This window comes from Sphingomonas sp. Leaf198, from assembly GCF_001424005.1.
Taxonomy (GTDB): Bacteria; Pseudomonadota; Alphaproteobacteria; order Sphingomonadales; family Sphingomonadaceae; genus Sphingomonas.
In genome coordinates this window covers 1,206,341-1,437,026 of sequence record NZ_LMPX01000001.1, presented here as the reverse complement: position 1 = coordinate 1,437,026, position 230,686 = coordinate 1,206,341, and the positions used below count along the sequence as shown (strand labels likewise).

Here is a 230,686-nt window from a genome sequence, read left to right as displayed (position 1 = left end):
TGGGACGATCTCGGTCCGCGCAGCCGGCGCGACGTCTCGGCGACGCCGTTCCTGCTGCACGAGGGCAAGGGCGCAGATTTCGGGCACTGGATCTCGGGGCTGGCGATCGACCCGTTCGATTCCGCGCGGATCGCCTATACGACCGGGGCAACCGTCTATGCGGCGCGAAATGCGACCAATCCGGGCACGATCAACTGGGCCCCCTGGGTCCGCGGCATCGAGCAGACCGCGATCATCACGCTCGTGTCGCCGACCGGTGGCGCACCGCTGATCTCGGGTTTCGGCGATCTGGCGGGCTTCGTCCACGACGTTCTCGATCGGTCGCCGCAGCCGACCTTCGTCAACCCGTACATGTCGAACACGAACGCGCTCGACTATGCCGGGATGGCGCCGAACGTGATCGTGCGCAGCGGCAGCCTGTATCTCGATCGGCCGCGCGATGGCTCGCTGGGGCGCTCGGAGGATGGCGGCCGGACCTGGGCGATGGTGACCGTGCCGCCGATGGGCACGCCCGCCCGACGCGAGGACCTGAACGGCGATTGGCCGATCACGGTGTCGGCGGATGGGGCGGCGATGGTGGTCGCGACGCCGATCCCGCAGGTGACGCGCGATCGCGGCCGCAGTTGGATACCGGTGCGCGGACTGCCGGGCAAGACGCGGGCGGTCGCCGACAAGCGCGACCCACGGATCTTCTATGCGGTCGATGTCGAGCGCGGCCGGGTGCTGCTGTCGCGCGATGCCGCCGCCAGTTTCGCGCCCGTCGCCGGCCACGGCCTGCCCGCGCAGCTTCGGGCGATCGGCCGGCAGGGGCGCGAAGCACAGAGCGCGCTGCTGGCGGTGCCGGGGCACGCTGGAACGCTGTGGCTGCAGGCGGGCGACCGCCTGTTCCACAGCGTCGACTATGGCAGCAGTTTCGTCCCTGCCAGCGAGACGCTTAGCGTCGAACTCTATGGCCTCGGCAAGGACGCGGTCTTCGCGGTCGGTACGCGTGACGGCGTGCGCGGGGTCTGGCGCTCGATCGACGACGGCCAGAGCTGGTCGCGGATCGACGATGACGATCATCGCTGGGGTGGCCGCTACCGCGTCGTCTCGGGCGATCCGCGGCACGAGGGCCGCGTCTATCTCGGCACGGACGGGCGCGGCCTGTTCTACGGCGACCCCAAGGAGGTTCAATGATCCGGCGACTTCTCGTTCTCGCGGCGCTGGGCGTCGCGCATCCCGTCCTCGCGCAGGCCGCGCCAGGTCAGGCCACGCCGATCCCGCATATCGAGACGCGCAACGGCCGGCATGCGCTGATCGTCGACGGTGCGCCGTTCACGATGCTGGGCGGGCAGGTCAACAATTCGAGCAACTATCCCGACGCGCTCAAGACCGCGTGGCCGGTGCTCGACCGGGTCGGCGCGAACACCGTCGAGGTGCCGATCGCGTGGCAGCAGGTCGAGCCGCGCGAGGGACAGTTCGACCTGTCGTTCCTCCAGGCGCTGCTCGACCAGGCGCGGGGGCATGACAAGCGGGTGGTGCTGCTGTGGTTCGGCACGTGGAAGAATACTAATCTCGCGTACACGCCCGACTGGGTGAAGCTCGACAACCGGCGCTTCCCGCGGATGAAGACGCGCGACGGCAGCGATCACGGCGTGCTCAGCGCGCACGGCAAGGCGACGCTCGACGCGGACCGGCGCGCGTTCGTGAAGGTGATGGAATATCTGCGCGACCATGATCGCCAGAACACCGTGATCCTGGTCCAGCCCGAGAACGAGACGGGCAGCTATCGCAATCCGCGCGACTATTCGGCGACCGGCAACGCGCTGTTCGCGCAGACCATTCCCGCCGCGCTCGCCCGCGCGACCGGCAAGCGCGGCACCTGGGCGCAGGCGTTCGGCGCGCAGGCCGACCGCGCGTTCAACAGCTGGTACGTCGCCGCCTATGTCGACGCGATCGCGGCAGCGGGCAAGGCGGTCAAGCCGTTGCCGATGTACGTCAACGCCAGCCTGTCGGGACCGTCGAACGTACCCGATCCCGACGGCGTCGCGAGCGGTGGGCCGCAGCAGGACGTACTCGACATCTGGAAGGCGGCGGCGCCGCATATCGATTTCCAGGCACCCGACATCTACGATCGCGACGCCGGCAACGTCGTCCAGTATCTCGACAAATACGCGCGGCCCGACAACGCGCTGATGGTCCCCGAGATCGGCAACGCGCGCGACTTCCACCGCTTCGTCTACCCGGCGATGGGGCGCGGCGCGATCGGCTATTCGCCGTTCGGGCTCGATGACACCGGCTATTTCAACTACCCGCTCGGCGCGCGCGATCTCGACGACAAGACGCTCGAACCGCTGGCGCTCGCCTATCGGATGTTCGGCTCGATCATGCGCGACTGGGCGCGGATCGCGTTCGAACGGCCGACCTGGGGCGCTGCCAAGCCCGATGACGGCGCGATGGTCTCGACCCGGATGGGCGGCTGGAAGGTCAGCGCGAGCTGGGGTGAATGGCAGTTCGGGATGAAGGACTGGACCTGGCTCAAGTCTGATCCCGCGCCCTGGGCGAACGAACCGATCGGCGGCGTCGCGGTCGCGCAACTCTCCGCCGACGAGTTCCTGCTGGTCGGCGATCATGTCCGCGTGAACATCGACGGCGCCGACGGCAAGCCCGGCGGCATGGTGGTGCGCGTCGAGGAAGGCGGCTTCCAGAACGGGCGCTGGGTGATGGCGCGCGTGTGGAACGGCGACCAGACCGACTATGGTCTCAATCTGCTCGACCGGCCGCAGGTGCTCAAGGTGACGATGGGCCATTACCGCTGAGCGACCGCACACAACCGTCGGCAAGCGGCCTTTGCATGACGAGAATTTCATTTAGGGTAGCGATACCAGTCGGCGGGCCTACCGCCGAAGGAGAGGACAAGCATATGCGACCGATATCTTCCGTGCCGACGAGCGCGTTTCGTTCACGCCGCGTCGGCGGCCTGTTCTCGTTGGGGGCGCTGCTGGTCTCGACCGCGGCCTGGGCCGATCCGATCGCGACGGTCGAGCGCAACGGCAGCTTCGTCGCGGTCGAGGCATACGCGCCGAACATCGTCCGCGTGACGATCTCGACCGATCGCGCCGAGGCCACCGCAGCACCGGGGCCGGGACCGAACGCCAAGCCCGACGCGGCAGGCTGGGCACGGCGTAGCGACGCCGGCGCCGATGTCTTCACCTCGTCCGCGCTGGCGCTGACCGTCGAGGCGCAGCCTTGGCCCAAGGCGCCGAGCCAGATGGAACGCTATTTCGCGCCGTCGCTGCCGCCCGTCGCGGTAACCGTCCGCGGCGCCGACGGCACATTGCTGACCCGCATGACGGGCTGGGAGATGGCGCCGCACACCGTCAACGACGAGAAGACGTTCCGCGTCGGTGCGCAGTTCGCGGCGCCAACCGACGAGCATTATTACGGGCTCGGCCAGAACCAGGAGGGCGTGCTCGACCTGCGCGGCCGGACGATCGATTGCCGGCATAATTACGATGCGCCCGCGGGCGAGACGGTCTGCGTGCCGTTCATGGTGACCAACAAGGGCTACGGTATCGTCTGGGACAATCCGTCGCAGACTACCGTGTCGCCCGGCCTCCACGGCTCGACGCACTGGCAATCGAACGTCGGCGAGCGCGTGTCGTTCTTCGTGATCTCGGGCAAGACCACCGACGAGCTCTACGCCGGCTATGCACGATTGACCGGCGCCACGCCGTTACCGCCCAAGGCGGCGTTCGGGCTGTTGCAGAGCAAGGCGCGCTACGAGACGCAGGCCGAGCTGTTGGGGGTCGCCGAGGGCTATCGCAGTCGTGGCCTGCCGCTCGACGCCATGGTGCTAGACTGGTTCCACTGGACCCGGATGGGCCAGATGGACATCGACCACACCTATTTCCCCGACCCCAAGGGAATGAACGCCAAGCTGAAGGCGATGGGGATGCACTCGATCATCAGCGTGTGGCCGCGCTACGAACCCGAATCGCGCTATTTCGATATGCTGTCGAACAAGGGCTGGCTGCTCCACGAGAAGGACGGCAGCGTCGTCAACGGCCTGCCGATCCGCTCGGACCGGACCGGTGGGCTGATCGACACGACCAACCCCGACGCGCGTGCCTGGTATTGGGACCGGATCCGCGACAACATCGTCTCGCAGGGGTTCGACTGGATCTGGCTCGACGAGACCGAGCCCGACCTCGTCCCCGACGGCCATTATTTCTCGATCGGGTCGGGCGATCGCTATCACAACGTCTTCCCGCTGCTGCACACGACCAGCGTCGCGGAAGGATCGGCGCGTGATCGCCCGACGATGCGCAACCTGATCCTCGCGCGCGCCGCCTATCTGGGCGCACAGCGCAACGGCGCGCTGTTCTGGTCGTCGGACATCCAGGCGACTTGGGAAGCGCTCAAGCGGCAGGTGCCGACCGGCCTCGACTTCACCGCGACCGGCATTCCCTATTGGGGCAGCGATATCGGCGGCTGGCAATGGCCGAACGGACCCAAGGCCGAACGCCCCGTGCTGGTCGATCCCGCCGGCGCGACCGCGATGGCGCCGGGGTATACCGACTATCCCGAGCTGTTCGTGCGCTGGTTCGGGTACAGCGTGTTCACCCCGACGCTGCGCATCCACGGCCAGCGGCCCGGCACCGCGCTGTGGGAATACGGCACGGCGGCGGAACCGCTGCTCGCCGATTTCCTGCGGCTCCGCTATACGCTGATGCCGTATATCTACGCGCTTGGCCGCAAGACCTACGAGACCAACGCGCCGATGATGCGCGCGCTGTTCATGGATTTCCCGAACGATCCCAAGGTCGCCAATATGGGCGACGAATACATGTTCGGGTCGGCCTTCCTAGTGGCGCCGGTCACCGATCAGGGCGTGACGCACCGCTCGGTCTATCTGCCCGCAGGCGCGGACTGGTATGATTACTGGACCAACGCGCGACACAGCGGTGGGCAGACGATCGACGCTGTCGCGCCGATCTCGCGGATTCCGCTGTTCGTGCGGGCGGGCTCGATCATCCCGATGGGCGTCCAGGTGCCGAGCACCGCGACCGCGCAGAAGCTGTCGGAAATCCGCGTCTATCCGGGCGCGGACGGCAATTTCACGCTCTATGACGACGACGGCGTGACCAACGCCTATCGTGAGGGCAAAGGCGCCGGCAAGACGGGTGGCGGCGGTGTAAAATCCGCGCTGCACTGGGACGACCGCGCTGGGCGGCTGACCGCATCGGGTCCGCTGCCGACCGGGCAAGCGGTGGCCGGGCTGGTCAAGATCGTCGGCCGGCCATGATCGGCGCGAGGGGTCTTCGCAGGCTCGCGCTGTCGCTTGCGGTGGTGTCGAGCCCCGTGTTCGCGCAGGTCGACGTACCCGGCGATCCCTATGCCAGCGATCCGGTGGGGATCGTCGCCGATCCGTGTCCGTCGCATTCCAAGCCGAGCGATGGTGCTGGGTGGCAGGCGTGGAAGCTCCACATGCTGACGCGCGATTTCGGGCAGCTGTGCCGGTACCAGGCACAGAACCGCGAGGTCTTGGCGTCGGGCAAACCGGTGCGTGTGGTGTTCATGGGGGACTCGATCACCGACAACTGGATCGGCGCGGATCGCGACCTGTTCACCGACGGGCTCGTCGATCGCGGGATCGGCGGGCAGGCCACCGCGCAGATGCTGGTCCGCTTCCGACAAGACGTGATCGCGCTCAAGCCGCGTGCGGTCCACATCATGGCCGCGACCAACGACATCGCCGGAAACACCGGCGCGGCGACGATGGCGACGGTGCAGGGCCATATCGAAACGATGGCAGAACTCGCGCGCACGCACGGGATCAAGGTGATCCTCGCGTCGGTCCCTCCTGCGGCGGCGTTTCCGTGGAGCCCCGACAAACGCCCGGTGCCGCAGGTCCGCGCGCTGAACGCGTGGTTGCAGGCCTATGCCCGCCGCAACGGCTTCGTCTTCGTCGACTATTATGCCGCGCTGGCGACCAAGGATGGCGCGATGAAGCCGGGGCTGGCGAGCGACGGCGTCCATCCGACGCCTGCGGGTTATGCGGTGATGCGTCCGCTGGCGCTCGCCGCCGTCCGTACCTCGATCGGCGGGCGATGAGCATGACGCTCGACCGACGCGGCGTGCTGGCGGGGCTCGCCGCGATCGGCCCGGCGACGCACGCGCTGGCGCAAAGCCCGATGGGCCTCGCGCGCGGGCCGGTGAAGCCGACCTGGGAGTCGCTGGTCGATCACTATCGCTATCCCGACTGGTTTCGCGATGCGAAGCTGGGCCTCTGGTCGCATTGGGGGCCGCAGTCGGTGCCCGAGCAGGGCGACTGGTACGGCCGGTTCCTCTACATGCAGGGCCATCCGGCCTACGAGCATCACCTGAAGACCTATGGTCACCCGACCAAAACCGGCATGCTGGATATCCTCGACCGCTGGACCGCGGCGCGCTGGGATCCGGACGCGCTGATCGACCGGTACAAGCGCGCTGGCGCGAAGTATTTCGTGTCGCTCGCCTGCCATCACGACAATCTCGATTGCTACGACAGCCGGTATCACGCCTGGAACGCGCTGCGGGTCGGGCCGAAGCGTGACATCGTCGGCACCTGGGCGGGCGCGGCACGGCGCGCCGGACTGAAGTTCGGCGTCTCCAACCATGCCGCGCACAGCTGGCACTGGTACCAGACCGCCTATGGCTTCGACCCCGTGGGCCCGCGGAAGGGCCAGCGCTACGACGCGTTCACACGCCGCGCGAGCGACGGGCGAGGCACCTGGTGGGACGGGCTCGATCCACAGCAACTCTACACCGGCGCGCATGCGGTGCTCCCCGCCGGGATCGACACGATCGCGGCGATGAACGCGTGGCACGATGCGCATGATGGGCAGTGGGTCGAGACCGGGCCGCCGGGGCATCCGGGCTACGCCGCGAAGTGGCTGTTGCGGCAGGCAGACCTCGTCGAGAAATACCGGCCGGACTTCTGCTATTTCGACGATTACGGCCTGCCGTTCGGTCCGATCGGGCTGCAGGCGGCGGCGGATTACTACAACCGCTCGATCGCTTGGCACGGCAAGATCGACGTGGTCCTGACGGGCAAGATGCTAAAGCCGAACGAGCGGTTCGGAATCGTCCAGGACGTTGAGCGCGGCTTCACCGATCATTTGTGGGACGAGCCATGGCAGACCGATACCTGCATCGGCGACTGGTTCTACAACGTCGCGCGGCTCAACGACAAAAGCTACAAGACCGCTGAACAGGTCATCCAGCGGCTCGCCGACGTGGTGTCGAAGAACGGCAATCTGCTGCTCTCGATCCCGCAGCCCGGCGACGGTTCGATCGACGGCGAGGAGGAGCGCATCCTCGACGGGATGGCCGCCTGGATGGCGATCAACGACGCGGCGATCTTCGGCTCGCGGCCGTGGCGGATCTATGGCGAGGGGCCGACCAAGGTTCAGGAAGGGATGCAGAACGAGGGTAGTGAGGGCCAGTTCACGTCGCGCGACATCCGCTTCACGACCAACAAGGGCGCCTTGTACGCGCTCGTCCTCGGCAAACCCGAAGGCTCCGTGTCGATTGCCGCGCTCGGCAGCGGTCGGCTGAAGGGTGCGGCGATCGAGCGCGTGACGTTGCTCGGCGGCAGCACCTGCGCGCACCGCAAGGATCGCGCCGGGCTCCACGTCGACCTGACGCGCGGTCGCAGCCCGTTCGTGCCGGTCCTGCGGATCGACGGTCGCGGGCTTACCGGACTGGCTTAGTTGAGCAACTGATTGCGCTACCACTACGGTAGCTAGACGACAGAAGACGGCGGGGGATTTGGATATGCGGTGGGCACTCATGGCGGCGGTCGCGGTCGTTGCATTGCCGTCGGGCGTGTCGGCCGAACCCGCCGAGCCTCAGCGGACCGTCAGCATCGATGTCGCCAAGGCGGCGGCACCGGTCGATCGCGCGTTCGATCTGTCGGTCGGGTCCGACTTTCCCGGCACGCTGATGCGCAGCGACAGCCAGGCGCAGCTCAAGACCGCGGTAGACGAACTGGGCTTCCGCTACATCCGCTTCCACGACATCTTCCACGATGTGCTCGGCACGGTGCGCAAGACCGATGGCAGGATCTTCTACGACTGGACCAGGATCGACCAGCTGTACGATGCGCTGCTCGCCAAGCACATCCGCCCGTTCGTCGAGCTCGGCTTCACGCCCAATGCGATGCGGACGTCGGAGCAGACGATCTTCTACTGGAAGGGCAACACGTCGCATCCCGACCCGAAACTGTGGCGCGACCTGATCGACGCCTATGTCCGCCACGTCCGCCAGCGCTATGGCAGCGAAGAAGTGCGGCGCTGGTATTTCGAGGTCTGGAACGAGCCCAATCTCGCGGGCTTCTGGGAGAAGGCGGATCAGCATGCGTATTTCGATCTTTATGCCAACACCGCGCGGACGATCAAGGCGATCGATCCCGCGCTGCGGGTCGGCGGGCCGTCGACCGCGGGCGCCGCCTGGGTGCCCGAGCTCCTGAAGTTCACCAAGCTGACCAACGTGCCGATCGATTTCGTCACGACGCACACCTACGGCGTCGACGGCGGTTTTCTCGACGAGGACGGCAAGCAGGATACCAAGCTCTCGCCGTCGCCCGACGCGGTGATCGGCGACGTGCGCAACGTCCGCGCGCAGATCGAAGCGTCGGCCTATCCCGGCCTGCCGCTGTTCTTCACCGAGTGGAGCACGAGCTACACGCCGCGCGACTTCGTCCACGACAGCTACATCAGCGCACCCTACATCCTCACCAAGCTGAAGCAGTCGCAAGGGCTGGCGCAGGGCATGAGCTATTGGACCTACACCGACCTGTTCGAGGAGCCCGGACCGCCGCCGACTCCGTTCCATGGCGGCTTCGGGTTGATGAACCGCGAGGGCATCCGCAAACCCGCGTGGTTCGCGTATAAATACCTGCATGCGTTGCAGGGCCGGACGATCCCGGTGACCGACGGCCATGCGATGGCGGCCACCGATGGTCGCCGGATCGCCGCGCTGGTCTGGGACTGGCAGCAACCGGTCCAGACAGTCAGCAACAAGCCGTTCTACACCCGGCAGGTGCCGGCCACCGCAAGCAAGCCGGTAGCATTCCGCTTCGCACACGTGCCCGCCGGCACGTACCGGCTGGTGGTGCGCAAGACCGGCTATCGGCGCAACGATCCGCTCTCGCTGTACATCGACATGGGAATGCCCAAGGCGCTCGACGCCGCGCAACTCGGTCGTCTCCAACAGGCGACCGCGGATCTGCCCGAGCAGGACAAGGTGGTGAAGATCGACGCGCGCGGCAGCGCGTTTGTCGCAATACCTATGCGCAGCAACGACGTCGCGCTGGTGACGCTGGAGCCGGTCGTCCGTAATGCGCGGGCTCGACGATGACCGATCAATATCAGACCTGAGAAAGTGTCCGTGACTTTTTCCGACGCACGCCCGTAAAAAGCACGTTGACGGGCGCCAGGGTTTCGCGTGCCACGGCGGGACCTTGCCCGACCCCGACCACTTTCGAGGTTCCCTAGCACCGCTTAGCCGTGGTCTGTCGCAGGTGGCCGTTTCAGCATGCTGCCGATCTACTGGATTGGACGTCAAAGCCTTGATCGGAGGCGACGTATAGGCTCGGCGACGTGACGGGAGCGAGCACAGCGCTGGAGCGTCCCTTTAGCTTTGCATCGTACAAGGCCCTGTCCGCCTCGAGCAGCAAGGTCGAGAAGTCCGACTGAGCATCCGATTTTATCGCGATGCCTACGCTCGCACCGACCGTCACCGCGGTTTCGTTCAACAAGAATGACGTGCTGGACAGCGTGTCGATGAGACGCTGTCCGGTTTGACGAGCGGTGGCAGCGTCCGTCTCGTCGGCGAGAATGACAAATTCGTCGCCTCCCATCCGGGCGACGACGTCCGTTGCAGGGGTCACCTGTCTCATCAGATCGCTGACTTCGACGAGAAGTTGATCGCCCGCCGCATGGCCGAGCCTGTCGTTGATCGCTTTGAAGCCGTCGAGGTCGATGTAGAAGAGCGTGGCGCCCGTAGCCGTGCCTGCGCGGCGAGCGACGACTTCCTCGAGGCCCGCACGGTTCAACAAGCCTGTCAGGGTGTCATGCCGCGCGCGACGTCCGTTCTCGCGCTCGGACCGCATGGTCTGGACCAGCATGGCGTTCAGACGATAGGCGGCATGCGTCATGGCGTAGATGTACATCGGAATCTGGAATGCCGTCGCGAGCATGATCAGTTCGCCGGATATGACCCCGGCGATGGCGCACGGCCCGAGGCTGAGAAGGATCATGGTCGTCACGAGCCGAGGGGCGGCAAAGTTCCGAAATGCTACGCCGCCCGTCATGGCCGCCGCGGAGAGGACGACGAGCGTTGCGGCGAGCCAGTCACCGCTCAGCACGGTAATGAAGCACCCATAGCCTACCGAGGCAGCCCAACATACCGCAGCCAATATGTATAGGTCGATATGCGCGCGGCCTCCACTCTTCGCGGCGCGGGCTCCTTTGATAAGCAGCGGCAGGCGCAGCGCCGCCAAGCCGACCTCCAGCGCTGCCCAGAGCAGGAACGCGGGTTTGGGAAGACGGGTAGCCACGATCGAGGAGACTAGAATGGTGTTGAACACCCCGCCCAGAAAGATCGGGAGTGATCCATACAACCCCTGAACGAGTGAAGGGCGGATTTCAGCCGGAACTTCACCAGCACACTCGACCAGCCAGCGCGTGACAGCCCAACGCGGCAGCACGCCATCACCATGCGGCATCAACATCACTCCCTGGGGCTCCCCCAGGAGCGCATCGCATGGATGCCGTTTTGGGGTTAAATTTCAGTCAATTCGACAGGTTAATCGGACCGCTGGACACCCTGTATCGGTGGAACGACTGAGGTGAAGGGACGGCCGAACCGGGCGAGCGGCACGTCGCCGCTTATGCCTGGTGCCCCGCGGCATCGGGGAGGGCAACATCGGCGAAATGGTGCCGGATATAGTCCAGCTTGGGATCGATGTAGCGGCGACAGAACGGCCTGTCTGGATCAGTCCGATAGTAGTTTTGGTAGCGTGCTTCAGAGGGTCGGAAACCGACGAGCGGAAGAACCAGCGTCCGGGGACCTTTGCCCGACTCCGATGAAAACCGTGCGATCGTCCGTGCGGCTGTCTCGCGCTGTTCCGCATCAACGACGTAGATCGCACTTCGATACCTCCCGCCGGGGGAGTAGGTCCCGTTCGCCGAATGGGTCCTGAGATGGACTTCGGCGAGCGTCGCCAGGCTTATGGCCGCGGGATCGAAGCTCACGAGCACGCCCTCAGCCCATGTGTCCCAAGGGGCCTCGGATTGGATGAATCCCTGATCCACCTGATAAACGCCTTTGAGCGCCTGAAACACGCCCTCGGTGCACCAATGGCACCCGCCACCAAAGCCGATCTTTTCCATTGCCAACCTTCCGCATCCGTCAGCGCCTGCGTTTTCGTGACCCGCGCCGGCGTCGTCAATTCCATTCAGTCGCCGGCACCGTTCAGCAACACGCGCAGCCGCTCGGCATCGTCTGCCGAAGCGGGGTTGTAGATGATCATGCCAAGCTCCGGTCGTCCCTCGACGGCGAACGACGAGAACTCCATCGCGAGCAGCCCCGCATCCGGATGATGGATGCGCTTCACCCCGTCGCCATGGGCGACCACATCGTTGTCCTCCCACATCGCCGCGAACTCCGGGCTGAGCCGGGACAGTTCGGCGACCAGCTTTGTGACCTCGACGCTGGTGCTGGCACCCGCGCGGGCCACATCGGCGCGAAACGCACCCACCACGAAGCGGGCGATGCTGTCGAAGTCGGCGTTGCGGGCACGGACATGGTCGCTGCCGAACATCAGCCGCAGGATGTTGCGTCCCTCCCGCGGCAGCTTGGCATAGTCGGTCAGCAGCACCGCGGCCGCTCGGTTCCAGCCCACCACGTCCCACATCGCCGTCTTGATGATCGCCGGGCTCAGCACCATCCCGTCGAGCACGCGCTGGAGCCGCGGGGTGATCCCTTCGACAGGCTGGTAGCGTGCCTCCGGCGGACGTCCGAGGCCGAGCATGTAGATGTGCTCGCGCTCTGGTTCGGTGAGCATCAACCCTCTCGCAATGCGATCGAGGACGTCGGCCGATGGCGCGCCGCCGCGGCCCTGCTCGAGCCAGGTGTACCAGGTTGGACTGATGTTCGCGCGGCTTGCCACCTCCTCGCGGCGCAAACCGGGCGTGCGGCGCCGTCCGCCGGCAAACCCGAACGCCGCAGGGTCGAGCCGAGTACGGCGATCCCGCAGATAGGTCCCGAGCGGATTGGGCACGTCGCTGGCCATGATCGATCCTGTTGAACTTTATACCACGATAAGCTCACTACTTTAACACGTAGACGAGGGGTTGAATATGGTCGCCAGGCAACAAGGAGATTCCCCATGCGTGTTTTTGTGACAGGTGCGACCGGCTTTATCGGCTCCCACGTCATCCCCGAGCTCCTCGGCCGCGGCCACCACGTGCTCGGGCTCACGCGGTCCGACGCCGGTGCCCAGCAGCTCGAGCGGGCTGGCGCCGAAGTTCATCGTGGCGACCTTGAACGGCCGGAGACGCTCGCCAGCGGCGTGGCTGCGGCCGACGCGGTCATTCACTGCGCGTTCGACCACAATTTCGAAGCCTTCGTCGCGAACACCGCAAAGGACGAACGCAACATCAGGGCGATGGGCGATGCGCTCGCGGGGACGGACAAGCCGATCCTGATCACCTCGGGGATCGGCATCGGCACCCCGCGGAACGGCGGTCCTGCGACCGAGGACGTACTCAACCCGCTCCACGCCAATCCGCGGATCGTCACCGAACTCGCCGCCGCGGCGCTGATCGCCCGGCGCATCGACGTACGCACCATTCGGCTGCCACAGGTGCACGACACCACCAAGGCCGGGTTGATCACGCCGCTGATCGCGGAGGCGCGCCGTGCCGGAGCGATGGCGTATCTAGGCGAGGGTACCACGCGCTGGGCCGCCGCGCACGTCAGCGACGTCGCCAAGCTCTACGTTCTGGCTCTTGAGCGCGGCGAGCTAGGCGCAAGATACCACGCTTCGGCAGAAGAGGGTGTCGATGCGCGCACCATCGCCGAGGCGATCGGCAAAGGTACCGGACTGCCGGTCCGATCAGTCGGACAGGACGAGGTCGAGCGTTACTTCGGCTGGATGGCGCCCTTTGCCGCACTCGATATGATCGCATCGAGTAATTGGACGCAGGCGCGGCTGGGGTGGAAGCCCACCGGTCCCGATCTGCTCACCGATCTTGCCGCGATGGACTATTCCGTCCCCGTAGCCGCGTGATCGGCTGCCGTTGCACGCCGACTGATGGCAACATCAGCCGGCGTGCAACGGACTGCCTGCCTCCGACGCAAGTCGAATCGTCTTCGGAGTTCGGCGCGGTATCCGATGTCGCGATTGATCCGCGCCAAAACGAGTTGGGGGCAGGGAGGGGAATGTCCGCTACTGGGTCGGCGCCTCTGTCGGGGCCTCGCCTCTCCGACCTTGGTGACGACCGCCAATGCGGGCTTGAAGCCTCGCTCAGAAGTGCGTTGAAGGTTTCCGCCTGACTTTATACTGGCACGGGATCAGTTGCTTCGGTCGCCTCGCGCTCGGCAACCGCACCCAGCGGGACGCATGCAGGTAGATCGTCAGGATTTTGAATCGCAATGAATTATCGCCATTCCTTTCATGCCGGAAATAGTGCCGATGTCGTCAAGCACAGCCTGCTGATCGCCCTCGTGCGGGTCTTGCAGCAAAAACCGGGCGCGCTGACCCTGATCGATACCCATGCCGGCTGCGGGCTGTACGACCTTGGCGGCGAGGATGCCCAGCGCACCGGCGAGTCCACGCAGGGCGTGCTGCGGGCCTTTGTCGACCCGAACCCGCTGCTGGAGGACTACCGCGCCGCAGTACAGGCAGTGAACGCCGGGGCCGAGCCGCACTTCTACCCCGGCTCGCCACGGGTTCTGGCGCAGCTTCTGCGTTCGCAGGATTTCCTGATCCTGAACGAAAAACATCCCAAGGACGCCTATACCTTGCGCGGCGTGATGCGCGGCACATCCGCTGCCGTGCACGAGCGCGACGCCTACGAGCTTTGGCTGGCGATGCTGCCGACCCGGACCGCGCGCGGCGTGGTAGTGGTCGACCCGCCGTACGAGCAGCTCGATGAGCGCGACCGTATCACGGCCACGCTCGCCGCCGCTCACCGCAAATGGGCGCATGGCGTGACGGTGATCTGGTATCCGCTGAAAGACCGCGCCACGCATTCGCGCTGGAAGGCGCAGTTACGCAAGCTCGGCATCCCGAAATTGCTGGGGGTGGAACATTGGTTGTACGATGACGATCAGCCCGGCATTTATAACGGCGCGGGCCTTTTCATCGTCAATCCGCCTTACGCTTTCATGCAGGCGCTGCCACCTTTGCTGGACGCCCTGCGCGCCGTGCTGGCGCCGGCGGGGCATAAGGGCGAGATCACAGCCGTGTGGTTGGAGGATTGAAGCAAAACCCGCGTAGCCCCCGTTCGGCGGCTACGCAGCGCCTCGCTACATCATGGCGATGACCGCGCCACGAAAACCGTTCGCCTGTTCAACGGATCGTAAGGATGAAGGTTTAGCGCCCTCCAGAGGTACAGGAGATGATCATGCCCCTCATGCTGCGCGCATCCCGATTGACGGCCATCTCGGTCCTTTACGCGACAGCCGCGGCGGCCGACGTCCCCGAGCCGAGTCCTTCCGTCTATCTCCAGGCATTCAACGAGACCTGCCGCGGCAGCTTTCCAGACTTCAATGCCATTGCGAAAGCGGCCGTCGCGCGCGGGTGGATCGAGCGCGCGGTGCCCTCGGTAGCGACGATCGGCAACAGGCCGATGATGCTCCCCCATGTGTTCAGCAAGGGTGGCATGATGCTGGTCCTCACCCACGACACCGCCGGTGCTTTCACCGCCGTTTGCCAGGTGACGGGCACCGCGGGTACTCGCCTTACCGGCCGTGACATCGCGGCCACCGTTGGGCCGGGGTTGAACGCTGGCGCTGCAGACCCTGGACCGGGCGACTACAAGAAGGATGATTTCACCGTCTGGAACTTGGGCAAAGGCATCACCGTGCAGGCGGGCGTCAGCGTCTATAGGGGTAAGGCGCGGAGCATCTCGCTTGCGATCCGGCAGGCGGCTTCCGCCGACGTCGGGCCGATCGATGCTCCCCCCGCCAAATCGTCGAACGATATTTCCATGGTGGCCATCGGGCTCCCCTTTGCACCGGAGGCACCCACACCCGTCGGATCGTCGCACCCTTTGTTCCACGACGTCACGATCGGCGAGATTCAGGGCCTTCCCGCCACCGTAAAGAGTTCGGCACTAAACTTCATAGCGGCGGCCAAGCGTTCCAGTATCAATGCAGCGCTGAGCGAAACCTTCCGCCAGATGAATCTCCTCGCACCAGCGCCTGCAGCCGGGCGTAAGCGGCTCGTGGTGTCATGGCTGGGCGACAAGACGCCGTTCCACATCGGCAGCGGCAACACGACGAGCGTGACGCTTCACTACCGCCTGGAGCGGGTCGACAACGGGCAGACTTTGTTTGATCGAGAGATCACCACGTCTGCCCACGGCGGCGGCGTGGACGCGTCGATGCGCGACAACGGAATCGTGAGGGCCGCGATCGCGGCGAACTTCGCATCTGCGGCAAATTGCCTGGACCACGCGGCGTTCGGCACGGCGCCCTCGGACTGCGCGCTCACCCCGCAGTACAGCGTTTCAGTCGTGCGCACCGGGCGGTAGTGCAGCGGAATACCGGACTGTCGAATTCAACCACCCGGCAACGCGCTCAAATGCATCCGTTGCCTCGATCGACGATATTGTCCGATGGCTGCAGGGAAGGCGCGTTCTACGCGGCTGTTAAATGCTAGGAAGGTCTTAGGGGCTAAACCGCGCTCCAACGTGGCATAGGGCCACGCGTCTGGAGCAGGCAATTTGGCGACATCCCTCTCGATCCGGTTGTTCGCAGTCTTGTTCGCGATCAGTCTGATGTTTTCGGCGGCACTGGCGTACTACGCCACACGCACGATGAGCTTCGCCTTTCCGATCGCACCCGAGGCGATGACGACGTTGGTCATGCGGATCCAGGCGATCCGGGCAGTCGGCCTGGGGCTGGCCTTGTTCCTGATGTTACTGGTGGTCTTGTCGGCGTCTCGCGCTGCTCGCAGTGCGCTGGCTCTACGCTGGCTTCTCGGCGTCGTGACGAGCTTTGCGTTTTTGCGCGGATCTGGGCTGATCCAACCGCTGGCGCAGCATGATACTGCGATCATCGCAACCTCGGCTTTGCAGCTCGCGATGGAAGCGTTGGCGATCCTGTTGCTTTACGGGGAGGATGCGGCCGATTGGTTCGAAGCGCGCCGCTGACGGTGTTGCGGCAGCGTTGTTCACGGTCGTCGCGGTGCAAATCCGCTAGTGCAGGACCGCCCACACCCGGACGTTCACGCTGGCGATCCGGGCGCCCAGTAACGGCCATTCGTTAAGCGAGATCTTCCCGTTTCTCCGTCTCCGACTGGCCATTTCGGGAAAGAGCAATTGGGAACAGATATCGGGAAATCGAAAGCCGCAGGCGTCCGTCAGCGCGATCGAGGCGGCGAGCTTCCGAGCAGCCGTTCCTTTACGGGAACGCCAATCAGGCTCTGGTTAGCTCAGTTTTGCGCGTGATAGTCCAATGCTCCAGTCGTTTGTAGACGATCACCTTGTCGCCGAGCAGATCTCCATGCCGGCGACAGAAAAGGTCGAGCTGATCGTGATCGCCGACCAGTTCGACACAGATCGTCAGATGCGGATCGGCAATTTCCGAGCCGTTCTCCCGGATCGATTCGTGATTGCTGAAGCCGTAATGGGTATTTTGCGCGACGGCGTTGATGATGCAGTCCGCCTTCGCGGTGCGAATCAGCTCACGATAGAGCGGCTTTGCCCCCCAGAAGCGACGCGGGCCGATCTTGTCGGACGGTTTTAGATAGATGCGCAGCATCCCGACTTCGCGGTGATGGACAGTGAAACGGTTGGGCATGACGGGCTTTCGACAGGAAACAGGATCAGGCGCGCGTGCGCCGGCGAGAAGCGCGGTGCGTGCGGGCATCGCGCAGGGTCGCGTCGGGTGTGAGGTGTGCGGCAGGTACCTTTGGTACAGCGACGCGCTGCGACAGGTAGATGCCGTTGTGGCCTGAGCAGAGGTAGGCGACGAAGCACGCGACTGCGATCGGCACGGCATAGGTCGCGCCAAACAATTCGATCCCCATGAAGGTGCAGGCAAGCGGCGTGTTGGCTGCACCCGCGAACAGCGCGACGAAGCCGATCGCCGCGAACACCCCCGTCGGCACTCCAAATACGGGCGCGAGCGCATTGCCGAGCGCCGCGCCGATGAAGAACAGCGGGGTCACCTCCCCGCCTTTGAAGCCGGCACTTAGGGTGACGACGGTGAAAAGCAGCTTCAGCGCCCAGCTCCACGGGTACGTATTGGAGCCGAAGAAGCTGGCAATGGTCAGGCCACCCGGCGTTGCCGCCAGCGTGCCTAGGCCGAGATAATCTTGCGTGCCAAATAGCCAGACCAGCGCGATCACGGCCAAACCACCGATAACGGGTCGTAGTGGGCCATAGGGTATCACGCGCTTCAGCCATCCGCCGAGCGCATGGTTGGCCTCTGCAAAGGCCAGCCCGACCAATCCGAATACGACGCCCGCGAGGCTGGCTTTTGAGACGAGCGACGCGTCGACCGGCACCATCGCATCGACATGGTAGGCGCCGTGATGAATGCCCCAGGAAAGACAGGTCCAGTCACCCACCAGTGCCGCGACCAAGCATGGTACTAGCGCACGATACTCGACCCGGCCGATCGCCAGGACCTCCAGCGCGAAGACCGCGCCCGCGATCGGCGTCCCGAAGACCGCGCCAAAGCCCGCCGCGATTCCGGTCATCAGCAGGATGCGTGTCGCTTCCGCATCCAGCTTGAGTGCGCGGCCGAAGCCGCTGGAAAGGCTGCCGCCCAATTGCACGGCGGTGCCTTCACGCCCCGCCGATCCCCCGAACAGGTGCGTCACGACCGTGCCGAAGAAGATGAGCGGGGCCATGCGCAGCGGCACACCGCCCCCCGGTTCATGGATTTGCTCGACGATGAGGTTGTTACCGCCTTCGACCGAGCGCCCTGTCAGATGGTAGAGCAGTCCGACCATGAACCCGCCGATCGGCAGCAGGTAGAGCAGCCAGGGAAAGGCAAAGCGAAGCCGGGTCACGGCATCGAGGCTCCACAAGAAGGCCGCGCAGAGCGTTCCCACCGTTGCGGCCATCGGGACCAGGATCAAAGCCCACCGCAGCACCGACATGGCATGGGTGCGGCGATCGCGAATGAACGCTGCCATGTTGAACTGGTCGTAGAGATTGCGAAATGTCGCGCGCACGATTCCTCCTTGCTGCCTTGCGGCGCTTGGTAGGAATCATCGGCCCTTGCGAGGGCGGTTCGGCCGAATGGCCCGGCGGAAATCCATCGCCGTGCCCGAGCATATGATGTCCGACGGCGACCTGGTCAACCAACCGCAGGGTTGCGAAGGGACCATATGTCTTGGTGAAGATCGATAAAATGACTGCACCCATGGAATAAACCCCGACGGGCGTCGTCTACGCTTTCGAGACTGATGCGCCGGAGGCTTATGCGTAGACGAAATTGGATGCTGGGTCTGACTGCTTCGGCCATGCTCACCGGCGCAGTCGCGGCCGCCCCCGCCGATGGCTACGCCAGCATGGTATCTGCCGCGATGGACCGGATGATGGCGGGCATGATGGTCAAGCCGTCCGGCGACGTCGACCGCGACTTCGTCGCAATGATGCTTCCGCATCACCAGGGCGCCATTGATATGGCGGTGGCAGAGCTGCGCTACGGCCATAACGAGCAGCTCAAGCGCATTGCGCAGGAGATCATCATCGATCAGCAGCAGGAGATCGCCGCCATGAAGTTGGCGATCGGTCAGCCGCTACCCCCTTCGACGCCAGCCCCGACGCAGGGCGGCGACCACCACAGCCATATGGAGCACTGACATGATCCCGACCTTCCTGCGCTCGGCCGCCTTGCTGATGAGCGCCGCACCGGGCATTGCCATGGCCCAGCAGGCGCCGTGGAACGCCAAGGACGTGCCTGTCAGCCACCGCGACCGCGTCTATGCATCCGAACAATTCTCCAACACGGTGTCGGTGACGGACCCGGCCGACAACAGGTTGCTCGGCGTCATCAAGCTCGGCGATCCGCAGCCGATGAATTTTTCCCCGCTCTACAAGGGGCAGGTGCTGGTTCACGGCCTCGGCTTCTCGCCGGACGGGAAAACACTGGCGGTCGTGTCGATCGGATCCAACGCCGTGTCGTGGATCGACACCGCCACCAACACCGTCAAGCACACGACCTATGTCGGGCGCAGCCCGCATGAGGCGTTCTTCACGCCGGACGGCAAGGAGGTGTGGGTTACGGTACGCGGCGAGGATTACATCGCCGTGCTCGACCCCACGACGTACAAGGAGACCGGTCGCATCAAGACGCCCGGTGGTCCGGGCATGACGATCTTCTCTCCCGATGGCCGATACGGCTATGTCTGTTCCTCGTTCAATCCGGTGCTGGCCGTGTTCGATGTCTCGACCCACGCGCAGGTCGGACAGGTGGCGCAGCCGAGTCCGTTCTGTCCCAACATCGCCGCGACGCCGGACGGCAAGCAGGTGTGGTTCACGCTGAAGGACATCGGCAAGACGGTCGCATTCGATGCCAGGCCGCCTTTCGCGATCCTCAAGGTGCTGGATACCGGACCGATCACCAATCACGTCAACTTCGCCCGCACGGTCAGGGGACAGTTCGCCTATGTCACGGTGGGCGGGGAAAACGCGGTGAAGGTGTTCCGCACGTCCGACTTCGCGCTTGTCGCTACCATCCCGGTCGGCAAGATGCCGCACGGCGTCTGGCCATCGGGCGACGGCCGGCGCATCTATGTCGGGCTGGAGAATGCCGATGAACTTGCCGCGATCGACACCGCCGGCAACAAGGTCGTTGCCACCGTGCCGGTCGGACAGGCACCGCAGGCGATCGCCTATGTGCCGAACGCTATTCCGACAGGCCCCGGCACCGACAATCTCCAACCGCTCGGTACGGCAGGCAAGGCGGTGCATCTGAACATGGGGCCAGTTGGAGGCAATGGTGCGGCAAGCAGCATTACCCTCTTCGACCAGGGCATCATTCAGGTCGTGCAGAGTGCCGTTACCGGTTTGCAGCCCAAGAAGCCTTATATGCTCGTGCTCACCGCCAACGCGGACGGCAGCGGTGCGGTAGAGCCGCTTGCGAACTTCATGAGCAATCCGGCAGGTGCGGCGATCGTCAACGCATCGGGTCCGATCCGGCAGATCGTTCAGGGCAGTGCAGCGGCCCCCCGGCGCTTTCTGGCGGTCGCCGAGGTAGTGAATGGCGCACCGGGCCGCATCGTGCAGGTGCAGCGCGACTGAGATGAACCCGCTTGCCGCCGCGATCGAGCCCCTGGTCCCCGGTCTGCGCCGTTATGCCCGGTCGTGGTTGCGCGATCGGGCGATGGCGGATGACGTGGTGCAGGATTGCCTTGAGCGCGCGGTCGGGCGCTGGCGGCAACGACGCGGGACGGAGGTTCGCCCCTGGATCTATGCGATCCTGCACAATCTGTTGGTCGACCATCAGCGGCAGCATAGCCGGCGAGGTACGGCGGTTCCGCTCCACCTCGTGGACGACGCTGCGCTCGGCCACCCGGCCGATCAGGACGCAGGCCTGCACCACCGAGACCTGTTGCGCGCACTTGATGCGTTGCCCGAGGAGCAGCGGACGGTGCTGCTCCTCATTTCCGTCGAAGGTCTGTCATATGGGGAAGTCGCTGCCGTCGTCGGCGTGCCGCTGGGAACGGTGATGTCGCGCATATCGCGGGGGCGCGACCGTCTGGCGACGCTCCTCCAGGAGGATGAACGGCCACGATTAAGGAGTATTCGATGACCAGCCCGATCGGAGAAGACGATCTGGCCGCGTGGATCGATGGCAGGCTGTCGCCCGAGCGGCAGCGTCTGGTCGACGCTTACCTTGAAGGCCAGCCGGACGTGCATGCCCGTTTGCGGGAGCAGGCGGAGCAGGCGCGAGCCCTTGCGTCCCTGTTCGCTCCCATCGCGGAGGAACCGATCCCGGCGACGATGCGCGTCGCAGCCATCAGGGGACGGCAACGCCAACCGCCTTGGCAACTCGCCATCGCCGCGTCGCTTCTGCTGGCGGTCGGATTTGGCGGTGGTTGGTCGAGCGCGCGGTGGAGCGGCGAACCCCACGCGGGCATCGCGGCGCTGGCCAATGAGGCGAGCGACAATTTCCGTGTCTATGCCGCCGACCGGATCCGACCGGCGGAAATCGGCCCCGACCAGCGCGCCATGCTGATCCGGTGGACCTCCAGCCGATTGGGTGAGCGCGTGACCATCCCGGACCTTAGCACAGCGGGTTACCGCTATGGCGGGGGGCGATTGGTCGCGACGCCCCACGGCCCTGCGGCGCTGCTCCTCTATGATGGACCGCAAGCGTCGAAGCTCGCGGTGCTGACGAGGCCCATGCAAATCGACAAGAGCGCAAGCATGACCAGCACGTCCAGCGGGACCATGGGCCGGGTCACATGGGCGGTCGACGGGATCGGCTATAGTGTGGTGGGGGAGCGCCCCGCTGCCGAGCTGCATCCGATCGCCAACGAGGTCCGGCGCCAGGCCGATGCGGCGCTTGTGTCCTGATAGCGCGTGGCCGGTTCTCAGCGCGACAGGCACTGGGCGGACCAGCGGGATCACGGCTTGCGCTCGGCATCCTTCCGGTCGGCCTCTGCCGGAGTCAGCCTGGCCCGCTCGCGAATGCGACGTTCGAGCGGAGCGCCGACGAACAGTACGAGCATCGCAAGGCTCAACCCGCCGATGATGAGCGGCCACACCGCCAACCCTGCTGCCGCGCCGATCGTGGCTGTCACCCAGATGCACGCGGCGGTCGCCAGTCCATGCACTTCCTGACCTTGGCCGACCCGCAGCACCGCACCGGCACCGATGAAACCGACGCCAGACAAAATGCCCTGCATCGCCCGCCCTGCGGCATCGGCGTTCACATTCGGCAAGCCACTGTGCACGATCGCCTGCACGGCGATGCAGCTCGCCAGACCGACGAGGCCCAGCGTCCGCAAGCCCATGATCTGCCGGTTCTCGCGCGAGCGTTCCCAGCCGAGCACCATCCCAGCCGCGGTCGCCACCACCAGCCGCCCGATCGCGTCGATCCAAAAGCCGAGGTCCGATGCCGCTGATGCTTCGATCATTCGACCAGCACGTGCACATGATGCCAGGCGGTGCACAGATAGCCGGCGAAGTTCCACATCGTATCCGGCCGCTCGGGCTGACCCTGTCCAGTCTCGTCGAAGGCGCGCACGACAAGGTGCTGGCGCCCCTTGACGAGCGTGGCGTCGAGGGTCCAGCGCCGCCAACCCCAGTGCGCCTCCGGATCATCGGTGAACGTCGCCTGTTGCCAGTCGCGACCACCGTTTATCGACACTTCGACCCGAGAGACGCGGCGATCATAGGCGATGGCATAGCCCTCGATCCGCACCTCCCCGGCCGGCAGGCTTTCGCCAGAGCCGGGCACGCAGATCGCGGCGTTGAGCGGCATGGCATTGATGGTCAGACCCTGGCTCCAGTCGACGGTGTCGCTCGTCACATCGGCAGGAAAGAGCTTGTAGTCGTGCGCCTGGATCGGTGCGTCGGATGGCGTGTCGCGCACCTCGATCCGTGTCAGCCATTTGGCGCTCCGCACCCCGGCATAGCCCGGCACCACCATGCGGAGCGGTGCGCCGTGTTCGGGCGTCAGCGGCTCGCCGTTCATCGCCCAGGCAATGAGGACGTCGGGTTGCCGCGCCTTGTCCATGGCGATCGAGACCCCGAACAATGCTTCCTCGCCTTCGACGTCCACCTCGTCCGCGCCGGTGAACGCCACAAACAGGTCGGACGCATCCGGCGCACCGACGGCATCCAGTAGGTCGGACAGTCGTACGCCGGTCCATTCCGCATTGCCGATCGCTCCCACGTCCCAGGGGTCGCCGGACGTTTTTGCGACCGGCTGGAGATCCGTGCGCCGGTTGCCGGCGCACTGGAGAACTGCCGTCACCGTCCGCGTGGCCAACGCGCTCTTCAATTCCTCCACCGAGAAGGAGCGTCTTTCCATGCTCATCCCGCTGACCTCGATCCGGTGATCGGCAGGCAGATCAGGCACCGCACCATGGCTGCGCACGTAGAACAGCGCCTGCGGCGTCAGGAACCGCTCGATCAGCGCGCCGGGCGTCGGCTCGGCGTTGTAGGGCTCGGATTTGCGCTCGATCATATCAGTCATGGACGAACCAACGCCGCAAGCGCGCGGATCGCTTCAAGTCTTCAAGACTATCGCAGACGAAGGATTACCGATCGTTCCGGTATCCAGATTGAAATAAACAGATCAAACGGTTGGTCGTATCGATCAGAGTGCGCGATATAAGCTGCATGACCTTGGAGCAGCTCAGAATCTTTGTCGGTGTCGCCGAGCGCGAACACGTCACCAAGGCAGCGGAGGCGCTGAACGTCACGCAGTCTGCTGCGTCCGGCGCGGTCGCGGCTCTGGAGGCGCGCTACGGGGTTCCTCTGTTTCACCGTGTCGGGCGTGGCATCCAGCTGACCGAAGCAGGCCGCGGCTTTCTGGAGGAAGCGCGCGCGGTGCTGGGGCGGGCAGCGCATGCCGAGACGATGCTGGCGGACTATGCCGGGCTTGCCCGTGGTTCGTTGCGGATCGTCGCAAGCCAGACGATCGCGAGCTACTGGTTGCCGGCAAAGCTCGCCGCCTTCCACGAACGCCACCCGCAGATCGCGGTCGAACTGGCGATCGACAACACCGAAGGTGCGGCAGCGCAGATCCTGAGCGGCGCGGCGGAGCTCGGTTTCGTCGAGGGCGAGGTGGACGAACCGGCGCTCGCCCTCTGGAATGTCGGGCGTGACCCGATGGTGCTGGTCGGCCGTGAGGACGCCGGGCGCGTCGACGAGGACTGGCTTCGCGCTGAACGCTGGATCGTCCGCGAGCAGGGTTCGGGCACGCGCTCGACCTTCGAGGACGTGCTGCGAACGCGCGGGTTTGATCCGGCCCAGCTGACGGTAGCGATGACGCTGCCGTCCAACGAGGCGGTGCGTACCGCGGTCGAGGCCGGTGCCGGCGTCGCCGTATTGTCGCGATTGGTCGTCGCTCGTGCGTTGAAGGCGGGCGATCTGGTCGAGCTGCCGCTGGGGCTGCCCGATCGCGCCTTCCACGCGCTGCGCCACAAGGAACGCTATCGCACCCGCGCGGCGGACGCGCTGACGGACCTTATCAAGGAGCAGGTCGCATGACTGCCAAAACACCTCCGGTCCTGACCGGCCTCAAGCCGCTCAGCCGGCTCGACCATCCGCGCGAGATGATCCGCCAGTTCACGCCCAACTGGTTCGCCGCGACCATGGGCACCGGCATCCTCGCTCTCGCGCTGCCGCAGGTGCCCGGCATCGGCCCCGCGCTCAAACCGATTGGCGAGGTGTTGTGGTTCTTCAACATCGCGCTCTTCATCCTGTTCGCCGGTCTCTATGGCGCGCGCTGGGCGATGTTCGGGCATGAGGCACGGCGCATCTTCGGCCACAACACCGTGTCGATGTTCATCGGGACCATTCCGATGGGCTTGGCGACGATCATCAACGGATGCCTCGCCTTCGGGATCGTGCGGTTCGGTAACGGCATCGTGCCGGTCGCACACGTCCTGTGGTGGATCGACGTCGCCATGTCGCTCGCCTGCGGCGTGTTGATCCCCTACCTGATGTTTACCCGCCACGAGCACAGCCTGGACGGCATGACCGCGGTATGGCTGCTGCCGGTCGTCGCAGCGGAAGTGGCGGGTGCCAGCGGCGGGCTGCTCGCGCCGCATCTGGTCGATCCCCACGCGCAGATCGTGACGCTCGCGACCTCGTATGTGCTGTGGGCCTATTCGGTGCCGGTCGCGTTTGGCATCCTCGCTATCCTGATCCTGCGCATGGCGCTCCACAAGCTCCCGCACGAGAGCATGGCGGCATCATCCTGGCTCGCGCTGGGGCCGATCGGCACCGGGGCGCTGGGTATGCTGGTGCTTGGGGCGGATGCGCCGGCGATCCTCGCGGCGCACGGGCTGGTCGATGTCGGTACCGTCGCGCAAGGGATCGGCGTCGTCGTCGGGCTCTGCCTGTGGGGTTTCGGCCTGTGGTGGCTGGCGCTCGCGACGCTCATCACCATCCGCTACTGGCGCGCCGGCGTCCCATTCAACCTTGGCTGGTGGGGCTATACCTTCCCGCTCGGCGTCTACACCGTCGCCACCTTCCGCCTCGGTACGACGCTGAACCTCGGCTTCTTCGGTATCGTCGGCACGGTGCTGACGATCGCGCTCGCGGCGATGTGGCTGCTGGTCGGTGCCAAGACGCTCGCCGGAGCATGGCGCGGCAACCTGTTCGTCTCGCCCTGCATCGCTACCCCGAACTGATCCACCCTGATGATCGGATCAGTCGGTCCGATCACTTGCAGAACGCCGCTTCGATCCGCCAGCGTGGCTGGCCACAGGAGAGCCTTGTCATGGACAATTTTGACGCCGCGCTGGCGAGTAAAACCAGCCGTCGCCGCTTTCTCAGGCGTACGGCGCTCGGCACCGCCGGCCTTGCCGCAGCACCTGCGCTGGCGCAGCAGCTCGTCGACCTGAAGCTGCCTGGCGGCAATGCCGAGCGGCCGATGACCAGCGCCTTTCCTGGCAAGGGCAGCATGATCCTTCAACGCATCCATCCTCCGCTGTTGGAGACGCCGATGGACGTGTTCGACAAGTCGGTGTTCACGCCCAACGACCAGTTCTTCGTTCGCTGGCACTGGGCCGACATTCCAACCTCGATCGACGTCGAGAGCTTCCGCCTCAACGTCTTCGGCCACGTCAACCGACCGCTGTCGATCAGCCTTGCCCAACTGCTGCGCCTGCCGCGGGTCGAGATGGCGGCGATCAACCAGTGTTCGGGCAACAGCCGTGGGCTGTTCCAGCCCCGGGTCGCCGGCGCGCAATGGGGCAACGGCGCGATGGGCAATGCCAAATGGCTCGGCGTGCGCCTGCGCGACGTGCTGAACCTCGCGGGGGTCAAGGCAGGCGCGGTACAGGTGCGCTTCGGCGCGCTCGATCAGCCGGTTGTGGCGGGCGCCCCTGACTTCGAGAAGGCGCTCGACATCGACCATGCCCGCGACGGCGAAGTGATGATCGCCTTCGGCATGAACGGCGAGCAGCTGCCGCTCCTCAACGGCTTTCCCTGCCGGCTGATCGTCCCGGGCTGGTATTCGACCTACTGGGTCAAGATGCTGAACGCGATCGAGGTGCTGCCCGGCCCTGACGACCAGTATTGGATGGCCAAGGCCTACAAGATACCGGCGACACCCGGCGCGAATGTCGCGCCCGGTGCCAAGGACTTCCCGACCGTGCCGATCAATCGCATGATCCCGCGCAGCTGGATGACCAGCCTGCCGGATGGCCAGGCGATCGCCTATGAAGCGTCCATCCCGGTTGGCGGGATCGCGATGGGCGGCGACTGCGGCGTCGCCAAGGTCGATGTCTCATCCGATGGTGGCCGCACCTGGTACAGGACGACGCTCGGAGCGGACGAGGGCAAGTATAGCTTCCGGCGCTGGGATGGTCGCGTGCCGCTTAGGCGCGGTCCCAACCCCATCATGGTGCGCTGCTGGAACGCCAACGGTGTCGCTCAGCCGATGAAGCCGATCTGGAACCCAGGCGGGTTCATGCGCGGCAATATCGAGACCACCACCATCATCGCGGCCTGAGGAGCGAGTAGCATGAAGACCCCGTCTCCCGGTATCATGGCCGCTGGCCTGATCGGCCTGACCGGCATTATCCTCGTCTCGATCGGGGCGCCGAGCAGCCGCAAGGCGCCTGCCCCGATCTCCGAGACATCCGAGCCGGCACCGCCCACCAGCGTCTCAGCCCGCGGCTTTTCGCTCGCCTCGACCAGCGTCGACCTGCCGGTCGACGAAGCGACCTATCCCGATGGTCCGCACGCCAACGTCATCAACGCCAACTGCACTTCGTGCCACTCGGCCAGCATGGCGCTGACCCAGCCATCGCTATCGGCGGATCAGTGGAAGGCGACCGTCACCAAGATGCGCAAGGTGTACAAGGCCCCGGTGGCCGAGAAGGACGTCGACGCGATCGTCGCCTATCTCATCGCTATGCCGAGCCAGAAGGCGGCACCCGCGACAGGCAAGGCGCAGGATCCCGACCCCAAGGCGGCTCCCGGTGTCTCAGGTGGAACAGGCTAACCGATCTACTTCCATAATCCCGAAATACCATCGTCTTAGAAAAGCCGTTGGGAGACGATCCGTAAAAGCAATACGTCCGTCAGGTGGTTTGTGGGACCGGATCAGCCCGTGCCTGTCCAAAGCGCGCATAGAGTGTTGGCAGCACGAATAGAGTCAGCAACGTTGCGGAGATCAAGCCGCCTATCACGACCGTAGCAAGCGGCTTTTGCACTTCCGCCCCCGCGCCGTGCCCGAGCGCCATTGGGACGAACCCCAAGGATGCAACGAGCGCTGTCATGGCGACGGGGCGGAAACGGGTCAGAGCACCCTCCCTCGCCGCCTGCGCCCGCGCCATACCCTGCCGCATCAACTCCTGAATCGAGCTAACCATCACCAGCCCGTTCAGCACAGCCACACCCGACAGCGCAATGAACCCGACAGCGGCCGAGATTGAGAACGGCATGCCGCGTAACACGAGCGCGAGAATGCCGCCCACCAGCGCCAGAGGAACGCCGGTAAACACCAGGGCCGCGTCGCGGACGCTGCCGAGAGCACCATAGAGCAGCAACATGATGACCGCGAAGCAGATCGGGACGACGATCGTCAGCCGCTCGCGCGCCGCAGCCAGATTCTGAAACTGACCACCCCACTGGAGGTAGGTGCCGGGAGGGAGCGTGACTTGCGCGTCGATCGCGGCCTGCGCGTCAGCCACCACGCCAGCAACGTCGCGACCGCGGACATTGGCCTGCACCACGACGCGGCGCTTGCCGTTCTCGCGGCTGATTTGGTTTGGACCATCCCCGACAGCAACGTCCGCGACGCTCCCCAGAGGGACGTAGGAGCCGTTGGGCGTAGGAATAGGTATCTGCCCGATCGCCTGTAGGTCAGCCCGTGCGGTTTCCGCCAGGCGGATCACGACCGGGAAGCGCCGATCGCCCTCGAAGATCATGCCCGCCTCACGACCGCCAATCGTCGCGGCAACGGTATCTTGCACGTCGCCGGCAGTGACACCAACACGCGCCATCGCATCGCGGTTCGGCCGAATATCGAGCAGCGGCAGGCCCTCGGTTTGCTCAACTTGCACATCAGCCGCACCACGGATCTTGCGGAGGACTGCCGCAATTTGATTGGCGGTCGCGTTCATCTGCCCGAAGTCATCCCCAAACACCTTGACCGCCAAGTCTCCACGGACGCCCGCGATCAGCTCGTTGAAGCGCATCTGGATAGGCTGCGTGATCTCGTAGCCATTGCCGGGAATGGTCTTGAGCTTCTTTTCAAGGCGCTCGACCAGCTCAGTCTTAGGCAGGCTGGGATCAGGCCATTCGTCGCGTGGCTTGAGGATCACGAACGTGTCCGTCGCATTGGGCGGCATCGGATCGGAGGCGATTTCGGACGTGCCGGTACGCGAGAACGCGAAGCGAATTTCCGGCTCGCGAGCGATCATCTTCTCGACTGCAAACTGCATCTTCTGGCTCTGATTGACAGAGGTGCCCGCAGGCCGCCACGCCTGAACAAGGATGTTGCCTTCATCAAGCTGAGGCAAAAACTCTTGGCCCAGCGTCGAGAAGGCCAGGACAGCTGCTACCACAGCCACAACCGCAGCGCCGATCGTTATGCTCGGGCGTCGCATGGCGGCATCCAGGCCGGGTTCGTAGCGCTGTTTCAGCACTGCGATGACCCGGCTTTCCTTCTCATCCACGCGTCCGCCAATCCATGCCGCGATGGCGGCAGGGACGAATGTCAGGGACAGGATGAAGGCGAACACGAGCGCGATGATGACGGTAAGCGCCATCGGCTCGAACATCTTGCCTTCGACGCCCGAGAAGGTGAGCAGCGGGGCATAGACAAGGATGATGATCGCCTGCCCGTACACCGATGGGCGGATCATTTCGCGCGCGGACGCGGCGACGATCGCAAGCCGCTCCTCTAGCGAAAGGCGTTCGCCCAGCTCGTGTTGGCGTTCCGCTAAGCGGCGCAGGGCATTTTCTACAATGATGACTGCGCCATCGACAATCAGGCCGAAATCGAGCGCGCCGAGGCTCATTAGATTGGCCGACACCCCGGCACGTAGCATGCCGGCGCTGGTCAGCAGCACCGTGACAGGAATAACCAGGGCCGCGATCAATGCCGCCCGGATATTGCCGAGCAGCAGGAACAGCACGACGATGACCAGCACCGCGCCCTCCGCAAGGTTGCGGCCGACAGTCGCGATCGTGGAGTTCACGAGGTTGGTGCGATCCAGCACCGGCTTCACGATGATATCGGCCGGAAGCGAGCGGCTGATTGTTTTCAGGCGATCGGACACAGCCGTGGCGACGGTGCGGCTATTCTCGCCGATGCGCATGACAGCTGTGCCGACCACGACCTCGTGACCGTTTTCGGAAGCGGAGCCGGTGCGAATGCCGTGGCCTGCTTTGACGGTCGCGACCTGATCGAGCGTGATGGGGACGTTTTCGCGGGTCGCCACGACCGTCCGCGCCAGTTCGTTCGCGGTTCGCACGCGCGCGTCGGAGCGGACGAAAAGGCCCGCGCCGTTACTGTCCACGATGCCCGCGCCGATGCTGCTATTGCTGCGCTCCAATGCGGTCGCGAGGTCCTGTATCGTGAGGCGCAGCGCGGCTAGGCGTTGAAGGTCGGGCATGACGAGATACTGGCGATCGAACCCCCCAAGGGAGTCGATGCCGGCGACGCCGGCCGTACCCCGAAGTTGGGGAGCAACGATCCATTCCTGAACCGTATGCAGGTAAGTGGCCTTGTCATCTTCGCTGACCAAGTGCTCGCCTTCCGGCGTGATATAGCTGCCATCACGTTGCAGCCCCGGTTCCCCGTCGCGATGCCGGACCTTGTCCAACTCGCGAAGCTCGACCGTCCACATGAAAATATCGCCAAGGCCGGTAGCGATAGGCCCCATTTCCGGCATGATGCCTTGGGGTAGGCGTTCCTCCGCTGAACGCAGCCGTTCGGCCACCTGTTGGCGGGCAAAATAGATATCAGTGGCATCGGAAAATACGGCGGTAATTTGCGCAAAGCCGTTCCGGTTGAGCGAGCGCGTATATTCCAGACCCGGTATGCCAGCGAGCGAGGTTTCGATCGTAAATGATACTTGCCGCTCGATCTGATCGGGCGACAGAGAGGGGGCCATCACGTTGACCTGAACCTGATTGTTCGTGATGTCAGGGACGGCATCGATCGGAAGGCGTTGCAGCGCCAGAGCACCCACCAGGGCCGCGATCCCGGTGAAAAGCAGGACGAGCCAGCGGCGCTCGACCGCGAAAGTTACAAGACGGCCGATCATTGGATCAATCCATGTCCATTTCGCCGCCCTTGCCGAGTTCGGCTTTGAGCGTGAAGCTATTGGTGGTTGCGATACGCTCGCTGCCGGTCAGGCCAGAGGTGATGACGACCTGATCGCCGTTGCGACGCCCTGCCTGCACCGGAACGGCCTTGAAGCCGCTAGGCGTGCGCACGAACACGACCATCTTATTCTCTACCGATTGGACCGCCGTGGACGGCACAGTGATACTGTGATCCCCGATCGAGGGCAGCAGGATCGAGGCCGTGACGGGCTCCCCTACCCGCCAAGTGCCGCCCGCATTATCGAGGGAAGCGATAACCTGAACAAGCCGCGTGGTTTCATCGAGAGCGGGCGACACGAAGGTCACGCGACCTTCCTGCCTGCGGCCGGCCGAGGTGACTTCAACGCGTGTTCCAGGCTTTACCTTGCCGGCGTCAGCCGGTGAGAGTGACGCAGCGATGGTCACGCGCGAGAGGTTGGCGACCCGGTACAGCTCGCCGTCTGCCGCAACCGTCTGACCGAGCGTCGCCGATCGAGCGATGATCTGACCGGAAAGGGGCGAGCGGATCGCCACACGGTTCAGCGCACCCCCGCTCCCGCCTGTGGCCGAGAGCTGCTGTTGGGCGAGGCGGACCGCAATGTTGGCTTCGGTGGCAGCAGTTCGAGCGGCGATGAGATCCTGTTCCGGCGAGACGCGTTCAGCAAACAGACGTTGCTCACGGCGCAGGTTCGATTGTGCGAGCGCAGAGCGCGCGCGCGCGGCTTCAATCTCGGCGTTTAATGAGGCGGCCTCGCGACTTTCAATGATCGCAAGCGCATCGCCACGGCGCACCGATTGCCCGAGGTTACGGGTAAGGGAGACGACACGACCGCCGATCGTCGCGGATACGACCTGCACCCCTTGCGGATCACCCTGAACCAAGGCCGGCAGCTCGATTGCGCCGGCAACGCCGCCAATCGCAGGCCGACCAACTTCGATCCCGGCATCCGCGATTTGCTGGGCCGAAAGGCTTACGGCGTCTTTATCGGCAGGTTTGCCGGCTTCGCCTTTCTCGCCTTCGCCTTTTTCCATCCCTTCCATGCCGGCCATGTTGTCGGCCTTCTTTTCCCCGCCCCCGCCACAGGCAAGCAGCGTCAGGGGAAGCAGAGCGGATAGTACGACCCGCGCGCCGGTCTTCGTCATCATTGGTCCTTCGCCAGTTCGGGAGCGGCAGCGGTCAGCCGCTCAAGCCGGGCCTTTGCATCATGGTAGGTCGCCAGCGCATCGATCGCGGCCGTGCGGGTTTCAGACAGGGTGCGTTCGGCGTCGAGAAGATCGAGTTGGCCGAACTTGCCTTCACGGTAGCCGATGCGGGCAATGCGCGCGGCTTCCGTCGCTGCTGCCAGGACCGGCCCACCCGTGGTTCTAGCGGTCGTCGCGGCATTTGCCACTTCCGCTTCCGCGCTGGCTATCGACTGCCCCGCATCCAGCTCAGCCGCGCGTCGCATCGCGTCCGCCTGATCGCGTTGCGCCCGCGCCTGAACGACCGACGCCCGGCCGTTGTTGAACAGTGGAAGCGGTATCGAGAGGCCGACGACCGCAGCCATATCGTTCGACGCATCGAGCCGGCGTGCGCCGGCATTGACGGTCACGTCGGGGATGCGTTGGGAGCGAGCAAGCCGCACTTGCGCATCTGCCGTCGTCACTGCGGCTCGCGCCGCAGACAATGCCAGCGTGCCGCCCGGACTGGCCGCGATCGAGGGGCCGTAACCTTGCACGCGATCGAACCAGGCAACGTCGAGCGGGCCGGTTACGGGCTGACCAATACGCCGGGCGAGATTGCCCCGCGCGACTTCCGTCAGGCGCTGCGCACGTTCAACCGCAGCTTCGGCATTGATGCGCAACACGTCGGCACGCTGTTGCTCTAGCGGCGATGCCCTGCCCGCGCGTACCCGAATGCCCGCCGCGCGGGCCGCCTCCCCGGCAATGCCGGCTTGCTCGCGCGCAGTCGTGATGCGACGCTCGGCTGCTACGGCTTCGATATACGCCTGTGTTACAGCGAGCCGAATATCGGCCGTAGCAATAACCAGGGCGAGCCGAGCTTGCTCCCCTTGTGCGTTGGCAACACCGACCCGCGCGGAACGCTTGCCGCCAAGCTCGATAGGTAGAGCAACACCGACTGTAGCTTCCGCGCTACGAAGACCGCGATATGCCCCCGAACCCCCAAAATATTCCAGACCGCCATTCAGCGTAGGGTTAGGGCGCAGCCCCGCTACATCGCGCGCCGCACCTGTTGCCCGAACGCCGGCCTGCGCTGCTTCTAGCGACGGTGCTGACGCTTCCGCCAACGCCAGTATTTTTTCTAGCGTCAGTACCGGGGTGACCGTCGCTTCGGAACCGGTTTGCGATTGGGCGTGCGCTACGCACGGAACGACGGCGACGACCGCGATCAGGACGAAGGGCAACCGGTGCCGGAGCTTCATAGGGTAAGTCATTATGACGACGGCCTTGCCGTTGATTGGAGTTCGCGCCGCGCATTGCGGATAATTTCGTAGGCCGAATGCAGGAACAGGAGCGCGATGACGCCGGCAACGACCAGATCGGGCCAAGCCGCACCGGTCCAGCCAACAAGGGCGGCTGCGATGATCACCGCAACATTGGCAATCGCGTCGTTACGGCTGAACAACCAAATAGCGGTGACGTTCGCATCCCCTTCGCGAAATCGCGATAGAACTAGTGCAGCCGTCACGTTCACTATGAGCGCAACGATCCCGATAGCGCCCATCAATTCGGCTTCTGGCGCAATTGCATTCATCGCACGCCAAAGGGCGAAGGCGATGACACCTATCCCGAGCGCGCCAAGGAATATGCCCTGTGTAAGCGCAACCTGAGAACGGGCACGAGCGGTCCATCCCAGCGCAATCAATCCGAGGAGCGAGATGCTGCCGTCCCCGATGAAATCGAGGGCATCGGCCTTCAATGCCTGGCTGTCGGCAAGGAACCCCCCGACGATTTCAGCCAGACCAAAGCCCAGATTAAGCAGAACGACGATCCACAATGCGCGCCGATATGCGGGATCGCGCTCCGCTCGTTTGGTATCACCGGAACAACCGCATGAAGAGGATTCACTTGCACTCATATCGTGCCTCTACGATCTACAGTCACTGTAGGAGCAAGCGGTTTCTAGTGGAGTGGCAACGTGTTGATGATCGGCGATTTGGCAAAGCGGACAGGGACCAAAATCAACACCATCCGATTCTATGAGGAAATCGGCCTCATGCCCGAAGCGCTCCGCACGTCTGGAGGCCGTCGCACCTATGGAGAGGGGCAGGTTCGCCAGCTTGGCTTCATCCGCCATGCCCGGGAACTAGGATTTTCAGTAGATGAAATCCGATCGCTTATTGCCCTGTCTGCCGATCCCGATCAGGACTGCAACCAGGCCGGCGCCATCGCCCGTCGGCATCTCGCCAGCGTGGAGGATCGTATCACACGCCTTGTCGCGCTTCGCGACGCATTGAGTGCTGCAACACGATCCTGCGATGGCGGACGCATCGCCGACTGCCGGGTAATGGAAGCGATTACTGCCGTGCCCAACTAATGCCACGGTTGAACGAGGATAAATATTTCTCTCATGACGCGTGCGACGCGGCTTGGGATGCTTGGGTGTTCCCATTTTTTAATCGTTTACGGACGCGCTGGTAAGCGGCCCGTTCCATTCTTGGATAGCTATGTAGTCGATCAGTAGCCGTGGCGTGGCGGCGTATCGCAGCCGGCTAATAGATAGGGGCGGTTGCCCGCCCCTATCTAGCTTTTAGCCGTGCTTCATGCCGCCCTTGGCATGATCGCAGCAGTCAGCAGCCTTGGCTTTTGCGCCATCCTTGCAGCAGTCCGCACCGTCCTTGCAGCACGCCATGTCGGCGCAGCAATTGGCGACAGCGGCGAATGCGCCAGTCGACAGGGTGAGGGCGAAGGCAGCGCTGATGAGCTTGAACTTGGTCATGATATTCTCCGAAATTTACGTGTGATGGTGTTCGACGTCACACGGTTTGCGGAGGGGGTGTGGCCGGAGCGTATGCCATGCCCAAAAGGCCGGTCTGTGGAGCCGGCCAAGGCGATAGACGGGAGGACGGAACCAGCCCGACATGCTCTACGGTTTCGCCGGCAACCGCAACGCACGGTATGGCGCAGGCCGACGCAGGGGCCTTTTTGATGGGAGCGCCTGCTGATTTGCTGGCGCAGTCCATCATAGCGGACGCAGCCGGAGGCGCGGCCATCGCCATCGTCTCGCAGAGCGGGCCAAGCCGGACCAGCAACATCACCGCCAGGACGAAAAACGCCATGGAATGCAATATCTTGGAGAGTGGGCGAGCCCGGCGTTTCATTGGATGCGTCTAGAAGCCCACTCAGTGATGCACAATGTCGAAGGTGGCAGAGGATGGCGCTAGGCTGGTTTTCCCCTTTTATCTCAGATTCCCGATTCACCATCCTTTTCGGGAAAGGCCGCAGCGCTGGCGACGTCCGCTAACGCTATCTGCCTTCCCAATAGCGGACGGTCCGCATTCCTTCCCATAGTTGCCGATCAGCAGCGTCGACGTCGTTTGGCGCGGGAAATCGAGTATGCAGTCCACATGGTCGAGGTGAGCGCCACGAAGGCCATACCGATCCCCGACGCAACTTGCTCGATAGCGAAGGCGATCAGCGCGATCCCCAGCGCGACCGCAAAATAGACCCAAACCGGAAACATCAGCATCTCCTCGGCAATCTGCATAGAACTATGCCTCCTCTGGTGCGAAGTCTACGTCTGCTTAGCACTCGTGAAGTGCCGAAACCTGCCTGTCCGCTTTCCTTCCCAATCACGACATTCGTGAGCGGATAGCCGGGGCTCAAAAATCGGTCTTATCGCAAAGCTGAACAAGCGTTCGGAGTTGGAAAGCTAGGGAAGGGGCGTGAGCGTCCGATTGTGGTATCTGTAGCTAACCTTATTCGCTTTAGGTTTGGCAGTTCGAAGACGCTGATTGCAAATGTGCTGGCTTGGCACGAAGATGGTCAGACGCCGTCATTTGCTTCACGCAACGATTTGCAGATCCAAATGGCCGGCTAGATGACGTCGACGTCCCGTCCTTTGGTTTCGCGACCTAGCCACGCCACGAGTACGAGAGAAGCGGCCGTCGGTACCAGAACTAGACCCGCTACGGTCGCCAGCGGCGGGACCGCACCTGCGATCGCCAGCCCTTGTGCGCCCAGGCCACCGGCTTTGGAACAGGCCGCGACCCATCCCGTGGCGCGCCCACGAACGCGCGCCGGGAAGCTCTCGGCTACGTAGGGCAGCAAGATGGCGATGATCGCGTTGACGCCTACGATCAGCGCGGCGACCGGCAGGACGGGACTGACGGCGCCGGATTGCCGCTCGACCCATAATACACCGACGAGTCCCAAGGCGAGCATCGCGATGGCTGCGAGAAGCGCACCCTTGCTGCTCCAGCGGCTGTAGAGCAGCGCTGCGACGAAGATCGTGGGAACCGCGATCAGCGACGCCTTGGCGAGCAGTCCGCTAGCCACGCCGACGCTATAACCGCGAGCGACGAGGTCGGCGGGCAGCCACAGCAACAGGCCGAAATTCGCGCAGCCCCAGGCCAGCGCGGCGATGCTGAAGGCGACGAGCGCCCCGGCGTTGCGCAAGGTCGGCCGTGCCGCAACGTCCGCCCCATCATTCGACAGCGCGTCATGCCTCGTCACGCGCCCGCCACCGAAGCGCGCGAGCACCATCTCCGCTTCGTGCGTGCGCCCCTGAACGACCAGGAACCGTGGCGATTCCGGTATCAGCCGCCCAAGAAGGATCAGCAGCAGTCCGGTCGGCAGATTGGCCAGCCACAGAATCCTCCAGCCGAAGATGGGTTGGAGCAGCGCCGACAGGCCGCTGGCCGCGAAATAGCCTCCCGCTGCGCCCAGGCCGCCGATGAGCACGAGGCTCCAGCCGCGGTGTCGGTTCGGCATCATCTCCGCGAGCAGCGCATAGGTGACCGGCAGCATCCCGCCGGCAGCCGCACCCATCATGAAACACATCGCGATGTTCCAGGCGAGGCTCGGCATCGCGCCGCAGATCGACGTGCCGACGAACATCACCGCCGAGAGCAGGATCGACGCCTTGCGCCCGTATATGTCCGCAACGAAGCCCCACAGGATCGATCCCGCGACCGTCCCCGAGAGCGCCGCGAACGGCACCAGCGACGCGGTGGCACGCGACACGCCATATTCGCTCGTCATGCCCGACAGGGTGAAGCCGAGCGCGGCGGGTTTCATGACGTCGATCACCAGCGCCACGATCAGTGCGCCCATCATGACCCAGTGCGACGCGCGCAACGGTGCATCCTGCAGCCCGGTGACGGTCATATGCGTCAACTGCCGCCGCAACCGCATCGCATCGCCGGGCAGCAACCCATAGGCGGCGAGGCCGGTCCCGCCGACGATCAGCGCCATGCCGACCAGCATGCCGACGTCCATCGGCATGCCGGCCATCCGGTAGCCCATGCCGCGGGCCATTAGAAACATCGGCAGATGCAGGGCGACCCCGATCGTCACCGCGATACAGCCGAGCACGAAGGCCCACAGACCCCGCCTACCGGTCACCATCGTCTGCATTTCCCCCTCGTTTCGCCACCGCGTTCCGCGCTGTGGTCGTTTGCGTAGCGGCTACCGATACGCGCAAGCTCACCTTGGCATTTTAGATCGTATCGCGACAGATGTTTCCCGCCGGGCACGGGCGCATGCTTTATCCAAACCGATCGAGCATTTCGGTCAGCATTGGCCGGAGACGGGCGATCTCGTCGCGATGAACAGATGACAGACCCGCGAGCATCGTCTCGCCCTCCGGCGTCAACCGCAGCAGCGATCGGCGCTTGTCGCCTTCGGAATTGTAGCGAACGACGAGGTTCGACGCCTCCAGACGGTCGATCAGTCCCGAGGCGCTATGCGGCTTGAGAACCAGCCGCGTCGCGACATAGCCGATCGTGATGTCGTCAACCGGCGCGGCCCGGATCGCCAGCAGCGCCTGATGCTGTTGCGGCGCAAGCCCAGCCGCCGCCGCCGCAGTCTCACTGAAGGTCGTAAATAGCCGCAACGCATGGCGAAAATCCGCCAGTGCCCGGTAATCGGCGTCCTTCAATGCGTTCGTATCGCTCATCGCAGTCAGTCCGTGTTGATATATATCGCACTACGATATAATAGCCTGCCTTCCTTGGAGGCGAAAGACTCTCATCATGATCGCAGCGGTACGAGCAATCGAAAACCACCGGCTCGCGGACCATAGCGCCGACCGGCGGATGCTGATGCTGGCGGCGATGGCGATCGTCGTCGGGACTGGCGGGGCGCTTGCGGCATGGATGCTCATCAAACTCATCGCGCTCGCGACCAACCTCTTCTGGTTCGGTCGACTTTCCACGCGGTCAGCCGCGATCGTCGACACGCTTGTCGGGCCGTGGATGTTCGCCATTCCCGTCATTGGCGGTCTCATCATCGGCCTGATGGCGCGCTACGGCTCCGACAAGATCCGGGGGCATGGCATACCCGAGGCGATCGAGACGATCCTGTTCGGCGAAAGCCGGATGTCGGCCAAGGTCGCTCTGCTCAAGCCGCTATCCGCCGCGGTATCGATCGGCAGTGGCGGGCCGTTCGGGGCGGAAGGGCCGATCATCATGACCGGCGGGGCGATCGGATCGCTGTTCGCGCAACGCTTCCACATGAGTGCCGCCGAGCGCAAGACACTGCTCGTCGCAGGCGCGGCGGCGGGCATGACCGCGATCTTCGGGACGCCGCTCGCCGCGATCCTGCTGGCGGTCGAGGTGCTGCTGTTCGAGTGGAAGCCGCGCAGTTTCGTACCGGTGGTGGTCGCCGTCCTGCTCGCGTTCGCGTGGCGGCCGGTGCTGCTCGACGGCGGTGCGATGTTCCCGTTCGTGGGTACGACTCCATCCGGGGGGTGGCCAATCGCGTTCGCAGCGGGAGTCGGTCTTGCCACGGGTATGCTGGCGGCGGCGCTTTCGCTCGCGCTTTACGCGGTGGAGGACGCGTTTCATCGCCTCCCGGTGCACTGGATGTGGTGGCCGGCAATAGGCGCGGTCGTTGTCGGTCTCGGCGGACTGGTCGACGCGCACGTCCTGGGCGCCGGCTATCCAAATATCCAGGCGCTACTCGACGGGTCCCTCGCGGTGCGCGTCATCCTCGCGCTGCTAGTCGTGAAGGCGATCGTCTGGCTGGTCGCTTTGGGATCGGGCACGTCGGGCGGCATCCTCGCGCCGTTGCTGATCCTGGGTGGCGCCGCGGGGGCGCTGATCGGCCAGGTCCTGCCCGGCGGTTCAGGGTTGTGGGCTATGATCGGGATGGCCGGCATCATGAGTGGCGCGATGCGCGCGCCGATCACCGGGGCGCTGTTCGCGGCCGAACTGACGCGGCATTTCGATGCCTTGCCGCTTACCATCGCCGCCGCTGCCGCCGCTTATGCGGCCAGCGTCTTGCTGATGCGGCGATCGATCCTGACCGAGAAGATCGCGCGCCGCGGTCGGCATATCCTGCAGGAATACAGCGTCGATCCGCTCGACCTGATGCAGGCGGAGCAGTTGATGTCACGCACGCCCGCGACGTTGCCGGGTTCGATGACGACCGCAGACGCGGCGACCTTTTTCGCGGAGCGCGCCGAGCATCGGAGCTATCCGGTCGTCGACGATGCGGGTCGCGTGCTTGGCCTGGTGTCGCGGACCGACGCGTTGCGCTGGCGGACTATGCAACCGGGCACCGACGTGTCGCTGACCGAGACGCTGTCGGACGCGTCGCTGCTCGTCGCGTATCCCGATACGCCGATCGGAGTCGTCGCCGACATGATGGTCGAATCCGGCGTCGGCCGCGTGCCGATCGTCGCGCGCGATACGCGACAGGTCGTCGGCATCCTCTCGCGTCAGGACTTGCTCAAAGCTCGCCGCACGCAGCGTCAGTCGGAAACTGGACGGGCCGGTTCGCGCTAGCAGCCTGAACTCCAAGTTGCGCGTCTGTGCCGTCGTTTGCACCGCATGCTATCGACGATACCGTAATCGCCTCGCCGATCAGCAGCAGCGCCGGATCATGATCGCTGATCGTCTCGACCAGGAACGCGAGCGCCGATAGCCGGCCGCGCAGGATGCGCTCGGTGGGCAGCGAGACGTTGACCGCGACCATGACCGGCGTGTCGGGCGCGCGCCCGGCCGCGATCAGGCTGCGCGCGACTTCGCCGGCGGCGGCGCGGCCCATATAGACGGCGAGCGTGGCATCGGGCGCGGCGAGCGCGGTCCAGTCGAGATCGAGCGCTTCGCCGGCGCGGGCGTGCGCGGTGACGAACGTCAGCTTCCGCGCGAGGCCGCGCAGCGTCAGCGAGGCGCCACCCGAGGCCGCTGCGGCGCTGGCGGCGGTGATGCCGGGGCAGATCCGTACCAAGATGCCTTGCGCGGCGAGATGGTCGAGTTCTTCGGTCGAGCGGCCGAAGATCGACGGATCGCCGCCCTTGAGCCGGACGACGCGCTTGCCCGCGAGCGCCGCGTTGGCGAGCAAGACGTTGATCGAGACCTGATCCTTCGAATGGCGGCCCGATCGCTTGCCGACACTTACCCGCTCGATGCCGTCAGGAATGAGTGCAAGGACGCCCGGGCCGACCAGCGCGTCGTAGAACACGATGTCGGCCGCCGCGATCAGCCGCTCGGCCTTGCGCGTGAGAAGGTCGGGATCGCCCGGGCCGGCACCGACCAGCCAGACCGAACCGGGCGGAAAATCATGCGACATTTGCTGATCCTTGCGTGACGAGAAGTTTGGCGAGGGCAGGGCGGCACGATCCGCAATTCGTGCCGGCCTTCAGCGCCGCACCGATCGCAGGGACGTCGGCGAGATGCTGGTCGGCGATCGCGGCGAGGATGATCCTCAGCCCGACGTCGAAGCACGCGCAGACGATCGGGCCACGGTCGACCTGCACGCCCGGCGCGCGGCCGGCGAGCAGGGTGGGCGCAGCGATGGCCTCGCTCAGTTGTGCGACGAGCCAGTCGCGGGGCGGAAGTGCACCGTCCCGGGTCACGAACAGGACCGCGGCGAGCCTGCCGCCCTCCAATATCGCGATCCGGCGCGAGCCCCGAGCCGCATCGATCGCCTCGATCCGCTGGCCCTTCGGCAGCAGCGCGTCGAGTGTGGTGGCGTCGCCGTTGCCCGCCATGTCCCACGCCGTTCCACCCGGTACCGCGACGCGCGTCGCCCACAGGCAATCGGGGCGCGGCGCCAGTTCGCCGCGGACCACGACGAAGCCGCGCCACTCGGTCGAGATGGGTTCGATCCGCACGGGGGTCGATTTGAAGCCCGGCTGGCCCGAGATGGGGTCGGCTAGCGGGCGGGGGAGCAGGCCGGTACGGCCGCCGGTCGCGGTACGGTCGGTCCAGTGGATCGGCACGAACAGTTCGCCGATCCGCTGCGTCCCGACGACAGTCGCGCGAAAGAGGCTATCGCCCTGCGGTGTGATTACGCGCGCCAAGCCGCCATCGACGATCCCCAGTCGTACTGCGTCGTGGGGGTGAATCTCGACCATCGGTTCCTCGCGGTGGCGCGCGAGCTTGGGTGACAGGCCGGTGCGCGTCATCGTATGCCACTGGTCGCGGTAGCGCCCGGTGTTGAGTGTCATCGGCCATTGCGTAAGCGGGGCGGCAACCGCCTTTTGCGCCACTGCCACGAGGCGCGCACGGCCGTCGGGCGTCGAGAACCGGCCGTCCGCGAAGGGCGCGCCGCCCCAACGGAACGGCGTCATCGTGTCATACTCGGCGTTGCCCTTTGCGGCATGGCCAGGAAGCGCGAACAGCCGCGTGCCGCCGTTCTCATAGGCCGACAATCGGCAATGTTCGCGCCAGATCTCGGCCGGGCGATCATAGGAAAACGCGGTCTTCCAGCCCATTCGCCGCCCGACTTCGGCGATGATCCACCAGTCGGGTTTCGCCTCGCCCGGCGCGGCCATGAACGCGCGCTGGCGGCTGATCGTGCGGTCCGAATTGGTGACGGTGCCGTCCTTCTCGCCCCAGGCGGCGGCAGGCAGGCGGACGTGTGCGTGGACCGAAGTGTCGGTGGTCTCGATCACGTCGGACACGACGACGAACGGGCATGCCGCCAGCGCCTCGCGCACGCGGCCCGCGTCGGGCATCGACACCGCGGGGTTGGTCGCCATCACCCACAGCGCCTTGATCCGGCCGTTGCCGAGTTCGCGGAACAGGTCGACCGCCTTCAGCCCGGGCTTGGTCGCCATGTTCGGCGCGGCCCAGAACCGGCCGACACGCGCGACGTTCTCGGGCGCGAAATCCATGTGCGCGGCGAGGCTCGACGCGAGCCCGCCGACCTCGCGACCGCCCATCGCATTGGGCTGGCCGGTGATCGAGAACGGTGCCGCACCCGGCTTGCCGATGCGGCCGGTTGCGAGGTGGAGGTTGGTGATCGCGTTGACCTGATCGGTGCCCGACAGCGACTGGTTCACGCCCTGGCTGAACATAGTGACGGTCTTCGGCGTCGCGGCGAACAGTTCGAAGAAGCGCCGGAGGTCCTGCGGCGGAACGTCGCAGATGCGTGCCACCGACCACAGGTCGCTGCCTTCGTCGAACTGGTCCCAGAACGCATCGGGCGTCGCGACGTGTGCCACGAGATAGTCGTAGTCGACCACGCCCGCGTCACGGCACCACGCGAGCAAGCCGTTCATCAGCGCGACGTCGGTGCCGGGGCGGATCGCGAGGTGCAGGTCGGCCTCGTCCGCGGTCTCGGTCCGGCGCGGGTCGATCACCACGAGCTTCGCGCCCGCATCACAGCGCGCGCGGATGCGTTGATAGACGATCGGATGGCACCAGGCGGTGTTCGACCCGACCAGCACGATCAGGTCGGCGGCGTCGAGATCGTCGTAGCTCGCGGGGACGATATCCTCGCCGAACGCGCGCATGTGGCCCGCGACCGCGCTCGCCATGCAGAGCCGCGAATTGGTGTCGATGTTCGCCGAGCCGATGAAGCCCTTCATCAGCTTGTTGGCGACGTAATAGTCTTCGGTGAGGAGCTGGCCGGAGACGTAGAAGGCGACGCTGTTCGGGCCGTGCTGTGCGATCGTGTCGCGGAAGCGTTTCGCGACGAGGTCGAGCGCCTTGTCCCAGGATGCGCGACGCTGGCCGATCATGGGGGTGAGCAGGCGGCCTTCGAGCCCGATCGTCTCGCCGAGGTGGGTGCCCTTCGAACACAGCTTGCCTGAGTTGGCGGGGTGGTCGGGGTCGCCTGAGATCGTGACGGACCGCTCGCCGGTCGGGGTCGCGAGGATACCGCAACCGACACCGCAATACGCGCACGTCGTGCGAACGGCCGTCATTAACCCTCTCCCCTTCGGGGAGAGGGTTGGGTGAGGGGTAGTTGGGACGGGCAGCACGCGCCCCAACCCCTCACCCCGGCCCTCTCCCCAAAGGGGAGAGGGAGCAGCGACGCGATCACGCGGACGGCCACCATTAGCCCTCTCCCCCTCGGGGAGAGGGTTGGGTGAGGGGTAGTTGTGACGGGCCGCACGCGCCCCAACCCCTCACCCCGACCCTCTCCCCAGAGGGGAGAGGGAGCAGTGGCGCGATCATGCGGCGGCTTTCATCGTCGAGGTGCGGCACAACAGCACACGGCCCCCGGACACCTTCACCGGAATAACCGGCGTACATCCCTTGTCCTCGCCGAGCGCCTCGCCCGTATCCAGCGCGATCCGCCAGTTGTGCAGCGGGCACGCCACCGCGCCGCCGTGGACGATGCCCTGCGACAGCCGGCCCCCCTTGTGCGGACAGCGATCCGCCAGCGCGAACACCTTGCCGTCGCCGGTACGGAACACCGCGATGTCGTCGCCGCCGGTGACCTGCACGGTGCGGCTGCCGCGGACCGGGATCTCGTCGACCCAGCCGATATCGAGCCATTCGCCGATCATGCCATTTCCCTTCCGAGAAAGACGGGCGCGTCCAGAGGTGTGAACCGCGCCATCGGCGCATGCTGCTCGCGATGCTCGCCCGCCGCGCGCGCCGCCCACGGATCGTCCTGCGTGAACTGCTGCGAGAACAGGAACCGTGCCGCCAGCGCATCGCGGCCCTCCGGATCGTCGGCGATCCGCTCGCGGATATACTCGACGCCGATCCGCTCGATCCACGGCGCGGTGCGTTCCAGATAGCGCGCTTCCTCGCGGTACAACTGGATGAACGCGGCGCAATAGTGCATCGCCTCCTCCTCGGTCGCGACCTTGCACAGGAAGTCGGTGGCGCGGACCTTGATCCCGCCATTGCCGCCGACCGACAGCTCGTAGCCGCTGTCGACGCAGACCACGCCGAAATCCTTGATCGTTGCCTCGGCGCAGTTGCGCGGGCAGCCGCTGACCGCGATCTTGAACTTGTGCGGCATCCAGCTGCCCCAGGTCATCCGCTCGACCTTGACGCCGAGCCCGGTCGAGTCCTGCGTCCCGAACCGGCACCAGTCCGACCCGACGCACGTCTTCACGGTGCGCAGCGACTTGCCGTACGCATGCCCGCTGACCATCCCGGCGGCGTTGAGATCGGCCCAGACCGCGGGCAGATCCTCCTTCTTGATCCCGAAGATGTCGAGCCGCTGGCCGCCCGTCACCTTGACCATCGGCGCATCGTATTTCTCGACGACGTCGGCGATCGCACGCAGCTCGCGCGGGTTGGTGAGCCCACCCCACATCCGCGGCACGACCGAGTAGGTGCCGTCTTTCTGGATGTTGGCATGCACGCGCTCGTTGACGTAGCGGCTCTGCTGGTCGTCCTTGTAGTCGCCCGGCAACGCGCAGAGCAGGTAGTAATTGAGCGCAGGCCGGCACGACGAACACCCGTCCGGCGTTGACCAGCTCATCTTCTGCATCACTTCGGGGATCGATCGCATGCCCTGCGCGACGATCTCGCGGCGGACGTCGTCGTGGCCGAAGCTGGTGCATTTGCACATCGTCTTGACCGAACGTTCGCCCGAATATTCGTCACCCAAGGTAACTGCGAGCAGCGTCTCGACCAGCCCGGTGCAAGATCCGCACGATGCCGACGCCTTGCAGGTCGCGCGGACCGCGTCGAGCGTCGCGTTGCCGGCGCCGATGCACGCCACGACGTTGCCCTTGGTGACGCCGTTGCAGCCGCAGATCTCCGCATCGTCGGAGAGCGCCGCAACGGGCGCCTTAGGGTCCGCCGTGCCTCCTCCCGAGGCGAACGACTGGCCGAAGATCAGCATGTCGCGAACGGCCGAGATGTCTTCCGCCCGCTTGAGCAGGTCGAAATACCAGCCGCCATCGGTCGTGTCGCCGTACAGCACCGCGCCGACGATCCGGTCGTCCTTGACCACGACGCGCTTGTAGATGCCGCGCGACGCATCGCGCAGGACGATGTCCTCCGCGCCTGCACCACCCGAGAAGTCGCCCGCCGAGAACACGTCGAGCCCGGCGACCTTCAGTTTGGTCGAGGTCACTGATCCGCGATAGCCGCTGTGACTGTCGGTCAGCCCGTCGGCCAATGCGCGGCACATGTCCCACAGCGGCGCGACGAGGCCGTAGACGTTGCCGTCATGCTCGACGCATTCGCCGACCGCGAGGATCGACGGATCGCTGGTGACCATGTGGTCGTCGACCTTGATCCCGCGGCCGATTTCCAGCCCGGCGTCGCGCGCCAGGGCGACGGAGGGGCGGATGCCGACTGCCATGACGACGAGGCTCGCGGGGATCAGCGTGCCGTCTTTCAGCAGCACGCCCTCGACATGGGTATCGCCAACGATCTCCGCGGTGTTCGCTTCGGTCAGGATCACCTGACCGCGCGATTCCAGCGCCGACTTGAGCAGCCAGCCGGCCGCCTCGTCGAGCTGCCGCTCCATCAGCGTCGGCATCAGGTGGATCACCGTGACCTTCATCCCGCGCAGCGTGAGCCCGTGTGCGGCTTCCAGCCCGAGCAGCCCGCCGCCGATGACGACCGCCGCGCCGCCCTTGTCCGCGGCCTCCAGCATGTGATCGACGTCCGCCATGTCGCGGAACGAGATCACGCCGGGCAGGTCCTTGCCGGGGACGGGGATGATGAACGGATCGGAGCCGGTCGCGATCAGAAGCCGGTCGTACGATACCGTCAGCCCCGATCGTGCGGTGACGGTCTTTGCGGCGCGGTCGATCGCCTGGACCGGGTCGCTCGTCACCAGCTCTATGGTGTTGGTCGCGTACCAGGCGTGGTCGTTGATGACGATCTGCTCGAACGTCTTCTCGCCCGCCAGCACCGGCGACAGCATGATGCGGTTGTAGTTCACGTGCGGCTCGGCACCGAAGATCGTCACGCGGTACCGGGCCGGATCGCGCGCGATCAGTTCCTCGACCGCGCGGCAGCCGGCCATGCCGTTGCCGATCACGACGAGATGCTCGCGCCGCTTGGGAAAGGGGGTGTCGGGGAAGGGGGTTTGGTGTTCCATCAGATCGTCCAGTCGGGTTGGAGCCGGGAAGGGAGGGTCACGCGGGGAGCGCGCCGCTGACCGAGCGGTCGCTGGTGCGGCGTGCGTCGAGCGCCGCGTCGAGCAGCGCGCGCTCGTTCGATTTGTGCGTGGCGGAGAAGCGGACGGCGAGCGCGCAGACCGCGGTGCCTGCGACGACGTAGCCGAGCACGATGAGGCATTGCTGCGGGGTGGCCGACGCCTTGTTGAGGAACCCCGCCGCGACCGCGCCGATGTTGCCGCCCGCGCCGATCAGCCCGGCGACACCGCCCAGCGCCTTGCGGTCGATGAACGGCACCAGCGCATAGGTCGCGCCGCACGCCATGTGCGTGAACAGCCCGAACATCGTCATCGCCAGGATCGCGAGCGTGACGCTGCCGGCATGACCGAACAGCACCAGCCCGACGCCTTCGCCGAGCATCAGCGCGAACAACAGCAGCGCGCGGCCATCAAGGCCTTTTCTGAGCGCGATCCGGTCGCTCGCGATTCCGCCGAGCGCACGCGCAAACAGGGCAAGACCGCCGAAGATCCCGGCCGCCAGCCCTGCGCTAGTCAGCGAAAGCCCGAACCGGTCGACGTAGTAGCTCGCTGCGATGTTGTGGATGAAGATCTCGACCCCGAAGCACGCGCCATAGGTCGCGGCGAGCATCCAGGTGCGGTAATTGGCGGCGGCGCGGCGGAAGATCGCCATGCCGGTCGCCTTGCCGCCGTCGAGTTCGATGCCCGCCGCGCGGAGGTCGACGATGTCGCCCTGCGGGGTGTCCTGCGTGTAGCGCGAATAGACGAACGCCATCGCGAGCATCGCCACGCCCGGCACGAACATCGCGGCGCGCCAGCCGAACGCGTGCTCGACGCCGAGGCCGACGAGCGCCGCGACGACCAGCGGCATCAGGCTCTGCGCCGCGCCGCCGCCGGCATTGCCCCAGCCGCCGACGGTCGCGTTCGCCGTGCCGACGACGTTGGGCGCGAACATCACGCTTGTGTGATATTGCGTGATGACGAACGACGCGCCGATCGCACCGATCGCGAGGCGGAAGAACAGGAACGTCTCGTAGGTCTGCGCGAACGCCAGCCCGAACACCGGGATCGCACCGATCAGCAGCAGCCACGTATAGGTGCGGCGCGGACCGAACCGGTCGCAGAGCGGCCCGACCACCAGCCGCACCAGGATCGTCACCGCGACCGCGGCGATGTTGATGTTGGCGATCTGGTCCTTGCTGAGGCCAAACTCGGCCTTGATCAGCGGCATCAACGGCGCGGCGGCGAACCACGCGAAGAAGCAGACGAAGAACGCCAGCCACGTGACATGGAACGCGCGCATCTGCGGCGTGGCGGCGCTGAACAGGTCGATCCTGGTGGCTTTCGGCGCGGCGGTGTCGATACCTGGTGATGCGAACAACATGGTCGGCCCTCCATCTGCGGCGGACAAAGAAAAAGCCGCCCCGACGGCGACCTTGCGGACGCATCGGAGCGGCTTCGTTGCCTATGGACGATCGGTGGATCGCCCTACGCGGTCAGGTCCCTTCGTTGGAACCGGTCTCGCGATGATTTCGTGTCCGACTCCCTTGCCGAACGATGCGAAGATGACCGAAGTGGCCGTATCGCGCAAGCGACATTTCGCATGTGCAGCAGATTTGGGTTGGGCGGGGCGATTGACCGCTAAAACACCCCTCCCTGAAAGGGAGGGGCAGGGGGTGGGTCGGCTTCCGCAAGTGCGAACCGCAGTGGCTCAAGCTGGCTGACCCACCCCCAACCCCTCCCTTCCAGGGAGGGGCGAAGGCAATGCTTAGGGCAACCCAGCCAGATATCCCTCGATATCGTCCGGATCGAACGCGCGCCGGTCGAAGAACGCATCGCGCCCGAGGATCAACCGCCCCTGCGTCGACCCCGCGCCGATACTCTCCGCGCCTATCGCCCCCTCCAGCTTTGAACTCGCATTCGGCAACGGCGCGCCCGACCCGGCCAGTGCCGCGCGGTAAATGTCCGGTCGGAACACGCCTTGCGCGATATCCGCCTCCACCGCCGAGAACGGCGTGCCGTCCCAGCGTACCATCTGCGAATACAGCCACGCCGCCTGACTTCGCCACGGGAAGTTCGCCGCCTCACGGTACTGGAACATGAAGTCCGGAACGTGGATCGGCGCCGCATCCTTCACCAGCCGCACCCGGTCGCCGATCCCGCGGGCCACCGCATCGACCGGCGCATCGAGATAGTCCGCGCGAGAAAGTATCGCCGCATTCTCTTCAAGCGTGTCCGGATCGACGAACTGCGCGGCGGCGGCATGCAGTGCCCGGATCAGCCGGTGGACGACGTCGCCACGCTCGACCAGCGTCTCCGCACGCATCGCCAGCACCTTTTCGACGCCACGCTGCCAGACCTGCGCGGTTACCAGCGCGATCCGCCCGACGCCGCGATCGACCGCGACGCCGTTCCAGGGCTCCCCGACGCAGATGCCGTCGACCTCGCCCGCCGCCAGCGCATCGGCGGCGAAAGTCGGACTGGTCGTGACGATCTCGACGTCGGTATCCGGGCGGATGCCTACCGCGGCGAGCCAGTAACGCAGCATGTAATTATGGCTGGAGTAGCGATGCACCACGCCGAACCGGAGCCGCCGCCCCGCCGCAGCACGCTCGGTCGCGACCGCCTTCAATCGCGCACCCAGCACCACCGGATCGCCGAGCGCATCGCCGTCCATCACCTGCGCCGCGAGCGGCAGCGACAACGTGATCGCATTGCCGTTGAGCCCCAGCACGAACGGGACCGCCATCGGCACCGCTGGCCGCCCACGCCCCAATGCCGTCGCGATTGCCAGCGGCGCGACCATGTGTGCTGCGTCGGTATGGCCGTAGAGCAGCCGATCGCGCACCGTCGCCCAGGTCATGTCGCGGACGAGTTCGATCTCCAGTCCCTCGGCCTCGGCGAACCCGCGTTCGCGCGCGAGGATCGGCAGCGCTGCATCGACGAGAGGGAGGAACCCGATGCGGACCCGGTCGAGCGCCATCACAAATCTCCCATGAGCGCGTCGCTGGTGATGATCGCGTCGGCGATCTCGGCGATCCGGCGGTTGGATCGCATCGCCTGCGCGCGGAGCAGGCCGTACGCGGTCGGCTCGTCGATGCCGCGACGTTTCATCAGGATCGCCTTGGCACGGTCGACGGTGGTGCGATCGGCGAGTGCGCTGCGAGCCTCGTGCAACTCCGCCTGCAATCGCGCGAACGCTTGGAACCGGCGGATCGCGAGGTCTATGACCGGCTTGATCCGCTGCTTGGCGAGTCCGTCGACGATGTAGGCCGAGACGCCCGCATCTACCGCGGCGTTCGTGGACTCCGCGTCGCTCTGGTCAACGAACATCGCGATCGGGCGAGCCAGCGCGCGCGACACCGCGAAGAATTCCTCAAGCACGTCGCGGCTGGGGTTTTCGAGGTTGATCAACACCACTTCGGGCGCCGCCTTCTCGAGCGCGGCGACCATTCCCAACGTGCCGTCGATCACCACGATATCGTCGAGCCCCGCCTCGCGCAGGCCATCCGAGATGATCGCCGCCCGGGTCGTGCTCGTGTCGATGATCGCGATCCGCATCGGGCGGTCTTATGCTGCACCGATCCTGATGGCGAGGGCACATCGATTTAGTTTGGCACAGTAGGCGAAGAGATCGAGTACGGCCTGAGACCGATCGCTGCGCCAAACAGCCAAACTGGTATTGAAGAACCTACGCCTGAACGTATTTCTAAGCGACTGAAATGATAGCCAATCGCCGTTAATATAGGGCGAAAGTTGGAACGCCGCTAATTACCCGCAAACGACTGCTTATGGGTCGATGCCCCCGCCCGCGCGGCGATGGTCACTCGAAAGTGAGTGGCTTCAGCGTTGAGCGATTGCGATCAGCGCGAGTGCCTATATCATCGAATGACACCATCGGCATCGGAACCGGCTTCTTCAGCCTGACATCGATCATGACGTCGTTCGATAGCGAGATTTCGCCTAGAAACGTGGTGGGTCGCGGCTAGGCCGCGACCCACCAAAGGGTTAGAACGAGAAGCCCGCCGACAGCTTGACCGTGCGCGGCGGGTTGCCGCCGACGCTGTACGAGGACCGCTGACCAAAGGCCGGATCGCTCGCATTGCTGTTGAAGTCGACATAGTTGCGATCGTTCATCACGTTCAGGATATCGACGCGCATGCGGATCCGCGCCTGATCGCTGACGAAGCCGATCGGCACATATTTGGTGAACGCGAAATCCAGCTGTCGGCGGCCCCAGACATCGCCGAGGCTATCCACCTGGCGCCCGACAAGGATGCGCCCGAACGGATCCGCATTGTCGATGAAGCCTTTTACAAATGCAGGCGATTCGATCTGGAACTTGCTCGAGAAGGTCACGCCGATCGGTGTGTCGACGCTGCCCGCGATCACTAACCGGTGCCGTGGCACGGCCGACGAGCGCAGCGTGGGGTAATCCGAGATCTGCGCGTAATCGAGCGAATAGGTCTCGCCGAACTTCCGGTTCTCGTCTGCCCGGGTGTAGGTGTAGGTGGCGTCGATGCTCCACGGCGAGGATGCCGAATAGACCTTGGTCAGCTTGAAATAGGCCGCGTCCGAGTTGGTCTTCAGGCCATTGCTGCCGAGAATGATCGAGCCATAACCGTTTGGCGTGAAGGTGATGGGCGATTGCGGTACGTCGGTCGCCGAGGTCGGATCGTTGAAGAAGAACGAGCCGTCCGTCCTGCGATTGCCGAGCAGGAAGACGAACCCGTCCTTGCTTTCGATGTGCGTGACGCCGACCTCGAGCTCGACCGGCGAGAAGCGACCCCGCACGCCCAGGCTGAACTGGTCCGAATAGGGCACTTTGAGATCGTTGTTCATGAAGCGGAACTCGCTGCCGCCGCCGGTCGCGGCGCCGAGCAACTGCTGACGTCCGGCGTCGGTCAGGTAGATCGGATTCCACGCGATGCAGGTCTGGCTGGGCGTGCAGGGATTGACCGAGTCATTGCCGATGAAGTTGAAGCTGCGGACCTGGAACCGGCCCTGGCTGACTTCCTGCTGCAGGAAGTCGAACTGGTTGCGGTCGTACGACCGGCCATAGCCGCCGAACATCGAGAAGCGACCCGCCTCGTCGAAGCGATAGGTGAAGCCGAGCCGCGGCTGCCACGCGCCCTTGAACGCCTTCCGCTTGCTGCCGTCGGTGATGAAATCGTTGATGTCGTAATCGGCGTTTCTGAGGTTCGGATAATTGCCGGGCGACACCGCCGCCACGTTGACCGCCGGCGTCACGTAATCGAGATAGGCGGGTGTCCGCTCGTAATCCCAGCGCAGGCCGAGGTTCAGCGTAAGGTGGCTGGTGACGTCCCAATCGTCCTGCGCGTAGAAGCCGAGCTGGAAGTTGTTGGACCTGACCGTCGCGTTACCCGACGCATCCGTCGTTGCACCGAACTGGAGCCGGTAGGGCAGCGTGTCGTTGAAGGCGACGCCGGGAATCGCATTGACGTCATAGGTGTATAACGGGTTGGTCAGGTTCTGCTCGAGCGAGTTGAGCTTCACCCATTTGACCTTGCCGCCCACCTTGATCGTGTGGCCCTTGAAGCCGGTGAACGTGAAATCATCCTGCAGGGTCCAGCCCTTCTGGCCCTTCGACTGGAAGTTGCTGCCCGCGCCGAACCGCAGGATGTCATTCCGCTGGACGGACGTCCCGAACCGTTCGGTCGATTGGAAGAACTGCGTTATGCCATCGGTCGAGGGCGTTGGTGAGAAGACCGCATTCTCATAGGACACACGCACATCGTTGATCCACTGATCGCCGGTATGCTGCCAGCGGAGCAGCCCGCGCTTATCTTCGACCTTGTTCAGCGTGGCGGTGCTCGCCGCATCGATCCCGGTGATGTTCTGAAGCCCGGATTCCTTGCGGTACTTGCCGGACAGTTCGATCAGGTCGTTGTCGGTCGGCACGATGTCGATCTTGCCGAAATACAGGTCTTCCTTGAACTGCTGCGCAAACGTTCCGAAATTGTCGCGATACTGCTCCGGAACGGATGAAATCGGGAAGTTGTTGTTCGGGCGGACATCGTACGGGCTGGAGATGCGCTTGCCTTCGTAGGTGCCGAAGAAGTGCATCTTGTCCTTGATGATCGGGCCACCCAATGCGGCGCCGAACTGTTTGTTGCTGGTATCCGTCTTGGGAATATAGGTCGGGAATATCTCGCTCGGCCGGCGATCACGCAGGTTCTGGTTTGTGAAGTCGAAAAACGCTTCGCCGTGGAATTCGTTGGTTCCAGACTTCGTGCCTGCGGTGATCGCGACCGAGCTTACCTGGTCGAACTCGGCCTTGTAGTTGGACGACAGCACCTGATACTCGCCGATCGCGAGCTGCGGGAAGGGATTGCCCGAGCTGGTGTCCTGGCCGGTGATGCCGTTCTTGAGGACGTAATCCTTCTGGCTGACGCCGTCGATGAAGACGTTGACCGTGCGGCTGTCCTGCGCGCCGCCCTGGATGCGCGACGACCCGCTCGAATCCTCGATGAAGCGGACGCCGGGGGCGAGATCGGCGAACGCGAGGAAGTTGCGGTTGTTCTGCGGCAATTGCTCGATCAGGCGCGACGAGATGACGCTACCGACCTGGCCGCCCGACAGCGATCGGATGCGGTTGCCGGTGACGATGATCTCGCCGCCGGATCCTGCCGCCGCGGTATCGGTGCCGGCTTCGGGGGGCGTGGCGGGCGCGGCACCTTGGGTTGCGGGAGCAGCCGGGGTGGGCGCGGTGGCCAGATCGAGGTCCAGGCCGGCGGTCTGGCCGACGCGGAGCGTGAAAGCGTCCGAATTGCGCGTGCCTTTGCGCTGCTTGATCTCGAGCCGGTAGGTGCCGGCGCGCAGCGACGCGAAATTGTACGCGCCTGCTGCGTCGGCGGGCACGACCCGGCGGATGCCGGTAGAGATCTCGACCGCGGCGACTTCGATCACCGGATTGTCGGCCGGCGCCGTGAGTGTGCCGCGCAACGACGCCTGGCCGACCTGTGCCGACGCGGGCGCGGGCGCGAACAGCAGCCCGCTGGACAGCGCCGTCAGCGATACCACCGCCGCACGCAACATCATCTTGTTCATCGTAGTTCCCCTTTTCCCGATTGTTCGGGTGTCTTGTTGTGGACATTGAAAAGCATTGGACCGGTCGACTCGCGGACGACCACGACGGGCACGCGGTGCTCGATCAGGCCGTCGTCTTCGCCCGCGATCGCCTTCACCAGCCGCGCGACGGCACCGGCCCCGAAACTGGCGATGTCGATGCTGGCGCTGGTCAGCGACGGCGAGATGAGGCGGGTCAGCGGAACGTCGTCGAAGCCGCAGATCGCGACCTGGTCGGGGACCGCGACGCCGGCGCGCTTCAGCGCCATCATCGCGCCGATCGCCATCATGTCGTTGCCGGCGAAGATCGCGTCGAATTCTGTGCAGTCGTCGAGCAGCGTCGCCACCGCGCTAGCCCCGGCGGGCTCCCGGAAATCTCCCGGGAGGACGTGCAGCCCGAGTCCGGCGCGGGCGCAGGCATCGCGCGCGCCGCGCAACCGCTCCTCGGCGTCGATGTTGCCCTCCGGGCCGGCGATGTGGACCAGCCGCCGCCGGCCGCCCGCGATCAGATGCTCGACCAGCGCCGTCGCGCCCGCGACATTGTCGATGCGCAGCTCCGAACGGCCGACTTGGCCGGGCGCGCAATTGACCAGAATAGCCGGCATGCCCTGCGGCAGGTGCGCGAGCAACTCGCCGGCTGATACCTGCGGCGCCATGACCACCAGCCCGTCGACCCGGCCACGCATCGCGTGCAACGCCGCGACGCCGCGCTGCGCGTCGCCGTGCATGACCATCATCATGAGGTAGAGACCGAGCTCCGACGCCTCGCGGTCCATGCCGCGCAACAGTTCGGAGAAGAATTCGCCATGCAGGTCGGGGACCACGACGCCGATCATCCCCGACCGCGCCGAACTCAGATGTCGGGCCGCGGCGTGAGGAACGTAGCCGAGTCGCGTGGCGACGCTTTCGATGTGCGCGCGGACTTCCGGACGGACGTTGCTGTGCCCGTTCAGCGCCCGCGACACGGTCGCCACCGACACCGCAGCTTCGCGGGCAATATCACGGACGGTGGCGTACGGCATGAAGCGTCAGGGTCCCCTCTGGCACCGGTCTTACGTGTTGCGACCGGCATCTTGTTCTTGATGTAACCGGTTACATGATCCAGAAACATGGATCAAGAACCTTGCGACGATTGCCGTTCCGACACGCCGGGACGGGATTGCAGCAGGCATAGGCAAGGGATGAGCGAATGACGGCAACAACGATTTCGCGACGTGCGATTCTGATGGGTGCAGGTGCGGTGGCAGCCTGGGCTGCGAGCCCAGCGCGCGCCCTGTTGCAGCAGACGAAGGCGGGTACGGCGGCGCTGCCCACCTCCGTCGAAGCGCTGATCGGGCGCATGACCGTGATGGAAAAGGCGGGGCAGTTGACGCTGATGGCCGCGGCTTGGGCGGGGGGCGCGGCGACGTCGCTCAATCCGGCCGGCGGCGCGGCGAGCTTCGACGGGCAATTGGCGGATGTCCGGGCCGGCAAGCTTGGGGGTGTGTTCAACGGCAATGGCGCGGTCATGGCCAAGCGGATGCAGACGGTCGCGATGCGCGAATCGCGGTTGAAGATCCCGCTGATCTTTGCCGCCGACGTGATCCACGGTCTGCGTACGGTGTTCCCGGTGCCGCTGGCCGAAGCGGCAAGCTTCGATCCCGAGCTGGCACGGCGGACCGCGCGAGCGGCAGGTGCCGAAGCCGCGGCGGCGGGAATCGACTGGACGTTCGCACCGATGGTCGACATCGCCCGCGACGCACGCTGGGGGCGCGGTGTCGAGGGATCGGGTGAGGACGTGCTGCTTGGCCGGATGATGGCGGCCGCGCGCGTTCGTGGTTTCCAAGGCGAGCGTGGGTTGGCCGCGGCCGATGCGGTCGCCGCCTGTGCCAAGCATTTCGCCGCCTATGGAGCGGCCGAAGCGGGGCTTGATTACAGCACGGTCGACATCTCCGAGCGGACGCTGCGCGAGACCTATTTCCCGCCGTTCGAGTCCGCCTTCGGGGCCGGCGCACCGACCGTGATGGCATCGTTCAACGAGATCAACGGCATCCCGGCGACCGCGAACGACTGGTTGCTGACCGATGTGTTGCGCCGCGAATGGGGGTTCGGCGGGCTGGTCGTCTCCGACTATACCGGCGACGAGGAACTGATCGCGCATGGTTTCGCCGCCGATGCGCGCGAGGCGACCAAGCTTGCCTTCATGGCCGGCGTCGACATGAGCATGCAGAGCGGTTTCTATATCGAGCATCTGCCCGATCTGGTCGCTGCGGGCGAGGTGCCGATGGCGCGGCTCGACGAGGCGGTGCGCCGCGTGCTGGCGCTGAAGGTGCAGCTTGGTCTGTTCGACGATCCGTTCCGCCGTATCGACCCGCGTCGCGAGCGGACGCGTATCCGCACGCGCGAGACGCTGGCGCTGGCGCGGGAGGCGGGCGCCAAATCGATCGTGATGCTCAAGAACGACGGCGGCCTGCTGCCGTTGCCGCGACAGGGTAAGGGAATCGCGCTGATCGGTCCGTTCGCGGCGGGGCAGCACGACCTGATCGGGCCGTGGAACGTGTACGGCACCGACGCCGAGGCGGTCGACCTCGCGACCGGCGTTCGCGCCACGGTCGCCGATCCGTCGCGCGTCAGCGTCACGCTCGGATCGGGTGTCGATGCGCCGCTGGCCGGTGGGATCGCTGCGGCGGTTGCCGCGGCGCGCGCGGCCGATGTGGTGGTGCTGGCGATCGGTGAGAGCCAGCGGATGTCGGGCGAGGCGCAGTCGCGCGTCGACATCGTCATGCCGCCCGCGCAGATCGCGCTGGTCGAGGCGGTCGCGGCGACCGGCAAGCCGATCGTCGTGTTGCTCCGCACCGGCCGCGCCCTGGTGCTGAGCGGCGCGGTGCTGGCCGCGCCCGCGATCCTCGTGACCTGGTTTCTCGGGTCGCAGGACGGCCTGGCGATCGCGGACGTGCTGTTCGGCAAGACCGGGCCCTCGGCGCGTTTGCCCGTCTCGTTCCCGCACGCGACGGGGCAGGAGCCGTATCATTACGATCACAAGAGCACGGGGCGTCCGAACCCGCCCGGACCGCTGCTCGAATACAAGGCGCATTACCGCGAGTTCGCCAACGAAGCGCTGTTCCCGTTCGGTCACGGGCTGACATACGGCACGATAGAGTATGCCAGGCTCGATCTCGGCACCGGACAGATCGCCGGGGACGGGGCACTGACGGTCCGCGCGACGATCGTTAATTCGGGCACGCGGGCCGCCGAGGAAACGGTGCAGCTCTACATCCACGATCTCGCCGCGAGCATCACGCGGCCGGTCCGCGAATTGAAGGTGTTCCGGAAGATCATGCTGAAGCCCGGCGAGCGACAGATCGTCTCGTTCACGCTGCGCAAGGCGGACCTTCTGTTTGTCGGGAGGGACCTGAAGCCGACGGTCGAGTCCGGCCGCTTCCGTATCTGGATCGCACCGTCCGCACAGGCCGAGGGGGTGTCGGGCGAGTTTATGCTCGCCTGAGGCTGGCCATCGTATCGCGGCGAAGCGGGATGGCGAGGACCGCCGCCAGCATTGCCGCGATCAGCAGCGCAGGGCCCGCCAGCATCAGCCAGCGGATCGCGTACAGGCTGGCCGAGCCCTGGACTGCACCGGCGACGAAGCCGTTCGCCTGATAGATCATGCCGATCGCGAAGCCCGTGCCCGCCAGCGCGATCTTCTGCATCAGAGCGTAGGTGCCGAACGCGAGCGCCTCGACCCGCTTGCCGCTCTGCGCTTCGCCCCAATCGACGGTATCGGGCAGCAGCGTCCAGGCGGCGAGCGCGAAGCCGACGAACGCCGCCTGCATCGACAGCAGGAACGCCGCCGTCGCCGTGCTGCCGGGCGAACCGGTTAGCGCGAACACAGCGGGCACGATCAGCGCGAGCACCCCGGCGCCCAACCATGCGGTGCGTGCGCCGCGGGTACGCGCGAGCGCCGTCCAGAGCGGTACCGCGACGAGGCTGCTGACCGCCATCGCCGCCAGAGCGCGGGGACCGCCCGGCGCGTCCTGCAGAACGTAGCGGAAGAAATAGAGCACCGACTGGCTGGTCAGCGCGGTCGCGGCCCCGCCGGCGGCCGACGCGACATTGAGCACGATGAAGGCCCGGTTGCGCGCCAGTACCGCCAGTCCGGACCAGATCGCGAGTCGCTCTGCCGGTGCGGCACTCGGCGTCGGCTCGGGCACGCGCCACGCCATGATTGCGAGCAGCGGCACCGCGACGACGGCGAGGATGGCAGAGGCCACGCCGTAGCTTCCGGTTCGCGCCACCAGCCAGGGCAGCAGCAGCGCGACGAGGGCTCCCGCTGCCGAGCCGAACCCCATGCGCAGCCCGGCGACCAGCGAGCGATCCCGACTGGTCTGCGCCACGCGGGTCGTCCACGCCGCATAGGGGATGTTGGTGAATGCGTAGAGCGTGCGGAACATCATCTGCGTCGCCAGCGCGAAGGCGGCGGCACCGGTCGGCACCGAGAACATCGCGACGAACGTCAGCCCGAGCGGCAGCGCACCCCATCCGACCAGCCGACGATACGAAAGCCGCATCCGCTCCGCTGCCGCCCCGGCTAGGAAATCGGCGGCACCGTCCCAGATCGCGCCGATCATGAACACCAGCCCGGCGGTCGCGGGCGGCAACGCCAACGCATCGATATAGTAGAAGAGCAGGTACAGGCTGATCGCCTGCCAATAGAGGTTGAACGCGAAATCGCCGGCGCTGAAGATCACCAGCGTGCCGTTCGGGCCTGCCCTATTGCCGCGCTCGGCGCGCATCGCGGATTTTCGTGTGGATATTCGGATCATAGGCTGCGGGGGGCGTGGTACTGTTTTTGACCACGAGCTCGTGGCGGAGCGTGACTTGCTTGAGAACGTCGTAGACGCCCCGCAAGATGTCTACCAGTAGTTCGACCGGTTGGGCGATCGTCGTCAGCAGCGGCTGGAATGGCGCGCGGCCTCTTCGGCGCCGCGGAGGACTCTGGCGTTAACCCCGTTGGAGATTCCCGCGAGTGCGGCCACTTCGATGATCGTCGTATTTCTGCTCATGGATCCGGTGATCGGCGATGGCGCTATATCCGACGTAACCACATCCGACGTAATAATTTATGTTACAGACCAGCGGCATGGGGCAGCAAACGCCACCCGCTACGTGACAGGACTGGGCCGAGTCCAGTCGGGCATGCTGGCGCCGCAGCCCCATATGTGGGTGGGTACGGGTTTGCCTCCTAACTTTGACGGGAATGGCCAGTTTATGAGCGCCTGCGCTGCGACCGAGCATCGATGGCCTGGCATGCAGTTGATCCGGGTCCGTGCGATGAGACCGGCGTCACTTTCCCAGGAATACAGCGTCGCCTCGCCGCGACGCTCGAACCTTTCGAAGTTCCAGTCCCCGCGGCATCGTTTGACGAAGCTCGCCATCATGCGTTCGCGCCCGAGTTCCGGCCACGGCGTCGAGGCGGCCGCGCTCGCTAGCGAGGCGCTGGGTACGTAGCGAGGGGTTAGGTAGCCAATGATTATCAGAGGCGCGAGCAGCGGAAGGCCGAACATCCCGGCGAAGAAAGACATTCTGCCCATCCTTAGCACACTACGAGCAGGAGCTTGGCAATCGCTTAACGCGGAACGGATCGACTGCTAATACGCCTTTCCCCTTTCGACTTGGCAGGAGTGCCCGCTAACCTTTCCCTCACGACATTCATGACGCACGAACAGCCGCCAGGAGCGGCCAGCGCGGCAATGAACGAGTGTCTGAAGTCGGGAAGCGGGGAAGGGCGCGCGCATGGCCGACTATGGATATCTGGCGAAACGCGGCGTCTCCGATGCCATCCCGCATTGACGGCATCCGGTCTCTAAGACCATCGCGTCGTCCATGACCAAAAGCAAGGGACGCACCGGCGCACATGCGCGCGCCAATATCCAACCTGCTCCGACAGCCACGGAGCTCGATGCAGCCAAGCGAGAGGCTGCGCAGATCGAAGGGCGGCTTGCCGGCCTGGCTTCGGGGCACCCATCGGTTAAAATATGGAAGGCCCGTCTTCGTTCGGCCCAAGCGGTGATCGCTCGCGCGCCCCGCGATTAAAATACGGGCGGCTCGCCCATCGCGACTGATCGCCGGCGCGTGACGGCCACGGCGCCGCTCCGTATCGATCGCTTGCGCTCGCCTGCAGAGCCGGCGAGGATCGCGCCGATAGCGTGCAAACGATACGGCGTGGGGAGGAATTGGCGATGAGAGGCAGGAACATGCAGCGGTTCGCGAAAGCACTCGCATTGGCCACGGTGGCGTTGCCGACGGTCACGCAGGCGCAGGTGCCCGATACCATCCTTTACGGCGTCGCCTATTACGACGAGTACACCCCGGTCGACCGCGTCGATGAAGACGCCCGGATGATGAAAGCGGCGGGGATCAGTGTCGTCCGCATCGCGGAATCGACCTGGGGCACGCTGGAACCGCAGCCCGGGGTGTTCGATTTCAGCCATGTCGATCGCATGCTCGCCGCGATGCACAAGCAAGGCATCAAGGTGATCGTCGGAACCCCGACCTATGCGATACCGACATGGCTCGCGCGCCAGCATCCCAATGTCCTCGTCGTCGGTCGGGACGGCGTACGTGCGCAATACGGCACCCGGCAGAACATGGACATCACCGATCCCGACTACCGGGCTGCGGCCGAGCGGGTGATCGTGGCGCTGGTGGACCATGTGAAGGATCATCCCGCGGTGATCGGCTATCAGCTCGACAACGAGACCAAGCCTTATGACACTAGCGGTCCTGCGGTGCAGGCGGGATTTGTGCGGTCGATCAGGGCGAAATGGCCGAGCCTCGATGCCTGAACCAGGCATGGGGGCTGAATTACTGGTCGAACCGGATCAACCGGTGGGAGGACTTCCCGTCGACCACCGGCTTGATCAATGCCAGCATGTCCAACGCCTTCGCCGCCTACCAGCGCAGCCTCGTCACCGATTTCCTAGCATGGCAGGCCAAGCTCGTGCGCGCCCATGCCCGGCCCGGCCAGTTCATGACGCAGAACTTCGACCTGGGCTGGCGTGATGGCTCCTACGGCATCCAGCCCGAAGTCGATCACTGGAAGGCGGCAAGGTCGCTCGATATCGCCGGCATCGACATCTATCATCCAACCCAGGACAAGCTGACCGGCGCGGAGATCGCCTTCGGTGGCGACGAGGCCCGGTCGATCCGCAACGGACAGAATTATCTGGTGCTGGAGACCGAGGCGCAGGGGTTCCCGCAATGGACGCCCTATCCGGGCCAGCTTCGTCTGCAGGCGTTCAGCCATCTCGCTTCGGGAGCGCAGATGGTCGAATATTGGCACTGGGCGACCACCGCCAATGCGGTCGAGACCTATTGGCGCGGGCTGCTGTCGCAGGACTACAAGCCCAATGCGGAGTATGCGGCGGCAAAGGTGATCGGTGCCGAGATCGCGCGGCTCGGTCCTAAGCTGGCAGGCATGACGAAGCGCAATCAGGTCGCCGTCTATGTCAGCAACGCCGCCCAGACCGCGTTCAACTCGTTCAAGCCGACGGGCATCGAGTATAACCAGGTGATGCGCCCCTTCTACGATGCGCTCTACCGGATGAACGTCGAGGCCGACATCGTGTCGCCCGACAGCACGCGGAAGCTCGATGACTACAAGCTCATCGTCGTGCCGGCTCTGTACGCGGCGAGCGACGCCGAGATCGCGCGGCTGAACGACTATGCCAAGCGCGGCGGACATCTGCTCTACACGTTCAAGAGCGGGTTTTCGGACGAGAACACGAAGGTGCGCTATGCGTCACAACCGGGTGCGATCGCCGAAGCGGCTGGTGTCACCTACCAGGAGTTCACGATTCCCGAGGGGGTCACGTTGGCGGGAAATCCGTTCGGGGTTTCGGATGCCGACAACGCGCCGCGCTGGTGGATGGAGATGCTGAAGCCGACCACCGCCGAGGTCGTGGCGCGCTATCAGCATCCGTCGTGGCCGGCCGCCGCCGCGATGACCCGCAACCACTGGGGCAAAGGCGAGGTCAGCTATGTCGGTTTCATGCCGAGCGACGCGCTGGCAGAGAAGATCGTCGCCGCCGAAGTCACGCGCGCGGGTGTTGTGCCATCAGTCGCGGGCGTGCGTTTCCCGCTGATCGTGCGCGGCGGCATTTTGAAGAACGGCCACACCGTCCGTTACGTGCTCAACTACTCGGCTGTGCCACAGCATATGTCGGCCCCGGCTGCGGGCACTGAACTGTTGCAGGGGCGCAAGGTGAAGCGTGGCGGACCGATCGAGCTTGCCGCGTGGGACGTGGCCATCATCGAGGAAGATGGACGATCCGATTGACGGCCGCGCCGTGCGGAAACAAAGCGAAGGGGAGGTTGCGTGACCGATCAGAAAACACCGCGTAGCGCCGCCATCACCCGGCGCGCGCTGCTGGGAAGCGGCGCGGGGGCGGCGATCGTGTCGAGCGGCCTGCTACACGCCGCGACCAGAAGTGCTTCCACCGATTTCGTGATCCGCACCGGCGACCTGTCGATTGCCGTCACCGCCCTGAGCGATCGTGCGTTCCGCGTCCGTGTCGCACCCGTGGGAGCGCCGCCGGCCGCGCCAGGCGAAATGCTGGCGCCCATCGCGAAGCCGCCGATCCTCAAGAGGACACGGGAGGGCCGCCGAACGCGGCTGACGCTCCCGCAGGCACAATGCGTATGGGATGAAGCGACCGGATGCCTGTCATTCCATGACGGCGCCGGCAACCTGCTCCTCACCGAAGCTCCCGGATCGCGCCAGGTCGCGCAATCGACGATCGGAAACGAGCCGACCCTGGCTGTGACGCAAGGCTTCGCCAGCCCGGTCGACGAACGCCTCTACGGCACGGGCTGCTTCCAGGACGGCCATCTCGATATTCGGGGCCTGCCGCGACGCCTGACGCAGGTGAACACGCAGATCAGCCAGCCGTTCGTGCTGTCGAGCAAGGGCTATGGTCTGCTGTGGCATAATCCAGGCATGGCAGAGCTGAACCGGCCGGACCGGCCGATCGTGCTAACCCGGCAGGCGGCAGCGGGCGACGCGCGCATGGCCGATGTCACCACATCCACCGGCAATGCCCGCGTCGAGCGCCGCGATGCCGTGTCCACGGGCAAGTTCACGGTCCCGCAGCGCGCGCGCTATGCGTTCCTGCTCGATCTTGGCCGCAAGATGTCGTCGCGACATTATGTCGAGATCGACGGCAAGCCCATGACGGATCACACCAATCTCTGGCTGCCGCCGACCGCCAGCTTCATCGGCGAACTCGCCGCCGGAGAGCACAGCGTGCTGGTGCGGGCGGGTGACGAAGACATGCCGGTGCTGAACTTCGCGCCGGTCGAAGATCGCACGACCTGGTGGTCGCCCGTATCCGAGGGTATCGATTATATCGTGATCGCGGGACCGACGGCGGCGGAGGTCATGGCCGGCTATCACGCCCTGCTGGGACCACAGCCGATGATGCCGCTCTGGGCGCTCGGCTACATCCATTGCCGCGAGCGGTTTCACTCGTCGGATGAGATCATCGCGACGGCACGCGAATTTCGCGCGCGAAAACTCCCTTGCGACCTGATGGTGCAGGACTGGCAATATTGGGGAAAATACGGCTGGAACGCCATGCGCTTCGACGAGGAGCATTATCCCGACCCCGCGGGCCTCGTTCGCGATCTGCATGCGACGGACATGAGGCTGATGCTGTCGGTCTGGTCCAAGGTCGGCAAGGAAACGGCGCTGGGCAAGGAAGTAGCCGCGAAGGGCTTCTACATTCCGGGCACCGAATGGATCGATTTCTTCAATCCCGTCGCCGCGCGCTTTTATGCCCGGCAGCAGAACCAGAAGCTTGCCTCGCTCGGTATCGACGCGTGGTGGCAGGACGCGACCGAACCCGAGAATGACGATCTGGTCAGACGGCCGATTTATGCGGCACCGGGACGGACCCAGCCGGGCGAGAAGCGCCGTAACCTCTATCCACTGCAGGTCAGCCGAACGGTGTATGAGGAACAGCGGCGGGCCTATCCGGACAAGCGGGTGATGATCCTCACCCGATCGGCGGCACCGGGCCAGCAACGCTACGGTGCGGCGACGTGGTCGGGCGACATCGGCCACGATTGGGAGACGCTGAAACGCCAGATACCGGCCGGACTGAACATGGCGGCGGCGGGCCAAGCCTGGTGGACCGTCGATGCAGGCGGCTTCTTCCGGCCGGGCAAGGGGCAATATACCGACACTGCCTATCAGGAACGGTTCCTCCGCTGGTTCCAGTTCGCGACGTTCCTGCCATTGACGCGCGTCCACGGCTACATGACCGATACCGAGTTCTGGCGATATGGCGAGACGGTGGAGCGCATCGCCCGCTTGTACCTCGAACTCCGCTATCGCTTGCTGCCCTACACCTATGCTCTGGCAGCCGAAGCGTCGGCGGCGGGAATGCCGCTTATCCGACCGCTGGTGTTCGACTTTTCGCACGACCCGAAGGCCCTCGATCAGGTTCATGCGTACATGTTCGGCAGCGCCATCCACGTCGCGCCGGTGTTGGCGGCCGGCGTGAAGACCTGGGACGTTTACTTACCGGTTTCGGACGGCGGCTGGCACGACTTCTGGACAGGCGAGCATCGTGAGGGAGGGCGGACGCACACCGTTCCGGTGACACTGGACCATATTCCGCTTCACGTGCGGGCGGGTAGCATCCTGCCGCTGGGTCCGGTTGGCCAATCGACGGCCGGGCTGCTTGGCGGGGCGCTCGATCTTCTCGTTTATCCGGGGCGGGACGGCACCGCGTCGTTGTACGAGGATGACGGACTCACCTATCGCTACGAGCAAGGCGCCGCGGCGCGGATGTCGCTGGAGTGGAAGCAGGCAACGGGTGTGCTCACGTTGGGGGCGCGGCGGGGTTCCTATTCCGGCATGACGAACAGTCGGGTGATCCGCGCTCACCTGATGCGCCCTGGGATCTCTCCGCTGTCAGTAAGCCCGGGCGTGGCAGTCGATTATGCCGGGCGGGCTAAGCAAATGATCCTTGGCATTTAGGCTATCATAAGAACCGGTTTGTTTCACAGGGTCCGCCCTTTCTATGGGATCTGGTCGTCGCATCGACTGCTGATGGCTGGACAACCTCGCCGGGAACGGTTGTTGATCGGGAGGCGGCGGCTGGTTAGAAGCACACGAGGCCCATGCTGCGCACCCGGCCTTCCACAACTCGAGATATTCACCCAATTCAACCAAGATTCTCTTGCCGCAATAGGCCGAGCAGCGACGCTCCTCACTTCGGTCTGTAGTGAAGCAGGGGAGAGAACGGGAACGCGCCACCACGACAAGGACAATGCTTCCCGATTAGCCTTGCAGCCGGTCAAATGTCGGACATATTCCGTTTTGTAAGGGAACCTGCAAGCTCGCCGGCCCCGGTGGTGATTGGGTGGACCCGAATGAATCAGGCACTTCGTTTCTTACTCCTCGTGATTGCGGGCGCTCCCCTAATCGGGGCTACGCGCGCCACACTGCCGCCGCTATCGGCCTATGTCTTCGTCTACTTCACCGGCAATACGATCGACGGCGAGAAGCTGCGCTTCGCGATCTCCGATGGCAACAATGCCTTGCAGTGGAAGACGTTGAACGATGCCCAGCCGATCCTCGAATCGACCAAGGGCACGCGGGGCCTCCGCGATCCGTTCATCATGCGCTCGGCAGAGGGTGACCGCTTCTTCCTGCTCGCGACCGATCTTTCGACCGGTCGCACCGGCTGGGGCGGGGCGACCGACCACGGCAGCCGCCATCTGGAAATCTGGGAATCGACCGACCTGATCCACTGGGGCAAGCAGCGCCACATTCGCGTGAACGTGCCTGCCGCGGGCATGACCTGGGCGCCCGAGGCCACCTATGATCCCACCATTGGCGCCTACGTCGTCTATTGGACATCGACGCTTTACAAGGATGCCGCGCACAAGCGCGAAGACGGTCACGGGCCGCAGATCCTGACCGCAACCACCCGGGACTTCAGAATATTCACCGCCCCGAAACCGTGGTTCAAGGCCGCCGACGTTCCGGGAGCGGTCAAGGCCAAGGGCATGATAGACGCGACCGTCATGAAAGTCGGCGATCAATATTATCGCTTCACCAAAGTCAGCGACGCCAGCGGGTGCAAGTCGAGCGATATCCTGGCTCAGGTCTCCCCATCGCTACGCGCATCCGGCGCCTCGGGCGCGTGGAAGGTCGTCGATCGCTGCGTCGGCCGGCGCTCCGGCACACCGGAGGTGGAGGGGCCGAGCGCGTTCGTCGCCAATCCGGGCGACACCAGCGGATTCAAGTACTTCCTGTGGGTCGATGACTATGGCGGCGTCGGCTACATTCCGCTGGCGACGAATGACCTCAACGGCAAGATCGCCTGGACTTACCCGCGCGCCTTCAGCCTGCCGGCATCGCCGCGGCACGGTACGGTCATGGCGATCACCGCGTCGGAACGTGATAGGCTCGTCGCGCACTGGAACCGCCCCGCGCCCGCGCCCCTCGCCGATAGCTGGGTGGTTCCTCCCGTGCTGGCATCGGGTACGCGCTTGCCTGTACCAGACGGCCATCTCGTCACATGGCGCGTCGACGGCCGCGTGCTGCCCGACGGTGTTCTCATCAACCGTGACGCGACGGCGCGCGTCGTCCATCTCGACGGAACCCTGAAGCGTTTGGACGGAACGACGCTCGCCAAGCACTTCACCGTCCGCCTGCTCGGCACCGCGTCGCGCCGCCTCAAGTCCTATGCGCGCGTGCCAACGACCGCGCACGACGCGAACCAGTCGACCGTGGCACGGAGCGTTCACCTCGCGCTTACCGGCACTGACGGCGGCACCGTCCCTCTGAACGACGATTACGGCGTCCTATTCGCGCGCGGCAAGTATGTTGGGGTGGATCGCGTCGCGCTACGCGGGGTTGCCGACCCGTCGTTGTTCTACTTCGCCGACGGCACGCTCGGCGTTATCGCGACGCGTGTCGACATGGCCGGCACGCCAGATCCAGATCCCACCGCGACGATCGTCTTCCGCAGCGGTTTGACGCACCCGGGCGACTTCGTCGAACTGGGCTCTCTGGACCTGCACACCGCCGATGGCGTCGCGAAGCCGCACGCGCGTTACGATTCCGCCGCCCGCCGCTACGTCCTGTCGTGGACCGATCGCTCCGGGAAGCCGCGCTGGACGACGGCCGCCGATCTGACGCGCACCGAATGGCGCGACACGCTCTTCGAGCCTGGCGGTCGTCGTCAGCAGATCGTCTCGGTCGGCAACGTCGGTGACGCTCGCGAAGGCCGCATCGTTACCACCGATGACGATACGCTCCCGATCGATGCCACCCTAGCCACCGTACTCACCCAACGCTTTGGCCGGACCGTCAACACCACCGCCGCGGTGGCGCCGCAGGTGATCGCCGCTCGCCAAGCCGCCGCGCTACGCGACGCACGTGTGACGCTCGGGTATTCTGACGGCTCCACTGCCACCCGCGCCGTCGACTGGGACGCCGCCGATCTTGCGCGCCTTACCCATCGAGGCCGCTACGTCGTCCACGGCACCGTCCGTCAGCGCACCTATCCGACGATCTTCGCCTATAATCGCGCCGATCCCGACATCTATCGCTGGGAGCGCAACGGCCGCGTCCGCTACCTCTTCGTCGCGACCGATGACACGAACAACGACAATGTCGGCTCCGCGCACCTGCCCATCCGGGTCGCCGACACGATCGCCGACCTCGCCGACGACAATGGCGGCAGCGCGCGCGAGGTCGACTTGCTCAACCGCCGCACCCGCCGCGACCGCACCGCGGAAGGTCGCGTCATCGCCGGCTGCTATTGGGCGCCCGAGCTGCACGAGATTGGCGGCAAGCTCTCGATCCTGTTTGCGCCCTGCTTCAACCCGACGGACAACGCGTCGAACGAAGGCGGTGCGTGGTTCACGGTCGAATCCCACATCATGCAACTGCGCGATGACGGTGACCCCGCCAATCCTGCCGACTGGTCGACACCCGCGGCGATCCGCAAGACCCACGGCGCACGGCTCGGCCGCGCCGAAATGCCGAGCAATATCAGTCTCGACATGTCCTATGTCGAAGTCGCTGGTCAGAGTTATTACATGTGGTCGCAACGCTATCTGCCGACCGCTGGCGCGCTCGGCGACCCGCTGACATGGATCGCCAAGGTCGACCCTACACACCCGACTCGCCTTGCGAGCAAGCCAGCCCCGATCATCGCGCCCGAGACCTCGGTCGAAGAGAACCTTGCCGAAGGCGCGTTCGCACTCCAGCACGACGGACGGCTGACGCTCGTCTATTCCAGTTCCGGTGTCAGTCCGACCTATGTCGTCAACGGCATCTCCGCGTCGCTGGACGCCGATCTGACGAGGGCGAGTTCATGGCGCAAATGGCCGGCGCCGCTCCAGAAAAGCGTGCCGATGCCCGCAGGGGTCACCGATTATCGCCGCTACGAACAGGGACCGGGTCACGGTGCCTTCACTACTGACGAGGACGGCAATGACCTCTACGTCTATCATAGTTGGGGCAATGGTGTCGGCGGTGACGGCCGAGATGCGCGCGTGCGCCGCACGCACTGGAGCGCGGACGGCCGACCGCTACTCGACATGACCGCCAACGAGGAAGTCGCCCCCGTGAACCGCCGCGTCACGATGAAAGTCACAATCCGCTGACGCTTGAGCGTAAATACAACGCGGCGGTAACCCCGATAGCGAACTATCTCGCGGAACCGAAATTCGCTTTGTTGCTACTTTACCAATAAAGCCTAACCTACACTGGATCAACGTTGCCGAATGCGATATCTAATCAAGGTGAACGAATTATCATGGTTGGGAATTGAGTCGGGCTATTCAAATGTCCGTGAGTTGGTCTGCCTGAAAGTTGTAGGGCGGGGCGGTCGCATCAATATCAATTTTTTGTCTAAGAGTATTAGAATATTAGGACGGCAATCCCCGCCAGACTCAAGCTTTTATGATCAATCCGGCATCAGGGCGTGGGATGGCCGAGGTGATCAGTCGGCAACAGATGCATTCAGCTATTTTGCAGCGGGCAACAGCGCTTTATCGATCCGAGCGGCGACGCCAACGCTGCGCCATGCAAGGTTGGGCACGCTGTATTGTACTGCGGTTCCCAGCACCTGCGCCGCCTGCGATAGTGTCATGCCATAGTTTTGGCTGAGCCATTGGATCATGCCGGTGCTGGCGGACTTCAGAGCCTCGTCTAGCGACCCCGCCTGTCCCAGCACCATAATCTGCGTCGGGGGATCGACACGCGGCATCGATACGCTGCGGCCTTTGATAACCTCGACGGTGACGGTTACGTCCATTGAGGTTTCAAGCGCATATTGCGTTGTCTCGCCGTCGCCTTGGAGGGCGTGTGCATCGCCGAAGTATAGCAAGGCGCCCGGCTGCTGGACGGGAAGGTAGACGGTGTTGCCCTCCACCGCCTCAGGGAAGTCCATGTTGCCGCCGAAGCGCCCCGTGTCGCCGGTCGAGATCGCGGGCATCCCGAACCCGGCGCAACCGGGAGCCCGCCGAGCATCGGCCTCAACCGCCTTGTCGTGCTTCGCCGTGGACGCCTTTCCACCGTCGACGTTGGCAGCAAATTGGCGATTGTGTTGAAATAGCCGGGGTCGGCAGCGGGCAGGCCCGTGGCTTTAAAACAGAGCTGGGCAGCGCGACGCTTCAGGCAAGTGCCATCTGGGTCGGCATGGGGATCAGCTTGGCCATTTTGCGGAGGTTCTGGGCGGTGCCAGCAAGGAGGAACTCGTCTTTTACGCCGTTGGGACCTCGCAGGCGCAGTCGATCCGGCTTCAGGAGGCGTTTGAGGTGCGCAAGCAGCATCCCGACCTTCTTCCGCTGGCGGGGGGACGTCACATAGGCGTTTCTGCGGCAGATAGCCGAGCGTCCGGCGCAGCGCCCCCGGTTCCTTGAGGACATCGGTACCTTCGGACGCAACGCTGCCGCACGTGGGCAATTGCAGGGTCGAGACGATCTTCATCAGCGTGGAGTTGCCCGCCCCGTTGGGCCCCAGTAGGCCCAACATCCCCACAGGGATCGAGAGGGTCACGCGATCGAGCGCGCGCGTGCCGTCGGCGTAGACATGGCTCAGGTTTGTGATCGCAAGCATAGCCATCGCCTATAGGCAGGCCTATGTAGATTTAACATTCAAGTGACGCTGGCTCTGACTTATCATTCAAGCTGATGAACCGCTGCTTCGAGATTAGTTGCGAAGATGTGGCGTCAGCCTTTTGAAGACATACGGTGTCAAACCCTCATGTAGCGTAAGCTTTGTCGCTGAAGGTAGCCTGTCGAGGCGCAGCTTGCGCACCGAGCGAGTTCCATCCACGTCGAGCCCCTGATCGGATACGACGCCGACGTCAAAGCGGGGCAGGATGTACGGTCCATCTGCATCTCTAGCGACAATGTAGGATATGGTCCGCTGACCGTTGAGCAGCATCTCGCCGTCGGCTAGCTTTACCGTGCCGCAGCAGTCGTTGGCGAACATGCCGTTCTCACCGGCGTCAACGATAGGCTTACGCAGAAAGACGAGAAAAGCGATGAGCAAGACAGTGCCAGCCGCAACGACGCCTATGCTGATAACACGCCGCATATTCGCTACCCTTTCGCTGCGTCGGACGCGCGCGTCTCTGCCAGCACACGCCCAGCCGGCGTTTCGTCGGCCTAAGCGTCGAACCTCGCCTACCTCATCGCGGACACAGGGCAACATATGTAGATTTACGAGTCAAGCGGGTTTGCAGATTTCCAGCCAGTCGAATGAACCATTGAAGGGTGCTACAAGCTACCGAGCAAGCATTTCGCGTGAGACGTCTGCAAAAACCCGAATGTGCCATCGCGAAATAGAAACCACCGCGGCCAATTCGATCGCGAGTTCCGCGACTTGCGCCCTCAATGGCAACAAATCGAGCATCAATACGCTCATGAACAGCGACATCGTGATCATTGCCGCCCCAATCAGCGTGCCGCACTTCACGATGCGCGGCCAGTCCCCTTCCACGAGCATCCACGCAAGACAAAGGTGCGCCATGCCGAGGAGAAGCCACGTGATCAGTAATATCGGGATGGCGCTGTTCTGAGACCAGATCAGGTAGAGATTCGGTCCGGCGCCGGCGCCCGGCATGCCGAAAGGCGGACCTGCTGCCGAGGACAGGAAGCCAACTGCTTGCTCGAACTGCAGAGCTGCCATCGGGATGAGTAACCCCAGGGCGAGCGCGTAGTTCGCAAGGATCAGGCGTCCTTCGCTGTGCTTCCCGATCTCGCGCCACGCTGCGACTAGGCAGCCGATCGCGAACATCATTGGCTTGCCATCTTCGACTGCCTCTTCGAACTCAGCTTCCATGGCCATCGCCCACGTTCGGCGATCCGAGCCGAGAGACCGACTGGCCAATGACAGCAAAGCCCGCGACACAGCTCGCGTCATGCGAAGGAGGCCTTGGTGAAGGTGATCGTACCGGCAGGTTTAGCCGTCCGCGCCAATGCCACGCCAGCATTCGTTAAACGGTACGCATGGCGCGCAGGGCGGCCGGGATGTTCCGGCTCGCGCCACTCGGCCTCGACGAGCCCTTGGTCGGTCATGCGGATCAGTAACGGATACAGCGTTCCCGACAGGAGCCCGGTTTCTTTCATCAGATCGTAGCCGTGGCGCCATTGCTGGGTATGCGCAGACAGCGCCTCCAACAGGAGGAGCATCTGCTTCGATGGTCGACGATTACGGCCCATGCTTCTACTCAACCTAAGTAGAGTTTTCTGTCAACTGTGGAGGAGGCAGTATCGCCCTGCTATCCGCTTCTCGACTTGGTGCCCGCCTGCTGGTGGTCAGCGAGCGGCGAGGGGGCCTCTGGACCGGACTTTACGCAACGCCCAACTCCAGGACGGCCGATGTTGGGAGACGGGCAGCGCACATAAATGACCGATAGTGGGTCACATCCTGCAGCCACGGAACGAACAATCGGTCTACCGCTACAGCCGGAACGCCTCCGAACCAAGACTACTGCAAGTCAGAAGTTGACTCGCAGCGTAGCACCTGCAGTGCGCGGCGTACCCAATTGTCCGGCATAGGCGAACGGCGATGCACCAACGATCGCGGTCGTGCTCAGGTTCTGGAAATACTGTTTGTCGAACGCGTTGTTGATCCAGGCGGAGAGGTCGTAGCGTCCGTTGCCGAGCACCGCGCCGATCCGGAAATTGGCCAGCGCGTAAGCTTCAATGCGGCTATAGGGTCCGGCATCGGCGGTACCGAAAACGCTCGAGCGATAGCTGATTTGCGCGAGCGCGTACGGGCGTGTGCCGTTTCCCAGATCGACATGGTAATCGACCGTGCCGTTACCGATCCATCGGGGCGCCTGAAACAGCGGTCGGCCAGTCAGGTCGCAGACGCCGCTCACGCCGACAGGGCAGGGTGCGTTTGCGTAGAGCTTATAGACCGCGTCGTTGTACGATCCGTTGCCGCTGAGCGTCAGCGTATCGGTGACGCGAAGCGAGGCGTCGAACTCGACACCGCGAGACCGAACGTCGCCGACGTTTGCCAGATACGAGCGGTTGCCGTTCGTCGGCACGATGTTCGCCTGCAGGCCGGACAGGTCGGTCGAGAACGCGCTGAGATTGATCGTGACACGACGATCAAAGAACTGGCTCTTCAAACCGAGTTCCCAATTCTTCACCTTCTCGGGCGACAGGACCAGCGGAGTCCCAGCGGACACCGCGGAGTTCAGGTTCAAGCCCGATCCCTTATACCCGGTCGAATACGAGGCATAGGCGAGCACGTCGTCGGCCAGCTTGTACGATGCGCTCGCGAGGTAGGAGACATTGTCGTCCTTCACCGACACGTTGTAGTGAAAGGGGATCGACGTCGCCGCGTAGGGCGTGCCGACGATCGAGGTGTCCGACACCCCCGAGCGCTTGTCGCGGGTATAGCGGATGCCGCCCGTGACCGTCAGCCGCTCCGTGATATCGAAGTTCGCCTGCCCGAACGCGGCGACACTGTCGACGCTGGTATCGACATCGTCGAGATATTGCGATCCCGGCGCGATCACCACGGCTGCCGCAGCCGGATTGGCGAGGCGCAGATAGGTCGTGTAGAACGCGCTCGCATCGGTACCGAACTGGTTGAGGATGAAGTGATCCTTCAGCCGCTGGTGAAACAGGTAGGCGCCGACCTGCCAGTTGAACCGCCCCGGCCGCGACGCGAGCCTGAATTCCTGTGAATATTGATCGTCCTTGGTCTGCGCGACGTTGACCTGGATGACGTCGAGCGGCGTGCCATCGCTGTCCTGCAAGGGATTGAAATGCCAATAGCGCCAGGCGGAAATCGACGTGGCGGTCGCAAAGCCGAGATCCCAGTCGACCTGCAGCGATACCCCTTTCTGGTCGGTCTTCATGTTCTGCGGCGAATTGTTCTGCGTGAAGTCGAGACTGCGTTGCGGCACATAGCCGAGCGACGCGAGCGCGCGGAGCGTCCGGCTTGTCGTTGCGCTGAGTGATGCTGGCAGCACGAGCTTCGTGGCGCTGACGCAGCACGTGTCGTCTTCCTGCGAATAATCACCCGACAGGCGGATCGTCAGGTTGCTCGCGGGGGTGGCGAGCAACTGGACCCGGCCGCCGCTGCGCCCGACGCTGTTGGCGTCGATCCCGGTCTTGATGTTGTCGAGTACGCCGTTCCGGTGGGTGTTGAACCCGGTGACGCGGAACGCGAGCAGGCCGTCGATAACCGGGCCGGTCACGCTGATCCGCTCCTGATTGTAACCATAGGTGCCGAGCGAAACTTCGGCGGTGCCGCCGAACGTGAATTCGGGTTTGCGGGTCGTGATGTTGAGCACGCCGGCCGAGTTGTTGCGTCCGAACAACGTACCTTGCGGCCCTCGCAACACCTCGACGCGATCGACGTCGATCAGATCCGCCAACGCCATGCCGGGGCGCCCGAGATAGACGTTGTCGATATAGACGCCGACCGACGTATCCAGCCCGTCGGAGGCCGAAGACACGCCGATCCCGCGGATGCCGATCGAGCTGTTGCGCGGGTTCGAGTTGAACGCGGTGAGGCTGGGCGTCTGAGATTGGACATCGGTCAGCGTATAGCTGCCGGTGCGTTCGAGCGCGGCCCCGGTCAGTACCGACAATGCGATGGGAACGTCCTGCGCGCGTTCCGCCTGGCGACGCGCCGTGACGAGGATGTCGTCCGTCGACTCAGGCGGGGTCGCCGCCACGGCATCCTTTTTCGGTTCGTCTCGGGCGAACGCCGGTTGCGCCGCCATGAGCAACCCGATGGCCGACGACCGAAACGTAATACGCCGAGAGGATGATGCCATTCTCGCTGCCCCAATTCTATGAAATCACGATGTCGCCGGATGGCTTCGGGCGGGCCGGCCATGCGTCCCCGCCGTCCATCGATCGACACCCCAACGGTCCAGTCTAATTCATATCCCGTCAATGGGACTTGACCCAATTTCGGAGGAGCCGCGGCATAGTTTTTCTACGAACAATGGCAGGCCGCTGGTCGCAGATGGCCGTTCGCTTGTGGATTGATCACTCCTTAAAAGTCGCAAGATGCGGGCCATCCGAGTTTTAGAACCGGGGCCGCGCGCACCCAAGAGACGCGAATTTCAATATCCTATCCGTGGAGTATGGATTCTACCGCCCAGCAAAGCTTTTCTACGTTCCGCGAAAGCAGCCCGAAGCGCACCCTTCGGAAAGTTCACGAGCAATTGCGTCTCAGGAGGTGCCCATGCCCAATCTCGGAAAACTCGTCGTCAGCCGTCAGGGCTTTGGAGCGATGGGGCTGTCCAACACATACGGCCAGGCGGACGATGCGGCCTCGATCGCCACGATCCACCGGGCGATCGACCTGGGCATCACGCTGTTCGATACCGCGACCGGCTACGGCGACGGCCATAACGAACGGCTGGTCGGCGAGGCGGTCCGGTCGCGCCGCGGCGACGTGGTTCTCGCCAGCAAGTTCGTCCATCGTCCGCAAGGTGGCGGTGCCGACGTCGAACCGGTGCATCCGCGCGATGCGGTCGAGGCCAGTCTCAAGCGGCTCGGCGTCGAGCGTATCGATCTCTATTATCTGCACCGCGTCGACCCGCTGATCGCGATCGAGGAGTCGATCGGCGAACTCGGGCGACTTGTCGACGCGGGCAAGATCGGCGCGGTCGGCGTTTCCGAGGCGACCGCCGACGGCATCCGCCGCGCACATGCGACATACCCGCTGACCGCGTTACAGAGCGAGTATTCACTGTGGACGCGCGATGTCGAGGTCGAGATCCTGCCGACGGTCCGCGAACTCGGCATCGGTTTCGTCGCTTATAGTCCGCTCGGGCGCGGCTTCCTGGCCGGTGCCGAAGTGTCCGATCCCGCCGACCGGCGTCATCTGCATCCCCGGTTCCAGCCCGAGGCGGTCGCCGCAAACGCGCAACGCCGCACGACGATCGAACAGGTCGCCAAGCGGCTCGGTGCCAGCATCGCACAGGTCAGCCTGGCATGGGTGCTGTCGAAGGATGTCGTGCCGATCCCGGGTACGCGCCACGTCGAGCACCTGGAATCGAACTGGGCCGCAAACGGTCTGGTGCTCGACGACCAGTCGATCGACGCGCTCGAAGAGGCCTTCCCCCGGGGAGCGACCGCCGGCGCGCGCTATCCGGCGGAGAGCCTGAAGCTCGTGCCGCCAGAACCCGTCCCGGCCTGAGCCGCCGGGCTGATCCACCAGCTCGGTTTAATCGATTGGAGAGTCTCATGAGCAACGTAGCTGCGCTTCGCCCCGAACAAGCCGTCGATCGCTTCGGTTACCGCCACATCGGCGTCACGCCCGTGACGCCGACGATCGGCGCGGAGATTTCGGGCGTCGACCTTCGCCAGCCGATCAATGCCGATGTCGCGGCCGATATCCAGAAGGCGTTGCACGACTGGCGGGTCGTGTTCTTCCGCGATCAGGACATCGACAACGACCAGTTGAAGGCGTTCGGCCGCGCATTCGGGCCTCTGACGCCGGCGCATCCGATCTCGGAAGGGCTGGAGGATCATCCGGAGATCTGGGAACGCAGCGTCGAGGAATATCGCGCACGGCGCAATCGCAACGATGTGGCGCCGCCAGGCCGCGAACCGCCGCGGGACTATAAGGGTTGGCATATCGACATCACCTTCGTCGCCAATCCGAACCGGTATTCGATCCTGCAAGGCGTCGAGATACCCCCGTTCGGCGGCGATACATTGTTCACCAACCTGGTCGCCGCCTATGAAGGCCTGTCCGCACCGATCCGCACGCTGATCGACGGACTTCAGGCCGTACACCGGACCAGCGGCTATGATGGCGCCAATGCCAAGCCGCGGCGCGACGGACGATCCGCCGGGCCCTTTGCCGCGCTGCACCCGCTCGTCCGCGTTCACCCGGAAACGAGCGAAAAGCTGCTGTTCCTCAATCCGGGGACGATCAGCCATATCGTCGGACTGAAGGAACCCGAGAGCAAGGCGCTGCTCGACCTGTTGTTCTACGAGGCGACGCGGCCCGAATATCAGGTACGGTTCCATTGGAAACCAAAGTCGCTGGTGGTGTGGGACAACCAAGCCGTCGCACATGCTGGACCGATCGATTATTCGCACTTCGATCTGCCACGGGCGGTTCGACGGATCACGGTCGCCGGCGATCTGACGCGCGGGCCGGACGGGTTCGTGTCGCAGCCGCTGGAAGGCGAACTGTTCAACGTGCTCGGCTGATGCCGCGCGCGGCCAGAAGCAAGCCCTGGGGCTTTATCGCGCTGGCCGCGTTCGTCGCGGTCACGATCGCGTTGCTGTTCGCGTTTGCCCCCAATCGCCGATCGGCGGCTGTGGCAGGAGGATTGCCTGAAACCGCGCCGCTGCCGGACTCGGTGACGAAGGCGACCGTGCTGGTGGTCGGCGATCCCGTGACGCAGTGGGTGTTCGAGCATCTCGGTTGGGAGGACAGGCTCCCTTTCACGCTGAAATGGGCGCAGATCACCGGCGGTCCCGATGTGACCGAGGCATTCCACGCAAAGGCGCTGGATGTCGGGCTTGGTGCGAACGTGCCACCGCTTCACGCCACCTGGGTAGGGCTGCCGGTGAGGATCGTGGCGTTCCGCGAGCGTCGCGATCCGGCGCGGCACCCGGCTTTCGTCCTCGCCATCGCACCGAAGGCCGGCATCCGCAGCCTTGCCGACCTGCGCGGTAAACGGATCGCGTTCAGTCCCAGCCAGGTGCAGGGCCAGATCGTTCTGCAGACGCTCAAGGCGCTCGGCTTGACCAAGGCCGATGTCACGTTGGTCGAACTGCCGTCGAGCATCGGCGGCGACGTCTACACCAGCGCGCTTGCGAGTAATCTGGTCGACGTCGCACCGATCGGCAGCGGGATCGTCGCCGATCGCTATCTCCGCAAATTCGCGCGGGACGGGGCCAGGACACTGCCGCATCCGGATTTTCGGGACGATGCCGTGCTGGCCTATGTACCGCTGGATAGCCTCCGTGATCCCGGGAAGGCGGCCGCGCTGAAGCGTTTCGTCTACTGGTGGGGGCGTGCGCAGGCGTGGCAGCAGGCGCATCCCGATGCACTCGCCCGCGGCTATTATGTCGCACAACAAGGGCTTTCGCTCGCCGATGCGAAGCTCATCCTCGCGGCGCAGGGGGAGGTCGTGATCCCCGGCCGCTGGGCCGAACCGATCGCGTATCAGCAGGGTGCGATCGACCTGCTCGCGCCGCAGATGGGCAAGCCCCGCTTCGATGCGCGGACGTTGTTCGATCCCCGCTTCGAAACCATCGCGGCAGACGGCTTTGCCGCCGAAGCCGCCGCCTCCTCCGGCCCATAGGAGTCGTCATGAACGCCCCTTTTCCCCATGCTGCAATGATCACCGCGTATCTCGGCACCGTTGCTTCCGTATCGACCTTAAAGCTGGATGCCGTCGACGATACCTCGGCGGTGGCGCGCGATCATCGCGAGCGTACCCGCCGCCTGGGGCTCGATACGCCGCTCGCCTGGGGGTGGCTGCTCGGGCCGCTGCTCCTGTTGCTGTACTGGTCGGTCTTCTCGATCACCGGTTTTCTCGACACCCGCATCCTGCCCGCGCCGTGGACGGCACTCACGGCGGGCATCGAACTCGTGCGCGACGGTCGGCTGCAGACCAATTTGGCTGTGTCGGCATGGCGCGCGGCGCAGGGGCTGGCGTTCGGCACGGTCGTGGGCGTGGTGCTGGCACTCGTCTCGGGGCTCAGCCTGCTTGGCGGGTATGTCATCGACGGTCTGGTTCAGCTCAAGCGCGGCATTCCCGTCCTCGCGCTGATCCCGTTCATGATCCTGTGGTTCGGCGTTGGCGAGGCGATGAAGGTCACCGTGATCGCCGTCACCGTGTTCGCGCCGATCTACATCCATACGCATAGTGCGTTGCGCGCGATCGATCTGAAACAGGTGGAACTCGCCGAAACGCTCGGGCTTCGGCGGTCGACGTTCATCCGGCACGTCGTCCTCCCGGGCGCGCTGCCCGGCATGCTGCTGGGGCTTCGGTTCGGCGTCACCGCGGCATGGCTTGCGCTCGTCGTCGTCGAGCAACTCAACGCGACCAGCGGCATCGGCTACATGATCACGCTGGCCCGTAATTACGCGCAGACCGACGTGATGCTGGTCGGCCTCGTCGTCTACGCGATCCTGGGATTGGGATCGGATGCCGTGGTGCGCGTGATCCAGCGCCGCGCCTTGACCTGGCGCCGGACGCTCGGCGCATGAGCGTCGTGCGCATCCGCAACCTGACGCGCCGCTTCACGCGGAAGGGTGTGCTCGACGGCGTCGATCTCGATATCGCGCGCGGTGAATTCGTCGCGCTGCTCGGGCGCAGCGGTTCGGGCAAGAGCACGCTGCTGCGCGCGCTTGCCGGTCTCGACCACGAGGCGAATGGTGCGGGCGAGATCGTCGTTCCGGATCGTCTGTCGGTCGTGTTCCAGGATGCGCGGCTGCTGCCGTGGAAGCGGGTGCTGGACAATGTCGTGCTCGGTCTCGACGGCAAGGACTCGCGGGACAGGGGCCGCGAGGCGCTTGCCGAAGTCGAGCTGACGGGGCGGGAACGATCCTGGCCCTATGAATTATCCGGCGGCGAACAGCAGCGCGTTGCTCTTGCGCGATCACTGGTCCGGCGTCCCGAACTTCTGTTGGCCGACGAACCGTTCGGTGCGCTCGATGCGCTGACCCGCATCCGGATGCACGTCCTGTTGCGGCGGCTGTCGGCGGCGCACAACCCCGCCGTGCTGCTCGTCACGCACGACGTCGACGAGGCGATCGAACTCGCCGACCGGGTCGTGGTGCTCGACGCGGGGCGCATCGTCGCGGACATCCGCGTCGCATTGCCGACAGATACCGCGGCCCGGCGTGAACGGTTCGCCGCGCTCCAGCACGACCTGCTCGCGCTGCTCGGCGTCGAGACCGATGGCCTTACCCAATATTCCACCCGGCAAAGGATGGGCGCATGAGCAATCACGATCGCAAGCTACGTCTCGGCGCGTTCCTCCAGGCGACGGGCCATCACGTCTCGGCATGGCTCCACCCCGATGCGCAGGCTGATGCGGGCCACAATCTGGAGCACTATAAACAGGTCGTGCAGACCGCCGAGCGCGGCAAGTTCGACATGGTCTTCGTCGCCGACAGTCCGGGCGGCTATGCGGACTTCACCGATGAGGCCACCTTCAGACAGAATGCCAAGGCCGCGCATTTCGAGCCGATCACGCTGTGGTCGGCGCTGTCGCAGGTCACCGAGCGGATCGGGTTCGTTGCGACATCGACCACCACGTACGAGGATCCGTACACGACGGCGCGCAAGTTCGCGTCGCTCGACTGGATTTCGGGCGGCCGGGCGGGGTGGAACGTCGTCACCACCGGCGCCGACGTCTCGGCCAATTTCAGCAAGCCGGCGCACCTCGAACACGCCCGCCGCTACGACCGTGCCGAAGAATATATCGATGTCGTGAAGGGGCTTTGGGACAGCTATGAGGACGGCGCGTTCGTCCGCGACCGCGATGCCGGCGTGTACCTCGACACCGACAAATTCCACCTGCTCGCGCATGAAGGCGAGCATTTCCAGGTCCGCGGGCCGCTGAACATCGCACGCTCGCCGCAAGGCTATCCTGTCATCGTCCAGGCGGGGGCATCCGAACCGGGCCGCGAACTTGCGGCCCGGACCGCCGAAGTGATCTTTACCGCCAATCTGATCCTGGGCGACGCGCAGGCGTTCTATGCGGACATCAAGGCGCGCCTGCCGCGATATGGGCGGCGGGCGGAGGATCTGCTGGTCATGCCGGGGATATTCCCGGTTCTCGGCGGCACCGAAGCCGAAGCCGCGACGCGCTACGAGGCGTTGCAGTCGCTCGTCCATCCGTCGATTGCATGGGGCATATTGCGCCGCCATTATCAGGGGATCGACCTGTCGGGCTATGCGCTCGACGATATCGCACCGCCGCTCCCGAACGACACCAACGGCAGCAAGAGCCGGCTGAAACTCGTGTCCGACCTGATCGAACGCGACCGGCCGACGCTCCGGCAGCTATACCGGCAGGTGTCCACGGCGCGCGGGCACCTCACCAGCGTCGGCACACCCGAGCAGATCGCCGACGTCATCCAGACATGGTTCGAGCAGGGCGCGGCGGACGGGTTCAACATCATGCCGCCGATCCTGCCGACGGGCCTCACCGATTTCGTCGATCAGGTCGTGCCGATCCTGCAGCGCCGCGGGTTGTTTCGCGCGGAGTATGAAGGGCGGACGTTACGCGAGAATCTTGGTCTGCGGCGGCCGGAGAATGGCTTGAAGTCGCGCGCGCGGACCGCGGTATCGCCCGAGGCGATCGGCGCACACGCATGAGCTTGGACGAAGCGTTCCGCACCCGGTATCGCGACAATGATGCCCCGGTTGCGATTGCGGACAATGCAACGCTCCGGACGCTGCTCGATCATCGGTCTGTTCGCGCATATCTGCCCGAGCCACTCGATCCGGGTGTCATCGAGACGCTGGTCGCAGCGGCGCAGTCGGCACCGTCATCGTCCAACCTTCAGGTCTGGAGCGTCGTCGCGGTCCAGGATCCCGCCCGCAAGGCACGCCTTGCGGCTCTGGCGGGCAATCAGCAGCATATCGTCGATGCGCCGTTGCTGCTGGTCTGGCTGATCGATTTCGACCGACTGACGCAGATCGGGCGAGCGCGGGGCACGCAGCCGCAAGCGCTCGACTATCTGGAAAGCTTCATGCTCGGAACGGTCGACACCGCGCTCGCCGCGCAGAATGCGGTGGTGGCACTGGAATCGCTCGGACTGGGCTCGGTCTACATCGGCGGTATTCGCAACCAGCCGTCGGCGGTTGCCGCGGAGCTCGACCTGCCGCCACGGGTCTTCCCCCTGTTCGGCCTCGTGGTCGGCAAGCCCGATCCGTCGCGTCCCGCCGCGGTCAAACCAAGACTGCCGCAAGCCTCGGTCCTGTTTCACGAGACCTATCGGTGGACATCGCGACAGGACGAAGCGGCGGCGGCATACAATGTCGCGCTGCGTGCGTTTCAGCGCGACCAGGGCATGCCGGAACGCGACTGGACCGACCTCGCGGGAGACCGGACGCGTGGCGCAGACGCGATGGCAGGGCGTGATATCCTGCGGGGCGTGCTTGGCGATCTGGGGTTCGCGTTACGCTGACATCCGTCCCTACCGCGGGAGGATATCGGCAGGGAGCTCACCGTTCGAACTCTGGCGATCGTCCGAGGCGACGCCTTGCAGCAACGGTAGAAGATCGAGGAGGCGCGCGGTGGCCTCCGTGTGCGCCGCCTGTCGATTGGTGGGATACGCTGCCGGCTCCGCGCCGGTCTCGATGACGTGGCTGCCCCAGCCGTCGGCGACGGCCAGCAGCCGGTCGATGAACGGATAGGATACGCTGGCGACGACCGACGGGAAGGGCAGGCGAGTCGAAGGCCCTTGCCGCGCCGCCGCCGCAATAGCCTCCTGGCCGAAGCCGATGTTCAGCGGCGACAGGAACAGCGCGCCCTGGATCGAGTGCAGATAGCTTCGCGGCGACAATTGCGCCCACCACGCCACGGCAAGGCAGGCGACCCCCTGTGCGAGGATGACGGCCGGTTCGCGGCGGCGCGCGAACACCGCATCGAGCTGCAACGCCCAGCGTCCGGCCTGGAATTTCGCCAGATCCAATTCCACCGCCGGCACTGACAAGGCCTTGGGAGCATCGCCCTTGACCGTGACGATCACGGCGTGTCGGGGATCGATCGAAGCCGGATACAACAGTGTCATAGCAGCGCCCCCAAGAGGAAATCACGGTCGCGAGCCATTTGCCGGGTGCTCCGACTCGGGATCGGACGTGATGATGAAGACGATATTCCTACCACGTCGATAGGCAATGGCAGTGCGTCGGTTTGCACGGAACGCGCGCCCGGTCGCTGTCGAGGTGGAGCGCATGAGGTTGTCGCCTGTCGTCCGACGGCGATCATGCGCCCGGCTTTCTTGCCTCGATCGCGGCTTGCGAGACACGCATCACATTGCCACTTCCGAGTTCGGCGACCTGGTCGGCGGCATAGTGGCGCCGCTTTAGTTCGGCGGTGACGGTGCCGGTTTCTCCAACATCGTTCCAGCCGACGACGCTGCCTATTCTAACCGCTGTCGGAAGAACCGCCGGTATGCCTGGCATATTGGTTCGGCTCTTTGCTGCCGATTGACATCAGGTGCCATGCTGACAGTCTGTTCTGCCGTGAACGGATGTGCTGTCGTTCACATACTCTCCCGACGGTATTTCAAGTAGCCAAGTCCGAACGACGTCTGCGAGGGCGGCATGTGCGATACGCTCGCTCACGAACGGCGAGCAGGCGAGCAGGCCGTTGGGGCAGTAGCGGTCGTCATCCCAGCCGGGATGGTCGAGGATCGGGTAGAGGCACACGCCCTCGACGGGTACGCCGAGCGACTGGGCGATCTTTACCTCGCGCAGGATCATGCGGAGCCAGGCGGGGCGGGCGCTGCCTTCGATGCCGGTTTCGGCGATGAAGATCGGGCGGCCGTAGCGGGCGTAGGCGTCCGCGAGGATCGCGTGGAGTGGGCGGCTGAGGGGGTGGTCGTACGACAATGGCGGGCCGCCGTGGATCCACTGGTTGTTGTGGTAGAAATTGACGCCGACGATATCCAGCAATGGCGCGCGGCCGCCGATCTGGGGCCAGGCTTTGCCCGCGATCATGTCCCAGGCCTGGAATTGCGCGAGGCGGTGGCCTTCGGCGGCGGGGGCGTCGTTGGGGCGGGCGGGGTCGGTGATGACGTTGATGACCGGGTCGGCGTGGACGAACCGCGCGGCGGGATCGATCGCGAGGATCGCCTCCATCGCGGCGATCGAGACGCGGGCGAGTTGAACCTTGAGTTCGTAGCCGCGGCCTCGGGCGAACGGGTTGAGATAGGCTGCGTCGCCGCCGCCCCAGGCGAAGAACGAGATCTCGTTGACGGGGGCATAGAAGCGGGTCTCGCCGGGGGCGGCCGGGCCGATGTGGCGCGCGGCGGCGGCGGCGAAGGCCGCAAAGCGCGTGACGAAGGCGGGCGTCCAGATGTCGATGTCGTCGGGCCAGCCGTAATGGAGCAGGTCCCAGATGACTTCGGTGCCGATCGCCTTGGCGGCGTCCAGCTGGCGGTCGAGGCTGGACCAGTCGTAGCGGCCGGGCTCGCGTTCGATCAGATGCCAGCGCAGGCCGTCGCGGACCGTCAGGATGCCGAGCTTGGCGAGTTCGCTGTAATCATGCGCGGCGAGGGTGTCGTGGTGGCTGGCGGCGATGACGTCGACGCGCTTGCGGTCGTGCGCGCGGCGGTGCGTGGAGGATTCGAAGCCGCCTTGCAGGACGCTGCGGAAGAGGCCTGTCGGCCGGGGGAGAGGTGGCCGGTCGGACAGGACTTCCGCGAACAGGGCTTCCCAGCGGGGGACGACGGCGGCGACGGCGTACTCGCTGTCGACCTTGGCGCGGAGGGCCGTGCCGAGGCGGGTTCGGAGTGCGGCGTCTTCGAGGAGTTTCGTGATGGCGGCGGCAACGGAGGGCGGGTCTTCGTGGGGGACGAACAGGCCGCTGATCCCGTCGACGATCTGTTGTTCGGAGCCGTTGTCTCGCGTTGCTATGACGGGGAGGCGTGCGGCGCCGGCTTCGGCGATGACGTGCGGCATGCCTTCGCCGCGCGAGAGCCAAATGAAGATGTCGAGCGCAGCGAGCAGGTCGGGCACGTCGTCGCGGTCGCCGAGGAAGGTTAGGGCGGTGTCGAGGCCGAGCGCGTGCGCGCGGTTGCGGAGCGCGACGGCGTATTCGGGAATGAAGGCGTCGGGGCCGCCGATCACGACAAAGCGCGCGCGGGGGTGGCGGGCGTGGACGAGCGCGGCGGCTTCGATAAAGTCCTCGACGCGCTTCTTGGGGTCGAGCCGGCCTAGCCAGCCGATCAATGGTACGTCTTCGGCGATGCCGAGTGCCGCACGCACGAGAGCGCGGCGCGCGGGGTCGAAGGCGCGCGTGTCGACCATCGACGGGATCTCGACCGCGTGGTGCTCGCGGCAGGGCATGCGGCTCGCGGCGGCGTCGCGGATCGAGGCGCAGACGCCGACATAGCGCGCGGTGAAATGCTTGGGGCCGGCGAGTGCTTCGGAGACGAGGCCGCCATGCTCGATCAGCGGCGGGCGGAGGTGCATGCGTTCGAGCGCGGGATAGATGTCCGCGACGTTCTGGCACGAGACGACGACGTCGTACGCGGGCAGCTTGCTCGCGAGGTAGGCGACGGTTTCGTCGAAGCCAAGCGCGTAGGGCGTGCGGTCGACGGGGACGCCGATCGCTTCCAACTGCGTTTGCGTCCGCTCGGGCATGCCGTCTTTTCGGAAGCAGGCGACGACCTCGATCCGGTAGCGCATGGGGTCGAGCGCCTGGGCGAGCAGACGCACCTCCGTCTCCTCGCCGCCGACGACGAGCCAGGCGAAGACGAACAGGATGCGGATCGGTCGAGCGTCGGCAGCGAGTGGGGTGCTTAATCGCCGACCTTGAACACGATCTGGAGGAACTCGGGCCGCTCGCCGACCAGCCGTGCGATGAAGGCTGGGGCGTCGTCATAGGGCACGACGTGCGTGATGAGCTGCGCGCGGATCTCGGGGCCGCGGGCGAGGAGGAGCTTCACCGTCTCGTTGGCGAGGCGGCGGCGGTCCCACTGGAAGCCGAGCCCGCGCGGGACGCGGTTGATCTGGGCGCAGCGGAGGTTGAGGCCGTTGTGGTGGAACTCCTCGCCGAGCCGGAGCCGGTCGGCGCCGCCCTGGTAGAAGGCGAGATCGATCACCGTGCCTTGCGGTCTCAGCGCGCGCATCGCGGCGTGGAGGCTGGCGGCGTCGGCGCGGGTCTGGAACACGACGTCCGCACCGCGATCGTCGCCGCCGTGGAGCCAGCGTGCCTTGGCATACGCCCAGGCCTGGTCCTCGGTCATCGCGGTTATGCCGAGGCATTCGGCGCGCAGGCGACGGAAGGGGGAGGGATCGGCGATCACGACTTCGCTGGCGCCGGCGGCTTGCGCGAACAGGGCCGTTAGCATGCCGACGATGCCTGCGCCGATCACCAGCGCGGGGCGGCCGCGGATGCCGTCGCCTAGGTTGACGACCTTGGGACCGAGTAGTTCGGCGTCTGCGTGAAGAATGCCGTTGGCGGCGATCGGACCCATCTGCCCGATATAGATGCCGAGGATCGGATCGAGCTCGGGCGGGAGCTTGGTCAGCAGGTCGTTGAACGGGTCCGCGGTGTGGCCGGTCTTGTGGCCGAAGACGGTGCTGACGACGTCGCCGTTCGCGAAATCGTCGACCCGGCTGTCGCTGACGCGCGCGCATTCCATGTAGCCGAGGAACGGCACCGGATAGTGCGCGCTCGGTTCGCCGGGGACGAACACGCCGCGCCCTGCGTCCCAGCGCGAGTGAAGATACGGGTTGCTGTTCTTGACGAAGGTGAGTTCCGTGCCGGCAGAGAACCCCGTGTAGAGCAGGTCGAGGCGGACCTGGCCGTCACACGGAGGCGCTTCGTCATAGCCGAAGAAATAGGCCTGGCCAGGACGTTCGACGCCGAGCGAGCGGACGTGGCGCCACTCAGACATGGATCACCTCCCGCTCGCGGACGTCGATCGCGCGGCCTTCGACGGCGGAGCGTTCGATCGCCAGCGCGAGGCGGAGCGTTTCGAGCGCGGCGGGATAGGGGCAGCGGATCCGGTTTTCGCCACCACGCACCGCGTCGATGAAGTCGCGATCCTCAAGCACGACCGGATCGCTGCCGGTGCCGCGGACCGGACGTCCGCGGCCGATATCGATCATCACGTCGCGATCTGTCAACTCGATCGCTAGGCCTTCGCCGAAGAGGTGCAGGCCGACGCGGTGGTTCCAGTTGAGCAGGCAGGTCGACGCGAAATTGGCGATCGCACCGCTGGCGAAGGTGAGCATCGCGGTGCTGGTGGTGGCGACGTCGAGGCCGGGGAAGGCGGCGCGGTCGATGTGGCCCGACTGGCCGTAGACGCGGACGACGTCGCCGACGAGGTAGCGCGCGAGATCGACGAGATGCGTCGTCTGTTCGAGCATCTGGCCGCCCGATGCGTCCTTTTTCCACCACCAGCGCGGGGGCGGTGTGGAGTCGAGCCAATAGCCGGAGAGGAGGCGGGCGGGGGTTGCGGAGAGCAGCGCCTTCACCTCGTCCACGGTATCGAGATAGCGCCAATGATAGCCGACCGCGGTGACGAGGCCGAGCCGGTCGACTGCGGCTGCGACGTCCTCCGCGGTGCCGAGATCGAGCGCGACGGGCTTCTCTACGAAGAACGGGAGCTTGTGCTCGATCGCGAGGCGTTCGGGTTCGCCGTGCGCGAACGGCGGCACGCAGATGTAGAGCGCGTCGAGGTCGACTGCGGCCAGCATCGCCGCAGCATCGTCGAACGCGCGCGCGCCGAAGCGGGCGGCGGCTTCGGTCGCGCGCGCCATGTCGACGTCGGCGACCGCGACGATCGCGACGTCGTCGAACTGCTCCAGAACGCCGAAGTGGCGATTGGCGATGCCGCCTGCGCCGATGAACCCGATCCGTGTCCGCTCCACGCCGTCTCCCATGTGTTTGGTTTGGTCTTGCACGGCGGCGTAGACCGCGCGCGTGTCGGCGATCATGCGATCGGCCGAGAATAGGTCCTGCTGGCGTTCGATCGACGCGCTGGCCATCGTCTTGAGGCTCTCGGGGTCGGCTAGCAGCGTGACGATCGCATCGGCGAAACTGGCCGGGTCGGCGGCGGTCAGGCGACCGGTGACGCGGTCCTCGATCGCTTCGGCGTTGCCGGGTGCGACGGTGGCGACGACGGGGAGTCCGGCGGCCATCGCCTCGAGCGCGACTAGCGGCAGGCCTTCGAACGCGGAGGGGAGGACGAGCAGGTCGGCGAGCGTCATCATGTCGGCGACATCGCTGCGGGTGCCGAGCATGCGGACTGTGCCGGCCAGGCCCTTCGCGGCGATGGCGCGTGCGGTCTGGGTGAGGAGTGGACCTTCGCCAGCGAGCAGCACGATCACGTCCGGGTGCGCGGCGCGGATCACGGGCAGCGCGTCGAGCAGGAGTGCGTGGCCCTTTTGCTCGGCGAAGCGCGCGACCATCAGCAGGACAGGAGCCTTGCCGACGCCCCATTCGCTGCGGAGGGCGTCGCGCGAGCGCGTCGGTTTGTGTGCGCCCACGCCGTTGTGGATCGTTGCGACGAGTGCCGGATCGATACCGGCTGCGCGGTGGCTGTCGCCGACTGCGTCCGACACGCAGATCAGGCGTGCGAGCGCGGCCGAGGTGTCGCGGTGTTCGTCGCGCTGCGCGATGTCGGTGAGGAGGTAGGGGAGGTGTTCGGTGCGGATAACCGGAACGCCGGCGGCATGCGCGGCGCGGACAGCGGCGTGGCCTTCCCAGCCGATGCCGGCATGGACGTGGACAATGTCTGGCGCCGCGCGGTCCAGCCAGCGCGCGAGGCCTGCATCGTCGTCGAGCGCCTTGACCGCATAACCCTTGGCGGCGGCGTGTTCGAGTAAACCAGTGCCGGGACGCGCGGCGACGACGATCTCGTCTCCGCCCAGTCCTTCGGCGAGCGTCATCATGTGTGCGCCGACGCCTGACGGGGCGAGGCTGTCGGTCAGCAGGCAGATGCGAGTCATTCGGCGGCCATCACGGGGGTTTCGAGTACGGCGGACTTGGCAACCATGCGGCGATAGGTGGCGAGCGCCTGGCCGACGACCTGGTCCATATTGTAGTAGCGATACGTCGCGAGCCGGCCGACGAAGGTCACGCCTTCCTCCGCATCGGCGAGCGCTTCGTAGCGTTTGAACAGCGCCTGGTTTTCGGGGCGGGGGATCGGGTAATACGGGTCGCCCTCCGCGCTCGGGAATTCGTAGCTGATGCTCGTCTTCGCGTGGAGCTGGCCGGTCAAGTGTTTGTACTCGGTGATGCGCGTCTGCGGCACGGTTTCGTCGGGGTAGTTGACGACCGCGACCGGCTGGAACTGCGCGAGGTCGTGCGTCTCGTGCCGAAACTGGAGACTGCGATAAGGGAGCTTGCCGAAGCGGAAGTCGAAATATTCGTCGATCGGGCCTGTGAAGACGATGTGATCGACGTCGATGCGGTCGATCACGTCGCGATATTCGACGCCGAGATCGAGCGTGATGCCGGGGTGATCGAGCATCGCCTCGAACATCCGGGTGTAGCCGTTGGCGGGCATCGCCTGGAATCTATCGGTGAAGTAGCGGTCGTCGGTCGAGGTGCGCGTCGGCACACGCGCGGTGACGGCGCGGTCGAGCTCGGACGGGTCGAGGCCCCATTGCTTCCGCGTGTAGCCGCGGAAGAACGTCTCGTAGAGATCGCGGCCGACCGCCGCGACGACGACGTCTTCCGAGGTGCGGATGTCCTCGACCGATTCCGCGCGGCTGGCGAGGAAGGCGGCGGCTTCCGCGTCGTCCCTGAGCGACAGGCCGTAGAGTTCGTTGAGCGTGGTGCGGTTGATCGGCATCGGCACGAGCTTGTCGTCGACGCTGGCGAGCACGCGGTGTTCGTAGGGGCGCCATTCGGTGAAGCGCGAGAGATAGTCGAACACGTCGGCGGAATTGGTGTGGAAGATGTGCGGGCCGTAGCGATGGATCAGCACGCCGGCCGCGTCATGCTCGTCATACGCGTTGCCGCCGATATGCGGGCGGCGGTCGACGACCAGCACGCGCTGGCCGCTGTCGTTCGCGAGACGTTCGGCGAGGACCGCGCCGGCGAACCCTGCGCCGACGATCAGCGTGTCGTAGCGTTCGCGTTTCGGGGCGGGAGCGTATTTTTCCCCGTTTAAGACGCGGTCGATCTCGGTGGCCATGGCGGTTTGCGTGCGGTCCCAGGATTGCGTGGCGAGCAGGCGGTCGGCTTCGTCGCGCCATGCGCCTTTGCGGGGAAGCGCGAGCGCGGACTCGCACGCAGCGACGAACGCGGTTGCGTCGGACGCGATCGTCACAGCTGCTGCGTCGCCATAGTGGCGGATCACGTCGACGATCGGCGTCGAGACGACAGGCAGGCCGCCGGCGAGATATTCAGGGGTCTTGGTCGGGCTGATGAAGCGCGTCGCGGCGTTGATCGCGAACGGCATCAGCGCGACGTCCCAGCCGGAAAGGTACGCCGGGAGTTCGTTGTAGCCGCGTCCGCCGAGCCAGTGGATGTTGGCGCGGCGTGGCAGGTGCGCGGGATCGATTTTCACGACCGGGCCGATCATCACGAACGACCAGTGGGGCCGCTCAGCGGCGACCGCGTCGAGCAATGCGAGATCGATGCGCTCGTCGATGACGCCGAAGAAACCGAGCTTCGGGCCGGGGATGTGGCGCTGGTCTTCGGGTTCGACATTGTCAGTGCGGGCTTGAGCGAAGTGCGCGACGTCGACGGCGGAGGGGAACGCGTGGACGTCGCGGTGACGGCCGCGCTTGGCCTCGTAGAGGCTGTAGCCGCCGGTGAAGACGAGGTCGGCGCGCGCGAGCAGTCGCGCTTCGCGGTCGAGCAAGGCGGGGTCGGCGAAGCGGAACGCGGACAGTTCGTCCATGCAGTCGTAGACGACCGCGGCGGCGTCCAGATGCTCGGCGAACGGGAGCATCATCGGCGTGTAGAACCAGAGGACGGGCTTGGCACGAATGCTAGTCGTGACAAGCATATTGAGCAGTTGCCGCAAGCCCGCCTCGACCTGCTCGGCGTTCCACCAATGCGGCAGGCGTGGGCGCAGTGCGATCACGTTGTCGGTGGGAAACGGGTGATGTTCGAGAAACGGCAGTGGGTGGTCGCAGGGGATGTGTTCTTCCCAGACGAACACGCTCTGGGCTTGCGCGAACCGTTTCATCAGATGCTGCGGGCGCTGCGTGACGAAATCCCAGCGGAGATGCGAGAAGCAGATCAGCGGCGGCGGGGCGGCATCGTCGGACTTCGAGGGCGTGAGAATAGGTCCGATACCGTGCACGCTCTTCCAATCCGCAAATCCGCGATTATCCGCGTTGTCGATCGAACCTAAGCCCACACCTCAAACCTGACTATGTAAATGTCATTGCTTTGCATCATGTATTTGCTGGATAATTGCCCTCAAACGCACAATGCTATGCTGCCATGTCCAACGTTCCAATACGGCTTGCCGGGGCAGATATTCTTCGTAGGTTTCGCGCATTGTAAGAATTGCATCGGCAAACCCGTTCGTCGAAGCCGTCATGCCGGTCTCGGGTAGAATGAACTGCAATCCACACCGTAATTCCGCATTGGCGAGCACGGGCAGGCCGGCGAGCATGTATTCGGTGAGGATCGCCGGCGCGCCGTCGTCGATGCCGCAGACGACGCCGAACTTGGCGCGGTTCATCAGCCGGTTGACCGCGTCGATGGGTACGCCCGGCGGTCCGATGAACTCGATCGAGAGGTTCTGATCGCGGGCGCGGTGTCTTAGTGCTTCGGCGTCCTCGCCGTATCCGAACACGCAGAGCGCGCGGATGTCGCGCTGGAGTTGCGCAAGCGCGTCGAACAGGATGTCGTGGCGCTTGTACGGTTGCGCGGCTGCGACGTAGATCAGGTCGACATCCTTCGCCGTGCCGAGCGGGCGGAACTGGTCGATCGCGGCGAACTCGGGGCCGACCGGCAGAATCGCGGTGCGCATCCCGGGGTGGCGGGCCTCGACCTCGTCCGACTGCCATTGCGCGCCGGTGATGACGAGATCGAAATGCTCGCTGACTTCGGGCGGCACGCGCAAAGAGGGCGCGTCGATTGAATTGTAGAGGATGATGCTGTTCGCACACAGTGCCAGCAATTCGGGCGCGACGCCTAAGCCAAGTACGACAAGGATATGCGGCGCGCCGAACGCCTCGACGAACGCATTCATCTGCGATGAGGCAAAGGGGGCATGCTTGTCGTCGATCCGGAATGCGCGGCGCGCCAGAACCGCGTTGTCCCTGCGGAATGGAGGCTCGTCCTCGCCGCGCCAATGATGCCAGATTTCGGCCTGATCGACGATGCCGGCAGCGACCAAAGCAAGTGGTAGCCGCTCAAGATATCCGCCCATCACCTCCGCGGGGGCAAGATCGCCGGTCCATGGCTGACTGACCGGGGCGGCTGCGTGTGCCGGCAGCAGGGAGGATGGTTGACGGTCGTGTTCGGGATGCTGGCCATCGACCCAATCGCTGATGACGACGACCGATCGCCGAGCCGTCAACGGTGCCGCCATTTATGACCCTCCCCCTTCACCAAAACTATTCCCAACCGGCACTCGCGGGATGAATTATGAGACGATGCCCGGTCCCATAAGGCCAGGCATCGTTGCGCAGTTCGGTTGGCGACCCGCCGATCAGTCCTTCGCGCTGCCCGGCTCGGCTATCTTCCGATGCTGTTCGGCGAGCACCGAGCCTGGGATGACGTTGGCGAGCACGCCCTGGACCTTCGTCATGAAGCCCGAAAAGACCGACGCCTTCCCGCTCAACAGCGCATCCCAGCCGTCCTTGGCGACGTCGGCCGGATCGCGTTTGTTCGGATCGGTGCCGACCGACGTGTCGTTCATGTCGGCACGGTCGAAGAATTCGGTGTCGACCGGCCCCGGCATCAGCGTCGTCAGCGTGACCCCGTCCGCGTCCTTGATCTCGTTGCGCAGGGCCTCGGTGAAGCTGTCGATAAACGCCTTCGAGCCATTGTAGACAGCCTGGAACGCGCCGGGGATGTAGCCTGCGACCGACCCGGTCACGAGCACCTTGCCGTCATTACGAGCGACCATCGCCGGCATCACCTTCTGAAGAAGGTACAGCGTGCCGGTGATGTTTGTGTCGATCACGTCGCGCCAGTCTGCGACTGCTTGGTCGAGAAAGCCATGGCCGAGACCGTGGCCGGCATTGGCACACAAGATGTCGACCTTCCGCCCGGTGGTCGCGGCGAGAAGCGCATCGACGCCCTCGATCGTCGACAGATCCGCCTCGACCGCGGTCACGTCGGTGCCGAACTGCTTGAAGTCGGCGGCGGCGGACTGGATCAGCGTTTCGTTGGCGACGACGAGGATGTCGTAGCCGTCCTTCGCCGCGAGCGTGGCGAGTTCGAAACCGATGCCCGTCGAGGCCCCGGTGATGATCGCGAATTTATCGGCCATGTCGTCCAATCCTCTCAATTGAAGCCGGGCTTGAGCACGACCTTGGTCACTTCGTTCTGGTTGTTCTTGAACATGTCATAGCCCTTGGGCGCGTCCTCCAGGTCCATCCGGTGCGAGATCAGGAAGGTCGTGTCGATCTTGCCCTCCATGATCGCGTTGAGCAGCGCGGGCATGTAATGCTGGACGTGCGTCTGGCCGGTCTTGAGCGTCAGCCCCTTCTCCATCAGCGCACCGAGCGGGAACTTGTCGATGAACCCGCCATAGACCGCCGGCATCGACACCCGCCCGCCCTTGCGACACGCGATGATCGCCTGGCGGATCGAATGCGCACGATCGGTACCGAGGAAGGTCGACGCCTTGATCTGGTCGAGCACGTTGTCGACGAAGAAGCCGTGCGCCTCCAACCCGACGCTGTCGATCACCGCATCGGGACCGATCCCGCCGGTCATCACCATCAGCGCCTCGTAGACCGCGCTTTCCTCGTAGTTGATGGTCTCGGCGCCGAACTTCTTCGCAAGCTCGAGGCGGTGCGGGAAGTGGTCGATCGAGATGACGCGTTCGGCCCCCATCAGGAACGCCGATTGCACCGCGAATAGGCCCACCGGACCGCAGCCCCACACCGCGACGGTGTCGCCAGGCTCGATCTGCGCGTTCTCCGCCGCCATCCAGCCGGTCGGCAGGATGTCCGAGAGGAACAGCACCTTCTCGTCCTCGACACCGTCGGGAATGACGATCGGCCCGACGTCGCTGAACGGCACGCGGACGTATTCCGCCTGACCGCCCGCATAGCCGCCAGTCATGTGGCTATAGCCGAACAGGCCGGCCATCGGCTGGCCGTAAAGTTCCTGCGCGATATCCTGGTTATCGGCGGGGAGGCCGTTGTCGCACGCCGAGTATTGATGTTTGCCGCAGTGATAACAGCTGCCGCACGCGATCGTGAACGGGACGACGACCTTCTGCCCCTTCTTCAGCGACGACTTGGCGCCGACCTCGACGACTTCGCCCATGAATTCGTGGCCGAGGATGTCGCCCGCCTGCATCGTCGGGATATAGCCGTCGTACAGATGCAGGTCGGAACCGCAGATCGCGGTCGCGGTGACCTTGATGATGCAATCGCGGGGATTGACGATCTCGGGGTCGTCGACGGTATCGACGCGCACGTCGTGCTTACCGTGCCATGCCAGAGCGCGCATCAGGCCATCTCCTCTTCGCGTTGCTTGCGGTTCATCGCCGCAGTCGCGATTTCGCCGGTTTCCATCAATTGCTTGAAACGGCGCAGGTCGCGGCGTGCCTGGATCGCGGGTTCGCGCTGGAACATCTTGGCGATCAGCTTGCCGATCACGCCGCCCGGCGGATCATAGGCGATGGTCGCCGTGACGACCGTGCCGCGCGCGCCGGCATCGCGGAACTCGACCCGGCCGCTATTGGCGACGTCGGCACCGGGTTCCGACGTCCAGGCGATGACGCTGTCCTGCGTCTCCTCAGTCACGACCGCATCCCATTCGACGGTCTTGCCGGCCGGCGCCTTCACCACCCAGTGCGACCGCGTGTCGCTCAGAATATCGATCCGTTCGACGTTCTCCATGAACGTCGGCAGGTTGGCGAAGTCACGGAAATACGCGAAGACTTCGTCGACCGGCCGGTTGATCGTCACGGCGCGCGCAACGATCGAGCCACCCTTTTTGTCGGGAATGCCCGACTCCACAAGGGCATCGCCTTTCTTCCACGTCGTTGGCGGAGCGTCGTCGGTATGAACGGTTTTCTCATCCGTCATGTCGGTTCATCCTGTCCTGTGATCTGGCGCGTGAGGGTGGCTCGTTTGCCCTGATTACCCCGGCTTACATCGCCTTCAGCATCATGATGTGATGCTCGACGACCGGTACGATCGCTGCGGCCGTGGTCTTCAGCGCAGGCGCGGTGCCCTCCGTCGCGTACGCCTTCTGCACGGCCAGCGCCTGGCCATGCGCCGCCTTCTGCTGCGCGACATAGGCCGCGTCGCGCGCGGTGCCCTTCTCGGCACGGAGTTCGGTGACGAGTTCCTGCTGGAGCGGGGTGAGCTTGGGCGGCGCGACCTTGACGCGCGACTTCATTGCAGCGGCCTTCACGTCGGCGGTGCTCTTGGTGTGTTGCGTCACCATCGTCTGCGCAAAGTCGCGCAACGCCGGGTTCTGCGTCGTCTCGAGCACCATTTTGCTCGACGTGATCTCGTACAGATCGCTTGCGCCAGCGGTCATGACGTATTCGCTCGGGGTCATGACCTGCGCCATCGCGGGGGTCGCCAGGATCGCTGCACCGAATGCGGCGGATATCATCAGAGTCTTCATGGGAATTGTCCTTTATGGTGGGTTAGTTGCGGATGCCGAACGCGGCCTTGAGACGGGCGATCGCATATTGGTTGGCGTCGTAGGCGCCGCGAACGACCGCCCCCATGCCGAACATCTCGTGCGTCACGCCGGGGAAGGTGCGCTGCTCGACCTTGTCGCCCGCCGACTTCATCGCGGCCGCCAAAGTCTCGCCGTCGGAGCGCAGCGGATCGATCTGCGCATTGACGATCGTCGTCGTCGGCAGGCCGCGCAGGTTCGCGCCGACCAGGTTCAGACGCGGGTCCTGCATGTCCGCCATCGACGACGTGTAGTAATTGCCGAACCACTTGAGCATCGCGGTGTTGAGCGGTTTGGCGTTCGCCGAGTCCGTGCGCGACGGCAGGCCCATGCTGCTGTTCGCGATCGGATAGACCGACAGGATATGCACCGGCTTGGTCAAATTGTTATCGCGCGCACAGATCGCAGTGGCTACCGCGAGATTGCCGCCCGCGCTTTCGCCGGCGAGGGCGATCTTGTTCGTATCGCCGCCCCACGACTGCGCGTTCTGCAGGACCCAGCGATACGCGGCGAAGGCATCGTCATGTTGCGCCGGAAACTTGAATTCCGGGGCATGGCGATATTCGACCGAAACGACGATCGCATTCAACTGCTTGGCGAGCAGGCGCGGCGCGGCGTCGTACGTGTTGACGTCGGCGATCACCCAGCCGCCGCCGTGATAATAGACGATGACCGGCATCGGCGCGCCGGTCGCGGCAGCGGGTTTGTAGATGCGCGCGAACTGCATCGGATCGCTGCCGTAGGGCAGGTCCTGCGTCGTGACCGCCGGATCGGGCGCGGTCGACAACCCCTTCTGGCGCATCACCGCGTGCGCTGCATCGGCGGCCGATGGCTGGATCCGTGCATTGACCGGCGTTAGAGTCTCGATCGGTTTGGCACCGAGCGTCGGCAACTGATCGAGGACCGCCTGCATGTCCGAAGCCGCGACTGGTGGTTGCGTCGCGATGCGGGGCGGAGTCGGCGGCGGCGGTGCGTTGGTGGAGGTGGTGGATTGCGCGATCGCCGCACCGGATGTCCCGATCAGCGCGGCCGCAACCAGAAGCTTCAACGTCATGATTATTTACCCTGTTTATGGTTGAAACCTCAACAGGAGCCTCGGCGGATCGTTCCGCAAATACGGCCTTAGATTCATCCAACTTAATCGAAGTCAAACAACTAGTTGGCGGCGGCCTGCAACTTTGCCGTGGAGAGGCTTTAAGAGAAGGACGCGACCGCCGGTCGCTGCTACGGCTATGGGCTGCGCGATCATGTTGGCGCGAGGGCGGCGAGATGCTCAGGAGTTCGGACGAGTGAAACGGAAAAGGCGGCATCTGGTCTCACTCCCGGTCCTGCTGGCCTGTCTGGGCGGCTGCACGGCGCTGTCGCACGGGTTCCTCAATCCGCAGGGGCCTGTCGCCGGGCACGAGCGTGACCTGTTCTTCACCGTGTCGATCGTGCTGTTGTTCGTCGCCGGACCGGTGCTGCTGCTGACGCCGCTGTTCGCGTGGCATTACCGGCTCTCCAACCGTAGCGATGCGTACCGCCCGAAGTGGAATTTCTCGTGGTGGGTGGAAGGGCTGATCTGGATCCCGCCCGCCGGGATCGTTGTCGGGCTTGCCGTACTGCTGTGGCATTGGACGCAGATCGACGATCCGTATCGCCGGTTGCCGGGCGCGGCGCCGGTCGAGGTGCAGGCGATCGCGCTCGATTGGAAATGGGTGTTCGTCTATCCCGACCTCGGCGTCGCGTCGGTCGATCGGCTGACCATTCCCGCCGGGCGCCCGGTACATATAAAGCTGACCAGCGGCACGGTGATGCAGTCGATGTTGATCCCGCAACTCGCCGGGCAGATCTATACGATGGGCGGAATGACGACCGAGCTGAACATCCAGGCGCACCGGCCGGGACGGTTCCGCGGCGAGAACACGCAGTATAACGGCGCCGGCTTCCAGCATCAGAAGTTCGACGTCGTTGCGGTGTCGCCGGCGGAATACGATCGCTGGGCGGCGGCTGCACGTCGTGGCAAACGCACACTGGATGCGCAGACGTGGCGGCGGCTGTCCGCGCGGTCAATCATCACCCGGCCCGTCGAGTTCGCGCATGTCGCGCCGAACCTGTTCGAGCACGTTGTCGCCGCGACCGGCGGCATGACCCATTCTTCTCCGAAAGCCGTTCGATGACCGTTTCCGTTCCCCTCTGGCCAGCGGTGTTCGGCCGGTTCGGCTGGCAGGACCTGCCGTTCGTGCGCGCATGGGAGAACCCGACGATCAGCGAGATCATCGGCGCGTTCGCGGGCGCGCTGGTGGTGGTCGGCGCGGTCGTCGTCGCGGTGCTGCTGACGCGCTATGGCAAGTGGCGGTATCTGTGGACCGAGTGGCTCACCAGCCTCGACCACAAGAAGATCGGCATCATGTACATCGTCGTCGCGTTCGTGATGCTGTCGCGCGCGCTGGTCGAGGCGGTGCTGATGCGGATGCAGCAGGCGGTGGCGATCGAGAATCCCGGCTTCCTGTCGCCCGATCATTTTGGTCAGCTGTTCTCGACGCACGGCTCGATCATGATCTTCTTCATGGCGATGCCGTTCCTCACGGGGATGATCAACTACGTCCTGCCGCTCCAGATCGGCGCGCGCGACATGGCGTTTCCCTGGGCCAATTCGATCGCCCTGTGGCTGACGATCGGCGCTGCCGGCCTGATGATGGCGAGCCTCGTCGTCGGTGAGTTCTCGACCGGCGGATGGAGCGGCTACCCGCCCTATACCGAGCGCGCGTTCAGCCCCGGCGTCGGGGTCGACTATTGGATCTGGGCGGTGACATTGGGGTCGATCGGCTCGACGATGGCGGGGATCAACATCGCCTGCACCGTCTACAAGCTGCGCGCGCCGGGAATGCGGTTCATGCGGATGCAGATGTTTTCGTGGACAAGCCTGTGCACGTCGATCCTGATGATCTTCGCGATGCCGCCGCTGACCGTCGCCACGCTGCTGCTTGCGCTCGACCGCTATCTGGGGTTCCATTTCTTCACCAACGACCTCGGCGGCAACATGATGAACTATGCCAACATGTTCTGGCTGTTCGGTCATCCCGAGGTCTACATCCTGATCCTGCCCGCGTTCGGCGTGTATTCGGAGGTCGTGTCGACCTTCTCGACCAAGGACCTCTACGGCTACACCTCGCTGGTGATCGCGACGATGGCGATCGCGGTGCTGAGCTTCACCGTGTGGGTCCATCATTTCTTCACGATGGGGCAGTCGGCCAACGTCAACGCGGCGTTCGGGATCGCGACGATGACGATCGGCGTGCCGACGGGCGTCAAGATTTACGACTGGATCTGGACAATGTTTCGCGGCGAGGTGCGCTTCACCGTGCCGATGCTGTACGCCCTCGCGTTCATGATGACGTTCGTGCTGGGCGGCTTCACCGGCATCATCCTGGCAATGCCGCCGCTCGACTACCTCGTCCACAACACGCTGTTCCTCGTCGCGCATTTCCACAACATGCTGATCCCGGGGCTGCTGTACGGGATGCTCGCGGGCTATCATTACTGGTTCCCCAAGGCGTTCGGGTTCCGCCTCGACGAGCGCTGGGGCCGGATCGCGTTCACCTGCTGGGTGGTCGGCTTCTACCTCGCCTTCTTCCCGCTCTACGTGCTCGGCGCGAGCGGGATGGCGCGGCGGACGCAGGCGATCTTCGAACCGTCGTTCCGGCCGTGGCTGTACGTCGCCGGCGTCGGCGCGTTCGTCCTGCTGGCGGCGCTGACGTCGCTCGGCATCCAGCTGTGGGTGAGCATCCGCGACCGTGCCAAGACGCAGGTCGAAGCGGGCGACCCGTGGGACGGCCGAGGGCTCGAATGGTCGGTCAGCGCCCCGCCGCCCGAATATAATTTCGCGGTGCTGCCACTGATCGACGGACGCAACCCGTTCTACGATCACAAGCATGACGAGGGCCAACCGGACCCGTACGCCTCACCACCGGCTTACGAGGACATCGTCGTGCCGAAGGGCAGCGCGACCAGCGTCGTGATCGGGCTCACAGCCGCAGTCGCCGCGTTCGGCCTGATCTGGGAGATCTGGGGGCTGACCATCGTCGCGCTCCAGGTGATCGTCGCGGCGGTCGTGCTACGCAGCTTCGGTCGCGACCAGCACCGCACCATTCCCGCCGCCGAAGTCGCGCGCGAGCATGAGGCCTGGCTCACGCGCGTCCGGGCGACGCCCGCGATCCCGCGGCAACTGGAGACCGCCGCGGTCAATCGTGGCCTTGCGGAGATCGTGGCGTGAGCGAACCCGAACTGGCGCATGCCGGCCTCAACCTAGGCGACACCGGCGCCCTGACGCAGGACCAGGCGGAGAACGCGATCTTCGGCTTCTGGATATTCCTGATGAGCGACGCGGTGATCTTCGCGCTGCTGTTTGCCACCTACGGCACGATGATCGCCAGTACCGTCGGCGGCCCGACGCCGGCCTCAGAATTCAAGCTGCTGCCCGCGTTTGTCGAGACGCTGCTGTTGCTGACGAGCAGCGCGACGTTCGGCCGCGCGACGATCGCGATGAAGTACGACGAACCGCGCCGCGTGCTGTTCGGCTGGCTCGGTGCGACGCTCGGCCTCGGCCTCGTCTTCCTCGCGCTCGAGGCGAACGACTTCGCGACGATGTTCGCGCACGGCGCCTACCCGATGCGCAGCGGCTTCCTGTCGTCGTTCTTCGCGCTGGTCGGGCTGCACGGGCTCCACGTCGCGGTCGCGTGCTTCTGGCTGGTCGTGATGGTCGCCCAGGTCTGCGCCTATGGCCTCGACGCGCGGGTGCGGATCAACCTGCTGCGGCTGGGGCTGTTCTGGCACCTGCTCGACATCGTCTGGATCGCGATCTTTTCGGTCGTCTATCTGCAAGGGAACATCGGATGAGCGACCGGACCCGCGAACTGCTCACCTATGCGGTCGGCTACGGCCTGTCGCTCGTGCTGACCGTGGCAGCCTTCGCGGTGGTCCGTTGGCCGTCGTTCGGCGCACGCGCGATCTTCGGCAGCGTACTGACGCTGGGCCTCGTGCAGATGGCGGTGCAGTTCCGCTGTTTCCTCCACATCAGCCTCAAGCGGTCTTCGCGCCACGACCTGCAACTGATCCTTTTCTCCGCGCTGATCATCGCGCTGATGGTGTCGGGAACGCTGGTGATCCTGTTCAACCTCCGCGGGCGGATGATGGGGTAAGCGCACCACAGACCTGGCTGCATCACGATCACGCTATATCATGAGCGAATGGCGGAAGACCTCACCCATGCGCGCCGAAGCGGCGGCAGTGTTCGAGATAGCCGACTTCATGTGCTCCGGCCATCGCGACGATGGCTTGCCATAGCCAAGACGGTGCGTCGAGTTTCTCATCGCGGGCGGTCAGTGTATCGCGCCATGCCAGTCTTGCGTCGTCGCTGAGTTGTCGGGCGTGCGCCTGACCCACGACGAACGACAGGTAGGACGCGGCGGCGACCGCTTCCTTGCGACTGAATTGTTCGACCTCGATCTTGAGGTCCTGCGGCGCCAGTTCGCGCAAGAAGACGGGCTTGCCCATGAGGTGTGCCGCGACCATTCGCTGGCCCAGGTTCGGCGACAGCGCATTAGCCCCGGCGAGCACCCGCTCGCCCGCGTCGCGCGGCATCGTCGTCTCGCTCGTTACCGGTACGACGGAGGCCACGGCCTCCTTGATATCGACCAGCGCCAGTCGTTCATCCTTTGCCTTGCCATGCGAGATGCCGATCAGCACCGCGAAACGAAGGTGGCCGAGCGAACTGCACCCCTTCCGCCAATAGGCGGCGTCGACTACCCGAAGTTTCCCGCCGCCCGCCACGCCGGCCAGCTCCATGCATCGCGCGCGAATCGTATCCTCGCCGAACAGCGCGACGATCTCGCTCTTCTCCGCGCGCGAAAGCTTCCAGAAGCGTTTGTTGTGCGGAATGTTAGGCTCGACGTCCTCGAGACGGTCCTTCGCCAGATGGCGCCACCGTCTGCCGATCGCCTCGCGTCTTACCGACCGAACGACGTCGGGTTCGCGCGGATCGTCATCGACGGTCGGCGTCAGCGCCCGGCAATACCCGTCGACCATCGCCTCGATCATCCGTGCGGTCGTGACGCCCGGCAGATCCGAACTGCGTGCCGCGGTTTCGAGCGACAGGCCAAGGCGGATGAGATCGTAGGCGGGATTGGCGATGACGGTCTGGTCCAGATCGCGTATCTGGATGTCGACGCGATGATCGGCATCGGCCACCGGCCCGAGATTGCCGAGATGACAGTCGCCGCAAATCCAGACTGCCGGACCTTCCGGAATGCTGGCTGCGACGGGTGACTCCTCAAGCCATTGATAGAACTGCGACGTGTTTCCGCGGACATACGCGTGGACCGACCGCGCCATCTTGAGGGCGCGGGTTCGTTCGAGCACGGCCGAGCGTTCGTCGGGAGCCACGGCCATGAGTTCGCTTTCGAAAGAGGACGGATCGGCGCCAGCCTCACCAGCGATCGTTTCGTAACGACGAATACCGGGATCTAGGCAACCGTCGAATTGGCTGGTGATGAGAGGCGACAGTCACCCTTCGCCGTGGCTGGCCGCCGCCGATAGCAATTCATCGCCCGGCATCGCAACACGCATCTGCACCTTACAGATCGGCGCTCTTCACCTCGGCTATCTCCGTGTTCGAAAGGCCTGGGGTTTCCTCCCGCAGAAACCGTAAAAGCTCGCTGATTTCCTGGGGGCCGAACTTGAGGTCGATGTCATCCATCTGGATCATGATCGATTTTTGTTCGTCCGCGGAAAGATCGGCGACGATATCCACGCACTCTTCCAGCGTTCCTTGTCCGACCGCTTCTGATGTCGCATCGCCGGACGGATCCGCGGCATAGATCGTAGCCGGTTCGCTCAAAGGGTAGGTCGTCATCGTCGTCGCTTCCATCGTCTACGTGGATCAGGTCGTCGCCCGCCGGATTGATGCCGGCGGGCGATCATGTCATTCGTCTTCGGCGTCGATGTTGACGGTCGTCTCGGCGAGCTTCGTCATATATTCGTCGCCACCATAGATGTCCTTGGTCGCGGCGCTAAGTTTCTTGTAGTCGTCCTTGAGACCCAGCGCCTTGGCGTACGCCGTCGCCGTGCCGAACCCGGCAATCCCGTAATGCGTCATCCGCTGATACTGCGCGATGATCATCACATCGAGCAGCGGACCCTTTTCCGGCCCTTCCTCGAGGACGTGCTTGGTAGCTTCGGCGACGAGGCCTTCCATGCCCTTGCAATGCTCCTTCGATACCTTCTCGTCGTTCGACGCGATCAGCTCCTTGAGCAGGTCGGTATGCGTCTCGATATCCGCCTGCGACTTGGTCAGCATCTCCTTCAGCGATGCGTCGCTCGCCTTCGACGTGATCTTCTTCAGGACCTTCTTCATCTGGTCGTTCGCCGACCACAGATCCTTCAGCTCGTCGGTGTAGATTTGCTGGAGATCTTCGGGTGCAGACATGGGATCATCCTCGTGATGTCGCCGAGCGGGATGCGCGGCTGCTGGTTTTGAGTTTAGGGAAATGCGTATCGAAGCGCGCCGGCCTCAGCCGGCGCCTGGCTGCTTCTGCTCGTCCTCGTAGTCGGCATTGGTGCCGATCTTGCCGTTGGCTTCGGCCTCGGCGATACCCGAGGTCTCTAGGACCTCGATCGTGCGACCTTCGGCAGCAATCGCATGCGGTTCGCGGTCCGCATCCGGGTCGGCGGCGATCGTCATGCCGTCACCGCCGCCCGATCCTGCCACCCCGTTCGCCGCGCTGCCACCGTCTTCACCCGCCTGGCCGCCACCGTGATAGGCGATGTCGGTCTGGCCGCCATGCGCCATGAAGCCGGTGTTCGTCTCGGTCTTGCCGGCATGCGGGTTGGGATAGGACCCACCACCGCTCTCGCCGCCTTCGCTGCGGCCGTGAACGTCATCGTTGCCGCGCGGCGAGTCCGAGACGCCGTCGGGTGCGCCCTTGCTCGCAGAGTTGCCGGGCACGGGAGTATGAACCTTGTCACTCATCGGTATGTCCTTCTGAATGTAGCGGATCAAAACGAACCGAGCCGGTCCGCTCGACGGGAGCAGACCGGCTCGGGACGGTGTTACGGCCGCAGCACGACCTTGATGACGCCGTCCTGCTTGTCGCGGAACTTCTGGTACATTTCGGGTGCATCCTCGAGGCTGGCCGGGTGCGTCACGACGAAGCTCGGATCGATATCACCTGCCTCGATCCGCGCGAGCAGCGGCTTGGTATAGGCCTGGACGTGCGTCTGGCCGGTCTTGATCGTCAGCCCCTTGTTCATCATCGCGCCGATCGGGATCTTGTCGCCCATCCCGACATAGACGCCGGGGATCGACACCGTGCCGCCCATCCGGCAGCTCATGATCGCCTCGCGCAGGACGTGGACACGGTCGGTGGCGAGGAACGTCGCCGCCTTCACCTTGTCGATCACCGCATCCATTGCGCCATGACCCGAAGCCTCGGCGCCGACCGCGTCGATGCAGCTGTCGGGGCCGCGGCCCTTGGTGCGGAACTGGAGCTCGTCATAGACGCTGTCGACCTCGGCGAAGTTGATCGTCTCCGCACCGCCGGCCTCGGCCATCGCCAGTCGCTCGGGCACCTCATCGATCGCGATCACGCGGCCCGCGCCGAGCATCAGCGCCGAGCGGATCGCGAACTGACCGACCGGACCGCAACCCCAGATCGCCACCGTATCGCCCGGCTCGATCTGCGCATTCTCGGCGGCCATGTAGCCGGTCGGGAAGATGTCGGAGAGGAACAGCGCCTGCTCGCCGGTGACGCTGTCGGGCACCTTGATCGGGCCTATATCCGCCATCGGCACGCGCAGATACTCGGCCTGGCCACCGCAATAGCCGCCCAGCATGTGGCTGAACCCGAACAGGCCGGCGGGCGAATGGCCCATCGCCTTGATCGCCATCTCCGAGTTCGGATTGGTCCGCTCGCACGCCGAGAACAGCCCCTTGCGACAGAAGAAGCAGTCGCCGCAGCTGATCGTGAACGGCACGACCACGCGGTCGCCGATCTTCAGATTGGTAACTTCCGAGCCGAGCGCGACGACGACACCCATGTTCTCGTGGCCAAGAATGTCGCCCGCCTGCATCGTCGGCTGGTAGCCGTCGAGCAGATGGAGATCGGACCCGCAGATCGCGCAGGCCGTAACCTTGATGATCGCATCGCGCGGATGCTTGATCTCGGGATCTGCAACAGTATCGACGCGTACGTCGCCTTTTCCATGCCAAACCAGTGCGCGCATCAGAAAATCTCCGTGATAGAATTACAGTATTTTGCTCACGCACGACATGGCATCTCGTCAGACATGACTCGGCACTGGCGCAAATGCCGCCCGATCATCATCAACACTATGCACTGTCGCCGCGAAGGTCCGGCCGCCACGCGTATGCGTCGTTGCCGTCAGCGTGAGCGTATCCTGGGGCGTATAGCGATCAACGTGGCGTCATCGTTCCTGCTTAGCGCCAATATCCGCCATTTATATTTCATATTGATTGGTATCAGTATTGATCGGCGTAAAACAAGTTGTGCTGACAAGGCGAAAATCTCATACATCGTAATGACTTGGCGAGACTGATTGTTACGCGATGTCGTTGCGGCTGCGACATGGATGCTTTGGATGGTCATCCCGATCAGAGATCGCATCGTCAAGTTCGCCCGAGCGTGGGTCAATTCGGAGCGTGAGCCGTTAGGACGTTATCGCATCCCGCCGACGCCGTTCGACCGCCACGCCTGCAATCGGGCTGCGGCGTTCCGGCGGGCGGGTGCACGAACCAGATTTGGGATGACCTATGCAAATCAAAGCCATTCTCTTCGATATCGACGGTACGCTGGTCGACACCAACGACATGCACGTCCTCGCCTGGGAAGAGGCGTTCGCGACCATCGACGCGTCGTTCGACCGCCAGGTGATCCACGACCAGATCGGCAAGGGGACCGATATGCTCGTGCCGACGCTGTTGCCCGATGCGGACGAGGAGCAGCAGGAAAAGCTCGGCGACACGCACGGCGCGATCTTCAAGGCGAAGTACCTGGAGACTGCCAAGCCGTTCGCGCAGGCGCACGACCTCCTGGCACACGCGCATGGCCTGGGGCAACGCGTCGTCCTGGCCTCGTCGGCCTCCGAGGCAGAACTCGACCATTACATAGACCTGCTCGACGCCCGCGACCTGATCGCCGCGACGACGAGCAGTGACGACGTGGAGAAGACCAAGCCCGCGCCCGACATCTTCGCGACCGCGCTCGCGAAGCTGTCAGGAATCGACCCCACCGAGGTGATCGTCGTCGGCGACACGCCCCACGATATCGAGGCGGCGGCCAAATGCGGGATCGCCGCGGTCGCGGTCCGTTCGGGCAAGTTCAAGGACGAGCAACTGCACGCGGCAGGCGCGATCGCGATCTACGACGACGTGGCGGCCTTGCTCGCGGGCTATGCAACCTCGCCGCTGCGACGCTGATCGACATGGGTCTCATACTTAAACCCCTCCGCGATCAGGTCATTGTCGTCACAGGCGCAACCAGCGGGAACGGGCTCGCCATAGTCGAGGAATCCGTGCGCCGCGGTGCCGCGGTCGTCGCGACCGCGCGTAGCGAAGCGGCACTGGAGGCACTCCGCGATCGCCTGTCGGCTGACGGCGGACGTATCGCGATCTGCGTCGCGGACGTCAGCGACATGGCCGCAGTCGAGCGGGTTGCCGCTGTCGCGGTCGAGGCTTTTGGTGGCTTCGACAGCTGGGTCAACAATGCCGGAACAGGCACCTATGGCACGCTGGACCAAGTACCCGTTGCCGATCACCGCCGCGTGTTCGACGTCAATTATTTCGGCGTGCTGCACGGATCGCTGGTCGCCGCGCGGCATCTGCGCGGCCGCGGCGGGGCGATCATCAATGTCGGTTCGATCCTCAGCGACCGCGCGATCGTCGAGCAGGGGCCGTATTGCGCGACCAAGCATGCGGTGCAGGCGCTGACCGATACGTTGCGGATGGAACTGGAGCAGGAGGGCGCCGGCATCTCGGTGACGCTGATCAAGCCGGGCGCGATCGACACGCCGTTCCCCGAGCATGCGCGCAACTTCATGGACCAGCCGCCGCGCCTGCCGCCGCCGCTCTACGCGCCCTCGGTCGTCGCCGACGCGGTGCTGTTCGCGTGCGAGACGCCGCGGCGGACGCTGTATGCAGGGGGCGGGGGGCTGCTGTCCTCGCTGCTCTCGCGCGCCGCGCCAAGATTGAGCGACAAGATCATGGAACTGGTCGGCACCGTTGCGCAGCAGAAGCCCGAAGATCCCGGCGACCCGTCGCGGCGCGACAACCTCTACGCCCCGCGCGTCGATGCATTGCGCGGCAGCCAGGACGTCCACGCACGCAAATCGAGTACCGTATTGCAGGCGCAAAAACTCCACCCCGCCGTTCTGTTGCTCGGTGTCGTCGGAGCCGGGATCGCGGTTGCACTGAGCCGGCCGAAGGATACCAGCCGGTAACGCCAGACGCCGAATGCACGGGGGCCGCGCGACGTCGATGTCGTGCTCGTCCTCACCGGCGGCAACGCGCTCGGCCTTCGAAGCGGTCATCTACGAAGCGTTGCAGGAGCACAACCTCCAACCCGACTGGATCATCGCCGCATCCTTGGCGGTGGGGGATTGTCTCAAGCCCTTAATATGTCGGCTCCGTCGCTGTTTTTAGCGGTTATTGGCGGGTCGGCTTCGGACGGGTAAGGCTGCCCCATGATTGTGACGCGACATGGTTGATGGCGGATCCCTGCGAACGGTAAGCGTCGGGATCAGGGAAGTGCTGGGTGCCGCGTTGCCGGGCGAACCAAGCAGGGGCGACGTGCGGGCATTACTGCTCGGTACGCGGGTCGACACCCGCAATCTGCGAGACTTTGTCGAACCCGAAACCCTGGACCTCTCAGGCGTTGGGGCCGCATTCGTCTTCCGCTACGGCGTTCTCGTGTTGATCGGGGCATCGGCCGAGACCGAGCGCCGGCTTATCGCCCATCTTTCCGACCACATCATCGAGCCTCTCGCTACGCCGGAAACGGAAACCGCCTGGATCGAAATCTGCGCCGACCGCGAGGAGTCCGTGAGTGCCGACGGTCACATCCGGCTGAAAGAGGCGTCGCGTGAACGGCTGTTGCTGACCGCTACCGTGGTCGCCCGAAGCGTCGTCCTAGCGCGCGACGAAGGCCGTATCGCGGAAGCCTTCGATCGCGTCGAACCGCTGATCAACGAGCTGCGCATCCATGGTCGCGCGGTCATGCCGATCCGGCGGGTCATGCAGAGCATCGGCGACGTTCTCGCGGCGCAACATCGCGTGGTCGGCCGTGCGCAGATCATGGAGAAGCCGGACCTGCTCTGGGATCACCCCGAACTCGACCGGCTTTATGGGCGCCTCGAAGCCGAGTTCGAACTGGGCGACCGCGCGCGTGCGATGGAACGCAAGCTCGAGGTCATCGGTGACGCCGCCGAGTGGCTGCTCGACCTGGTGCAGGACAAGCGCTCGTTGCGTCTAGAGCTTGCCGTGATCGGGTTGATCGCGTTCGAGGTCGTCCTCAATATCTACGAGCTATGGCGTCACTGAAGGCGTTTTGCACGAACGGGTGAATTTTCAGCACTCCAAACGGTCTGCGGAGATCGTGGCGTGGGTCTCGTCTGAAAGCGTCGTCTGCTGGCGGTGTCGCCGACATGACCGCGGCGGATCGGCGATGGCGTCGCAGCCGGAAGATCGTTACGGTAGTGGTACTATGGGCCGCCGGGATGCGCGGTGCCGAGGGAGACGTCTGATGATGCTCGCGGCCTTGGTAATCGGAATAGTGGCGGGATTGCGGGCGATGATGCCGCTTGCTGCCGTCGCATGGGCGGCCAAGCTCAGGATTCTCGACCTCGACGGTAGCGCGCTCGCAATTCTCGGGTGGCGCTTCACGGCCCCGGTGATGACGTTGCTCGCGATCGGTGAACTCGTCACCGATCAGCTTCCGTCGACGCTCAGCCGCAAGGCCCCCGTGCAGTTCGGCGCGCGGCTCGTCACCGGCGGCGTAGCGGGCGCGGCGCTCGGGATGGCGACCGGCGCGGTCGTCATCGGAGCGATCCTCGGCGTGATCGGAGCGGTGATCGGCACGCTCGGAGGCGCGGCGGTTCGCGCCCGCCTCGCAACCTTGTTCGGCAGCGACCGTCCGGCAGCGCTGATCGAGGACGTTATCGCGATCGGCGGCGCGCTGTTGGCGGTGGCGCTCGTCTGATGCGCAGTTTCGATGCGATCATCGTCGGGGCAGGGCAGGCTGGACCGCCGCTTGCCGGACGGCTTACCGCGAAGGGCTGGCATGTCGCCCTGATCGAGCGACATCTGGTTGGCGGCACCTGCGTCAATACCGGCTGCATGCCCACCAAGACGCTCGTCGCCAGCGCGTATGCAGCGCACCTCGCCCGCCGGGGCGCGGATTTCGGAATACGAACAGGCATCGTCGAGGTCGACATGCCCGCCGTTGCGGCGCGGGCGGCCCGCGTCGTCGAGGACGCACGCGGTGGCAACGAACGATGGCTCTCGTCGATGGAGCGACTGACGTTCCTGCGCGGCCACGCGCGATTCACCGGGCCCAGGACGATGACTGTCGGTGACGAGGCGATCACGGCGCCCCGCATCTTCCTCAACGTCGGCGGGCGCGCGGACGTCCCGGCGATGCCAGGTGTCGGCGATGTGCCGCATCTCGACAATACCGACATGGTCGCGCTCGACGCGGTCCCGCCGCATCTCGTCGTCGTCGGCGGCAGCTATGTCGGGCTCGAATTCGCGCAGATGTACCGCCGTTTCGGCGCCCAAGTGACGATCGTCGAGCGTGGCGATCGATTGGTCTCGCATGAGGACATCGACGTGTCCGACGCAATCCGTGCCCTGCTCGAAGACGAAGGTATCGTGGTCCGCACGGGAGCGGACTGTATCGGGTTTTCCCGCCACGCAGAGGGCGTCGCGGTGTCCGTGTCGTGCAAAACGGGTGAGCCTTCGGTCATCGGCAGCCACGTCCTGCTGGCGATCGGGCGTCGTCCCAACACCGACGATCTTGGTCTGGAACACGCCGGCGTCGCGACCGACGTGCGCGGCTTCATCACGGTCGACGATCGATTGGAAACCAACGTCGCGGGTATCTGGGCACTGGGCGATTGCAACGGTCGCGGCGCCTTCACGCATACCGCGTATAATGATTTCGAGATCGTCGCGGCAAACCTGCTGGATGGCGACGATCGCCGCGTATCGCAGCGTATCCCGGGCTACGCGCTCTACATCGATCCACCCCTCGGCCGCGTCGGCATGACGGAGGCGCAGGCGATCGCCTCCGGCCGGAAAGTGCTCGTCTCGAAGCGGGCGATGACGCGGGTCGGTCGGGCGGTGGAGAAGGGCGAGACCAAGGGATTCATGAAAATCGTCGCCGACGCGGAGACCCAGCGCATCCTCGGTGCGGCCATTCTCGGCACCGGAGGCGACGAGGCGATCCACGGCATCCTCGACATGATGAGCGCCGACCAGCCGATCTCGGCGCTGCGCTGGGCGGTGCCGATCCACCCGACGGTCTCCGAACTGATCCCGACGGTGCTGCTCGATCTCCAGCCACCAGAGGCCATGCCATGAGCGTCGTCGACGATCGCCGGCAGCAGATGTTTCCGACGCTCGACACCGCGCAGCTCGAGACCGCGAGGAGGTTCGCCAGTGGTCCAGCGCGGACCTTCGCCGCAGACGAACCCGTCTACGCGATCGGAGAACTCGGCGCCCCCGCGTGGCTGATACTCGCCGGCGCGATCGATGTCGTCCGCCGCGACGGGTTGAGCCACGAGGCGCCGATCACGACGCATGGTCCAGGCCAGCTGACGGGTGAAGTAAGCCAGCTATCGGGCCGGCCATCGATCGCAGCGGGCCGTGCAGGCGCCGAAGGTTGCACCGCGCTACCGTTCGATGCGGCGCATCTGCGCGCCTTGATGGTCGGGTCGGCGGACGTTGGCGAAGTCGTCATGCGCGCGCTGATCCTGCGAAGGGTCGGACTGATCGAGGAGGGCGGCGCAGGCTCGATCCTGATCGGTGTACCGAATAGCGCCGACATCGTCCGTATCCAGGGGTTCCTGACACGTAGCGGCTACCCGAACCTCGTGCTCGATGCCTCTGCCGACGAGGAAGGGCGCGCCTTGGTCGAACGAACCGGGGTGTTGCCCGGCGAGTTGCCGCTGATGGTGTGCCCGAATGGCACCATCCTCAAGCGCCCGTCCGATGCAGAGGTGGCGACCTGCCTTGGCATGATCCCCGACCTCGACCCCGCGACGGTTTATGACGTCGCGATCGTCGGCGCCGGTCCTGCGGGATTGGCGGCGGCAGTCTACGCCGCGTCCGAAGGACTGTCGGTCCTCGTGGTGGACGAGCGGGCGATGGGCGGGCAGGCCGGCGCCTCCGCCCGGATCGAGAATTATCTCGGCTTTCCCGCCGGGATTTCAGGGCAGGCGCTGGCCGGGCGGGCGTTCAACCAGGCGTTGAAGTTTGGCGCGGAGATGGTGATCCCGCTGGAGACGCTGCGCCTCGAATGCGCCGCCGACCCTGCCGGTCGCGATCCGCTGACGCTCGAACTGTCGGGTGATCGGCGGGTCCGGTCGCGGACCGTGATCATCGCGTCGGGTGCGCGCTATCGCCGTCCCGATATCCCCGATCTGGGCATGTTCGAGGGGCAGGGCATTTCCTATTGGGCCTCCCCGATCGAGGCGAAGCTCTGCGCGGGCGAGGAGGTGGCACTCGTTGGCGGCGGGAACTCGGCGGGACAGGCGGTGGTGTTTCTCGCCGCCCGCGTATCGCACCTTCACCTGATCGTCCGTCGGCCGATCGTCGAGACCATGTCGCGCTATCTGGTCGATCGGATCGCCGCGCTCGCCAATGTGACGCTCCATGTCGGCGTCGAGATCATCGGTCTGGAAGACGATGCAGCGCACGGTTTGTCTGCCGCGCGCTTTCGCAACCGAACGGACGGATCGATCAACCGGTGTGCAATGCGGCACCTGTTCCTGTTCATCGGCGCGGATCCCAATGCCGGATGGCTGCACGGATGCGTCGCTACGGATGACAAGGGTTTCGTCGTGACCGGTGGCAATGGCCTGCCGTTGGAAACGAGCATGTCGAGCGTGTTCGCCATCGGCGACGTGCGTGCGGGCTCGACCAAGCGGGTTGCCGCCGCCGTCGGCGAGGGTGCTGCCGTCGTCGCGCAGATCCACACCAAGCTCGCCGAACGCAGCAAGGGAGAAACCTGATGGCCGAGACTTGCGAGCATACGGGAACGATCCGGGCCGTCACGCCCAGCGCCCGCGGGTGTGAGGAATGCCTCGCCATCGGAAGCCCGTGGGTGCATCTTCGTCTGTGTCGCGACTGTGGTCACGTCGGCTGCTGTGACGATTCACCACATCGCCATGCCACCGCGCATTTCCACGCGACGCAGCACCCGATCATCGAAGGCTATGATCCCCCCGAGGGCTGGGGCTGGTGCTACATCGACGAGGTCGAGATCTCCCTGCCGAACCAGACCGCCCAGATAGGGCCCATCCCGCGCTACGTCTGATCGACGACGATCGTTTCGGCAGTAGCGGCAGTGTTTGGACAAGGCCGGCCAAGTGCCGCGGGATGCGTCCGCGATTGCAAGCGAACGCTGACGATCACGGCGACGAGCCCCAGCGCCGCCGACCCCGCCCCGGCCAACGCGACCGCGGGGAACCCCAGCCCTGCCGCGATCACGCCGCCGCCCAGCGCCGCACCGATCGCATTGCCGAGGTTGAACGCGCCGATGTTCATCGCCGAGGCGAGGTTCGGCGCATCCGCCGCCGCGTGCATGACGCGAATCTGGAGCGGCGGGACCAGCGCGAAGCTCGCGATGCCCCACAGGAAGATCAGGATCGCGGCGGGAACCTTCAGCGGCATGAATACCGCGAATGCGACCAGGATCACCGCCAGCGAGGCAAGCGTCACGATCAGCGTCCGATCGACCGAGCGATCGGCGAACCGCCCGCCGAGCCAGTTGCCGACCGTGAGGCCGACGCCGTACGTCACGAGCATTGCCGTGACGAAGCCAAGCGAGGCATGCGTCGCCTCGCGCAGGATCGGCGTAATATAGGTAAAGACGGTGAACATCGCGCTTGCACCCACCACGGTCAGGCCGAGCGCGCCGAGCACAGGGCCCCGGGCGAGCACGCGCAGTTCGGCTCTAGCGTCGCTACCCGCCGGTGCCGGCAAGCGCGGCAGCGTCAGGCGCAACGCCGCCATCGTCGCGACGCCGAGCGCGGCAATGCCCCAGAACGATGCGCGCCAGCCGAGATGCTCGCCCGCCCACGTCGCGAGCGGCACGCCGACGACATTGGCGATCGTCAGCCCCATGAACATCGCCGCGACCGCGCCGGCGCGCCGGTCCGCCGGCACGAGGCTGGCCGCGACGATCGAGCCGACACCGAAGAACGCGCCGTGGTTGAGCGAGGTCAGGATCCGCGCGACCACCAACATGCCGTAGCCGGTCGACACCGCCGCCAGCAGGTTGCCCGCGGTGAAGATGCCGGCAAGCACGATGAGCAATGTCCGCCGCGGCACCCGCCCGGTCGTCAGCGTCATCAGCGGCGCACCGATCACCACCCCTAGCGCATAGGCGCTGATCAGCAACCCGGCGCTCGGGATCGACACGCCGAGATCATGGGCGATGACGGGCAGCAGGCCCATCGGCGCAAATTCGGTCACGCCGATGCCGAATGCACCGACGGACAGGGCCAGCACGGCGGGATTGAATTTCATCACGTGATCCTCAGACCAGCGCCGGGTTCAGGCGGGCGAAACCCTCCTGCTGGCGGTACGGGGTATGCGGGTAGGGCGGCAGCACATCGCTCGCCGCGTCGAGCGCGGCCACGTGATCGACCGACAAGGTCCAGCCGACCGCGCCGAGATTGTCGCGCAACTGCGCTTCGTTGCGCGCACCGATGATCACCGACGCGACGGTCGGGCGACGCAGCAGCCAGTTGATCGCGACCTGCGGCACGGTCTTGCCCGTGTCCGCGGCGACCGCCTCCAACGCGTCGATCACGCGGTAGAGATGCTCGGCCTCGACCGGCGGCGCGAACTGCTCCGTGTCGTGGAGGCGGCTGCCCGCGGGGATCGGCCGGTCGCGGCCGATCCTGCCGGTCAGTCGACCCCAGCCAAGTGGGCTCCACACCAGCGCACCGACGCCTTGGTCGGCGCCCATCGGCATCAGGTCCGCCTCGTAAGCGCGGCCGATCAGCGAATAATAGACCTGATGCGCTACGAGGCGCGGCCAGCCGTGCCGGTCTGCAATCCCCTGCGCCTTCGTCACCTGCCACCCCGGATAGTTGGACACCCCGGCATAGCGGACCTTGCCCGCGCCGATCAGCGTATCGAGCGTTCCCATGAGTTCCTCGGTCGGGGTGGACGCATCGAATGCATGAAGCTGGAGCAGATCGACATGATCGGTGCCGAGCCGTCGCAGCGAGTCCTCGACCGCGCGGACGAGACGCGCGCGCGACGCGCCCCAGTCCTGCGGTCCGTCGCCCATCGGCAGCCCGGTCTTGGTCGAGATCAGCACCTGCTCGCGCCGTCCCTTGATCGCCGCGCCGAGCACCGTTTCCGACGCGCCGTTCGAATAGACATCGGCGGTGTCGAACAACGTGACGCCCGCATCGAGGCAGACGTCGACCAACCGCCGCGCCTCGGTCTCGTCGCTGCGGCCCCATGCGCCGAACAGCGGCCCGGTGCCGCCGAACGTCCCGGTGCCAAAGCTGAGCACGGGCACGCGAAGCCCCGATGATCCCAATTGCCGATAATCCATGTGCGTGTTCCCGATTGCGCTGTAGACGCATAGATGGCCGGTCGTGCTCGCTTTGATTAGCTGCCGGCGCAGCGAAGGATCTGTGATATGGACGCAAAGGCCGACACTGCGATGGGCGTCGGAGCCGATCGCGCCCGATCGCTGGAGGTCTTCGCCGCGGTGATGCGCGCGGGCAGTTTTTCGGGTGCCGGCCGCGTGCTGGGGCTCACGCCGTCCGCGGTTGCGCGGTCGATCGATCGGATCGAGGCACGGCTCGGCGTCAGGCTGCTCCTGCGCTCGACCCGCGCGCTGACGCCGACCGCGGAGGGACAGGCTTATTTCCAGAGCGCGCGCCGGATTCTCGCCGATCTCGACGACGCCGAACAGCAGATCGCCGACCAGGGCGCGCCCCGTGGCCGGTTGCGGGTCAGCGCAGCGCTGTCGCACGGGCGGTTGTGCGTCGTCCCGCTGCTCGGTGAATTCGTCCGCCGCTATCCGCACATCGTGCTCGATTTCGCGCTGAGCGATTCGATCGTCGATGTCGCGGCGGGGCAGGCGGACGTCGCGGTCCGGTTCGGCCCGTTGGCCGACAGCCTGCTCACCGCGCGCAAGCTGGGCGAAAGCGGACGCGTGATCGTCGCGTCACCCGCCTATCTTGCCCGCTGCGGCATGCCGCCCACGCCCGAAGACCTGCGCGATCATAACTGCTTCAATTTCAATTTCCGCCGGATCGAGCCGGTCTGGCCGTTCCGGCGCGACGGCCACGACATCGCGCTGTCGGTAAAGGGCAATATCGAGGCCAATAACGGCGAGACGGTCGCCCAGCTCGCCGTCGCCGGGGTCGGCATAGCGCGTGTCGGCACGTTCAGCGTCGCCGACGATATTGCCGCGGGCCGGCTGGTACCCCTTTTCGAGGACCTCAACCCTGGCGACGTCGAACTCATCCATGCGGTCTTCGTCGGTGGCGTCAACATGCCCGCCCGCGTCCGCGTGTTCGTCGATTTCCTCGCCGCGCGCCTTGCGGCATAACGTGGGTAACGTTTCCTCGTGCCGTCCGCCGTCTTGTCATGCGCGAAACCGTTTCAGATTTTTACGAATGCGTCCGCCTTGTCCGGCGTAAGGTGGACACGATTTTCGGGCACGGTTGCTAGCACAAGGCAGGTCGGCTTGGCGGTTTGCCAGTATATCTGCACGCCTATCCGCCCGGCCTGACGTTCGCGTTGACGAGCATCAGGTCGGACGTGATCGGTCTCCGGTTCGGTGATCTCGCTGAACATCAGCGTGCGAGCATTGCCAGGTCCGTCGCCAGACGAGCGGGGTCACGCCGACGACGCGGCGGAACAGCCGGGTCAGATGCGCCTGATCGGTCAGCCCGCAGGCATAGGCGATCTGGCTGAGCGTCTCGTCGGTCCGCAGCATCAGCGTCTGCGCGCGACGCACGCGCTGACGGATCAGGAACGCGTGCGGGGTTTCGCCCGTCGTCACCTTGAAGGCGCGACAGAAATGCCCGGTGCTGAGCCGTGCGACTTCGGCCAGCGCGTCGAGACCGACCGTCGATCCCAGCCACTGCTCGATATGCTGGACGACGCCGTGCAACTGCCATGCGGCGAGTCCGCCCTTGACCGACTTCCGGATCGGCTGCGGATCGTCCTCGACGAACATCGCCGCGAGCCGCTCGAGGTAATGCCGTGTTACGTGCGGATTGTGGTCGAGCGCGCTGACCGCGTTTGCCAGCAAGCCCGCGGCAACGGACGGCGCGAACCCGTGGGGCAGGGCCGTGATCATTGGGGCCGTGTGCAGCATCGCCTGTTCTCCCTCGCAACCTGTGCGGAAAACATAACGGATGTGTATCGATCGGCTGCGCCCCGCCTGGGGTGGCGATCGCCCCCTCTTTAGTGGGGCGCGGTACAGCCTAGGATCAGAGTTCGATGATACCGCGCTTGGCCGCGATCGTCACCGCGTGCGTGCGATCCGAGGCGCCCAGTTTCGAGAAGATTAGCTTCATATGGCCCTTCACGGTTTCCTCCGTGACGGCCAGCCTTACCGCGATCTGCTTGTTGGAATTGCCCGACGCGGCGAGCGACAACACGCCGATCTCGCGCTCCGTCAGTGCGTCCTCGATCACGTGGAACGCGATGCTCGACGCCACTTGTGCGTTCAGATGCTTGCCGCCGGCATGGACCGAGCGGATCGTATCGAGCAGTTCCTTCCGGAGCGTGTTCTTGAGCAGATAGCCCGCGGCCCCGGCGCGCAACGCACGCAACGCCTGCGCATCGCCGGAATAGGTCGTCAGCACGACGATGCGCGCCTGCGGCCAGTGGCTGCGCATCGCGGCGATCGTGTCGACGCCGCCGATCCCCGGCATCTGCAGATCCATCAGGACGATGTCGGGCAGATGCGTCGGGTACAGCGCGAGCGCCTGTTCGCCGGACTCGGCCTCCGCGACGAGCGCAAGATCCGGTTGCGTTTCGATCACGGCTCTCACCCCCTCGCGGAGGAAGGGGTGATCGTCGACGATCATGATGCGGATCTGTGGCGATGACGACACGGCGAACTCACGGGGGTGCGGACTGCTAAGCGGAAACCCTGCGCCGTGTCCGAGGGCCATGACAAGTCGCTGATCCATCAGCGCGCGGCCAATCGGTCGAAGGTGTCGCGGAAGACCTCTGCCATTGCATCGAAACGTACTGCCCCGACACAGAACAGCCAGCGCGACAATGTCCCGGATCCATCGTCGCGTCGGTTGTCGGGCAGCGCATCGAACAACCCCTCCAGCATCGCCTGCGGTGTTCCAGAGAGGTCGTCGGGGTCTAGCCCGCTGTCGATAAGGCTTGGCGCGAAGGCAGCGGACTCGGCGTCGAGGCGGATCGTTTCGCGCGCTGCCGTCGCGACTGCCTGACGCATCACGGCGGGCGTCCATGCCGCCCGGTTGCCGAGTCCGATTGCGAGGACGGTGGTCGCCTGGATCGGTCGCGCCGGCGCCGACAGAATCAGGACTTCACCTGGCTCGGCACGGAATATACCGTCGGCGCGCAGACGCGTGATCGCGCCGCCAAGTGCCGCGTCGAGGTTGCCCAAGCCACCGCCGGGCTTGTTCCGTCCGATCTCGTAAGAGAATACGCCGGCGATCGCCACCGCCACCTCCGCACTCACCGCATCGCGCGGCGCGACATCGATGCGAACGCGCCGCAATGTCCCGATCGTCACCGCATCGTCCGCACGGCCATCCATCGGCGGCATCCTGTTCTCCTGTTGGTCCGATCCGGGACCTCTCCCATCGCATAGCATCGTGATACGCAAGGATCGTGGACCGGGCTGACAGAATTTGGATAATCATGACGCTCGCCGGCAAAATATTCGATATTGACGTTGGTGTATTGTGCAAACTCTTGCATTAGGTTGTTTCGTAAACGTAACGTAGATTATCGTCGCTGGGTTGGACATTGTCATATTATTTGCACGATCTAGGTATCTGCGTATGACAGGGCCCTGGGCATTCACCCGCCTTATCGTGGGGGTCGCCGGCCTTTTGACGCTGACGACTGGCGCATCGGCACTCGATCCCACGCGGACGATCGCCCAACTGCGCCATTCCCGCTGGACACTGGGCGACGGTGCACCCGGCAACATCCGCGCGATCGCTCAAGGCCGGGACGGCTATCTCTGGCTGGGCACCGCAACCGGTCTCTACCGGTTCGACGGACTCGTTTTCGAGCGGATCGTGCCTGTCGATGAGGACCCCTATCGCTCGCCCCAGATCACGGCGTTGCTGGCTGCCCGCAACGGGGACATCTGGGTCGGCTATGACTTTGGTGGTGTCGCGGTGTTCCGCGGCGGTATCCTCAAAGTCGCCAACCCGTCGCCCCCCATCGGCGGCGTCAACCGGATCGTCGAGGGGCGCGACGGCGCGATCTGGTTCGCGGTGGAATCGAAGGGCAGGCTGGTCCTCAGCCGATTGTCGCATGGGCGCTGGTCCCGGTTCGGGGCTCGGCAGGGCGTACCGGACACCGCGATCGGCGATATCCTGAGTACATCCAGAGGGATCTATGTGTCGGCGCGTCCCCGGATGCTGCTTCTCAAACCCGGCGGCACGCGGTTCATCGACGCCGGGATCCCGAGCGACACCTATGGCGCGCTTGCCGAAAGTCCGGGCGGTCGCCTTTGGCAATGGAATGGCGACCGGATCCGGCCGGTGACGGGCGAGGGCAGCGCGTTTCGATCGGGACCTGTCACGACGCCCTTCGTCTTTCCCAAGCCGGTGTTCGACCGTGATGGCAGTCTCTGGCTGCTGGGGCAGGACACCGGGCTGGGACGGCTGCCGGCCGGATCGCTCGATCGTTCCGAAAACCGCGATCCGATCCAGATGTTCACCGAGATGCAGGGGCTGACGGCATCGCTGACGCTGTCGATGCTGGAGGACCGCGAGGGCAATATCTGGGTTGGTACCGAGTCCGGGCTCGACCGCTTCTCACCGAGCAATATCGTCCAGCCGGAGACGACCGAGGCCCTCGTATCGGGATTCGTCGGACCGACCGGCGGCGGGCCTGTCTTCGTCGCGGGGCTGTCCGGCGTGTTCCGAATCGCCCGGGACGGCAAACCCGTGATGATCTTCCGGGTGGCGGATATCGGCGTGCTGTGCGGGGACAGTCGCCGCGTGCTGATCGTCAGCATGCGCGGCAAATGGCTGCTCGACATCGATCGATCGGGCAACCTCGGCAAGGCCACGCCCATTCGCGGTCCGATATCGATAACCTGCGCGCTGGATACCAACGGCCAGTTCTGGACGGGCGCGGACCGGGTCTACCGTGTCGTCGGCGACAGTCTCCAGTCGGTCGGCGGCGCGGCGGGCACGGCTGGCTCCTCCGTGCCCCGTATCCGCAGCGATGGCGCAGGCGGGATCGTGTTCGCACGTGTCTTCAAGGGGTTTGCGCGGCTCAAGGACGGCACCGAGACCCGGCTGTGGCGCCGCGAGGATCACGTCGTCGGCTCCACCCGGACGATGGTGCCCAGCCGCCACGGCCTGCTGATCGTCGGCGACCAGGGGCTGGCCCGCTATGACGGCCATCGACTCGCATCGCTGACCGATCGGACGTACCCGTTCCTCGTCGGACTGACCGGTCTGATCCAGACCGCGGACGGATCGACCTGGGTGATCGGCACGACCGGAATCGTCCGGATGGCGACCGTCGCGCTCGATGCGGCGTTCGCGCATCCCGGCGCGCCGCTTCCCTTCGAACGCTTCGGGTATCAGGAGGATTTCCGCGCGCGCTCGAACATGGTCGACGCGAACGACATCGCCGAGGACGCGGCGGGGCGATTGTGGTTCGCGACCAACAAGGGGCTGGCGATGATCGACCCACGCCACGTATCGCGCAACCGTTTGCCGCCGACCGTCCAGATCCGTTCGCTCGATTCCGGGGGCGCCGCGCAGACGCCCGGAACGCGACCGGTCGTGTTTCCCGCCGGCACCAATCATGTCAGGATCCGCTACACTGCGCTGAGCCTGACCAATGCGACCGCGAACCGCTTCCGGTACCGGATCGAGGGGATCGATCGCGACTGGGTCGACGCCGGTGAAGCCCGCGAGGCGCTGTATACCAATCTCGGCCCCGGCACGTATCGCTTCCGGGTAATCGCCGCCAACAACGATGGCGTCTGGAACCGCGACGGCGCGGTGCTCGCGTTCACGATCGCGCCGCGTTTCTACCAGACCTACGCGTTCGTCGCGCTGTGTATCGCCGCCATTCTGATCCTCGGCTGGCTGCTGTATCGCCGCCGGGTCCGCGCGATCGCCGACCGCACGCGCGGCCGGTTCGAGATGCAGCTGGCGGAGCGCGAGCGTATCGCCCGCGAGCTTCACGACACGCTGTTGCAGGGGTTCCAGGGGCTGATGCTGCGCTTCCAGTCGGTGGTCGAACTGCTGCCGCGCGGTGACCGTGCGCGGACCAGCCTCGAAGGCGTGCTGGAGCGGGCCGACGATGTGCTGCTCGACGGCCGGGACCGGGTCCGGTTTCTGCGCGATAACTTGGAACCGGTCGCACTGCCTGCGTTGCTCACCGCGATCACCGAAGACATCGTCGCGCCGCCGCTCACCTGGGATCTGGACGTCGACGGTGTCCTGAGGCCGGTCTATGCACCGGTCGCCGATGAGATCGCGCAGATCGTCCGCGAAGCGCTCGCCAATACAGTGCGTCATGCCAAGGCGGATCGCATCGGCGTCGCGATCCGATCGAATTCCGACAAGCTCGTCATCACCGTGGCGGACAACGGTCGCGGCCTTCCGTCCGACGTCCGCGAAAGCGGGCATAGACCCGGCCATTACGGCCTGATCGGCATGCGCGAACGTGCTGTCGGGATGGGCGGAACGTTTGCGATCCGGTCCGACACCAACTCCGGTACGGAGATCAGCGTAACGATCCCGGCGCGGATCGCCTATCGATGAGCGGGAAGGCGACGATCGTCACCCTCCCGCCGATCGCGTAACGCTCAGCTCTTCACGAACGCGAGCAAATCCGGGTTGATGACGTCGGCGTGCGTCGTCAGCATCCCATGCGGAAAGCCCTTGTAGATCTTGAGCGTGGCGTTCTTCAGGAGTTTGGCCTGAAGCAGCGCGGCATTGGCGAACGGCACGATCTGGTCGTCGTCGCCCTGCAGCACGAGCGTCGGGACGGTGATCGCCTTGAGATCCGCGGTCTGGTCGGTTTCGGAGAACGCCTTGATCCCCTCGTAATGCGCGAGCGCGCCGCCCATCATGCCTTGGCGCCACCAATTGTCGACGACCCCCTGCGACAGCTTTTCGGTCGGTCGGTTGAAGCCGTAGAACGGCCCCGACGCGAGATCGATGTAGAATTGCGCGCGGTTGTCGGCGAGCGTCTTGCGCAGGCCGTCGAATACCGAGATCGGCAGGCCACCGGGATTGCTCGCGGTCTTGAGCATCATTGGCGGCACCGAGCTGACCAACACGGCCTTGGCGACGCGGCCCTGCGGCTGGCCGAACTTCGCGACATAGCGCGCGACTTCGCCGCCGCCGGTCGAGTGACCGATATGCACCGCGCGCTTCAGGTCGAGATGCTCGACCACCGCGGAAGCGTCCGCCGCGTAATGGTCCATATCGTTGCCGGTATCGACCTGCGACGACCGGCCGTGACCGCGGCGATCATGCGCGACGACGCGGTAGCCCTCGGCCAGGAAGAACAGCATCTGCGTGTCCCAGTCGTCCGACGACAGCGGCCAGCCGTGATGGAACACGATCGGCTGGGCCTCCTTCGGACCCCAGTCCTTGTAGAAGATGTCGGTGCCGTCCTTGGTCTTAATGAATCCGCTGCTCATTCTCGGAACTCCGTTCGGTTGAAGGGGGAGGGGTAAGGCGAAGGTCATCGTCGGGAGAAGCGTCGCCGCGACCGCGGATGCGGAGGCGATGACGACCGAGCGTCGCGACAGCGCGCGAAGGGTTTCGGGCATGGCAGTGTCCTTACGTTGCGGTTCGCAAGCCTATTGCGCGGTTGCTGCGGCTTCGATCAGCGCGGCGACGGCTTTCGGGTTGGACGTCATCACGACGTGCGACGCGCCTGGGACCACGACCGTCTTCCTGGCGGCCGCGCGCTTTGCCATGAAGGCATGCGCGGCGGGTGGAATGTTCAGGTCGGCGCTGCCGTAGATGAACCATGACGGGATGGTCTTCCACGATGCGGTGAGCGCGGGTTCGTTCAGTGCAGCCTCGGCGACCGGGCGTTGCGTCGCCGCCATCAGCGCAGCCTGCGCCGCCGGAACATCCGCGGCGAACTGCTTCGCGAACTTGTCCTGCTCGATATAGAGATCCTTCGTGCCATCGGGCAGTATGACGGGCGGCGCGAGCGCCGCGCCGAGCGTGGCGCCGGGGAACTTGCCGGTCAGTGCGAACGCGCTCTCGCCGACATCCGCGGCGAAGGCGGCGACATATACGAGTGCCTTGACGTTCGACGCATGCGCAGCCGCTTCGCCGATGACCGGTCCGCCATACGAGTGGCCAACGAGTACGACTGGGGTCTTCACGGCATTGACGACGCCCGCAACCGACGCCGCGTCGCTCGCTACGCCGCGCAACGGATTCGATGCGGCGATGACGGTATAGCCGTCGCGTCGAAGCAGTTCGATGACGCCGTTCCACGATCCGGACTCCGCGAACGCGCCGTGGACGAGGACGATGGTCGAGCGCTGGCCCTTCGGCTGCGCCTGTGCGCCGGCCAACGGTACGAGCATCGCGGTGGCGGCAGCCACAACGGTGATCCAGTGTTTCATAGCGTCTAGCTCCCGAGACAGGCTTCCACACCTGCCATGCCCGGCGACCCCGCAAGGTTCTTGGCAAATTCTGACGTATTTTGCGCAGGGCCGACATATTGCGATCGCGGCACACCCGCGTCGCTGTGATCGTCAGCGACGACCTGATACCGCTGGCGGCGTTAGAACAGGGAGTGCCTATGACCGAGCGTTGCATGGGACCGGAGCGGGTCGCCGCGTTCACCGATGGCGTCATCGCGATCATCATCACGATCATGGTGCTCGAACTCAAGGTGCCCGAAAGCGGCGATCTACGTGCGCTCGCCGGAAGCGCGCCAATTCTGCTCGCCTACGCGCTGAGTTTCGTGAACGTCGGGCTGTACTGGAACAACCATCACCACATGTTCTCGGTCGTAGAACGGATCGATGGGCGTGTGCTGTGGGCCAATCTGTTCCTGCTGTTCTGGCTCAGCCTGGTGCCGTTCGTGATCCGCTGGCTCGACGAAACGCAGTTCGCAGCAGGGGCCACCGCCGCCTACGGGATCGTGCTCGGACTGGCGGCAATCGGATATTCGCTCACCGAGCGCGCCATCATCGCCTGCAACGGCAAACAGTCGGCCGTTGCGCGAGCGATCGGCTCGGACTGGAAAGGTTGGGGAAGTATCGCGCTCTACGCCATAGCGGTGCCGCTAGCGTTCGCGAGCCGCTGGGCCGCGATCGCGCTATACTGTGCCGTCATCGGTTTGTGGCTTATCCCTGACCGCAGGATGATCCGAGCGTTCAATCTTCAGGGACAGGTATGACTTTTGCGACCAACGAAAATAGTTGCACGGACCGTCGCGTCAATCTCGCCAAGCTGCCATCGCGTGCTTGATCCCCGCTCGGATCGCGCTTGCTGGCACCTCATCTCGAGCTTGGATCGAAATGCCCAGCAACAGACCATCGTACAGTGCGACTAACCCTGCGACATCCGTCGCTGGGGCGAGATCACCCGCGCTCACGCCGGCACTGATGCACCGGTGCAGCGCGGTTCGCGTAACGTCGCGTTCGGATCGGGTCAGCGCCCGGATTTGTCCGCTTAGCTCTGACGAGATCGTTGCTGACAGCGTGACCATGCAGCCCTGCGGATGCGCAAGATCGGTCTGCACCGCGACCGAGCCCAACAAAGCCTGTTCGAGCCGCGCGCGCGGCGGCAGTCGTTCGTCGTCGAGCGCGTCGACGATGCTGCCATGCCGGGCCAGATATCGTGCCAGCGTTTCACGATACAGCGCTTCCTTCGAGCCGAACGCCGCGTAGAAACTCGCCGACGAAATGTCGCCCATCGCATGGCGCAGCGTCAGCAGCGATGCGCCTTCATACCCGTGCTCCCAGAACAGGTGCATCGCGCTGTCCAGCGCCGCATCCCGGTCGAAACCACGCGGTCTCCCGCTCCGTGCCATAAGTCTCCGCTCCTGATGTTGTGGATTAATCGATCCATTATTCGTTGACAAGCTGCGTTCGGTCGTCGACTGCACTGGACCAGTCGATCCAGAAGTGAGTATTGCGTGCGTCCAAACCCTATTCCGACCGACGTCGGCGCTAGCGAGACGCTGCCGATCTCAGCCTTGCTGGCGCTGGCAATGACCGGCTTCACCGCGATCCTGACTGAGACGCTGCCCGCCGGACTGTTGCCGCACATGGCCGCGGGACTGGACGTATCGGAGTCGCTCGCCGGGCAGACGGTGACGGTTTATGCAGTCGGGTCGCTGTTCGCGGCGATCCCGCTGACGCTGTGCACGCAAGGCTGGCGTCGCAAGCCGACGCTGCTGGTCGCGATTTTCGGGTTCCTGATCTTCAACTGCGTGACCGCGGTGTCGACGTCCTACGCGCTGACGCTGGTCGCGCGGTTCATGGGCGGGGTCGCGGCCGGGCTCGGCTGGGGGATCATCGCAGGCTATGCGCGGCGGATGGTCGTCGCGCCTTTGCGCGGCAAAGCGCTGGCGATCGCAATGGTCGGTACGCCGCTGGCGTTGTCGATCGGCGTTCCGCTGGGGGCGATGCTGGGCAACACGCTCGGCTGGCGCATGGCGTTCGGGCTGATGTCGATCACGACATTGGTCCTGATCGGCTGGGTGCTGTGGCAGGTGCCGGATTTCCCGGGGCAGCCGGAGGAACAGCGACTGTCGATCGCGCGCGTGTTCCGCACGCCCGGCGTCCGCACCGTGCTCGTCACGTTGTTCGCGTGGATCACTGCGCACAACATCCTCTATACTTACATTGCGCCGGTTGCCGCGTTGTCGGGTGTGCAGGGCAGGCTCGACCTACTGCTGCTCGGGTTCGGCGTTGCCGCGCTGGTTGGCATCTGGGTGACAGGCGTGTTGGTCGATCGAGCATTGCGGCCGCTCGTGCTCGTCAGCCTGACGGCGTTCGCAGCGGTGTCTCTGGCGTTCGGGCTGTTTGCGGCTAGCCCCATCGTGACGATCGTCGCGACGATCCTGTGGGGCCTCTCGTTCGGCGGCGCCGCGACGCAGCTCCAGACCGCGCTGGCCGACGCCGCGGGCGACGGCGTCGATCTGGCGAATGCGATGCTGACGACAACGTGGAACGGCGCAATCGCCGCAGGCGGGATCGTCGGCGGCGTGATGCTCGACCATCTTGGTGCAGGTTCGCTCGCCTGGGCCGTGCTGGCGCCGACGCTGCTGGCGCTAGTGATCGCATCGCGCGCGCGTCGCCATGCTTTCAAGCCCGGTCCACGGGCATTCGATTGATGCGCCGATCGTGCGCCTAACTCAGGAGATTTCGATGAAAGCCTATCAAATCGGCGCGCAGGACGGCATCGATGCTCTCGTCGCCACGACCCGGGCCGAGCCCGTCGCTGGCCCCGGCGAAGCACTGGTCGCACCACGTCTCGTCGGGCTGATCAGCCGCGACGTCCAACTGTTGCGTGGCATTTATGGTCCCCGCCAGCCCGAGACCCGTATCCCGATGTCCGAAGGCGTCGGCGAGGTCGTCGCGATCGGGGAGGGCGTGACCGAAGTCGCAATCGGCGACCGCGTCGTCTGCGGCCATTTCGCGAGCTGGCTGGACGGCGCGTTCCGATCGGACATCTTCGCGCACGATATCGGCATCACGCATGACGGCTGGCTGGCCGAGCGCATCGTCCTGCCAGCGGCGGCGTTGATCCGGGTGCCTGATGCGCTGGCCGATGCCGATGTCGCCGGGCTTGCGTCCGCGGCGCTGACGGCCTGGAACGCGTTGGTCGAGATCTGTCACCTCAAGGCTGGCGACACCGTCCTGTGCCTCGGCACCGGCAGCGTCTCGCTTGCCGCGCTGAAGATCGCCAAGGCGCGTGGCGCCCGGGTTGCGATCACCTCGTCCCACGATGCGAAACTCGTGACGGCGCGCGCGCTTGGCGCGGACATCACGGTCAACTACCGGACCTCCCCCGATTGGGCGGCCGAGGTGATCGCGAAGACGGACGGCAAGGGTGCCGACATCGTGATCGAAACCGGCGGCGTCGATACGCTCGGCCAGTCGGTCGCAGCGGCGGCGGCCACCGCGCGGATTATCGTTATCGGCGTGTCGCCGGGTAAGGGGCCGGCGATCCCGGATTACCTGTCGCTGATTACCAAGAACGTGACGATCCGCGGCATCGCCAATGGTAGCCGCGCGATGTTCGTCGACCTGCTCGACGCAATGGTGGCGAACGGCATGACGACGGTCGTCGACCGGACTTTCGCCTTCGACGATGCGCCGGACGCCGTCCGCTACTTCGCCGCCGCCGGCCATCTCGGCAAGATGATGATCGCATTCTGACCGCGCGCGACCGTGCCGCAGGATCGGCAGATGACAGCGTATCACCGTGCGTGTTGGCGATGATAGACAATCGCGCCGGATTCGAAGAGCAGCATGTCGCCTTCGTCATAAGTTGGGACCTGATCGAAAGGCTGACGCCTCCGATGCGGCGTCCACTTTTGCTTGCCCTAGACGTCGCGGGAGTTGTCCCTTCGCAAAATCGGGAACCTAGTCTCATACGGCCATAACGGGAAGCGCCGGAAAACTCCCGTTGCGGTTCTGAACGGCCCATCGCTGCAACGGCGATAGTCGAGCTAAACTGAACCGCGCTCCGTCGCGGACGCTATGGGTTCACGCCGCGCTCATTGATCGCGCGCCGGGCAGAAATAACGCGATCACCATACAGCATTGCCAAGGATCGATGGACGGCTTTGGAGCACAGGTCCTTCGCCAGGGCCGACGCCTGCCGTTCGGCTTGTTCGCGCTTCTTGCTGTACTCGAGATCGTAATCTTGAACGTTCGGCATGGCAGGCACTCGGCACTGCGGGCGGAAGCTGATCCCAGCTCTCTATCGTCACCGTGCTCGCGGCAAGGGTGATGGCGATGCCGCAGCATACGCTTATGCGGTTAGGGGGGATACCCCGTTCGTGCCGTCCGGCTCGTGGAGTGTTCCGTCTGGCGCGTAACAGGTCGAAGGCCATGTCCGTGAAGCCTGCGGCCCTTATGTCAGAGCTCAGCCCAAATGAGGTGTGTCAGCATGTCACGATCGACCAGCCCCTTGTTCGTGGATGCCGTAATCGATTGCATGGGCGAGGGTAGGGCACCCACCCCTCAGGAAATGATGATCGTTGCGCAGCGCATCTGGTCCGACGGCGCGGCTTCCCGCTCAGCATTCTCGTGGAACAGCTTGTCGGTATCTTCGCCCGATCGCCTCTGCTCCATGCTGGCGGCCGGCCTCGCCTTGCACGGCTCGCGGTGACTCGGCGATGGCCGCAGACGTCATCTTCCAGCGCGATCTGCACCGCCTTGTCGAGATCAACCGTCCCGCCGATCTGGCCACACGGATTGGCGAGATGGTGCTGCTTGTCGATCTATGCGCCTTCGACCTGCAGAAAGACGCTCTTTGCCTCGTTATTGAGCAGAGCGGTCGCTTTGCGTAGCATCGCCGGGAGGTCGGGAACTGTGCAATCCGTCGACCCAGTTGTCGTTAAAATTGATCGCGTTGAGCCGGATCACCCGCTCGGGACATTCATCAGGCTGGTCGCCGATAGGACGAGGCCAGGGTCTATGGTCGCAAACACTGCCGCCGCGTAACGGGCGAGGCCGTCGCGTGATATGATCGTACCCGCGGTTCGCGTTGACCTATCGGATGCCGGACGCAGCGGCGGTCGGTGTCGCGAGGTAGCGATCCAGGAACTGCTGGTGCGTGGGCATACCCGCGACCGCGTCCGCGATGGTGCTGCGGATGTTGGTTAACACGCTGGCGAGTTGCGGGCCGCCCATGATGTTGCCGAGGCGGTGGTGATCGCGGGGCGTGAGACGCTGGCCGAGCATCACCTGCACCCAGCTGGCGACGCGGAACAGATCCTCGCCGCCCTGATACGCTTGCGCGCCTTCGGTGAACAGCGCGATGCGCTCTACGAGTGTGTCCGGGATGAGCATGTCCCGGCGCGCCGCCCAGAACGGCTCGGGGCGTTCGTTGAGGTGATAATGGAGGATGATGAAGTCGCGGACGCGTTCCAGCTCGGCCTGCGCCTGATCGTTGAACCGCGTTACCAGTGAGGGTGCGATTCCGCCGAACGGGAAGGCCTGCATCAGCCGCATGAGGCCGGTCATGACCAGATGGATGCTGGTCGATTCGAGCGGCTCGACGAACCCGCCGGCTAGGCTGAGCGCGACGCAGTTCTCCATCCATACCTGTCGCCGACGACCTGTGCGGAACCGGATCAGCCTCGGCTCGGTAAGCGGCGCACCGCCGATCGCGCCGAGTAGGCGGGCATGCGCCTCGTCGTCGGACAGATGATCGCTTGCATAGACCAGCCCGTTGCCGACGCGGTGCTGCAGTGGAATGCGCCAGCGCCAGCCCGCGTCATGCGCGATCGCGCGCGTGTACGGGTGCGCCGGGCCGATCGCGGCAGACTGCACGGCCAGCGCACTGTTGGTCGGCAGCCAGTGCGACCAGTCCTCGTACCCTGCGCCGTAGGTGCCCTCGATCAGCAGCCCGCGAAAGCCGGTGCAGTCGAGGAACAGGTCGCCCTCGACGCGCTCGCCCGAATCGAGGACGAGCGCGCGGATGAAGCCGGTCTCGCCATCGCGATCGACGCTGGCGATCCGTCCCTCGATCCGTTTCAGCCCGTTCGCCTCGCTGCGCGCGCGCAGGAAGCGCGCATAAAGACCGGCGTCGAGATGATAGGCGTAGTTGATCTGGCCCTCGGAGGGGAGCGCGAACCGCTCCGCCTTGGCCGCCTGAAGCTCGAGGCAATAGTCGCCGATCTCGCTCGGATCGCCGGCGGCTTTGGCTGCGAGCCAGAAATGGTGGAAGTCGCCCATCCAGGTCGATTTGCCGATGTCGCCGAACGAATGGATGTAGCGATCGCCATCGCGCGCCCAGTTCTCGAACGAAATGCCAAGCTTGAAGGTCGCTTGCGTCGCGCGCATGAATTCGCGCTCGTCCAGTCCCAGGATCGTGTGGAACGCGCGCATCGTCGGGATCGTCGCCTCGCCGACGCCGATGGTGCCGATCTCTTCGGATTCGACCAGCGTGATGTCGAGCAACTGGCCCAATTGCCGCGTCAACGCGGCGGCGGCGAGCCAGCCCGCGGTGCCTCCGCCGGCGATGACCACTTTCCTGATGCGCTGCTCGACCATGATCGGTTCCTATCGGTTGATGCGCTGAAGGATTTTTGCGCGCAGCCGCCGCGCCGACAGCGTATCGAGCGGTGCCAGTTCGCCTTGCGCGTGGTCGGGCAGGTGCGCCCGTGCCTGGTCTGCGGGGCCGAAGACATAGTGGTCGAACATCGCGCGCCACGCCTGCTTCTCGTGATCGGGCCGATCGCGCAGCGACAACAGGCCGTGGAGCAGCGTGTTCATCGGCGTATCCATGAACCGCGGCACCGCGTTCCACCAATAGTTGATCATCACGTTGAACGCGTCCAGCGCCTCGACATTGTGCCACCACAAAGCCGGATAGAGCAGCACATCGCCGGGCTCGAGTTCGGCGACCTCGGCCTGCGTCAGGGCCTCGGCAAAGCGTGGATACCGGTCGAGATCGGGTGCGCGGAGATCGACCATGCTGACCACCTGTCCGGCCGGCGTCGGCTCCAATGGCCCGGGGTAGAGGTTGGCGACCTGCTCCGGCGGGAACAGCGTGAAGCGCCGTCGACCGACCATGCAGCACGCCAGATTGTTCGACATGTCGTAATGCGTCGCGGCGGTGGTACGATTGCCGATCCAGATGCTGACGAGAGGTGGGGTCTCGACGAGTTGCGGATCGCCGAACGGCAACGCCGCGTGCGCGCGAAGGCCAGGCAGATACAGATCGATGTCGGTCGAGCCGATATAGATGGAGGGCGCATCCGCGTCGGCGAGGCTGGCGAGGATCTGGTCGAGATAGCCGGACAGCGAACCGCTCTCCCGTCTGAAGTTCAGCCCGGTGCAATCGTCCGAATAGCCGAAGCGGCCGCCGATCGCGGGATCGCCTAGATATGCAGTGACGGGTCGACCACCGTCGAACTGCTTGAGCCACGTCATCGCCGGCTCAGCGCCATCCAGCCCGATAGCGACCAGCGGCAGGTCGCGCGCGATCCCGCGCAGGATGACCGGGCGGCCGTCGGCGATCAGATCGGCAACGGGCACGCTGGCCGCGCTCGCCGCTTCGATCACACGCGTGCGGCGCATGATACCAGCCACGCTCACCCGATCTGGCTCAGCAGCGGTTGCTTGCGGGCAATCAACTGCTGGATGTTGCCGAGCGACGCGGCGGCTAGGATGGCGAGACGCAGCACGCCCGATCGGTGCAGCCGTTCGAGCGGTTCCCCCGTCAGGGCCGCGAGATGCTCGATGTCGACGACCAGCACGTCGGGAATGGTATAGCGGCGCTCTTCGCTGACATCGACGGTGAGCGTTACCGACGTGAGAAGGCCAGCCTCGTCGAGCGCGGCATAGGCAGCCGGCGCAGTCTCGATGCCCTCGTACAGCAGGCGCAGCACGCCGGTGATATGATCGAGATACGGTGTGCTGCCGCCATGTTCGAGGAACAGCGGCAGGCCGGCATTATCGCCGACCCGTGGGTCGTCTAGATCGACATGCAGCATCGGCTCGCCGACGTCGTCACTGGAAGGCCTGACCAGCCCGATCGAGAAGGGGCCGCGCTGATGACTGGCGGGCACATAACGGCTGGTCCAATAGTCGCCGGCGAGAAACAGGTTTTCGTCGCGGTCCAGCCCCAACAGGGCATAGGCCTGCAATCCTTCGTCGCGGCGGCGGAATATGATGGCGAATTCGCGCTGCACCTCCTCGAACTCGGCGGGGAATATCAGCGTTTGATTGGTAGCATCGCCGAATGCGGCGCCCGCCCGCGGGCTGATGCGCAAATCGGCATGGTCGATATTGTTGATCTGTACGGGGTTCATCCGCTCCGTCCTGTTGTTGCGTCAGGTCTATCAGCGCGATGGCGACGGACAAAGGAAAAGGCCACCGCACGGTTCTGCGGCGGCCTTTTCATACTGGTGCGGGAGTGGACCCAGATCCACTCCCGTTTTCCTCAGAACCGGTAGCGCGCGCCGAGGTAGAAGCGCGGCTTGAGTTCCTGGACATAGACCAGGTTGGTCTCGGTACGGGCATATTGGCGGAACGGTTCGCTGGTCAGATTGACGGCTTCGAGCGACACCGAGAAGGTCTTCGTGACGTCGTAGCTTATGCTGCCATCGAGCGTACCGAACGCCGCCGTGAACAGCGGGTTGCGATTGTCGCCCTGGTTCGTGGCCGCAAGATACTTGTCGCGCCAGTTGTACGAGACGCGGGCCGATATGCCGCCCTTGTCGTAGATCGCGGTCAGGTTGGCGCTGTCGCCGAGCCCGGTGAGCGCGAAGATGTTGACGTTCGGGTCGCCGTAGGGATCCACATTCACGTCACCGCTGACCTTGGTGTACGAGACCGCGAAACCGAAGCCGGATCGACCGAAGAAATTGGTCCAGGCGACTTCGAACCCGTGGATGTTGGCTTCCTTATTGTTGATCGGCTCGCTGATCGCGAAGTTGACGAGCGGATCGGCGGCGTCGCCGACGAGATTAACCGCGAGGGCGAGATCGTTGTAGAACGTGCCACGGAATTTGCCCGTGGCGGCGTCGAAGCCGTTCTGGAACGCTGCCGTCGCCGCCGCCTTGTTGCCGGCAGCCTGCTGCAGCAGCGCTGTATAGGCGAACAGGTTTTCGTCGGTCGTGGCGATATTGTTCGACCGGAGATAGTCCAGCGCCGTGCCGGACCGCGAGCCCGGCGCACCCGAACCCGGATCGCGCAAGCCGAACAGGTTGCCGTTGGTCACCGTATTGCCGACGAAGTTGCGTACGTTCTTGTTGAAGAAGCCGGCCGAAATAAAGCTGGTCGGCTTGTAGTACCATTCGACCGACACATCGAAATTGTCCGAAACCAGCGGCAACAGCGCCGGATTCTGCCGGTTGGCCGGCGCCGATCCGGAGCCCAGCGCGGTTGGACGGGTAGGGGCGTTGGCCGTCACGGAAGCGAACAGGCTGCCATAATCCGCGCGGGCGAGTGTCCGGCTGAACGACGTGCGCGCGATCAGATTGTCGACCACCTCGATATTGAAGTCGAGCGACGGCAGCAGATTGTCGTACTTCGACTTGACGTTGACCGCGCCGCCAGCCGCACCGCCGAGGACGGCGAAGTCGTTATCCGACTGCCATTCCAGCGCGCTCGGGATCGTCTGGAGCGCCAGCGAATTGACCCGGGTCCGCTCGTAGCGAACACCGATCAAGGCATTGGCACGGCGTCCGCCGATGTCGCCATGCCAAGCCATCTGACCATAGACCGCCCAGGTTTTCTCGCCGACCGTATTGTCCGACGACCCCATCAGAACCCGTTCACGCCCGGGGACATTCTGATAATATGGCGAGAAGACGTTGAGCAGATCGACAGCATCCCCCCGGAACGCTACCAGCGCCGAGCCGGTCGAGTTTGGATTGTACTTGTCGAACTTGCACGTCAGGCAATAGGTGCTGACGAGGTCGCCCGCGAGCCTGTCGACGATACCGGTATCCGTGATGCCCCAGTCGCCGAGAAGTTGTTGCGTGTTGGAACTCGTCGAGTGAATCTTGGCATCGACATAGTTGGTGCCGAGCACGAAACGGCTCTCGTTGCCCAGATCCCAGCCCAATTCTCCGTTGAACTGGTTGATCCTCGACTCCTGCTTCGAGAAGATCTCGCGCGCGATCTGTGTGCCGAGATCGCCGCTGTCGAGCAGGTTGTTGCAATTGCCGCCGCGGCCGCCGTTGGTCGCGTTGCAATCGTTGAGCGTTTCCGACTGCTGCGGGAAGCCGTTGGAAAAATCGACCTTATGCGTTGCGCGCACCGGTGCGCCGATCGAGATCGTCGTCGCCGACGTACCGTTCGCATTGTCCGGATTGGTCGTCGACTTCGAGTGGTTCGCGTCGAGCTTCAGCGACAGCACGTCGGTGAAGTTCCACTTCAGGTTGCCGCCGACGGAATAGAGTTCGGTTTTGGTCGCGAACCGCTGTTGCTCATACCCCTTGTCGGCCTGCTTGGCCTCGGCAAGGATGATGGCGGACTGCATCTGCTTGTTGTCGTCGAACGTGATGTCGCTGAACGGACGCTGGAACCAGTTGGTCTGCTCGCTGCGCTCGTCGCTCAGCTTGTTGCGGGCATACAGGCCGTCGACGGTGATCTCCAACCGGTCGGTCGGCTTGAACTGGATGTTGGCCTGGCCGTTGAGGCGTTCGCGACGGTTCTCCGAGAACTGGTAGCGGCTGTCGTTCGGGATCTGCACGTACGGCGTCGTGGGACGGTTCGTGATGTTGGTGGTCGGGGTTATGTAGGTCGAGGTATTGAGGAAATTATTGAGCGGAACGATGTTCCAATAATTCGGGTTGGACTGGACCGACGCCGATTCACGCAGCTGATAGCTGCCAAACAGATTGATACCGAAGGTCTCGTTGGGGTTCTTCCAGTTGATCAGGCCCGAAAGTTCAGGCGTGACCTTCTTGAGGCTGGCCTCCGCCTTCTCGACCGAGCTGTCGTACAGCGCCTTGGCGCCGATCGACCCCGAGAAGCCGTCCTCGCGCGCGTCCAGTGGCCGGCGGGTGACGACGTTGATCGCCGCGCCGATACCGCCCGACGGGATGTTGGCACGACCGGTCTTGTAGACCTCCAGCGTGGCGACGCCTTCGGACGCCAGATTCTGGAAATCGAACGAGCGGCCGGTGCCGACCGCGAACGCGTTGCCGGTGCTGGTATCGATGCTGGTCGACGCGAGCTGACGGCCGTTCAGCGTCACCAGGTTGAAGCCGCCGCTGAACCCGCGGACCGCGACCTGCGAGCCTTCGCCGTTGGCGCGGGTGATCGACACGCCGGTGATCCGCTGGAGCGATTCCGCCAGGTTGGTATCGGGGAACTTGCCGATATCCTCGGCCGAGATGGCGTCGACGACGCCTGCGGAATTGCGCTTGATGCCGATCGCGCGGTCGAGGCTGGCGCGGATGCCGGTGACGACGATCTCGTCGGTCGTGCCGTCTTCAAGCGTGCCAGCCGTGGGCGCCGCGTCGGGCACGGTCTGCGTGCCAGTTTGCTGCGCGTTGGTGGTCTGGGCACTCTGGTCCGCCGGAGCGGTGGCTGTCTGCGCGCCGGCAGCGCTCGAAGCTGCCATGCCTGCCACGACGGCGATAGTAGATACCGAATGCGCGAGCGCGCGCGGAAACTTGATCATAAACCCTCCCCTATTCCCGGCCGCCCTGTTCAGGCCGGAGTGCACACGGTCGTTGCCGCATATGATAGGGCTACCATTCGGAGAGGTGGTGTCAACGGTAGAGGCTTTACTTATTTTGCGTGAAATAACCGGATCCGTTGCACTATCAGGTGCAATCTTAGTGGTTTAGTCGGCCCTTCTCCGAAGGGCTCTAGCAAATCGGATACGGTATTCTTTGGATTAAGCCTCTATATCCGCTAGTTGTGATATAATAGAGACTGTTGTTGTGCCGTATAGGTAAGTTTGGGAAAGGCGTGATGCCTCAATTACGGCCTAGCCCGACGCGAGGATGGGCCAGAACATCTGTCGTTTTATCGATGTGCTTCAAATTGAACAGTTGAGGCTCGTGGGCAATGCTCAACTACAATGTTGCACTGCGGTAGTCGTTAACGTTGTGCTTGGAAGGAATGATGGTCACATATGCGTGCTGAAGATCCGCAGTGCGGATCAGCACGGTGATAGCGATACATCAGTAAAACGGCGGCATTGCGGGGTTAAACCGAAATCGCGAAGGTGGGGAGGCAGTATCCTGCGTACCCCTAAGCGGCCCGAACCGCGTTTACAGCAGGTTTACGCGTGTGCATTCTGCGTGGACATCGTATCGCGTGAGATGTTGGCCTATGCTCGACGGCTGAAGATCGCGAAGGAGAGGCAGATGGTTCGCGTGTTGGTCATTGGGTATGCGCCTGACGCAGTCGATTTCACCGATCCGGCCATTCCGCCCGGCCTGACTGAAGCCCGTGTGGCGGAAGGTATCGGACGAGACGCGCAATCGATGCGAGATCGCGGTTGGGAAGCCGTGCATCTGCCGATCCGCGCGGATGGAAGCTTGCGTCACGACATTTCGGAGTGTCTCGCGCGTGAGACGTTCGATTGTATCGTGATCGGCGCTGGCGTCCGTATGACGACCAAGCATGTCGCCGCGTTCGAACAGGTCATCGATGCCGTTCGGCGAGGCGCGCCGCAAACCCCGATTGCGTTCAACGCGAGCCCGGATAGTAGCGGCGAAGCGGCTGCCCGATGGTTGGGCTAAGCCGCTTTTCGATGTGACGCAGGCCGTTGAACAGCTTGTCCAGATCATGCCCCACCGTAGCGTTCGGTCTTGATCATGGCGGCATCCAGCCCGGCCAGCAGCGCGCCCTCCGTCGCGATGTTGACGAAGCCGTTGGACCCACAGACGAAGACGTGTGTGGGTTTTCGGTCAAGCCGGGCTACGACGTCCTGGACCATGGCGTCGTCGATCCGGCGCCCGAAGTCCGAGGCGCGGCGCGGGTCTTCGCGCGTGATCGCCAGCGCCAGGACGAATGCCGTGTCGCCGATCTCGGTGGAATGAAGCTCTTCCGAAAAGAGCACGTCTACGGCGGTTCGCGCGGACAGGAGCAGCGCCGTCGGTACCGCCGGAGTCTGTGTGCGGCGCTGTCGGATCATGGCCATCAATGGCACCACGCCGGAGCCGGCCCCGATCAACAGCACCGCGTCCGCGGAATGGTCTGGCCACAGGAAATGGCCGCCGAGCGGACCACGTAGCTCGATGGCGTCGCCGATCGTCGCGACGTCGTGAAAATATGACGAAACCTCGCCGTCCGGCAGGCGCTCGATCGCGAGCTCGATGATCGGGGAGGAGGCCGCGGTCGATGCGATCGAGTAGCTGCGCATCGCACGATAGCCATCGGGCGCGGTCAGCCGGACGTCGACGTGCTGCCCCGCGATGGGCGCGAACGGTTTGCTCGCCCGCAGGAAGACGCTCTTGATGCTCGGGGTCTGCTGGACGATCGCCTCGATCACGCACGACTGCCACGCCACGGTTTGCGCGCCACCCTCAATCATTGGTGTATCGCTGCTCGCGCCACGGATCGCCGTAGATATGGTAGCCATGCCCCTCCCAAAAACCGGGCTCGTCGCGCGTGGTGAATTGCAGCGCATTCACCCATTTGGCGGACTTCCAGAAATAGAGATGCGGGACCAGGAGCCGCGCTGGCCCGCCGTGATCGCGCGGCAGCGGTTCGCCTGCATAGTTGAGGGCGACCATCGCCTTGCCGGAGAGAAGGTCCGCCAGCGGGACATTGGTCGAATATTTATCGTAGCAGTGCGCCAACACGAAATCGGTGGGTGGATCGAGCCCTGCGTCGGCAAGGATATCTTCGATGAGGACGCCCTCCCAGGCGGTATCAAGCTTCGACCACGAGGTGACGCAGTGAATGTCCCGCGTCACCTTGGTCTTCGGCAGGGCATTGAATTCGTTCCAGGTCCAGACTTTGACGGGCTTCGGACCGATCTTGACGGTGAATTTCCAGTCGGCGGGTTCCACGTGCGGCGTGGGCCCAGCTGACAGGACGGGGAAATCCTCGACGAGGTGCTGACCCGGCGGAATCCGGCTGGCCTTGTCACTGTCCATGCCGCGACCGGTGAATCCTCTGGTGACCATGTGAATTCCTTTGCTCATGACGAAAGACCATCGGCGGCTTCATTCCGGAGTCCCGTGCGCGGTCCTTGCTCGCGTGGCTGCCGAACAGACCGATTGGCCGAAGTCCGGAAGACCGAATCATCCGTCGGATAATCTAACGCACTTCGACGCGCTCGCTTTATCATACGCTATCCATAGCGGCATGCCGATCGTGTTTTCCAATGCACTATCGCTATAGTTTTTATAGCTTTGCAACGCTATTTCAAGAAAGTCTCGTTGATTTGAGGTTGAGGTATGAGAATACGATAGCACGGCAGGCGCCAAAAGTAGTCCGTACTATTAAAATATGGGGGTTCGACTATCGGTGAAGCTATTGAAACAATGCGCGGTCGCTATTTTTAATTCACGAACCATGAATCTATAGTCCGTGACGACAAAATGGAGATCCCGGCGTGGTCAGGCGGTGCGAAGATTTGACTGACCGATATTTTCGGCCGCAGCAAATTGGAGTTGTCGATCGTCGTATGCGCGGATCCAAAGTGGCGCCGCTGGCCTATCGGCTGCGGATGGTCGCGGTCGGCGGCGGCTATCCGATCCTGAAGGGCGGAAAGTTGATCGGCGGGATCGGTATCTCTGGTGGCACCTATCAGCAGGATCAGGATGCCTGGGTCGAGGCACTCGAGAAAATCGGGTTCCAGCTACCGACGTGACAGTCGTCATGCCGCAAAGGAACTGCGGCTCGAATCGGAGGATAAGATGAACACGACCGAACGCCAGGCGCCTGAATTGCGGGTGCGGGAATGGATTGGCGGGGATGGCGGGAGCATCGCGCCGGTTGCGCTGTCGGATCTTGGCACGGGCCCGAAGATCCTGTTCGCCTTCCAGCATTGGTGCCGCGGGTGCCATGTGCACGGCTTTCCGACGCTCCAAAAATTGTATGGCGCATTGAGCCCGAAGGGGGTGGGGTTCGCGGTGATCCAGACCGTCTTCGAAGGCGCGGACGAGAACACATTCGATATGTTGCGCGTGAACCAGCTCAAATATGACCTTCCCCTCGCTTTCGGTCACGATGAGCCCCCGACCGGGCAGACGCTGCCGACCTTCATGGAAGACTACCGCACGCGAGGAACACCTTGGTTCACCGTTATCGATGCAGGCGGCCGTATCGTCTTCTCGGATTTTCATCTCGATGCGGACACGCTCATCGCGGACTTGAGTCAGGCATAGCTTATGCAGCGAGGGCTGAATCCTGACTGCTAGATTTGGGCGGTTCAATCGTCCCGCATGCGATCAGGAAATCTCATGCCAGACGCAGCGCACGCCGGTATCGTGTTCAGCCACGCGATCCACGTGCTTGGCCACGGCCTCCTTTGCGGCATCGAAGCGTTCATGATCCGTGCCTACAAGCCGGAGAGACAGGCTATCACCATCGGCCGTCATGATAAGCTGGCCGCCGGGAAGCTCGATCTCCGCGGTCAGCGCATCGTAGCGAACCGGGTAGGTGTGCACCCAGGCCTTGGCGATCTCGGTCAAATAGCGGCTGCTATCGATCGTGGCGATGCGTGCTTCGGCTTCGAACATGAAGAGCTCCTGTAGACTGTGTGCATCGATTAAAATCGTGAAATTTCTTGAGATGTTCGCCGCGTCACAGATCCAAGGTGGATCACGCTATGATCGCCGTCACGCGAATTTCGATGCGCATGGTGGGAAGCCCCAGCGCTTCGACCCCGAGTTGCGTCCAGATCGGCGCGCGGTCGGGCATGTAGTGGAGGTACAGCCTCGCCATCGTCTCGTTGATGACGGGAGGGAATCCGCCGACGTGGTAGGAATTGACGTGCACGACGTGGCCCCAGTTCGCCCCGGCCGTCGCGAGCGTCCGTTCGACGTTCTCGAACGCCTGCGCGATCTCGTCCTCGATCGACTCCGGAATGACGAGATCGTCGTTCCAGCCGCCTTGTCCGGAAATCTCCACGCGGTCGCCGATGCGCATCGCCTGCGAGTAATGCAGCTCGTCGTGCAGGCGCGTTCCGTAGCCGGGGGTGATGAAGAACGACGGTGTCGTCATGAGCTTGCCTTTGATGAGATGAACGGCGTTCGGCACTGGCGCGTCGGCCGGCTATTCCACGTCTTCGACGACGAGGTCGCGGCCGTTGAACTGCACGGTCTCCCCGGCCCGGGCACCTTCGATCGCTTCGAAGATCGGTGCCATCGTCGAAATGCCCATCACGTCTCGTCCCTGACAGGTGAACCTGCTGGTCGACACGGCGATCGCGAAGTAGCGGCCGGACAGCTTGACGACGGCACCTTCCTCGACGGTCGACTTGGGGCCGAAATCGATCATCCGGAGCTTGTCGATCTTGTCGGCGTAATCGTGCAGCGTGTCGTCGAGCGCTTCGGCGAGGTCGCTGGCGATCTCGGCTTGGGCCAGTTCGTCGTTCTCGACCGGTTCGCTTTGATCGACCTTGGCGGTGAAGACATAGTCGAGGTAGTTTCCCCGAGCGCTCTGCAGCGCTGCGGTTTCCAGCGAGAGCATCGTCTCTCGGATGTGCGCCTTGTTCCAGTCCATGATGACGTCCTTGCGTTTCGGTGCTTCGAAAGTTCAGCGGGTTAGTGCTCGGCGAGGCCGCTACTCGTCGCTGTTGACGTCTTCGCCCTGGTAGGGGACGCGGATCAGCCGGGGATCCCGGATGATACTCGTGACGAGCCAGACATAGTCCTGCTCGGCGGTGTCGAAGCCGAGGATGCTGAAACCGCCGCCGAACGGGCATGAAGGGAAGTCCGGAAAGCCCTCCCGCAGAACGTAGCGTTCGGGATCGCGGTGGAACTCGTCCTTGAAGACCTTGCGCAGTCCGTGCTTGGTCGGCGCGTCCCGGTCGCGTGCCGCCACCGTTTCCCGATCCGCGACGAGCCGCTCGGACAGGTCGCGGGGACAGATTTCGTGGAACACGTCGAACGCGTCGATTAACAGGCCGCGGTGCCCGGTCGCCGGGTCGGTGATCGCGTAGATGTTGGAGGCGTCCTCGCCATCGTCTCCGCTTTCGAGGCGCAACGCCGCGTCGACGCGAATGGTGCACGCTTCGATAGTCGATCCGAGTTCGAGATCGACGAGAGTGCTGTGCTTGACGCGGTACTCGTGGTCGTAGCCCTTGGCGACGAACGCCTGCACGGCTTCGAGGACGTCGGTCAGTGGGGTCGTCATAGCCACTTGGCCTTCTTGAAGCGCACGAACAGCAGCAGGCAGAACACTGCGATCACGCCGAGCACGATGAAGTATCCGTAGGTCGCGTCCAGCTCCGGCATGTTCTTGAAGTTCATGCCGTATATGCCGGCGATTGCCGTCGGGACCGCGAGTATCGCCGCCCACGCCGCGAGTTGGCGGGTGATCACGCCCATCCGTTGCGCTTCCAAAAGGCTGCTCGCCTCGAAGACCGTGGACAGGACGTGGAGAAGGCCGTCGACCATCGACTGGACACGGTGGAGATGATCCGCGACGTCGCTGAAATAGGGTGTCACGTCGGCACTGATGCAGGGGAAATGGCCGCGGACGAGCTTTCCCACCAGTTCCCCCATGGCGCCAAGCGTGCGCTGGAACCGCGTGAGTTCGGACCTCAATTCGAAGATGCGGACGACATCCTCTCGCTCGAGAAAGTCGTCGAGCGACCGTCTCTCCATCGCCAGGACGTCGTCCTCGATCATCTCGAAGATCGGCAGATACTGGTCGACGATCCGGTGCAGGATGGCGTGCAGGACGTAGTCGACACCCTTTCGGGACAAGGTGGTCGATCCCTCGAGTTGCGCGCGAAGGTTGCCCAGCGCGCCCGCGGTGCCGTGCCGTACGCTGATGAGATGATTGTGACCGGTGAAGATCGCCATCTTGCCGTAGATGATCCGGTCGCCCACCAGCGCCGCGGTCTGCGCAACGATGTAGAGTTCGTCATTATAGACTTCGAGTTTGGGCGGACACAGCGGGTGCATCGCGTTGTCGATCGCCAAGGGATGAAGGTGGTAGGTCGCCTGGAGCTTGCTGAGTTCGTCGTCGGTGGGCTCGCCGAGCGCGATCCAGCAGAAGCCCGTGCGGTCTTCGCCCAGTTCGATGCTTTCATCGAGCGCGATCGCCCGGACCCGTTTGCCTTCGTGGTAATAATAGGCGGCGATTACGCTCATGCCGGTTTCGCGGGGATATGCAGTCCGCGCTGCACCGCGGGTCGCGCCAGCGCGCGTTCGAGCCACGCCTGGACGTTCGCATAGTCGTCGAAACCGAGAATGTCGCCGGCAGCGTAGAACGCGCCCAGCGCATTCACCCAGCCAATCGTCGCGATGTCCGCGATCGAATAGTCGTCGAGGATCCAGTCGCGGCCTTCCAACTGGCGATCCAAGACCCCTAGCAGACGCTTGGTCTCGTCGACGAAGCGCTGTCGCGGCCGTTTGTCCTCGATATCCTTACCGCCAAATCGCAGGAAGAAGCCGAGCTGGCCGAACATCGGGCCGATCGCCGACATTTGAAAGAAGACCCAGGCAAGCGTCTCGTACCGTCGGGCAGGGTCGACGGGCATGAACTGGCCCGTCTTCTCGGCGAGGTAGAGAAGGATCGCGCCGGACTCCCATAGCGCCAGAGGCCGACCGTCGGGCCCCGCCGGATCGATGATCGCCGGGATGCGGCCGTTCGGATTGAGCGCCACGAACGCCGGGTCTTTCGACTCGTTGTTCGAGATGTCTACGAAGTGCGGCTCGTACGCCGCGCCGGTTTCCTCCAGCATGATCGAGACCTTGACGCCGTTGGGGGTGGGCGTGGCGTAAAGCTGGATGCGATCGGGATACGATGCCGGAAAGCGCTGCGTGATCGGGAAGGACGAGAGGTCGGTCATGATCTGCGATCCTGGTGCTGCGGTCATGGAGGATTGCGGACCAGACCGGCGCTGAACGGTGGTGGCGTCTATTCCGCTGCGATCCCGGTCGCATGCTGCGCATCGTCATCCCTCTGGCGCTTCGGAAGCACCCAGCCGGGACGTACGAAGTGGCAGGTGTAGCCGTTCGGCCGCGTCTCCAGATAATCCTGATGGTCCGGCTCGGCTTCCCAGAACGCGCCGACCGGCACGACCTCGGTGACCACCTTGCCATTCCACAGCCCGGAGGCATCCACATCGGCGATCGTGTCTTCGGCAACGCGCCTCTGCGCGTCGTCGACGTAATAGATGCCCGACCGGTAGGAGAGCCCCATGTCGTTGCCCTGGCGGTTCTTGGTGGTGGGATCGTGGATCTGGAAGAAGAATTCGAGGATGGCCCGGTAGCTCGTCACCGCCGGGTCGAAGACGATCTCGATCCCCTCGGCATGCGTGCCGTGATTGCGATAGGTGGCGTTCGGAATATCGCCGCCGGTGTAGCCGACACGGGTCGAGACGATGCCGGGCCGCTTGCGGATCAGATCCTGCATGCCCCAGAAACATCCGCCCGCGAGAATGGCGCGCTCGTGCATATTAAGCCTCCTCTGCCTGATCGAGATATTCGCCGTATCCTTCGCTCTCCATCTCATCGCGCGGGATGAAGCGAAGCGACGCAGAGTTGATGCAATAGCGCAGGCCACCGCGGTCGGCGGGACCGTCCGGGAACACGTGGCCGAGATGGCTGTCGGCGTGCACCGACCTTACCTCGGTCCTAACCGTCCCGTGCGTTGTATCGCGGACCTCGTTCACGTTTGCCGGGACGATCGGCTTGGTGAAGCTGGGCCAGCCGGAGCCCGACTCGTATTTGTCGGTCGATGCGAACAGCGGCTCGCCCGATACGACGTCGACGTAGATGCCGGGTTCCTTGTTGCCGTCATACTCTCCGGTGAAGGGCCGCTCGGTACCCGAGTGCTGCGTCACCCGACGTTGCTCCGGGGTCAGCCGATCGACTGCGTCCTGCGATCTTTCAAACTTCATGATATCACTCAATACTTTTCAAGAGGAACGAAGAATCTACGTTCAGAAAACAGTATTCGTCATCATGCAGTGTATCGCAGTACCCCTGGAATTATCCAATACGTCGGAAGTATAGTTTCCATACCGCCGATACTGTTCATGCCGTGACTCAATTCCACGCGTACCGGGCCGCCATTTGCGCGATCTTGCGTATTTCGACTGGTGCGGTGGAGCCGGAGACCGTCGCGATCACGACTTCGCGCTCCAGGACGAACCCGTCGATCGGACGCGTGACGAGGCCGTGCGCCGTCGCCGATCGTTCCGGAAGAATGCATATCGCGTCGCTGTCGGCGACGACCCGCTGCACCCAGTCTTCGCGATCGGATCGAAAGCGGGGCTGCACGAGCACGTCCCGTCGCGCGAAGTGATCGCGGATCTCGTCGCGAAACTCGCATTTCAGGCGGTCGACGAACGGGAACCTGACCAGGTCTTCGCCGCGCACGACCTCGCTGGCAGCCAGGGGATGGTTCGCGGAACAGCCGAGGACGAAGCGTTCGCGGAACAGTGGATGCACGTTCAACTTGAACTCCGGTCGGGTTTCACGCGGCAGGATGCAGGCGTGGTATTTTCCCGACAGCACCTCCGATGCGTCCTCGTTCGACTGTAGCGAATGCAGCTTGATCTCGACCGACGGAACTTCCGCCAGCGCGCTTTCGAAAAACGCCGAGAACGCCTTTGGTCCAACGGTTGGCGCGACGCCGACGTCCAATACGCGGTGCCGTCCCATCGCCCAGTTCTCGGAGTGATCGCGGACGCTTCTTACCGCCGCCGCCATGCGCCTGAATTCCGCCTCGACGTCCTGACCAAGGCCGGTAAGGCGGCTGTTCTTCCCATCGCGGTGGATTAGTTTGCCGCCGAGTTCCTCCTCCAGGCGATGGATCGCGCGGGTCAGACTGGGTTGCGACACGCTGCTCAGCCGCGCTGCCGTCGTGAAATTGAGCGTCTCGGCCAAGTTGATGAAGTAGCGGACTTGATTGAGTTCCATAGCCTCGACCCTTCAGCCTGACCGCTTCTTCGTCCTCGGAGCGTGCCGTTGGTAAGAAGCCGGTATAAATATGCTTAAGGCATATAGTTACCGTCCGCAGGTATTGCTATATGCGCCGCGCATATAATGCCGACGTATGGTCGCGGTCGGGCATGGCGGTCTTGGACAGTCAGCCGGCGGGAGGCTGATGAAAGGCCCTTCTATGAACCGTGAGAAAATCGGCGAGCGTGGTCGGATTTCGCCCCGTTACCTGCGCGACCTCGGTCGTGGTCCTGTCCTCCGCCCCCTGCGCGATCGCGTCATCCATGCGTGCGAGTGCATCCGCATAATGCTCGGGAATGCCGAACCCGGTGAAACGGCGCGCAAGCTCGTCCACCGACAACCGGCAATGACGGACGGGACGCTGGGCCGCCGCGGCGATCCGATCCGCTACCTCGTCGTAAGAAAGCGCTTCGGGACCCGTCAGGACCCTTTCTCCCGACCTGAAAATCGGATTGACCAGGGCTTCGACCGCGACCGCTGCGATGTCGGCGGCGTCGATGAACGGCGTGCGCCCATCCTGCGTCGCCGAATAGATGCAGCCCTCATGGATGATGGACGGCAGATGCTGCGTGACGAAGTTCTGCATGAACCAGCTCGGGCGCAGGACGACCCAACGCGGCGCGTTGGCGTGGAGCCACGCATGAACCTCTCCCATCATCGGACCGCCCTCGGGCAGGGACGAGGCGCTCAACAGCACGAGCTGTGTCACGCCGCGTTCCACCGCCTGCTCCAGCAACGGGCGCATGACGGGCAAATGATCGGTTCGGTCGGTCGGCGCGACGAGGTAGACCGCATCGACGCCGTCGAGCGCGGCACGATGCGAGGCGGTATCGTTCCAGTCGAAGCGAACCTGTTCCGGCGAGTTTGCGTTGCGGGTCGCGATACGGGCTTCGACACCGCGGGCCGCAAGCTGTCGTGCGACCAGCGAGCCCGTCTTGCCCGTGCCGCCTGTGACCAGGACCCGGTCAACCATGATCGGTCACTCCGCCGACAAGGGCATCGACGGCGGCGCCACCGCGAAGTGCGCGCAGCACCACCAGCGGATTCCAGTAATCGCGATACTGGACGATCCGTCCGGCATGCGTCCGGATCACCGAGATATAGCGCTGGTCGTACGCCTCGCCGGTTGAAACGCCGTGTCCGAAGCCTTCGAACTCCACGATGGTCACGTCGGGGTCGCTCGTAGCGTAAACCGTCGGCTCTCCCATGCCATCGAAGGCGATCATCTCGCCCAGGCTGTCGAGATGGCGTGCGATCGCAGCCTTACCCTCCAACCGGGTCGCCAGACCGGGGGGCGCGTAGGGAAATTCCATCACGCCGTCGTCGGCCATCATGTCCAGAAACGTGGCAGCATCCGCAGCGATGCGATCACCCAATGCCCTTCGCAGCATCGTCGAAAAGCTTTCCACACTGTCTGTCATACGATAGCTCCAGATCGTCGGAACGGTAGCGTTCCACCGAGATATAAGGACCTGACGATGGAACGCAACCGTTCCGACGAATCCCGGAAGACCGTTCGCGTTCCGAGCGGGGCAGCGATCATGCGCGGCGACGTTACCGAGGCGCTGACGCGCGTCTTCTTCGACGAATGGGCCCGGACGGGCTATGCGGGGTTGAGCCTGGAACGGGTGGCGCGGACCGCGGGCGTCGGCAAGGCTGCGCTCTACCGCCGCTGGCCGGACAAGGTGTCGATGGCCAGCGATCTGTTGTCGCGGGTCGGGCTGACGATCACCGACGTCGAGGAACGCGGCTCGCTCGAAGCGGATCTGGAAGCCGCGCTGTTCGCGCTGCGCCGCGTGCTGCGTCATCCCAAGGTGCGACGCATCCTGACCGATCTCCACGGCGAGATCGAGCGGACACCGGCACTGGGCGCGGCGATCCGCCCGTTCCAGCGCGCGCGACGCGAGCGAGTCGACGGGCTGATCGATCGGGCGATCGAACGGCGCGAAGTTTCACCATCGGTGGACCGACAGATGGCCGCCGACATCATTGCGGCTCCGCTATATTGGCGGCTTGCGGTCGTCGGTGGCCGATCGGATCGCGCCTACATCGAGCGGCTTGCTCGGGTCACGGGTGCCGCAATCCGAGCAAGCGAGGCTCGACATGCTTCCTGATGGGGGGCGATCGCTCAGCGTCGAGCGGTGCCGATGACAACCTCCTACGCGTCGTCCTTCGTATCGCGGTCTACGCCTCGTTCGAGCAATTCGGCATCGATGGGGCAGTTCGTGCAGCCTTCGTAGCAGCACAGGCGGCAGACGCGGTAGGAGTGATCGAGGTTTTGCAGGCGATCGCGCAGAACGCGTTCGGCGATGTCGGACAGGATGTTCAGATCGTCCGAGGTCAGGATCGACAGCCCTTCGGCAATGACCTGATCGCGCGAGGCGAGGACCGCGTCGCTTGCGATCCTGCCGGCGGGCGTCAGATAGAGCGAACGCGTGCGCCCGTCCGTCGAATGCTCGCGACGCTCGATCAGCCGTTCGGCTGCCAAACGATCGACCAGGCGTACGGTCCCCGCATGCGAAAGTCCTACCCCGACTGCCAGCATGCGGATCGAGAGACCGGGCTCGTGCGCGAGCAACGCCAGCGCCGAGGCGGCGGGGCCCGCTTCCGGCGCCTGCGATGCGCTGGCGCGAACGATGTCGTCGCTGATCATGAGGGCGAACGCCCCGAAGATATTTCGATCGCGCACTGTGTCCATTCCAGCATCTTATGTGCGCGGAGCATAGACCGCAAGGTGCATGCCGGTCCTGTTCGACCTCGCGAGGGGACGCCAAAGCCGCGCGAGTCTCGGCCGCCGATATCGCTCGCGATTTGGTGCTGTGCCATCCGTGCGTTTCGACGCTATCCTGCATGGCATGGCCACCATTCGACTGCAGTCCTGCTCTGAAGCCGAAGCTGCGGTCGCGGAATTGGGCTTTGCGTCCGTCTACGAGGGGTTCATCGCACGATTGCAGAGCCTTCGCTTAGGGAAAGAGGCGCCCCGCGCGGGCGCGCAGTTCCCGGACCTTTCGCTTCCCGACCCATCGGGACGCTATCGTTCGATCCAGCAGTTGCAGGGTGGACGGCCGATCGTCGTCAGCTTCAATCGCGGATTATGGTGCCCGTTCTGCGTGCATGAACTGCAATCCTGGGCCGCCGCTTCGCCCGCGCTTGACGACGTGGGCGCAAGTCTGGTCGTCGTGACCGGCGAGACCGGCGAAGGTGCTTCCGCCGTACAGGGCATGATCGGCCCACGCGCGACATTGCTGTGCGACGTCGACCACGGGGCGGCGCTGGCCTGCGGGTTGGCGTTCCCGGTGGGCGAGGATGTGAAGCGGCGGTATCTTGCGATCGGGCTCGATCTGGCGGCTATCTACGGCAGCGATGGGGGCTTTCTGCCGATCCCGGCAACGTTCGTCGTCGGCGAAGACGGCATCATCCTTTACGCCCATGTCGATCCCGACTTTCGGCTGCGTCCCGAACCGCTGGACATCGTCGCGTTCCTTGCGGCGATGGGCTGAGCGGGGCGAGGGCGTGAAGGGCAGTCCATTCGATCAGGGGACGTCTCCCGGTACGTCGGCAGGGCCCGGCATTTCAGCTCAGGCTGCGGCCGCCGCCCAGCTGCGTGCGCGTGAGGCGCGTACGAAGGCATCGGCAGCGATACTGCGCTTACGTCCCGCCACCGCGCCCAGGACGACGTCGCGCCTGACCTCGACATCGGCAAATGTGAACGCGCACAAGCGCTCGTCGTCGCGAGGTCGCGGAATGAACGCGCTGCCGAGCCCTGAGATCACCAGCTGCTTCACCTGCGCCATATCGGTGGCGCTATGCCGCACGATCGGCACGAAGCCATGCGGGGCGGCGAGGGTCTTGAGCCGGGCGCACCCGTTGCCCTCATGGTCGATCCAGGACTCATCGCGCACCGACAGCAGCGACGGCATCGCGCCCCCGGCGAGCGGATGGCCCGCGCGCGTGACCATGTGATAGCTATGGTCGAACAGCGGCCAGACATCGAAGCGATCGGGCGCGTCGTCCGGCAGCTCGATCACGACCAGATCCAACGTACCGTTCATCGCCGCTTCGATCAGATCGCCCGGCGACCCGCTGGACAGCGACAGCTCGAAACCGGGGAGACAGTCGGCCAGTTCCTCCAGAATCCTGTCAAGCGTATCGGACTCGATCGCCGCATCGACGCCAAGCGCAAGCGGCACCACGCCCGCCCTCCCGATGCCCTTGGCGAAGGCCATCGTGGCCTGTGCCGCCTCGAACGTGCGGGTAAGATGCGGTAACATCTGACGTCCGAGACTGGTGAGGTGGGTATGGCTGCGCTCGCGACGAAACAATTCTCCGCCGAACTCGTCCTCGAGCTTCTGGATCGCGCGCGTCAGCGACGGCTGAGACACGTTGGACTCTTCGGCCGCTCGGGTGAAGTTGAGCAGCCGCGCCATTGCGAGGAAGTACCGTACCTGGTGCATCTCCATAGGCGAGCGTACCATGCGCGCCGACCACTGGCGACCCTGTCGCCAACCGAGCCGGCCGTCGCGGAAAGGGGCGTCGTCATACAGTGGCGTGCGCTAGGCGGGAGGTCGAAGGCGCCACCAAGCCACGGATAGATCGGGCAGCGTTTGCGCGCGCGCGTTCGCGCAAACACCGATGTCACGCGGGTAGGGAGGCACCCTTGGTTCGGACCGAGGCAACCAGCAGTACCAGGGATGCCGCCAGCAGGACCACGTCCTTGAGCAGAAATTGTCCCGGCACGGCCGAAATCGCGGGAAAGCCGCCGGCAGCCGGCTCCGCGACACCGGGCGTGGTGAAGAGAAAGGTCAGCGTGATCAGATAGGTGGCGGCCGCCATCAGCGCGCCGAGTGCCGAGAGGATCGGACGAAATGCGCCGAGGATCAGAAAGACGGCGGTCAAGAGTTCGACGGCGCCGACGATATAGCTCTGACCCTGCGTCCCGAACACGCCCAGCCAGTTCATGATCGGGCTGTGGCCGATGAACGGGGCGATACCCGAGGCTTCATATGCCGTGAACTTCATCGCGCCGAACCACAGGAATACGATCACGAGCGCCCATCTGAGCAAGGCGAGTTCGCTTCGGTCGTGCTCGGGGACAAGGAAATCGTAACGGTCGACGATGCTCATCTGAAATTCCTGACGGTTCGTCGTGGCACGCTCGAAGGAAACTGGCAGGCGCGGGGCAGCGACCGCGCGCGCTAATGGGCCGCGGCCGAGGGCGCCGCTGCGCGGTTGGCATAGTCGATCGGGAACCACCGATAGCCGGCGCCATCGCGGGCGATGTGGCCAACTCCCGGAAAGGCGAGGTGTGGCGCGGCAACCAGGGTCCGGCCGTCGGCGAACGCTGCGAACGCCTGTTGCCGGACGGCGCGCGCCTTGGGCTGGTTCTGGTCGAAGGTGACCGTCACGTCCGGCCGGGGAAACTGGACGGCGGCGGCGTGGATGGTGTCGCCGATGAAGACCAGCGTCGAGCCGCGGCTGCTCAGCGTGTAGAACGCAGCGCCCGGCGTATGACCGGGACGGAGCTCCGCGGTAAGGCCTGGGAAGATCTCGCCGGAACGGTCGAATGCCCGAACCTTGCCCGCATCGACATAGGGTTTCAGCATCGCCGTTCCCTGCTCGAAGTGGTGGATGTCATAGCCCGTCTTCGTGGCGTTGGCCGTGTCGAGGAAGAAGTCGAGATCCGCCTTCCCGACGTGCACCGTGGCGTTCCTGAACATGATCTTTCCGCCCCGCACGAGCCCGCCGCTATGGTCGGCGTGGATGTGCGAGAGCAGGATATCGGTGATCTGGTCCGGACCGATCCCGGCGAGGGCGAGTGCCTCGGGAAGCCTGCCGCCGTTCCCCGGACCGAAGAGGTCGCCTGCACCCGTGTCCACGAGAATCCTGCGGTTCCCCAGTTCGACGAGGAACGCGTTGATCGATACCTCCATCGGATTGGCGATGAAGCTGCGGGCGAGCATCGCGTCCACCTCGGCGTGCGAGGTTCCTCGCAGCAGCTTGGGTAGGTCGATAGGGACGCTGCCGTCGGAGAGCGCCGTGACCTGCACATCGCCGATCGAGAACCGATAGACGGCGGGCGTCTGCCTCACGCCCCTGGGTATCGTCGTCTGCGCCGCTGCGGCGGCGGTCGCCGAGGCGATGCAGATCAGCGCGCCTGACAGGACGTTCGCAAAGAAGGGCCGCGTCATCGTCCCAGTTTCCAGATCGGACGCCGGTAGAGTGCAGCGGCATCCGGACGCGACGCGACCGTCGAAGCCTTGAACAGGGCGTGGTCCTTTTCGCTCCGCGCCAGCCCGGCGACGGTCACCTCGATCCGCGTGAAGATGATGCCGGCGGAGGGCAGGACCTCGCCGGCCATCGTATCGGTGGGGTGCAGCGGCATGGCGTGAACTCCGTTGTTCTCGTTCCCGAAGCTACCCGTCCGTCGCCTGCAGGGGAAATACCGCTGACGTATAGTTTCGATAGCCGGAGCGTCGGGCGCTGCCGTCGTCGGTGTCTGGCGGCGCGAGAGCGAGCTGCGCGAAGTCTTCCCTCGTGTTGTCGAGCTTCGATACAGTGGCGGCGGGACCGAAACGAGAGCCCGCTTCCTCCTCAGGTCGGCTGCGAAACCAGTGAACCCTCGGTCAAGCCGGTGCCCGACAGCACCAGCGCTACCCCGATCGCGTGGCGGCGCGCGGGCGGCAGCGTGACTTCCAGCGCTTGTCCGGTCCGGCGGAATGCGAGAGGCGTCGTGTCCCCGGCCAGTGTGACCCGCGCAACCGAGCCGCGCCCGATAATGCTGTTGGCGGCGAACAGCGTCAGGCGGGCGATGCCATCGGCCGGCCAGCCCATCACCAGCGCGTGAACGTCGTCGCCGCTGCGGACATAGCGCACGTCGCGCGCGGTGTAGGGCGATTTGGGTCCGTTTTCGGCGAACATGCCCGACGCCGGTTTGGTCGGTCCCTCCGCGTGGATGCGCCACGGCCGCGTGCCGTAGATCGCGGCGCCGTTCAGGCGCATCCAGCCTGCGATCTCGGTGAGAATCGCCTCCTCCTTTTCGTCGATCGTGCCATCGCCGCGCATCGGCACGCTGAGCAACAGGTTGCCGTTCTTGGAGACGACATCGCACAGCGTGTGGATGATCGTGGCGGCGCTCTTGTACCCATCACGCTCGTACAGCGCGCGATCGTAATGCCAGTTGCCGAGGCAGGTATCGGTCTGCCACGGATACGTCTCGATATGGTCCTTGCCGCCCCGTTCGACGTCCTCGACCAGCCCCATCCGGCGTTCGGCGGGCATCATCTTGGCATTGATGACCGCCTCGAGCCGCCCGTCCGACCAGCCACGACTGGCGTTGTAGAAATGGGCGGCAATCTCCAGCCCGGTCTCGCCGAACGGCAGGCCGTAGTCGTCGAAATAGATCAGGTCGGGCCGGTAGCGATCGAGCAGGTCGCGGCATCGCAGCGCCCAGTTTCGCACGAACGCGGCCTGGGCGGCAGGCGCATCCTCGACCCAGAGCTCGTCGGTACGCGCATGGATCGCCTCCGCTTCGGCGATGGTGCGGACGCCGTCGGGCAGCGGCATCGTCCGGCCGGTATAGAGCGCCTGCGGGTCCAGCCCTTGCCACCAGGTCCCGCGTCCGTCCGCGGTGGTCAGCCGGCTTGCGTCGTACCGCTGGCCGGCACGCGGGCCCTCGGGATCGTAGCCATAGGCGGTCTGCAGCCAGTGCCAGGCATGGGCGCCGTGGTTGGACACGCCGAACCGCAGCCCGCGCGCGCGCGCGGCCCGCTCCCACGTGCCGATGATGTCGCGCTTCGGGCCGACCCGGAGCGTATTCCAGTCATGATGCGCCGAGGCGAAGGTGTCGACATTGTCGTGGTGCCCGGCGAGCGCGACGAAATACTTCGCACCCGCCGCCACGTACAGATCGAGCAACCGTTCGGGTTGCCACTTCTCGGCGTGCCATTTGCCGACGACCTCGAGATAGCCGACATCGCTGGGGTGACCATATTTGGCGACGTGCGCCTTGTTCGCGCGCGAGCCTTGCAGGTACATGTTGCGCGCGTACCAATCGCCTTCCTCGGGCACGCACTGCGCGCTCCAGTGCGCCCAGATCCCGAACTTGGCATCGCGGTACCAATCGGGCGCGCGGTACCCTTGCGTGAGCGAGTTCCAGTCCGCCGTGAACGGTGCCGCGGCGGCCGATGAGGCGGCACGCGAACCGCCAGCCAGCGCCGGCCCGGCGATACCCCCGCCTGCCATCATGCCGCCTGCCACCATGCCGAGTGCGTCGCGACGATTGACGGTCATGCGGGAAACTCCTGTGTATGCAGTCGGCGGGCGGTCACGCCTTGAGGATCCAGCCCTTGCGGTCCATCCACCAGCCGACCACCCAGCACAGCATCGTGTATGCGACCGCACAGAGCAGCGACCCGACCGCGCCAGGCGCGATGCGCTGGAAGATCGCGATACCGACCCATTCATATACGCCCCCGTATGCCCCGTCGTCGGGGCCGAGCGGGATCAGGTTGATCGCGGTCACGAACAGCTCGGAGAACAGATAGACCGCGAGCGGATTGCGGCCGAAAATCGTGAAGAACCGCGTGCCGCGCTTCACGCCGGCGATCTCGATCAGCGCGATGATGCCTGCCAGCGCGATGCAGTCGATGCCGATCGTCAGCAGGACGTAGGAGCTCGTCCAGAGCTTCTTGGCGAGCGGAAACCAAGGCGACCAGGCCAGCCCGGCAATCACGAACGCGACGCCGAAGAACGCCATCGCGCGCACCGTCCGCGTCAGATCGGGGCCGCGCTGTACCGCAAGCCCGGCGAGATAGCCCGCCAGCACGTTGACGATCGCGGGCAGCGTACCGAGCAGGCCTTCGGGATCGAAGCCGCCGTCCTTCTTGTAGAGATGCCCGGGGCCCAGCAGCCACAGGTCGAGCTGCGTGCCGACCGTGCCGAACTTGTCGTACGCCATGCCGGGCGCGGAGAGGAGCACCAGGATCGCCCAATAGCCGAACAGCAGCACCACGCCGGCGATGACGATCGCCCGCACGTCGAGCCAGCGCACCAGCAGCCCCGCGGCGACGTAGCACAAGGCGAGACGTTGCAGCACGCCGGGTACGCGGGTCAGCGCGAACGGGATCGCCGCCCAGCCGTCGTCGGTGCGCATGACGAACGGGAACCAGTACATCAGGAACCCGAGCGCGAAGATGATCGCACCACGCTTGAACAGCCGCATGAGGTACGGCGCGGTGTCGATCCGCTTGCGCGTCGCGAAGCTCATCGCGTTGCCCATCGCGAACAGGAAGCTCGGGAAAATCGCGTCGGCGAGCGTGAAGCCGAACCATTTGGCGTGGACCAGCGTGGCGTAGGCGGGGGCGCCCGGCCCGGCGGTGTTGACCAGGATCATCAGGAAGATGGTCAGTCCGCGAAATACGTCGAGCGCGGTGAAGCGCCGCGGGTTGGCGATTGCGAGAGTGTCGGGGGCGAGGGTGTAGGTCATGGCTGTCCTGCGTCGGCGAGCAGGCGGCGTACGCCCGCGATCGGTTCGGTCGGGCGGTGGCGCGGCCAGGTTCGGCCGTCCTTCAGCCACGCCTGTTCCCACGCGGTGATCTTCGTGGCGACGGCGGCGGTGTCGAGCGGCCGATGCGCCAGCGCGGCAGTGCGCTGCGCGGCGAGGAATATCTGCCAGCGGGGCAGGTGATAGCCGGCGTACAGACCCTGCCATGCGCGCGAGGCGTAGTCGGAGAGATGACCGGCGCCGCCCCAGACCGTGACGACTGCCTTGGCCTGCTCCTCGAACGCGTCCTTCTCCGCGGGCGTATCGCCATACGCGCGCGCATCCGCGATCCAGCTGCCGAGCGTCTCCTGCTGGTTGCCGATCAGCGCGTCGATCTCGAGCGCGAGCCGTGCGGCGGTGGCGGCATTGCGGTCTCCGGTCGGGACATCGCCCGAAGCGTAGGCGGCGACGGCGGCGCGCAGCTTCGCGTCGAGCCGCAGCGTTGCGTACTGTCGGGTGAAGTCGACGAGGTCGTAGGTCAGCAGCGGCGCGGGCTGGGCTGGAGCGGCCGCCAGCATCGCGGTAATACCGTCGCGCAGCGCGACTTCGTCGCCGGGCGCTGCAGGGTAGTCGGCGGCGACCAGGGCAGGGCGCTTGAACAGCAGATGCGCGCCGGCCATCTCGCGCCACCAGCGCGGCGTCCAGTAGCGGGTGGCGTAGGCCCCGGATATCACCTTGCCCCAGCCGGCGAGGAGCGCCGGCGGAGCAGCACCGTAGCGGGCGCGTGCGTAGTCGGCGATCCAGTCGGTCACCGGGCGTTTCGCGTTCTCCCCCCAGGCCAGGTCGTAGGCGTAGGTGTAGACGACCGAATTATTGTGCAGCCCTTCCGGGAACATGCCGAACCCGGTGAGGTTGCCGCGCGTCGGGCTGTTGGGCAGCGCCGCGAGATCGCTGCGGTAGAAGTTTAGATCGCCATAGACCGGGTTGCTGCCGCCGTAATTGTGGACATAGCCGTAGACCCAGCTCTTGCCGTCGAACGCGCCGCTGGTCTTCCAGATGCCGGGGTACCGGTCGTTGCCGATGTCGAGCACGAGCATCCGCTGGTTCGGCACGCGGCTGAGAAACGCGCGGATCGCGTCGGGCGTCCAGAACGCCTTGTCCGCGCCGAACAGCCAGCCCTGCATCACCCAAGTCGCGTTCGGCGCGGCGGCGGTAACGGACTGGAACAGCTTCTCGCCATAAGCGGCCAACCGCGCATCGCGTACCGCCACGGGTAGCGCGGCGGCACGCGTCGCGGCGGTGTTGGCGATGCTGTCGCCATAGTGCGCGGCGCTCGCGTCGCTGCCATCCTCGGCGATCGGCGGCACCATTTCGTTGAAGGCGTCGGCGAGGTAATAATCGCCGGGGCCGTAGGTCTGCGTGTAAAGCTGCGTGAAGCGCCGCGCGAGGACCGCGAACAGCGGATCGGACGGGTCGAGCCAATAGGTGCCGGGAAACCCCTCCCACGCGCGCATCCGGTAGATCCGCGCCTTGGGATGGCGATCGGCGAACGCCTTGGGCACATAACCCGAGAACGCCGGCAGGATCGGCTTCATGCCCAGCGCGCGCATCCGGCCGAGAATGCGGAGTTGCAACTGATGCTTCTTCTCGATCCACCCCGCCGACAGCGGCGCGCGGTAGCCGGCAATGTTGCCCATCCGCTGCCACGGCAGGAACGGCGCGGCGGACAGGCCGCTGGCAATGGCGGCATCGTCGAGGCCCTGGTCGCGCCACAATGCGCGCCAGACATATTCCTGCCCCTCCATCGCGAGCGGCGTGTCGATGCCGCGCGCCGCCATCCAGTCGATCTCGTCCGACCAGCGACCCCAGGCCCACCACGGCGTGGTGTACCCGAACGTGCAGGTGTTGAGGTAGGTGCGCAGCGCGAAGGCGGAGGCCACCGGCCCGGTATCGCCGGCGGGAAGGCCGGTGAGTGGCGCGATGCGGCGTCCCTCCCAGCTGAGCGACACGCGGCCCTGCTGCTGGAGATACTGCGTCGCGCCGTGGACAAGCGCGATCGCGGAGGACCCCTCGACCGCCATGCGACCGTTGCGGACGCGGACCCGGTAATAGGGCTTGGCGGCCGGCCGGATCGAGAGTGCGATGCCGGGGGCGGCAATACCGATCCGCTTGAGTGCGGCGCGCGCCTGATCGGTAGCGCGCGGTTGCGAGTGGACGGCACCGGCCGCCGTCAGCAGCAAGAGACCTGGAAGTGCGAGGATGGCTGGTCTCTTCACGGCTGGCGGCGACTCGTTTCGTTCGAGTTTAGATCAGAACCGTGCGGTTGCGGACAGGTAGAACGTCCGGCCGGTGCGGCTGGCGAGCTGGAACGTGTCCTCGTTGGTCTGATACGCGTCTTCGTGCGTGTCGTTGAGGTTGATGATGCCGCCGGTGAAGCTCAAGAACTTCGTCGGCGTGAAGCCAAGTGCCAGGTCCATCTGCGTGCGCGCGCGGACCGTGTGGATCTGGCCGCCATCGACGAAGAAGCTGGTCGACGCATCCTGCTTGTACGGACTGCGATGGTTCACCGAGAGACGGATGCTGAACATCTCGTTTTCCCAATAGGGCGTCAGGTTCCAGGTGAGTTTCGACAGATCGCGCAGGTTGAAACCCGTGCCGAGCGCCGGGGAGTCGGCGTTGACCACCGTGACGTTGCCGGTAGCGCCAAAGCCTTGCAGCGGCAGGAAGCCGTCGAAGCTTTCGGACGCGGCGAGTTCGACGCCCTTGACGTGGATGACGCTATTGTCGTTCAGCTTGCGGCTGAAATTATAGTCCGTGGTCCCATCCGTCGACGCGCAGCCGCCGACCTGGCCGTTCAACGTCACGCCGTTGAACGATGTCGGGCAATAGAACTGCGTGAACGTGCCGTTCTTCACCGCCTTATAGAAGCCGGCGATGCTGATCGAATTGCCGCGGCCGTGGTAATATTCGAGGCTGATGTCGGCCTGGTTTGCGGTCAGCGGCTTCAGGCGCGATTCGCCGTTCGACACGGACACGCTGGGACGGATCCCGGTGTTGTCGGTGACGAAGGTGTCCGCCATTTGGGTCTGGCTGTTCAACAGCGGCCGCACCAGCACCTTGGCAAGCGCGACGCGTGCCACGAGCCGGTTGCTCAGATCCAGCGCGAAGGATGCGCTCGGCAGGACGTTGCCGTAATCCTGGATCACGTTCTGCGTGCCGAGCAGCGGAGAACCGCTGTCGGTACCGGCGGTGACGTTGGACGTGACGTTCTGGTGGGTGTGTTCGTAGCGAACGCCGACGTTACCGCGAAGCGACTTGCCGAACAGCACCGAGTCCAGATTGGCCATCGCATAGACCGCGGGAATGTAGCGGTCGACCCGGTAGCTGTTCGCCCAGTCGCGGACGTCCGGGACGGTGATCCCCTTCGCCGCGAGGATCGACTGCCAGAGCGGCGCATTGGTTTCGAGGAAGGTGTTCGGGATGCCGATCTTGCCGTCGAGGAAGTTCGTGACGGGGATGCCGGTCGTGCTCAGGTTCGGGATGAACGCATATTCGGGATACAGATCCGGTCGCGTCACGTCGGCATCGCGGTCATGGCGATAGGCGTCGGTCTGGAAGCTCTCGTGATGATACTTCACGCCGAACACCAGCGACTTGACGCCGAACGCGCCGATATCCTTGGTGACGTCGAACTGCCCCGATACGTCCTTGGCCATCTGGATGTGCGTGGCACCATCGACGAATGCGAAATAGGTGCGGTTGGCGGGGTTGAACAGCGTGCCGTTCCACACGCCCGGGTCGGTCGCGAACTTGACGTTGTGCGGGTCGGAGATGTCGAGCGTACCCCCCGAGGCGACGTTTGCGCCGTCGATCGAGGCGAACTCGCGAAGATCGGCATCGCCCCGCGTGTAATGCGCGACGGCGTGGACGTTCCAGGTGTCGCCCGGCTGCCAGTTGACCGTGCCGGTATAGGCCTGGGTCTTGAGGTTGCGCGTCTCGGGCTGGTCGTTGTTGCCGACGCCGAAGTTGCTGATGGCGATCTTGTTGGCAACGCCGTTCGCGCTGTCGAGGACCGTGATCGTGCTCGGGTTCGTGCTGTCCTTGGGATCCCAGCGACCGAATACCAGCTGCTGCGTATCGTAGCGCGTGTCGTCCTTCGAATATTCGCCTTGCAGCAGGACCTCGAAGTTCGATTGCGGCTTCCACTGGATCGCACCGCTGGCCATCAGCTGCTTGGTGTCGCGATCGATGCGGCGCAGCCGGAAATTGCCGGGCACGAAGTTGTTGGGATCGACGACGCCGGGATTGTACCAGTTCTTGACGAAGGCATAGTCGCCACGGTCCGTCAGTTCCTGGTAGCTGACGTTCGCCATCACGCCCAGCGTGCCACCGGCGAAGCTGTCGATATAGGCACCGCTGACTTTCGGCGTGATCTTCTTGCCGCGATATTCGGAATTATAGCCCTTCACACCGACGATGAAGCGCGAGCCCTTATAGGCCAGCGGCTTGACCGTATCGATGTTGACGGTGCCCGACAGGCCGCCGGTGTCCATGTCGGCGGTCGGCGACTTGACGACCTGGATCGCGCTGGCGAGATCGGTCTGGATGATGTCGTAGCGGAAGCCGTCCTTGAAGTCGGCGCTGGCGAAGGTCTGGCCGTTGATCGTCGTACGGGCATATTGCGCGCCGAGGCCGCGGATGCTGATCGTCGAGCCACGGCCGTTGATGTTCGACATCTGTACGCCGGCGATGCGCTGGATTGCTTCGGTGACGTTCTGCGCGGGGAACTTGCCGATGTCCTCGGCGGTGATGCCGTCCGAGATGCGGATATCGTTGCGCTTCGCCTGTGCCGCCGACGCAAGGCTCTGGCGGAAGCCGGTCACGGTGATCTCGGCACCGTCCGCACCATCGGTCTGGCCGCTGGTCGCGGACGGGGTCGCAGGCGCTGGGGCTAGAGTCTGAGGTGGCGTCTGAGGTGGCGTCTGGGGTGGTGTCTGAGCAGCCGGCGACGTCCGATCACCAGGCGGCGCGGTCTGTGCGTTCACAGGCGTGATCGCGGCAAGTGCTGCACAGCAACTCGTCGCGAGTAGCCAGACCTTCGTGGAGGAGCCGGCGCCCTGTGTGCGGTTGCGTCTGCCGTGCGTCATGTAAATCCCCTCTGATGCGACAATGAAGCGCGGCACCCGGTTTTTTAACCGATGTGCAGCCCGAACCCTGCGTTATGTCGGAGTTTCATGGATAATCCTGTGACCTGTCAAGCACGATCTAGTACAAAAACATAACGTCTTCGCGGGCCACGAAGCATATTGGTATTGCTGGATCGGAAAAGCGTTGGTTGCCAATCGGATATGGCCAAAGAGGTGTGCGTCAGAATTGCGCTACACCTTTGCAATGACATAACATACCAGGGTCTTGCGCGCCGAAGACAGGTCGTTGCAAGCAGTGCCAGGCACTTCATATCCTCCTGATCGAATCGATAGCCACGGGGAAACATGGCTATCCCGCATCCGTATGGTGCAGAAAAAGCAATTTCTGACGCCGCTGTCGAAAGACATATGCAATACCATTGATACCGCTTTCGAAGCATGCATAATGTAGCCCATGCGGAGCGATGCCGAAGGTCGTGACAACGATCTCGAATGGTGTGTCGCGGCGGTATGTCTTGCCGACTAAGGGGTAGTGATGTTTGCAATTGATCGCTCGGGGAGCGACGGGTTGGTGGCCTCAAGATACTGCAAGGCGGATTCGGGCGTTGGGTCTTTCTCGACCTTGTCGCGAGGTCTTCTGCTGTGCTCGGATACCTTGCCGATCAAGCGTCATTGCGTCGAGTATTGCCGACTGGATCGAGATTTTGCGAACGAGCGCCAACCAAGGTCTCGCGATACTCAACGCGCCAGCGATAGCGCTCCCATGACTGACCGAAGCGGCGCAGAGAGGTTATGCTCCGACAAATCGCCGAGGCAGGGACCTGCGACGGCGTGTCTGAATAGATTGGCGATGGTAGCGCTGTCTTACGGACCCGCGAGCGCGATCGCGGCATCGGGTAAATTCGATCGCGATCGTTCATCCGGTGTCCAACAGGGGTGCCGGTCGTGATGCGCACCATCGAGGTTCGCGGTGGCCGAATCCTGGTCGGCGGAGAAACACGCCATGACGCCCGGCTCACCATAGTGGACGGCCGCCTGCGCACAATCGAGCCGGCCGGGGGCGGGGGTGACGTCGTAGGCGGCGAAGTGACTGGCAGCGACGTAGCGATCGACCTGGCAGGCGGCTGGTTGCTGCCGGGGTTCATCGACACGCAGGTGAACGGCGGCGGCGGCGTGTTGTTCAACAACGCGCTCGGAATCGAGGGGTTGGCACGGATTGCGGCGGCGCACGCGGGGTTCGGCACCACCGCATTGCTGCCGACGCTGATCACCGACACCGCCGAGGCGATCGAGGCGGCGCTGGACGCGGTCGACGCGGCGATCGCGGCCGGCGTTCCCGGTATCGTCGGCGTGCATATCGAAGGGCCGTTCATCAACGGCACGCGCAAGGGGATCCACGATCCCGCGCTGATCCGCACGCTCGACCGGTCGATCATCGACATCCTGTGCCGACCGCGGCGTGGCGTCGTCATGATGACGCTCGCGCCGGAAGTCGTCGCGGTCGAGGATATCGCGCAACTCGCCGCGGCGGGGGTCATCCTGAGTGCCGGGCATACCGACGCGACCTACGACGAGGCGCTGGCGGGCTTTGCTGCCGGGGTCACCGGCGTGACGCACGTCTTCAACGCGATGTCGCCGTTGCTCCACCGCGCGCCGGGCATGGTGGGGGCTGCGTTGAGCGAGGCCGCGATCTGGTGCGGCATCATCGCCGACGGGGTGCACGTCGCACCCGCCGCGCTCGACATCGCGTTTCGCAGCAAGGGGGCGGATCGCCTGATGCTGGTGACCGACGCGATGCCGAGCGTCGGTTCGGACGACGATTTCTTCCTGCTCAACGGCCGCCGGATGACGGTCGAGGGCGGGGTGTGCATGGGCGAGGACGGTACGCTGGCCGGCGCGCATCTCGACATGGCGCAGGCGGTGCGGACGATGTGCGCGGCGACCGGCGCAGACCTGCCGACCGTCAGCCGGATGGCGAGCGCGTCGCCCGCCGCGTTTCTCGGGATGGCACAGGACCGCGGCACGCTGGCGGTCGGATTGCGCGCGGACTTCGTCGTGCTGGATGCGGCGCTGAAGCCGGTGCAGACGTGGATCGGCGGGATCAAGGTCGCCAGCTGACACGCGGCTGGCGGTCGCGTCCGGCGAGGTGCCCGATGCGATCCTGCAGCCCAGCGTCAGCTATGGTGGAGTTCTGCCACGAGATCGTAGGCGTCGCCGCGATAATAGGAATGCGTGACCTCGATCACGCGGCCATCGGCGGCGAAGGAGCGCCGTTCGATCATCAGCCCCGGATCACGCTCCTCGATGCCGAGCAGCACGGCGTGCTCTTTGCCAAAGCAGATCGCGCGGACGCGTTGCAGCGCCCGTACGGGCCGGTTTCCGTTGGCGGCGAGGGCGCCGTACAGCGAGGACACGACATCATCGAGCCGCTTCAGGCCCCAGCTCGGTACCGTGGCATATTCGACCGCCATCGTCTCGTCGTCGGCGAAGCGGATGCGCTGGAAACGGAAGACGTGCGACCCGGGCGACAGACCGAGCGCGAGCGCCTCCTCGGGAGTCACCGACCCTTCGGACCGATCGATCCACTCGCTGGACGGGCGCCGGCCGCGTGCCAGCATGTCTTCGGAGAAGGACGACAGCGCGGAGAAGTTCTTCTCGACGCGGCTGGCGTCCTGCGCGCCCGGGCTTCGGGATACGAACGTGCCGGCGCCCCGCCGCCGTTCGAGCAGGCCGTCGGTGACCAGCGCCTCCAGCGCCTTGCGGATCGTCACGCGCGATAGCTGGAACTCGTCGCACAGTTCCCGTTCGCTCGGCAGCGCGGTACCCGCCGCGAGCCGTCGGGTTTCGATCGCGGTGCGGATCAGGCCCTGCAACCACAGATAGCGCGGGCCGCTGCTCGTCGCGGCCGTAACGTCTAGAAGGTCGATGAACGCCATAGAGGCTTGGCGTAACACTTGCCGTCGCACATGTCATACATCCGTTGGACACTGTGGCCGCGGATGTTTCCCACTCGGCCTACCAGACTGCCACGCTGCGGCTGAGGCCGGTCGCCTCGCCAGCATCGGCCTGGAGCAGCAACGTCACGACGCGCTCCTGCTCGCCGGCCGGGATGGTCGCGACCATCGCTGCTTCTGCCGCGTCGCTTTTGGTGGCGACGCGTTGGCCGTCGACCCATAGCTCGGCGCGGCCGATCACGCCGGCGAAATGCAGCGTGCCACCGCGGGCCGCGACGTGCCGACGGGGCATGAAGCGACCCTGGATCAGCGTGTAGGCGCGCGCGGGCTGCGCCTCCTCGAGCCGTCCGGTGCGGACATAGCTCAGGCTGCGCCATTGCTGCGCCGGGTAGATCGTTCGCGCGTCGGGCGCCTGCGCGACGAACGGTGTGCGCCGCCATTCGCCGAGATGGTGGACCGACGGCGTCACCGCGACGGCGCGGGTCTGCGCGGCGACCAGCGGAAACGCCACACGCATGGGAGGCAGCCCGGCGACGCGTGCGGTCAGCACCAGTTGCTTGGCGCCTGCTGAGGACCGCACCAGCACCTGCGCGAAACCGTTGAACAGCTTGCGGGCATTGCCCTGTTCCGGGTCGTGATCGTTGGGATTGCCGTTGCCGACGCCGATGATCTCGCCGCCCTCGACCGCGAAGGTGACGGTGTCGTTCGCGGTGGGCACGTGGAGGCCGCTCGCATCGATCAGGTCGACGCTGATCGGCTGCACGTCGGTACCGTCGCCGAGCATCATCGGGCGATCGGGCGTCAGCCGCAGCGTGGCGGGCTGGCCCGCGGTCGTAACGCTGGCGCGAACGACTTCGCGACCGCCGCGGTAGCCGATCGCTTCGAGCGTGCCCGGCGCGAACGGCACCTGCCATTCGAGCGTTTCGAACGGTTTGCACGTCTGGCGGCCGATCGGCTTGCCATTGAGCGACAGCGCCACGGCGTCGACGTTGGTCGGGACCATCACCTTGATCGGCTGGCCCTCGCGCCCGGCCCAGTTCCAGTGCGGGCCGATCGCGATCACCGGCTCCGCGGTGATCCACTGCGCGCGCCGCAGATGATAGGCCATCTTGGCGAACCCGCAGAGATCGAGGATGCCGAACGAGCTCGATGCCGCCGGCCAGGGCAATGGCGTCGGTTCGCCGTGATAGTCGAACCCGGTCCAGACGAAGGTCGCGGCGATGAACGGGCGGCTGCCGATCATCCGCCAGCTTTCGTGATGCGTCAGGCCCCATTCGGGCGCTTCGGTATCGTAGGAGGTCAGCACGTTGCGCGCCGTGTCGCTCGTCCATTCGCCGCGCGTCATCACCGCGCTGGTATCCTCGGTGCTGAGCAGCGGGCGGTCTGGGTGGAGTTTGTGGTAACGATCGTACCAGCCGTGCTTGTAGTTGAAGCCGACCACGTCGACCGCATCGGCGCCGTTCAGCGGCGTGAACATGCCGTCGTTCATCGCGGCGGTGACGGGGCGGGTATCGTCCAGCGCCTTCACCGCGGCGGCGAGGCGGCGGACCATCTCATAGCCCTGTTCGCTGCCCTGCATCGGTTCTTCGTTGAGCACCGACCACAGGATGATGCTGGGCCGGTTGCGGTCGCGGCGGACCATCCATTCGAGCTGCGCCAGATACTCGGGGCTGGGATCGAAATGGCGGTTCTCGGCCATCACCAGCATGCCGAGCCGGTCGCAGGCGTCGAGCATGCCGGCGTCGGCGGTGCCGTGCGTGAAACGGATCGCATTGGCGCCGATCTGCTTCAGCCGGCGCACGCGCCACTCCATCAGCGCGGCGGGCACCGCGACGCCGACGCCGGCATGGTCCTGATGGATGCACATGCCGTTGATCTTCAGTGGCACGCCATTGAGGTGGAACCCAGACGCCGCATCAAACCCCGCCGTCCGGAAACCGATCTCGGTACGGCGGCTGTCGATGGTCTTGCCGCCCTGCACAAGCCGCGTGTGCAGCGTGTAGAGCGTCGGCGTCTCGGGGGACCACAGGTTTGGTCGCGCGACCGGCAGCAGCATCGTAGCGGTTGCCGTCGCCAGCGGGGCCGCGGTGGCGGTGGCGCTCGACCGAGTCAGGGTGCGACCGTTCGCGTCCTGTAGCACCGCTTCGACCGTCGCTTGGCCCGGCGTGGCACCGGCGTTAGCGAGCGTTACCGTGACCGGTATCTGCCAGCTGCCGCCCGCCTGTGCGCGTGGCGTAGCATGCACGCCATCGGTCGCGATGTGCAGCGCGGGTCGCACCGCCAGCCAGCAATCGCGGTACAGCCCGGCGCCCTCATACCACCAGCCTTCCATGACATCGCCGTCTACGCGGATCGCGATGGTATTGGGCTCGTCGCCGAAGCGGGCATAGGGCGTGAGATCGACGGTCTGCTGGACATAGCCGGACAGGCTGTGCGCGACCGGCACGCCGTTGAACCAGACGGTGGCGTTGTTGGCCATCCCGCCGAGTTGGAGTTCGAGATACTGGCCGTGCCAGTCCGCCGGCAGGACGACGTAGCGACGATACCAGCCAATGCCGCGACGGCGATACCCGAACGCGTCGTTTTGGTCGGATTCGGCCGGGTGCGCGATCGCCCAGTCGTGCGGAAGCTGCACCGCGCTCCAATCGGAATCATCATAGTCCAGACCGGCGGCGCCCTGCGCGTTGCCCGCCTTGGTCGCGGCATAGGTCTCGTCGTTGCCACGCACGGCGGGGACGGGGATGTCGCCTTCGTGGAACAGCCAGCCGTGGTTGAGGGCGATCAGGCTCGGGTCGGCAGGTGCGTGCGGCGAGGGTAGATGTCCGAGCGGGATCGGCATGTCGGGCGAGAGCGCTGTACCGGTCGGACCACGACGTTCTGCCAGAGAGGGTTGCGCCAACGACACGGCAAGCGCCGACGATGAAACGACGAAACTGCGACGGTCGAGCATCTGGCCTCCCTGGATACATCTGCAAGGCCAAAACAATACATCAACGCTTGACGCGCTCAACTGCCAAATCCGCGGACAGCGGATCGCAGCCCGTGACCTTACTCTTTGCCGATGCGGACGATGCATAGGACGATCGCGAATTTGGCTGATGCGGTTTGCCTCTTGGCTAGGTTTCTCTGCCTGGCTGCCGGCGAAACCCACTGAGGCCAATCTAGGTATCGGTCCGCGACGCGATCGATCCGTGACATATTGTTGCAATCCACTCGCATTAGCTATAAGCGGGCGAAATCGCTGCAGCGGAGAACCGCGGGCGAAACCAAGGGATCGTCGATGCGTCAAAGTTACAGCCGGAGCGCTCGTCGGAGCGTAGCCTATGCGAGCCTGAGCGTGATCGCGTTGGGTATCGGGATTGGCCTGCCGATGACGGCATACGCGCAGGACGCTGCCGACCGCGACGTGGCGAGCGGTGGCAGAAGCGATATCGTCGTCACCGCGCGGAAGGCGAGTGCCAGCATTTTGGGTAGCGACTTACCAATCAGGATCTATCCGCAGTCGGTGCGTGTGTTCGGCCAAAAGGAACTGGAGGCGCTCAACACCACCCGGCTCGACGACGTGCTCGATCTTGCCGGCGGCGTGTCGCGCCAGAACGATTTCGGTGGACTATGGGACAAGTACGCGATCCGCGGGTTTGCCGGCGACGAGAACGCCGGTCCGGATATCATGATTAACCGCTTCAGCAGCAACCTCGGCTACAACGCGCCCATCGACACCGCGACGGTCGAGCGGATCGAGGTGCTGAAAGGGGCCGGCGCCGCGCTATCGGGCCGGGGCGAGCCTGGCGGATCGATCAATATCGTCACCAAGGCGCCGCTCGATCACCTTCATGCGTCGGCCAGCGCCAGTTATGGAAGCTGGGATAGCGGGAGGCTGACGGCAGACGTCGGTGGACCGATCGCCAAGGGGGTGTCCGTTCGGCTGATCGGCGTCGGCGAGGAACATGACAGCTTCCGTGACCATGTCGAAGGATCGCGGCGCCTGATCGCGCCGTCGGTGTCATGGCAGGCGTCCGACGCGCTGCGCGTCCTCTACCAGGCCGAGTATATGCGCAACAAAGCCACGCTGGATCGCGGCGTGGTCGGCATAGCGGGCAATGCGCGGGCGATGGACCGGGACACGTTTCTGGGCGAACCGGCGGACGGACCGATCGTCCAGAAGATCCTGTGGCAACAGGCCACGGTCTTCGCGGACCTGGGCAAGGGTATCGGGCTCGAGATCGGCGGCAGCCAGCGCGACGGTTCGCTACGCGGCTTCGGCACCATGGTCGATTTCGGCGCTCGCGGACCCCAGGCGAACGGCCGCACCGCCGGGCGCGACCGCCGCTATCATGATTTCGCGTGGGACGACCTCACGCTGCGCGCGGAATTGACGGGATCGCTGCGCTTCCTGGGCCTGGACCATGACCTGCGTCTCGGCGTCGACAGGGTGCGCCACTTCATGGACTTTCGGCTCGATCGCGCGCGCGGCACGACCACCCGCCCGATCCTGCTTATCGACCTGTTCAACCCGGTCTATGGTCAGCCCTTGCCGGTACCGCCGGCCAACGTCAGCCGTACCGAATCCTTCCGTAGCGAAAGCGTGTATGCGCAGGATATCGTCCGCGCGGGCGACTTCACGCTGCTGCTGGGCGCGCGTTGGAACAGCTTTCGACAGACCGTGCGCAATCGGCTGACCGGCAATGCCGATCTCGACACGGTAGACCGCGGTGTGACGCCGCGCGCCGCTCTGTCATGGCAGGTCGGCAAGGGCCTGTCGCTCTACACGAGCTGGGGGCAATCCTTGCGGCTCAATCCATCCGACGGCATCTCCACCTTCGACGCGGAACGGAGCCGCTCGACCGAAGTGGGCGCCAAGTTCGCCGTCCTGCACGGCGTGGTGACGGGCCAGGCGGCAGTGTTCGACATGGAAAAGCGCAACGTCCTGAATCCGAACGCGACCGACCCGTTCGTGAAAAGCCAGATCGGTCGCCAGCGCTCGCGGGGCGCCGAAGCGGAAGCCACGGTGAACGTGACGGACGATCTCTACGCCACGGCCACGTACACCTATGTCGACGCGACCGTCCGGCAGGACGTGGACCGGACGCTGATCGGCACGCGCTTGTCGAACGTGCCCAAGAACGCGTGGGCACTGTTTGCCGTTAAACAGATCGGCGGGCTGTCGGTGGGCGGTGGTGTAAGCCACTCGGGGAGCCGGGCCGGCGATCCGTTCGCCAGCGGGTATCGTCTGCCCGCCTACACTATCGCGCGCGCGAATTTGAGCTATGCCGTTTCGGAGCACCTGACGATGCGCGTCGATATCGATAACATCTTCGACAAATATTATATCTCGAGTTCGTATGCCAATGTGTGGACGACGCCGGGGGCGCCGCGCAACGTGCGACTGACGATCACCTCACGCCTGTGAAGGTCATCCGGCCGGATGACCTTAGAGCGCCGACAAAACGGGTTTCGATCGGCCGGGTTTATCGAAAGGCCTGATCGCGACGTCCGACACGGTTACGCTGCCGCCGGCGCTCTTCAGGTGCAATCCGGTGGCATCGAGTGGCGCGGTGATGAGCGCGGACATCGTCGCCGTTCCGTCGGCGAGAAAAAGCTCCACCGAACCGGAGTCGATGAACAGGCTGATCTTCACAGCGCCCTTGGTGAAGTCGCACGCGATACTTCGGGGCTGTCGCCATACATCGCCGTCCGGCTGATTGGGGCCGCTATCGGATCGCTCCAGGCAGATGATATTGTCATGCGCCCTGAAGATGAATCTGGTCGCAAAGCGGTCATCGGCTCGAACCGATAACGCGACATTGGCCGGCCAGATCTGGCCGACCCGGGTGAGCGTGAGATCGATACGACACGCTGCGGTTTGCGCACCTGTGGGCCAGATATATTCCGACCCTTCGGCGATCGTTTGATCCTGTCCGGCAATGGTTTCGGCAAACACCGTATCCTGCGCGGTGAGCGGCGTGCTGATCAGGCGCGGGACGTCGCCGACACGCTGAAGCCGTAGCTGGCGAACAAGGCTGAGTTGCCCGCGGTAATCGTGCGCGATCGGGATTTTCTTCACGTAATCCCAGTTGCTCATCCATGCGATCGCGTACGCCGCGGCAAGCGGATCAGCCGCGGCCGGATCGGTCCAGACGACCGCGGCATAGAAATCCGGACCGCCGTCGACCCACTGTCCCTCCAGGGCATCCGCCGTGAAACTCGTCCCGTCGAATTCGCCGACCCAATAATAGGCGCCCACGGTAAAGCCGAGTTTGGTGCCGTTGCCGCCGACCAGCAATATCCATTTGTCGGCCGAGATCTCGCCGTTTGCGTCGTACAGATGCAGCTTGAAGAGGTGCGAGCATTCCATGACGCGGCCGACGATCGTCGAGGCGAAGCCGCTGGCATAGCGCCACTGCGTGAGGTTGGCGGACGTGTAGACTCCGATCTTGCCTTCCTCGGACAGGGTCATGACCCAGCGTTCGGTCGGCGCATGCCAGAACACGGTGGGATCGCGGAAATCCTTGTGACCGCCGGGATTGGGCAGGACGATGTCATGGAACGCGAAGCTCGCGCCGCCATCCCGTGAGTACCACAAGGCGCAGGACTGGCCGGCGCCCGGCACTGGCATCGTGACGAGGGTGACGAGCGTGCCGGCACCGAAACCCGACGTGTTTGCCGTATCCGCGACGGTACTGCCGCTCCACACGTCGCCGAAGCCGGTCGTGTTACGCGGGATCGCGATGCCACGATCCTGCCAGGTGAGGAGATCCTTCGACGTCCAGCGCCGCCAGCTGGTACCGCCCGTCGGGTAGGTAGGATTGTAGAGTGCCCAGAGCGTCCAGGTGTCACCGATCTTCAGCGGACGTTGCGGATCGTTGATCCAGCCACCGGCCGGGGCAGCGATGTGATAGCGCGGTCGACCGCTCGACAGTTCGGGCGTACCGGGGGACGGGGGCGGAAGTAAGGGATCCGAGCCGGTCATCGGGTTGAAGCTGGTTCGAGCCAATGACTGCTCGCAGGCGGTCACTATCGGCAGCGAGGCGATCAGGCCGAGCGTCGTGCGCCGGGTGTAGAGTGTCTCGCGCGTCAAGGCCTTGGCCTCCTGTTGGGGTGGTCTTGGCAAGAGGCCCTAGGCGTCCTGCGACCGGACGGATCCCGAACGACGGCCGGAATCCCGTGCGGTGTGGATCGCCACACCGCACGGGGCAGGGCGGTTACATCTTGAAGCGCAGGCCGAGGCTCATGTACCGCCCTTCGATCCGGAGATCGCGACCGAAATACTGCGTCTCGTTATAGTAACGGTAGTTCCTGAAAGGCTGCGCCAGGATGTTGCTGACGTTCGCCACGAGCGAGATGTTCTTGTACGGCTCGAAGCTCGCCGAGAAATCCAGTCGCGATACCGGACGGACGAGCTCGCCCGCATATTGCGTCTCGTTGATGGTGCGGTTGTAGCTGGTCGTGTAGCCGGACCGCCAGTTGTACGAGAGGCGCGCGGACACCTTGCCCTTCTCGTAGAAGCCGGTGAGATTATAGGCCCATTTGGACAGACCGGTGATCCGCACCTGGCGCTCGCTGTCGCCGAGCGTTTGCGGCAACTGGTTGGTGCCGTCGAGATAGGTGCCGTTCGCCTGCACGCCAAAGCCCGAGAGCAGACCGGGAAGGAAGTCGAAGAACGTCTGCGCCGAGGCCTCAATACCCTTGATACGTCCGTTACCCGCATTCTCGGGACGGTTGAGCTGGACGCGGCCGTAGATCGGATCGTTCACGACCTGCGTGTAGTCGCCGATGAAGCCGTTGAGATCGCGGTAGAACGCGGCGACCGACGCCGACCCGTTCTTCGAGAAATACCATTCCAGGGTGGAGTCGTAGTTCTTCGACGTCAGCGGTCGCAGGTTCGGATTGCCGCCCGAGCCGGTCGCATCGAACTGTGGCGGCGAGCCGTCCGGACCGGGGCTGTTGGCGGTGATGTTGAGCGACGGGTTCAGCTGACCGAACCCCGGGCGGGTCCGCGTCTGCGTGTAGCCGAGACGCATCTGCCACTTGCGCGAGAAGCGAACGCGCGCGATCGCGGATGGCAGGACGTCGACATAGTTCTGCCTGGTCGTCGTCGGGACGATGCCAACGCTGCCGTTACTTGCCTGTACGCGACTGAAACCGCGATACGCGCCATCGGTGTTGACGATGCGAGCCCCGGCGGTGCCGTCGACCTCGATACCGCCGAGGTCGAAGGCGAACTTGCCCTGGCCGTAGAACGCGTAGGTCGCCTCACTGGCGGTGAAGCCGCCGAGCGGATCGACCGGAATTTCAGCCGTGGCGTACTTCGTCACGGCATCGCGGATGCCGCCATCGTTCGGGAACAGCACGGTCGCGCGCTGGACCGACTGATAGGCAAGCTGACGCAATGCCTCGCTGTTGGCGATCATCGCGTCGCGATTTGGCGCAAGCCAGTTCTGGAAACGCTGTGGGTCGTTGCGGAACCCGTCGGTGATCACCTCGAGCGCACCGGTAGGGAGGCTGGCGAGGGGAATGTCGAGACCAGCCGTGTAGGCGTAGCGGGTGTTGTTCTGCGACGACGCATTGCGGTCGCTGGCCCGGACGCCGAACTGAAGGTGCGGGAGGAAGCCCCAGTCGGTTTCGAGATCGAGATCGAGACGCCCCTGAAGGCCGTTGCCCTTCGCCACGAACTCGCGCTGGTTTAGACCACGCCATCGGGCGGTGTCCGGATTGGTGATGTTGTACCCGCCCAGATCGAACACCGCCGACCCGCGCGCATTCCAGTCGACGTTGATGGTCGGCGCGGTGGCAAGCTGCGAATCGACGGTGATCTCCGACGCCTTGTAGCGGCTGTTGGTGTACGCGAAGTCCCCCGACAGCGTCGCGCGGCCGGTCGTCCATTTGAAGCCCAAAGCGCCCTGATAGGTGTCCGTGCGATCGTCCTGCGCGACGCGGGAAAACTCGGGAACGTAGCCACCCGTCTTGGTGAAGCTAGCGGCCTTGTTCGGTTCGCCAGGTACCAGCACGACGTTGCTGAGCGTGGGCGCGACACCGTTGGCGTCGGGACGTTCGAAGTTGACGTTGAACGAGTCCCGCAGGACGTTGCCGCGATACGCCTGCCAGAGACCTTCCGCGTAGACCTCTAGATTGGCCGACGGGCGCCACTGGATCGTGCCATTGATGGCGGGCCGGTGACGGACGCCCTTCTCGTAGAAGTTGCCGGCATTTGCCGGAAAGTTGAAATTGCCGACGCCAGGGGTGGTGACGGTCAGGTCGTCGGCGGGAGTGTCGACGCCAAAACCGCGCGGCGTGATGACGGCGGAATCGGCATAGCGATCGGCATTGCGGTAGGTGGTCCGCGTATAGCTGAGGTTCACCAGCGCGCCGATCTCGCCGATCGGCGTATCCCAGCGCTTCGTCAGGAGGAGGTTGCCCGACGGGTCGAACGCCTTGGACTGATCATTGTAGGATCCGCGGATTTCGCCAGCGATCTCGGTGTCCTTCACGTCGAAGGGGCGACGCGAGCGCAGATTGACCAGCCCTGCCAGACCGGGCTCGATGAGATCCGCCGTCCCCGACTTGTAGACCTCGATACCCGCGGCGACCCCGGCCGGGAAATCCTGGAGATGCAGCACGCGGTCTTCGGCCGAGAAGAATTCGCGCCCGTTGAACGTCGTCGCAACGTCCGGCAGGCCGCGAACGAGGATGACGCCGGCTTCGTCGTTATAGCGGAGAACCGTAACGCCGACGATCCGCGAGATGGCTTCGGCAGCGTTGTTGTCCGGCAGTTTGCCGATATCGTCGGAGACGACCGCGTCGACGATCGAAGACGAATTGCGCTTGAGTTCCTGCGCGGAGCCAAGCGCGGCGCGGTAACCTGTGACGACGATGTCCTTGTCCGCGCCGGCCGACGCGTTCTCGGGCGCGGCGTCCGACTGCACCTGCGCTGCGCTGGTCGGCGCGGGGTTCGGCACCGGATCGCTGGACGTCTGTGCCGGTGTGGCGCCGGTTTGGTTGGTGGCCGGCGCTACATCGGTTTGCGCCCAGGCGGCGGATGCCACGATCATCGGCACGATCGCCGCCGACGCCAGCAAGGCGTGAAAAGACCTCGTCATAAAAATCCCCTTTTTATTACGTTATTGTGTGTTCGATCGTTGGTGGCCCGGGTCTTGAGCCCGATAGTCAGCCTGTATCCGGCACACCCGCCCGCCATGGTTCGCTACCGGTCATCACTTCGCAGCGACCTTCACCGTGCCGGCGTTCATCGACCATGCGGTGAGTTTCAGCTGCGCACTGCCGCCGCGCGAGGATGCGCTCCACCGGAGCGGGCCACTGCCACGGAAGAACCGGTCGGTGATCGTGCGCTCGCCGTCGTTGATGAAGACTTCCAGGATCGACTCGTCGGCCAGGATGCGGAGCTTCACGCGGCGTGTCTTGAGGTCGACCGGGGCGACGTGGCGGGCGGCGAACCCGTCATGGAAGTGCGGCCCCGACCGCGTCCGATCGACGAAGACCTCGTTCACGGTCGGATTGACGCCGACGACGGTCTGATAGCCTTCGCCGTCCGTGAGCGTGATCGCCACCTGCTCGGACGAACCGGCGTTGATCGCCAACTCCAAATCCGCCGAGCCGCCCTGGACGGGAAGCGCGGTAGGGCTGTCGCGCAGGGTGGCGGCGAAGTCCTGTCGGGCGCCGTGCAGAGCTGCAACCTCGCGCACCGGCGCCTGCAGGATCCGATACCCCTCGGGCGATTTCCGGAGCGTAACCTGGCGCGGGACGGTCATCAGTCCGCGCGACGGCCACGTCGGGATCGCCTCGGCATAGCGCCAGTCGTTCGCCCAGCCGATCCAGATGCGACGGGGATCGTCCTTCGGCAGATCGTTCCAGGACACGGCGGCGTAGAAGTCTGCCCCATAGTCCATCCACTGCGCATCGCCGGGCCAGCCCTGCACCGGCGTGAAGCGGGTACCGTCGAAGTCGCCGACGAAATACTGACCACCAGAGCCACCACCGACGGCGTTGTCGCCGAGGTTGATGCCGAGCACCCAGCGCTTTTCGCCGACAGCCCCGCCATCGACCGGCAATTCGAACAGATCCGGGCACTCCCAGTTCTTGCCGCGCCCCCCAGCGGGACCGAAGCTGCTGGCGAACGTCCACTGCTTGAGGTTGGGCGAGGTGAAGATCACCGCGCGGTTCTCCAGCGCCATCACCGCGACCATGACCCAGCGCTTGGTGCCGGCATGCCAGAAGACCTTCGGATCGCGGAATTCGGGCGATCCGACGCTCAGCACCTCGCCGTGGACGGTCCAGGTCCGACCGCGATCGTTGCTGTAGGCGACGTACTGCGACTGCAGCTTCGCCTTGGGGTTGTGCCCGGTATAGATTGCGATCAGCGGGGGGTTGCCGTCCCGCCCGAAACCACTCGTGTTGTTCCAGTCGACGACCGCGCTGCCGGAAAACGCCATGACGTCGGCGGTCTCGGGAATCGCGATCGGCAGTTCTTGCCAGTGAACGAGATCGCGGCTGACTGCGTGACCCCAGTTCATATGCCCCCAGCGATCGCCGTGCGGGTTGTACTGGTAGAACATATGATACTCGCCGTCGTAATAAACGAGCCCGTTGGGGTCGTTCATCCAATTCTTGGCCGGGGCGAAATGATAGCTGGGCCGCGGGTCGGCCCGCTGCGCCGATGCCGGGGTTGCAAGAACGGCCGCTGCCGCCAGCAGCATTGCGATCGTCTTCATGCTGCCGCTCCCCGCAGATCCATGTCTTCCAATGCGACGCCGTTCGTCTCCGGCATCACCTTCCACGCCCAGACGAACTGGAGCAGCATCATCGCGCCGAAGAACGCGAACACCCAGCCGCCGACGGCGCTGGCCACGACCGGGAACAGCCAGGTGATGATCGCCGCCATCACCCAATGCGTGGTCGAGCCAAGCGCCTGACCCTTGCCGCGGACCGAACTCGGGAAGACCTCGGAAATGAACACCCAGATCACCGCGCCCTGGCTCACGGCGAACGCCGCGATGAAGGCGAGAAGCCCGACGAGGATCAGCGTGCCGTCCGGCGCGACGCGTTCGAGCTGCCAGCCGACCAGAAGCAATGCGGCGGCACAGATGATCGACCCGACGAACAGCAGCGGCTTGCGGCCGAACCGGTCGATCAGGAACAGCGCCAGCGCCGTGAACAGCAGGTTGGTGCCTCCGACCGCGACCGACTGCAGCAAGGCGCTATCGGCGCCGGCACCCGCCAGCTCGAAGATGCGCGGTGCATAATAGAGCAGCGCGTTGATGCCCGAGAGCTGGTTGAACATCGCGATCGCGATCGCGCAGGCGACGGGGAGCGTGTGCGACGCTTGGAACAGACGCGGAGCACCCTTGACTGCCTCGCGCGTGTCCGCCGCCTCGATGCGGAGCAGTTCGGCATCGGGATCGCTGAACCCGAGGCGGGTCATTGCGGCGACGGCACGCTCGCGGTGCCCCCGTACGGCCAGCCACCTTGGACTTTCGGGCAGGAAGAACGTGACCACCAAGAACACGGCCGAGGGAATCGCGACGATGCCGAACATCCAGCGCCACGCCGTCTCGGGCGGCAACACCTGCGCGATGACGTAGTTGGAGAGGAACGCGATGAGGATGCCGAGCACGATGTTCAACTGGTTCATCGCCACCAGGCGGCCGCGGAACCGCGCGGGCGACACCTCGGCGATATAGATCGGCGTCACGACCGACGCGGCCCCGATCGCCACGCCGCCAAGAAAGCGGAATGCGATCAGCACGTACCAGTCGTTCGCCAACGCAGTCCCGAGCGACGACACGACATAGGCGATCGCGACGGACAGCATGATCGCCTTCCGGCCATACCGATCCGCCGGCGCTCCTGCTATCAGCGATCCCAGGACGGTGCCGATCAGCGCCGAGGCGACGGTGAAGCCCAGCGACGCCTCGGTCAGCGTGAACTGGTTTTGCAGCGCATTGGTCGCGCCCGAGATCACGGCGGTATCGAACCCGAACAGGAGGCCACCGAGAGCAGCCCCTGCGGCGCTCATGATGATCGCCGGGGTCGCCCGGGCGTCGTCGACGATGCCGGCGTCGCCGGAACTCACAACACTATGCATTGACGGCATCCGCTTCGATGGAGGTGGTTTCGGTGATCGTCCAATGCGTCGGCCACTGCCGCGTCGCCGTCCGATAGGCGAGCGCGAGCGCGCCGGTCAGACCCGCCGACGATCCTGCGGTCGGCGCGGCGACGTAGTCGGCCATGTCGATCGCGCGCATGCTGGCATCGTAGCCGGCCAGTTTCGCGGTCAGCGCGCGGCGTACCCGATCGTACATCGGCGGTTGCATGACACCGCCGCCGATGATGATGCGATCGGGGCGTACGGTGTAGGTAAGAGTCGCGCAGAGACCGGCGAGGTAATCCGCCTCGATGTCCCATGCCGGATGATCCTCGGGCAGCGTCTCGGCCGGTACGCCCCACCGGGCGTGCATCGCGGGCCCACAGGCCAGGCCTTCGACGCAGTCGCCGTGATACGGACAGATCCCGGCGAACCGATCGTCGCCGGGCGCGCGGGGCAGCTTGATATGCCCCGTTTCCGGATGATTGGCGCCGCCGTGCGGAGCGCCGTTGATCAGCACGCCGACGCCGATGCCGGTGCCGACCGTCACATAGCAGAATGTGTCGAGACCCTGACCACTGCCGAATAGCCGTTCGCCGACCGCAGCGCAGTTCACGTCGGTATCGAGCGCGGTCGGCGCGGCGATCGTACGGCGGAAATGGGCGAGGAGGTCGACGTTCTGCCAGCCCGCTTTCGGGGTCGACGTGATGCAGCCGTAGTCGCCTGCAACGGGATTCAACGATAGCGGGCCGAAGCTTCCGATCGAGAAGGCCGCGAGCGTGCCGTGCTGCCGGGCCGCGTCGGCGAAAAAGGCGCTTGCTGCGCTTAGCGTCTCGTCCGGCGTCGTGGTGGGGATGCGAGTCTGCATCAACGGCGTGCCGTCACGATCGGCAATGGCACAGAGGAACTTGGTCCCGCCCGCTTCGATCGCGCCCAGGAGCAAAGGCTCAACCACGGGCGCTCACCCCAAGATGAACGGACGCCAACAATAGTTCAGAACGAACGAACACGAATTTCCTCTCCCGACACCAGCCACGTCTTCGCGGTCAGCTACTAAATCTACTAATGTGATCTAGTCTGTCAAGGATAGTTAAAAATCCCTTCGATAGAGGGAGATGCGCGTCTTAATCCTGGGCCAGGCGGATCAACCGTTTTTAAACAGGCTCGCCAAGTCCGGGGTGAAGCTCGCGTGAAGAGGAAGTAGGCCTGCTCCTACCGCGGCAGCCAAATTGCCCAGCGTGCCTTTTCGAATCTCGGGCGCGAAGAAATCTGGTGGCGCATCGGTTGAGAAGTGACGGCGCAGTCCGACGGTGATGTCGTCCAGACACGCGGGTAAGATTGCCCCATCGATGATCACGGCTTCGAGATCAAGCAGGCTGTTGGCGCTGGTCACCGCGAAGGCTAGCGCTTCGACACACCGGCGCGTCCACGCGGCGCGCTCTTCGTCGCACACGGCCTGGTCGAGCGCGTAGAGCGAGGCGTGGTGGACCAGATAGTCGCTCTTGCCAGCGGCGCAGACCGGCATCGAGGCGAGCGCCCCGGCATTGCCGTGCCGACCCTGATGCACCCGACCGCCCAAGACGAGTCCGCCTCCGACGAACGTGCCGATGTTGATCGCGAGAAAATCCTGTAGGTCGACGCCGGCGCCGCAGAGCAACTGCGCCAGGGCCGCGGCGTTACCGTCGTTCTCGAAGAACGTGGGCCATGTCCGCCCCGCCTGGAGGCGATCCGCGACGTCGGCCCGGCGCCATTCGTCGGCTTGATTGACCGATATGCCAAGTTCGTCGCGCCATTCGCCGAGGAACCAGGGCATCGCGATGCCAATGCCCATGAACGCTTCGGCGCTCAATAGGTCCGTCGATGCGAGGTATTCGTCGATGAACGCGTCGATATGGCCGAGCACGGTATCGATCGAGGGAAAGCTGCCGGCATGGCGACCGACCGCTTTGCGCTCACCGTCGAAATCCAGGAGCACGATGGTGGTGTCGCCGCGCCCGACCTCGACGCCGACGGTATATCCCCGCTTGCCGTTGATCCGATAGATCGTCGCCGGCTGGCCCATGCCACCGGTGCGCTTGCCCGCCTGGAACAGCAGCCCGACCTCGGCCAGTTCATCGACGATGCGGACGACGGCTTGAGGTGACAGGCCCGTCATGCGCGCGAGTTCCGCTTTCGAAGCGCCGTTCATCCGTCGAACGGCCGACAGGATCAGGCGCTCGTTATACCGTCGCATTCCGCCAGCATTCGTACCTCGCCGCATGGAATCCACGCCGTATCCTTTCATCCGTTATGCCGGAGCGTCGCGGAGACACTCGCCATCAGGCGTTCGCCGTTCCCTCGATAAGGCACCGGGGCCCATACGGAAGGGTGCGCAGCCCTTTTTTTGGTCGCAATCCATCTGAAGATTTCCCGCAAGACGAATGGCGCTGCCGTCCGACCTCTGGCGCATCCCGCTGCCGCCTGCGTTTATAACGCCGCCGATATTATTGGCGTGCGCGAATTAAATCGAGCAGCGATGCGTACCGAAGGCTAGGGCGTGCGTCTCGTCAGTCGACAGGATGATCGCATGCGCCCGAAACCCGAAATCCTGCTGTCCGAAGATCAGAAACGCATCGTCTGGGATCTGCGGATCAGTGGCCCTAGCGCGCGCACTGCCCTTGCCGACCGTCTCGACATGCATAATGGCGCGGTGACGCGCTTGAGCCGTGAGTTGATCGCGCTCGGGCTGGTTGAGGAGCATGTCCAGGACCAGCGGGCAGGGCGCGGGCGGCCGATCGTACCACTGGGTATCTCAAGCGGTGGCGGCTATGCGGCAGGCGCGACGCTGCATCCGGGCTGGCTCGAGATCGCGCTGGTCGATTTCGCTGGCACGGTGATCGTCCGCGATCTTGAGCCGTTCGACAGCCCCGATCCGCGCGCGTTCGTCGAGGCGGTGGACCGACGGTTGCGTGGTCTGAGCATGAGCCACAATGTGCTGCGGTCGCGCTTCCTGGGGCTGGGCGTGGCGGCGACCGGGCCGACGCTCGCGGGCGATCCGACGCGGCGCTGGACGGTCGACTGGTTGCAGGGATGGCGCGATCTCGATCTGCAACGGCTGTTCGCCGACTATCTCGGCCTGCCGGTCTGGATCGAGAATGACGGGACGCTCGCCGCGCTCGCCGAATATTACGACAGCGGGCTGATCCGCACGTGCAGTTCGGCGATCGTGTTCTTCATCGGGCACGGGGTCGGCGGGGGGATCATCGTCGACCGCGCGATCCTGCGCGGCGAGCACGGCAATGCGGGCGAGATCGGCCGGTTGTTTCCGGGGAAATCCAAGCGGCCGTCGGGGATCGACCTGCTCGCCGAATTGCAGGCGGCCGGCGCCGACATCCGCGCGCTGAACGAGGTCGAGATGCATCAGGATACGCATGCCGCGTTGATCGACGCGTGGGTCGAGCGGGCTGGAGAGCAGCTTGCGGTCGCCGCCGACAGTGGTGTCGCGTGGCTCGATCCCGGCGCGATCGTCGTATCGGGCGCGCTGCCGCTGCCGATCCTCCACGCGCTCGGTGCAGCGCTGGAACGCGCCGACTGGGCGACGGCCTTCCCCCATTTGCCGCGGCCGAAAATGCATGTGTCGCGACTTGGCAGTTGGGCGGCGGCGGTAGGCGCCGCACTGCTTCCCATCCACCAGCTCGTCGCCCCGAATGCCGAACGATGACGCGATTTATTTCCGGATAAATAAATAAAACTGCCACAACCACCGCCTAGCCGCGCCGTCATTGGGGGCGGGCAGTCGATGCCGGCCAGACGGGCGGGGATCATCGCATGGTTGGGTTTTCACTACGGTTGCTGGCACTCGCCAGCGTGTCGTCGATCGCGATCGTCGGTCCGGTCGCGGCGCAACAGACGGACGCCACGTCGGCGACCACGACATCGGCGACCGGGACGTCGGCGGCCGAACCCGCGACCGCGCCACCCGGGGATATCGTCGTCACCGGCATCCGGCGCGCCAACAACGTCGCGATCGAGGCCAAGCGCAACGCGACCAACATCATCGACGTCATCGGATCGAACGACGTCCGCGCGTTGCCGGACGCCACCATCGTCGAAGCGCTGCGGCGCATTCCGGGTCTGTCGGTCCTGCCTGCGACCGACAATGAGCATCCGCGCGACGAGGCCGCGACGCCGGTGATCCGCGGGCTCGGCCCCGCATACAACAACGTGACGATCGACGGGTTGCAGCTTGCCTCGCCCGGCACGCCCAACGGAACGCTTGGCTCGATCTCGCGCGGGGTGCGTCTCGACATCCTGCCCGCATCGATGATCAGCCAGTTGCAGGTCGTGAAGACCTTCACCGCCGATCTCGATCCGAACGCGGTCGGTGGCGCGATCAACATCGTGACGCGCAGCGCGTTCGAAGGCGGCGGCAAGCCGTTCGTCACGACCGAGGCGTCGCTCGGCCATGCGAACGACACCGGCCTGCCGCGCCACCAGCCCGATTTCGGCACGCGGCTCGGCGCAACGGTCAGCACGGCGTTCGGCGCGAACCACCAATACGGCGTCGTCCTGTCGGGCAATTACCAGACGCTCAGCAGCTACACCGACACGCACATGACGACCGATACGATCCACTATTCCTTCTACAACGCGGCAGGGCAGCTTCAGACTGGCGCCGGTCTCGGCAACGGCTTCGCAGTTCCGCAGCAGGACAAATACTGGTACGTGATGGACAAGCGCGATCGCTACGGCCTGACCGGCAAGTTCGAGGTCCGGCCCACCGACACGCTCCAGGCCTATGCGTCGCTCGGCTATTATTATTTCAAGGACAAGATGGAGCGCAACGAGGTCCTGATCGACCCGCGCAACCGTGGCATCGTTCAGAACCAGACCGCGACCTCGGGCAATTATCCCGGCGGCGACGTCGAAGTAGGCTGGGAGAATGCCGATATCGTCACGCGGACGCGTGTCGCGCAAACCGCCCTGACGTGGCAGCCCGGCGATCGCCAGACGCTCTCGCTCAAGGGCAGCGCGTCGCGCGCGACCTATGACGAAGTGTTCCAGATGATCAAATACGCGACCGGCGTCGCACGGCCGGCGCCCGGCATCGCCGGGGCCACGCCGACCGCGACGTCGAACTTCGCGTTCGCCTACGACACCAGCCGCCTCGATCAGAAGTTCGCGGTCGATCCGGCCGCCTATAACAATTTGGCGAACTACAGCCTGCTTTATTACCGGCCGAACAACGAACGGCACGCCAGCGACACGGTGCTGACCGCGCGGCTCGATTACGGCTTCAATCAGGGGGCGGATGCGGACGGTATCGGGTTCGCGGCGGGCGCGAGCTACACCGACGATCGGCCCAAGTTCAATCTCGACCGGATCGATCTGGAGCCCAACACGACCGGTCGGCCGATCGGCCTTGCGACCGCGGTCGGCCCCGGCGGTGCGCCACTCAACTATTCGAATGGCCTTTATCTGCTGACGATCGATCCGGCCGCCGCGGTCCGCGACATCACCGCGCAACCCGGATCGATCCTCAACAGCACGGATCAGTCGAACTACAACAACCAGGACGATTTCCGCCACGTCGAGAAGATTGCGGGTGGCTATGCGCTCGCCAGCTACGTCTCGTCGGCGATCAACGCGCAGGCGGGCGCGCATCTCGATCACACCGACCAGTCGACCGTCGGACGGATCAAGCGCAACGGCGTCTTCGTCGATCAGCCGACCAGGTCGAACTACACCTACCTGCTGCCCTCGGCGATCGCGACCTGGCATGTGACGCACGCGATCGACCTGCGGGCGGCGGCCAGCCAGACGATCGGCCGACCCAGCTATGACAGCTATGCCGCGCGCAGTTCGATCGGCTTCGTCAATGCGAGCGATCTCGGCAACGGCGCGGCGACCGGCGTCAACGTCACGATCGGCAATCCCGACATCAAGCCGCGGCGGTCGACCAATCTCGACCTCGCCACCGACTGGACGCTGTCGAGCCGCTATGGCGGGATCGTCTCGCTCGCGGGGTTCTACAAGGATATCAAGGACGAGATCTTCAACGCGGCCTCGGTCGGCTACACCTATGAGGGGGTGAACTACGTCAACGCGGTCGTCACCAGGCCGACCAACGCGAGCAAGGCGAGCATCAAGGGGATCGAGGCGAGCGCGGTGCTGAACTCGCTCGAGTTCATCCACCCGCTGCTGAGCGGCTTCGGCGTCAGCGCGAACGCGGCGTTGCTCCGCGGGCGGATCGACGTGTTGAGCAGCGCCGGCGTCGCGCGCAGCATCGACCGGCTGGTCGGCCAGCCCGACAGCACGCTCAACGCCAGCGTGTTCTATGCGAAACACGGCCTGGAACTGCGCGCGGCCTACAACCGGCAGGGCAGGGCACTGCGCACGATCATCAACGATATCTCTTGGCAGGACCTGTACTGGGCGCCGCGCGAGCAGGTCGATCTGACCGCGAATTACACGCTGCGGAACGGTGTCGCGGTGATCGGCCAGGTCAGCAACCTGACTCATAGCCGCCTCACGAGCTTTGCGGGGCCGGACAAGAATTTGCTCAAGGACAGCTATTCCGTGCCGACGACCTTTTGGCTCGGCCTCCGTTTCACGCCCAAATTCTGATCCCGGAAAGGTCTGCCATGACACGATCGCATCTTGGGGCGCTGGCTCTGCTTACGCTTGCCGCGCTGCCCGCGGTTTCGACCGCTGCTCCGGTGCAGCCGCGCACCGTACGGGAAATCCATGCCGCGCTGGCCGATCCGAACGGCCGCCTGCTGATCGCGGCGCATCGCGGGTGCCATAATCCGGCGCCCGGGCACGATTTGCCGAGCGCGCCGGAGAATTCGCTGAAGGGCCTCGATCACTGCATGGCGATGGGCATCGATATCATGGAGACCGACGTGCGCCGCACCCGCGACGGCTATCTGGTGATGATCCACGATGCGACGGTCGATCGGACGACCAACGGGACCGGCGCCGTCGATCACCTGACGCTCGCCGAGATCAAGGCGCTCCGGCTGCGCGACGACGAAGGCGAGAAGGGTGCCAGCCTCACCGATCAGCAGGTGCCGACGCTCGACGAGATACTGGCGCACGCGGGCAACCGGATCGTGCTGAACCTCGACATCAAGGACGCGATCTATGCCGAGGTGATCGAGGCCGTGGTCCGCGCCGGCGCGACCGACCGGGTGATCGTCAAGACCGTCGCCGGTATCGGCAGCGCGCCACTTGCCGCGATGGCGCCGTACGACCGCGTGCCGTTCATGCCGATCCTGTCCAGTGGGAACGCTGCGGGAGCGGATCTTGCCGGGATCGTCACGCGCCAGGCGTCCGGCCGAGGGCGTGCGATCGGCGTCGAACTGCCGCGCATGCCCGCTGCCGCTCTACCCGGCGTGGTTGCCGCTGCGCGCGCGGCCCATGAACGCGTCTGGGTGAACACGCTCTGGGAGGGGTTCATCGATGGCTATGGCGGGGATGTCGACGCCCTGCGCGATCCCGACGCTGTATGGGGTCGCCTGCAACGCGCCGGCATCAGCATAATCCAGACCGACGAACCCGAAGCGCTGCGACGCTATCTGCGCCGATGATCGCCATCGACACGGACCGTCGTTCTATCGCTACACGCGAAAAACGTAGTTCGACCCCGGCAACCGTTCGATATCCGGCGGGAAGTTGGCGCGCTTGTCGTCGTAATATCGGCGGCGGTGATCGCCGTCCGACGCCGCGTTGTACGTCAGGTACAGGATGCGGCGTTGCGCGTCGGTCAGGTTGGGCTTCGATGCATGCGGGGCGTAGCTGTCGAAGAACAGCACGTCGCCGGGCTCGGTCGGGACCGGAATCAGATCGAACGCAGCCATCTGCTCGGGGCTGAGCGGCTGCCACTCCTCTCCGATCATCTGCGACAGACGCGGTGCGCTGGTCATTTCCAGACAGCCATTCTCGGTCGTCGCGCGATCGATACCTACCAGCGCCGTGACGAACATCGGCGCATAGGTCGTCCAGCCCGCCTGCTGGTCCTGATGCGGTTCGAACCCGGCGCCGCCAGCCTTCTTGAAGTTGATCTTTTCCTTGAACAGGACCGCCTGGCTGCCGAGCAGTTGCGCGACCGCCGCGGACAGCCGTCCGTGACGGACGAGGCCGTCGAACGACGCGTGATAGGGACAGAAGTCCTCGATCCGCTGCATCACGCGTTCGCTGGGAGTGGTCAGGCTGTCCTCGTAATAGACCATGTGCCGACCGGGCATCTCGGGCAGGGCGACGAGTTCGTCGGTCCAGCGTGCGATCTCCGCGGCCTCGTCGGCGCTGAACAGCCCGCGCCGGGCAACCCATCCGGTCTCGGCGAAATGCGCCAGGTCGTCGGCCGTCAGCGGATTCGGATCGTTCAGGGCCATGTCAGCCTGCCAGATGCGGGAGGATCGCGTCGCGCGCCTTGGCGACGTCTTCGGGGAAATCGATTTCGGTCCAGGGCAGGTCGGTCACGTCGACGTAAGTGAACGCGTCCGGCTCTGCGAGCATCAGGTCGCGGATCGCCTCCTCATACTCGATGTCGGTGCGACCGGCCGCAACATAGCGGTCGCAGGAGTCGGCAAGCTTTGCCGCCATCGCCGCACCGAATTTGAAGAACCCCACCGACTCGCCGTGCCAGTCGTGCGCATGTTCCGGGCGTTTGCGGAAATCGACCATCGTCTCGCCCCGGAAGCAGACCTTCACGGGCTCGTCGCCCGGTTCCAGTTCGCGGTCGACGAGCAGCACCGCCTCGCCCGGCGCGGCGACCAGTCGCGCCAGCATCCGTGTGTCGTACAGCACGTCGCCGTCCATCAGCAGGACCGGCCGGCCCGCGCGCAAGCGGTCGCGCTGCACCCAGAGCGATACGAGACTGCCCTGTCGGTAGTCGGGGTTGAGCATGGTTCCCGCGCGGTCGCCGATCGCGTGCCGCAACGCCTCCGCCTCATGGCCGACGGTAACGACGAGATCGTCGACGCCCACCGCCGCCAGCGCCGCCAGATGGCGGTCGAGCAGCGAGCGGCCGTCGAAATCGAGGAGCACTTTCGGGCCGTCATGCGTCTCGCCCAGCCGTCGACCGACCCCGGCCGCGAGCAGGATGGCGATCGGCGATGTTTCTGCGGCGGCGGCAAGGGGGCGGCTTGTTTGCATGGCCCGGCGTCTATAACGAGCCGGCTTGCCGCGGCCAAGCACATCGGGCCGGCCGCGACGCCTGCTCGATCACTGCCTGAACGATCATCGAAAGTCCCGTTTCATGAACGACCTTCCCGCCGATTTTGTAACGCAGACGCCATCGCCCTCACGCGCAGCGCTGTTGCGGCACGCGATCGAGCGACCCGACCTCGCCTTCCTGATGGAGGCGCATAGCGGCCTGTCCGCCAAGATCGCCGAGGAAGCCGGGTTCGGCGGGATTTGGGCATCGGGGCTCAGCATTTCCGCGAGCCTCGGCCTGCGCGACAGCAACGAGGCGTCCTGGACGCAGGTGCTCGACGTGCTGGAATACATGGCGGACGCCTGCGCGCTGCCGATCCTCGTCGACGGCGACACCGGCTACGGCAATTTCAACAATGTCCGGCGGCTGGTGCGCAAGCTCGGCGAGCGCAACATCGCCGGCGTCTGCATCGAAGACAAGCTGTTCCCGAAGACCAATTCGTTCATCGGCGAGGATCAGCCGCTGGCCGAGATCGGGGAATTCTGCGGCCGCATCACCGCCGGCAAGGACAGCCAGACCAGCGACGATTTCGTCATCGTCGCGCGGATCGAGGCGTTGATCTCGAGCCGGCCGATGGAGGAGGCGCTGCGCCGGGCCGAGGCGTATCACGCGGCCGGTGCCGATGCGATCCTGATCCATTCGAAGAAGGCAGAGCCGACCGAGATCTTCGAATTCTGCCGGCGCTGGGGTAACCGAGCGCCGGTCGTGATCGTCCCGACCACCTATTATGCGACGCCGACCGACCTGTTCCGGGAGGCGGGCATCTCGACGGTGATCTGGGCGAACCATCTGATGCGCGCGTCGATCACGGCGATGCGCGAGACCGCGAGGACGATCCACGACGAACAGTCGCTGAGCAACGTCGAGGGCCGCGTGATCCCGGTCAAGGAGGTGTTCCGCCTGATGGGCAACGCCGAGCTCGAGGAGGCGGAGCGGCGCTATCTGCCCGAGATTCCGCGTCCGCGCGCGATCGTGCTGGCGGCGTCGGGCGGCGATCTCGGCGAACTGACTCGCGACAAACCCAAATGCATGATCGACGTGCGCGGCCAGTCGCTGCTCGCGCGTCAGGTCGCGACGTTCGCCGACAGTGGCATCCGCGACGTGACGGTGGTGCGCGGCTTTGCCAAGGATGCGGTGGCGGTGAAGGGCATCCGCACCGTCGACAATGATCGCTTCGCCGAGACCGGCGAGGCGTATTCGCTGGCGCAGGCGGACGCGGCGCTGACCGGCGAGCTGGTCGTGTCGTACGGCGACGTGCTGTTCCGCAACTACATCCTGGAGAGCCTGCTTTCGAGCAAGGCCGACGTGGTGCTCGCGGTCGACGCTGCGCAGCGCAAGGACACGCGCGTACGCGATCTGGTGCTCGCCGATCATCCCTTCTCGGGCGGTTATCTCGACGATGCGCCCGCGCACATGATCCGGATGGGCAGCGATCTGGCCGCGGACGCAAGCGGCGAATGGGTTGGCCTCGCGCGATTCAGCGCGACCGGCGCGACATGGCTGCGCGAGGAGATCGCCGCATTGTCCGCCGAGGGCTCGCTCGAAACCGCCGACCTGCCGCTGCTGCTTACCCGGATCGCCGCCAAGCACCCGGTGCGCGTCAAGTATTTCATGGGACACTGGATGGACGTCAACACGCTCGCCGACGTCGCCGACGCGCGCAACTTCACCTGATGATCACCGCGGACGCCTTCATGGCCGAGGCATCGGCCGCCGGGTTCGATTTCTACACCGGCGTACCGTGCAGCTATCTGACGCCGCTGATCAACGGCGTGCTGTCCAATCGCGCGCTTCGCTATGTCGGCGCGGCGAGCGAGGGCGAGGCGGTCGCGATCGCCGCGGGCGCGTGGCTTGCCGGGCGCCGCACGGTGGCGATGTGCCAGAACTCCGGGCTCGGCAACATGGTTAATCCGCTGACCTCGCTCAACGCACCCTTCCGAATTCCGACTCTGCTGGTGACGACGTGGCGCGGCCGGCCGGGCGAACCCGACGAACCGCAGCATGTCGTGATGGGTGAGATCACGCATGACCTGCTGAGCCTGATGGGGATCGAGCACCGACCGTTCCCGAATGTCGACGCCGCGATTGTGCCGTCGTTGCGCGAGGCGGTCACTGCGATGGACGCCTCGTCTCAGCCTTTCGCGTTCGTCATGGCGAAAGGCGATGTCGCCGATACCGCGCTCGATCAGCGCCCACGTGATCTGCCTGCGCGAGGACGACTTGCGGATTACGCGACGCGCGGCGCGCGACCAACCCGTGTCGCGGCGCTCGAACGGTTCCTCGCGCTCACGGACGATTCGACCGCGGTGATCGCGACCACCGGCAAGTCGGGCCGCGAGCTGTTCACGCTCGCAGACCGCGAGCAGCATCTGTATCAGGTCGGATCGATGGGCGGCGCGGCCGGCATGGCGCTCGGCGTCGCGCTCAATACCGCGAAGCGAGTCGTCGTCATCGACGGCGACGGTGCAGCGCTGATGAAGCTTGGCACGCTGGCGACGATCGGCGCGGAGGCGCCAGCTAACCTGATCCACATCCTGCTCGACAACGGCGTACACGACTCGACCGGCGGGCAGGCGACGGTCTCGGCCTCGGTCGACTTCGCCGCGGTCGCAGTCGCCTGCGGCTATGGCTATGCCGCCTCTTGCGATGACCTCGATGGGTTCGAGCGGGCATGGGCCGAAGCCGCCACCGCCGGTCGCCCGGCGATGATCCACCTGCGGATCGCCGCCGGATCGATGGCGACGCTCGGCCGCCCGACCGTGACTCCAGAGGCGGTCGCGCGGCGGTTCAAGGCGTTCCTCGCGCGGTGAAGCGGTCCGCGATCCTGGCGGTCGTCATCGGGCTGATCCTCGCGGTCACGCTGATCGCCACAAACGATTTCGCGAAAATCCTGGAGGCTTTGCGGCAGGCTGGATGGGGGATCGCACTCGTCGTGCTGCTCCACCTGCCACAGACGTTCGCATCGGCCATCGGCTGGCAGGAACTGCTCGACCGGCGCGCCCCCGTGTCGCGCTTGTATGTCCTGCGCTGGATCCGCGAGTCGGTGAACGCGCTGCTACCGGTGGCACAGATCGGCGGCGATTTGGTACGCGCACGGCTGCTGGCGCGACGCGGACCGCCGCTCGCGCCATCGCTGGCCTCGTCGATGGTCGATCTGTCGGTCGAGGGCGCGACGCAGGCGATCTTCACGATCCTGTGCGTCGCGCTGCTGATCGCCGGGCCGCATGGCGGCGAGGCGATGACGCTCGCGATCGGCGTCACGGTGGCGAGCATCGCGATGGCCGTGGCGTTCGTCGTCGCGCAGCGCTTCGGCCTGTTCGCGCTGATCGAGCGCGGCGTTGCCCGCTGGACCAAGGCAAGCGATCTCACCGGACTGAACGCCGCCGTGCTGGCGCTGTACCGGAACCCCGCCAGACTGTCGCGTTCGGCAGGCTGGCACCTGCTGTCGTGGCTGCTCGGCGGGATCGAGACCTGGGCCGGGCTGCACGTCCTCGGGGTGCACGCGTCGCTGCGTGAGGCGATGGTGATCGAGGGGCTGGGGCAGGCGGTGCGCGGCGTCGGCTTCCTCATTCCCGGCGCGCTCGGTGTGCAGGAGGGGGGATATCTGCTGATCTGCGCGATGTTCGGCATCCCTCCGCAGCAAGCACTCGCGCTATCGCTGATCCGCCGTATCCGCGAACTCGCGCTGGGCTTGCCGGGGCTGGCCGTGTGGCACCGAATGGAAGCGCGACCGCCGGTCGGTGGCGTGCAGGAAGGACTATCGTGACGCCTCTATTGTTGACGCCGGGTCCGCTAACCACAGATCCTGCCGTGCGCCGGGCCATGCTCGACGACTGGGGCTCGCGCGATCCGGCGTTCGTCGCGCTCACTGCGGAACTGCGACGGCGGTTGCTCGACGTTGCGAATGGCGGCGAAACGCATGTCGCGGTGCCGATCCAGGGCAGTGGTACCTATGCGCTGGAGGCGGCGGCCGGCACGTTGCTCGGGGTGGAAGACCGCCTGCTGGTGTTGATCAACGGCGCGTATGGCGAGCGTATGGCGGCGATCGCGACACGGTTGGGGCGTGCCGTCGAGACGCTGCGCTGGGACGAGAACGAACCGGTCGACGCTACGGTCGTCGCGGCGCGGCTGGCGGCGGACCCGGCGATCACGCACGTCGCGTTCGTCCATGTCGAGACGACGACCGGGCTGCTCAATCCGCTTGAAGAGGTTGCCCGGGTGGTGGCCGACGCCGGTCGCCTGCTGATCGTCGATGCTATGGCGAGCTTCGGCGCGTTGTCGATCGACCTGTCTACGCTGCCGGTTGCCGCGATCCTCGCTTCCAGCAACAAGTGCCTCGAAGGGACGCCGGGCCTCGGCTTCGCGCTGGTCGACCGCGCGGTGCTGGATGGGTGCGCCGGACAGAGCGCGTCGATGAGCCTCGACCTTCACGCACAGTGGCGTGGGTTCGAAACGAATGGCCAGTGGCGCTTCACTCCGCCGGTGCAGGTCGTCGCGGCCCTCGTCGAAGCGCTCCGGCGGCTGGAGGCGGAGGGTGGCAGCACCGCCCGGCTTGCGCGCTATACGGGCAACCTCGCGACGCTGTTGCGCGGCACCGATGCCTTGGGTCTCGATCTGTATCTCGATCGATCGTTGCAGGCACCGATCATCGCCACGTTCCGATCGCCCGATCGCTTCGATTTCACGACCTTCTACGACGCGCTCGCCGCAGCCGGGTTCGTGATTTACCCGGGCAAGCTGACCAAGGCGGAGTCGTTCCGGATCGGGTGCATCGGCGCGATCGGTCCGGCGGATTTCGATCGGTTGGTAACCGCGATGCGCCCCGCGCTAGCCGCGGCGACGCAAGGCTAGCAGCGCGATGATGATCGCCGCGTTGGGCGTGATGACCGCTGCGGCGATCGTCATCGGCCAAGCTAGGCCGAGCCAGATCAGCACCGGCACCAGGATCATCGCGTCGTCTGGATCGACGGTGAAGCCCGCCGAGAGCTCATAGCCGCGGACGTCGGCGAAGTTCAGGACATTGAGTTCGGCGAACAGCGTGCCGATGCCGACGCCTGCGAGAATACCGAGCCAGAGCGCGGCCATGCCGTGCGTGGCGGCCAACCCTATCCCTAGCCCGACGAACGTGGCGACGCTGGCGATGCAGTCGCTGGCGAGATCGTAGCGATAGCCCCACACGCTCATCTGTCCGGTCTGCCGCGCGAGTTCGCCATCGGCGCGATCGAGCAGCATCGATACGACGAACACGACCCCGCCGATCGCCATCCAGCCATATGTCCCGCCCGCGAAACACACAGCGGCAGCCAAGCCCGACACCAGTCGCACCGTCGTGATCTGGTTGGGCGTGATCGCGGTCCGCGCGGCGATCCGGACGGCAGGCCGAACGATGCGGTGGATGATCGTATTGTGGCTCAAGCGGCAGCTCCGGATCGGCGAGATAGGCGGGTGTCATGGCGCGGTAGTGGCTTGCGCGGCCGACATCGCCGAAACATCGCTTTGTATTCGCGAAACCGGTGGATTAGAACCGACCATGGCTTCTTCTGCGACCCCGCTGCTCGATACCGTTTCGACACCCACCGACCTCCGCAAACTGCATCCGGACCAGCTCCGCCAGCTGGCCGACGAATTGCGTACGGAGACGATTTCCGCGGTTGGCACCACCGGTGGGCATCTCGGTTCGGGCCTCGGCGTGGTCGAGCTGACCGCTGCGATCCACTATGTCTTCGACACCCCGCGCGACCGATTGGTGTGGGACGTTGGTCACCAGTGTTACCCGCACAAGATCCTGACCGGCAGACGCGACCAGATCCGCACGCTGCGCCAGGGCGGTGGCCTCAGCGGCTTCACCAAGCGCAGCGAGAGCGAATACGACCCGTTCGGCGCGGCGCATTCCTCGACGTCGATCTCGGCGGCGCTTGGCTTTGCGATCGCGAACAAGATCGCGGGGACGCCCGGCAGGGGCATCGCCGTGATCGGCGACGGCGCGATGTCCGCGGGCATGGCGTACGAGGCGATGAACAACGCCGCGCAGGCGGGTAACCGCCTTGTTGTCATCCTCAATGACAACGACATGTCGATCGCGCCACCGGTCGGCGGTCTCTCGGCCTATCTCAGCCGTATCGTGTCCAGTCGCGAGTTCCTGGGTTTCCGCGATCTGGCCCGGAAACTCGCCAAGCGGTTGCCAAAGCCGATCGCGGACGGGATCCGCAAGACCGATGAACTCGCCCGCGGCATGACGATGGGTGGCACGCTGTTCGAGGAACTCGGCTTCTACTATGTCGGCCCGATCGACGGGCACAATCTCGAACACCTGATCCCGGTGTTAGAGAATGTCCGCGATGCCGAGGAAGGCCCGATCCTCGTCCACGTCGTCACCAAGAAGGGCAAGGGCTATGCCCCCGCCGAGGCCGCTGCGGACAAATACCACGGCGTGCAGAAGTTCGACGTGATCTCCGGCGTCCAGACCAAGGCGCCACCGGGCCCGCCACAATACCAGAACGTGTTCGGCGCGCAGCTCGTCGCCGAGGCCGCGAAGGACCCGCGGATCTGTGCGATCACCGCGGCGATGCCGTCGGGAACCGGGCTCGACGCGTTCGCCAAGGCGTATCCCGACCGGTTCTTCGACGTCGGCATTGCCGAGCAACACGGCGTCACCTTTGCCGCCGGTCTGGCCGCACAGGGCATGCGCCCTTTCTGCGCGATCTACTCGACGTTCCTCCAACGCGCATATGATCAGGTCGTGCATGACGTGGCGATCCAGAACCTACCGGTGCGTTTCGCGATCGACCGCGCGGGTCTCGTCGGTGCCGACGGTGCGACCCATGCAGGCTCGTTCGACGTCACCTACCTCGCGACGCTGCCGAACTTCGTCGTGATGGCGGCGGCGGACGAGGCCGAACTCGTCCATATGACGCATACCGCGGCGCAGTACGACACCGGCCCGATCGCTGTGCGCTATCCGCGCGGCAACGGCACCGGCGTCGCACTGCCCGAGACTCCCGAGCTGCTGGAGATCGGCAAGGGCCGCGTCGTGCGCGAGGGCAAGAAGATCGCGATCCTGTCGCTCGGCACGCGTCTCGAGGAAGCGCTCAAGGCCGCTGAAATCCTCGAAGCCAAGGGTCTGTCGACCACGGTCGCAGATCTTCGCTTCGCCAAGCCGCTCGACGTCGACCTGATCCGCAAGCTGCTCACCACGCACGAAGTCGCGGTGACGATCGAGGAGAATTCGGTCGGCGGCTTCGGCGCACACGTCCTGACGATGGCGTCTGACGAGGGGTTGCTGGACGGCGGTCTGACCGTGCGCACGCTGCGTCTGCCCGATGTCTTCCAGGATCAGGACAAGCCGGAACGCCAATATGCACAGGCCGGGCTCGACGCGACGGCGTTGGTCGACACCGTGTTGAAAGCCCTCAGGCATAATATCGCTGCTGCGGGCGTGTCGGCATGAAGGGTGTCGCTGCGTTTGCATTGCCTATCCTGCTGGTGGGCGCTGCGCCGCCACCGGAGGGGGTCCTGACGGTGCACGTCAGCAATGTCCGCAACGCCAAGGGGCGCGTGCATGTCGACGTCTGCCCGCAAGCGAAGTTCCTGAAGGAGGATTGCCCGTGGTCGGGGGTGGCACCGGCGCAGGAGGGTATGACGACCGTGACCGTCCGCGGCCTGCCTGCCGGCACTTACGCGGTACAGGCGTTCCACGACGCGAACGCGAACGGCAAGGTCGACCGCGCGTTGTTCGGTATCCCCAAGGAAGGCGTCGGCTTCTCCAACGATGCGCCGATCCGGATGGCGCCGCCGAAATGGTCCGCTGCCGTCTTCGCGTTCGATGGCAACGCGCAGACGATCGCGCTGAAACTGCGGTACTTCCTCTGACGTGACGATGTCCTCGACCCTGCGGATGCTGGTCCCGCGCCTCGTGTCGATCAGTATGCGCCGGCCCTGGCTGGCGACTGCGCTCGGCCTGCTCACCGCGTTGCTCGCGTTGCTGTTCACCGCCACGCACTTCACGATGACGACGGATACCGGCGCGCTGATCTCGCCCGATGTCGACTGGCGGCGTCAGGAGCGCGCGATGAAGGACGCGTTCCCGCAGTTGCGCGACGCGATGCTGATCGTCGTCGATGGCCGGACGCCCGAACTCGCCGAGGATGGCGCGGCCCGGCTGTCGATGCGGCTGGCGGCGGACCCGCGGCATTTCCAGTTGGTGCGCCGACCCGATGGCGGCGACTTCTTCGCGCGCGAAGGCCTTTTGTTCGGCTCCCCCGACGACGTCCGCAAGGCGACCGCGGCGCTGATCGCGGCGCAACCGATGCTTGGGCCGCTTGCTGCAGATCCGTCGCTGCACGGTGTCGCAGGCGCGTTGTCGACGATGCTCGACGGGGTGGCTGCCGGCTCGGCGACGTTGGCGCAGATCGATCCGCCGATGCGTGCGCTCGCGCAGGCGACCGATCGCGTCCTCGCGGGCAAGCCGGCGTTCTTCTCCTGGCAGACGCTGTTCGCAGACGGCAGTTCGGCGCTCGCCGCACCGACCCGTCGGCTGATCCTGGTCAGGCCGGTGCTCGACTACGGCTCTCTGACCCCCGGCAAGGAGGCCGCCCGTGCCGTCGCCGCAGCCTCCGGCGCATTGCGGCTCGATGCAGCGCACGGCGTCGACGTCCGCCTGACCGGCGAGGTACCGCTGGCGGACGAGGAGTTCGCGACGCTGGAGGAGAATATCGGCGTCGTCGGGCTGGTGATGCTGGCGGCGATGTTGGTGACGCTCTGGCTCGCGACCCGTTCGGTTCGGCTGGTCGCCGCGATCGTCGCGACGATCGTCGTCGGTCTGGTCGTCACCACCGCGGTCGGAATGGCGGTGGTCGGTCGTTTGAACCTGATCTCCGTCGCGTTCATCCCGCTGTTCGTCGGCCTCGGCGTCGACTTCGGGATCCAGCTTTGCGTGCGGTTCAACGCCGAGCGGGTCGACGGTGCCAGCCCTGCGGACGCTCTGCGCGGCGCGGCGACCGCGCTCGGCGCGCCACTGCTGCTCGCGGCCGGCGCGGTCTTCCTCGGGTTCGGTGCGTTTCTGCCGACCGCGTATATCGGGGTCGCCGAGCTGGGCGTGATCGCCGGGCTCGGCATGGTGATCGCGCTGGCGTTCAGCGTGACGTTGCTCCCCGCGCTGGTGCTGCTCCTGCGGCCGGGGGCGCCGACCCGCGAGGTCGGGTTCGCCTGGGCTGCACCGATCGATCGCGCGCTCGAAACGCGGCGGCGGACGGTATTATGGGCGTTCGGCGTGGCGATGCTGGCCAGTATCGCGCTGCTGCCGTTCGTCACCTTCGACTTCAATCCGCTCCATCTGCGCGATCCGAACGGTCCGGCGATGCGCACGCTCGCCGATCTGACGCGAGATCCGACGCGAACGCCCAACACGATCGATATCCTCGCCCCGGATCATGCCCGCGTTGTCGCACTGACCCGGCAGCTGAGCCGCCTTCCCGAAGTGAAGCAGGTCATCTCGATTGACAGCTTCGTGCCCGCCGACCAGCCGGTGAAGCTGGCGGCGATCGGCGATGCCAACGTCCTGCTCGACCTCACGCTCAACCCGTTCGATGTCGCCCCCCGCACCGATGATGCCACGCGCGTCGCCGCGTTACGGGCCGTGACCGCCAAGCTGCGCCAGGCTGGCGATCGTTCGGGGCTGGCCGATGCGTTCGATCGGCTTGCCGCCGCGCAGCCCACGGCACGCAACCGGGTGGACGACATGTTGTCGCAACCGCTCGCGGTCATGCTCGATCAGGCGCGTGCGGCGTTGCAGGCACAGGGCGTGACGCGCGCGACGCTCCCACCGGCGCTGGTCCGCGACTGGCAGGCCCCGACCGGCCAGTACCGGGTTTCGGTGTTCCCGTCCGGCAATGCCAACGACAACCGCGTGATGGAGCGGTTCCGCACGGCCGTGACTGCGATCGCTCCCAACGCATCGGGGCTGCCGGTCGCGACCCAGGCGGCCGCGTTCACGATCGCCGGCGCGTTTGTGCAGGCCGGGGTGATCGCGCTCGTGCTGGTCAGCCTGCTGTTGTTCGCGGTGCTGCGCGATGCGAAGGAGGTGGCGTTCACGCTGGCGCCGGTCGTGCTGTCGATCTTCTTGACGCTCGGCACCTGCGTCGTGATTAGCCAGCCGATCAACTTCGCCAACATCATCGCGTTCCCGTTGCTGTTCGGCGTCGGTGTCGCGTTCCACATCTATTTCGTGATGGCATGGCGCGGCGGCGCGACCGAACTGCTGCAATCGAGCCTTGCGCGCGCGATCGTGTTCAGCGCGCTCGCCACCGGCACCGCGTTCGGCAGCCTGTGGCTGTCGCACCATCCGGGTACCGCCAGCATGGGCAAGATCCTGATGATCTCGCTCGCCTGGACGCTCGTCTGCGCGTTGATCTTTGAACCTGCGTTGCTCGGGCCTCCCCGCAAAGGGACGGATTCCAAGACTCTGTAATCCTGACGAAGGTCAGGGTAATGGCGTGGAGGGCGGGTTCTGCGTCCGAGGATCCGCTTGAGGCGCGGCTGGGTCGGTCAGCGGATCGGAAAGCTCTGGAGCGGAGTCAGGTGCCGATGGGGCTGGCGTCGCCGTTGGCGAAGACATTGCCGCAGGATCAGCCAACGGGTCCGAAAGTTCGGGAGCATCCGACGCTGGTACCGTAGCGCCACTCGCCGGATCTGCCAGCGGGTCGCCCAGTTCGCCACCGGCTGCCTTCGCCCTGGTTCCCCGTAAGCGCTGGATCTCGGCTACCCGATTTTGCAGGTACACCGATCGCAGCGTCGCATACGGATCGACCGCACCGGCGAACAATGCACGCAGATCGTCGTCCGCCTCCGCCCGCGTGTCCAGCCCGGTCAGGACAGCGCGCGGCGCCTGGTATTCGAGCCGGTCGAACGGCGATCCGACCGCCAGCGGCAGCACCAGTCCGTCAGCCTGTCCGCCGAGCAGATCGCGCAATGTCGACGGCCCGACGAACGGCAGGAATATATAGGGCCCCGGCTTCACACCGTAGAGGGCCAGCGTATTGCCGAACCCGTTGGGTCGGTGTGGTAGCTTGATCGCCGGCAGCTTGGCGACGTCAACCAGCCCGCCGATCCCGAGCGTCGAATTGAACATGAAGCGGCCGAAGGTCTCGGCGGCCTTGCCGGGCTTCAGCTGCAGCAGATAGTTCAGGAAGACGATCGGCTCGCCCAGGTTGCTGAAGACGTTGCGGATACCCGATCGCACCGGCTTGGGCACGACATGCTTGTATCCCATCGCCGCGGGACGGAAGAGCCGTCGATCGAAACCCTGCTGCGTCGCGAACATGCGACGATTGAAACCCTCAAGCGAATCCCCGCGCGCATGGCGAGGACGGGAACGCGGTGCGGCGGCTGGAGGCGTAGCGGCGGGCGCCTCGCCCACCTGCGCTGGCGGAGGCGCACGTTGGGGGAGGGGCGCGGCCTGCGAAACCCCGGCCAGCAGCAGTGCCGCGATCGCTGGGGTCACCTGGCGCTCTTCGCCGCGAGACTATCGAGATGGCCGACCAGCGCCTTGGCCCCGCCGCTCTGAAGGACGCTTGCAAAATCGGCACGGCGCGTCGCCAACTGGCTGATCGAATTGCGGTAGAAGACGTCGATGATCTTCCAGCTGCCGCCGCTCTGGCGCAGGCGATAGGACAAGGCGGTCGGGCTACCGGACTTGCTCGACAGCGTCGTACGGACCAGGCGGTCGCCACCGCGCGTGTCGACCTTGGGATCTATCGTGAAGGCCTGCCCGGACCAGCTGTCGAAGTTCTTGGCATATTGCGCGATCGTCATGCGGCGGAAGGCCGCGACGAGCGCGCTCTGATCGGCTGCGCTGGCCGTGGTCCAGCCCGCGCCGACCGAAAGCCGCGTCATCAACGGCAGGTCGAAGCTGCGATCGATGACCGGGCCGATCGCAGCGGCGCGGGCGGCTTCCGACTTGCCGCTCTTCATGATGCCAAGCAGGCCGTCGTCGAGCGCCTTGACCGGCGCTTGTGCCGGATCGCTCGCCTGCGCCGAAACGGGTGCTACGGCAAGCAGGGACGAGGGTAGCAGGACGGCCAAGGACAGCAGGATCTGGAGCGGGGATCGCATGCGGGTTTCTCCGAAAAACTGATTGCATGATCGCATACCGACAGGCGCGTGCCAGGTCCAGAAAGCGAATAGGCGGCGGAATCCGGAGGCTCTTGGGGCCGAGCCGAAGTTTTGACCTTTCGCCACGGGGGCGCAATGGTTACCTATGACGCAACATCAAGAGGTGGTTCGAATTCGGACGCCATGCCTCGGTGATGACGGAAAGGACATGGCGGTCTTGCAAACCACCGATGGGAACATCGATCGTTCCCCCGCTACAGTGACGACACCGCTTCAGGTGATCCTCGCCCAACCTCGTGGTTTTTGTGCCGGCGTGGTCCGCGCGATCGACATCGTCGAAAAGGCGATCGAGCGCTACTCCGCGCCCGTCTATGTCCGGCACGAGATCGTCCACAACCGGCACGTCGTCGACAAGCTGCGGCGCAAGGGTGCGGTGTTCGTCGAGGACCTGACCGAGATCCCTCCCGGTGCGGTGACGATCTTCAGTGCACACGGCGTCGCGCGCAGCGTGCAAGAGGAGGCGCGGCTGCGGGAACTCCCCGTGCTCGACGCGACCTGCCCGCTGGTCACCAAGGTCCATATCCAGGGGCGCCGCTATGCGAAGTCCGGCCGGACGATCGTGCTGATCGGCCATGCCGGCCATGTCGAGGTGATCGGCACGATGGGGCAGGTCGATGCGCCGATGCATCTGGTCTCGACCCCTGAAGAGGTCGAGGCGTTGTCGATCCCGGTCGACACGCCGATCGCCTACGTCACGCAGACGACGCTGAGCGTCGACGACACTCGCGGCGTCATTATGGCGCTCCACGCGCGCTTCGCCGATGTCGAGGGGCCGGACGTGTCCGAAATTTGCTACGCCACGCAGAACCGCCAGACCGCGGTCCGTGATCTGGCGCGGGTCAGCGATCTGCTGATCGTCGTCGGCGCGGCGAATAGCTCGAATTCGAACCGCTTGCGAGAGATCGGTGCCGAGATGGGCATACCGAGCTATCTGGTCGATGACGGCGACGGCGTCGATCCGGCATGGCTCGACGGCGTCGCCGCGGTCGGTATCACCGCAGGCGCCTCGGCACCCGACGAGCTCGTCGACTCGGTGATCGCGGCACTGCGACTGTTGCGACCCGTGCGCGTTTCACAACTCGACGGCGTGGAGGAGAATGTCGAATTCAGCCTTCCCGCCGAACTCAGAATGCCCCGCGCTACCGCCGCGGCGGCCGAATAGGAACGAGCATGAGCCTTCCCCTCAGCCAGATCGCCCGCATCGGCGCCTACACCGTGAAACAGCATATCAAGGGCGGCAAATATCCGCTCGTCCTGATGCTCGAGCCGCTGCTTCGCTGTAACCTGGCGTGTGCCGGCTGTGGCAAGATCGACTATCCCGACGCGATCCTCAACCAGCGGCTGAGCTATGACGAGTGTATGGCGGCGATCGACGATTGCGGCGCGCCGGCAGTATCGATCGCCGGCGGCGAGCCGCTGCTGCACCGCGACATGCCGAAGATCGTCAAGGGGTACATCGAGCGCAAGAAGTTCGTCATCCTGTGCACCAACGCGCTGCTGATGAAGAAGAAGATCGACGATTATACGCCGTCGCCGTTCTTCACCTGGTCAATTCATCTCGATGGCGACCAGGCCGCACACGACAAGTCGGTCTGCCAGGACGGCGTATACGACGTTGCCAAGGATGCGATCGCACTCGCCAAGGCAAAGGGCTTCCGCGTCCAGGTCAACTGCACCGTGTTCGACGGCGCCGATCCGGCCCGCACCGCGGCGTTCTTCGACGACATGGAAGCAAACGGCGTCGAGATCACGATTTCGCCGGGCTATGCCTATGAGCGCGCGCCCGACCAGGCGCATTTCCTCAACCGCGAGCGGACCAAGAACTTCTTCCGCGACGTGTTCTCGCGCGGCAATGGCGGCAAGGCATGGACCTTTACCAACTCGCCGCTGTTCCTCGATTTCCTGGCTGGCAACCAGACCTATGAATGCACGCCCTGGTCGATGCCGCTGCGCACCGTCTTTGGCTGGCAGAAGCCGTGCTACCTCGTCGGCGAAGGCTATGTGCCCACGTTCGCCGAGTTGATGGAAGGCACCGACTGGGACGAATACGGCGTCGGCAAATATGAGAAGTGCGCCGACTGCATGGTCCATTGCGGCTTCGAAGGCACGGCGGCGACCGATGCGATCCGTCATCCGCTCAAGCTCATGAAGGTGGCGATGAAGGGCGTTCGGACCGACGGACCGATGAAGCCCGATATCGACCTGTCGCACCAGCGTCCCGCTGCCGAGACCTATGCGTCACAGGTCGAGCGTGAACTCGCGCGGATCAAGGAAGCCGATCCGGTGGGTTTCAAGCGCGCGCAGCGCGCCGCTTAACGCTCGGAACGCCCGCTCCGCATCGATTCCGGTGCGGATCAGCGCGGGGAGTTGGGCAGGATGCCGCGCGAGTGATTTCAGCACCGCACCCAGCGCCATCCCGCCGTCCGCCCGCATGCCGACGAGCGCGGCGGGCGGCAGGGTCCGCCGCGCATCGTCGGACACCACGCGGATCGCCGCGAACGGCAGCCCTCGGTGGAGAGCCACGCGCGCGGCGACATGCGACTCCATGTCTACGGCCAGCGCTCCGGTGGCGAGATGAAGGCGGTGTTTGTCGTCGCTTGTGGCTGCCGGTCTGTCCTGCCCAACGATCGCGCCGGTACGAGCGTGGGGAAGGGCGGCTCGTAGCCACGCGTTCAGACCCGCAGTCTGGGCATCAATCACCACATTGCCGACGTCGAGATCGACCGCCAACGCGCCGCATAGCCCGATCGACAGGATTGCGCTGGCCTCGCCACAGCGCCGTTCGAGCGCGTCCCCCAGCCGCTCGGCATCGCCGCCGCCGATCACCGGGACCAGCCCCGCCTTTTCGATCAGCTGCGCCTCGCGCTGCAGGCCGCACGCGGCAAGGATCACATCCCGTACCCGACGGCGCGCGTGTTGGAGCGCTTGAGGTTGCGATACCGCGCTATCGCCCAGAGCGGGAAATACTTCGGATAGCCGTGGTAGCGCAGGTAGAATACGCGGGGAAATCCGCCCCCGGTATAGTATTCCTGCCCCCACAGGCCGTCAGCATCCTGCTGCGCCGAGAGCCAGTTGATCCCCCGCTCGACCGCATCGCCGTCGACGCTACCCGCTGCCATCAGCCCAAGCAGCGCCCAGGCGGTCTGCGATGCGGTCGACGGCGCGGGCGTGTAGCCTGCATAATCCAGTGCATAGCTGTCGCAATCCTCGCCCCAGCCGCCATCGGCATTCTGGATGCGCTCAAGCCAGTCGACCGCCTTGGCGACCATCTGGTGCTCGGGTGTAAACCCTGCGGCGTTCAGCGCGCACAGCACCGACCAGGTGCCGTAGATGTAGTTGACGCCCCAGCGACCGAACCAGCTGCCGTCCGCCATCTGCTCGCGCTCCAGATAGGCGAGCGCGCGGGCCATGCGGGGCCCGTCGCGTTCGCCAAGTTGCGCGAGCATCGACACGACGCGTGCGCTGACGTCCGCAGTCGGCGGGTCGAGCAATGCGCCGTGATCGGAGAAGGGCAGGTTGTTCAGATAGTCGTAGCTGTTGTCCGCATCGAACGCGCCCCAGCCGCCGTTGCGGCTTTGCAACCCAACTGTCCATTCGACACCGCGTTCGATCGCGGTAACGTACGCTGCCCCGGCCTGCGCGCGATCCATCGCCATCACGACCACGGCGGTGTCGTCGAGATCGGGATAATGATCGTTGTTGTACTGGAACGCCCAGCCGCCGGGCCGCACGTCGGGCTTCTCGTCCGCCCAGTCGCCCTTCACGTCCAGCACCTGCCGCGGCTTCAACCAGGCAAGCGCCTTTGCGGCCAGGTCGTCGCAGCCCGCTTCCATCATCGCGTGTGCCGCGAGCGCGGTGTCCCACACCGGCGAGACGCAGGGCTGGCAATATGCCTCGTCATCGCCGACGATGAGCAAATTCTCGATCGACTGCCGCGCGATCGCCCGCGCCGGATGATCCGCCGCATAGCCGAGTGCGTCGAACATCATCACGCTGTTCGCCATCGCCGGATAGATCGCGCCAAGCCCGTCCTCGCCGTTCAACCGCTCGGTAATGAACGCGACGCACGCCTCGATCGCACGCCGGCGCATCCGCTTGGGCCAGAGCCGGTCGCCGACCTTCAGCACCCGGTCGAGCGCGTTGAACCCCGCCGTCCACAGCCACTTCGTATCCGCAGCCTTCGACCCGGGCCGAACCGCGGCGCCGGTGTAAAGTTCGTCGATCTTCACCCCCAGCGGATTGCGGGCGACCGGCTTGAGCGCGGCCAGCACGAGCAACGGCACGACGACGGTGCGTGCCCAGTACGACATCTTGGACAAGTGGACCGGGAACCAGCGCGGCGTCAGGATCAGTTCGGGCGGCATCGTCGGCACGGTCGCCCACGGCCCCGCGGCGAACAGCGCAAGCTGGATCCGCGTAAAGACGTTGCTGGCCGCCGCACCGCCCTCAGCCAGGATCGCGGTTCGTGCGCGCACCATATGTGGGGCATCGGTCGTGTCGCCGATCATTTTCAACGCATAATAGGCCTTCACGCTTGCGCTGACATCGAACGCGCCCTCGTGGAACAGGCCCCAGCCATCATGCGCCTCGGACTGGATGCGGCGTAGGTAGCGTCCGATCTTCGCTTCCAGATCCGCAGCGACGGGCTCGCCGAGATAATGCCGCAACAGGACGTATTCGGCTGGGATCGTCGCGTCGGCCTCGAGTTCGAATACCCAGTGCCCGTCGTCGCGCTGCTGCGCGGCCAATGCGGCGGTAGCGCGGTCAACCGCGACTTCGACCGCGGCAAGCGAAGGGGGGGCGTGCCTAGGATCGTTATCAGGCATGATCGCCCCTTACCAAATGGGCGGCGGTTTCGCCCGAGCGCAGCGCCCCCTCGATCGTCGAGGGCAGGCCGGTATCGGTCCAGTCGCCTGCAAGGAACAGGTTGCGCCAGCGGGTACGCGCAGGCGGGCGTTTGGCATTCTGCTCGGGCGTGGCGGCGAAGGTTGCCCGCTTCTCCTTGACGATCTGCCAGCGCGGCATCGGCGCGTCGATCTTGAGCGCGGCGCAGATATCCGCCCAGAACGCCTGTGCTAGCGTCTCGCGGTCGCGGTCGACGAGATGATCAGCGGCGCTCACGGTCACCGAAAGTCGATCGTGAAACGCGAAAACCCATTCCGCCGTCCCGCCGAGCAGTCCCAGCATCGCGGGCGCGCCGGTTGGGGCTGGAAACGCGAAATGCCCGTTGACGATCGCGCGGTGTTCGTCGGGCGCCTCGAGACCGGGAATCAGCGCGGTTGCGGTCCAGGCGGGCACGGCGAGGATCACCGCCTCGTCGTCTGCGATCTGCTCCGGTCCGTCGCCCCAGTCCAGGCTAGTCGCACGGTCGCCCTCGAAGCCGATCGCGCGAAGGCGGCGGCCGAGCGTTACCGGGCTTGCATGGCCCGCGAGCCACGCCAGCGCCGGATCGATGAACGCCCCGGAGAGGTTCGGCTCGGCGATGCACGGACGCATCGCCTTGCCACCTTTCGCGATCGTCTCGCGCAGGACCGCGCCTGCGAGCTTCGCCGAACTTTCGGCAGGTGCGGTGTTCAGCGCGGCGAGCAACACGGGTTCGAGCAACCGGGCCCACACCGGACCATCGGTTGCGATCCGCGCGTCGATCCGCTCCTCCCGATCGCCGAGCAGACGGGCTAGCGGCAGATAGTCGCTCGCACGGCTGCCCGGCACGCGACGGCGTTTCGCCATCACCCACCAGGGCACCGGACCATCGTTGATCCGCACCGTCCAGCGTTCGTCCGTCGCAAGATCGCAAAATGCGAAATCGGCATGGTCCGGCCCGGCGAGTGGGGTCGTCGCGCCGATCGTCGCCCGGAAGCGGGTGACCGCAGTATTGCCCGACAGGACCAGATGATTGCCGTTGTCGATCGTCAGCCCGAGCTGCGGATCATGATACGACCGGCAGCGTCCGCCCGCCTGCGCTGCGCCATCGACCACCCGGACGGCCAGCCCCGCCTCGTGCGCAGCGACTGCGGCGGCAAGCCCGGCCAGCCCCGCTCCGGCAATCGTCACGCGGGAAAAACTCACCGGGTCAGGCTCAGGCGCAGTATCGTCCAGAGCAGTGCCAGCTTCGATACGCGGACGCGGGTGCGCGGCGGCGCCCAGCCGACAACCTCCATCCGCGACAGCACCTTGGCATAGGCCGCCGCCATCAACCGCGGCGCGATCAGGTGTCCGCGCGGGCGCTTCGCCAGGATCGCGTTTGCCTGCGCATAATGGCCATGCGCCTCGGTCGCGAGTGCGCGCGCAACGGCATCGATGCGCGGATCGGCTATGACCTCGGCCGGTACTGTGATCGGGATGCCCGCACCGCTGAGCAGTTCGAACGGCAGGTAGACCCGGCCGATCGCGGCATCCTCGTCGATGTCGCGCAGGATATTGGTCAGTTGCAGCGCACGGCCAAGATGGAAGGCGAGCGCGATACCGGGCGCCGGGTCCATCCCGAAGATCCGCACCGACAGCCGTCCGACCGCCGAGGCGACGCGGTCGCAATACAGGTCGAGCGTCGCGGCGGGGGGCCAGCGGATGTCGCCTGCGACGTCCATCCCCATACCATCGATAACCGCGTGCAAATCGGCGCGATCGAGATCGAAGCGGCGGATGGCCTCGGCGACGATGATCGCCTGTCCGGGATCGCCGCCGGCATAGAGCGCATCGATATCGGTTCGCCACTGGTCGAGCTGGGCGGCGCGCTCCGCTGGTATGCCCTGCTGATCGTCGGCGATGTCGTCGACGATCCGGCAAAACGCGTAGATCGCATACATCGCCTCGCGCTCGGCCTTCGGCAGCACGCGCATGCCGGCATAGAAGGAACTGCCCGATACCTGGGCGCGCAGCGCAGCGGGTGTCGCATTGGGATTCATCGCGGACGTCCCCGTACAAGGCTGCCCAGCGCAGCACCCGCAGCGAGCCACGCCGCCTCCAGCTTGCCGTGATGGACGCTCTCGCTCAGCGGGTCGCGCGTCAGCAGGCGTTCGGTCAGGCTCTCGGCAAGCCTCTGGATGATCGCCACCTCGGCTGCAAGCCGGCGGTCGCGGATCATCGCGGAGAAACCGGCGCTCGTCGCAAGCAGGCCGGCCGTACGTTCGGCGAGCGTGACGATCGTGGCGCGAAGCGCCGGCGTGGCAACGTCTTCGCCGAGATCCTCGACCCGCGCGCCGTGTGCGGCAAGCATTTCCGTAGGCAGATACACACGGTCGATCGCGCGATAATCCTTCCCGCAATCCTGGAGATGGTTGATGATCTGCAACGCCGCGCACAGCGCATCCGACGCCTCCCAGGTCGCGCGATCCTCGCCGTGGACGTCGAGCACATAGCGTCCCACCGGCATTGCCGAGACCCGGCAATAGGCGATGAGCGAGTCCCAGTCGGCATAGCGGCGCACCGTGACGTCATGTTCGAACGCGTCGAGCAGGTCGTTGGCATGGCGCGCGTCCAGACGCCGTTCGGCCATCACCTGATGCAACGTCAGCGCATGCGGTTCGTCGCCTCGGCCGGTCACGCCCAGCCGCATGGCATGCAGTCGGGCTAGCTTGTCGGGGGCGGGTGCGGTCGGATGGTCGGCGATGTCGTCGGCGGCGCGCGCGAAGCGATAGAACGCCATGATCGGCGCGCGATGCTCCCGCTTCAGGATTGCCGAGGCGACCGGGAAGTTCTCGCCCGTGTGATCCTTGCCGGACGCGAGTTCGGCGGTGTGCTGATCCGATGCCGTTGCCATCATTGCCGCGCAGCCTGCGCGCGCCCTTTCCACATGCCGCCACGGCCTCGCCCGTGCTGCCAGGCGGATAGCAAGGTGCAGCCCGTGTAGAAAGCCGCAATGAGCGGGAGGCACGGCGACCATAACGGCGAACGGTGGTAGAAGCGCAGCATCGGCAGGAACGACAGCGTCATCAGCAGCCATGCCGCTATCCCGAGCGCACGGGCCGGCCCGTCGGCCAACAGCGCAAGCAGCGGCGGGGCGGCATAGACGAGTGCGAGGCCGATCACCGCACCGATGAGCTTGAGCGGCGAATAGTCGAGCTGTGCGTAGGCGGACCGCGAGATCATCGCCGCGATCGGGCGGATGCCGTCATACGGGCGTATGCTGCGCGACCGCTCGGTCAGCCCGAGCCAGACCGGGCCCCGCGTCTTCATCAGCGCGCCGAACGCGCAATCGTCGATCAGCGCACCGCGGATCGCGCCAATCCCGCCCACCGCGGCCAGAGCCTCACGGCGCACCAGCATACAGCCGCCCGCTGCCGCACCCGGCCCGTGCCCGTTCACGCGCGAGAACGGGTAGAGCATCTGGAAGAAATACACGAACGCGGGGATCAATGCGTGTTCCGCCCAATGCGTGCAGCGCAGCTTCGCCATCAGCGAGACCAGGGCCAGATCACGGTGCTCGGCCCTGGCGACCAGCGACCGCAGCGTATCGGGGGCATGCGCGATATCCGCGTCGGTCAGCCAGAGATAGCGCGGTGATCCGGCGCTCGTGATGCCCTGCGATACCGCCCAGAGCTTGCCGGTCCAGTCCGCGGGCAAGGGTGTGCCCCGTACGATGGTCAGCCGATCGCCCCCGGCGTCGCGCGCGATGTCCGCCGTCCCGTCGCTGCTGCCGTCGTCTACCAGCACGATGCGGAAATCGCCGGGATAGTCCTGGTCGGCCAGACTGCCGATCGCGCGCGCGATGACGTCGGCCTCGTCGCGCGCGGGCACGACAGCGACGACATCGGGCCATGAGGTGACATTGGGCGCGGGGGCAGGGGGTACGTCGCGCGTGTCGCGTTCGCGGGCCAGCCAGAAGCCGCCATTGCCGAGCACCAGATACAGCCAGATCGCGACCGTCGATACGGCGATGCCGATCACCCGATCATGCCCGCCTGCCGGAACCACGCGATCGCATCGGCCAGCGCCTGCCCATGCGGCCGCGCGTGGTAGCCGAGTTCGCGCGTCGCCTTGGCGGAACTGTAGAACATCGTGTGCTTGGCCATCCGCAATCCGTCGAGCGTCAGGAACGGGTCCTTGCCGGTGACCGCGGCCAGTCGTTCGTTGAGCCACGCCAGCGGGAACAGCGGGGCGCGCGGCAGGCGGACCGTCGGCGCACGACGACCGACCATCGTCGCGATCGCCCTGAGCATGTCCGCCAGCGCGACGTCCTGCCCGCCAAGCACATAGCGCTCGCCGATCCGACCCCGATCGAGCGCCAGCAGATGACCGCGCGCGACATCGTCGACATGGACGAGGTTGAGGCCGCTGTCGACGAACGCGGGCATCTTGCCGTTTGCCGCCTCGACGATGATCCGCCCGGTCGGTGTGGGCCGCACGTCGCGCGGGCCGATCGGCGTCGAGGGATTGACGATCACCGCGGGCAGGCCCTGCTCGCGGACCATCGCCTCGACCAACCGTTCGGCGACCACCTTGCTGCGCTTGTACGCGCCGACGACGGTCTGTTCGGTGGCGGGGCGGGTTTCGTCGGCGGCCCCTGTGGGGTCGGGAAGCAGCGTTGCGACGCTGCTGGTATAAACGATGCGCTCTACCCCGGCTGCCAGCGCGGCGGCCATGACGTTAAGCGTGCTGGTGCGATTGTTGCGGACGATCTCTTCGGGATCGCGGGCCCAGATCCGGTAGTCGGCCGCGGTATGGATGACGTGACGGACGCCCGCCATCGCCGCCGTTACGGCAGCCGCGTCGCGCAGATCCGCTTCGACGATGGCACCGGGGAAATCGACAAGGTTGGTCCGCGTGCTGGATGGTCGCACCAGCCCCCGGACCGGCATGCCATGCGCCGCCGCCGCCCGGGCGATCGCGGATCCCACGAAGCCGGCGACGCCGGTGATCAGGAGCGTCTCGCTGGATCTGGTCACGGCATCGAACTCTCACCGAACATGGTTGTTCTAATGCCTTACGGCCATCGTCGCGCCGCGCAATCCCGACTTGCGCATCCGATTATCGCTTCCGTCGCGATACCGGTCCATGCCGCCTCTTTTTCCAGTTGCGCCGCTCGTTCGACTGGCGTCCCGTATCCGGGCGAAGGAAATAGCGTTGCCACGGTCTGCCCGAGGGTCGGGAGTCATCATACCCGCCTGGCATCGCTCACCCTATCCACGGTCTCCATCATCTCGTGCGACGATCGCAGCGGTTTGGCTCAGCGACGCTTGCCCGAAAAGCCGCCAGTGCGTAGGCATATCTGCCCGGTTTCGCGATGAACGGCACGCGACGCGTCGTTGTGTGCATTTCGCCGGCGGGCAACACGATGTGTTCAGGTTTTTCGGTTTAGCAGGAGCAGGCTGCCGAAGAGCTATACGCAAGGACGATCGATGCACGCACCCCGGCTTTCCCATCTGTTTCTGTCCTGTATCGCCGCAACCGTCCTCGTCCCGGCACCGGCGGCCGCAAGCTCCCCGGACCTCATCGGGCTCGAGCACGCGCTCAGCAAGCTGATCGCGGAACGCTCCGGGGACTATGGCATCGCTGCGCTGGACCTTCGCGATGGCTCGACCGTTTCGATCAATGGCGATACCCCGTTTCCGATGGCGAGTACGGTCAAGCTCGCTATCGCAGCCGCCTATCTCGGCGAGGTCGATCAGGGACGACGCAGCCTTGGCGACATGATCGTTGGCCGGCCCGCGGCGAAGGTCATGGAGCTGATGATCATCCGCAGCGATAATCAGGCGACCGATCAGTTGCTGGCTGCGCTCGGGGGCCCCGGCGCGATCCAGCAGTGGCTGTCGTCGCAGAATATCACCGGTATCCGGATGGACCGGACGATAGCCCAGCTGCTGCGGGAGCGCGGCCACCTTGCCGACAGCCGGGATGTCGCCACGCCGGTCGCGATGGTCACGCTGTTGAACAAGATCGACAACGGTACCGTCCTGACGGCGCAAAGCCGGACGTTCCTGTTGGAGCTGATGAGCCGATGCGCGACCGGCACGCGCCGGATCCGCGCACTCCTTCCCGCCGGTACGCGCGTGGAGGACAAGACGGGCACGCTCGACGGTATCACCAACGACGTCGGGTTCATTACCATGCCCGACGGCCGCCGCGTGGCCGTCGCGGTGTTCGCGCGCGGAGGACGCGATCGCCAGCCCGTCATCGCCCAGGTGGCGCGGGCGATCTATGACCGGTTTGCGGATAGCGTCCGCAACGCGGTCTCGATCTTCATGCAAATGCGGTAGTCGCCCGTTCCTTTTGGTTGGCCGCCGTGTACCGGCGCAGGCTGACGACGGTGCGTTCCGCTCGTTGGTTGCCTGAATATGCGGCTTACGACGATACCGTCGCGTCCCAAACGTCTGGAGCAATTCCGGATTACCGCCTATCGCGGACGGGAGAGTCCCCAATCGTCGCGGAGAGACCTGATGACCGAGACCGCCGAATACGTGCCGCCCAAGATCTGGACGTGGAACAAGGAGAGCGGAGGCCGGTTCGCCAGCATCAATCGTCCGACCGCGGGCGCGACGCATGACAAGCCACTCCCCATCGGTAAGCATCCGCTCCAGCTCTATTCGCTGGCAACGCCCAACGGCGTGAAGGTGACCGTGATGCTCGAGGAACTGCTCGCTGCCGGGCACGTCGGCGCCGAATACGACGCGTGGCTGATCAGGATCATGGACGGCGACCAGTTCGGCAGCGGTTTCGTCGAGGCCAATCCCAATTCGAAGATACCGGCGCTGGTCGATCGCAGCGGCGCGACTCCGGTCCGGGTCTTCGAGTCCGGTTCGATCCTGCTGTATCTTGCCGAGAAATTCGGCGCGTTCCTTCCCACCGATCCCGCCAAGCGCGCCGAAGTGCTGTCGTGGCTGTTCTGGCAGATGGGCGCGGGCCCGATGCTCGGCGGCGGGTTCGGGCATTTCTATGCCTATGCGCCCGTGAAGATCGAATATGCGATCGACCGCTTCGCGATGGAAGTGAAGCGCCAGCTCGACGTCCTCGACCGGCGGCTTGGCGAGAGCGAGTATATCGGCGGAGACGAGTATTCGATCGCCGATATGGCGGTGTGGCCGTGGTACGGCGCGCTCGTGAGCGGTCAGGTCTATGAGGCTGCCGAGTTCCTTCAGGCGAAGGACTACAAGAACGTCGTGCGCTGGACCGACTTGATCGGCGCGCGGCCTGCGGTGAAGCGTGGGCGGATGGTCAACCGCGTGATCGGCGATCCCGCCAGCCAGCTCCACGAACGCCACGATGCGGGTGACTTCGAGACTAGGACGCAGGACAAGCTCGACGCGACGGCGACGGAAGGCGAGACGCGCTAGGGTCAGGACTCGTTGTCATGGGCAGAAGATGACGGTGGCAGCGAGGGCGATGGCAGCGAAGAAGACCGTGGGGCATCGGCTTTAGCGGTCGGGGCGCCAGTTCTTCAGGCAGCCGAGCCATGCGGTCTGCTTTGGAAGGTCGCGTCGATCATGATGGTTTTCGGTTGGGCATCCGCGGCAGCCAATCCCTCCATCATGCGGACGACGACGCCTCTTTCACTTCACCGGGTGTACGGCGTCTTGTGCGGACCATACGCGACCGGCGCGTGAGCCTGAGTCCGATCGCGTCTCCCACGTCATGGGTCCTGACCCTGAGCGTAGGGCTATCGTCTCGTAAATTATGATCCCTTGCGGCGATCTGCGTCGTTTCGGGTCTATCTGCCGAGGGCAGTCGTCGCGGTGACGCCATATCGGAGGCGTCTTCGATTGATCGCCCCTGCGTCCGGGCAGAGCATTCCTCCCAGCCGGCTCGACGAAGCCGGCACCACGACACAGGAGGACATCATGTCTGCAGCTGCCGCACATCCGACGGTTCACGAAGTGAAGCATGCCGATCTCGCGAACAACACGTTCGACGGCAAGAAGCCCGATCTGTACATCAACACCGGCACCCTGGGCGGGAAGCACTTCCTGTTCACGGTCGAGAAGGCCGATGGCCGCCCGACCTTGATCGCCATCCACCTCTGACGCGTTCGCTGCTGGCCGGCCGTGCGGCGTGCCCGCACCGCCGGCCATGCGCGACCGCGCGACCGCGATCGGACGATAGCGTGCAGATCGAAGACATCCAGACCATTGGCCGCCCCCGGCTGAACACCGAAATCCGCGTCGGCGGGACCGCGCTGCTGCTCGGCGACCGCCATACGCTCGTCGCCCGCGACCTGCCGCAGTCCGTGCTCGAACGCGCGCTACGCCGGATGGACGGCGCGACCACGCTCGACCGGATCGTCGCCGAAGAGCCGGCGCTCCGGCGCGAGGTGGCCGACGATCTCGTCGCGTCGCTCGACGGGCTGGGCCTGCTCGACGACACCGCGCTGCCGCCGTTTCGCTCCGGGTCCGAGGTCATCCTGGAGCTCGAGGAACTGGTCGAGGCGCGCTGCGAGACGACGATCTACCGCAACCCGTTCTGGCAGACCTGCCTTGCCGCCAACGCGCCGGGCGACCTTCCGCAGCGGCTTGCCACCGGCATGGTGATCGAGAACTGGCATTTCCTGTTCCGCGAAAGCTATTTCGACGCGCCGGTGCTGTCCTATGTGCCCAACACCGCGGTCAGGCTGTTGCTGAACGAGTTCTTCTCGGAAGAATATGGCCATGACGAGATCCTGCTGCGATCGCTCACGCATGTCAGCCTGACCTATGCGGATATGCAGGACGCGATCCCGCTGCCCGAGACGATGGCGCTGTGCAACGCGCTTGCCTATTGGGCGCACAACGATCCGCTGTTTTTCTTTTCGACGCTCGGCCTGCTCGAAGGGCAGGGCATGAAGGAGGACAGCTTCATCGAGGCGTGTACCCGCGTCGGCATGGACGACGGCTTCGTCGGTCCGCTGCGCACGCATGCGAACATCAACATCGACGCGGGACACGGCAACCTCACCCGGCTGATCTTCCAGCAGATCCCCGCGATCGCCGAGACCGACGTGCGCCGTCTGAAAGCGCAGATGCCGCTGTTCGTCGACCTGTACGACGCATTCTACTCGGGCGTCTGGCGGCACTATACCGGCGATGCGCCCCTGCTCCGCCGCGTCTCCGATCTGTGAAAGGACGATAGCATGGAGGCCACCATAGCCGGGCTCAGCCAGCCCAAGTTTCGGCTCGGCGTCACCACGGATATCGAGCCGAACGGGGCCACGATCCGCATCGGCAAGACCACGTGCGCGTTCGCGTTCGGGACCGCGGAGGCGCCTGCCGTGGCTCGCCTCATCGACCAGCTGGTGGGCGGCGGCGTGGCGATCGACGCGATGATCGCCGGCGTTCCCGAGATCGCCGACAAGGTACCGGCGCTGCTCCAGGGGTTCGACGCGGTCCGGCTGTTGGTCGAATCCGAACCGCGCACGGAAGGGCTGGTCAGCGGCGCGCAGCTCTACCGCGAGATCCGCCGGATCGCCGAGCGCGTCACGCAGCGCGTCGCGCGGTCCGCATTCCACACCGCGCTCGTCGAGCATCGCGCGACGCGCGAACAGCTGATCGGCTATGCGCTCGAATATTTCTACATCGTCAAGGCGGCGCCGGGGCTGATCGGTCCCGCGCTCGCGACCGCTCGGACTCAGCGGGAACGCGACCTGCTTCAGGGGTTCCTCAAATCCGAACTCGGGCACGACGCGTTTCTAGCGTGCGCGCTGGAGGCGGTCGGTCTGACCCCGGCGGAGCTGGAGGCGCACCAGCCGCTACCGACCACGTTTGCGCTATGTGCCGCGCTGGGCGTCTATGCGCGCCAGCACCCGCTGTCGTTCAAGGCCGTCCTGTTCCTGTTCGAGGTGGCGCAGGTGGCGTTCGTCGATGCGTTCGACGACCGCTGCCGCGAACTCGATCTACCCGCCGCCTTCTACCTGCCGCTGCGCGATCATGCCGACCTGAACGCGGATTACGAGCATGCCGACATCTCGCGCGACCTGATGGCGCTCGAAGGCGTGGTCGACCGCGAGGCCACGGTGGTGGTCAAGCGAAACGTCGCGCTGATGATCGAGACGATGATCCTGCAGGAAGAGCAGATCCTGACGTTCTACGCCCAGCCCCGTGCGGCGATCGCGCGCATCTTCGAGGACGCCTGATGGATCTCTGGACCTTCCACCGCTACGCCGATCCGCGTTTGTGCGTCGACGCGATCCAGCACGCACCCGACGCGTCCGCGATCGCACTTACGCAGGGCGATGCGCGATATGTCCTCGCGCTCGACGATCCCGCGTCGGCGACCCGGATGGCGGCCGAGCTGGCGACGCTGCGCGACGGAGGTGCCCCGCTCTGGGACGTGATGCGCGAGGCAGGGGCGGACGGTTGGGGGGCGCTGGGTGCGTTTCTCGATGGTCGCGCGCTGATCGGGGAGGGGCATGACGGGATCCGACAGACGCTTGCCGCGCGGATCGCCGCGATCGACGCATGTATCAACGGCACCATCGCCGCCATTCGGGCAGACCTGCCAGCCCACCGGCTCGACCGCCTCGTCGCACACGCGGCCGTGCTGAGGCTCGAATCGGACATGGCGCTCGCCACCGCGACATCGGGCACCACGGGGGACCCGTTCGACGCAGACGTCCAGCCCAATTTCCATCTCGGGCTGATCATCGCCGAGTTCGCCTATTTCCGAAACTCGGCGCCACTGACTCTAATCGCCGCCGGGGTGATGCTCGCGAGGATCACGGGCGAGGACGCCGCGCTGCCGGAGAGCGACGCGATCGTGGAGGCGCTGTCGCTCTACGATCCGCGCGATCTGGAATCGCACCTCTGGCTGGTCGGGCGGGCGCTGGCGGACTCGACCGGCGATACCGCGCTGCGCTTCGCCGTTCCGCCGATCCCCGATCTGCCGACGCTGTCGGGCCTCGAATTCATGCGCCGCGTCGAGATGCTGACCCGCAGCACGCTCGGGAAATGGGGCGAAAACCCGTATGTCACGATGCTCGACGCGCTCGGCGATCGCTGGTCGCCGTTGATCGCAGGGCCGTTCATCGAACAATATCACGTGACCTGCCGGTTCGTGGAGATCATCGCGCCCAATCTCAGTCGCCGGCTGATCGCGCCGCTGCGCGCGATGATGTTCCGCTATTTCGGCGAGGAGGTCGGGCACGAGGCGCTCGAGAGCACGACCTGCGAGACGCTCGGCATCACCCAGGCGGCGCTCGATCGCGCGGTACCGCTGCCGCTGCATTTCGCGTTCGTCGACCTGCTGACTCTCATGGCGCAGGTCGATCCGGTCACGTCCTGCGCGTCGGTCATGGTCATCGAGGGTGTGTTCGGCGAGCCGCCAAAGATGTCGCTTAGGCTCGCTTCGGTCGCGCGTACCAATCCCGCGTTCAGCGATCTGGCGGGCGATCATGACGAACTGAACGAGGATCTGAACCACAACAGCATCTCGCGCGACGCGTTCGAGCACATCGTCGCCATACCCCCTGCGACGCAGGCGCGCGTCATGCGCCGCATCCTGTTCCTGCTCGAACTCAACCACCGCGCCTGGGGCGGAATCGCCGACTTCTACGGATCGCAAACGTCGCTGCACCTGCAGGGTCCGCTCGGTCGCCCGCTGGCCCCCGGTGGTGGTTCGGGTTGAGGTCAGACGTCGGAGGGCTCAGTCTTTGCGACGCAGCACGGCAACGATCGGAAAATGGTCCGACGGATAGCGGTCGCCGGCGTGATCGGTCAGCACGGCGACGCTGACCGGCGCGAAACCGCGTACCATGATGTAGTCGATCATTGCCTGGGGCTTGCCGGTGAAGTCGTGGAACGTGCCTTCAGGACCGGTTTTCCTGGGCGAGGTCGCCCAGACATCCGTGAGGACGGCCGCCAGCCGACGATGCGCTTCGCTGTCGGGTGTCGCGTTGAAATCCCCGGTGAGCACGATCGGCAGGCCCTTGGCGAGCATCGGTAGCCTGGCGGCGATCAGGTCTGCGGATCGACGACGGGGTTCCTCGTCTTCGACGTCGCGGTTCGCGAAATGCGTATCTATCATGAGGAACCTGTAGGGCTTCGTGCCGCGCGTCGCGAAGATGCCCCAGGAGACCATCCGTGGCAGCGTCGCACCCCAAGCCATGCTGCCGGGCACTGCGGGCGTCTTCGAAAGCCAGAAGTCCCCCTGGCTGACGAGACGGAGATGATCGGTGCGGTAGAAGATCCCCATATGCTCTGTCGAATGCCCGCCGAAACGGTCGCGGCCGAACCAGCGGAATTTGGGCAGCGCACGGACGACATCACGGCCCTGCGACTGGAATAGCTCCTGTGTTCCGATCACGTCGGGATTGGCCGCACGCACCGTCTTCACGAACACGTCGCGGCGCTTTGCCCACACGTTTGGACCATCGTCCGGGTTCGGATAGCGCACGTTGAAGGTCATGACGCGCAGGTCCTGTGCAACTGCCGGCATCGCCTGGGCCAATGTCAGAGTAGCCAGGATCTTAAGGGAATGGCGCTTCATGGAAACCTGCTGCACGAAGAATGACCGGATGGTCCGATCGGATTCTGCCGCGCTAAGCAGCGTTCATGTCTGTCTGATGACATCGACTGATGCGCATCATCGCTGTCGGTTTCGATTGTGCGATCACGCCTAAAACGGCGTTACATATATTATACGATACGTCACATCGCCGTCATACGCTCGCACTAGGGGCGGCGCAGACCGAAGTTATTCCCCATTTTTCAGGTGTTGCATGAACAGATTTGATCGTTCTGCCGAGGACGTGCGTCCGATGTCCGGCGTGCTCGCTTTGCGCGGCAGCGCCGCAGGTCTGGCGATTGCAATTGCCACGCTGGCCCTGCCGTCTGCCGCCTATGCGAAAGGTGCCGATGCACCATCCGCGCAAGCCCAGGCGCAGGGGATCGTCGTCGGTAAGTCCGACGAGGTCAAGAATGCCGCCGGTGAGGAGATCGTCGTCACCGGACACGCGTCGAAGAAGGCGGAGATCGAATCGACCGGTACGACCAGCGTTCTGTCGAGCGCCGACCTCCAGCGCCAACCCAATGTCAGCGTCGTCGATGCGATGGCACGACTGCCGGGTATTTCGGTCGCACCCACCGACTTTTTCGGCACGCCCTCGTCGGGGAATCATGGCGGCCTCGACGGCGCAGCGCGGGGTGGCGCAAGCTTCGTCTATCTTCGTGGGCTGAGCGGTTCGTACAACGTCAATCTGGTCAACGGCGCGAACGCGGCGCAGGGCATGCCGTATTCGCGCCAGATCCAGCTCGATCTGCTGCCCCCCGTCGGCATCGCCGCGGTCGTCGTCAACAAGACGTCGACCGCCGACATGGACGGCGATGCGATCGGTGGCACGATCGACTTCCGCACGCCGTCCGCCTTCGACTTCGACAAAAAGACGCATGTCGGTCTCTATCTGCAGGGTGGCCTGAGCCAATACGCGCTCGACTATCACACGCCGGCCGGGACCGGGATGTTGCAGGCCGAAGTCTCGCACCGCTTCGGCAACGACGAGCAGTTCGGCGTTTACGCATCGGGCTATTACGGCAAGCGGTATTTCGCCTCGACGATGGTCGACTTCCAGGCAGGCCAGTGGGAGTTCGCGGTCTCGCAAGGCGAGCAGGGCAGCAATCCCGATGGATTTTCAAAGAAGGACAATCTGCTGCTGACCAGCACCAATGCCCAGTTCAGCGAGGGCAATCAGGTGCGGTATGGCGGCGCGCTCGGGTTCGACTGGCATCTGGGCGCGACGAAACTCTACGCGCGCGGCACCTATGCGGTCTCGAACATCGAACAGAACATCTATCAGAAAAGCATCCAGGCCGACCGCTATTCGGCCGCGGTCGTCCGCCCCGATGGTCTTTACCAGAATGCCGAGAGCGACGGCGAATATCACGCCTGGTTCGAAACGGCGCCGGCGCAATCCACGCTCGCTTCCGGAGTCATCGGCGGTACGACCGATGCCGGTCGCCTGACGCTCGGCTACAGCAGCTTCTGGAGTTGGGGCAAGAGCGCGGCACCGGACCATTCGGAGGTGACCTACCAGACGTTCGCGGGCAACCAGTTGAACGGCCCTTTCGCGCTCTCCTATCGCAACGGCTATCCTCTGCCCCTGCTCAGCACTGCGCAGCTCGCCCGTTTCAACAACAATGCGCTGTACGGCGTCGAACAGGACAGCGGCGAGTTCACCAACTCGCGCAGCACCGCCTCCAAGCTCGGCGGACGCTTCGATGCGACCTACAAGATCGGGTCGTGGCTGGAATCGTTGACCGCCGGCGTCAAGGTCGTGCACAGTACGCGCGACAGCTTCTCGCGCGACTACAGCAATCTGAACTTCCTGCCCGCCGGCCAGGCACTGAACGCCAGCCCGTTCGCGCGCGGCGAGGAGTCGTCGATCGATCGGGAATACTACCCCTATACCTTCGTACAAGGAGATGGCGCCGCACTTACCGCCGCCGCGCGTAACGCCGCAGCGGCCACGACGCTGTCGGCCAACGACTTCAATCGGAACACGCTGTCGGGGCATGAAAACGTCTATGCGGGGTACGCGCTCGCCAAGATCGTCAGCAATGCGCTCGAGGTTCAGCCGGGCCTGCGGTTCGAGCATACGGATATCGACAACATCTTCTGGAATTCCGTCAGCGTCGACGGCACCTCGGGATCGGCGCTACAGGAAGGCTTCAAGTCCAGCAGGACCCACTACGACATTTTCCTCCCGAGCCTTCACGCCAACTACCGGTCGGGCGAGGAGAACGTCATTCGCGGTGCGGTCTGGCGGAGCTACACGCGCCCGGCATTCTTCCAGCTTGCCGGCGGGAGCCAGACGAGCGTGAACTCGGATGGCACGATCAGCGTGACCGAAGGCAACCCGGATCTAAAGGCCGTCAAATCCTGGAATTTCGACGCCAGCATCGAACACCAGCATCGCGGTTTCAGCGTCTCCGTCGCCGGCTATTACAAGGCGCTGAGCGACTATCTCTACGATCGGGGCACCGACTTCCGCGCCTCGCAGATCGCGGTCGATGGCCTTCAGTCGGTGTCCAAGCCGGTGAACGGCGGAACCGCAGGCCTTTACGGCGTGGAAGTCGCTGCACGCTATCAGCTGGTGGAGCTGCCGGGCTGGGAATCCGGGTTCGGCATATCCGGGAACATGACGCTGCAGCATTCGTGGGCGCATCTCAACGACGCGTCCACGGACAAGTCGCAGCCGATGCAGGGGGCACCCGAACGGCTCTACAATGCGTCGCTGTTCTACGAAAAGGGCGGCCTCTCCGCGAACGTGTCGTACCGCTACAACGGCCCGTTGGTCGCCGCATACCGGTTCGGCACGTTTGGCGGCAAGGAGCTGAACGACACGCAGCGCGCGACCAGCAGCGTCGACACGACGGTCGGCTACAACGTCAACAGCGATCTGAAGATCGCCGGCGCGGTGTCGAACATCTTCGACAATATCAGCTATTACCGCACGGTCGGCCCGGACAGCTATCAGGTTCCGCAGATCGTCCGCTGGGGCCGCACCTTCACGATGACGCTCACGGCAGGCTTCTAGCCGCGTTTCCCGACACCTGCCGCTCTCATCGAACGGCAAGGTACTTCCCACGACCGACCCAGGAGACGCCGAAATGCGGGTGCCCTCAGCCATTCTTGCCGCGACCGCGATACTCGGCCTTTCCGCCGTTGCCCTGGCGCAAGGCGTCGTCGAACGCCCCGAAGGCGAGGAGCCGCTCGTCTATCTGGCGAAAGGCGCGTTCGATATCCTTGCGGTGCTTCCGCCTGCGCCGCAGCGGGACGACCCGCGCTGGCAGGCGGACCGCGCGATCTTCCGCCAGACGCGTGCGTTGGTCGGCTCGCCGCGCTGGCGACTGGCGACCAACGACGTGAAGCTCGGGACGGGCGACATGATGCGCGATTTCAGTTGCGCGATGGGGGTCGAGCTAACGCCCGCCAACGCACCGCTGACCGCGCGCCTGATCGAGAAAGCCGGTTCCGACACGGCGCGCAACACCGGCATCGCGAAGTCATTCTACAAGCGAGAGCGCCCCTATCTGATCGACAAAGGTCCGGTATGCCAGCCGGTCGGTGAATTGCAGGGCAGCTACGACTATCCGTCGGGACATACCACGGCGGGGTGGACCTGGGCGACCTTGCTGGCACAACTCGCACCCGACCGCGCGACCGCCATCCTCGCACGCGGTCGCGCGTTCGGGGAGAGCCGCATCGTCTGTGGCGCGCATAACGCCAGTGCGGTGGAAGCCGGCCGATTGTCGGCGAGTGCCACGTTGACCGCGCTGTCGTCGTCGCCCGCGTTCCAGGCGGATCTCGCGGCGGCGCGGATCGAGCTATCGGCGCTACGACAGGCTCCCGCCGCCGCCCGTCCGGCGGTTGCCGGCTGTGCTGCCGAACGGGCGCTGATTGCCCAGCCCATTCTACGTTAAGCGCCTATTCGGGTCGGGTGAGTCCCCGTGGTTCACCGGGTAAAGGCATGTGGCGGCAGTCGAAATGCTAGAGCAATCGAGCGCGAGTGCAGCGCGCAGTAAGACCATCTGAACGCCCGCCCCGCGCAAACTGCGCGCACGCTGGTTAGGGCGTTTCGTAGTCCCCGTTATCACTCCAGCGGCTCGGACGCAGCCCGCTGACCGGCGTCACGAGGCGACGGCCTTATGTAATTTTCGTACGCTCTGCCGCCGACCAGTGAAAATATTACAAATTCACCGGTGTTCACGCCACCGATTGTGTCATTTCCGTCACTATGTCGCGCTGTTCGTCACACGCCAGCATTGCGGCTTTACATGACAGATACGTTACCTCACTTCTCTCCCCATAGTCCTGATCAGCCGCGCCGCGGCGGTCGGGACACATCGTTCCGGACGGATCGTCAAAGCGACCGTTCGGGGCCACTGGGGGGAAATTATTTCATGATCTCGACATCTCATTCGACCTCGAAGGCGATCCTGCTCGCGGCCGCTACGCCGCTGGCATTCATTCTTTCGACGGCCGCCGGTTTTGCACAGGATGCGACCACCACCACCGACGCTTCGGCAACCGCGCCGGCTCCCGCTACGATCGCGCCGCAGGAGACCAAGGCCGAGCCGGCCGATGCGACCGGTCAGGAGATCGTCGTCACCGGTTCGCTGTTCCGTCGGACCGACACCGAGACACCGTCGCCGGTCACCGTGCTGACCACGCAGACGCTGCAGCGCGCGGGTATCACCAACATCAACGATGCGGTCCGCTCGATCTCCGCGGATGGCGCCGGCTCGATCTCGACCGGGTTCCAGAACGGCTTCTCGGCGGGCGGCGCTGCGGTGTCGTTGCGCGGCCTTGGCGTCTCGTCGACGCTGGTGCTGATCGACGGACTGCGCTCGACCAACTTCCCGCTCAACGATGACGGTCACAACGCCTATGTCGATCTGAACTCGATCCCGTTCAGCGCGGTCGAGCGGATCGAAGTGCTGAAGGACGGCGCGTCGTCGAGCTATGGCGCCGACGCGATCGGCGGCGTCGTCAACATCATCATGAAGAAGCACGTCGTCGGCGTGTCGGGCACCGCCGAGGGCGGCATTTCCGAGCTGGGCGACGGTGGACGTTACCGCGCCAACCTGACCGCCGGTATCGGCGACTATGACCGCCAGGGGTTCAACTTCTACGTCAACGGCGAGTATCAGAAGGACACGGCGATCTCGGTCAGCGATCGCAAGTTCCCGTTCAACACGCTCGATCTGAGCTCGATCGGCGGCGTCGACGGTAACGCCGCGGATAGCGCGTTGACCACCGCGACGATCAACGCGGTCGTCCGTCGCTCGACGCAAACCGATCTCAACAACCCGTACGCCGGTGGTGCGGCGGCGACCGGAACGTATACGTCGCTCAACCTCAACTGCGCCAACGGCACCTACACCGTCGCGGGGGCGGCCGGCGGCACCGGGTGCAAGCACGACAACACCAAGGAATATGTCCAGATCCAGCCGGCGCAGGAGCGGTACGCGTTCTCGAGCCGTCTCAGCCTGAAGATTTCCGACACCATCGAAGGCTATGTCTCGGGTAGCTATTCGCACAACCAGGTCGTCACCAAGACGCGGCCGCCCAGCGCGATCCGCCAGACGCAGCCCTATGGTGCGTCGCCGGCCCTGGCCTCCAACAACCCCGGCATCGTCCTGCCGGTGTATGTCTGCTCGGCGGGCATCAACTGCTCGATCGCGGCCGATCGCCAGCTCAACACGACCAACAACCCGTATGCGGCCGCGTTCGCCGGCGATCCGACCAACGGCGCGGCCCGCATCTATTATCTGTTCGGCGATCTGCCTGCGAGCCAGATCCGCACCAACGAAGTCATCCGCGGCGCCGCCGGCCTGCGCGGCAGCTTCGAGGGCGGCTGGAACTGGCAGGTCGACGCGGTCGGTGCGAAGGACAACCTGAACATCGACTCGCTCGGCGTGATCAACATCGCCGGCCTGAAGCAGGCGATCAACACCGGCACCTACAATTTCGCCAATCCGTCGGCGAACAGCCAGGCGACGCGCGATCTTGTCGCGCCGCGCTTCTCAGTCGGGTCGCACACCTCGCTCGCCTCGCTCGACGCGTCGATCAGCAAGCAGCTGTTCGACCTGCCGGGTGGCCCGCTTCAGGTCGCCGTCGGCGGTCAGATCCGTCATGAGGTGGAGGAGAACAACAGCCTCAACGCGAACCTCGATCGCTATGCCAACACGTCGGCGGCGTTCGGGTCGCACACCGTGACCGCAGGCTATTTCGAGATCAACGCGCCGGTCCTGAGCACGCTCGAGATCAACGGGTCGGGCCGCTACGATCATTACTCGGAAGGCTTCAGCAATTTCTCGCCGAAGATCGGTGCGAAGTTCACGCCGATCAAGCAGATCGCAGTCCGCGGTACCTATTCGAAGGGCTTCCGCGCACCGACGTTCGCCGAGAACAACGCACGGTCGAGCTATGCCGGGTTCGTCACGGTTACGCCGCCGTGCAGCTTCATCCTCGCGCACGGCGGCACGGGCTCGCTGACGTCATGCCAGGCCAACGGCAACCCGTACAATCTGGCTTACAGCCTGGGCTCGGGTTTCACCGGCAACCCCGATCTGAAGCCTGAGAAGTCGCGCAGCTTCACCGGTGGCGTCGTGATCGAGCCGACCCCCTGGTTCAGCTTCACGGTCGACTACTACAACATCAAGAAGACCAACGTGATCGTCACGGGGCCGCAGTCTTCCGATGCCCGGGCCGCCTATTTCGCCGGTACGCCGCTGCCCGCCGGCTACACGGTATCGGCAGTCGACGCGATCGATCCGCTCTTTCCGGCCGCGCTGCCCCGCGTGCTCATCATCAATGCGCCGTACGTCAACGCGGCGAGCCAGTCCGTGTCGGGCATCGATCTGGGCGCGAACGTCAATGTCCCGCTCGGCGGCGAAGCGCGGTTCATCAGCCGCATCGATGTGACCCGCCTGTTCAAGTACAATGTCGACAATGGCGACGGTGTCGTCCAGAAATATGCCGGTACGCTTGGACCGTACGAGCTGTCGTCGGGTGCAGGGACGCCGCGCATCCGTGGCAATTGGCAGAACACGCTGCAATTCGGTGCGTTCTCGCTGACCGCGACGACCTATTACGTGTCGCGGATCAAGGCGGTGGCCGCAGATGAGGTCGCGCCGGACGACGCCGGCAACATCGACCTGAGCTGCGCGAACAACCTGTACGGGACGGGCGACAAGTTCTGCTACATCAAGCGGTTCATCTATGCGGATCTGAACGTATCGGTCGAAGTTAACGACAAGTTCTCGTTCAACTTCAACGTCGGCAACTTCACCAACGAGAAGGCACCGGTCGCGCCGGCGTCGTATTCGGGGACCAACTACCTGCCGACCTGGCATTATGCCGGTGTCATCGGTCGTACGTTCCGCGCTGGTGCGAACTTCAAGTTCTAACCATCGTTTGTCGAGAGTAAGAAAGGCGGCCTTCTCGCGAGGGCCGCCTTTTCTGTTTGCGATGGTGCGCGATATGTCGCGTGGTTGCCGCGCTATAAGTGGCGGCCTCGCGCGATCAGTTAGCGGTTTCCTTACGCGCGCCGACGATCATTCGGCGTGCGATCCGGCGAACACCTTCGTCATCCTTAGTAGCGTCGGTCGCGGGATCGCCGAGGTGATCCAGACTGTCTTCCATGAAATCGAGCAAGCCGGGATGCTGCGTCTCGACATATTCCATCAGCTTGAACAGCAGGTGCTCGGTCGCGATCTCGCGCTGGCGGGCGCTTACGGCAGTGGCGTCGGTCATTGTCATCTCCCTCAGATGGAAGCGAAAACGCGCCCGGTGCGATAAGGAGCCAGACCGTAGGACTTACGCTCGAATGATCGAGCGATCGCCCGAACTTACCGCCCCGACTGTAGGGAGCTTGATCCATCGGCGGTAGCCGGCACGCCAGCCGCATCGGCCGCGGCCGCGCGGCGTTCGGCGCGTGCGTGTTCGCGGAGGAAGTCGCCGACGCCGCGATCGGTGCTGCACAACCGGTCCCAGTGCCGGAAATACAGGCCGTAGTTGCACGCGTAGAGTTCGTGATGCCGCTGGTGATGGCTGGCGGTGATCAGCCAGCCGCCAAGCCGTCCCGACCACATGAACTTCGGGAAGATCTCCCAGCCCATATGGTTGGTGACGCCCATGACCGTCATGATCGTCAGGATGACAGCAAGGGCGCTGATATGGATTGGCACGACGAAGACCAGCAACGGGATCACGACCGCGCCGGTCAGCGCCTCTATCGGATGGAACGCCATCGCCGCCCAGGCGGTCGGCGGTCGGCTGGCATGGTGCAGCGCATGCGCGAGCTTGAACGGCGCGGGCCGGTGCATCCAGCGATGCGTCCAGTAGAACCACGCGTCGTGGAGCAGCAGATAGAGCAGCACCGAGACCGGCCAGTACCAGAGCGGATACGCGTGGATGTCCGCATAGACGCGGGTCCAGCCGCGATGCTGCCAGCCCCAGGCAACCACCCCGGCGGGAACGCCGTAGATCGCCGCCGAGGCGAGGCTCCAGACGATCTCGCGCCGGACCTGCGGGTCGAGGCCCATATACAGGCCCGGATGCTTCCGCCGCGTCGCCCATGCGAACGCGCCCGAGACGGCAAGATAGCGGACGCCAACGATGACGGTCATAGCGATCGCGGACAGCAGAATGGCCAGCATCATAGCGCGCGTCGTGCCGGTTCGGGGTGGCCGGTTCGTACCGTCAGGGCGCGACGTCGGGCGGGCAGGCCCCACCACGGCGTACCCGGCGACAGGTGATGTTCGTGATGATAGCCGCCGAAATGAAAGCACGTCAGCAGCGACAGCAGCGGCGGGATCTTGGCGCTGTGCGCGTGATGGTGGTCCGCAAACGGTTCGTCGCGCTCGCGGTGCGGCAGCCAGGTGCCGAACACGAACAACTGCAACACCGCACCGAGTGCGGGCACCGCCCAGAACACGACGATATTCCCCAGCGGCGCGCCCAGCACGAGCGTGTAGACTAATGCGACGAGCGTGATGCGAACGATCTGCCCGTGCGAATAATAGGTGCGGAAGAACTGTCCGAACCACCCGAGCAAGCTCGGATCGCCACCATGAAAATCGGGATCGCCCGCGGTGCCGGCATGGCGGTGATGGAGATGATGCTGCGGCAACAAGGTCGCGTAGGACAGGCAGGCGTACAGCGAGAGACAGGTCGCGCCGGTCAGGCGGTTGAGCCGCGGATAGCCGGGCGCCAGCGCGCCGTGCATCGAATCATGCGCGACGATGAAGAGACCGGTGCTGAGCCAAGTCTGCACGACCACCATCACGACGGCGATCGGCACGGTGGCCAGGCTCCACCGCCAGAAGAAGATTCCGGTGATGTGGATCGCAAGCCACGCCGCGACGATCGCCGCGGCAAGCGACAGGCCGATCCACGCCTGACGCCGAGCCGCAGCGCCGCGCGAGGCCGGGGGCAGGGGATAGGCGCCGCTCACTGATCCGCCGCTACCGACGGGGCCGCCTGCGCAGATCGTGCGACGCGGCGCTGGGGATCGGCATTGGCGCGCAACTGCGCCTTCAGCACGGCCGGCTTGCGCGCGAACAGGAACCCGTGGCTGACCGTGCCGTCCTTGCCCTCGACCGCGTGGTGAAGCCGGTGCGCTTGCAGCAACCGCTTGAAATAGCCCTGCTTGGGTACCCAGCGAAACCCGCCGCGCTGATGCACCAGCATGTCGTGGACGAACGCGTAGATCCCGCCATAGACGGTGATGCCGAGCGCGCCCCACCAGAGCGGCTCCCACCACAGGCCGACGACGAACAGCATGATCGGCACGATCGCGAACACGATGGCATAATAGTCGTTCTTCTCGAACCACCCGTCATGCTCTTCGTGATGCGATTTATGCCAGCCCCAACCCCAGCCGTGCATCACGTATTTGTGCGCCGCCCAGGCGAAGCACTCCATGAACAGCACCATGCCGGCGACGATCGCGAGTTTCTCGACCCACGACATCAGCGTCTGGCCCCGTGATCGGCCGTTCGATGCGACGATTTCATCATGCGCTCCATATACGCGCTAAGGCGTTGCGATGCGAGGCATTGCGCCGAGAATATCGGTTGCTCGCTGAGGTCGGCGAGCGGTCGTCTTTGAAGCGGCAAGCCGCAAGTTGAGTTCCGTGCTCGGCGCACAGTTGCGCGCATCTGGTATTGCTACCGCCTTGTCACAAAAACGATACCAAAGACTATCATAGGTCTGCCCAGCGTTTGGCTGGGTGGGAATTAATGATGACCCGTATTCTCGTGTCGCGCGTGGCCTTGGCCACCGCGCTCTCTACTAGCGCGCTCGTCGCACAGCCCGCTCTCGCGCAGACCGCGACAACACCCAGCGTTCCCGCAGGCGGCCAAGGTGGCGGAGATACGAACGGCGACGACATCGTCGTGACCGGCCGCGCCGGTACCGAAGGCCAGCGCAAGGTCGAGACGAGCTACGCCATCTCGACGATCTCCGACCGCGATCTCCGACTGCGCGCGCCGGTCGGGGTGGCCGAAGCGCTGAAGCAGGTGCCGGGGTTCTATACCACGCCGACCTCGGGCGAGGTCAGTGCGGGCGTCCGCGTCCGCGGTATCCCTAGCGACGGGTTCCAGACCGTCGCGCTGCTCGAGGACGGCATTCCGATCCAGGGCGATCCCGGGCTCGGCTGGCTCAACGGCGACCAGTCGCTGCGGGTCGACCAGACCGTCGAGCGGATCGAGGTCGTCCGCGGCGGACCGTCGGCGATCTTCTATTCCAACGCCCCCGGCGCGGCGATCAACTTCATTTCGCGGCGCGGCGGCGATACGCTCGAGGGGCTGATCCGCTACGAAGGATCGAGCTACAATTCGCACCGCGTTGACGGCTGGCTCGGCGGACCGATCGGCGACACCGGCTGGCATTTCTTCACCGGGGGTTATTACCGGCTGTCCGACGGCCAGCACCATTCGGGCTTCAGGCAGGACCAGGGCGGCCAGATCCGCGCGACGCTCTCGCGCGATTTCGATCGCGGCTCGGTGTCGTTCGGCGTCAAGCGCATCGACGAACGCGTCGGCTATTGGGGCGGCGGCATCTACACCACCAACGCGGACGGCGACGTCGTCAGCGTTCCCGGCCTCGACAACCGCAAGGACAATATCGCCGGCCCGGACACGCAACATCTGACGTTTCGGACCCCTACTGGACCGATCGCATTCGACAATGCGGTCGGCAGCACGGTCCGCCTCACGCAGCTCAGCGCGCAAGCCGAATACAAGCTGACCGACACGATCAAGATCCAGCAGAACACGCGCTACCGCGACAGCTTCACGCAGCGCAACAGCATCACGCCGTACAATGTATCACCCGCGCAGACCTTCCTGAACGCGAATTACGGCAAGGCGATCAACGCCTCGGCGGGGCAGACGCTCGGACTGTTCTACCGCGATACTGGCACCGCGTTCGATATTGCCAACCAGAACGGCAACGGGCTCGCGCTGGTCGATCTCGCGCGGACGCATACCGTGCCGCTGAGCGAGTTCATCAACGACACGCGGGTCGTGGGCAAGCTCGACCTGCTCGGCCATCACGATCTCGCCATCGGCTTCTATTATGCGCGCGAGAACGAGCGATATGGCGCGAACACCGCGTCGGTGCTGACCGACGTCAAGAACCATGCCGACCTGCTCGACGTCTACCGGCTCGACGCCAGCGGCAACAAGCTCGCGTCGCTGACCGAAGGCGGCATCGTCGGCTACGGCGCTGAGTTCGCCAACGCCAACGGCATTTCGGACAACATCGCGGTCTATGCGAGCGACGAGTGGCAGATCACGCCGAAGCTGCGGTTCGACGGCGGCGTCCGCTACGAACGGATCAAGACAAGCGGTGCGGTCGAGGGCGCGCGGAAGGTCAATCTGGGCCAGAGCCCCACGCTCGCCGATGACTCGGTCGGCACCGGCACGGGCGTCTTCACGCCGTTCTCGCGCAGATATGACGGGTTCGCCTGGACGGCGGGCGCCAATTATCAGCTCCACCCCTATGTCGGCGCGTTCGTGCGCTACACCGACACGTTTCGGCTGCCGGCAGTCTCCAACTTCATCACCAATGCGGGTGCGACGCCGGTGGTGCAGACGCTCAACATGCTGGAGGGCGGGATCAAATACTCGCGCGGCCCGATCGATTTCTACGCGACCGGCTTCCGCACCGTCTACAACAGCTATCAGATCAGCGATTTCCGCACGCTCGCCAACGGCCTGCTGTCGCCGGTCACGGTGTACGGCGACACGATTACGAAGGGCGTCGAACTTGAGGCGACGATCCGCCCCGTCGCGTGGTTCGACCTGCACGGCTCCTGGACCTACCAGGACTCGCGCTTCTCCGATTTCGTCTACACCAACAGCGCGGGCATGCTCACCGACTATTCGCATCACCGCCTGAATGGCATCCCCGAGAACATTTTTCGTGTGACCCCTGGTGTAACGCTGTTCGGCGACACGCTCCGCGTGCAGGCCGACGTCAATTATTCCGGCCAGCTTTATACCGACGTCGCCAACAAGATCAGTCTGCCGTCCTATGTCAGCGTCGACCTGCAGGCGCAGGTCAACGTCACGCCGAAGCTGCAGCTTCAGTTGATCGCGCAGAATGTCACCAACACGCTCGGCCTGACCAACGGCAATCCTCGCGCGGGGACGATCGACAGCAGCGAGGCGGGGCAGGCGGTCTTCATCGGCAGCTCGCTGTACCAGCGCAACGTCCGCGCCGCCGTCAGCTACCGCTTCTAAGCCGGAAGGATACCCATGCTCGATCGTCTCGCGCTCGTCGCGCTCCTGTTTGTATCCTCCTCGGCAGACGCGGCTGCTCCTGTTGCCGTCGATCCGAAGATCCCGCCGGTTGCCAGCCTGACGGAGGGCCAGTGGCTGAAGGGCGATCTCCATCTTCATTCGCGCCACAGCGCCGATTCGAGCAACAACCCCGAGGCGAAGATCATCCGCTTCGCCGAAAACGCCGGGTTCGATTACCTGGCGATCACCGACCACGACAATCACGTCCACGGCGATGTCGCGCACAACACCTGGTCCGACCCCGAGTTCAAGTCGAAGTCGGTGATCCTGCTGTACGGCGCGGAATGGACGACGGTGCGTGGCCACGGCAACGTCTTTTCGGCCAAGCCGTACGACCACCAGCGCCTGTTCGACGTCGAGGACGAGCGCGATGCGAAGATTCTCGCGGTCAAGAAATCGCTCGGCATCCATCTGTCGGCGAACCATCCGAGCGGCAAGGATCATTTCGGCTTCTCCTACGACATGGTCGATTCGATCGAAGTCTGGAACTCGGCGGTCTGGCCGACGAACCTCAACGCGATGATGATCTGGGACGATATGCTCCGATCGGGTCGCAAGCTGACCGGGCGCGGCGGCAGCGATTCGCACCACGGCATCCCCGATACCGCCGCGCAGGCGGTGCCCAACAGCATCCAGGCGACCGCCAATTATGTCGGTACGCCGACGACCTGGGTCTTCGCCAAGACGCGCACCGCGCAGGGCGTGATCGATGCGCTCGGCAACGGCCGCGTCTCGGTCAGTGCCAATCCCGACGATCCGCGGGTCGAGCTGATGGCGGACCGCGACGGCGATGGCCGGATGGACATGATGATGGGCGACAACGCCGCGTCGACCGGCAAGCCGGTGACGTTTCAGGTGAAGTTGGTCGGTGGCGGCATCAAGGGCGCGGCGTACAAGATCAAGGTGGTCAAGGACGGCGAGGATTTCGGCGCCTATACCAGCGACCCCGCGACCGGATCGGCGACGTTTACCGACACGCCGCCGGTCCACGGTCGCACCTACTACCGCGTCACCGTCGAGGGCCCGCAGACGCCCTATCCGCAGGTGCCCAATTCGATGGCGCTCAGCGGCAACATGGTCGCGCTGTCGAACCCGATCTTCTTCAACTTCGACCCGAACTTCTAGCGCGGGGTGAGGCCCGCAACCCGATCCGGGACGAAGCGACCGCGATCAGGTGATCCAGCTCCGCACGCAGGTCGCCGACCACGTCGCCTGCGGCCGCCGGACGACGCAGATCAGCCCGTATCCGAAGGAATCCTGTTCGCGAAAAGACACTTCGACGAGCGCGAGACGTCCGGTTTTTGCGAAAATCGGAGCCGTGAACGTCACGTACCTGGCGTGGCCCTCTTCGTCGGTCGCCGCGCCACGCTTCCCCTTCCATTCACATGCAGGCTTGAAGTTGGGCACCGCATAGGCCGTCGCATTGCCCGCCATGTCCTCGAACTCTTGCGAAGACAGCGAAAGCGAAGCCTTGAAGTCGGGCGTCCAGCTCTGGACGGACAGGATGCGGGAAGCAGCCTGTACATCCGGGGGATACGCTGTCGATCGCGAGTTTGTCGTGGCGGTATAGGCCGCCTGTAGAACGTTGCACGTCCGCGCCGTCGATGCGAATGTCGTCGTGACAGGCGGTGAGCCGGCTGTCACCGGTCCGAGAAGTTCGACCGTCAGTGCCGCCATGATCAACAGCATCGGTTTCCAAAGCTCCCCCGCGTTTGGGCACACTGTCCTGGCCTATATACCATGACGGCGCGGCCAGTGACCAGTCGATGACCGCCGGTCGCCCCTCACGAGCGAACGGCGGTGATCCCAGCTTTTACATCTTCATCGTCAGGCTGAACTGGAACACCCGGCCGGTGTTCATGTAGCCGCCGTTGCGATCGTTCGAGATGTAGCGTTCCGACTTGCCGACCGTCGCCCAATAGGTGTGCTGGTCGAGCAGGTTGCGCGCCGCCACGCCGATCTCGAGGTTTTCGGTGGCGGCGAAGGCGAGGCCGAAGTTCATCTCGCCGATCGGCTGGACGTAGATGTCGGGCTGGCTGTCCTGCACGCTAGCCAGGAAACGACCGGTGTAGTTGTACGACAGGTTGGTGCGGAACTGGCCGGCGGCATAGAAGATCTCGGCATTGTAGATCAGGTTCGGCGCCTGCGGCAGGGTCGATTTCCGGATGTCGGTCGCCGAGATCTGATAGTTCGCTTCGGTGTGCTGGTACGTGATGTTGCCGCCGATCCCGAAATTGCCGAGGAATTTCGACGCCAGCATGTCGCCGATCGTGAAGCGGCCCGACGCCTCGATACCGCGTGCGTTGCCGTCTCGGCCGTTGGCGGGCTGGATCGTCGTCACCGATCCGACGGTGTCGCCGATCGAGCGCGTCCCGGTCGGCACGAGGATGTTCTTGAGCGTCTTGTAATAGAGCGCGACCTGAAGGTAGCGGCCGACGCCGCCGTAATATTCCACGCCCGCGTCATAGCTCCACGCCTCGACCGGTTTAAGGTTCGGGTTGGGCCGGGTGACGGTGATGTTGCCGCTGGAATCGGCCTCGCTCGGCTGGGTCGGGCCGGCGAGCTGGTCGAAGGCCGGACGCGCATAGCTCGATCGCACCGCACCGCGGACGACGAACCGCGCGTCGGGCTTCCATGCCGCCAGCAGGCTGGGGTCGAGGTGATCGTAGTCGCGTCCGGCATCGATGAAATTGCCGCCGACACCGTTCGCGTTGGTCGAGAAATACCGCGCCCGGAAGCTGTTGTCCTCATACCGGAGCCCCGGCATCACCTCCAGCGTCCCGATCGTCAGCGTCGCCGTCGCATAGGCCGCCTTGCGCTTTTCGTTGCCCTTCAGCAGCCCTTGGTTGATCACTGTCGGTGCAACGAGCGACTGGTTCACATACTGGCTGACCTGGGAATCGAGCTGGCTGCGGTCGAGGACCTTGATCCCGCGCGATGGATAATAATCGAGGAAGTCGGTCAGCACATGGCCGTTATACTGGTTGATCGTCGGCCCCTGCACGGTGCCGTTCTGAAGCGGCGTCAGGAACCGGTAGCGCGTGACGTCGGGCGCCAGCGAGCGACCGTCCCGGTCCGAATCCTCGTACAGCCCGCCGATCGCGACGTTGGTCAGCACGCCGGTGCCGTCCCAGCCGATGCTGCCCTTCACGGTCTTCTTGACCTCCGACAGATAGTCGTAGCCCTGCTGGATGTAGAGCTGGCTCGGCCGGTCGAGCGACGCAACATAGGCGCTGGCACCCGACGACAGCACCGGTCGCGGCGACTTCGGGTTCGACAGATCGACAATCACCCCTTGCGTCGCAGGCCCGGTGTTGTTCGCGGTGCCGTTATAGGCGATCCCGCGGAACGCCGCTTCGATCCGCTGCGGCTGGTCGAACCGACCGTCGGCATAGGCGCCTTCGAGCGAGGCGGTGAAGCCGTTCCAGTGGGCCTTGCCGCCGAGTTGTGCGGAGAACAGCTCCTGCTCGACGTCCTCGGTGCGGAAATAGCTGGCCGGGTTGATGCCGAGCGGGGTGTAGACGCCAGCGGCATTGTATGACTGCGTCGTGCCGCCGCCGGTCAGGGTGCGGACCGGGTTGGAGTTGGTCTGGCCGCGCGTCAGTTCGTTGCGCAGCCCGGTCTGGTTCATCGTGTTGGTGTTGAGATAGGTCGCGTAGTTTACTCGCGCGAACAGTTCGACGGGGTCGCCGTGATAGTCGAGCGAGCCGGTCGCGCCGTAGCGCTTGATCTCGTTGTTATAGAAATTCCACTGGACGCCGTCGGCCGACAGCGCGTTCCCGTTGGCGCGGGCGGTGCCGACGTTGAAGGCGGTGGTCTTGTAGTCGTTCTGCACCGCGGTCGATTCCGCGGCGTTGGCACGCTCCTCGTAATAGCCTGCGACATAGACGCCGAACTGATGGTCGCTGCCGAAGCGCCGCGCGGCATCGATGCCGACCGCGCCGCCGAACCCCTTCTGCTTGCGATCGAGCGCGAGCTGTGCGCCTTGGGCGAGGACGCGAGCGCGCGTGAAGTCGGTCGAGAAGTCGAACGCGGTCGGCGTCCGCAGGTCGATGATGCCTGCGATCGAGTCCGAATCCTTGGCCGCCCCGGGCGTCTTGTCGACCGCGATCGCGCCGACCGCGAACGGCGAGAACAGGTTGAGCGAGATCGCCCGCGAGCTGCCGGCGACCTGCGGCAGGCGCAGGCCGTCGAGCGTGTAGGCGTTGTAACCGGTGTCGAACCCGCGGATCGAGACATATTGGGCTTCGCCGGTCGCGCTCTGGTTGCGGCCCTGGTCGCGGCTTACCGAGATGCCGGGCAGTTGCTTGGCGAGATCGGCGATCCCGGTCTGCGAATGGATCGCGACGTCGCCGGTGGTGACGATGTCGATGACGCCGACCGCGTCATGCTCCTCGGCGAGCGCGGTCTGCTGGCGACGGCCGTTGACGACGATGTCGCCGGTGATCGCTTCGCTGACGGTTTGCTTGGGCAGCGTGTCGTCCGTCGTAGCGGCGGCCGGGCTGGTCTGCGCGAACGCAGCCGTGCCGGGGACGACGACGATCGCGGCAGCCAGCGCCCCGCGGGCGACATGGGTCAAAAGAGCAAGCGCGCGCGATCGCTGCCGGCGTACCGGCATCGGGAGTGTCGTGTTCATGGTTTCCCCCCTGGGATGGTTGGGCGGACTGACACGTCCGTCGACCGGGCAGCTAGGACCGATTCGATACCGTTTTATGACAGGATCGTATAATTGTACGAGTTTGGTTATGTTTTACGCTACGGAATGTGCGGATACGCGTCGACGAGCTGACGATCAGCCGAAACTATCAGCCGCTGATCGAACACTGCAATATTCGATGCCGGTCGATCGAAAGCGGTTATAGTGCCCCGATGACACCGACGACCGACACCTTGGCAGACCTTGGCTGGACCGCGCATTTCAGCGAGCAGATTTCGGACGAGGAGGCACAGCACTGCCATCCGGTCCGAGTGATGGCGGTCCACCGCGGCAAGATCGCGGTGGCGGGCGAGGGATCGCGCGACTTTGTCTCGCCCTACATCCCCGGCGCGCAGCCGACCGACGACCACCCGACCGTCGGCGACTGGCTGTTGTTCGACGATGCGATGGGGCATCCGATCCGCGTCCTCCAGCGGATCAACCTGTTCAAACGACGCTCGCCGGCCGATCCGCGCAAGGACCAGATGATCGCGGCCAACGTCGACACCGTGTTCATCGTCGCGTCGTGCAACCAGGATTTCAGCGTCGCGCGGCTGGAGCGGTATCTGGTACTGGCGCGCGAGGTCGGCGTGCAGCCGGTTGTGGTGCTGACCAAGTCCGACCTGACCGATACGCCGGAAACCTTCGCGGCGGCGGCGCGCGCGATCGAACCGGGTTTGCTGGTCGAGACGGTCAATGGCCGCGACCCGGCCGACGTCGCGCGGCTCGCGGCGTGGTGCGGTCCGGGCAAGACCGTGGCGTTTCTCGGATCGTCGGGCGTCGGCAAGTCCACGCTCGTCAATACGTTGCGCGGCTCCGACAGTATCGCGACCCAGGCGATCCGCGCCATCGACGGGACCGGTCGCCACACCACGACGGTGCGCGAGATGCATCGGCTCGAACAGGGCGGGTGGCTGCTCGATCTGCCGGGGATGCGCGAGCTGCAACTGTCCGAGGCGGCCTCGGGCATCGCCGAGGTCTTCGACGATTTCACGCTGATCGCGCAGGAGTGCCGCTTCTCGGACTGTTCGCACCGCGTCGAACCGGGCTGCGCGATTCAGGCGGCGATCGCTGCGGGGACGCTGACCCCGGAGCGGTTCGACCGCTGGCGCAGGCTCGCGGCGGAGGAAAAGGGACCGGTGTCGACCGGCGGCCGGCGGCGATCCTAAGCGTGAGTCATGCCAAGGTTCGGCGTGTTCCGGTCTC

190 protein-coding genes, 3 pseudogenes and 1 riboswitch (1 of these 194 only partly in view) are annotated in these 230,686 nt (G+C 65.0%); of the genes and pseudogenes, 81 read left to right on the top strand and 112 right to left on the bottom strand.

The annotated features are described in order from the left end of the window. From ASG20_RS06325 to ASG20_RS06300, 6 genes are all read left to right on the top strand, one after another. A protein-coding gene (locus tag ASG20_RS06325; RefSeq protein ID WP_056050547.1) for a WD40/YVTN/BNR-like repeat-containing protein crosses the window boundary here: on the top strand, nucleotides 1-1,176 show its 3' portion. Its footprint begins 1,059 nt before the window's first position; 1,176 of the gene's 2,235 nt are visible here — the last part of the coding sequence; the start codon falls outside the window, past its left edge; its stop codon occupies nucleotides 1,174-1,176. Further along, on the top strand, nucleotides 1,173-2,798 hold the full coding sequence (locus tag ASG20_RS06320; RefSeq protein ID WP_082470757.1) for a DUF5597 domain-containing protein: 1,626 nt from the start codon (nucleotides 1,173-1,175) through the stop codon (nucleotides 2,796-2,798). Before ASG20_RS06325 ends, ASG20_RS06320 begins: the two co-directional genes overlap by 4 nt. Before the next feature lie 104 nt (nucleotides 2,799-2,902). Further along, complete coding sequence (locus ASG20_RS06315) at nucleotides 2,903-5,287, top strand: glycoside hydrolase family 31 protein (protein WP_082470756.1); 2,385 nt, start codon at nucleotides 2,903-2,905, stop codon at nucleotides 5,285-5,287. Continuing rightward, nucleotides 5,284-6,096: an SGNH/GDSL hydrolase family protein gene (locus tag ASG20_RS06310; RefSeq protein WP_056049872.1), complete on the top strand. Its 813-nt coding sequence runs from the start codon at nucleotides 5,284-5,286 to the stop codon at nucleotides 6,094-6,096. The genes ASG20_RS06315 and ASG20_RS06310 overlap by 4 nt, the downstream gene beginning before the upstream one ends. A 2-nt stretch (nucleotides 6,097-6,098) precedes the next feature. Beyond that, nucleotides 6,099-7,736: an alpha-L-fucosidase gene (locus tag ASG20_RS06305; protein WP_056049869.1), complete on the top strand. Its 1,638-nt coding sequence runs from the start codon at nucleotides 6,099-6,101 to the stop codon at nucleotides 7,734-7,736. Nucleotides 7,737-7,800: 64 nt separating this feature from the next. Continuing rightward, nucleotides 7,801-9,384: a GH39 family glycosyl hydrolase gene (locus tag ASG20_RS06300; RefSeq protein ID WP_056049865.1), complete on the top strand. Its 1,584-nt coding sequence runs from the start codon at nucleotides 7,801-7,803 to the stop codon at nucleotides 9,382-9,384. Between the two features lie 172 nt (nucleotides 9,385-9,556). On the opposite strand, the gene ASG20_RS06295 is transcribed toward ASG20_RS06300, so the two are convergent. The 3 genes from ASG20_RS06295 to ASG20_RS06285 all read right to left on the bottom strand — a co-directional run bounded on the left by ASG20_RS06295 (nucleotide 9,557) and on the right by ASG20_RS06285 (nucleotide 12,322). Next, on the bottom strand, nucleotides 9,557-10,753 hold the full coding sequence (locus ASG20_RS06295) for a GGDEF domain-containing protein (protein ID WP_082470831.1): 1,197 nt from the start codon (nucleotides 10,751-10,753) through the stop codon (nucleotides 9,557-9,559). A gap of 163 nt (nucleotides 10,754-10,916) precedes the next feature. Continuing rightward, nucleotides 10,917-11,420: a peptide-methionine (S)-S-oxide reductase gene (locus tag ASG20_RS06290; RefSeq protein WP_056049861.1), complete on the bottom strand. Its 504-nt coding sequence runs from the start codon at nucleotides 11,418-11,420 to the stop codon at nucleotides 10,917-10,919. 65 nt (nucleotides 11,421-11,485) lie between these two features. Next, on the bottom strand, nucleotides 11,486-12,322 hold the full coding sequence (locus ASG20_RS06285; protein WP_056049858.1) for a helix-turn-helix transcriptional regulator: 837 nt from the start codon (nucleotides 12,320-12,322) through the stop codon (nucleotides 11,486-11,488). A 96-nt stretch (nucleotides 12,323-12,418) separates the two neighbouring features. On the opposite strand from ASG20_RS06285, the gene ASG20_RS06280 reads away from it, so the two are divergent. The 4 genes from ASG20_RS06280 (at nucleotide 12,419) to ASG20_RS06265 (ending at nucleotide 16,412) form a co-directional block, all read left to right on the top strand. Continuing rightward, entirely contained in the window at nucleotides 12,419-13,321 is a 903-nt protein-coding gene (locus tag ASG20_RS06280; protein ID WP_056049856.1) for an SDR family oxidoreductase, read from the top strand. A gap of 365 nt (nucleotides 13,322-13,686) precedes the next feature. Next, entirely contained in the window at nucleotides 13,687-14,517 is an 831-nt protein-coding gene (locus ASG20_RS06275) for a 23S rRNA (adenine(2030)-N(6))-methyltransferase RlmJ (RefSeq protein WP_056049853.1), read from the top strand. A 143-nt stretch (nucleotides 14,518-14,660) separates the two neighbouring features. Beyond that, entirely contained in the window at nucleotides 14,661-15,791 is a 1,131-nt protein-coding gene (locus ASG20_RS06270; RefSeq protein WP_156364044.1) for a hypothetical protein, read from the top strand. Nucleotides 15,792-16,037: 246 nt separating this feature from the next. Then, entirely contained in the window at nucleotides 16,038-16,412 is a 375-nt protein-coding gene (locus ASG20_RS06265; protein ID WP_236698750.1) for a hypothetical protein, read from the top strand. 265 nt (nucleotides 16,413-16,677) lie between these two features. On the opposite strand, the gene ASG20_RS06260 is transcribed toward ASG20_RS06265, so the two are convergent. Both ASG20_RS06260 and ASG20_RS06255 read right to left on the bottom strand, forming a co-directional pair. Then, the gene (locus ASG20_RS06260; protein ID WP_055756328.1) at nucleotides 16,678-17,061 is read right to left on the bottom strand and encodes a DUF190 domain-containing protein; all 384 of its coding nucleotides are present in this window, start codon (nucleotides 17,059-17,061) and stop codon (nucleotides 16,678-16,680) included. Between the two features lie 25 nt (nucleotides 17,062-17,086). Further along, complete coding sequence (locus ASG20_RS06255; RefSeq protein ID WP_041394249.1) at nucleotides 17,087-18,445, bottom strand: voltage-gated chloride channel family protein; 1,359 nt, start codon at nucleotides 18,443-18,445, stop codon at nucleotides 17,087-17,089. Nucleotides 18,446-18,468: 23 nt separating this feature from the next. Continuing rightward, nucleotides 18,469-18,545: riboswitch (Fluoride riboswitch) on the bottom strand. Between the two features lie 167 nt (nucleotides 18,546-18,712). Between ASG20_RS06255 and ASG20_RS06250 the strand changes: the two genes are divergently transcribed. From ASG20_RS06250 to ASG20_RS06235, 4 genes are read left to right on the top strand one after another with little or no spacing between them, the layout of a single operon-like run. Beyond that, nucleotides 18,713-19,078: a DUF305 domain-containing protein gene (locus tag ASG20_RS06250; protein ID WP_229668351.1), complete on the top strand. Its 366-nt coding sequence runs from the start codon at nucleotides 18,713-18,715 to the stop codon at nucleotides 19,076-19,078. A gap of 1 nt (nucleotide 19,079) precedes the next feature. Beyond that, a complete protein-coding gene (locus tag ASG20_RS06245) occupies nucleotides 19,080-20,519 on the top strand; it encodes a YncE family protein (RefSeq protein WP_041394247.1) in 1,440 nt (479 codons plus the stop codon). 1 nt (nucleotide 20,520) lies between these two features. Next, the gene (locus tag ASG20_RS06240) at nucleotides 20,521-21,030 is read left to right on the top strand and encodes an RNA polymerase sigma factor (RefSeq protein ID WP_056049844.1); all 510 of its coding nucleotides are present in this window, start codon (nucleotides 20,521-20,523) and stop codon (nucleotides 21,028-21,030) included. Continuing rightward, the gene (locus ASG20_RS06235) at nucleotides 21,027-21,797 is read left to right on the top strand and encodes an anti-sigma factor family protein (protein WP_052075881.1); all 771 of its coding nucleotides are present in this window, start codon (nucleotides 21,027-21,029) and stop codon (nucleotides 21,795-21,797) included. The genes ASG20_RS06240 and ASG20_RS06235 overlap by 4 nt, the downstream gene beginning before the upstream one ends. A 50-nt stretch (nucleotides 21,798-21,847) precedes the next feature. Here the strand turns inward: ASG20_RS06235 and ASG20_RS06230 are convergent, their stop codons facing one another. Next, entirely contained in the window at nucleotides 21,848-22,360 is a 513-nt protein-coding gene (locus ASG20_RS06230; protein ID WP_052075880.1) for an MgtC/SapB family protein, read from the bottom strand. Then, on the bottom strand, nucleotides 22,357-23,424 hold the full coding sequence (locus ASG20_RS06225; protein ID WP_041394301.1) for a sulfite oxidase: 1,068 nt from the start codon (nucleotides 23,422-23,424) through the stop codon (nucleotides 22,357-22,359). The genes ASG20_RS06230 and ASG20_RS06225 overlap by 4 nt, the downstream gene beginning before the upstream one ends. A gap of 146 nt (nucleotides 23,425-23,570) precedes the next feature. On the opposite strand from ASG20_RS06225, the gene ASG20_RS06220 reads away from it, so the two are divergent. The 4 genes from ASG20_RS06220 to ASG20_RS06205 all read left to right on the top strand — a co-directional run bounded on the left by ASG20_RS06220 (nucleotide 23,571) and on the right by ASG20_RS06205 (nucleotide 27,411). Further along, nucleotides 23,571-24,443 carry a LysR family transcriptional regulator gene (locus tag ASG20_RS06220; RefSeq protein ID WP_041394299.1) on the top strand — a complete coding sequence of 291 codons (873 nt, stop codon included), beginning with the start codon at nucleotides 23,571-23,573 and terminating at the stop codon, nucleotides 24,441-24,443. Further along, nucleotides 24,440-25,591, top strand: a complete 1,152-nt coding sequence (locus ASG20_RS06215; protein ID WP_041394297.1) for a TDT family transporter — start codon at nucleotides 24,440-24,442, stop codon at nucleotides 25,589-25,591. The genes ASG20_RS06220 and ASG20_RS06215 overlap by 4 nt, the downstream gene beginning before the upstream one ends. Nucleotides 25,592-25,680: 89 nt before the next feature. Further along, a complete protein-coding gene (locus ASG20_RS06210; RefSeq protein WP_041394295.1) occupies nucleotides 25,681-26,916 on the top strand; it encodes a molybdopterin-dependent oxidoreductase in 1,236 nt (411 codons plus the stop codon). A gap of 12 nt (nucleotides 26,917-26,928) precedes the next feature. Then, a complete protein-coding gene (locus ASG20_RS06205) occupies nucleotides 26,929-27,411 on the top strand; it encodes a c-type cytochrome (RefSeq protein ID WP_041394294.1) in 483 nt (160 codons plus the stop codon). A gap of 79 nt (nucleotides 27,412-27,490) precedes the next feature. Here ASG20_RS06205 and ASG20_RS06200 read toward each other — a convergent pair whose 3' ends face one another. Genes ASG20_RS06200 through ASG20_RS06185 form a run of 4 tightly spaced genes read right to left on the bottom strand, consistent with a single transcriptional unit; the run spans nucleotide 27,491 to nucleotide 33,804 of the window. Further along, complete coding sequence (locus tag ASG20_RS06200) at nucleotides 27,491-30,685, bottom strand: efflux RND transporter permease subunit (protein ID WP_041394292.1); 3,195 nt, start codon at nucleotides 30,683-30,685, stop codon at nucleotides 27,491-27,493. Nucleotides 30,686-30,689: 4 nt separating this feature from the next. Further along, a complete protein-coding gene (locus tag ASG20_RS06195; RefSeq protein ID WP_156340141.1) occupies nucleotides 30,690-31,871 on the bottom strand; it encodes an efflux RND transporter periplasmic adaptor subunit in 1,182 nt (393 codons plus the stop codon). Then, nucleotides 31,868-33,148: a TolC family protein gene (locus ASG20_RS06190; protein WP_041394291.1), complete on the bottom strand. Its 1,281-nt coding sequence runs from the start codon at nucleotides 33,146-33,148 to the stop codon at nucleotides 31,868-31,870. The genes ASG20_RS06195 and ASG20_RS06190 overlap by 4 nt, the downstream gene beginning before the upstream one ends. Before the next feature lie 11 nt (nucleotides 33,149-33,159). After that, nucleotides 33,160-33,804 (bottom strand): cation diffusion facilitator family transporter, encoded by a 645-nt coding sequence (locus ASG20_RS06185; protein WP_041394289.1) that lies wholly within the window; start codon nucleotides 33,802-33,804, stop codon nucleotides 33,160-33,162. Between the two features lie 66 nt (nucleotides 33,805-33,870). Here ASG20_RS06185 and ASG20_RS18915 point away from each other — a divergent pair, with 66 nt between their 5' ends. Beyond that, complete coding sequence (locus tag ASG20_RS18915) at nucleotides 33,871-34,263, top strand: MerR family transcriptional regulator (RefSeq protein ID WP_081974598.1); 393 nt, start codon at nucleotides 33,871-33,873, stop codon at nucleotides 34,261-34,263. 213 nt (nucleotides 34,264-34,476) lie between these two features. Here ASG20_RS18915 and ASG20_RS06180 read toward each other — a convergent pair whose 3' ends face one another. The 4 genes from ASG20_RS06180 to ASG20_RS06160 all read right to left on the bottom strand — a co-directional run bounded on the left by ASG20_RS06180 (nucleotide 34,477) and on the right by ASG20_RS06160 (nucleotide 37,845). Further along, nucleotides 34,477-34,665, bottom strand: a complete 189-nt coding sequence (locus ASG20_RS06180) for a hypothetical protein (protein WP_041394287.1) — start codon at nucleotides 34,663-34,665, stop codon at nucleotides 34,477-34,479. A gap of 579 nt (nucleotides 34,666-35,244) precedes the next feature. Next, complete coding sequence (locus tag ASG20_RS06170; RefSeq protein ID WP_056049842.1) at nucleotides 35,245-35,433, bottom strand: hypothetical protein; 189 nt, start codon at nucleotides 35,431-35,433, stop codon at nucleotides 35,245-35,247. Between the two features lie 329 nt (nucleotides 35,434-35,762). Then, on the bottom strand, nucleotides 35,763-37,304 hold the full coding sequence (locus ASG20_RS06165; protein WP_056049838.1) for an MFS transporter: 1,542 nt from the start codon (nucleotides 37,302-37,304) through the stop codon (nucleotides 35,763-35,765). Nucleotides 37,305-37,434: 130 nt separating this feature from the next. Next, nucleotides 37,435-37,845 (bottom strand): MarR family winged helix-turn-helix transcriptional regulator, encoded by a 411-nt coding sequence (locus ASG20_RS06160; protein ID WP_056049835.1) that lies wholly within the window; start codon nucleotides 37,843-37,845, stop codon nucleotides 37,435-37,437. A gap of 73 nt (nucleotides 37,846-37,918) precedes the next feature. Here ASG20_RS06160 and ASG20_RS06155 point away from each other — a divergent pair, with 73 nt between their 5' ends. After that, entirely contained in the window at nucleotides 37,919-39,676 is a 1,758-nt protein-coding gene (locus ASG20_RS06155) for a chloride channel protein (RefSeq protein ID WP_443025898.1), read from the top strand. Here ASG20_RS06155 and cobA read toward each other — a convergent pair. The 9 genes from cobA to ASG20_RS06110 form a co-directional block, all read right to left on the bottom strand. Further along, a complete protein-coding gene (cobA, locus tag ASG20_RS06150) occupies nucleotides 39,621-40,463 on the bottom strand; it encodes a uroporphyrinogen-III C-methyltransferase (RefSeq protein ID WP_082470755.1) in 843 nt (280 codons plus the stop codon). The genes ASG20_RS06155 and cobA overlap by 56 nt on opposite strands. After that, a complete protein-coding gene (locus tag ASG20_RS06145; RefSeq protein ID WP_056049828.1) occupies nucleotides 40,453-43,047 on the bottom strand; it encodes a nitrate reductase in 2,595 nt (864 codons plus the stop codon). Before ASG20_RS06145 ends, cobA begins: the two co-directional genes overlap by 11 nt. A 249-nt stretch (nucleotides 43,048-43,296) precedes the next feature. Continuing rightward, nucleotides 43,297-43,635: a nitrite reductase small subunit NirD gene (nirD, locus tag ASG20_RS06140; protein WP_175518279.1), complete on the bottom strand. Its 339-nt coding sequence runs from the start codon at nucleotides 43,633-43,635 to the stop codon at nucleotides 43,297-43,299. Next, nucleotides 43,632-46,145: a nitrite reductase large subunit NirB gene (gene nirB, locus ASG20_RS06135; protein WP_056049825.1), complete on the bottom strand. Its 2,514-nt coding sequence runs from the start codon at nucleotides 46,143-46,145 to the stop codon at nucleotides 43,632-43,634. Before nirB ends, nirD begins: the two co-directional genes overlap by 4 nt. Before the next feature lie 37 nt (nucleotides 46,146-46,182). Next, nucleotides 46,183-47,565, bottom strand: a complete 1,383-nt coding sequence (locus tag ASG20_RS06130; protein ID WP_056049820.1) for an MFS transporter — start codon at nucleotides 47,563-47,565, stop codon at nucleotides 46,183-46,185. Between the two features lie 384 nt (nucleotides 47,566-47,949). After that, nucleotides 47,950-49,164, bottom strand: a complete 1,215-nt coding sequence (locus tag ASG20_RS06125; protein WP_056049817.1) for a CmpA/NrtA family ABC transporter substrate-binding protein — start codon at nucleotides 49,162-49,164, stop codon at nucleotides 47,950-47,952. Next, nucleotides 49,164-49,742 (bottom strand): ANTAR domain-containing response regulator, encoded by a 579-nt coding sequence (locus ASG20_RS06120; RefSeq protein WP_056049813.1) that lies wholly within the window; start codon nucleotides 49,740-49,742, stop codon nucleotides 49,164-49,166. Before ASG20_RS06120 ends, ASG20_RS06125 begins: the two co-directional genes overlap by 1 nt. Nucleotides 49,743-50,189: 447 nt before the next feature. Continuing rightward, nucleotides 50,190-53,252, bottom strand: a complete 3,063-nt coding sequence (locus ASG20_RS06115; protein WP_236698749.1) for a TonB-dependent receptor — start codon at nucleotides 53,250-53,252, stop codon at nucleotides 50,190-50,192. Continuing rightward, complete coding sequence (locus tag ASG20_RS06110) at nucleotides 53,249-54,292, bottom strand: LacI family DNA-binding transcriptional regulator (protein ID WP_056049811.1); 1,044 nt, start codon at nucleotides 54,290-54,292, stop codon at nucleotides 53,249-53,251. Before ASG20_RS06110 ends, ASG20_RS06115 begins: the two co-directional genes overlap by 4 nt. Before the next feature lie 167 nt (nucleotides 54,293-54,459). Between ASG20_RS06110 and ASG20_RS06105 the strand changes: the two genes are divergently transcribed. Then, nucleotides 54,460-56,754 (top strand): glycoside hydrolase family 3 N-terminal domain-containing protein, encoded by a 2,295-nt coding sequence (locus tag ASG20_RS06105; protein WP_056049808.1) that lies wholly within the window; start codon nucleotides 54,460-54,462, stop codon nucleotides 56,752-56,754. On the opposite strand, the gene ASG20_RS06100 is transcribed toward ASG20_RS06105, so the two are convergent. Further along, complete coding sequence (locus tag ASG20_RS06100) at nucleotides 56,741-58,039, bottom strand: MFS transporter (protein WP_056049805.1); 1,299 nt, start codon at nucleotides 58,037-58,039, stop codon at nucleotides 56,741-56,743. The two genes, ASG20_RS06105 and ASG20_RS06100, sit on opposite strands and share 14 nt — an antisense overlap. Nucleotides 58,040-58,286: 247 nt before the next feature. Between ASG20_RS06100 and ASG20_RS06095 the strand changes: the two genes are divergently transcribed. The 5 genes from ASG20_RS06095 to ASG20_RS06080 all read left to right on the top strand — a co-directional run bounded on the left by ASG20_RS06095 (nucleotide 58,287) and on the right by ASG20_RS06080 (nucleotide 67,937). Beyond that, the gene (locus ASG20_RS06095) at nucleotides 58,287-58,754 is read left to right on the top strand and encodes a hypothetical protein (RefSeq protein ID WP_056049802.1); all 468 of its coding nucleotides are present in this window, start codon (nucleotides 58,287-58,289) and stop codon (nucleotides 58,752-58,754) included. 731 nt (nucleotides 58,755-59,485) lie between these two features. Continuing rightward, the gene (locus ASG20_RS20020) at nucleotides 59,486-60,091 is read left to right on the top strand and encodes a beta-galactosidase (protein WP_201780685.1); all 606 of its coding nucleotides are present in this window, start codon (nucleotides 59,486-59,488) and stop codon (nucleotides 60,089-60,091) included. Continuing rightward, nucleotides 60,070-61,584 carry a beta-galactosidase gene (locus ASG20_RS20015; protein WP_201780684.1) on the top strand — a complete coding sequence of 505 codons (1,515 nt, stop codon included), beginning with the start codon at nucleotides 60,070-60,072 and terminating at the stop codon, nucleotides 61,582-61,584. The genes ASG20_RS20020 and ASG20_RS20015 overlap by 22 nt, the downstream gene beginning before the upstream one ends. Nucleotides 61,585-61,623: 39 nt before the next feature. Next, nucleotides 61,624-64,290, top strand: a complete 2,667-nt coding sequence (locus tag ASG20_RS06085) for a glycoside hydrolase family 31 protein (protein WP_156364042.1) — start codon at nucleotides 61,624-61,626, stop codon at nucleotides 64,288-64,290. Nucleotides 64,291-64,685: 395 nt separating this feature from the next. Further along, nucleotides 64,686-67,937 (top strand): family 43 glycosylhydrolase, encoded by a 3,252-nt coding sequence (locus ASG20_RS06080; RefSeq protein WP_056049800.1) that lies wholly within the window; start codon nucleotides 64,686-64,688, stop codon nucleotides 67,935-67,937. Between the two features lie 362 nt (nucleotides 67,938-68,299). Here the strand turns inward: ASG20_RS06080 and ASG20_RS06075 are convergent, their stop codons facing one another. The 7 genes and pseudogenes from ASG20_RS06075 to ASG20_RS06055 all read right to left on the bottom strand — a co-directional run bounded on the left by ASG20_RS06075 (nucleotide 68,300) and on the right by ASG20_RS06055 (nucleotide 73,534). After that, nucleotides 68,300-68,770: an acetamidase/formamidase family protein gene (locus tag ASG20_RS06075; protein WP_082470753.1), complete on the bottom strand. Its 471-nt coding sequence runs from the start codon at nucleotides 68,768-68,770 to the stop codon at nucleotides 68,300-68,302. A gap of 178 nt (nucleotides 68,771-68,948) precedes the next feature. After that, nucleotides 68,949-69,128, bottom strand: a pseudogene (locus ASG20_RS18910) (IS5/IS1182 family transposase); the annotation flags it as partial. A gap of 79 nt (nucleotides 69,129-69,207) precedes the next feature. Then, nucleotides 69,208-69,309, bottom strand: a pseudogene (locus ASG20_RS19850) (ATP-binding cassette domain-containing protein); the annotation flags it as partial. Nucleotides 69,310-69,486: 177 nt separating this feature from the next. Continuing rightward, nucleotides 69,487-69,876 (bottom strand): hypothetical protein, encoded by a 390-nt coding sequence (locus ASG20_RS06070; protein WP_056049798.1) that lies wholly within the window; start codon nucleotides 69,874-69,876, stop codon nucleotides 69,487-69,489. 189 nt (nucleotides 69,877-70,065) lie between these two features. Continuing rightward, complete coding sequence (locus tag ASG20_RS06065; RefSeq protein WP_156364040.1) at nucleotides 70,066-70,623, bottom strand: hypothetical protein; 558 nt, start codon at nucleotides 70,621-70,623, stop codon at nucleotides 70,066-70,068. 77 nt (nucleotides 70,624-70,700) lie between these two features. Further along, on the bottom strand, nucleotides 70,701-71,003 hold the full coding sequence (locus ASG20_RS06060; protein WP_443025875.1) for a PadR family transcriptional regulator: 303 nt from the start codon (nucleotides 71,001-71,003) through the stop codon (nucleotides 70,701-70,703). A 278-nt stretch (nucleotides 71,004-71,281) separates the two neighbouring features. Beyond that, nucleotides 71,282-73,534 carry a TonB-dependent receptor gene (locus ASG20_RS06055; RefSeq protein ID WP_056049791.1) on the bottom strand — a complete coding sequence of 751 codons (2,253 nt, stop codon included), beginning with the start codon at nucleotides 73,532-73,534 and terminating at the stop codon, nucleotides 71,282-71,284. Between the two features lie 470 nt (nucleotides 73,535-74,004). On the opposite strand from ASG20_RS06055, the gene ASG20_RS06050 reads away from it, so the two are divergent. Genes ASG20_RS06050 through ASG20_RS06020 form a run of 7 tightly spaced genes read left to right on the top strand, consistent with a single transcriptional unit; the run spans nucleotide 74,005 to nucleotide 80,937 of the window. Further along, nucleotides 74,005-74,964, top strand: coding sequence for an aldo/keto reductase (locus ASG20_RS06050; RefSeq protein WP_056049789.1), 960 nt, complete (start codon nucleotides 74,005-74,007; stop codon nucleotides 74,962-74,964). Between the two features lie 47 nt (nucleotides 74,965-75,011). Further along, nucleotides 75,012-75,989 carry a TauD/TfdA dioxygenase family protein gene (locus tag ASG20_RS06045; protein WP_056049787.1) on the top strand — a complete coding sequence of 326 codons (978 nt, stop codon included), beginning with the start codon at nucleotides 75,012-75,014 and terminating at the stop codon, nucleotides 75,987-75,989. Continuing rightward, entirely contained in the window at nucleotides 75,989-77,092 is a 1,104-nt protein-coding gene (locus ASG20_RS06040) for an ABC transporter substrate-binding protein (protein WP_056049783.1), read from the top strand. The genes ASG20_RS06045 and ASG20_RS06040 overlap by 1 nt, the downstream gene beginning before the upstream one ends. A gap of 8 nt (nucleotides 77,093-77,100) precedes the next feature. Further along, nucleotides 77,101-78,003, top strand: coding sequence for an ABC transporter permease (locus tag ASG20_RS06035; RefSeq protein ID WP_082470751.1), 903 nt, complete (start codon nucleotides 77,101-77,103; stop codon nucleotides 78,001-78,003). Next, a complete protein-coding gene (locus ASG20_RS06030) occupies nucleotides 78,000-78,740 on the top strand; it encodes an ABC transporter ATP-binding protein (protein ID WP_056049780.1) in 741 nt (246 codons plus the stop codon). The genes ASG20_RS06035 and ASG20_RS06030 overlap by 4 nt, the downstream gene beginning before the upstream one ends. Further along, on the top strand, nucleotides 78,737-80,122 hold the full coding sequence (locus ASG20_RS06025) for an LLM class flavin-dependent oxidoreductase (RefSeq protein ID WP_056049773.1): 1,386 nt from the start codon (nucleotides 78,737-78,739) through the stop codon (nucleotides 80,120-80,122). Before ASG20_RS06030 ends, ASG20_RS06025 begins: the two co-directional genes overlap by 4 nt. Continuing rightward, nucleotides 80,119-80,937 carry an NADPH-dependent oxidoreductase gene (locus tag ASG20_RS06020; protein ID WP_056049770.1) on the top strand — a complete coding sequence of 273 codons (819 nt, stop codon included), beginning with the start codon at nucleotides 80,119-80,121 and terminating at the stop codon, nucleotides 80,935-80,937. Before ASG20_RS06025 ends, ASG20_RS06020 begins: the two co-directional genes overlap by 4 nt. 9 nt (nucleotides 80,938-80,946) lie before the next feature. On the opposite strand, the gene ASG20_RS06015 is transcribed toward ASG20_RS06020, so the two are convergent. From ASG20_RS06015 to ASG20_RS05970, 12 genes are all read right to left on the bottom strand, one after another. Further along, nucleotides 80,947-81,543, bottom strand: a complete 597-nt coding sequence (locus ASG20_RS06015; RefSeq protein ID WP_056049768.1) for an alpha/beta hydrolase — start codon at nucleotides 81,541-81,543, stop codon at nucleotides 80,947-80,949. Nucleotides 81,544-81,736: 193 nt separating this feature from the next. Then, nucleotides 81,737-81,937, bottom strand: a complete 201-nt coding sequence (locus ASG20_RS19285) for a membrane dipeptidase (RefSeq protein WP_156364038.1) — start codon at nucleotides 81,935-81,937, stop codon at nucleotides 81,737-81,739. Nucleotides 81,938-81,967: 30 nt separating this feature from the next. Beyond that, nucleotides 81,968-84,196, bottom strand: coding sequence for a glycosyltransferase family 4 protein (locus ASG20_RS06010; protein WP_236698748.1), 2,229 nt, complete (start codon nucleotides 84,194-84,196; stop codon nucleotides 81,968-81,970). A gap of 83 nt (nucleotides 84,197-84,279) precedes the next feature. Next, nucleotides 84,280-85,380, bottom strand: coding sequence for a zinc-dependent alcohol dehydrogenase (locus ASG20_RS19770; protein WP_201780683.1), 1,101 nt, complete (start codon nucleotides 85,378-85,380; stop codon nucleotides 84,280-84,282). Next, nucleotides 85,373-87,439, bottom strand: a complete 2,067-nt coding sequence (locus tag ASG20_RS19765) for a glycosyltransferase (RefSeq protein WP_201780682.1) — start codon at nucleotides 87,437-87,439, stop codon at nucleotides 85,373-85,375. The genes ASG20_RS19770 and ASG20_RS19765 overlap by 8 nt, the downstream gene beginning before the upstream one ends. Beyond that, entirely contained in the window at nucleotides 87,436-89,634 is a 2,199-nt protein-coding gene (gene glf, locus ASG20_RS06000; RefSeq protein WP_156364146.1) for a UDP-galactopyranose mutase, read from the bottom strand. Before glf ends, ASG20_RS19765 begins: the two co-directional genes overlap by 4 nt. 198 nt (nucleotides 89,635-89,832) lie before the next feature. Next, a complete protein-coding gene (locus ASG20_RS05995) occupies nucleotides 89,833-90,993 on the bottom strand; it encodes a glycosyltransferase family 4 protein (RefSeq protein ID WP_056049764.1) in 1,161 nt (386 codons plus the stop codon). A gap of 120 nt (nucleotides 90,994-91,113) precedes the next feature. After that, a complete protein-coding gene (locus ASG20_RS05990) occupies nucleotides 91,114-91,899 on the bottom strand; it encodes an SDR family NAD(P)-dependent oxidoreductase (protein WP_056049760.1) in 786 nt (261 codons plus the stop codon). A 14-nt stretch (nucleotides 91,900-91,913) separates the two neighbouring features. After that, complete coding sequence (locus tag ASG20_RS05985) at nucleotides 91,914-93,092, bottom strand: zinc-dependent alcohol dehydrogenase (RefSeq protein ID WP_056049757.1); 1,179 nt, start codon at nucleotides 93,090-93,092, stop codon at nucleotides 91,914-91,916. Next, nucleotides 93,092-93,673, bottom strand: a complete 582-nt coding sequence (locus ASG20_RS05980) for an SRPBCC family protein (RefSeq protein WP_056049753.1) — start codon at nucleotides 93,671-93,673, stop codon at nucleotides 93,092-93,094. Before ASG20_RS05980 ends, ASG20_RS05985 begins: the two co-directional genes overlap by 1 nt. Nucleotides 93,674-93,737: 64 nt before the next feature. Further along, nucleotides 93,738-94,223 carry a DUF4142 domain-containing protein gene (locus ASG20_RS05975; protein ID WP_056049750.1) on the bottom strand — a complete coding sequence of 162 codons (486 nt, stop codon included), beginning with the start codon at nucleotides 94,221-94,223 and terminating at the stop codon, nucleotides 93,738-93,740. 22 nt (nucleotides 94,224-94,245) lie between these two features. Continuing rightward, nucleotides 94,246-95,334: an alpha/beta hydrolase gene (locus ASG20_RS05970; protein WP_056049745.1), complete on the bottom strand. Its 1,089-nt coding sequence runs from the start codon at nucleotides 95,332-95,334 to the stop codon at nucleotides 94,246-94,248. 235 nt (nucleotides 95,335-95,569) lie between these two features. Between ASG20_RS05970 and ASG20_RS05965 the strand changes: the two genes are divergently transcribed. The 4 genes from ASG20_RS05965 to ASG20_RS05950 are packed head-to-tail and all read left to right on the top strand — an operon-like array spanning nucleotide 95,570 to nucleotide 99,460. Continuing rightward, nucleotides 95,570-96,439, top strand: coding sequence for a hypothetical protein (locus ASG20_RS05965; RefSeq protein ID WP_056049743.1), 870 nt, complete (start codon nucleotides 95,570-95,572; stop codon nucleotides 96,437-96,439). Further along, nucleotides 96,436-98,535 carry a cbb3-type cytochrome c oxidase subunit I gene (locus tag ASG20_RS05960; RefSeq protein WP_082470750.1) on the top strand — a complete coding sequence of 700 codons (2,100 nt, stop codon included), beginning with the start codon at nucleotides 96,436-96,438 and terminating at the stop codon, nucleotides 98,533-98,535. The genes ASG20_RS05965 and ASG20_RS05960 overlap by 4 nt, the downstream gene beginning before the upstream one ends. Then, complete coding sequence (locus ASG20_RS05955) at nucleotides 98,532-99,158, top strand: cytochrome c oxidase subunit 3 (RefSeq protein WP_056049740.1); 627 nt, start codon at nucleotides 98,532-98,534, stop codon at nucleotides 99,156-99,158. Before ASG20_RS05960 ends, ASG20_RS05955 begins: the two co-directional genes overlap by 4 nt. Next, complete coding sequence (locus ASG20_RS05950; protein WP_056049737.1) at nucleotides 99,155-99,460, top strand: cytochrome o ubiquinol oxidase subunit IV; 306 nt, start codon at nucleotides 99,155-99,157, stop codon at nucleotides 99,458-99,460. The genes ASG20_RS05955 and ASG20_RS05950 overlap by 4 nt, the downstream gene beginning before the upstream one ends. A gap of 61 nt (nucleotides 99,461-99,521) precedes the next feature. On the opposite strand, the gene ASG20_RS05945 is transcribed toward ASG20_RS05950, so the two are convergent. The 5 genes from ASG20_RS05945 to ASG20_RS05925 form a co-directional block, all read right to left on the bottom strand. After that, a complete protein-coding gene (locus tag ASG20_RS05945) occupies nucleotides 99,522-100,709 on the bottom strand; it encodes a DUF2252 family protein (RefSeq protein ID WP_056049735.1) in 1,188 nt (395 codons plus the stop codon). Nucleotides 100,710-100,893: 184 nt separating this feature from the next. Beyond that, entirely contained in the window at nucleotides 100,894-101,172 is a 279-nt protein-coding gene (locus tag ASG20_RS05940; RefSeq protein WP_156364036.1) for a hypothetical protein, read from the bottom strand. Nucleotides 101,173-101,241: 69 nt separating this feature from the next. Further along, nucleotides 101,242-101,745, bottom strand: coding sequence for a ferritin-like domain-containing protein (locus ASG20_RS05935; RefSeq protein ID WP_056049729.1), 504 nt, complete (start codon nucleotides 101,743-101,745; stop codon nucleotides 101,242-101,244). Between the two features lie 84 nt (nucleotides 101,746-101,829). After that, nucleotides 101,830-102,288 (bottom strand): hypothetical protein, encoded by a 459-nt coding sequence (locus ASG20_RS19760; protein WP_201780681.1) that lies wholly within the window; start codon nucleotides 102,286-102,288, stop codon nucleotides 101,830-101,832. An 80-nt stretch (nucleotides 102,289-102,368) separates the two neighbouring features. Continuing rightward, nucleotides 102,369-103,541, bottom strand: coding sequence for a zinc-dependent alcohol dehydrogenase (locus ASG20_RS05925; protein ID WP_056049726.1), 1,173 nt, complete (start codon nucleotides 103,539-103,541; stop codon nucleotides 102,369-102,371). Nucleotides 103,542-104,088: 547 nt separating this feature from the next. On the opposite strand from ASG20_RS05925, the gene ASG20_RS05920 reads away from it, so the two are divergent. The 7 genes from ASG20_RS05920 to ASG20_RS05885 all read left to right on the top strand — a co-directional run bounded on the left by ASG20_RS05920 (nucleotide 104,089) and on the right by ASG20_RS05885 (nucleotide 110,869). Next, entirely contained in the window at nucleotides 104,089-104,754 is a 666-nt protein-coding gene (locus ASG20_RS05920; RefSeq protein ID WP_056049722.1) for an HAD family hydrolase, read from the top strand. A gap of 5 nt (nucleotides 104,755-104,759) precedes the next feature. Further along, complete coding sequence (locus ASG20_RS05915) at nucleotides 104,760-105,773, top strand: SDR family oxidoreductase (protein ID WP_082470749.1); 1,014 nt, start codon at nucleotides 104,760-104,762, stop codon at nucleotides 105,771-105,773. Between the two features lie 307 nt (nucleotides 105,774-106,080). Further along, nucleotides 106,081-106,872 carry an RMD1 family protein gene (locus ASG20_RS05905; RefSeq protein WP_236698747.1) on the top strand — a complete coding sequence of 264 codons (792 nt, stop codon included), beginning with the start codon at nucleotides 106,081-106,083 and terminating at the stop codon, nucleotides 106,870-106,872. Between the two features lie 202 nt (nucleotides 106,873-107,074). Then, nucleotides 107,075-107,530 carry a DUF4126 domain-containing protein gene (locus ASG20_RS20085; protein WP_201780680.1) on the top strand — a complete coding sequence of 152 codons (456 nt, stop codon included), beginning with the start codon at nucleotides 107,075-107,077 and terminating at the stop codon, nucleotides 107,528-107,530. Continuing rightward, nucleotides 107,530-108,912, top strand: coding sequence for an FAD-containing oxidoreductase (locus tag ASG20_RS05895; protein ID WP_056049714.1), 1,383 nt, complete (start codon nucleotides 107,530-107,532; stop codon nucleotides 108,910-108,912). The genes ASG20_RS20085 and ASG20_RS05895 overlap by 1 nt, the downstream gene beginning before the upstream one ends. Further along, nucleotides 108,909-110,564: an FAD-dependent oxidoreductase gene (locus ASG20_RS05890; protein WP_056049711.1), complete on the top strand. Its 1,656-nt coding sequence runs from the start codon at nucleotides 108,909-108,911 to the stop codon at nucleotides 110,562-110,564. The genes ASG20_RS05895 and ASG20_RS05890 overlap by 4 nt, the downstream gene beginning before the upstream one ends. After that, nucleotides 110,564-110,869 carry a UBP-type zinc finger domain-containing protein gene (locus ASG20_RS05885; RefSeq protein WP_056049710.1) on the top strand — a complete coding sequence of 102 codons (306 nt, stop codon included), beginning with the start codon at nucleotides 110,564-110,566 and terminating at the stop codon, nucleotides 110,867-110,869. Before ASG20_RS05890 ends, ASG20_RS05885 begins: the two co-directional genes overlap by 1 nt. Here the strand turns inward: ASG20_RS05885 and ASG20_RS05880 are convergent. Both ASG20_RS05880 and ASG20_RS05875 read right to left on the bottom strand, forming a co-directional pair. Beyond that, nucleotides 110,860-112,083, bottom strand: a complete 1,224-nt coding sequence (locus ASG20_RS05880; RefSeq protein WP_082470748.1) for an MFS transporter — start codon at nucleotides 112,081-112,083, stop codon at nucleotides 110,860-110,862. The two genes, ASG20_RS05885 and ASG20_RS05880, sit on opposite strands and share 10 nt — an antisense overlap. Before the next feature lie 10 nt (nucleotides 112,084-112,093). Continuing rightward, on the bottom strand, nucleotides 112,094-113,128 hold the full coding sequence (locus ASG20_RS05875; protein WP_056049707.1) for an aldo/keto reductase: 1,035 nt from the start codon (nucleotides 113,126-113,128) through the stop codon (nucleotides 112,094-112,096). Between the two features lie 87 nt (nucleotides 113,129-113,215). On the opposite strand from ASG20_RS05875, the gene ASG20_RS05870 reads away from it, so the two are divergent. Then, the gene (locus ASG20_RS05870) at nucleotides 113,216-114,136 is read left to right on the top strand and encodes a LysR family transcriptional regulator (RefSeq protein WP_056049704.1); all 921 of its coding nucleotides are present in this window, start codon (nucleotides 113,216-113,218) and stop codon (nucleotides 114,134-114,136) included. Between the two features lie 201 nt (nucleotides 114,137-114,337). Here the strand turns inward: ASG20_RS05870 and ASG20_RS05865 are convergent, their stop codons facing one another. The 3 genes from ASG20_RS05865 to ASG20_RS05855 form a co-directional block, all read right to left on the bottom strand. Beyond that, the gene (locus ASG20_RS05865) at nucleotides 114,338-114,910 is read right to left on the bottom strand and encodes a helix-turn-helix domain-containing protein (RefSeq protein ID WP_056049698.1); all 573 of its coding nucleotides are present in this window, start codon (nucleotides 114,908-114,910) and stop codon (nucleotides 114,338-114,340) included. Between the two features lie 115 nt (nucleotides 114,911-115,025). After that, complete coding sequence (locus ASG20_RS05860) at nucleotides 115,026-115,715, bottom strand: response regulator transcription factor (protein ID WP_082470828.1); 690 nt, start codon at nucleotides 115,713-115,715, stop codon at nucleotides 115,026-115,028. A 17-nt stretch (nucleotides 115,716-115,732) separates the two neighbouring features. Continuing rightward, complete coding sequence (locus tag ASG20_RS05855; RefSeq protein WP_056049695.1) at nucleotides 115,733-116,347, bottom strand: M17 family peptidase N-terminal domain-containing protein; 615 nt, start codon at nucleotides 116,345-116,347, stop codon at nucleotides 115,733-115,735. A 238-nt stretch (nucleotides 116,348-116,585) separates the two neighbouring features. On the opposite strand from ASG20_RS05855, the gene ASG20_RS05850 reads away from it, so the two are divergent. Continuing rightward, nucleotides 116,586-119,549, top strand: a complete 2,964-nt coding sequence (locus ASG20_RS05850) for a sensor histidine kinase (protein WP_236698746.1) — start codon at nucleotides 116,586-116,588, stop codon at nucleotides 119,547-119,549. A 44-nt stretch (nucleotides 119,550-119,593) separates the two neighbouring features. Here the strand turns inward: ASG20_RS05850 and ASG20_RS05845 are convergent, their stop codons facing one another. Both ASG20_RS05845 and ASG20_RS05840 read right to left on the bottom strand, forming a co-directional pair. Next, the gene (locus ASG20_RS05845; protein ID WP_056050526.1) at nucleotides 119,594-120,436 is read right to left on the bottom strand and encodes an alpha/beta fold hydrolase; all 843 of its coding nucleotides are present in this window, start codon (nucleotides 120,434-120,436) and stop codon (nucleotides 119,594-119,596) included. Between the two features lie 162 nt (nucleotides 120,437-120,598). After that, nucleotides 120,599-121,384 carry an alpha/beta fold hydrolase gene (locus ASG20_RS05840; protein ID WP_056049693.1) on the bottom strand — a complete coding sequence of 262 codons (786 nt, stop codon included), beginning with the start codon at nucleotides 121,382-121,384 and terminating at the stop codon, nucleotides 120,599-120,601. Between the two features lie 125 nt (nucleotides 121,385-121,509). Here ASG20_RS05840 and ASG20_RS05835 point away from each other — a divergent pair, with 125 nt between their 5' ends. Continuing rightward, nucleotides 121,510-122,166 carry a TMEM175 family protein gene (locus ASG20_RS05835; protein ID WP_231420487.1) on the top strand — a complete coding sequence of 219 codons (657 nt, stop codon included), beginning with the start codon at nucleotides 121,510-121,512 and terminating at the stop codon, nucleotides 122,164-122,166. A gap of 39 nt (nucleotides 122,167-122,205) precedes the next feature. Here the strand turns inward: ASG20_RS05835 and ASG20_RS05830 are convergent, their stop codons facing one another. Further along, nucleotides 122,206-122,745, bottom strand: a complete 540-nt coding sequence (locus tag ASG20_RS05830; RefSeq protein WP_236698745.1) for a TetR/AcrR family transcriptional regulator — start codon at nucleotides 122,743-122,745, stop codon at nucleotides 122,206-122,208. Nucleotides 122,746-122,907: 162 nt separating this feature from the next. Here ASG20_RS05830 and ASG20_RS05825 point away from each other — a divergent pair, with 162 nt between their 5' ends. Next, nucleotides 122,908-124,110, top strand: coding sequence for an MFS transporter (locus ASG20_RS05825; RefSeq protein ID WP_236698744.1), 1,203 nt, complete (start codon nucleotides 122,908-122,910; stop codon nucleotides 124,108-124,110). 34 nt (nucleotides 124,111-124,144) lie between these two features. Further along, entirely contained in the window at nucleotides 124,145-125,158 is a 1,014-nt protein-coding gene (locus ASG20_RS05820; protein WP_056049681.1) for a zinc-dependent alcohol dehydrogenase family protein, read from the top strand. A 322-nt stretch (nucleotides 125,159-125,480) separates the two neighbouring features. Here the strand turns inward: ASG20_RS05820 and ASG20_RS05815 are convergent, their stop codons facing one another. After that, nucleotides 125,481-125,663 carry a hypothetical protein gene (locus ASG20_RS05815; RefSeq protein WP_056049679.1) on the bottom strand — a complete coding sequence of 61 codons (183 nt, stop codon included), beginning with the start codon at nucleotides 125,661-125,663 and terminating at the stop codon, nucleotides 125,481-125,483. 460 nt (nucleotides 125,664-126,123) lie between these two features. On the opposite strand from ASG20_RS05815, the gene ASG20_RS19280 reads away from it, so the two are divergent. Further along, a complete protein-coding gene (locus ASG20_RS19280) occupies nucleotides 126,124-126,297 on the top strand; it encodes a hypothetical protein (protein ID WP_156364028.1) in 174 nt (57 codons plus the stop codon). 202 nt (nucleotides 126,298-126,499) lie between these two features. Here ASG20_RS19280 and ASG20_RS05805 read toward each other — a convergent pair whose 3' ends face one another. The 4 genes from ASG20_RS05805 to ASG20_RS05790 all read right to left on the bottom strand — a co-directional run bounded on the left by ASG20_RS05805 (nucleotide 126,500) and on the right by ASG20_RS05790 (nucleotide 133,094). Next, entirely contained in the window at nucleotides 126,500-128,005 is a 1,506-nt protein-coding gene (locus ASG20_RS05805; protein WP_056049677.1) for a tryptophan halogenase family protein, read from the bottom strand. A gap of 9 nt (nucleotides 128,006-128,014) precedes the next feature. Then, a complete protein-coding gene (locus tag ASG20_RS05800; RefSeq protein ID WP_056050522.1) occupies nucleotides 128,015-129,034 on the bottom strand; it encodes a cupin-like domain-containing protein in 1,020 nt (339 codons plus the stop codon). A 14-nt stretch (nucleotides 129,035-129,048) separates the two neighbouring features. Next, on the bottom strand, nucleotides 129,049-129,768 hold the full coding sequence (locus ASG20_RS05795; RefSeq protein WP_056049675.1) for a SapC family protein: 720 nt from the start codon (nucleotides 129,766-129,768) through the stop codon (nucleotides 129,049-129,051). A 131-nt stretch (nucleotides 129,769-129,899) separates the two neighbouring features. Then, nucleotides 129,900-133,094, bottom strand: coding sequence for a TonB-dependent receptor (locus ASG20_RS05790; RefSeq protein ID WP_082470746.1), 3,195 nt, complete (start codon nucleotides 133,092-133,094; stop codon nucleotides 129,900-129,902). Nucleotides 133,095-133,722: 628 nt separating this feature from the next. Between ASG20_RS05790 and ASG20_RS05785 the strand changes: the two genes are divergently transcribed. Further along, nucleotides 133,723-134,166: a hypothetical protein gene (locus ASG20_RS05785; RefSeq protein ID WP_201780679.1), complete on the top strand. Its 444-nt coding sequence runs from the start codon at nucleotides 133,723-133,725 to the stop codon at nucleotides 134,164-134,166. Between the two features lie 44 nt (nucleotides 134,167-134,210). On the opposite strand, the gene ASG20_RS05780 is transcribed toward ASG20_RS05785, so the two are convergent. Together ASG20_RS05780 and ASG20_RS05775 are read right to left on the bottom strand one after the other, a co-directional pair. Further along, entirely contained in the window at nucleotides 134,211-134,918 is a 708-nt protein-coding gene (locus tag ASG20_RS05780) for a ferredoxin reductase (protein ID WP_231420480.1), read from the bottom strand. 34 nt (nucleotides 134,919-134,952) lie between these two features. Then, nucleotides 134,953-135,558 (bottom strand): sulfite oxidase-like oxidoreductase, encoded by a 606-nt coding sequence (locus ASG20_RS05775; protein ID WP_056049669.1) that lies wholly within the window; start codon nucleotides 135,556-135,558, stop codon nucleotides 134,953-134,955. Nucleotides 135,559-136,061: 503 nt separating this feature from the next. On the opposite strand from ASG20_RS05775, the gene ASG20_RS05770 reads away from it, so the two are divergent. Continuing rightward, nucleotides 136,062-136,247 (top strand): heme-binding protein, encoded by a 186-nt coding sequence (locus ASG20_RS05770; protein WP_056049667.1) that lies wholly within the window; start codon nucleotides 136,062-136,064, stop codon nucleotides 136,245-136,247. A 46-nt stretch (nucleotides 136,248-136,293) separates the two neighbouring features. Further along, nucleotides 136,294-136,764: a TlpA family protein disulfide reductase gene (locus ASG20_RS05765; RefSeq protein ID WP_056049666.1), complete on the top strand. Its 471-nt coding sequence runs from the start codon at nucleotides 136,294-136,296 to the stop codon at nucleotides 136,762-136,764. 63 nt (nucleotides 136,765-136,827) lie between these two features. Here the strand turns inward: ASG20_RS05765 and ASG20_RS05760 are convergent, their stop codons facing one another. From ASG20_RS05760 to ASG20_RS05710, 11 genes are all read right to left on the bottom strand, one after another. After that, nucleotides 136,828-137,118: a DUF2218 domain-containing protein gene (locus tag ASG20_RS05760; RefSeq protein WP_056049665.1), complete on the bottom strand. Its 291-nt coding sequence runs from the start codon at nucleotides 137,116-137,118 to the stop codon at nucleotides 136,828-136,830. An 82-nt stretch (nucleotides 137,119-137,200) separates the two neighbouring features. Next, complete coding sequence (locus tag ASG20_RS05755) at nucleotides 137,201-137,602, bottom strand: RidA family protein (protein ID WP_056050516.1); 402 nt, start codon at nucleotides 137,600-137,602, stop codon at nucleotides 137,201-137,203. Between the two features lie 51 nt (nucleotides 137,603-137,653). Then, nucleotides 137,654-138,103 (bottom strand): hypothetical protein, encoded by a 450-nt coding sequence (locus tag ASG20_RS05750; RefSeq protein ID WP_056049663.1) that lies wholly within the window; start codon nucleotides 138,101-138,103, stop codon nucleotides 137,654-137,656. Between the two features lie 60 nt (nucleotides 138,104-138,163). Beyond that, the gene (locus ASG20_RS05745) at nucleotides 138,164-138,736 is read right to left on the bottom strand and encodes a hypothetical protein (protein ID WP_056049661.1); all 573 of its coding nucleotides are present in this window, start codon (nucleotides 138,734-138,736) and stop codon (nucleotides 138,164-138,166) included. Then, a complete protein-coding gene (locus tag ASG20_RS05740) occupies nucleotides 138,733-139,701 on the bottom strand; it encodes a magnesium and cobalt transport protein CorA (protein WP_056049659.1) in 969 nt (322 codons plus the stop codon). The genes ASG20_RS05745 and ASG20_RS05740 overlap by 4 nt, the downstream gene beginning before the upstream one ends. After that, nucleotides 139,698-140,402, bottom strand: a complete 705-nt coding sequence (locus ASG20_RS05735; RefSeq protein WP_056050514.1) for a glutathione S-transferase N-terminal domain-containing protein — start codon at nucleotides 140,400-140,402, stop codon at nucleotides 139,698-139,700. Before ASG20_RS05735 ends, ASG20_RS05740 begins: the two co-directional genes overlap by 4 nt. Nucleotides 140,403-140,470: 68 nt before the next feature. Continuing rightward, nucleotides 140,471-141,010, bottom strand: a complete 540-nt coding sequence (gene msrA, locus ASG20_RS05730) for a peptide-methionine (S)-S-oxide reductase MsrA (RefSeq protein WP_056049656.1) — start codon at nucleotides 141,008-141,010, stop codon at nucleotides 140,471-140,473. Nucleotide 141,011: 1 nt separating this feature from the next. Next, entirely contained in the window at nucleotides 141,012-141,455 is a 444-nt protein-coding gene (gene msrB / locus ASG20_RS05725) for a peptide-methionine (R)-S-oxide reductase MsrB (protein ID WP_056049652.1), read from the bottom strand. A gap of 148 nt (nucleotides 141,456-141,603) precedes the next feature. Next, nucleotides 141,604-142,479 carry a LysR family transcriptional regulator gene (locus tag ASG20_RS05720; RefSeq protein WP_056049648.1) on the bottom strand — a complete coding sequence of 292 codons (876 nt, stop codon included), beginning with the start codon at nucleotides 142,477-142,479 and terminating at the stop codon, nucleotides 141,604-141,606. Between the two features lie 169 nt (nucleotides 142,480-142,648). After that, nucleotides 142,649-143,494, bottom strand: coding sequence for an NmrA family NAD(P)-binding protein (locus tag ASG20_RS05715; RefSeq protein WP_056049645.1), 846 nt, complete (start codon nucleotides 143,492-143,494; stop codon nucleotides 142,649-142,651). Further along, nucleotides 143,487-143,942, bottom strand: a complete 456-nt coding sequence (locus ASG20_RS05710; RefSeq protein WP_231420478.1) for a nuclear transport factor 2 family protein — start codon at nucleotides 143,940-143,942, stop codon at nucleotides 143,487-143,489. The genes ASG20_RS05715 and ASG20_RS05710 overlap by 8 nt, the downstream gene beginning before the upstream one ends. A gap of 57 nt (nucleotides 143,943-143,999) precedes the next feature. On the opposite strand from ASG20_RS05710, the gene ASG20_RS05705 reads away from it, so the two are divergent. Then, a complete protein-coding gene (locus ASG20_RS05705) occupies nucleotides 144,000-144,635 on the top strand; it encodes a TetR/AcrR family transcriptional regulator (RefSeq protein ID WP_056049638.1) in 636 nt (211 codons plus the stop codon). A 44-nt stretch (nucleotides 144,636-144,679) separates the two neighbouring features. Here ASG20_RS05705 and ASG20_RS05700 read toward each other — a convergent pair whose 3' ends face one another. Further along, a complete protein-coding gene (locus ASG20_RS05700) occupies nucleotides 144,680-145,219 on the bottom strand; it encodes a MarR family winged helix-turn-helix transcriptional regulator (RefSeq protein ID WP_056049633.1) in 540 nt (179 codons plus the stop codon). Between the two features lie 40 nt (nucleotides 145,220-145,259). On the opposite strand from ASG20_RS05700, the gene ASG20_RS05695 reads away from it, so the two are divergent. Then, complete coding sequence (locus tag ASG20_RS05695; protein ID WP_082470744.1) at nucleotides 145,260-146,021, top strand: peroxiredoxin-like family protein; 762 nt, start codon at nucleotides 145,260-145,262, stop codon at nucleotides 146,019-146,021. 78 nt (nucleotides 146,022-146,099) lie between these two features. Here ASG20_RS05695 and ASG20_RS05690 read toward each other — a convergent pair whose 3' ends face one another. From ASG20_RS05690 to ASG20_RS05655, 8 genes are all read right to left on the bottom strand, one after another. Continuing rightward, a complete protein-coding gene (locus tag ASG20_RS05690) occupies nucleotides 146,100-146,996 on the bottom strand; it encodes a LysR family transcriptional regulator (RefSeq protein ID WP_082470743.1) in 897 nt (298 codons plus the stop codon). Between the two features lie 160 nt (nucleotides 146,997-147,156). Beyond that, nucleotides 147,157-147,645 carry a YkgB family protein gene (locus ASG20_RS05685; RefSeq protein ID WP_056049625.1) on the bottom strand — a complete coding sequence of 163 codons (489 nt, stop codon included), beginning with the start codon at nucleotides 147,643-147,645 and terminating at the stop codon, nucleotides 147,157-147,159. 71 nt (nucleotides 147,646-147,716) lie between these two features. Beyond that, nucleotides 147,717-148,709: an MBL fold metallo-hydrolase gene (locus tag ASG20_RS05680; protein WP_056049623.1), complete on the bottom strand. Its 993-nt coding sequence runs from the start codon at nucleotides 148,707-148,709 to the stop codon at nucleotides 147,717-147,719. After that, nucleotides 148,706-148,903, bottom strand: a complete 198-nt coding sequence (locus ASG20_RS05675) for a hypothetical protein (RefSeq protein ID WP_056049620.1) — start codon at nucleotides 148,901-148,903, stop codon at nucleotides 148,706-148,708. Before ASG20_RS05675 ends, ASG20_RS05680 begins: the two co-directional genes overlap by 4 nt. A gap of 209 nt (nucleotides 148,904-149,112) precedes the next feature. Next, nucleotides 149,113-150,810 carry an alpha-L-fucosidase gene (locus tag ASG20_RS05670; protein ID WP_056049617.1) on the bottom strand — a complete coding sequence of 566 codons (1,698 nt, stop codon included), beginning with the start codon at nucleotides 150,808-150,810 and terminating at the stop codon, nucleotides 149,113-149,115. A 34-nt stretch (nucleotides 150,811-150,844) separates the two neighbouring features. Continuing rightward, a complete protein-coding gene (locus ASG20_RS05665; protein WP_056049614.1) occupies nucleotides 150,845-152,005 on the bottom strand; it encodes an acyltransferase family protein in 1,161 nt (386 codons plus the stop codon). Next, the gene (locus ASG20_RS05660; RefSeq protein ID WP_082470742.1) at nucleotides 152,002-154,278 is read right to left on the bottom strand and encodes an alpha-N-acetylglucosaminidase; all 2,277 of its coding nucleotides are present in this window, start codon (nucleotides 154,276-154,278) and stop codon (nucleotides 152,002-152,004) included. Before ASG20_RS05660 ends, ASG20_RS05665 begins: the two co-directional genes overlap by 4 nt. 33 nt (nucleotides 154,279-154,311) lie before the next feature. Beyond that, entirely contained in the window at nucleotides 154,312-157,149 is a 2,838-nt protein-coding gene (locus tag ASG20_RS05655; protein ID WP_082470741.1) for a TonB-dependent receptor, read from the bottom strand. A gap of 948 nt (nucleotides 157,150-158,097) precedes the next feature. On the opposite strand from ASG20_RS05655, the gene nagA reads away from it, so the two are divergent. After that, nucleotides 158,098-159,267, top strand: a complete 1,170-nt coding sequence (gene nagA / locus ASG20_RS05650; RefSeq protein ID WP_056050510.1) for an N-acetylglucosamine-6-phosphate deacetylase — start codon at nucleotides 158,098-158,100, stop codon at nucleotides 159,265-159,267. A gap of 56 nt (nucleotides 159,268-159,323) precedes the next feature. Here the strand turns inward: nagA and ASG20_RS05645 are convergent, their stop codons facing one another. Then, entirely contained in the window at nucleotides 159,324-160,085 is a 762-nt protein-coding gene (locus tag ASG20_RS05645) for a GntR family transcriptional regulator (RefSeq protein ID WP_056049608.1), read from the bottom strand. A gap of 79 nt (nucleotides 160,086-160,164) precedes the next feature. Next, on the bottom strand, nucleotides 160,165-163,053 hold the full coding sequence (gene galA, locus ASG20_RS05640) for a beta-galactosidase GalA (RefSeq protein WP_056049605.1): 2,889 nt from the start codon (nucleotides 163,051-163,053) through the stop codon (nucleotides 160,165-160,167). A gap of 387 nt (nucleotides 163,054-163,440) precedes the next feature. Between galA and ASG20_RS05635 the strand changes: the two genes are divergently transcribed. Further along, nucleotides 163,441-165,513: a TonB-dependent siderophore receptor gene (locus tag ASG20_RS05635; RefSeq protein WP_236698743.1), complete on the top strand. Its 2,073-nt coding sequence runs from the start codon at nucleotides 163,441-163,443 to the stop codon at nucleotides 165,511-165,513. Between the two features lie 21 nt (nucleotides 165,514-165,534). Here the strand turns inward: ASG20_RS05635 and ASG20_RS05630 are convergent, their stop codons facing one another. The 6 genes from ASG20_RS05630 to ASG20_RS05605 form a co-directional block, all read right to left on the bottom strand. Beyond that, nucleotides 165,535-167,181, bottom strand: a complete 1,647-nt coding sequence (locus tag ASG20_RS05630; RefSeq protein WP_056049599.1) for a glycoside hydrolase family 32 protein — start codon at nucleotides 167,179-167,181, stop codon at nucleotides 165,535-165,537. A gap of 124 nt (nucleotides 167,182-167,305) precedes the next feature. Next, nucleotides 167,306-170,200, bottom strand: a complete 2,895-nt coding sequence (locus ASG20_RS05625; protein ID WP_231420473.1) for a TonB-dependent receptor — start codon at nucleotides 170,198-170,200, stop codon at nucleotides 167,306-167,308. A 114-nt stretch (nucleotides 170,201-170,314) separates the two neighbouring features. Further along, nucleotides 170,315-171,829 carry a glycoside hydrolase family 32 protein gene (locus tag ASG20_RS05620; protein WP_056049596.1) on the bottom strand — a complete coding sequence of 505 codons (1,515 nt, stop codon included), beginning with the start codon at nucleotides 171,827-171,829 and terminating at the stop codon, nucleotides 170,315-170,317. Further along, on the bottom strand, nucleotides 171,826-173,190 hold the full coding sequence (locus ASG20_RS05615) for a sugar porter family MFS transporter (RefSeq protein WP_201780678.1): 1,365 nt from the start codon (nucleotides 173,188-173,190) through the stop codon (nucleotides 171,826-171,828). The genes ASG20_RS05620 and ASG20_RS05615 overlap by 4 nt, the downstream gene beginning before the upstream one ends. A 4-nt stretch (nucleotides 173,191-173,194) precedes the next feature. Beyond that, entirely contained in the window at nucleotides 173,195-174,157 is a 963-nt protein-coding gene (locus tag ASG20_RS05610; protein ID WP_056049593.1) for an ROK family protein, read from the bottom strand. 189 nt (nucleotides 174,158-174,346) lie between these two features. Then, a complete protein-coding gene (locus ASG20_RS05605) occupies nucleotides 174,347-175,435 on the bottom strand; it encodes an ROK family transcriptional regulator (protein ID WP_231420472.1) in 1,089 nt (362 codons plus the stop codon). 333 nt (nucleotides 175,436-175,768) lie between these two features. Between ASG20_RS05605 and ASG20_RS05600 the strand changes: the two genes are divergently transcribed. The 3 genes from ASG20_RS05600 to ASG20_RS05590 all read left to right on the top strand — a co-directional run bounded on the left by ASG20_RS05600 (nucleotide 175,769) and on the right by ASG20_RS05590 (nucleotide 180,773). Further along, entirely contained in the window at nucleotides 175,769-176,902 is a 1,134-nt protein-coding gene (locus ASG20_RS05600) for an ROK family transcriptional regulator (protein ID WP_056049589.1), read from the top strand. Between the two features lie 107 nt (nucleotides 176,903-177,009). Further along, complete coding sequence (locus ASG20_RS05595; protein ID WP_082470740.1) at nucleotides 177,010-179,808, top strand: TonB-dependent receptor; 2,799 nt, start codon at nucleotides 177,010-177,012, stop codon at nucleotides 179,806-179,808. Between the two features lie 17 nt (nucleotides 179,809-179,825). Beyond that, complete coding sequence (locus tag ASG20_RS05590; protein WP_056049586.1) at nucleotides 179,826-180,773, top strand: glycerophosphodiester phosphodiesterase family protein; 948 nt, start codon at nucleotides 179,826-179,828, stop codon at nucleotides 180,771-180,773. 30 nt (nucleotides 180,774-180,803) lie between these two features. On the opposite strand, the gene ASG20_RS05585 is transcribed toward ASG20_RS05590, so the two are convergent. Both ASG20_RS05585 and ASG20_RS05580 read right to left on the bottom strand, forming a co-directional pair. Beyond that, entirely contained in the window at nucleotides 180,804-181,577 is a 774-nt protein-coding gene (locus tag ASG20_RS05585) for a phytanoyl-CoA dioxygenase family protein (protein WP_056049583.1), read from the bottom strand. Between the two features lies 1 nt (nucleotide 181,578). Next, nucleotides 181,579-182,340 (bottom strand): phosphocholine cytidylyltransferase family protein, encoded by a 762-nt coding sequence (locus ASG20_RS05580; RefSeq protein ID WP_056049580.1) that lies wholly within the window; start codon nucleotides 182,338-182,340, stop codon nucleotides 181,579-181,581. A 103-nt stretch (nucleotides 182,341-182,443) separates the two neighbouring features. Here ASG20_RS05580 and aepX point away from each other — a divergent pair, with 103 nt between their 5' ends. The 4 genes from aepX to ASG20_RS05560 are packed head-to-tail and all read left to right on the top strand — an operon-like array spanning nucleotide 182,444 to nucleotide 187,252. After that, complete coding sequence (aepX, locus tag ASG20_RS05575) at nucleotides 182,444-184,075, top strand: phosphoenolpyruvate mutase (RefSeq protein WP_056049577.1); 1,632 nt, start codon at nucleotides 182,444-182,446, stop codon at nucleotides 184,073-184,075. Then, on the top strand, nucleotides 184,075-185,211 hold the full coding sequence (gene aepY / locus ASG20_RS05570; protein ID WP_056049574.1) for a phosphonopyruvate decarboxylase: 1,137 nt from the start codon (nucleotides 184,075-184,077) through the stop codon (nucleotides 185,209-185,211). The genes aepX and aepY overlap by 1 nt, the downstream gene beginning before the upstream one ends. Continuing rightward, entirely contained in the window at nucleotides 185,208-186,167 is a 960-nt protein-coding gene (locus tag ASG20_RS05565) for a lysylphosphatidylglycerol synthase domain-containing protein (protein WP_056049571.1), read from the top strand. Before aepY ends, ASG20_RS05565 begins: the two co-directional genes overlap by 4 nt. Further along, a complete protein-coding gene (locus ASG20_RS05560) occupies nucleotides 186,110-187,252 on the top strand; it encodes a 2-aminoethylphosphonate--pyruvate transaminase (protein WP_330218657.1) in 1,143 nt (380 codons plus the stop codon). The genes ASG20_RS05565 and ASG20_RS05560 overlap by 58 nt, the downstream gene beginning before the upstream one ends. Here ASG20_RS05560 and ASG20_RS05555 read toward each other — a convergent pair. Continuing rightward, nucleotides 187,229-187,816 (bottom strand): CDP-alcohol phosphatidyltransferase family protein, encoded by a 588-nt coding sequence (locus ASG20_RS05555; RefSeq protein WP_056049568.1) that lies wholly within the window; start codon nucleotides 187,814-187,816, stop codon nucleotides 187,229-187,231. The two genes, ASG20_RS05560 and ASG20_RS05555, sit on opposite strands and share 24 nt — an antisense overlap. Nucleotides 187,817-187,931: 115 nt before the next feature. On the opposite strand from ASG20_RS05555, the gene dxs reads away from it, so the two are divergent. From dxs to ASG20_RS05540, 3 genes are read left to right on the top strand one after another with little or no spacing between them, the layout of a single operon-like run. Then, on the top strand, nucleotides 187,932-189,848 hold the full coding sequence (dxs, locus tag ASG20_RS05550) for a 1-deoxy-D-xylulose-5-phosphate synthase (protein ID WP_056049564.1): 1,917 nt from the start codon (nucleotides 187,932-187,934) through the stop codon (nucleotides 189,846-189,848). Beyond that, the gene (locus ASG20_RS05545; protein ID WP_056049562.1) at nucleotides 189,845-190,270 is read left to right on the top strand and encodes a DUF2141 domain-containing protein; all 426 of its coding nucleotides are present in this window, start codon (nucleotides 189,845-189,847) and stop codon (nucleotides 190,268-190,270) included. Before dxs ends, ASG20_RS05545 begins: the two co-directional genes overlap by 4 nt. A gap of 7 nt (nucleotides 190,271-190,277) precedes the next feature. Next, entirely contained in the window at nucleotides 190,278-192,866 is a 2,589-nt protein-coding gene (locus ASG20_RS05540; RefSeq protein WP_201780675.1) for an MMPL family transporter, read from the top strand. A gap of 12 nt (nucleotides 192,867-192,878) precedes the next feature. Here the strand turns inward: ASG20_RS05540 and ASG20_RS05535 are convergent, their stop codons facing one another. Together ASG20_RS05535 and ASG20_RS05530 are read right to left on the bottom strand one after the other, a co-directional pair. Further along, the gene (locus tag ASG20_RS05535) at nucleotides 192,879-193,898 is read right to left on the bottom strand and encodes an MlaA family lipoprotein (RefSeq protein WP_056049558.1); all 1,020 of its coding nucleotides are present in this window, start codon (nucleotides 193,896-193,898) and stop codon (nucleotides 192,879-192,881) included. Then, nucleotides 193,895-194,509 carry an ABC transporter substrate-binding protein gene (locus tag ASG20_RS05530; RefSeq protein WP_056049555.1) on the bottom strand — a complete coding sequence of 205 codons (615 nt, stop codon included), beginning with the start codon at nucleotides 194,507-194,509 and terminating at the stop codon, nucleotides 193,895-193,897. Before ASG20_RS05530 ends, ASG20_RS05535 begins: the two co-directional genes overlap by 4 nt. 208 nt (nucleotides 194,510-194,717) lie before the next feature. On the opposite strand from ASG20_RS05530, the gene ispH reads away from it, so the two are divergent. Together ispH and hpnH are read left to right on the top strand one after the other, a co-directional pair. Further along, nucleotides 194,718-195,731 (top strand): 4-hydroxy-3-methylbut-2-enyl diphosphate reductase, encoded by a 1,014-nt coding sequence (gene ispH / locus ASG20_RS05525; RefSeq protein WP_082470739.1) that lies wholly within the window; start codon nucleotides 194,718-194,720, stop codon nucleotides 195,729-195,731. 8 nt (nucleotides 195,732-195,739) lie between these two features. Then, the gene (gene hpnH, locus ASG20_RS05520; RefSeq protein ID WP_056049552.1) at nucleotides 195,740-196,885 is read left to right on the top strand and encodes an adenosyl-hopene transferase HpnH; all 1,146 of its coding nucleotides are present in this window, start codon (nucleotides 195,740-195,742) and stop codon (nucleotides 196,883-196,885) included. On the opposite strand, the gene ASG20_RS05515 is transcribed toward hpnH, so the two are convergent. Genes ASG20_RS05515 through hpnA form a run of 7 tightly spaced genes read right to left on the bottom strand, consistent with a single transcriptional unit; the run spans nucleotide 196,808 to nucleotide 204,453 of the window. After that, the gene (locus tag ASG20_RS05515) at nucleotides 196,808-197,461 is read right to left on the bottom strand and encodes a phosphorylase family protein (protein ID WP_231420465.1); all 654 of its coding nucleotides are present in this window, start codon (nucleotides 197,459-197,461) and stop codon (nucleotides 196,808-196,810) included. The genes hpnH and ASG20_RS05515 overlap by 78 nt on opposite strands. Continuing rightward, nucleotides 197,458-199,395 carry a squalene--hopene cyclase gene (shc, locus tag ASG20_RS05510; RefSeq protein WP_056049549.1) on the bottom strand — a complete coding sequence of 646 codons (1,938 nt, stop codon included), beginning with the start codon at nucleotides 199,393-199,395 and terminating at the stop codon, nucleotides 197,458-197,460. The genes ASG20_RS05515 and shc overlap by 4 nt, the downstream gene beginning before the upstream one ends. Continuing rightward, entirely contained in the window at nucleotides 199,388-200,638 is a 1,251-nt protein-coding gene (gene hpnE / locus ASG20_RS05505) for a hydroxysqualene dehydroxylase HpnE (RefSeq protein WP_082470738.1), read from the bottom strand. Before hpnE ends, shc begins: the two co-directional genes overlap by 8 nt. Beyond that, nucleotides 200,635-201,474, bottom strand: a complete 840-nt coding sequence (hpnD, locus tag ASG20_RS05500; protein ID WP_056049545.1) for a presqualene diphosphate synthase HpnD — start codon at nucleotides 201,472-201,474, stop codon at nucleotides 200,635-200,637. The genes hpnE and hpnD overlap by 4 nt, the downstream gene beginning before the upstream one ends. Then, the gene (gene hpnC, locus ASG20_RS05495; protein WP_056049541.1) at nucleotides 201,471-202,331 is read right to left on the bottom strand and encodes a squalene synthase HpnC; all 861 of its coding nucleotides are present in this window, start codon (nucleotides 202,329-202,331) and stop codon (nucleotides 201,471-201,473) included. Before hpnC ends, hpnD begins: the two co-directional genes overlap by 4 nt. Further along, nucleotides 202,328-203,482 (bottom strand): glycosyltransferase, encoded by a 1,155-nt coding sequence (locus ASG20_RS05490; protein ID WP_231420463.1) that lies wholly within the window; start codon nucleotides 203,480-203,482, stop codon nucleotides 202,328-202,330. Before ASG20_RS05490 ends, hpnC begins: the two co-directional genes overlap by 4 nt. Next, the gene (gene hpnA, locus ASG20_RS05485) at nucleotides 203,452-204,453 is read right to left on the bottom strand and encodes a hopanoid-associated sugar epimerase (RefSeq protein WP_231420462.1); all 1,002 of its coding nucleotides are present in this window, start codon (nucleotides 204,451-204,453) and stop codon (nucleotides 203,452-203,454) included. The genes ASG20_RS05490 and hpnA overlap by 31 nt, the downstream gene beginning before the upstream one ends. A 453-nt stretch (nucleotides 204,454-204,906) precedes the next feature. On the opposite strand from hpnA, the gene ASG20_RS05480 reads away from it, so the two are divergent. Together ASG20_RS05480 and yghU are read left to right on the top strand one after the other, a co-directional pair. Further along, nucleotides 204,907-205,764 (top strand): serine hydrolase, encoded by an 858-nt coding sequence (locus tag ASG20_RS05480; RefSeq protein WP_082470737.1) that lies wholly within the window; start codon nucleotides 204,907-204,909, stop codon nucleotides 205,762-205,764. Between the two features lie 180 nt (nucleotides 205,765-205,944). Then, nucleotides 205,945-206,838 (top strand): glutathione-dependent disulfide-bond oxidoreductase, encoded by an 894-nt coding sequence (gene yghU / locus ASG20_RS05475; protein ID WP_056049534.1) that lies wholly within the window; start codon nucleotides 205,945-205,947, stop codon nucleotides 206,836-206,838. A 134-nt stretch (nucleotides 206,839-206,972) separates the two neighbouring features. Here the strand turns inward: yghU and ASG20_RS20140 are convergent. Continuing rightward, nucleotides 206,973-207,104: pseudogene (locus tag ASG20_RS20140) on the bottom strand (IS5 family transposase); the annotation flags it as partial. Between the two features lie 238 nt (nucleotides 207,105-207,342). Here ASG20_RS20140 and ASG20_RS05470 point away from each other — a divergent pair. The 4 genes from ASG20_RS05470 to ASG20_RS05455 all read left to right on the top strand — a co-directional run bounded on the left by ASG20_RS05470 (nucleotide 207,343) and on the right by ASG20_RS05455 (nucleotide 211,096). Next, nucleotides 207,343-207,525 (top strand): hypothetical protein, encoded by a 183-nt coding sequence (locus ASG20_RS05470; protein WP_056049531.1) that lies wholly within the window; start codon nucleotides 207,343-207,345, stop codon nucleotides 207,523-207,525. A gap of 80 nt (nucleotides 207,526-207,605) precedes the next feature. Next, the gene (locus ASG20_RS05465; protein ID WP_056049528.1) at nucleotides 207,606-208,595 is read left to right on the top strand and encodes an iron-containing redox enzyme family protein; all 990 of its coding nucleotides are present in this window, start codon (nucleotides 207,606-207,608) and stop codon (nucleotides 208,593-208,595) included. Nucleotides 208,596-208,607: 12 nt separating this feature from the next. After that, nucleotides 208,608-209,606 (top strand): iron-containing redox enzyme family protein, encoded by a 999-nt coding sequence (locus tag ASG20_RS05460; protein WP_056049525.1) that lies wholly within the window; start codon nucleotides 208,608-208,610, stop codon nucleotides 209,604-209,606. Then, entirely contained in the window at nucleotides 209,606-211,096 is a 1,491-nt protein-coding gene (locus ASG20_RS05455) for a hypothetical protein (RefSeq protein WP_056049522.1), read from the top strand. The genes ASG20_RS05460 and ASG20_RS05455 overlap by 1 nt, the downstream gene beginning before the upstream one ends. Before the next feature lie 18 nt (nucleotides 211,097-211,114). On the opposite strand, the gene ASG20_RS05450 is transcribed toward ASG20_RS05455, so the two are convergent. Beyond that, the gene (locus ASG20_RS05450; RefSeq protein WP_056049518.1) at nucleotides 211,115-211,957 is read right to left on the bottom strand and encodes an endonuclease/exonuclease/phosphatase family protein; all 843 of its coding nucleotides are present in this window, start codon (nucleotides 211,955-211,957) and stop codon (nucleotides 211,115-211,117) included. Nucleotides 211,958-212,189: 232 nt separating this feature from the next. On the opposite strand from ASG20_RS05450, the gene ASG20_RS05445 reads away from it, so the two are divergent. The 3 genes from ASG20_RS05445 (at nucleotide 212,190) to ASG20_RS05435 (ending at nucleotide 219,381) form a co-directional block, all read left to right on the top strand. Then, entirely contained in the window at nucleotides 212,190-215,003 is a 2,814-nt protein-coding gene (locus tag ASG20_RS05445; protein WP_056049515.1) for a TonB-dependent receptor, read from the top strand. A 73-nt stretch (nucleotides 215,004-215,076) separates the two neighbouring features. Continuing rightward, nucleotides 215,077-215,889 (top strand): acid phosphatase, encoded by an 813-nt coding sequence (locus ASG20_RS05440; protein ID WP_056049513.1) that lies wholly within the window; start codon nucleotides 215,077-215,079, stop codon nucleotides 215,887-215,889. 480 nt (nucleotides 215,890-216,369) lie between these two features. After that, the gene (locus ASG20_RS05435) at nucleotides 216,370-219,381 is read left to right on the top strand and encodes a TonB-dependent receptor domain-containing protein (protein ID WP_056049510.1); all 3,012 of its coding nucleotides are present in this window, start codon (nucleotides 216,370-216,372) and stop codon (nucleotides 219,379-219,381) included. A 115-nt stretch (nucleotides 219,382-219,496) separates the two neighbouring features. Here ASG20_RS05435 and ASG20_RS05430 read toward each other — a convergent pair whose 3' ends face one another. The 4 genes from ASG20_RS05430 to ASG20_RS05415 form a co-directional block, all read right to left on the bottom strand. Beyond that, a complete protein-coding gene (locus tag ASG20_RS05430; protein ID WP_056049507.1) occupies nucleotides 219,497-219,727 on the bottom strand; it encodes a hypothetical protein in 231 nt (76 codons plus the stop codon). Between the two features lie 95 nt (nucleotides 219,728-219,822). Next, a complete protein-coding gene (locus tag ASG20_RS05425; RefSeq protein WP_056049503.1) occupies nucleotides 219,823-220,635 on the bottom strand; it encodes a sterol desaturase family protein in 813 nt (270 codons plus the stop codon). Beyond that, entirely contained in the window at nucleotides 220,632-221,429 is a 798-nt protein-coding gene (locus tag ASG20_RS05420) for a fatty acid desaturase (RefSeq protein WP_231420458.1), read from the bottom strand. The genes ASG20_RS05425 and ASG20_RS05420 overlap by 4 nt, the downstream gene beginning before the upstream one ends. Further along, nucleotides 221,426-221,947: a sterol desaturase family protein gene (locus ASG20_RS05415; protein WP_056049501.1), complete on the bottom strand. Its 522-nt coding sequence runs from the start codon at nucleotides 221,945-221,947 to the stop codon at nucleotides 221,426-221,428. Before ASG20_RS05415 ends, ASG20_RS05420 begins: the two co-directional genes overlap by 4 nt. A gap of 272 nt (nucleotides 221,948-222,219) precedes the next feature. Between ASG20_RS05415 and ASG20_RS05410 the strand changes: the two genes are divergently transcribed. Both ASG20_RS05410 and ASG20_RS05405 read left to right on the top strand, forming a co-directional pair. Beyond that, on the top strand, nucleotides 222,220-224,724 hold the full coding sequence (locus tag ASG20_RS05410) for a TonB-dependent receptor (RefSeq protein WP_168371603.1): 2,505 nt from the start codon (nucleotides 222,220-222,222) through the stop codon (nucleotides 224,722-224,724). Between the two features lie 15 nt (nucleotides 224,725-224,739). Then, a complete protein-coding gene (locus tag ASG20_RS05405; protein ID WP_056049496.1) occupies nucleotides 224,740-225,909 on the top strand; it encodes a CehA/McbA family metallohydrolase in 1,170 nt (389 codons plus the stop codon). 45 nt (nucleotides 225,910-225,954) lie between these two features. On the opposite strand, the gene ASG20_RS05400 is transcribed toward ASG20_RS05405, so the two are convergent. Both ASG20_RS05400 and ASG20_RS05395 read right to left on the bottom strand, forming a co-directional pair. Continuing rightward, nucleotides 225,955-226,473, bottom strand: coding sequence for a hypothetical protein (locus ASG20_RS05400; protein ID WP_056049494.1), 519 nt, complete (start codon nucleotides 226,471-226,473; stop codon nucleotides 225,955-225,957). Between the two features lie 124 nt (nucleotides 226,474-226,597). Further along, nucleotides 226,598-229,420, bottom strand: a complete 2,823-nt coding sequence (locus tag ASG20_RS05395) for a TonB-dependent receptor (protein ID WP_056049491.1) — start codon at nucleotides 229,418-229,420, stop codon at nucleotides 226,598-226,600. 233 nt (nucleotides 229,421-229,653) lie between these two features. Between ASG20_RS05395 and rsgA the strand changes: the two genes are divergently transcribed. Next, nucleotides 229,654-230,649 (top strand): ribosome small subunit-dependent GTPase A, encoded by a 996-nt coding sequence (gene rsgA / locus ASG20_RS05390; protein ID WP_056050489.1) that lies wholly within the window; start codon nucleotides 229,654-229,656, stop codon nucleotides 230,647-230,649. The last annotated feature ends 37 nt before the right edge of the window (nucleotides 230,650-230,686 follow it).

What these genes read in the sequence shown, in the direction of transcription:
- ASG20_RS06110 (WP_056049811.1), bottom strand. Translation starts at nt 54,292, where the DNA reads ATGCCGTACGCCACCGTCCGTGATATTGCCCGCGAAGCTGCGGTGTCG.
- ASG20_RS05680 (WP_056049623.1), bottom strand. Translation starts at nt 148,709, where the DNA reads ATGACGCGGCCCTTCTTTGCGAACGTCCTGTCAGGCGCGCTGATCTGC.
- aepY (WP_056049574.1), top strand. Translation starts at nt 184,075, where the DNA reads ATGATCACCGCGGACGCCTTCATGGCCGAGGCATCGGCCGCCGGGTTC.
- ASG20_RS06035 (WP_082470751.1), top strand. Translation starts at nt 77,101, where the DNA reads ATGAACGCCCCTTTTCCCCATGCTGCAATGATCACCGCGTATCTCGGC.
- ASG20_RS06015 (WP_056049768.1), bottom strand. Translation starts at nt 81,543, where the DNA reads ATGACACTGTTGTATCCGGCTTCGATCGATCCCCGACACGCCGTGATC.
- ASG20_RS06020 (WP_056049770.1), top strand. Translation starts at nt 80,119, where the DNA reads ATGAGCTTGGACGAAGCGTTCCGCACCCGGTATCGCGACAATGATGCC.
- glf (WP_156364146.1), bottom strand. Translation starts at nt 89,634, where the DNA reads ATGAAACGGTTCGCGCAAGCCCAGAGCGTGTTCGTCTGGGAAGAACAC.
- ASG20_RS19765 (WP_201780682.1), bottom strand. Translation starts at nt 87,439, where the DNA reads ATGACTCGCATCTGCCTGCTGACCGACAGCCTCGCCCCGTCAGGCGTC.
- ASG20_RS05605 (WP_231420472.1), bottom strand. Translation starts at nt 175,435, where the DNA reads ATGCGACGGTATAACGAGCGCCTGATCCTGTCGGCCGTTCGACGGATG.
- ASG20_RS05645 (WP_056049608.1), bottom strand. Translation starts at nt 160,085, where the DNA reads ATGGCGTTCATCGACCTTCTAGACGTTACGGCCGCGACGAGCAGCGGC.
- ASG20_RS05880 (WP_082470748.1), bottom strand. Translation starts at nt 112,083, where the DNA reads ATGAAATTCAATCCCGCCGTGCTGGCCCTGTCCGTCGGTGCATTCGGC.
- ASG20_RS05865 (WP_056049698.1), bottom strand. Translation starts at nt 114,910, where the DNA reads ATGCTGCACACGGCCCCAATGATCACGGCCCTGCCCCACGGGTTCGCG.
- ASG20_RS05690 (WP_082470743.1), bottom strand. Translation starts at nt 146,996, where the DNA reads ATGGTACGCTCGCCTATGGAGATGCACCAGGTACGGTACTTCCTCGCA.
- ASG20_RS05935 (WP_056049729.1), bottom strand. Translation starts at nt 101,745, where the DNA reads ATGTCTGCACCCGAAGATCTCCAGCAAATCTACACCGACGAGCTGAAG.
- shc (WP_056049549.1), bottom strand. Translation starts at nt 199,395, where the DNA reads ATGCCTGATAACGATCCTAGGCACGCCCCCCCTTCGCTTGCCGCGGTC.
- ASG20_RS06195 (WP_156340141.1), bottom strand. Translation starts at nt 31,871, where the DNA reads ATGATGACGAAGACCGGCGCGCGGGTCGTACTATCCGCTCTGCTTCCC.
- ASG20_RS05440 (WP_056049513.1), top strand. Translation starts at nt 215,077, where the DNA reads ATGCGGGTGCCCTCAGCCATTCTTGCCGCGACCGCGATACTCGGCCTT.
- ASG20_RS06320 (WP_082470757.1), top strand. Translation starts at nt 1,173, where the DNA reads ATGATCCGGCGACTTCTCGTTCTCGCGGCGCTGGGCGTCGCGCATCCC.
- msrA (WP_056049656.1), bottom strand. Translation starts at nt 141,010, where the DNA reads ATGCACGAGCGCGCCATTCTCGCGGGCGGATGTTTCTGGGGCATGCAG.
- ASG20_RS19280 (WP_156364028.1), top strand. Translation starts at nt 126,124, where the DNA reads ATGGCCGCAGACGTCATCTTCCAGCGCGATCTGCACCGCCTTGTCGAG.
- ASG20_RS06185 (WP_041394289.1), bottom strand. Translation starts at nt 33,804, where the DNA reads ATGAGTGCAAGTGAATCCTCTTCATGCGGTTGTTCCGGTGATACCAAA.
- ASG20_RS06040 (WP_056049783.1), top strand. Translation starts at nt 75,989, where the DNA reads ATGCCGCGCGCGGCCAGAAGCAAGCCCTGGGGCTTTATCGCGCTGGCC.
- ASG20_RS06260 (WP_055756328.1), bottom strand. Translation starts at nt 17,061, where the DNA reads ATGCCCAACCGTTTCACTGTCCATCACCGCGAAGTCGGGATGCTGCGC.
- ASG20_RS06315 (WP_082470756.1), top strand. Translation starts at nt 2,903, where the DNA reads ATGCGACCGATATCTTCCGTGCCGACGAGCGCGTTTCGTTCACGCCGC.
- ASG20_RS05850 (WP_236698746.1), top strand. Translation starts at nt 116,586, where the DNA reads ATGACAGGGCCCTGGGCATTCACCCGCCTTATCGTGGGGGTCGCCGGC.
- ASG20_RS05620 (WP_056049596.1), bottom strand. Translation starts at nt 171,829, where the DNA reads ATGAAGACGATCGCAATGCTGCTGGCGGCAGCGGCCGTTCTTGCAACC.
- ASG20_RS05530 (WP_056049555.1), bottom strand. Translation starts at nt 194,509, where the DNA reads ATGCGATCCCCGCTCCAGATCCTGCTGTCCTTGGCCGTCCTGCTACCC.
- ASG20_RS05665 (WP_056049614.1), bottom strand. Translation starts at nt 152,005, where the DNA reads ATGACCTACACCCTCGCCCCCGACACTCTCGCAATCGCCAACCCGCGG.
- ASG20_RS05540 (WP_201780675.1), top strand. Translation starts at nt 190,278, where the DNA reads ATGTCCTCGACCCTGCGGATGCTGGTCCCGCGCCTCGTGTCGATCAGT.
- dxs (WP_056049564.1), top strand. Translation starts at nt 187,932, where the DNA reads ATGGCTTCTTCTGCGACCCCGCTGCTCGATACCGTTTCGACACCCACC.
- ASG20_RS06225 (WP_041394301.1), bottom strand. Translation starts at nt 23,424, where the DNA reads ATGACTGATATGATCGAGCGCAAATCCGAGCCCTACAACGCCGAGCCG.
- ASG20_RS05775 (WP_056049669.1), bottom strand. Translation starts at nt 135,558, where the DNA reads ATGGTCACCAGAGGATTCACCGGTCGCGGCATGGACAGTGACAAGGCC.
- ASG20_RS20015 (WP_201780684.1), top strand. Translation starts at nt 60,070, where the DNA reads ATGGCCGAGCCTCGATGCCTGAACCAGGCATGGGGGCTGAATTACTGG.
- ASG20_RS05950 (WP_056049737.1), top strand. Translation starts at nt 99,155, where the DNA reads ATGAGCGACCGGACCCGCGAACTGCTCACCTATGCGGTCGGCTACGGC.
- ASG20_RS06045 (WP_056049787.1), top strand. Translation starts at nt 75,012, where the DNA reads ATGAGCAACGTAGCTGCGCTTCGCCCCGAACAAGCCGTCGATCGCTTC.
- ASG20_RS20085 (WP_201780680.1), top strand. Translation starts at nt 107,075, where the DNA reads ATGATGCTCGCGGCCTTGGTAATCGGAATAGTGGCGGGATTGCGGGCG.
- hpnD (WP_056049545.1), bottom strand. Translation starts at nt 201,474, where the DNA reads ATGAATCCCAATGCGACACCCGCTGCGCTGCGCGCCCAGGTATCGGGC.
- ASG20_RS06210 (WP_041394295.1), top strand. Translation starts at nt 25,681, where the DNA reads ATGGACAATTTTGACGCCGCGCTGGCGAGTAAAACCAGCCGTCGCCGC.
- ASG20_RS06180 (WP_041394287.1), bottom strand. Translation starts at nt 34,665, where the DNA reads ATGACCAAGTTCAAGCTCATCAGCGCTGCCTTCGCCCTCACCCTGTCG.
- ASG20_RS19760 (WP_201780681.1), bottom strand. Translation starts at nt 102,288, where the DNA reads ATGAGTGACAAGGTTCATACTCCCGTGCCCGGCAACTCTGCGAGCAAG.
- ASG20_RS05395 (WP_056049491.1), bottom strand. Translation starts at nt 229,420, where the DNA reads ATGAACACGACACTCCCGATGCCGGTACGCCGGCAGCGATCGCGCGCG.
- nirB (WP_056049825.1), bottom strand. Translation starts at nt 46,145, where the DNA reads ATGGAACACCAAACCCCCTTCCCCGACACCCCCTTTCCCAAGCGGCGC.
- ASG20_RS05655 (WP_082470741.1), bottom strand. Translation starts at nt 157,149, where the DNA reads ATGACGCACGGCAGACGCAACCGCACACAGGGCGCCGGCTCCTCCACG.
- ASG20_RS06265 (WP_236698750.1), top strand. Translation starts at nt 16,038, where the DNA reads ATGTTTTCGGCGGCACTGGCGTACTACGCCACACGCACGATGAGCTTC.
- ASG20_RS06280 (WP_056049856.1), top strand. Translation starts at nt 12,419, where the DNA reads ATGCGTGTTTTTGTGACAGGTGCGACCGGCTTTATCGGCTCCCACGTC.
- ASG20_RS05840 (WP_056049693.1), bottom strand. Translation starts at nt 121,384, where the DNA reads ATGAAACACTGGATCACCGTTGTGGCTGCCGCCACCGCGATGCTCGTA.
- ASG20_RS06050 (WP_056049789.1), top strand. Translation starts at nt 74,005, where the DNA reads ATGCCCAATCTCGGAAAACTCGTCGTCAGCCGTCAGGGCTTTGGAGCG.
- ASG20_RS05435 (WP_056049510.1), top strand. Translation starts at nt 216,370, where the DNA reads ATGATCTCGACATCTCATTCGACCTCGAAGGCGATCCTGCTCGCGGCC.
- ASG20_RS06275 (WP_056049853.1), top strand. Translation starts at nt 13,687, where the DNA reads ATGAATTATCGCCATTCCTTTCATGCCGGAAATAGTGCCGATGTCGTC.
- ASG20_RS05925 (WP_056049726.1), bottom strand. Translation starts at nt 103,541, where the DNA reads ATGCGCGCACTGGTTTGGCATGGAAAAGGCGACGTACGCGTCGATACT.
- ASG20_RS05735 (WP_056050514.1), bottom strand. Translation starts at nt 140,402, where the DNA reads ATGACCGACCTCTCGTCCTTCCCGATCACGCAGCGCTTTCCGGCATCG.
- ASG20_RS06060 (WP_443025875.1), bottom strand. Translation starts at nt 71,003, where the DNA reads ATGGGCCGTAATCGTCGACCATCGAAGCAGATGCTCCTCCTGTTGGAG.
- ASG20_RS05425 (WP_056049503.1), bottom strand. Translation starts at nt 220,635, where the DNA reads ATGATGCTGGCCATTCTGCTGTCCGCGATCGCTATGACCGTCATCGTT.
- ASG20_RS05580 (WP_056049580.1), bottom strand. Translation starts at nt 182,340, where the DNA reads ATGCAAACAAGCCGCCCCCTTGCCGCCGCCGCAGAAACATCGCCGATC.
- ASG20_RS06305 (WP_056049869.1), top strand. Translation starts at nt 6,099, where the DNA reads ATGACGCTCGACCGACGCGGCGTGCTGGCGGGGCTCGCCGCGATCGGC.
- ASG20_RS05940 (WP_156364036.1), bottom strand. Translation starts at nt 101,172, where the DNA reads ATGACGACCTACCCTTTGAGCGAACCGGCTACGATCTATGCCGCGGAT.
- ASG20_RS05430 (WP_056049507.1), bottom strand. Translation starts at nt 219,727, where the DNA reads ATGACCGACGCCACTGCCGTAAGCGCCCGCCAGCGCGAGATCGCGACC.
- ASG20_RS05705 (WP_056049638.1), top strand. Translation starts at nt 144,000, where the DNA reads ATGGAACGCAACCGTTCCGACGAATCCCGGAAGACCGTTCGCGTTCCG.
- ASG20_RS06285 (WP_056049858.1), bottom strand. Translation starts at nt 12,322, where the DNA reads ATGGCCAGCGACGTGCCCAATCCGCTCGGGACCTATCTGCGGGATCGC.
- cobA (WP_082470755.1), bottom strand. Translation starts at nt 40,463, where the DNA reads ATGTCGCATGATTTTCCGCCCGGTTCGGTCTGGCTGGTCGGTGCCGGC.
- ASG20_RS05720 (WP_056049648.1), bottom strand. Translation starts at nt 142,479, where the DNA reads ATGGAACTCAATCAAGTCCGCTACTTCATCAACTTGGCCGAGACGCTC.
- nirD (WP_175518279.1), bottom strand. Translation starts at nt 43,635, where the DNA reads ATGATCGGCGAATGGCTCGATATCGGCTGGGTCGACGAGATCCCGGTC.
- ASG20_RS06160 (WP_056049835.1), bottom strand. Translation starts at nt 37,845, where the DNA reads ATGAGCGATACGAACGCATTGAAGGACGCCGATTACCGGGCACTGGCG.
- yghU (WP_056049534.1), top strand. Translation starts at nt 205,945, where the DNA reads ATGACCGAGACCGCCGAATACGTGCCGCCCAAGATCTGGACGTGGAAC.
- ASG20_RS05590 (WP_056049586.1), top strand. Translation starts at nt 179,826, where the DNA reads ATGACACGATCGCATCTTGGGGCGCTGGCTCTGCTTACGCTTGCCGCG.
- ASG20_RS06300 (WP_056049865.1), top strand. Translation starts at nt 7,801, where the DNA reads ATGCGGTGGGCACTCATGGCGGCGGTCGCGGTCGTTGCATTGCCGTCG.
- ASG20_RS06270 (WP_156364044.1), top strand. Translation starts at nt 14,661, where the DNA reads ATGCCCCTCATGCTGCGCGCATCCCGATTGACGGCCATCTCGGTCCTT.
- ASG20_RS06145 (WP_056049828.1), bottom strand. Translation starts at nt 43,047, where the DNA reads ATGACGGCCGTTCGCACGACGTGCGCGTATTGCGGTGTCGGTTGCGGT.
- ASG20_RS06205 (WP_041394294.1), top strand. Translation starts at nt 26,929, where the DNA reads ATGAAGACCCCGTCTCCCGGTATCATGGCCGCTGGCCTGATCGGCCTG.
- ASG20_RS05975 (WP_056049750.1), bottom strand. Translation starts at nt 94,223, where the DNA reads ATGAAGACTCTGATGATATCCGCCGCATTCGGTGCAGCGATCCTGGCG.
- ASG20_RS05750 (WP_056049663.1), bottom strand. Translation starts at nt 138,103, where the DNA reads ATGGACTGGAACAAGGCGCACATCCGAGAGACGATGCTCTCGCTGGAA.
- ASG20_RS05470 (WP_056049531.1), top strand. Translation starts at nt 207,343, where the DNA reads ATGTCTGCAGCTGCCGCACATCCGACGGTTCACGAAGTGAAGCATGCC.
- ASG20_RS05860 (WP_082470828.1), bottom strand. Translation starts at nt 115,715, where the DNA reads ATGGCCCTCGGACACGGCGCAGGGTTTCCGCTTAGCAGTCCGCACCCC.
- ASG20_RS05755 (WP_056050516.1), bottom strand. Translation starts at nt 137,602, where the DNA reads ATGACGACACCGTCGTTCTTCATCACCCCCGGCTACGGAACGCGCCTG.
- ASG20_RS05545 (WP_056049562.1), top strand. Translation starts at nt 189,845, where the DNA reads ATGAAGGGTGTCGCTGCGTTTGCATTGCCTATCCTGCTGGTGGGCGCT.
- ASG20_RS05820 (WP_056049681.1), top strand. Translation starts at nt 124,145, where the DNA reads ATGAAAGCCTATCAAATCGGCGCGCAGGACGGCATCGATGCTCTCGTC.
- ASG20_RS05685 (WP_056049625.1), bottom strand. Translation starts at nt 147,645, where the DNA reads ATGAGCATCGTCGACCGTTACGATTTCCTTGTCCCCGAGCACGACCGA.
- aepX (WP_056049577.1), top strand. Translation starts at nt 182,444, where the DNA reads ATGAACGACCTTCCCGCCGATTTTGTAACGCAGACGCCATCGCCCTCA.
- ASG20_RS05800 (WP_056050522.1), bottom strand. Translation starts at nt 129,034, where the DNA reads ATGCGCCGCACGCGTGTGATCGAAGCGGCGAGCGCGGCCAGCGTGCCC.
- ASG20_RS06120 (WP_056049813.1), bottom strand. Translation starts at nt 49,742, where the DNA reads ATGCGGATCGCGATCATCGACACGAGCACGACCCGGGCGGCGATCATC.
- ASG20_RS05695 (WP_082470744.1), top strand. Translation starts at nt 145,260, where the DNA reads ATGCCGGTCCTGTTCGACCTCGCGAGGGGACGCCAAAGCCGCGCGAGT.
- ASG20_RS06115 (WP_236698749.1), bottom strand. Translation starts at nt 53,252, where the DNA reads ATGAACAAGATGATGTTGCGTGCGGCGGTGGTATCGCTGACGGCGCTG.
- ASG20_RS06215 (WP_041394297.1), top strand. Translation starts at nt 24,440, where the DNA reads ATGACTGCCAAAACACCTCCGGTCCTGACCGGCCTCAAGCCGCTCAGC.
- ASG20_RS05595 (WP_082470740.1), top strand. Translation starts at nt 177,010, where the DNA reads ATGGTTGGGTTTTCACTACGGTTGCTGGCACTCGCCAGCGTGTCGTCG.
- ASG20_RS05745 (WP_056049661.1), bottom strand. Translation starts at nt 138,736, where the DNA reads ATGACGACCCCACTGACCGACGTCCTCGAAGCCGTGCAGGCGTTCGTC.
- ASG20_RS05815 (WP_056049679.1), bottom strand. Translation starts at nt 125,663, where the DNA reads ATGCCGAACGTTCAAGATTACGATCTCGAGTACAGCAAGAAGCGCGAA.
- ASG20_RS06190 (WP_041394291.1), bottom strand. Translation starts at nt 33,148, where the DNA reads ATGAAGCTCCGGCACCGGTTGCCCTTCGTCCTGATCGCGGTCGTCGCC.
- ASG20_RS05585 (WP_056049583.1), bottom strand. Translation starts at nt 181,577, where the DNA reads ATGGCCCTGAACGATCCGAATCCGCTGACGGCCGACGACCTGGCGCAT.
- ASG20_RS06200 (WP_041394292.1), bottom strand. Translation starts at nt 30,685, where the DNA reads ATGATCGGCCGTCTTGTAACTTTCGCGGTCGAGCGCCGCTGGCTCGTC.
- ASG20_RS05985 (WP_056049757.1), bottom strand. Translation starts at nt 93,092, where the DNA reads ATGCGCGCTCTGGCATGGCACGGTAAGCACGACGTGCGCGTCGATACC.
- ASG20_RS06245 (WP_041394247.1), top strand. Translation starts at nt 19,080, where the DNA reads ATGATCCCGACCTTCCTGCGCTCGGCCGCCTTGCTGATGAGCGCCGCA.
- galA (WP_056049605.1), bottom strand. Translation starts at nt 163,053, where the DNA reads ATGCTCGACCGTCGCAGTTTCGTCGTTTCATCGTCGGCGCTTGCCGTG.
- ASG20_RS06250 (WP_229668351.1), top strand. Translation starts at nt 18,713, where the DNA reads ATGCTGGGTCTGACTGCTTCGGCCATGCTCACCGGCGCAGTCGCGGCC.
- ASG20_RS05480 (WP_082470737.1), top strand. Translation starts at nt 204,907, where the DNA reads ATGCACGCACCCCGGCTTTCCCATCTGTTTCTGTCCTGTATCGCCGCA.
- ASG20_RS05890 (WP_056049711.1), top strand. Translation starts at nt 108,909, where the DNA reads ATGAGCGTCGTCGACGATCGCCGGCAGCAGATGTTTCCGACGCTCGAC.
- ASG20_RS05855 (WP_056049695.1), bottom strand. Translation starts at nt 116,347, where the DNA reads ATGCCGCCGATGGATGGCCGTGCGGACGATGCGGTGACGATCGGGACA.
- ASG20_RS05845 (WP_056050526.1), bottom strand. Translation starts at nt 120,436, where the DNA reads ATGAGCAGCGGATTCATTAAGACCAAGGACGGCACCGACATCTTCTAC.
- ASG20_RS06055 (WP_056049791.1), bottom strand. Translation starts at nt 73,534, where the DNA reads ATGGCGGCGCAACCGGCGTTCGCCCGAGACGAACCGAAAAAGGATGCC.
- ASG20_RS06290 (WP_056049861.1), bottom strand. Translation starts at nt 11,420, where the DNA reads ATGGAAAAGATCGGCTTTGGTGGCGGGTGCCATTGGTGCACCGAGGGC.
- ASG20_RS06030 (WP_056049780.1), top strand. Translation starts at nt 78,000, where the DNA reads ATGAGCGTCGTGCGCATCCGCAACCTGACGCGCCGCTTCACGCGGAAG.
- ASG20_RS06075 (WP_082470753.1), bottom strand. Translation starts at nt 68,770, where the DNA reads ATGCCCGCGATCTCGACCGGCGACACGGGGCGCTTCGGCGGCAACATG.
- ASG20_RS05415 (WP_056049501.1), bottom strand. Translation starts at nt 221,947, where the DNA reads ATGTCGTGGGTCGAGAAACTCGCGATCGTCGCCGGCATGGTGCTGTTC.
- ASG20_RS05795 (WP_056049675.1), bottom strand. Translation starts at nt 129,768, where the DNA reads ATGAACCCCGTACAGATCAACAATATCGACCATGCCGATTTGCGCATC.
- ASG20_RS06240 (WP_056049844.1), top strand. Translation starts at nt 20,521, where the DNA reads ATGAACCCGCTTGCCGCCGCGATCGAGCCCCTGGTCCCCGGTCTGCGC.
- ASG20_RS06235 (WP_052075881.1), top strand. Translation starts at nt 21,027, where the DNA reads ATGACCAGCCCGATCGGAGAAGACGATCTGGCCGCGTGGATCGATGGC.
- ASG20_RS05455 (WP_056049522.1), top strand. Translation starts at nt 209,606, where the DNA reads ATGGATCTCTGGACCTTCCACCGCTACGCCGATCCGCGTTTGTGCGTC.
- ASG20_RS06230 (WP_052075880.1), bottom strand. Translation starts at nt 22,360, where the DNA reads ATGATCGAAGCATCAGCGGCATCGGACCTCGGCTTTTGGATCGACGCG.
- ASG20_RS05625 (WP_231420473.1), bottom strand. Translation starts at nt 170,200, where the DNA reads ATGACGAGGTCTTTTCACGCCTTGCTGGCGTCGGCGGCGATCGTGCCG.
- ASG20_RS06070 (WP_056049798.1), bottom strand. Translation starts at nt 69,876, where the DNA reads ATGCGGCGTGTTATCAGCATAGGCGTCGTTGCGGCTGGCACTGTCTTG.
- ASG20_RS05405 (WP_056049496.1), top strand. Translation starts at nt 224,740, where the DNA reads ATGCTCGATCGTCTCGCGCTCGTCGCGCTCCTGTTTGTATCCTCCTCG.
- ASG20_RS05760 (WP_056049665.1), bottom strand. Translation starts at nt 137,118, where the DNA reads ATGTTCGAAGCCGAAGCACGCATCGCCACGATCGATAGCAGCCGCTAT.
- ASG20_RS06165 (WP_056049838.1), bottom strand. Translation starts at nt 37,304, where the DNA reads ATGCAGACGATGGTGACCGGTAGGCGGGGTCTGTGGGCCTTCGTGCTC.
- ASG20_RS05410 (WP_168371603.1), top strand. Translation starts at nt 222,220, where the DNA reads ATGACCCGTATTCTCGTGTCGCGCGTGGCCTTGGCCACCGCGCTCTCT.
- rsgA (WP_056050489.1), top strand. Translation starts at nt 229,654, where the DNA reads ATGACACCGACGACCGACACCTTGGCAGACCTTGGCTGGACCGCGCAT.
- ASG20_RS05400 (WP_056049494.1), bottom strand. Translation starts at nt 226,473, where the DNA reads ATGCTGTTGATCATGGCGGCACTGACGGTCGAACTTCTCGGACCGGTG.
- ASG20_RS05445 (WP_056049515.1), top strand. Translation starts at nt 212,190, where the DNA reads ATGAACAGATTTGATCGTTCTGCCGAGGACGTGCGTCCGATGTCCGGC.
- ispH (WP_082470739.1), top strand. Translation starts at nt 194,718, where the DNA reads ATGGCGGTCTTGCAAACCACCGATGGGAACATCGATCGTTCCCCCGCT.
- ASG20_RS05995 (WP_056049764.1), bottom strand. Translation starts at nt 90,993, where the DNA reads ATGGCGGCACCGTTGACGGCTCGGCGATCGGTCGTCGTCATCAGCGAT.
- ASG20_RS05670 (WP_056049617.1), bottom strand. Translation starts at nt 150,810, where the DNA reads ATGACCGTCAATCGTCGCGACGCACTCGGCATGGTGGCAGGCGGCATG.
- ASG20_RS05765 (WP_056049666.1), top strand. Translation starts at nt 136,294, where the DNA reads ATGAACACGACCGAACGCCAGGCGCCTGAATTGCGGGTGCGGGAATGG.
- hpnC (WP_056049541.1), bottom strand. Translation starts at nt 202,331, where the DNA reads ATGATGGCAACGGCATCGGATCAGCACACCGCCGAACTCGCGTCCGGC.
- ASG20_RS05830 (WP_236698745.1), bottom strand. Translation starts at nt 122,745, where the DNA reads ATGCACCTGTTCTGGGAGCACGGGTATGAAGGCGCATCGCTGCTGACG.
- ASG20_RS05700 (WP_056049633.1), bottom strand. Translation starts at nt 145,219, where the DNA reads ATGGACACAGTGCGCGATCGAAATATCTTCGGGGCGTTCGCCCTCATG.
- ASG20_RS05915 (WP_082470749.1), top strand. Translation starts at nt 104,760, where the DNA reads ATGGGTCTCATACTTAAACCCCTCCGCGATCAGGTCATTGTCGTCACA.
- ASG20_RS19285 (WP_156364038.1), bottom strand. Translation starts at nt 81,937, where the DNA reads ATGCCAGGCATACCGGCGGTTCTTCCGACAGCGGTTAGAATAGGCAGC.
- ASG20_RS06105 (WP_056049808.1), top strand. Translation starts at nt 54,460, where the DNA reads ATGACGGCAACAACGATTTCGCGACGTGCGATTCTGATGGGTGCAGGT.
- ASG20_RS05460 (WP_056049525.1), top strand. Translation starts at nt 208,608, where the DNA reads ATGGAGGCCACCATAGCCGGGCTCAGCCAGCCCAAGTTTCGGCTCGGC.
- ASG20_RS05600 (WP_056049589.1), top strand. Translation starts at nt 175,769, where the DNA reads ATGCGCCCGAAACCCGAAATCCTGCTGTCCGAAGATCAGAAACGCATC.
- ASG20_RS05885 (WP_056049710.1), top strand. Translation starts at nt 110,564, where the DNA reads ATGGCCGAGACTTGCGAGCATACGGGAACGATCCGGGCCGTCACGCCC.
- ASG20_RS05790 (WP_082470746.1), bottom strand. Translation starts at nt 133,094, where the DNA reads ATGATCAAGTTTCCGCGCGCGCTCGCGCATTCGGTATCTACTATCGCC.
- ASG20_RS06025 (WP_056049773.1), top strand. Translation starts at nt 78,737, where the DNA reads ATGAGCAATCACGATCGCAAGCTACGTCTCGGCGCGTTCCTCCAGGCG.
- ASG20_RS05740 (WP_056049659.1), bottom strand. Translation starts at nt 139,701, where the DNA reads ATGAGCGTAATCGCCGCCTATTATTACCACGAAGGCAAACGGGTCCGG.
- ASG20_RS05450 (WP_056049518.1), bottom strand. Translation starts at nt 211,957, where the DNA reads ATGAAGCGCCATTCCCTTAAGATCCTGGCTACTCTGACATTGGCCCAG.
- ASG20_RS05920 (WP_056049722.1), top strand. Translation starts at nt 104,089, where the DNA reads ATGCAAATCAAAGCCATTCTCTTCGATATCGACGGTACGCTGGTCGAC.
- ASG20_RS19770 (WP_201780683.1), bottom strand. Translation starts at nt 85,380, where the DNA reads ATGTCTGAGTGGCGCCACGTCCGCTCGCTCGGCGTCGAACGTCCTGGC.
- ASG20_RS18915 (WP_081974598.1), top strand. Translation starts at nt 33,871, where the DNA reads ATGATCGGCGATTTGGCAAAGCGGACAGGGACCAAAATCAACACCATC.
- ASG20_RS05805 (WP_056049677.1), bottom strand. Translation starts at nt 128,005, where the DNA reads ATGGTCGAGCAGCGCATCAGGAAAGTGGTCATCGCCGGCGGAGGCACC.
- ASG20_RS06310 (WP_056049872.1), top strand. Translation starts at nt 5,284, where the DNA reads ATGATCGGCGCGAGGGGTCTTCGCAGGCTCGCGCTGTCGCTTGCGGTG.
- hpnH (WP_056049552.1), top strand. Translation starts at nt 195,740, where the DNA reads ATGAGCCTTCCCCTCAGCCAGATCGCCCGCATCGGCGCCTACACCGTG.
- ASG20_RS05990 (WP_056049760.1), bottom strand. Translation starts at nt 91,899, where the DNA reads ATGGCCGATAAATTCGCGATCATCACCGGGGCCTCGACGGGCATCGGT.
- ASG20_RS06065 (WP_156364040.1), bottom strand. Translation starts at nt 70,623, where the DNA reads ATGGAAGCTGAGTTCGAAGAGGCAGTCGAAGATGGCAAGCCAATGATG.
- ASG20_RS05675 (WP_056049620.1), bottom strand. Translation starts at nt 148,903, where the DNA reads ATGCCGCTGCACCCCACCGATACGATGGCCGGCGAGGTCCTGCCCTCC.
- ASG20_RS05895 (WP_056049714.1), top strand. Translation starts at nt 107,530, where the DNA reads ATGCGCAGTTTCGATGCGATCATCGTCGGGGCAGGGCAGGCTGGACCG.
- ASG20_RS06080 (WP_056049800.1), top strand. Translation starts at nt 64,686, where the DNA reads ATGAATCAGGCACTTCGTTTCTTACTCCTCGTGATTGCGGGCGCTCCC.
- ASG20_RS05870 (WP_056049704.1), top strand. Translation starts at nt 113,216, where the DNA reads ATGGACGCAAAGGCCGACACTGCGATGGGCGTCGGAGCCGATCGCGCC.
- ASG20_RS20020 (WP_201780685.1), top strand. Translation starts at nt 59,486, where the DNA reads ATGAGAGGCAGGAACATGCAGCGGTTCGCGAAAGCACTCGCATTGGCC.
- ASG20_RS05715 (WP_056049645.1), bottom strand. Translation starts at nt 143,494, where the DNA reads ATGGTTGACCGGGTCCTGGTCACAGGCGGCACGGGCAAGACGGGCTCG.
- ASG20_RS05710 (WP_231420478.1), bottom strand. Translation starts at nt 143,942, where the DNA reads ATGACAGACAGTGTGGAAAGCTTTTCGACGATGCTGCGAAGGGCATTG.
- ASG20_RS06125 (WP_056049817.1), bottom strand. Translation starts at nt 49,164, where the DNA reads ATGGCGCTCGACCGGGTCCGCATCGGGTTCCTCCCTCTCGTCGATGCA.
- ASG20_RS05945 (WP_056049735.1), bottom strand. Translation starts at nt 100,709, where the DNA reads ATGGCCGTGGCTCCCGACGAACGCTCGGCCGTGCTCGAACGAACCCGC.
- ASG20_RS06295 (WP_082470831.1), bottom strand. Translation starts at nt 10,753, where the DNA reads ATGCCGCATGGTGATGGCGTGCTGCCGCGTTGGGCTGTCACGCGCTGG.
- ASG20_RS05770 (WP_056049667.1), top strand. Translation starts at nt 136,062, where the DNA reads ATGCGCGGATCCAAAGTGGCGCCGCTGGCCTATCGGCTGCGGATGGTC.
- ASG20_RS06095 (WP_056049802.1), top strand. Translation starts at nt 58,287, where the DNA reads ATGATCGTCGTATTTCTGCTCATGGATCCGGTGATCGGCGATGGCGCT.
- nagA (WP_056050510.1), top strand. Translation starts at nt 158,098, where the DNA reads ATGCGCACCATCGAGGTTCGCGGTGGCCGAATCCTGGTCGGCGGAGAA.
- ASG20_RS05980 (WP_056049753.1), bottom strand. Translation starts at nt 93,673, where the DNA reads ATGACGGATGAGAAAACCGTTCATACCGACGACGCTCCGCCAACGACG.
- ASG20_RS06100 (WP_056049805.1), bottom strand. Translation starts at nt 58,039, where the DNA reads ATGCGCGCCGAGCGCGGCAATAGGGCAGGCCCGAACGGCACGCTGGTG.
- ASG20_RS06220 (WP_041394299.1), top strand. Translation starts at nt 23,571, where the DNA reads ATGACCTTGGAGCAGCTCAGAATCTTTGTCGGTGTCGCCGAGCGCGAA.
- msrB (WP_056049652.1), bottom strand. Translation starts at nt 141,455, where the DNA reads ATGAAGTTTGAAAGATCGCAGGACGCAGTCGATCGGCTGACCCCGGAG.
- ASG20_RS05875 (WP_056049707.1), bottom strand. Translation starts at nt 113,128, where the DNA reads ATGGATTATCGGCAATTGGGATCATCGGGGCTTCGCGTGCCCGTGCTC.
- ASG20_RS06170 (WP_056049842.1), bottom strand. Translation starts at nt 35,433, where the DNA reads ATGCAGATTGCCGAGGAGATGCTGATGTTTCCGGTTTGGGTCTATTTT.
- ASG20_RS05970 (WP_056049745.1), bottom strand. Translation starts at nt 95,334, where the DNA reads ATGACGTTGAAGCTTCTGGTTGCGGCCGCGCTGATCGGGACATCCGGT.
- ASG20_RS06130 (WP_056049820.1), bottom strand. Translation starts at nt 47,565, where the DNA reads ATGTTGTTCGCATCACCAGGTATCGACACCGCCGCGCCGAAAGCCACC.
- ASG20_RS05960 (WP_082470750.1), top strand. Translation starts at nt 96,436, where the DNA reads ATGACCGTTTCCGTTCCCCTCTGGCCAGCGGTGTTCGGCCGGTTCGGC.